We start from the raw sequence: 229934 nt of genomic DNA, 5'->3' as shown, positions 1-229934 counted from the left end.
TTTTCTATAAATTGCACACGATTGCTCTTCTTCGCAAGGCAAGGATATTCAAATTTAATCGGACAAAATCAATAAGCCGGCTTGACATGAACTGTTCGCATGTGAAACTTTTGCACACGCTTGCAAAACAAGCAGCGGCATGGAGGTGCCGTTTTTTCAGGGAGGAGAAATTCATGCGTTCAGTCTTTGCCATTGCTGCTGCTTTTGCCGCCGGTATCCAGATGATGCCGATGGAGGCGCGTGCGGCGGACAATCTCAATCTGATCTGCTCGGCCGATGTCGTCATCTGCGAGCTGATGAAGGGCATGTTTGAGAAGGATACGGGCATTCAGGTCAACATGGTGCGTCTGTCGTCGGGCGAAACCTATGCAAAAATCCGCGCCGAGGCGCGCAACCCCAAGACCGATATCTGGTGGGCGGGCACGGGCGATCCGCATCTGCAGGCGGCATCCGAGGGCCTGACACAGGAATACAAATCGCCGCTGCTCGACCAATTGCAGGATTGGGCCAAGAAGCAGGCAGAAAGTTCCGGCTACAAGACCGTCGGCGTCTATGCCGGGGCGCTGGGATGGGGTTACAACACCGATATCGTCAAGAAAAAGGGCATGAAGGAAGCCAAGTGCTGGGCCGATCTGCTCGATCCGTCCTTCAAGGGCGAGATCCAGATGGCCAACCCGAACTCGTCGGGAACAGCCTATACGGCGCTCGCATCGCTGGTGCAGATCATGGGCGAGGACAAGGCCTATGACTATCTGAAGAAGCTCAATGCCAATGTCTCGCAGTATACGAAATCCGGTTCCGCTCCGGTGAAGGCCGCGGCGCGCGGTGAAACGGCGCTCGGTATCGTCTTCATGCATGACTCGGTGGCCCAGACCGTTGAAGGCTTCCCGGTGAAAACCGTCGCGCCATGCGAAGGCACGGGCTATGAAATCGGCTCCATGTCGATCGTCAAGGGCGCGCGCAATCTTGATGCGGCGAAGAAATGGTATGACTGGGCGCTGTCTGCCGACGTGCAGTCGCACATGAAGGAAGCGAAATCCTTCCAGCTGCCATCGAACAAGGCGGCGGTCGTTCCGCCGGAAGCGCCGAAGTTCGAAGACATCAAGCTCATCGATTATGACTTCAAGACCTATGGCGATCCGGCCAAGCGCAAGGAACTGCTTGACCGCTGGGACAAGGAAATCGGCGCAAGCGCCAATTGACCTGAGTTCCGCAGTTTCGCGTGCCCGCTATTTCCATGCGGGCACGCCAGCCATTTCCATCATTGAAGACAGTATTGGGTAGCACAATGGAACGTAGCGACCGGAGATTGAACATTGCTCTCGGTATAGGCCTTGCCGGGTTCGCCCTTGTGCCGTGGTACAGGATCGAAAGCGGATTCTACGGCCTTGGCTGGCTGGGCAAATTCCCGTCCGGTGCGGCGGAAGCGCCCGGCCTTGTGCAGATCGCCAGCCATGGCCGCTGGTCGCTGGCCATCATCGCGCTGTTGTTCGCGCTGGGACTGGCTGCATGGGCGTTCAAGGTATCGCCGCTGCGGGCCAATCTGCTCATCGGGGCAGGGGCTGCCGGCATTGTCTTTCTGGTTCTGCAGGGGCTTGCCATCGGTTTCACCGGCTGGAGCTGGGCGATCAGCGAAAGCCTGTTCGGGCCGCTTGCCGACGGGCAGCCGTCCATGGGGGCGGGCGCCGGGCTGGTTGCGCTGTCCTTCGTCCTGATGTTTTCCTTCGGGCTGGCCGAACGCGGCGTGCTGCGCGGCGACGCCTTTGTCGTCGCGTCGATTGCGCTCCTCATCTTCCTCGTTGCCATCTTCGTGTTCTATCCCGTCGGCAGCATGCTGATCGGCTCGGTCCAGAGCGTTGACGGTTCGTTCGACCCTTCCGGGTTCGTGCGCAATATCCAGGACCCGTCGATCTGGAGTCTCGATTGCGTGGTCGGCGGCAACCGCTGCGGCATTGCCTGGCGCACGCTGTTCCTCGCCATTCTCGCCGCGTCGGGTTCCACCCTCCTTGGCCTGTGCTTTGCGCTGGTCGCCACCCGCACCCGGTTCCCGTTCAAGAAGGGCCTGCGTCTTCTGACGATCCTGCCGATCATCACGCCGCCCTTCGTCATCGGTCTGGCGCTGATCCTTTTGTTCGGCCGCGCCGGCGTGGTGACGCAGCAATTGTCCGAGCTTTTCGGCATTGAGCCCGGCCGCTGGCTCTACGGCCTGACCGGCATATGGATCGCGCAGGTCCTGTCATTCACGCCAATCTCGTTCCTCGTCCTGATCGGCGTCGTCGAGGGCGTCAGCCCGTCGATGGAAGAGGCATCGCAGACTTTGCGCGCCGACCGCTGGCGCACATTCTGGCGGGTTTCCCTGCCTTTGATGAAACCCGGTCTCGCCAATGCGTTTCTCATCGGCTTCATCGAAAGCATGGCGGATTTCGGCAACCCGCTGGTGCTCGGCGGCAGCCACGGCGTTTTGTCGACGGAAATCTTCTTCGCCGTCGTCGGTTCGCAGAATGATCCGTCGCGGGCAGCGGTGCTTGCGATCATCCTGCTGTTCTTCACGCTCTCGGCGTTTCTCGCCCAGCGCGTCTGGCTGGCAGGCAAAAGCTTTGCCACAGTCACCGGCAAGGGCGATTCCGGCGCGCATATCGCCCTGCCACGCTCCCTGTCCATCGGCGTCCACGCGATCGTCATTCCGTGGATCCTGTTCACGCTCGTCATCTACGGCATGATCCTGTTCGGCGGCTTCGTGCGCACCTGGGGTCTCGACAACACGCTGACGCTGGAACATTACCAGCGGGCATTCTCCTTCAGCTTCAGCAATGGCGCCATTGCCTGGACCGGCGTTGCCTGGAACTCGTTCTGGACAACAATCAAGATCGCGCTGATTTCAGCGCCGCTGACCGCGGCCGTCGGCCTGCTCACGGCTTATCTCATCGTGCGCCAGCGCTTTGTCGGCCGCAATGTCTTCGAGTTTGCCCTGATGATGAGTTTTGCCATTCCCGGCACGGTCATCGGCATAAGCTACATCATGGCCTTCAACCTGCCGCCGCTGGAGATGACCGGGACGGCGCTGATCCTGATCGCCTGTTTCGTCTTCCGCAACATGCCCGTGGGCGTGCGCGGCGGGGTGGCGGCGATGAGCCAGCTCGACAAGAGTCTCGACGAAGCCTCGCTGACGCTGCGGGCGACGAGTTTCCGCACCATCCGCAAGGTGATTCTGCCGCTGCTGCGCCCGGCCATCGTGGCCGCGCTGGTCTATTCCTTCGTGCGCGCCATCACCTCGATCAGCGCTGTCATATTCCTTGTAAGTGCCGAATATAATATGGCGACTTCCTATATTGTCGGGCTCGTTGAAAACGGCGAGTACGGCGTGGCGGTGGCCTACTCCTCGATGCTGATCGTTGTCATGATCGTCATCATCACCTGTTTCCAGCTTCTGGTGGGCGAACGAAAACTGCGCCGCGAAAACCGCGTTGCGACAGCTTTCGTTCCCTCCGCCGCTCCACAAGAAAAGGCCGCATCATGACCACCCATCGCACCGGCTCCGTCGTTTTCTCCAATGTCAAAAAGCAGTTCGGCAATTTCACGGCCATTCACGATCTCTCGCTGACGATCGAGCCCGGTACGCTGGTCACGCTGCTCGGCCCGTCCGGCTGCGGCAAGACCACGACCCTGCGCATGCTGGCCGGGCTGGAGCATCCGTCCGCCGGCCGTATCCTGATCGGCGGCAAGGATGTCACCATGCTGCCCGCCAATGAGCGCGATGTCTCGATGGTGTTCCAGTCCTATGCGCTGTTTCCGCATATGTCGGTGGCGGAAAATGTCGCCTATGGCCTTGAATCCTCGGGCATGAAGAAATCCGACGCGCGGGAAAAGGCGGAAGAAGGGCTCAAGCAGGTTGGCCTTTCCGGCTACGGCCAGCGCCTTCCGGCGGAATTGTCCGGCGGCCAGCAGCAGCGTGTTGCCGTCGCGCGGGCGCTGGTTCTGGAGCCGCAAGTGCTGCTGCTGGACGAACCCCTGTCCAATCTCGACGCGCGGCTGCGCCGCCGCGTGCGCACCGAAATCCGCGAACTGCAGCAGCGGCTGGGATTCACTGCGGTCTATGTCACGCATGATCAGGAAGAGGCGCTTGCGGTATCCGACCAGATCATCGTCATGCAGGACGGGGTCATCGCCCAGCAGGGCTCGCCGCGCGAGCTTTACGAAGCACCGGCTTCATCCTTCATTGCGGATTTCATCGGCGAGGCCAATGTGGTGCCGTGTGAAGTGCTGCGCAGCGACGGCGGCAACGCCATCATCCGCGTCGGCACGCTGGAACACGCCGTGCCGGGCCGCAACGCCCGGCTGGGACCGGCGAAGCTCGCCGTGCGGCCCAATGCGATCACGCTGGAAGCGGGTGGGAACGGCGCCTTCGCCGGTAGCATCCGGCACGCCGCCTATCTCGGCGATCACGTCGAATACGAAGTGGAAACCGCGTCCGGAACGCTCTTCGTGGTCGATCCGGCCGTTGACCGCAATCTTCCTCCCGCAACCAGTGTCAGCATCGGCTTCCACCATCGCGGCATCGCCATCATCAACAACTGAAACTGCATTTTCAAAGGACTATCATGACATCGCATGCCGAAGCCGAGTTGCAGGGCCGTTTCGCTCTTGCCCAGAAAATGGCTGTCGAAGCCGGCGCCGTGGCGCTGGCGCATTTCAATGCGCGCGAGCGGCTGGTCATCGAGACCAAGGCCGATCCGCAGGATGTGGTCTCGATTGCCGACCGGGAAGTGGAAGAACTGATCCGCGCCCGCATCGCGGCGGCCTTTCCCGGCGATGCGGTGCTTGGCGAAGAATATGGCGTCAGCGCGGGAACCTCCGAGTTCACCTGGGTGATCGATCCGATCGACGGCACGAGCCCGTTCGTCAACGGCATGCCGACCTGGTGCATCTCCATTGCAGCACTGCGCGGCGAGGAGATCGTCGTGGGGGTCATCTACGTCCCGTGCAATGAGGAGCTTTATGCGTCGGCGCTCGGAATGGGCGCGACCCTGAACGGCAAGGCGCTCTCCATCGATCCGAGCAAGACCATTCGCAATGCGGTGACGGGTATCGGCGCCAATCACCACGTTACCCCGGCAGTGGTCGCATCGCTGGTGGAAAAGCTGCTGGAAGCCGGCGGCAATTTCATCCGCAACGGATCGGGCGCGCTCATGCTGGCCTATGTCGCGGCTGGCCGTCTTGTCGGTTATTACGAGCCCTACATGCATGCGTGGGACTGCATGGCCGGTTACTGCCTCGTCAAGGAAGCAGGCGGCTGGCACCATCCATTCCCGGCAAAGGGCGAGGCGTTGACCCGGGGTGCACCGGTTCTTGCCGCCGGTACGGGCGCAGTGGACGACCTGAGAAAGATCGCGGGCCTCTGATCCCGCCAGCGCACCGCCGGCGCATCTGCGCTGGCGGTCTTGATACCATTTCAACCAGATTTTATGAGTGTACGACCTCGTTCCCGCAGTATTTCGCGTGCTTCGCTGGGTAAAAATCCCGATAATGGCTGCTTGCAATCGCAACGGGAAAGAAAGCAAAAATCTTGAAACTTTCCGCAACTGCTAAGAGCAGATCATTGACTTATTACAGCGAATAACGTGGATTAAAGTTGGTGTTGTCGATCACCGACTCTCGTAAAGCTGGATAGACATGACGTTCGTGCGAAATCTTATGTGGGCGCCTACAATTGGCCTATCCTGGCTGTGGGGTCTGGGTTTTTTCTATTCCATCCACGTCACCCTGACCTATGGCTGGCTTGGTTTCTTCGGTTTCGCGATCTCGAACGTTGGCGGCCTCTGGTTGTTCGGCTTCATTCTCGGCCGCAGCAAGCGGACGCCGGACCAGATCATGAAGGACATCGAAAACCGCTATGTCGGCGTCTTTCTGCTGTTCCAGATGGCGGCGCTCGTGGTGACTGTTTTCGGCTTCGTTGCCTATTTGTGGCAGCCGATTGTGGGCGAGGGCGCAACAATAGGCGTTGCTTTCCTGCTTCTGGCTTCCTGTGCCATCGGCCATGCGCTTTCACTGGAGCAGATCAAGAAGCTGCATATCCTCTATACGGTGATCGGCGTTGCCGCAGGGCTCGTGCTGCTTTCCGGCCTGCGGCAGACGTCGGACTATCCCGGTGTCCCGCTCCAGCAGTTCGATGCACGCTTTTACGGCCTTGTCATGCCGACCGTGATCGGCTTCCTGCTCGGCCCGTGGCTCGATATCCAGCATTGGCAGCGGGCGGTCTATATCAAGCGCGAGGGCGGGTCGGTCGGGATCGCCTATGGCGCCGGTGCCTTGCTGTTCTTCGGTTTTCTCCTGCTCAATGCTTCCATCGCGTCGACGGTCGGCCCCATCGGCAGCATCATTTCCATTGACGGCCTGCCGAGCGCGCAAGGGTCGGTTTCCGCAGCGGTTGTCCTGGCCGCGGAAAATGGTGCGCCCTACCTGGCGATTGCCTTTGCGATCTGGACGATTGCGGCGCTCACATCGACGGTCGACAGTTTTTATTGCGCGACGAACTGGTATCTGCGCGGCAAGAACATGCGCAGCAACAGTCCGCTGCTGGCGCTTATTCCCGATGGCATTGCCTCGTCGCCGCTGTGGCTGCTGATCGGCGCGACCTGGGTTGCCTATGCCGCCGTGCCGGCAAACTTTTCGCTCATGTATTTCATGATGCCTTTCGCCACGCTGTTCGTCAGTGCGTCCGCCAATCTGGTTTGCGAGGCATTGGGCGCGAAACCGAAATTCGATCCGGTGCTGAGCTTCCTGATCGGCTGCGGATCGTCGCTGATCTTCGTTCTCGGCTACATCCAGCCGGTACCCGGCTTCCTGTTCCTGTCGCCGTTCATCGGCTTGATCGGCGCTTTGCCGGTCATCATCGAACTGGTGGGACCCCGCTCGAAGGCGATCCCGGTTGAAATCGTCGACCAGCCCATTCGGATGATGAGCACTGCCCCGCTGACAAACACGTCTGGCGGCGAGGAAATATCGCAGTCGCATGGTTTCGATGGCGAGTGGTTCGTCATGCATCTCACTCCGACCTATGACGACACCAATTCGGTCGGGAACGTCTACTTCGCCAATTACGTGCGCTGGGTCGGCAAGGCGCGCGAATTGTTCTTCAATGTCTGCATGCCGGATTTCGATCTGGCGACCACGCGGTTCTACATCCTCACACGTTCCTTCACCCATGATTACCGGCGGGAATCGAAAGAGTTCGAGCAGATCAGCGTTCGCATCAAGATCGCCCGGCACAACCGCAAATTCGTCACGCTGCAGCACGAAATCCACAGCGCAGCGCAAGGCCTGCTCGGCCATGGCGAACAGTCCCTGATGTTCGTGGACAGGGATCAGTACAATCCGCTCGATATTCCCGGCGAAGTCATCAAGGGCTTCCTGGCCTACTGGCCAAAGGATTCGCGGCTGTCACCCAGCTATCGTCCAACTGTTCAGGACAAGACGAAGCGGCAGGCGTGAGCCGCTTGGCTGCTTCCTCTCTTCATCGGGTTTGAGAACGCGTCTCAGCTAGCGACTTCGTAGCGGTCGCGGTCGAAGGACATGAGGTCGGCTGTCTTGTCAAACGGTTCCGCCGGGCTGAACAGGAAGCCCTGCACCTGATCACAGCCTTCCTTTTGCAGGCAGGCCAGCTGTTCACGGGTTTCAACGCCTTCCGCGGTGATCTTCATGCCCATGCTCGCGCCGAGGCCCATCACCGCACGGATAATGGCAAGGCTTCCCCTGTTGTGCGGGAGGTCGCGCACAAAGGACTGATCGATCTTGATCTTGTCGAACGGCATCTTGCGCAGATAGCTCAGGCTGGAATAGCCGGTGCCGAAATCGTCAAGTGCTATGCTTACACCCATTGCCCGGAACTGCCGCAGCAGGGAAATCGCCGCGACATTGGCTTCGAGGAACACGGATTCGGTGATTTCGAGTTCCAGGCGGTTGGGCTTCAGTTTGTTGGTTGTCAGCGCATCGCGAACGATGGAGGCGAGATCCGAATGACGGAACTGGATCGCGGAAATATTGATCGCCACATGGATGTCGTCGGGCCAGGACACCGCCGTCTTGCAAGCCTCCTGGATGATCCATTCGCCGAGGGGGATGATATTGCCGGTCTCTTCCGCAATCGGAATGAAGATGGCCGGAGAAATATACCCGTGCACCGGATGCTTCCAGCGCAGGAGCGTTTCAAACCCGACGGTCTTGAGCGTGATGGCCGACACGATCGGCTGGAAATGCAGGATGAACTCCTGCCGTGCCAAAGCGCCGCGCAAATCCATCGCCAGGGCGCGCTTGGCCTCGATCCGCGCATCCATTTCGACTTCGTAGAAGCGATAGCTGTTCCGGCCCTCGTTCTTGGTGCGGTACAGCGCAAGGTCGGCGCAGCGCATGATGTCGCTGACGCTGTCCATGGGGGCAAGCGCGATGCCGATGCTGATATGGATGTTGATCTGGATGCCATCGATCCAGAATGGCTGTGAGATGCGCCGCACGAGATCTTCCGCCAGTGCCGTCGCTTCGGGCTGGCCGGCGCCAGGGGCCAGGATGGCAAACTCGTCGCCGGACAGACGCGCCACGATGTAGCGGGCAGGGGATGTGCCGCGCAAACGCTCGGCGACCTGCTTCAGCAACTGGTCGCCGATGCCGTGGCCGAAGCTGTCATTGACGGTCTTGAATTCGTCGAGGTCGATGCAGAACACGGCAAAGCCGGCAAGGCCGGTTTCCAGTTCCTTGGTTGCTTCGGCGAGTTGATCGGTGAACAGGGTTCTGTTCGGCAGATCGGTGAGCACGTCGTAGCGGGCGAGATAGGACAGCTTGTCTTCCGACTGCTTTGCCGCTGTCACGTCGGAACCAACCCCGCGATAACCGCAGAACTGCCCGGCATTGTCAAAGATGGCCTTGCCGGTCAGTGACCACCAGCGGGTTTCGCCCTTTATATTGATCGGCAATATATGGTTGCGGAAGGTCGTGCGGTTTTCGATGGCCTGCCAGATCGACCCCACTTTCACCGCCTCTTCGGCATGTGACTGGTCGACCTTGAACAGTTGCGCGAAGGGCATGCCCTGCAATTGCTTGGTGGTTTTCTCGGCGATCTGTGCCAGGCGCGGCGAGGTGTGCTGGAGTTTCAGGTCGGCGTCGGTTTCCCAGATCCAGTCGCTGGCATTCTCTTCGAAATCATAGAGAAGCAGGCTGATAACCTCCTTCTGCTGTTCGACCTTGATCTGGTCGAGCGTGCGCATGACGATCAGGTTGCTCATGTGCACGATGGTGAACAGAATGAACAGCGCATAGATGGCCAGCAAGATCGCAATGAAAAGAAAGAAATCCTCGCCGGTTGAGGCGAGGGCAAAGAACGAGCCGGTGATGATCGCGCCTGAAAAGGCAATGGCGGCCAACGGAACCACGGCCACGCCGATGCCGGTCGCCATGAGACCGGCCGCCGTGCAGGCGATCAGCAGCCTGTGGTAGGCGTCGGCTTCCAGAAAAAGCATGAGCGGGATGCTGGCCAGGCACAGGCCGTAACATGCGGATATGATGATCAGGTATTTGATGCCGGCGAAGCCAAGTTCCTTGACCTTTGGCACCTTGTACCATTGCCAGCAGGCAAACAGCGACGCGGCGGTCATGACGGTGACGATGGTGGCCAGACTGCCCAGATACAGGCTATGTCCCTGATCCCAGAAGACAAACGCCACCACGAACACGACGCTCATGGCCACGATGACGGTAAAGGGCGCCAGTCGCAGCGCCACATCCATCTGTTCAGCGTAGACCCGCCGCTTGACGGCAGGATTTATCGTTCCCCGCATGCCGAACATGGAACGGATAGCGTCAGGCGTATGGAAATTCGACAGTTGCACTCACGGACCTCAGAAAGGCGAGTTCATATTTCCCTATGCTATTTTTATTACGTTCGGCATTGGTTAATTTGCTTACCATTTTTTATAATAGTTACCAATGTCTTTATGGTTGTATGGTTTATGCCTGAGTAATATGAGATTATTTGTAAGAAGTTTTATAATTTCTCCGCTGGCAATGCGAATTGAATATGAATATTCAAATATAAAAGAGAATATCGATGTCTTGTAGTATTAAATTCATGTAAAAATCAAAGTCGTGTCCATGTATAAGGCGGGCGCTTTCACCGCCTGCGCGGCGGATCATTCAAGCGGTCCGCCTTGCCGCGTTGTTCTAGGGTCCGGACCCTAGCCCCGGACAGCGAGAATTGCCGGCAGCAGGCCTGGAAAAATCTCGGCCAGTTCATTGTCGCGCAATTCGTTGATCCGCGAGGTGCCGTCGTTGCGGGTCTTGATGATCCCGGCCTCCCGCAGCACGCGGAAATGATGTGACACGCTGGATTTCGGGCGTCCGTTCTCAAGCGCGGCGCAGGTTGCCTCACCTTCGCGGGCCAACTGCCGGACAATCGACAGGCGGATGGGGTCGCTCAGCGCATAAAGCACGGATTCGAGCTGCACTTCGGTGATCTGGGGATGGCGATATTCTCTCATGCACATATCCTAGCACAAAATTTTGTGTATTGCTATTGTTCGAATAATATCGAACTATGGAAATATAAGCGGACCCGAATGTCTGCAGCACCCCACCTTGGAGTAAACATATGGCTTCTCTTTTCGACCCCTTCACCTTGAAGGATGTGACATTGCGCAACCGAATCGCCGTTTCCCCCATGTGCCAGTATTCGGCAAATGACGGCGTGATCAATGACTGGCATCACGTTCATCTCGGCGGATTGGCGCGTGGCGGTTCCGGATTGGTGATTGTCGAGGCAACCGCCGTGTCGCCGGAAGGCCGGATCACGCCGGGTTGCGCGGGGTTGTGGAATGATGAACAGGCGAAGGCATTCGCACCGGCGGTTCAGACCATCAAGGATGCGGGCGCCGTTCCCGGCATCCAGATTGGCCATGCGGGGCGCAAGGCCAGCGCGAACCGGCCGTGGGAAGGCGATGACCATATTGCGGACGACGATCCGCGCGGCTGGGAAACGATTGCCCCTTCGGCCATTGCCTATGGCGGCGGGCTGTCGAAGGTTCCGCGCGCAATGACCAAGGCCGATATCCAGCAGGTGAAGCAGGCATTCGTCGACAGCGCCAAACGGGCGCTTTCCGTCGGCTTCGAATGGCTCGAACTGCATTTTGCCCATGGCTATCTCGCGCAGAGTTTTCTGTCCGAGCATTCCAACACGCGTACCGACGACTATGGCGGCAGTTTTGAGAACCGCAGCCGCTTCCTCATCGAAACGGTGCAGGCCGTGCGGGCCGTCTGGCCGGAAAACCTGCCGCTGACAGCGCGTCTCGGCGTCATCGAGTATGACGGGCAGGACGAGAAAACCCTCAGCGAAGCCATAGAACTTGTCAAACAGCTGAAGGCCAATGGCCTCGACTTCATCGATGTCAGCATGGGCTTCTCGCTGGGCAAGACCAATATTCCGTGGGGCCCGGCATTCCTTGGGTCCGTTGCGGAGCGTGTCCGCCGCGAAACCGGCCTGCCAGCCTCGACATCCTGGTACATCAGCACGCCGCAGGAAGCCGACGGTCTTATCCGTGATGAAAAGGTCGATCTTGTCATGCTGGCACGTCCGCTGCTGACTGATCCGCACTGGCCGTTCCGCGCCGCCAAGGAACTGGGCGTCGAGAAGGCGGCCTGGGTTCTGCCTTCACCCTACGCCCATTGGCTGGAACGTTATCGGGCTGCTTGAGCCCTACGGGTAGATAGCATGGAGCCGGGAATGGAATTCTCCATACCCGGTTTCGCGGATGCGCGATTGGCATAAAGTGGGGCGTTGCGCCCCGCTTTTAGTATGGGATTTCCCGAACGCGCCCAAATAAGCAACGGCCTGCGTGTTCCCCCATTGCAACTTCTCCTAGTGTTTCGGGTGATCATTCCGCACCAACACGAGGACGAAAACCATGGCAGTCCATTTGCATCCCGAGACCATCGCCCTGCATGCCGGCTGGCGGGCGGATCCCGCAACCGGCGCCGTGGCCGTACCGATCTACCAGACGACCTCGTACCAGTTCCGTGACACGGAGCACGCAGCCAATCTCTTCGCGTTGAAGGAACTCGGCAATATTTATACGCGTATCGGCAACCCGACCACCGATGTCCTGGAGAAGCGTGTTGCCGCGCTCGACGGCGGTATTGCTGCGCTCGCGGTTTCTTCGGGGCAGGCGGCGTCAGCCCTTGCCATCCAGAACCTTGCGCGGGCCGGTGACAATATCGTCAGTTCCACCGATCTCTATGGCGGCACATGGAACCTGTTTGCCAATACGCTGAAGGATCAGGGTATCGAGGTGCGCTTTGTCGATCCCCGCGACCCCGAAGCGTTTCGCCGGGCTACGGATGAGCGAACCCGTGCTTATTACGCAGAAACACTGCCCAATCCGAAACTCACTGTATTTCCGATTGCCGAAGTCGCCGCCATCGGGCGCGAATATGGCATTCCGCTGATCGTCGACAATACGGCAGCGCCGTTGATCGCGCGGCCCCTGCAGCACGGCGCCGCCATTGTCGTCTACTCCACCACCAAATATCTTGGCGGGCACGGCACTTCCATTGGCGGCATCATTGTCGATGGCGGCCAGTTCGACTGGGAGAAATTCCCGGAGCGGCAGCCAGCGCTGAACACACCCGATCCAAGCTATCACGGCGCAGTCTGGACGGAGGCGGTCAAACCCATCGGACCCGTCGCCTATATCATCAAGGCGCGGGTCACGCTTTTGCGCGACCTTGGCGCGGCGCTGTCCCCCTTCAATGCGTTCCAGACCATCCAAGGCATCGAGACGCTGTCGCTGCGTCTGCAACGCCACGTCGAGAATGCACAGAAGGTCGCCGAGTTCCTGGCCAAGCGGCCGGAGATCGCCAAGGTCATCCATCCATCGCAGCAGAGCGGTCTCGATCGCGAGCGGGCGGAGAAGTATCTCTCTGGCAGTTTTGGGGGGCTGGTCGGCTTCGAGCTCAAGGGTGGCCTGCAGGCAGGGCGCAAATTTATCGAAGCGCTCGAACTCTTCTATCACGTGGCCAACATCGGCGATGTCCGCAGCCTCGCCATCCATCCGGCAACGACCACGCATTCCCAGCTCTCGCCGGAAGAACAGCGGGCGAGCGGCGTTTCGGAAGGGTATATCCGGCTCTCGGTCGGCATCGAACATATTGATGATATTCTTGGCGATTTGGAACGCGGCCTGAACGCATCGAAACTTGCACTCGCCGCTTGAAACCCAGGGTTGGTTGGAATCGTGGGACGGATGTTGTAGAGTTCTGGAGTGAGGAACGGGTTTTCACCCGTCCCTCGTTTCTAGTGTGTAAATCGAACCCGGATCACCAGCTGCCAGCCGGTCCGGGTTCTTTTCACCTCTAGCGTGATGCTAAACGGCAAATTCCGCATAGATCACCTCCAGTTTTGAGAGCAAGGCCATTGCTGTGGTCGGGAGGCCCGTCTTCCCGATGCACCGGCTGGCTCGGTGTGTCTGCTTCGCCCTCAAATGGATCGCATGTAAAACGCCTGTTCAATCCATTGCCCGTTTTCACTGAGCGCCGCTAGAAATTCACAGTTGAATCATTTGAGGTAAGCGGTTGTTTTTGATGGATATTTAGAACTATTGTTGAATGATCCTCGCGTTCTCTCCGAAAAATGGTTCTGGCCATTGGTCCGTAGATCGGAATTTCCCAATGATCTGGAGTGCGGCCTGAACGCATCGAAACTTGCACTCGCCGCTTGAAACCTCTGGTTGGTTGGAAACATCGATCAAATGTTGTAAGGTTCTGGAGTGAGAGGCGGGCTTTCACCCGCCTCTCATGGTCTAGTTCGAGAATTGAATCCGGACTATCAGCGTCCAGCCGGTCCGGGTTCGTTTCACGACTAGTGTGATACTAAACGGCAATGTCCGCATAGATCACCTCCAGTTTTGAGAGCAAGGCCATTGCCGTGGTCGGGGAGGCCCATCTCCCCGATACACCGGCTGGATCGGTGCTTGCTGCTTCGCCGTCAAATGGATCGCGTGTAAAACGCCTGTTCAATCCATTGCCCGTTTTCACAAAGCATCGCTAGAAATGCAGAGTTGAATCATCTGAGGTAAGCGGTTGTTTTGAATGGAAATTTTCAACTATGGTCGAATGCGCCTGGCGTGATCTTGACGCATAGTTCCGGCCGCCGGCCGATGAACCCACGATTTCCAGCATCGAAAATGTTCATGCTTGCCCGTAAGCCCTATCGAAAAGTCGACCGGATCGGTATAGACGGTCGCAAACAGACAACAGGGCGGCTGCACAGGCAGCGCAAATGATGATGACGGTTGTAACACGGAAGACGGGAGAAGCGGCGGGAACGGCTGCGGGTGATGGATTGACCGCGGCGGCTGATCCGATGGTGGCGTTTGAAGACGTTTCCAAGCGCTTTGCGGCAGGACGTACCAGTGCGGAAGTGACGGCGCTCGACGGTGTCGATCTGATTGTCCCGCGCGGCTCCGTCACCGGCATTATCGGCCGTTCCGGCGCGGGCAAGTCCACCCTGATCCGCCTGGTCAACGGGCTGGAAAAGCCGACAAGCGGCCGCGTCGTTGTCGACGGGGTGAATATTGCCGAGCTTGATGAAAAGAGGCTGCGCGACCTGCGCCGCTCCATCGGCATGATCTTCCAGCATTTCAATCTGCTTTCGTCGCGCACGGCTTTCGACAATATCGCCCTGCCGCTCGAAATCGCCGGTGTCGACAGACAGACCATCGAAAAGCGGGTGACACCACTGCTCGATCTGGTGGGGCTGTCGGACAAGCGCAATCGCTATCCCTCCGAACTGTCCGGCGGGCAGAAGCAGCGCATCGGCATCGCGCGGGCTCTGGCAACGGAACCAAAACTGCTCCTCTCGGACGAAGCGACATCGGCACTTGATCCTGAAACAACCCGGTCGATTCTTGCCCTGCTCAAGACCATCAACAAGGAGCTTGGCCTCACGGTGCTGCTGATCACCCACGAGATGGAAGTGATCAAGACCATTGCCGATCACGTGGCGGTTATCGATGGCGGACGCATCGTCGAACAGGGCCCGACTTTCGATGTGTTCACCGGTCATACCCATGCGACGACCCGGTCGCTGCTGGGTGGATTGGCAGGGCTGCATCTGCCGGAGTTTTTGACGCGGCAGATGGTCGAGAAGCCGGAGCCGGGCTTGCGGACGATCCTGCGCATCATCTTCAAGGGCGAGAATGCGACGGAGCCCATGCTGGCGCGGCTCGGCAGCGATCTCGGTATCGAGGTCAATATCATGGCCGGTGCGGTCGACGAGATTGCCGGGCGCCCCTTCGGCATGCTGGTTGTTTCCCTGCTCGCCGATGAGGCAAAGATAGTCCAAGCCCGAAGCTTTCTTGCCGATCACGGCCTGTCATCGGAGGTTGTCGGCTATGTCCGCTGATATTTTTGCACTGCTGGTGAAATCCACGGGCCAGACGCTGTACATGGTCGCCGTGGCGGGCCTGATCGGCTCCTTGTTCGGCATTCCGCTCGGCGTTTTTCTGGCGACCAGCGGCCGCGGCGAGCTTTTTGCCGCGCCTTCGGTCAACAAGGTGCTCGGGCTTGTCGTCAATGCGGCTCGTTCGACGCCCTTCATCATTCTGGTTGTCGCCATCATTCCCTTCACCCGCATGATTGCCGGAACCTCCATCGGAACCACCGCCGCGATCGTGCCGCTGACCATCGCCACCATTCCCTTCATCGCGCGGCTGGTTGAATCGGCAATCCGCGAGGTCGATCCGGGGCTGACCGAGGCTGCCCGTGCGATGGGTGCCAGTCCCGCCCAGATCGTGTTCAAGGTTCTGCTGGCCGAAGCGCGTCCCGGCATCACATCGGCCCTGACACTCACCATCGTCAGCCTGATCGGTTATTCCGCCATGGTCGGTGCCGTCGGCGGCGGCGGGCTCGGCGATCTCGGCATTCGCTACGGCTATCAGCGCTTCATGCCGGATGTGATGGCCATCGTGGTTCTGGTGCTGATCGTGCTGGTTCAGCTTGTGCAGAGTGCCGGTGACCGGCTGGCACGGCGGTTCGACAAGCGCATCCGCCCCCGCTGAAAACGCGTTTACGTTAAAACAGGAGAGTACAATGTTGAAGAAAATCCTCGTCACCGCTGCGGTGGCGGCAATGCTCAGCGCGACGGGCGCTCTGGCCGAAACGATCAAGATCGGCGTGACGCCGGGCGAACACGCGCAGATCATGGAGAAGGTCAAGGAAATCGCCAAGCCGAAGGGCCTCGACATCGAGATCTTCGAATTTTCCGACTATGTCGTGCCGAACCAGGCGCTGAACGACGGCGAGCTTGATGCCAACTCGTTCCAGCACAAGCCTTATCTCGACAACCAGATTGCCGACCGCAAGTTCGATCTCGTTGATGTCGCCAACACAGTGAATTTCCCGATGGGCGTCTATTCGAAGAAGGTGAAGAGCTTCGATGCACTGGCCGATGGCGCGACGATTGCCATTCCGAACGATCCGACCAATGGCGGCCGCGCGCTGCTGATCCTTGCCGACAAGGGCGTGATCAAGCTGAAGGAGGGTTCAGGCCTCAAGGTGACGCTCGCCGATATCACCGAGAACAAGAAGAACTTCAAGTTCGTCGAACTGGATGCTGCCCAGCTGCCGCGTTCCATCGACGATGTGGATGCCGCTGCCATCAACACCAATTACGCGCTTGAAGCCGGTCTTGATCCGATGAAGGACCCGATCCTGAAGGAAGGTGAAAAGGCGCCCTACGTCAACCTGATCGCCGTGCGCAAGGCCGACAAGGACAAGCCCTGGGTCAAGACGCTGATCGAATCCTACCATTCCGATCCGGTCAAGCAGTTCATCCTCGACAAGTACAAGGGTGCGGCTGTTCCAGCCTGGTAATCGACACTTTCACTCCCCTTCGCCGATGGGTGGAGGGGAGTGGTTTGCTTTAATGTCTTCAGATGCGCTTGCCGTTGCCGCCGAAAAGATGCAGCTTTTCCTTGGGGATGATCACCCTGAGATGATCGTCAGGCTGTGACACGGAGCGGCCGGCAACCCGCACGACAACCCGCTCACCCCCAATGATGCCATAGACATAGCTTTCCGCGCCGACCGGCTCGACACCGAGCACTTTCAGGTCGAGCAGCAGGCCGCCAATGTGGTTTTCCGTGCCGGTGGCAACCTCCAGATCTTCCGGACGGAACCCGATCACCGCATCCTTGTCGGATACGGCAAGCCCCTCGGCGCCGATCCGCGTGCCGTCCCTCAGGATCAGGCCGGATTCGCCGGCGGTCACCGGAATGAGGTTCATCGGCGGTGCGCCGATGAAGCTGGCGACGAATGTGCTGGCGGGCTTTTCGTAGATATCCAGCGGCGCGCCGATCTGTTCAACCGCACCGGCATTCATCACCACGAGAATATCGGCGAGCGTCATGGCCTCCAGCTGGTCGTGGGTGACATAAACGCTGGTCACGCCGAGCTGGCGCTGCAGGTTCTTGATTTCCACCCGCATCTGGCCGCGCAGCTTGGCGTCAAGGTTGGACAGCGGCTCGTCGAAGAGGAACACTTTCGGGTTGCGCACAATGGCGCGGCCCATGGCGACGCGCTGCCGCTGACCGCCTGAAAGCTCGCGCGGGCGGCGTTCGAGCAGATGCGCCAGCTCCAGCGTTGCCGCTGCTTCACGCACACGCTTGTCGATCTGGTCCTTCGGCATGCCGCGGTTGCGCAGGCCGTAGGCCATGTTGTCGTAGACCTTCATGTGCGGATAGAGCGCATAGTTCTGGAAGACCATGGCGATGTCGCGTTCGGCGGGACCGAGATCGTTGACAACCTTGTCGTCGATCTTGACCGTGCCGTCGGTAATGGATTCCAGCCCCGCGATCATGCGCAGGAGGGTCGATTTTCCGCAGCCCGACGGGCCGACAAGCACGCACAAGGCGCCGTCCTTGATGTCTATGTCGACGCCTTTGACCGCCTCGACGCCGCCGGCATAGACCTTGCGGACATTGGTGAGTTCAACACTTGCCATATGGGATCATTTCTCCGTTTCGACCAGACCGCGCACGAACCAGCGTTGCATCAGCACAACAACGAGGATCGGGGGGAGGATGGCCAGAATGCAGGTCACCATCACCAGATGCCATTCGGTGTCGGCATCGGCGAAGGAAATCATTTTGCGCAGACCGATGACGATGGTCGTCATGTCATTGCGGTTCGTCATCAGCAGCGGCCAGAGATACTGGGTCCAGCCGTAGATAAAGAGGATGACGAACAGCGCTGCGATGTTGGTTTTGGACAGGGGCAGCAGGATGTCCTTGAAGAAGCGCCATGGGCCTGCGCCGTCGACGCGTGCCGCTTCCACCAGCTCGCCCGGTATGGTCATGAAGAACTGCCGGAACAGGAGGGTTGCCGTTGCCGATGCCATGAGGGGAACCGTCAGGCCCGTATAGGTATCGATGAGGCCGAGATCGACCATGACCTTGTAGGTCGGCAGGATGCGGACTTCGACCGGCAGCATCAGGGTGATGAAGATCAGCCAGAAGAAGACCATGCGGCCGGGAAAGCGGAAGAAGACGATGGCATAGGCCGACAGGATCGAAATGATGATTTTGCCGACGGCAATCGCCAGCGCCATGATTGTGCTGTTGATGAGCAGGCGGCCGACGCTCACGCCGCCGATGCGGCCGATGCCGCCGAAAAGCGCCGTCGTGTAGTTTTCCCAGAAATGTCCGCCGGGCAGCAGGGATAGCGGCGGCCGCATGATATCCTGCAGCGACTGGGTTGACGCGATGAAAGCGTAGTAGATCGGGAACGCCACGATCAGGATGCCGACAATCAGGATGATGTGGGCGACGAGACGGCCGATGGGATTGTTCTGGATCATCTCTGCGTTCCTCAGCCGTAATGCACTTTGCGCTCGACATAACGGAACTGGATCGCCGTCAGGCCGATGACGATGACCATCAGGATCACCGATTGTGCCGCGGAGTCGCCAAGGATCAGGTTGACGAAGCCGTCATTGTAAACCTTGTAGACCAATGTTTCCGTGGCCTTGCCGGGGCCGCCGCCGGTGACGGCATGAATGATGCCGAACGTGTCGAAGAAGGCGTAGACGGTGTTGACGACCAGCAGGAAGAACGTCGTCGGGGCAAGCAGCGGGAAAACGATGGTCCAGAAGCGCTTGGTTTCGCCGGCGCCGTCAATGGCAGCGGCTTCGATCAGCGATTTGGGAATGGACTGCAGCCCGGCAACGAAGAACAGGAAATTGTAGCTGATCTGCTTCCACGCGGCGGCGGCAACCACCAGCAGCATGGCCTGGTTGCTGTTGAGCAGCGGGTCCCAATTGTAGCCGGCGGAGCGGATCATATAGGCGAATGTGCCCATCGAGGGGTTAAACAGGAACAGCCAGAGCATGCCGGCAATGGCCGGGGCCACGGCGTAGGGCCAGATCATCAGGGTGCGGTAGACACCTTTGCCGCGGATGACCTTGTCGGCCATGACGGCGAACAGCAGCGCGAAGCCCATGGCAATGACTGCCGTGGCGATGGAGAAGATGACCGTGACCTGCAGCGAGTTCAGGTAGTTGGGGTCACTCAGGATGCGCTTGAAATTGCCTAGGCCGACGAACTGGGTCGACAGGCCGAACGGATCCTCGCGCAGCACCGACTGGCGGATGGCCTGGGACGCGGGCCAGTAGAAAAAGACAATCGTGATGGCAAGCTGCGGCGCCAGCAGCAGATATGGCAGGACCTTGTTCGGAAAAGTGACACGCGTTGACGATGCCATGATTGCCCCTCTTGAAAAGAGCCCCGTCCGCAAGACATGCGGACGGGGCGTTCATGAACCGGCTCTTACTGGCCGTTCGCCTGTTTGATGGCTGCATTGCCGCGCTTGACGGCATTGTCGAGCGCCTGCTGGGCGGTCTGCTTGCCGGAGAGCATGTTCTCGAACTCTTCGTTCTCGATATCACGCACCTGCGGCAGGTTCGGCAGGCGGACGCCCTTGGAGTTTTCCGTCGGCGCCTTGCCCATCATCTGCTTGATCGGAATTTCGCGGGCAGGGTTCTTGTCGTAGAAACCGGACTTCTTGGTGTCCTCATAGGCGGCAAGGGTCACCGGCAGATAGCCGGATACCTGGTGCAGGCGGGCCTGGATGTCGGTGCGCGACAGGAAAGTGAAGAAGGCGGCAACGCCCTTGTATTCCGCGTCGGACTTGCCGGCGAACACCCAGAGGCTGGCGCCGCCCGGTGTCGTGTTCTGCGGTGCACCCTTGGCATCGGGGTCATAGGGAAGCTGGCCGGTGCCGTAGTTCATGCCCGATTTGACCACATCGCCCAGGCCGCCGGAGGATTCGGTGAAGATGCCGCATTCGCCCGACAGGAACAGCGGCTTGGCTTCGGATGTGCGCCCGCCGTAACGGAAGGTGCCATCCTTGGCGAGGTCAGCCAGTTCCTGGAAGTGTTTGACATAGATCGGCGCGTTGATCTTCAGTTCGACATCGGTTCCGGCAATGCCGTTTTCATTGGTGCCGTAGGAGACATTGTTCCAGGCGGCAAAGTTTTCCGTGTGGATCCATGTCAGCCATGTCGAGGTATAGCCGCATTTGGCTGCGCCGCTGGTCTTGATCTTCTTGGCGGCTTCCCAGACTTCCGGCCAGGTTTTTGGCGGGTTGTTTTCATCCAGCCCGGCCTTCTTGAAGATATCCTTGTTGTAGTAAAGGATTGGCGAGGAGCTGTTGTAGGGGAAGGACAGCATCGTGCCGTCCGGCTTGGAATAATAGGCAACGATGCCCGGCAGATAGAGGCTCTTGTCGAACTTTGCGCCGCCCATCGAGAGAATGTCGGCCACCGGCTTGATGGCGCCCTCGGCGCCCATCATGACGCCGGTTCCGGCGTCGAATACCTGCATGATATGCGGGGCCTGCTTGGCACGGAACGCGGCAATGCCGGCGTTCAACGTTTCCGGATAGGTGCCTTTGAACACTGGAACGACCTTGTAGTCGCTCTGGCTTTCGTTGAATTCCTTCGACAGGGTTTCAACAACCTCGTTGTTGGCACCGGTCATGGCGTGCCACCAGCTGATTTCGGTGACGGCAAAGGATGAAGTGGACGATGCGAGGATAAGTCCGAGCGCAAGGCTGAGCGAAGTGCCGCGAAATGTCATGTATGTCTCCCATAATGAGGCGTCGTTAGGAACACGCTTATTGGATGCGCTTATGGGCACTATCCTCATTATGTGACAGAGAAACAACAGTTTTATGACTTTGGTCGAATGTCTGGGTTAACGCCTGTGGAAAAAATGCTCAGCTGTTCACTTTTGCGCCGGTCAGATGAGGGTGACGCCGGCCTTGCGCATATTCGCGACCATGGCGGCCAGTGACCCGCCCATGTCGATGGCGCGGCAGGCATCGAGCAGCACATCGGCGGTAAAACCGTGCGCCACCGCATCCAGCGCGGAGTAGGCGACGCAATAGTCTGTCGCCAGCCCGACAAAGGTCACATTGGTGATGCCGCGCTCGCGCAGGTAGCCGGCAAGGCCGGTCGGGGTCTTGCGGTCGTTCTCGAAAAACGCCGAGTAGCTGTCGATGTGGGGACGGAAGCCCTTGCGGATGATCAGTTCGGCCTTGGTCCACTGCAGATCCGCATGGAAATCGGCGCCCGGTGTGCCCTGAATGCAATGGTCCGGCCACAGCGTCTGGTCGCCGTAGGGCATTTTCACCGTGTCGAAGGGCGCCTTGCCGGGATGGGAGAAAGCGAAGCTCGAATGGCCGGCCGGGTGCCAGTCCTGCGTCAGGATGACGTGATCGAACCGGATGATCAGTTTGTTGATGATCGGGACGATTTCGCTTCCGCCATCCACGGCCAGTGTACCGCCCGGGCAAAAATCGTTCTGCACATCGATGACGACAAGCGCATCCCCAGCCATTTTATTTCTCCGATTGTCCGGTGGTCCGAATGTCAAATTCGTTCCACTAGGGATGGCAGTATGGACAATCGGAGAAAGTCGTCAACTCGGGTTTCGGGCGTAATGCAGATCGCCGTCGATCCAGACGTGATCGACGTCAAGCGCATCATCGAGGTGCACGATATTGGCGACATATCCGGTGCCGATGCGCCCGTAGCGATGATCGACCCGGATGCTCTCGGCGGGATAGAGCGAGGCCATCCGCAGGGCTTCCTCCAGGTCCAGCCCAAGCTCGCGATGGACGAAGCGGACTGCCGAAATCATGTCGAGATCGGCTCCCGCCAGCGTGCCGTCTTCGAGCGTCAGGCGGCCGTCATGCCGGCGGATCGTCCGTCCGTTCAGCGTGAAGGTGGTGATATCCGTGCCGATGGTCGACATGGCGTCGGTCACGAGAAAAATCCTGGCCGGACCCTGCTTGGCACGCAGGGCAATCGCCATCGAGGCCTTGCTGACGTGGAAACCGTCGGCAATCAGCCCCGCCGACAGTTCGCCGGTTTCAAGGATGGCGCCGACAACGCCGGGGCTGCGGTTCCCGAGCTGGCTCATGGCATTGAAAAGATGGGTTGCCATGGACGCGCCGGCATCCTTGGCCGCGACCGCCGTTTCATAAGTTGCGCCGCTGTGGCCGATGCTGACGATGACGCCCGCATCGACCATGGCCTTGATCTTGTCGACGGGAACGGTCTCCGGGGCGACGGTGGTGAGCAGTACCGGCAGTGCCTGCACGGCTTCCACGATCGCCACGAGATCGCTGTCCTCCATCGGGCGGATGAGCGCGGGATCGTGCGTGCCCTTGTGCGAGACGGAAAGGTGCGGCCCTTCGAGATGCAGGCCGATAAATCCGGTGACTTTTTCCAGCGCCGCCGCCTTGCCGGCGGCAATCGCCGCATTGGTGATGGCGGGGGTGTCGGTGATCAGGGTTGGCAGGAGGGCCGTCGTGCCGAAGGCGAAATGCGCCTGGCAGATGGTCCTGATCGCCTCGACGCTCGGGCCGTCGTTCAGAAGAACGCCGCCGCCGCCATTCACCTGCACGTCGATGAAACCGGGCACAAGCTTGCCGCCGTTGAGCGCGACCCGGCGAACATCCGCAGGGATGTCCGCCTGGGCAACGATACCGGTGATGGTGCCCGCATCGACGAGAATTGCCGAACCGGCATGCCAGGTTTCGCCGTCAAAAATGTCGGCGCCGGTCAGTGCATAGACAGTGCTCATATTGTTTCAGTCACTTTTCTCAAATGCGGTGGCTCGTCCGGATTCAATCCGCGGCTGCGGGCGAAATCTTCCACGAAAGCATAGAATGATACCAGCAGAGTGAGCGGGTCCGTCAATGGGTGCGACGTCGCGATGAACGGCAATGCGGTGGCTTTCGACGGCTTCGCCGAGGTCAGGAAGACGGCGGCTTCCTGTTCGGCAAGGCGATCGGCAGCCTGCACGATTGAATCCTCGGCCGCATCGCGCGCTGCAAGCACCAATACGGGGAAATCCTTGCCGACGATGGCCTTTGGTCCGTGCATGACTTCGGCGGCGCTGTAGGATTCCGCGTGCATGGCGCTGGTTTCCTTGAATTTCAGTGCCACTTCGTTGGCAATGGCAAGGGATGGTCCGCGTCCAAGCACGAAAAGCGAGTTTTCGCCCTTCATGGCGGCGCCGAACGGCGACCAGTCGCAGCGGATGGCGGCGGCAAGGGCCTTGGGCAGTTCATCGATGGCGGCAAGCAGTTCCTTGTTCTGCGTCCAATGGCCGATCATGGCGAGCCCGGCGACCGCCGAGCTGACAAAGGTCTTGGTGGCGGCGACGCTGCGTTCCTGTCCCGCCAGGATATCGATGGCGAGATCGCTGGCATAGGCGAGATCGGAATTGATTTCATTGGTGATGGCGAGCGTTAGCGCGCCGCTCTCGCGTGCCGCCTTGGTCATGCTGACAATGTCGGGGCTCTTGCCGGACTGGGAAATGGAGAGCGTTGCGGCGCTCTCGAGTTTCAGGGTGATGCCATAGATCGAGGCGACGGACGGTCCGAGCGAGGCGACGGGAATGCCTGCGGTCAGTTCCGTCGCGTATTTCAGATAGGCGGTCACATGGTCCGATGAACCGCGGGCAATGGAGGCCAGGAAGGGCGGGTTCTTCTCGCGCAGTCTTGCTCCGGCATTGGCCAGCGTATCGCGGGAAGCATCGAGAAAACGCGCGGTTACATCGGGGATGGAGCGAATTTCTTCGCGCATGAGAGTTCCGTTGGTGGTCAAAGTACTGCTCCTGAAATTTCCGAGGAGTCGCCGAGCTTCAGCTCCGCGACAAATTCATAGGCATCCGCCCGATAGATCGACCGGGTAAATTCGATCACTTTTCCCGATTCGAGATAGGATATGCGCTCGATGTTGAGGCTGGCGGAACCCGCGGGCACCTCGAGCAATTTGGCATCGGCCTCCTTGAGGATTGCCGCCGAAATGCGCTGAATGGCGCGGGCCGGGCGATTGCCGCCCTCCGCCAGTACCGCATAGAGCGACAGCGTGACCAGTTCCGGATTGGGCAGCACCTGAATGGACAGGGCGGCGCGTTCAATCGCCATGGGCGTGTCATTGGCAACGCGCAAACGGCTGATGCGGGCAACCTTCTCGCCCGAGGACAGGCCGAGCGTGACCATTTCTTCCGGCGAGGGCGGGTAGATGCCGCGATCGAGCCATGTGGAACGCACGATCATGCCGCGCCGCGCCATGTCCTCGGTGAACGAGGTCAGATGCGACAGCGATTGCTCGACCCGTTCCGAACGGGGCGCGACAAAGGTGCCGGAGCCATGCCGCTGCACGAGCAGGCCGGTGTTGACCAGTCCCTGAACCGCCTTGCGCACGGTGACACGCGAAATATCGGCAATGGTGGCAAGTTCCCGTTCGGGCGGCAAGGCATCGCCCGGCTGCAGCATGCCGTCGCGGACAGCCGTTTCAATCAGCCGCTGCAGCTTGACGTAGAGCGGGCCGCCGCTGGCGGAACCGTCGTTCAGGGAAGGCAGGATATCGATCAACCCGTCAGCCATGCACGGCCTCCTTGCGCGCCGGCGCGAAGTTTTTCACCGCCAGTTGCACCGCGCCCGTCAGCGCGTCATGCAGCGGCTTTTGCAGCTTTGCCCGATACGGGGGCGAAAGACGCTGTTCGAACAATGGCCCCAGTCCGCCGATCAATGACAGGCGTTCCTGCGCGGATGGCATGATGGCATCGAGCCCCTCTTCGATCTGTGCCGCCGCCCTGTTCACAATCGCCAGCGCCACGGCATCGTTGCGGGCAGCATACTCAAAAACCAGCGGCGTAAGCGTACCGAAATCGCTGGGGCGTGCCGCGTGGGCAAACTCGACGATCCGGTGAGGATTGTTTTCAAAGCGTTGGAGGACGGCCTCAGTCAGGGGGGACGAAGGGTGAAACCGGTCATGGGCCAGCAGGGCCTCTTCCAGGAGATCGCGGCCGATTCGCGCACCGCCGCCAAGATCACCCACCTTGAAGCCCCAGCCGCCGGCAAACCGGATGTCATCGCCTTCGCGTGTGACGAACAGGGTGCCTGTGCCGATGATGACCACGGTTCCGTCATTGTCGCCGAGCGCACCCTGCAGGGCGATCGTGCCATCGGATGTCACCAGGGAATGCTGAAAGGGCAGGGTCGTCCGCAGCTTCTCGCCATTGCCGCCGACCATGGCGCCAGCGAGCCCAAGAACCGCCGCGGTCGCGGGAATCATTGCGGCGTCGATCCCGGCTTCGGCAAAGGCTGCTTTTGTCGCGCCGAGAATATTCAGGCGCGCGTTTTCCATGTCGGTCATGATGTTGGCCGAACCGCTTTTGCCGATGCCCAGAACATGGCCTGTCATATCGGCCACGGCTGCCCTGCAGCCTGTTCCACCACCATCAATTCCCAGGAGATATGTCACACTCATTGCCCTCCGAAAATAGAATACCAATAAAATACCAATAGCCAAGCGTTAATTCCAGGTTTTTTCCACTTTTATTCATCATTCTGATTTTATTGAATAATTTAACTTGTATGAAAAACAGTGCATGATTTTTTTAAGAACCTCTGGACAAGTGGTATTTTTTTGGCATTAATTATCGCAACGAGGAGAGGCGAGTGGTGGTAACCCGTACCGAGCAACGCAACGACAAGGCATCCGGATTGGACGAGCGATCGCCAGCCGATGTTTTGCGTTTGCTGCACGAGGCGCAGATCGAGGCAGCGGCTTCGGTGGCGCGGGCGACGGATTCCATTGCCGAGGCCGCGCTGCTTGCCGCCGAAACCCTGGCCGCGGGCGGGCGTATCGCCTATGCCGCCGCCGGCAGCTCCGGCCTGATGGCACTTGCCGATGCACTCGAACTGCCCGGCACCTATGGCATCGCGCCGGACCGCGTGGTGATCCTTCTGGCGGGTGGTGTCGAAAGTCTTGTCCGCCTTGCCGGCGGGTATGAAGATGATGTCGAGCAGGCCGCCCGCGATATCGCCGGCGCCGGCCTTGGGCAGGGCGATTGCCTGATTGCCATTTCCGCCAGCGGCACGACGCCCTATGCGGTGGCGGCCATCGATGAAGCCAGGCGGCGCGGGCTGAAGATCATCGCCATTGCCAACAATCCGGCTGTGCCGTTGTTCAGGCATGCCGACGTGGCGATCACGCTGGAAACACCGCCGGAAATCGTCGCCGGTTCGACACGCATGGGGGCAGGGACCGCGCAGAAAATTGCGCTTAATCTTCTCTCCACGCTCATGGCCGTGCATCTGGGGCACGTGCATGACGGCTACATGGTCAATCTTGTTGCCGACAATGAAAAGCTGCGCGAACGCGCCGCTCTGATCGTTTCGGCCATCGCCGCCTGCGACATCGCCGATGCGAAACAGCATCTGGCTTCAACCGATGGCTCAGTAAAGCGCGCAATCCTGCTGGCAGCGGGTGCAGCCGACGCAAAACAGGCATCACACATTCTCGAAAGCAATCAACAGAGGCTACGCCCGTCGCTTTCGACACTGAAAGGGAGCCTCGGCTCTCGTTAACGGCACTGCTCAAAGGGTGCAACAGGAGACTAAAATGGGAAGCACGACTTTAAAATCACTGCTCATGGCAACGAGCATCCTGGCTTCGGCCGGCTTTGCTCATGCCGCCGATACAACGCTGACAATCGAAAGCTGGCGTACGGACGATCTTGCCATCTGGCAGGAAAAGCTCATTCCGGCCTTTGAAGCGAAGAATCCCGGGATCAAGGTCAAGTTCGCTCCGACACCGCCGACCGAATATGATGCCGCTCTTGGCGCCCGCTTCGATGCCGGCAGCGCCGGTGACATCATCACCTGCCGTCCGTTCGACAAGTCGCTGGAACAGTTCAAGCGCGGCAACCTGTCGAGCCTGAAGAGCCTTCCGGGCATGGAAAACTTCACGCCTGTAGCCAAGGCAGCATGGAGCACCGATGACGGTTCCGACACGTTCTGCGTGCCGATGGCATCGGTCATTCACGGCTTCATCTACAACAAGGATGCCTTCGACAAGCTGGGCATTGCAGTTCCAACGACCGAAGCCGAGTTCTTCGCCGCTCTCGACAAGATCAAGAAGGACGGCACCTACATTCCGCTCGCCATGGGCACGAAGGATCTCTGGGAAGCCGCAACCATGGGCTACCAGAACATCGGACCGAACTACTGGAAGGGTGAAGAAGGCCGTACCGCGCTGATCAAAGGTACGCAGAAGCTTACCGATGCCGATTGGGTTGCGCCTTACAAGACGCTTGCCAAATGGAAGGATTATCTCGGCGACGGTTTCGAAGCCCAGACCTATCCGGACAGCCAGAACCTGTTCACGCTAGGCCGCGCTGCGATCTATCCCGCCGGTTCGTGGGAAATCTCGCTGTTCAACACGCAGGCACAGTTCAAGATGGGCGCGTTCCTGCCGCCGGTGCAGAAGGCCGGCGACACCTGCTACATCTCCGACCATGCCGATCTTGGCGCTGCGATGAATGCCAAGAGCAAGAATCCGGAAGCGGCCAAGAAGTTCCTCAGCTGGGTTGCTTCGCCAGAATTCGCCGACATCTATGCCAATGCGCTGCCGGGCTTCTTCAGCCTGTCGTCGACACCGGTCAAGATGAAGGACCCGCTGGCGCAGGAATTCGTGTCCTGGCGCGAAAAGTGCAAGCCGACGATCCGTTCGACCTATCAGATCCTGTCGCGCGGCAAGCCGAACCTGGAAAACGAAACCTGGGTTGAATCGGCCAATGTGATCAACGGCACCGATACGCCCGAAGTTGCAGCCAAGAAGCTTCAGGACGGTCTCGACAGCTGGTACAAGCCTGCGAAGTAAGCAATCAAATGCCGGGGCGGTTCGCGCCGCTCCGGCATTTCGCTTATTCCGAGCAAATTTTGTTTATACGAAACCAAGGCCGATGCATTTGGGCCCAAACAAAACGTGCTCAGAAGTGGCAATCATTGCCGCTGTATTCGTTTGACGAACGGCAGTCGTGGACCGACTTTCCATGACCAACAAATCAATAAGCAGGGGTTTGCGAATTAATGAGCACGGCCGACTATTCCCAGTCTGACAGCGGTCAGGACAAACGCGCACGGCGCTGGCACATCCTTGTGTTCCTGCTGCCGGCGGTGATCGTCTATACGGCGATCATGATCCTGCCCTTGATCGAAACCCTGCGCCTGTCGCTGTTCAACGTGGTTGACGGGCAGAGCGTGTTTGTCGGTTTCGGCAATTTCCAGACCCTGTTCGGCGAACCGCGCTGGTCGGCGAGTTTCTGGAACGCGCTGCGCAACAATTTCGTGTTCTTCCTGATCCACATGCTGGTGCAGAACCCGATCGGCGTCGCCCTGGCTGCGCTCTTGTCGGTGCCGAAGCTGCGCTTTGGTGCCTTTTACCGCACGGCGCTGTTCCTGCCGACCCTGTTGTCCTTCGTGATCGTCGGTTTCATCTGGAAGCTGATCCTCTCGCCGATCTGGGGCGTATCGCCCTACCTGCTTGATCTCGTCGGCCTGAAATCGCTGTTCGCACCCTGGCTCGGCCGGCCGGACACGGCGCTGATCACCGTATCGCTTATCTCGGTCTGGCAGAATGTCGGCATTCCGACGATGCTGATCTACGCATCGATGCTGAGCATTCCCGAAGAAGTTCTCGAAGCGGCGGAATGCGACGGCATTACCGGCTGGAGCCAGTTCTGGAAGATCAAGCTGCCGCTGATCCTGCCCTCCATTGGCATCATTTCCATCCTGACCTTTGTCGGCAATTTCAACGCCTTCGACCTTGTCTATACGGTGCAGGGCGCGCTTGCCGGCCCCGACGGGTCGACCGATATTCTGGGAACGCTGCTGTATCGCACCTTCTTCGGTTTCCAGCTGCAGATCGGCGACAAATCCATGGGTGCGACCATTGCCACGGTGATGTTCCTGATCATCCTCACGGGTGTGTGCATCTATCTCTTTGCCATCCAGCGGCGCATGCGCCGGTACCAGTTCTAGGAAGGTCCCGTCATGGCAAAAGCCCGTACATCACCCCTCCGCTCCGGCTTCGTTCACGTCGCCTTGATCATCTACACGCTGATCGCGCTGTTTCCGGTGTTCCTGATCATCATCAACTCGTTCAAGGACCGGGCGTCGATCTTCCGCAACCCGCTTGGCCTGCCGAATGCATCCAGCTTCAGTCTGGTCGGTTACAACTCGGTGCTGACACAGGGTGATTTCACCCTGTATTTCCAGAACAGCCTGATCGTCACCTCCGTGTCGATCTTCTTCGTGCTGCTGTTCGGCGCCATGGCCGCTTTCGCGCTGTCGGAATACCGCTTCCGCGGCAATTCGCTGATGGGGCTCTATCTCGCCCTCGGCATCATGATCCCGATCCGCCTTGGAACGGTCGCGATTCTGCAGGGCATGGTTGCGACGGGGCTCGTCAACACCCTGACCGCGCTGATCCTCGTCTACACCGCGCAGGGCCTGCCGCTCGCCGTGTTCATTCTCACCGAATTCATGCGCACCGTGTCGGATGACCTGAAGAATGCCGGCCGCATCGACGGTCTGACGGAATATTCGATCTTTTTCCGGCTGGTGTTGCCGCTGGTCAAGCCTGCCATGGCAACGGTTGCTGTGTTCACGATGATCCCGATCTGGAACGATCTGTGGTTCCCGCTGATCCTGGCGCCAAGCGATGCCACCAAAACTGTCACGCTCGGCTCGCAGGTGTTCATCGGCCAGTTCGTCACCAACTGGAATGCCGTTCTGGCGGCGCTGACCCTCGCCATCCTGCCGGTACTCGTCCTTTACTTCTTGTTCTCGCGGCAACTGATCCGCGGCATTACATCGGGAGCAGTCAAATGACCGCCAATACGCAAAAGCCCGTGCGGGTACTGGTTGCCGGGCTTGGCAATATGGGCCGGAGCCACGCGCTCGCCTATCACAACAATCCCGGCTTCGAGATTGTCGGGCTGGTCAACCGCTCCGTCGTGCCGCTGGCCAAGGAATTGCGGGGCTACACGATCCATCCTTCGTTCGAACAGGCGCTGGCCGACCTCAAGCCGGAGCTGGTTTCGATCAACACCTATTCCGACAGCCATGCGGACTATGCCGTTGCCGCCATGGCGGCGGGTGCCGACGTCTTTGTCGAGAAGCCGCTGGCCACCACCGTCGCCGATGCGCAGCGCGTGGTTGCCGCAGCCAAGCAGTATGGCCGCAAGCTGGTGATCGGCTATATCCTGCGCCACCATCCGTCATGGGTGCGGCTGATCGAGGAAGCCCGCAAGCTTGGCGGCCCCTATGTCTTCCGCATGAACCTCAATCAGCAGTCGAGCGGCGCGACATGGGAAACCCACAAGGCGCTGATGCAGACCACGTCGCCCATCGTCGACTGCGGCGTGCATTATCTCGATGTGATGCTGCAGATCACCGATGCCACGCCGGTTCAGGTGCGCGGCATGGGCGTGCGGCTTTCCGACGAGATCGATGCGAAGATGTACAATTACGGTCATCTGCAGGTTCTCTTCGACGACAATTCCGTTGGCTGGTACGAGGCGGGCTGGGGGCCGATGATTTCGGAAACGGCTTTCTTCGTGAAGGACGTGATCTCGCCCAATGGCTGTGTGTCCATCGTCATGGACCAGAACGCCAAGTCGGATGACATTGACTCGCACACCAAGACATCGACCATCCGGCTGCATTCGGCCAGGACAGGTGCGGACGGGCGTTTTGCCAAGCCGGACGAACTGCTCAATATGGCGGGCGAACCCGGCCATCAGGAGCTTTGCGACCTGGAGCAGGCCTTTGTTCTCAAAGCCATCCGCGAGGATCTCGACCTGGGCCGCCACATGCAGGATGCCGTGCGGTCGCTCAGTGTCTGCCTTGCGGCGGATGAAAGCGTGCGCACCGGCAAGCCGGTAGACCTGTAATTAAAAGTTTGAAGACGGGAACAAGACATTGGGTTCTTTGAAGATAGAAAATATTCGCAAGTCTTTCGGCCAGGTGGACGTGCTGAAAGGCATCGATCTCGAGGTGCGGGATGGCGAGTTCGTGATTTTTGTCGGGCCGTCCGGTTGCGGCAAGTCGACCTTGTTGCGCGTGATCGCCGGTCTTGAGGATGCGACCTCGGGCGAGATCCTGATCGACGGCAAAAAGGTCAACAACACACCGCCGGCAAAACGCGGCATCGCCATGGTGTTCCAGACCTACGCGCTTTATCCGCACCTGTCGGTGCGCGACAATATGGGCCTTGGCCTGAAGCAGGCCGGCAAGCCCGCCGAGGAAATCAAGGAGCGCACGAAGATCGCTTCGGCCATGCTCTCGCTCGATGATTATCTGGAGCGACGCCCGGCCGAATTGTCCGGCGGCCAGCGCCAGCGCGTGGCCATCGGCCGTGCGATCGTGCGTGAGCCGCAGCTTTTCCTGTTCGACGAACCCTTGTCGAATCTCGATGCGGCGCTGCGCGTCAACACGCGGCTGGAGATTGCCCGCCTGCACCGGCAGTTGAAGGCGACGATGATCTACGTGACGCACGATCAGGTGGAAGCCATGACGCTTGCCGACAAGATCGTCGTCATGAACAAGGGCAGGATCGAGCAGGTCGGTTCGCCGATGGAACTCTATAATTCACCGCAGACGCTGTTCGTTGCCGGCTTCATCGGCTCGCCGCAGATGAACCTCGTCGAGGGCGCAAAGCTCGGCGACCCCGCGGCAAAGACCGTCGGGATTCGCCCGGAGCACATCCAGGTCAGCAATACATCAGGCACCTGGAAGGGGTCGGTCATCCACGTGGAGCATCTGGGAGCCGATACGATCATCTATCTGCAGACGGATTTCGGTCCGCTGACGGTCCGCCTCTTCGGCGAACACCAGTACGAGGTCGATCAGGTGCTCTATGCGACGCCGGATGCCGGACGCACCTACCGTTTCGATGCCAACGACCAGATCATTAAGGCGTGATGTTCACGTCCGCAGGACAGCCCGCACGCGGCGTTCTGCGGATGCCTGTTTTATGAGAATGGCGATTTTTCGAAGGAAGGCTTCGCTGAAGGCACCCAACGGGGTTGTCGAGACAAAGTCGTAGGCTTTATCGGCATCGACATAATTGTATTCGTCCAGAATAAGCCACGATGGAAAATCGAGCCCGGCGCGGCGGCATTCAATTTCGCTGACGGCGGTGGAGGCACGCGATCTCAAGGGTTTTTGTGAGGTGAGCGGAAACAGAAACAGATTGGCCGGATTTGTGGCTGTTTTGACGACTAGGCAGACTGGCCGTGCTTTTCGGCCGGATTCTTCACCCACATCGGCCTGACGTGCCCAAAGATAATGGTATTCGAGCACGTCACCGGGGTTAAGCATCGTCCTCGCCGGTTAGTATCGTGTCGAGACCTTCCAAAAGCGAGGTGTGTATGTCATCCGGCGCATCCTCAAGTGTATATGCGACCGCACTCGACTGGCCCATGAGGTGGTGATATTTTTCCGCCGTGATGATGATGAGCTTTTCCTTGCCGTGCTTGGTCAGAGCGACAGGCTCGATCAGAGCCGTATCGAGAATTTCACCCGACTGGCGGTTAACCTCCGAAAATGTGAACTGCTTCATGACGGACTCCTTGGTCTGAATTACGTATTATACGTATTATACGTATTATGGCAATGCGACTTACGCATTTCCCGTCATGACATCCCCATGACTTTCGTTCATAGTCCGGCGCGCTGAAACGGGAATCGTCCGGCTCGGCGCCGAGGCAAGACGACAGGGAAGAGATCGATCATGAAATGGACTGCGGACTCCAAACGCTACGACACGATGAAGTACAATCGCTGCGGCAAGAGCGGCCTCAAGCTGCCGGCGATTTCCCTGGGGTTGTGGCACAATTTCGGACACGACACGCCGCACCAGACCAAGCAGGCCATCTGCTGGCAGGCCTTTGATCTCGGCATCACCCATTTCGATCTCGCCAACAATTACGGCCCGCCGCCCGGTTCCGCCGAAGAAGCATTCGGCGAAATCCTGCGCACGGATTTCCAGGGCTATCGCGACGAACTGATCATTTCCTCCAAGGCGGGTTACGGCATGTGGCCCGGCCCTTACGGGGAGTGGGGCAGCCGCAAATACGTCATCGCCAGCTGCGACCAGAGCCTGAAGCGGCTCGGTCTCGATTATGTCGACATCTTCTATTCGCACCGCTTCGATCCGGATACGCCTCTCGAAGAGACCATGATGGCGCTCGACCACATCGTCCGTTCCGGGCGCGCGCAATATGTCGGCATCTCGTCCTACAATTCGCATCGCACCCGCGAAGCGGCGGCCATACTGGAAGAACTCGGCACGCCGTGCCTCATTCATCAGCCGAGCTATTCCATGATCAATCGCTGGATCGAGGATGACGGTCTCGTCGACACGCTGGAAGAGCTCGGCATCGGCTCCATCGTGTTCTCGCCGCTGTCGCAGGGCATGCTGACCGACAAGTACCTCAAGGGTGTACCCGAGGAGAGCCGCGCGGCTCAGGGCAAGTCGCTCAATCCGGCCTTCCTCAGCGAACAGAACCTTGCCAATATCCGGGCATTGAACGCGATTGCGGCAAAGCGCGGCCAGACTCTGGCGCAGATGGCGCTTGCCTGGGTGCTGCGGCGCGGCCGGATCACCACCGCGCTCATCGGCGCGAGCAAGCCGCAGCAGGTCATCGATTGCGTCAAGTCTCTGGAAAATCTCGATTTTACCGATGCGGAGCTTGCCGAAATCGACGTTTATGCCAATGATGCGAACATCAATCTCTGGGCCGCGTCGGCTGAGCGCCGGGGACCGGAGCGCACCCCGCCAAAACCGGCTTGAACCCGCGTTGAAACGCTCTAGATAAAAGACATCGAAAACGCTGGCTGCGATCTCGCGGCTGGCGTTTTTTGAATGGGATGCAACCCGCAATTGGCAGCGCCGCGCGAATATGCGACATGTCTGCGCGAAATTGACGTCACGAATGGGATAGTGCGATGAAGATTGCGATGATCGGGACTGGCTATGTCGGTCTGGTTTCTGGTGTGTGCTTTGCCGAATTCGGTTTTCAGGTCACCTGCGTCGACAAGAACCCGGCCATTATCGAGCGCCTGCAGGCCGGGGAAGTGACGATCTACGAACCCGGTCTGGACGAACTCCTGACCCGCAATGCCCGTGACGGGCGCCTGGTCTTTACGACGGAGCTGGCATCGACGGTCGCTGACGCGGATGTGATTTTCATCGCCGTCGGCACGCCGTCGCGTCGCGGCGACGGGGAAGCCGACCTGCAATATATCTATGCCGCCGCGGACGAGATCGCCGCCGCCATGAAGCCGGGCGCGGTGATCGTGATCAAGTCGACGGTCGTGGTCGGCACCAATGCCGATGTGCGTGCGCATATTGCCAAGGCGCGGCCGGATGTGCCGTTCTCGATGGTGTCCAATCCGGAATTCCTGCGCGAGGGCTCGGCCGTCGAGGATTTCCTGCGGCCTGACCGCGTTGTGGTCGGCGTGCATGACGAGCCCGGTTCCAATGCCATGAAGCGCGTCTACCGGCCGCTTTACCTGCGCGAAACGCCGATGATCGTGACGACGCTGGAAAATGCCGAGATCATCAAATATGCCGCCAATGCCTTTCTGGCGATGAAGGTCACGTTCATCAACGAGGTGGCTGACCTGTGCGAAAAGACCGGCGGCAATGTGCAGGACGTGGCGCGCGCCATCGGCATGGACAACCGCATCGGCTCGAAATTCCTGCATGCAGGGCCCGGTTTCGGCGGCTCCTGCTTTCCCAAGGATACCCGCGCCTATGCGGCGACCGGGCGCAAGATGAATGCGCCGCAGACCCTGATCGAGCAGGTCGTCACGGTCAACGAGCAGCGCAAGCACTCCATGGCCGCACGGGTCATCGCGGCGGCTGCCAGGAGCGGCGCAAAAACCGTTGCGGCGCTTGGCATCGCCTTCAAGCCGAACACCGACGATATTCGCGAGTCACCAGCGCTCGATATCATCCCGGCCCTGCAGAAGGCCGGCCTGACGGTGCGCGCGCATGATCCGGAAGCGCGCTCGGCTGCCGAACCGGTGCTGCCGGGCGTCGTCTGGTGCAAGTCGGCCTACGAGGCCGTCGAAGGTGCCGAAATCACCGTGCTCCTGACCGAATGGAACGCCTATCGCGCGCTCGATCTGAAGAAGGTTGCCAGCCTGATGAAGGGCAATCTCCTGTTCGATCTGCGCAACGTCTATGGCGAGCAGGACATCGACGGCACGGGGCTGGAATACCACTCCATCGGCCGCCCGGGCCTGGGGCAGGGCGTTTAAAACAACATTTGCATCGTGGTGGTGCGTGGTTCGACAAGCTCACCATGAGGGCGGTGGTTTATCACCATGAGGACCGTGGTTTGATTGCAGCCCGCAAGCTTTCCTCATGGTGAGCTTGTCGAACCACGCACGGCAGATATGCCATCGGATGGATTACTGCGCAGCCCTGTACAGCGTTATGGTTGTCTTGCGGCCCTTGCTGTAGTTGATGCCTGAAACACTGCCGGCCACGACGACGGATTTTTCGCCCTGCGGCAGGTTTTGCAGAAATTCCGCCCGGCTGCCCTCGTCGACGGCGGAAATCGCGCAGGCGGGATTGTCGAGCAGATATTTTGCCGCGCCCGCACCACTGGTCAGGATGGTCTTTGTGCCCGCCAGAAAAACCAGGCTCGGCTCGGCATAGCCCGCCGATGCCAACACGCTGTTGGCGCAGGGTTTTGCCGCGTTGAAGGCATTGTTGATGGCCGGGCTCATCCAGATCGGCGTGATGGCCGGAGCCACGCCCCATGTGAGCAGAGCCAGCGTGGCAATGGCAAGGGCTGTCGTCACCTGTATGGCACGCGTCAGATTATCCCTCAGCACGAGGCCGCTGGCAAATATGCCCGCCGCCGCTGCGGTGAAGAAAGCGATGATCCCTGGAACGGGAAGCGTGTGGGCCATGACAAAGGGCAGGACGGTGCCTGCGCCCATCAGCGCCAGCGTGGCGATGGCCAGACCCAGCAGCGTCAGCCGTTCAAGCCATATCTGCCAGCGCCCGCGATAGGGCTGGCTGGCAATGCCGCTGTCCACCGCCCAGGCCATCATCAGCAGAAGCGCGGGATAGGCGGGCAGGATATAGTGCGGCAGCTTGGTCGGGATCATCTCCGTCACCAGCCAGTAGGGAATGTACCAGGCGGTCAGGAAGGCGAGACGCGGATCGGTGCGGAAACGGCCGAGCGCCTGCAGGCCGCCGCGTATGGCCATGACGCCGAAGGGCCAGAGAAACAGCACGAAAATCAGGGCGAAATAGCCGGGCGGTGCGCCATGGCTTTCCTGCCCGTCGCCCACTTTGGACAAGAGGTCATTGCCGACGGATTCATTGAAGAAGGCGCCGCCGCTCTTCAGCGTGATCAGGACGAGCCAGGGCAGGACAATGACCAGCAGAATGGCGATGCCGCTCAGGGGTTTCAGCCGCTTCAGCCATTGCCATTCACGGTAGAAGAGACAGAGCGTGGCGGCGGTGAGCACGCTGACGAAGGGCGTGATCGGCCCTTTGATCAAAACGCCTATGGCCGTTGCGATCCAGAAGACAAGGGCGGGCGCCCATTTTGCCGGGGTATTGTTGCGGCTGGCCATCCATATCCACGCCAGGGCGCCCTGAGCAAACACCACGGTGGCGAGCAGGGTGGCATCGGTTTTCGCCACGCGGGCTTCGAAGCCGAGCATGACAATGGCCGCAAGCGCCATGCCTGCCAGCAGCCCGGCGCTCTGGCCGAACAGAAATGCACCGAGCATCGCCGTGGCGAGCACCGCCAGCGTTGCGCCGCCGACCGAGACGAGCCGGTAGACCCAGACCGGTGCCGTCTGATCATAGCCGGTGACCTTCAGCACGGCGCTCTGGAGCCAGTAGATGCCGACTGGTTTCTTGTAGCGCGAGGCATCCTGAAAGCGGATGTCGACGTAATCGCCGGTTTCCGCCATCTGGTGCGTGGCCTGGATGTAACGCGCTTCATCCCGGTCGAGCGGCGGAATCGCGGCGATTCCGGGCACGAACGACACAAGGCAGATGAAAATGAGCAGCAGGTAATGGCTGAAGCGGAGTTTTGCGGTGCCCGCAGACGCAGGGTCAGAATGGGTCATGATCGTGCCTTGCGGTGCCTTCGGCTCAGCTGTCCTGCGTCATTGCCTTTTTCTCATTGGCGATCAGCCACAGATTGCGGATGTAGACGACGAGGCCCAAACCCTGTCCGGCGATGAACACCGGGTCCTTGCGCACGATCGCGTAGATGAAGAGCAAAACGCCGCCAAACAGCGAGAAGAACCAGAACGTCACCGGAACAACGCTGCGCTTGGCCTTTTCCGAAGCGATCCACTGTACGACGAAGCGCATGGTGAAGCAGCCCTGTGCGAAAAAGCCGAGAAGGATCCAAGCGTCAAACTGGGCGACAAAGACCGAGTGCAGCCAATTGCTAAATGCGTCAGCCATGGCTGATCTCCGTGATGGTTGGAACGGTCTTGCGGCGCTTTCTCAGCCACCACACGCCGTAAAGATCGAGAATACCGCGCAGACCGCGGTCGAGAATACCGTAATTGGATTTGCCGTGGCGGCGTTCGCGGTCCACCACGTCCACATGCACGACGCCGTAACCCTCGCGGATCACCAGCGCGGGGAGGTAGCGGTGCCAGCCGTCGAAGAACGGCAGTTCGCGGAAAAGCTGGGTGTGCACCGCCTTCAACCCGCAGCCGGAATCGCGCGTGTTGTCCTTCAGGATGGCGCCGCGCAGCTTGTTGGCGAGTTTTGACGAGATCTGCTTCAGCTTGGTGTCGGTGCGCTTCAGCCGCTGGCCGGCGGCAATGCCCACGGCGGGGCCCGCCTGGATCAGCGCATCGGCGAGCTTGGGCAGATAGGCCGGATCGTTCTGGCCATCGCCATCCATCGTCACGACGACTTTGCCCCTCGCGGCGAAAACGCCGGAACGGACCGCAGCGCTCTGGCCGGCGGATTTATCATGCCGGACATGGCGCAGCGGCTTGCCGGCGCGGATGCGTTCGGCCAGGGCGTCGCCCGTCCCATCGGTCGAACCGTCATCGACCACCACCACTTCGTAGCTGCGGCCTTCCATGGCTGCATCCACTTCATCGAGAAGGAAGGCCAGGTTTGCGGCCTCGTTTCGGCATGGAATTACGATTGTGATTGCCGGATTGCTCAATGTGCAGGCTTTCATATTGTCTGGTCAGGCGCGCTCCTTAACACTGAAAGAGCCGCCTTTCCATCCTCAAATCATTCAACAGGGAATGATCAACGCTTATTGCGGATGTCCGTCAAGGTTTTCGCCGGCGTGATTGCTTCGGGGTCGAGCCGGATTTCGATGATCGACGGTTTGCCGCTTTGCACCGCGCGTTGCCATGCACCTTCGAAATCAGCCGTCTTCTCGACCGTCTCTCCATGTCCGCCATAGGCGCGGGCCAGCATGGCAAAATCAGGGTTGGTCAGGTCCGTTGCCGACACACGGCCCGGATATTCCCGCTCCTGGTGCATGCGGATGGTACCGTAGATATTGTTGTTGATGACGAGCACGATGATCGGCAACCCGTATTTCACCGCCGTTGCAAAATCCTGACCATTCATCAGGAAGCAGCCGTCACCGGCAAAGCAGACCACGGTCCGCTCGGGATAAAGCCGTTTCGCCGCGACAGCGGCGGGAAGGCCGTAACCCATCGAGCCCGACGTCGGCGCGGCCTGCGTACCGAACCGGCGAAAGCGATGGAAACGGTGCAGCCAGGTGGCGTAATTGCCCGCGCCATTGGTCATGATGGCATCTTCCGGCAGCACGCTTTCCAGATAGGTCATGATCGGGCCCATGGCGACATTGCCGGGTCCGGTCTGCGGCGGGGTCGACCACTTGAGGTAGGCGGCGTGCGCAACCTCCGCCTCGCCGGGCCAGTTGATGTGCGAGGGCGGCGCCAGATGGTCGACTGCCGCGGCGAAGGCATCCGGTGCGGCGTTGATGGCAAGGGCGGGGCGATAGACGCGGCCGAGTTCATCGGCATCGGGATGCACGTGGATCAGTGTCTGCCTGGGGTAGGGGCTGTCCATCAGCGTATAGCCCGAGGACGGCATTTCACCGAAACGCCCGCCGACGAGCAGCAGCACGTCAGCCTCCTTGACGCGCGTGGCAAGTGCCGGGTTGATGCCGATGCCGACATCGCCTGCATAATTCGGATGCAGGTGATCGAACAGCATCTGGCGGCGGAAGGAACAGCCGACCGGCAGGTGCCACTTCTCGGCAAAGCGGGTGATGGAGCGCACGGCCGCTTCGTCCCAGCGCGAGCCGCCGAGGATCATGAACGGTTTTTTGGCGCCCTGTAAAAGGTCGGCGAGTTTCTCGATGCTGGCGGGCGACGGGCCTGTCTCGACCGGCTGCCAGCCCTGTGCGGCCACCGCTTCAACCTTGTCGGTCAGCATGTCTTCCGGCAGGGCGAGCACGACGGGACCGGGGCGGCCCGAGGTGGCGACGGAGAAGGCGCGGGTGACGAACTCCGGGATACGGCGGGCATCGTCGATTTCGGCTACCCATTTGGCGGTGTCGGCAAAGAAGCGGCGGTATTCCACTTCCTGGAAGGCTTCGCGCTCGCGCGCGTCGCGCTGGACCTGGCCGATGAACAGGATCAGCGGGGTCGAATCCTGCATGGCGATGTGGATGCCGGGCGAGGCGTTGGTTGCACCGGGGCCGCGGGTGACGAAGCAGATGCCGGGCTTGCCGGTCAGTTTGCCCCAGGCTTCGGCCATCATCGCCGCGCCGCCTTCGGCCCGGCAGACGGTGACGCCCACATCGGCATCCACCAGCGCGTCCAGCACGGCGAGGTAGCTTTCGCCGGGAACGCAGAACAGCTGTTCCGCGCCATTGGCTTTCAGGGCTTCTACGATCAATTCACCGCCGGTTTTCATCGGATGCGTCCTTCAATTCCTGGAGAATGTCTGCACTGTGTTCGCCAAGGCGTGGCGAGGGTCTGTTGTAGGTCAGAGGTGTCTTCGACATGACGATCGGCGTGCGCACCGAGGGGATGCTGCTGCCATGGGCATCGTCAAGGTCGAGACGCAACTGCCGGGAGACGATCTGCGGATCGTCGAACATCTCGCCGATGCGGTTGATCGGCCCGGCAGGCACGGCATTCTGCGCGCAGGCGGCGAGCAGGTCGGCGCGTGTGCGCTTCTGTGTTTCGGCCCGGATGATTGCGGTCAGTGCGGCCCGGTTTTCCAACCGCGCCCGGTTGGTGAGAAAGCGCGGATCGGCGCTGAGACCGTCCAGCCCCATGATCGCGCAGAAACGGGCGAACTGCCCGTCATTGCCGACGGCAAGAATGAGATGGCCGTCGGAGGTGGGCACGACCTCGTAGGGCGAAATGTTGGGATGGGCATTGCCCATGCGGTTCGGACTGTTGCCGGTGGCGAGATAGTTCATCGCCTGATTGGCCATGACGGCAGACTGCACGTCGAACAATGCCATATCCACCAGCTGGCCTTCGCCGGTCTTCGCCGCATGGGCCAGTGCCGCCTGAATGGCAATGACCGAGTAAAGCCCGGTGAACACATCGGCGACGGCAAGGCCGACTTTCTGCGGCTCGCGGTCCGGCTCGCCGGTGACCGACATCAGCCCGGACATGCCCTGAATGATGAAGTCATAGCCGGCCTGGCTGGCATAGGGGCCGGTCTGGCCGAAACCGGTGATGGAGCAGTAGACGAGGCGCGGATTGTCGGCACTCAATGTTTCATAGTCGAGACCATATTTCTTCAGGCCGCCGACCTTGAAGTTTTCCAGCACGACATCCGCCGTGCGGCAGAGCGCCCGCACCGTCTCCTGGCCTTCGGGCGAGGTGAAATCGACGGTGATCGAGCGCTTGCCGCGGTTGCAGGAATGAAAATAGGCGGCAGAGAGGTTTTCGCCTTCCTTGCTGGTGATGAAGGGCGGGCCCCACCCACGGGTTTCGTCGCCGCCGGCGGGATTCTCCACCTTGATCACATCGGCACCAAGATCGGCCAGAATCTGTCCGGCCCATGGTCCGGCGAGGACGCGGGCGAGTTCGATGACACGCACGCCTTTGAGGGGAGCTTCAGTCATGGTTGTTAAAGTGGCTCCAAATTCAGTGTTTGTTTCGGGGCTTGTTGCTGAACGACTCGAACCGCCCAATCGGTGAAGTCACGCATGATTACGTCGCGGTTGATTTCGTTCAAGCCTTCGTGGCGGGTGTCGGCATAAACTTTGGCCGTGACATCGCTGAAGCCGAGCCGTTGCATCCGCCTGCCGAGATGCGTCACGGCGCTGCCCCCGGCCGTGGCGGGATCTTCCGCCCCGCCGGCGAAATTGAAGGGCAGGGTGCGCCGTACCTTGGCAAGGCGCCTGTTGTCGGCTCCGGCAAAGGTGAAGCCGAACACGTCGCGCCACATGCCGACCGAGGCATCCCAGCCGCACAGGGGATCGGCGATATAGGCGTCCACTTCGTCAGGGTCGCGTGACAGCCAGTCAAACGGGGTGCGGGCATCCCTGATACCGCGCGCCCAGGTCTGAAAGGTCAGTTTCGGCAGAAGCATGCTCGGCACGTCAGAGCCAAGCAGCATGCGTTCGGCCCGCAGGATGCCCTGCGCCAGCCGTCCGGCGAGGCCGGCCGAGAAATTGGCGTTCCAGATGGCGGCGGCATCGACCTTCTGCTGATAGTCCAGCACATAATTGAGGCCGATCAGACCGCCCATGGAGTGGCCGAAGAGAAGCAGCGGCAGACCCGGATGGCGGGCGCGGGCCGCGGCGTTGACCGCGTCCATGTCTTCGAGCACCAGGCGCATGCCGTCCCGCTCGGCGAAACGGCCGGGTGGGGCACCATCGGCTTTGGTGTAGCCGTGGCCGCGGTGGTCGTGGGCATAGACATGAAAACCGTGCCTGTTGAGATGCTCGGCAAAACGGCCATAGCGCAGGCAGTGTTCGGCAAGGCCGTGGCTGATCTGGACAATGGCTGTGCCGCTGCCTGCGGCGGGTGAAAAGCGCATGGCAAGCGCCGCACCCGTCGGCGACCGGACCGTTTCGATGTCTGCAAAACCCATTCATGCCTCCCGCGATCAATTGAAAGGGTGGCGCGTGATTAGTCAATCCACAATAAATTCTGCGTAAATTCGGGTATCTCCATGGGTTTTTGCACAATAAATAATCACGCATTGTGCACTGCAATTTTATTTTGCAAAACCTCTTGCAAACGACAAAAACTTGCCGCAAAACTTCTTTCCGAAAGAGATTGGATCCTGTGTCTTCTCTCGATCGTCCCCGGCTTTCACGGCTGACAGAACGCTGATTTGCGGCGTCGGGGGATGATTGTCCGGACCGGGATATCCAGGCACTTGCCAGTTACATGGCCGTTCCGGGGGGAAGAGGACGCTCCCCAAATGCGGCACCAGAGGGGAAACCGGGTGACGGAAATATCCGCACCCGGTTTCGCTCGTTTTAGAGGACGGTTTTCATTTCCGTTGTGCGTGGTTCGACAAGCTCACCATGAGGGAAGTGGTAGCTGCAACGCTAATTGGAAACATTGCAGAATATGACTCCCTGCAATTCTCACTCGCCCTCATGGTGAGCTTGTCGAACCACGCACGATAAGAATGCAAAACGCCCGGTCATCCCGAAATAAACAGCGCGTGCATTGCCACCCGCGCCCCTTTCGCCTACATACGGCGCAAATTCATGTCCCAAAAATCCCGAACATCGGAGTGACGCGCGTTATGGCACGCCAATTCATTTACCATATGGCCGGCCTGAACAAGGCATACGGAACCAAGAAGGTTCTCGAAAACATCCATCTTTCCTTCTACCCTGATGCCAAGATCGGTATTCTCGGACCGAACGGTGCGGGTAAGTCGACGATCCTCAAGATCATGGCCGGCATGGACAAGGAATATACCGGCGAAGCCTGGCTGGCTGACGGTGCCACGGTCGGCTATCTCGCGCAGGAGCCTTACCTCGATCCCACCAAGGACGTGATGGGCAACGTCATGGATGGCGTCGCGGACAAGAAGGCCGTCCTCGACCGCTACAACGAACTGATGATGAACTATTCCGACGAAACCGCCGATGAAGGCGCCAAACTGCAGGACATCATCGACGCCAAGAACCTCTGGGATCTGGAATCCCAGGTGGAAATGGCCATGGAAGCGCTGCGCTGCCCGCCCGGTGATTCCGGCGTGGAAAAGCTGTCCGGTGGTGAGCGCCGCCGTGTGGCACTGTGCCGCCTGCTCCTCTCGCAGCCCGATCTTCTGCTCCTCGACGAGCCGACCAACCACCTTGACGCCGAAACCACCGCCTGGCTGGAAAAGCACCTGCGCGAATATGCCGGCTCCGTCCTGCTGATCACGCACGATCGCTACTTCCTCGACAATGTGACCGGCTGGATTCTCGAGCTCGACCGCGGCCGCGGCATCCCCTACGAAGGCAATTACTCCGCCTATCTCGGTGCGAAGGCCAAGCGCATGCAGCAGGAAGGCCGCGAGGACGACTCGCGCCAGAAGGCTCTGGAGCGCGAGCGCGAGTGGATTTCCGCCAGCCCCAAGGCACGTCAGGCCAAGTCGAAAGCCCGTATCAAGGCCTATGACGCGCTGGTCGATGCCGCCAATGAGCAGCGTCCCGGCGATGCGCAGATCATCATCCCGGCAGGCGAACGGCTGGGGCAGGTGGTTATCGAAGCCGAGAACCTCACCAAGTCCTTCGGCGACCGCGTTCTCATCGAAAACCTGACCTTCAAGCTGCCCCCCGGCGGCATTGTCGGCATCATCGGTCCGAACGGTGCGGGTAAGACCACGCTGTTCAAGATGATCACCGGACAGGAAAAGCCGGATTCCGGCTCGATCCGCGTCGGTGAAACGGTTCATCTCGGTTATGTCGACCAGAGCCGCGATCACCTCGCGGCGGAGAAGAATGTCTGGGAAGAAATCTCCGGCGGCAATGAAATCATCAAGATCGGCAAGAACGAGATGAATTCGCGCGCCTATGTCTCGGCGTTCAACTTCAAGGGCGGCGACCAGCAGCAGAAGGTCGGCAATCTCTCCGGTGGTCAGCGTAACCGCGTGCATCTTGCCAAGATGCTGCAGTCCGGCGGCAATGTCCTGCTGCTCGACGAACCGACCAACGATCTTGACACCGAAACGCTGGCGGCTCTGGAAGACGCGCTGGAAAAATACGCCGGCTGCGCCGTTATCATCAGCCACGACCGCATGTTCCTTGACCGGCTGGCGACGCACATCCTGGCCTTCGAAGGCGACAGCCACGTCGAATGGTTCGAAGGCAACTTCCAGGACTATGAGAACGACAAGATCCGTCGTCTCGGACCGGACAGCGTCAATCCGAAGCGTCCGAGCTACAAGCCTCTGACACGCTGATGCGACCGGGAGGGCGGCAACGCCCTCCCATCACCAATTTTGACGTTTCCATCAGTGATATTGGCTGGTTTTAACAAGCAATTTTCCTAAGATGCGGCTGATTTCACCGGAGTGCCGTCATGACAGATCTTTTCGCAACCAGAACGGACATCCTTCCGGCCCGCAAGATTGTCGGGCGGGTGAGCAGCCTGTTCCAGGCGCCGAAAGACAGTTTTGTCACCGCTGCCACGGACACGCTCGATCTCACCTTTGAAGGCATCCGCGGCGATTATCATGCCGGCCTGACGCGCCGGTCCGGCGGACGAGAGCCCTGGTATCCGCGCGGCACGGAGATGCGCAACGAACGGCATATTTCCGTTCTGGCGGCCGACGAGCTTGCAATGATTGCCAGCGCCATGGGCCTTGCGGAAGTCAAACCCGAATGGATCGGTGCCAACATGGTTGTCGATGGCATTCCCTCGCTTTCCATGCTGCCGCCGCGCACGCTGCTGTTCTTCGAAGGCGGCGTGACGCTGAAGGTCGACGGGCAGAACGCGCCGTGCAAGGTCGCCGGACGCTCCATCGCCGAGCGGGCGCAAACCTCCGATCACACCGCGACGGCGCTCGACTTCGTCAAGGCGTCGAAGCGGCTGCGTGGCATCGTCGTCTGGGTTGAAGTGCCGGGAATCATCCGTTCCGGTGAAAAAATCGATGCGCGCCTGCCGGAGCAATGGATTTATCCGGGCTGACGCTTGCGTCCTTCGCCGATCTGTGGCGAATGGAATGCAGGTCCGGTGCCTGCATGCAGGAGAATCGGGAAGCCGGTGCAAATCCGGCACGTGCCCAACGCTGTATAGGGGATGGGCCGCGCAGTTTGCCACGGGGAAACCCGGAAGGCGCGCGGTTCAGGTGAACCTCAGTCAGAAGACCGGCCGGACCGGATAGCCGAAACCGCACGGACAGCGGGGAGGTGTCAGGGCTCAGGGCAATCTGGCCCTCGCATTGTTGGGAGCAAACGATGCACGACTCTGCCTATGGTCCCGTGGCCGCCGCCGATTTTTCCGCGGACGAGCGCGCCGCCGTCTACAAAGCCATCCATACCCGCCGCGATGTGCGCGACCAGTTCCTGCCAAGGCCCGTCGACGACGATGTGCTGCTGCGGCTGCTCGATGCCGCCCATCACGCGCCGTCGGTGGGGTTCATGCAGCCGTGGAATTTCATTCTCATCCGCGATGCGGCGCGCAAGGCCGAGGTGCATCAGGCCTTTACCCGCGCCAATGCCGAAGCAAAGGCCATGTTCACCGACGAGCGCCAGGCGCTCTACGCGTCGCTGAAGCTTGAGGGCATCGTGAAGGCGCCGGTCAATCTGTGCATCACCTGCGACCGGACACGCGGCGGCGATGTCGTTCTGGGGCGCACCCATAACCGGCAGATGGACGTCTACAGCACCGTCTGCGCCGTGCAGAACCTGTGGCTGGCGGCGCGGGCGGAAGGCATCGGCGTCGGCTGGGTCAGCATCTACCACGACCGGGACATGCGCTGCATTCTGGCCATCCCCGATCATGTCGAGATCATCGCCTATCTCTGCATCGGCTATGTCGACCAGCTCTACGATCAGCCGGAGCTGCAAAAGCGCGGCTGGCGCGAACGGCTGCCGCTGGACCAGCTCATCTATGAAGATCAGTGGAATGCCGGCGCCGAAGTCAGCTCGGATCGTCTTCGTCCGGATCCAGCAGCCGCGTCGCCCGCCATTCCGTCAATTTCCGGTTGATGGCCTCGAGCACGAAGAAGCGGGCCGACTCCTTGTCATAGCCCTCGTCGCGCAGCGCATCGTAGTCCGTGTGCTGATGGCGGACATGGGCGACCGTGGCCAGCCACACCGCAATGGGTGGCGGCAGGCTTTTCATGTGCGGTGCCGTGGCGGCAGCGCGTATGGGCTCGGAATCCGAATAGGGTACGGCCGGCAAAAGCAGCGTCAGCGCCTTGCCGATGGCCCTTTGGCGGTTGGTTCCTGAACTCATTGCACTGTCTTCCCGCCGATTCGCTGATCGATATACCAGCCTATTTCAGACGCGACAAAATTTGCCGTCAACGGAAAAACAAAACTTGCCAAATCTGTATTTCTCACATAAACATATCTTTATATCTTTTGAGGATACCTTGATGGACAAACGTGATCTCAATCTTGACCTGATGGTCGATACGCTGAAGGCAGCGGCGGAACCCAGCCGCCTGCGCATTCTGGCGCTGTTGTCCCGGGGGGATCTGACGGTTTCCGATCTGACCTCCATCCTCGGGCAGTCGCAGCCGCGCGTCTCCCGCCATCTCAAGCTGCTGTTCGAAGCCAATCTGATTAACCGTTATCAGGAGGGGTCCTGGGCCTATTTCCGCCTCGCTGAATCCCTGGTTGTTGGCGATATCGCCCGAATCCTGCTCGATCGTCTTGATGTGTCCGATCCATTGCTGGAGCGCGATATCGAGCGGCTCGGCTCGGTGAAGCTGCAGCGCCGCGAGCGGGCCGCCGCCTATTTCAGTGCCAATGCCACCAGCTGGGACGCTATCCGTTCGCTGCATGTGCCGGATGGCGCGGTGGAAGCCGCGCTGACGAAGATCATCGGGCGCACGCCGTTCCAGGCGATGCTTGACGTGGGCACCGGCACCGGCCGTCTTCTCGAACTGTTTGCCCCGCTTTACGTGCGCGGTGTCGGCATCGATATCAATCGCGACATGCTGACCATTGCCCGCTCCAATCTTGACCGGTCGGGCATCACCAATGCGCAGGTCCGCCAGGGCGATGTCTATTCGCTGCCGGTTGACCGGGAGTCCTTCGATCTGGTGACCGTTCATCAGGTGCTGCACTTCCTCGACAATCCTGCCGAGGCCATCCGCGAGGCCGCACGCGCCTTGCGTGCGGGCGGGCGCATGCTGATCGTCGATTTCGCCCCGCACGATCTTGAATTCCTGCGGGACAGCCATGCGCATATACGGCTTGGCTTCAACGACAACCAGATGCGTGACTGGCTGACCGAGGCCGGGCTGGCGCTGGAAAACAGCATCGAACTCGAACCAAAAGACAAAGACAAACTGACCGTCAAACTGTGGTTGGCACGCGACCCACGCCTGCTGATCGCTGATCCCGCTTTAACCTCCCGCGTAACGGAGAGTGTCTGATGAGCTTTTTCCGCCAATCCCGCCGTGCCGACCTTGGAACCAATATCAAGGTTTCCTTTGAATTCTTCCCGCCGAAGACCGAGGTGATGGAAGAGCGCCTGTGGGAAACCGTGACGCGTCTTGCGCCGCTCAATCCCGAATTCGTGTCGGTAACCTACGGCGCCGGCGGTTCCACCCGCGAGCGCACGGCCCGCACGATCAAGCGCATCCTGACCGAAACGGACGTCAACGCTGCCGCGCACCTGACCTGCGTCGATGCGACGAAGGAAGAGGTCGATACCGTGGTGCGCGAATTTGCGGCCATGGGCGTGAAGCGCTTCGTTGCCCTGCGCGGCGATCCGGCCGGCGGCGTCGGCGCCCATTACAAGCCGACACCCGGCGGTTATGAAAACGGTGCCGATCTCGTTGCCGGGCTGAAGGCCTTTGCCGATTTCGATATTTCCGTTTCCGCCTATCCGGAAAAGCATCCGGAAAGCCCGGATTTCGCCACCGATATCGACATGCTCAAGCGCAAGGTCGACAACGGCGCGACGCGGGCGATCACGCAGTTCTTCTTCGAGAACGATCTCTATGAGCGTTATGTCGAAAAGGTCCGCCGCGCCGGTATCTATATTCCGATCCTGCCGGGCATCCTGCCGATCCATAATTTCACGCAGGTCACCAATTTCTGCTCGAAGGCCGGGACTCACATCCCAGCATGGCTGGCCGAGCGGTTCGAGGGGCTGGAAAACGATGCGCAGACCCATGCGCTGGTTTCATCGGCTGTGGCTGCCGAGCAGGTTCTCGATCTGGTCGAGCGCGGCATTCAGGATTTCCATTTCTATACGATGAACCGGGCCGACCTTGCCTTCGCCATCTGCCATCTCATCGGCATCCGCCCTGTCAGCGCGCCGCTCGAACCGGCATTGGCCGGCGCCGCCTGATATCGGGCAGGGCCGCTGAATTGGAAATGGCCCGGTTGCTGCAACCGGGCCATCCAAATTTGTCTGTCACCTTCTTAACGGTCAGAGACCATCTCCACGGCGCTCTTTTTTTCAATCAGGGTATGAGTCCTACGACCATTGCACCGATAAATGCGAACGCTGCACAGATCATGAGGACGTTCATCGAACGCGTAAGTCCCATTGTTTGTCTCCTGCAGTTAACCGTCTTAGCATAGCGGAAAATTGCCACAGAAAAAGCGGAAATGTTACCGCGGTGTGACATGATCTGTAGAAATTTTTTGCTCTGCAATGGTAAGTTTCTGAAATGAAACACATTTACGGGAATGAAAAATCGTCAATTCACGATAAAATGACCGGGAATTTGGTTTATTTTTGCATTGCACCAAAACGCGACGCGCGTGTTCTCCCGCCGATTTATGACACAGTTACGCCGCAATCCAGGCCGGGAAATACCAAGCCGTACCCGTTAGGATTTGTTGAAAACTCTATCTTTTTCGCGGTTTTTGCAACGCTGCGAGCAGCCGGCCGTCAATGGTCAGAAGGCCAAGGGCGATGAGCGCCATGCCGGCAAAATCCTTCAAACCCAGTTCCTCCCCGAGAAAAACTGTTCCAAGCAGGATCGCGCTGACGGGAACCACCAGCGTGACCAGCGAGGCATTGGTGGCGCCGCCGGCGCGGACGATGGAAAAGAACAGGATGTAGGCGAAGGCGGTGGAGAGCAGGCCGAGGCTGAGCACGGCCGCCCAGACGCCCTGATCGGGTGCGGCAAAATCCGGCATGCCGCCAGAGAGAAGCACGACGGGGATCATGATCAGCGTCGAGGCCGTCATCTGGCCGGTTGCCGTCACTGTTGGTGGAATGCCCTTGAACCGCTTGGCGAGAATGCTGGCGAAGGCATAGGAGAGGGTGGCGGTGAGCACGGCGATTTCCGCCCACAGCGGTCCGCCCAACCCGGAGAGCACGCCGGGCCCGATCATCACGACCGTGCCGAAGACGCCGAGAAGGATGCCGGCGATCTTGTTGGCGCTGATCTTCTCATCGACGGTAAGGAATGTGGCGATGATCACCGTCCAGATCGGTGTCGTGGCGTTGAGGATCGATTCCAGCCCGGCACCGAGCGCCGTCTGCCCGATGAACAGCAGCGAAAAGGGAATGACGTTGTTCAGGAGTCCCAGTCCGGCAAAGCCGAGGGCGTGCCGGCGATAGTCCCAGAACCGGATGCCGCGGCTCAGAAGATAGATGTGCAGGGCAACGGCGGCGATAGCGACGCGAAACAGGACGAGCGTCAGCGGCGGGATGACGTGCACCGCGATTTTGGCGAAGAAGAACGAACCGCCCCATATGGCCCCCAGCAGCAGCAGTTGCAGCCAGACAAAACCGGTCATGGCAAGCGGATTGGCGGATGTTGTCTGGTTTACGGCCACGGATAATCCCCCGATTCGGATCTGCACCAGATATTTCTAGGCGCGCGCCGGTAAATTGCCACCCGTTTCTTGCATGGAGAAAGCGACTTTCGTCCGTCATCTGCTCTTGCTAAGAGTTATGCATGGAGCAGAAGATCAAGATGCAACGATTCGCCACGGCCCGCGATGCAGCACTTACCCTGCGGCCCGATCAACCCGTCTATTGCTTTCGGCCGGATGTGCTGGTCGAAGACGCGCACCAGTTCATGCAGATGTTTCCCGGCGAGACTGCCTATGCGGTCAAGACCAATGGCGAAAATCTGGTCCTGGAAACGCTGGCGCGCAACGGCATCAACACATTCGATGTGGCATCGCCGGGCGAGTTCGCCGCGGTACGCAAGGTCGCTCCGAATGCGCATATGCTCTATATGCATCCCATCAAGGCCCAGTCGGATATCCGCCTTGCGCTTGAAACCTATGGCATCCGCATCCTGGCCGTCGACCATGAGGACGAGATCGCCAAGATAACCCGCATCGTGCGTGCGCTCGATATCGATCCGGGCAGCATCACCCTTTACGTGCGGCTGCAGACCAAGGGCCATGCGGCCTACGAGCTGTCCAAGAAATTCGGTACAACGCCTGCCCACGCGGTCGAGCTTCTGCAGCGGCTGCACAAGATCGGCTACAAGGTCGGCATCTGCTTCCATGTCGGCAGCCAGATCGAAGATCCCGACACCTATGAACGCGCCCTGCGGTCAGCCGACTGGGTGCGCAACCGTGCGGGCGTACCGCTGGCCGGGCTCGATGTCGGCGGCGGTTTCCCGGCCGAATACGGCCATGATCCCAAGCGCAAGCATGTGGAGATGCCGTCGCTCGGGCAATTGATGTCGCGCCTGCGCGGCGACATCAAGGAATGGGGGTTTGACGATCTGCCGCTGGTGGCGGAGCCGGGCCGGGTGATCGTGGCGCGCGCCTTCTCGCTGATCGTGCGCGTGCTTCTGCGCAAGGGCAGGCGGCTTTACATCAATGACGGTATCTGGGCGTCGCTGTCGGATTCGTGGACCGGCAAGATCACCCTGCCGGCGCGGTTCATACCCGACCCCGCGCACAAGCATCGCAGCGGCAATGTCCGGGAGATCGTGCCGTTCCGCGTCTGCGGCGCGACCTGCGATTCCGTCGATATCCTGTCACGGCCGTTCTGGCTGCCGGAGACGGTCGCTACCGGCGACTGGATCGAAATCGGCAATATCGGCGCCTATTCCCTGTCGCTGCGCACCCGTTTCAACGGTTTCTACCCCGATACATTCGTCGAGGTGGAAACGCCGTTCGACGAGGGCGAGCGGCCGGAGGGTTTTGCTTCGCTGGAAACAATGGCTCCCACCGAACACCGGGGGGACTAGGGTCAGGACCCATTAATATGATCGAAATGGCGCCTGAAACGGCAAGAAGATGCGAGGAGAGATGCGAAGGGCGGGGTCTTCCCCCCGACCGAGCAGCTCGACGCTGCAGCTTGCAGCCGTTTCGGCGTCCGTAGGATACGGTCCATTTGCCCGGCTACATCGTCGCAAAGGACTTGAGAATGGATAAACATTCCCATCGCCTTTGCTCCTTGTATCCAAACAAATGGCCGCGTACCATTTCGACCAGATTAATAGGTCCTGACCCTAGCTCTCTCAGAGCTTGCTGAGCAATTCCGGGGTGGGCCAGGCGTCAGCAGGCAGGCCGAGGCGCATCTGTTCGTCGCGCACGGCATCGCGGGTCAGGATGCCGAACACGCCGTCAATCTTCGGGCCCATATCGTGGCCGCGGGCGGCGAGCTTGGTCTGCAGTTCCTTCATCTGTTCCTGCGTGAGGCCCGTCTCCGGTGTGGTCGGCTCAAGCGGACCGGCACCGGCGAGGCGCGCGGCGAAATAGGCGGCGGTTGTCGCGTAGATGATGGACTTGTTCCATTCGACGAAAACGTCGAAATTGGCGTAGGACAGGAATGCCGGTCCCTTGCGGCCCATCGGCAGCAGGAGGGATGCATCGCCATTGTCGGGACCGAGCGGTCCCTTCATGCCCATCACACCCCATTCGGCCCATTTGGAATGGGGGAGGCGGTTTGTCCGCAATGCGTTTTCCCAGGGCAGATCCCGGGTCAGCTTGACTTCCTCCAGCCATGGCTCGCCCTTGCGCCAGCCGAGATCGTGCAGGACGCGGGCCGCCGTCATGATGGCGTCCGGCGCGCTGTTCTTGAGGTCGACCTTGCCGTCCCCGTCGCCATCGACGCCACGCTCCAGATAATCGGTCGGCAGCATCTGCATCTGGCCGATCTCGCCCGCCCATGCGCCAGTGGTCTTGGAATCGACCACGCCCTTGTCGAACAGCTTGAGCAGGGCGATCAGCTGCGGCCGGAACAACTCCGGACGGCGGCAATCGAAGGAGAGGGTGAGCAGCGCGTTCAGCGTGTCAAAATCGCCCTGCACCGCGCCGAAATCGGTTTCCAGTCCCCAGAAGGCGGCAATCACCGGGCCCGGCACGCCATATTCGGACTCTGCCCTGGCAAAGGTATCGGCATATTTCTTCAGGTTGGCTGCGCCCTGCTTGAGGCGGTAATCCGACACCATGCGGGTCGAGAATGTCAGGAAGGTCTGGCTGAACACGCCCTGGGCGCGGTCGCGCTGCAGAACCTTGTCATCAAGCGATGCCTTGAGAAGTTCGCCGAGGCCCTTGTCGGTCACGCCTGCCGCTTTTGCTTCGGCGATAAGGCCGTTGAACCAGGGTTCCATCTCGCCGCCGCAGGCAGGCTTTACAGCTGCCGGTTGCTGGTGGTTGATCTGGTCCAGTGCATAAGCTGAACTTGTCGCAGAAAAGAGTGCGGCGGCAAGAGCAATCGATAGTTTGTTCATCAGGGAAATCTCGTTGGTAACAGGGGGCGCCAGCAGGCGCGCGAGCTTGTCCTGCTAATGCACGATTATGTCCCCCTCGTGAAGTCACAGAATTGCGAGAAGAGGTCCGGTGTGACTTTATCGCACCTTGTTGCGCACAAGCCACTGCTTCCAGGCGGTTTCGTCACCGGCAAACACATTGATATCCGCATCGCCGCGAATGCCGGGGATGGAGCCGGTTCCGGTATACTGCCAGAACGTCCAGGGATGCGGCCCGTATTTTTCATCGGGATGACCTGCAACCGAGCGCAACCAGAACGGATAGCCGGCCAGTTGCCGCAGGTCATTGTCGTCGAAGAAGTCGACGGTGGTGTAGATGATCGGCCGCTTGCCGTAATGGCGTTCGAGAATGTCGATGAAGACACGCATTTCGCTGCGCACCACCGCCGCATTGGGGCGCAGCTTGCAGGTCGGCGATGCGGCGTTCCATTCCATGTCGAGCACCGGCGGCAGGGCTCCGGGATCGTTCGGCACGTTGCGGATGAACCACTGCGCCTGTTCCTTGGCGGTACGGCAGAAATAATAGAAGTGGTAGGCGCCGCGCGGAATGCCTGCGGCGCGTGCGGCCTGCCAGTTGTCGGAGAGGCGGTCATCGACCCGGTCCGCCCCTTCCGTGGCTTTGATGAAGACAAACGAGATGCGATTGCCGCGCACGGCCGCCCAATCGATGGTCGATTGGTATTTGGAGACATCCGTTCCATGCACTGGATAGTGCCAGGGCGTTCTGCCTTTCCAGTCGTGCGGATTGCTGTCGTTGAAACGCGGCGCATTGATTTTGCCCGAGGGCGCTGCGATCTGTTGCAGCGCGGCAGGCGCGGTTCGCTTCTTTGCATCGGAAAAATCGTAGTCGACCGTCGTGCAACCGGCGAGAAGAAGGGTCAATAATCCAGCAGCAAGTCGCTTCATCAATGGCGGTCCGTACTCGAATCGTGAAGGGGCATTCCTTATTTTTCCACTCATGCGGCATTATGCTTAACAGATCATGACCGGCGGAGATTATGGTTGATGGTAGTATGCCTTTCCTTTGTCATGATTTTTCAATGTGATATCTGTATGAGAGTTGCGGGGTATGATGGGTCACATCTTCGTGTTTGATATAACAGGCGGCAAACGTTCTGGCAGCACGGCCATTTGACCGGTCCGGGGAAGCGTATGATCAGGAAAATTGGCTGGGCTGTACTTATTATCTGCGTCATTGGCCTTGCCAATGCGACGATGGCTGCATGGGTGACGATCGACCGGCCCGAGCTGGGGATCGGCAACAGCCATGCGGAACACTGCGTTCGTCCCACCGTGCCGAGCTTCTGGAGAAACTATCGCGGTTATCCCGGCTACAACAACGAGCTGATTTCGGATTATTTCGGTGTCTACGCCGCCTATGCGTCGAACGTTTACAAGCCGATCGCACGGCATCATTTCGACCTGAAGACCGAATATTTCGGCTGGGAGCCGTTTGGCGACCCCATCGCCAGGGCAGGCGGGTTTTACGCGGAAGTCTATCGCCGCCGCAGTTCGGACCGGATGTCCTACATGATCGTGTTCCGCGGTGCCGACGGTCTGGCTGGCGTTCCGGGGTTCATCAGCGAGCTGAGCTATTTCACCCAGATCATCAATCCATGGGATCAGTATCGCACCGCACGCAAGGAGTTCGCCAAGATCAGGGCCGAGGCGCAGAAGAATTCGGACGGCTTGCCCATCGATTATATCGCCGTTGGACATGAGCTGGGCGGCGGCCTGGCCCGGCACATGGCCGCGGCGTTTCCGTGCACGGCGGCAATTACCTTCAACTCGACGTTCGTGTCGAATAATTTCCGGCTGACCGAGCCCTACGATGGCCAGGTTGTCGATCTTTTCGCCGATAACGACCTGTTGTCGCGGCTCGCCATCCTGTCGAACCCGCGTTCATTCTACCGCATTTCCCGCACGCACCAGTGGTACCGCGTGCACAATACTGGTGCCATGGACGGCAGGCGCGGCATGTTCAAGACAGCGACGGCGATGGCACGTATCCCGGTCATGTGCCTGCTGCGCAGCGATTGCGAGCTGCTGCAATCGCAAAGCGGCGATGAACTGGACCCTAATCCGCTCGGCGAGCGCACGGCCTCCAATATCACCAAGCTCTACTGCCTCGCCGCGCCAAGCTCGGTTGTCGCCAAGGGCGATCTCTGCAAATAGGGGGACAATCCTGTTGTGCGTGGTTCGACAAGCTCACCATGAGGGATGTGGTTTGGCGGCAATGCCAATCTGATAGGTTGCAGAATATGGCTCCCTGAAATCCTCAATCTCCCTCATGGTGAGCTTGTCGAACCACGCACGGCGGGATGATGGCCTCAGCCCGGGCGGCTGATGATCGAAATCCAGGCAAAGCCGCGATAGAGCCGTTGTGCTTCGGCGTGCGCGCCCGTGGCGGCTGCGATGTCCTGCGCAACCTCGAACAGGTTGTTGCGCGGCGTGACGTGATACCATTCGAGCCATTTGTAGAGGGCGGTTTTCGCGGCTCCGGGCAAATCCGTGAGATCGCCGAAATCGACAATGTGCAGCTGGCCGCCAGGAGCCAGATGGTTGACCGCTTCGCGCATGACGCTTTCCCACTGCGGGATCATCGACACCGCATAGGAGATGAAAATCCGGTCAAACTGGGCGCGGCCGAACAGGGCGGACGGATCGAATTTCGCCGCATCGGCATAGGCAAGTTCGGTGCGCTCGCCGATGCCGGCAGCCATCACCTTCTTGCGGGCTGTCGTCAGCATTTCGTTGGAAATGTCGATGCCATAGAGCTTTGTCGTGGGATAGGCGGCTCCGGCCATGACCAGATTGCGCCCGGTGCCGCAGCCGATCTCCAGGATGCTGCCATTGGCCGGCGGCATCAGGCCTGCGATCATCGGATCGCGTCCGAGCAGATAGTACTTGCGCGTGGCGTCATAGAAGTGGCGCTGGTGCCGGTAGACGCGATCCATCAGCGGTCCATGTTCGATCTTGGCAAACATCGGTATCAATCCTTGAGCAGATAGAGATGGAAGCCGCCATAGATGGACGACCGGTCGCGGGCATGCAGGTCGAGAGACTGTTCCTCCCGGTAATCCCAGCGCGCAAGCAGGGCGTCGTCGATGCGGCCCGGCAGGATGGTGGGCTCGGCCGCGGTGCGGAAAATGACGCGCGCGCCGGCAGCGGCCGTGCGGGTGATTTCGTGCCAGAGTTCATTCAGCTGCTTGTCGTTCATCCAGTCCTGCGCGTCGAGCAGGATGAAGCGGTCGACGGAACCTGCGGGCTTGGCCGCGAGGAACTCCGTCAACGATGCGTTGACGACGCTCATGCGCTCGGCGCGGTCGCGCACATTCTCGAAATTGTTGCGCGAGAGATAGGGCGGCAGCGGGCCGGTTTCGGCATTGTCGCTGTACCCGCGCCCGAAGGCCTGCCAGGCGAAATAGTTTTCCGACAGCGGGAAGCCGCAGGCGAGTTTTTCCAGGCGGCGGCGCAGCACCAGCGCCATGTTGCCGTCGCCTGCCGTTGCCAGTGCATCATATTGCTGTGGCGGGATACCGAGGCCGAACAGCGAGGATTTGCGCTTCGTCGCCCAGCGCACCATCCGCTTGTCGAAAAGCGGGGCGAGGGCGCGGTCGAAATAGGCGCGCTGCTCTTCGATCGTCGCGGCCTTGAGGATATCGCGCGGGTCGATGCCGTAGAGCCTGGCGACGCGGTGACCCATGCCGATGAACAGCCCGAGCAGGCCATGCCGGTAGAGGTCACGCGAAAAGATGGTGATGCGCCGGCGGCCGGACAGCATCCGCTTTTCCCAATAGGCGCGGCTGGTGCCGTCGAGATGCGGCTGGATGAAGCGTTCATAGGCGGCAAGGTTCGCCTTGTCGTCCGCCGTGCCGTAGAAACGGTAGAAGGCATCGTAGTTGGGCAGGCGGGTGACGGCGGCGAGCTTCAGGCGATTGAACGCCACGTGCGCCGTGTTCAGATCGACCGCCTCGACGCTGGCGGGATCGGCGGTAAGGTACGACATGGCATTGCAGCCGCCCGACGCGATGGTAACGATCCGATGGCCGGAATGGATCTGCAGCGCCTGCATGTCGACCTCCGGGTCTTCCCATATCTGGGGATAGACGAGGCCCTTGAAGACATGGGCAAACAGCCGTTCGGAAAGTCCGGCTTTTGACAGGAGCCTGTTCTGGCGTACGGCGTTCTGAACTTTTTCATGCCGCGGCGCCGTGGCGCTGTCGGGCTGTTTCGCAAACGGCATCGGATCGAATCCCCTTTGTTGGAAATTCCTCTCCGCCTAACATTCCGATGTAACAAAGCCGTGACGGTTTTGAATCACGTGCCTGCCGGATTGATTCAGCTTATGCGGCTAAACCCCCGTGGCATCGGAAAAAAACATGGCACAAATCTATTTTTCCAGCTCGGTTCGCACCACGACCGACATGCCGGGCGCCAGATACTGCGCCAGGTCCTGGCCGGGATCGACGGAGATGCGCACGGAAATGCGCTGGGCAACCTTGGTGAAATTGCCGGTCGCATTGTCAGGCTTGAGCACGCTGAATTCCGAGCCGGTGGCCGGCGCGAAGCGCTCGACATGGCCGTTCAGGCGCTTGCGGTTCAGTGCGTCCACCGTGAACGTCACGGGCTGGCCGATCCTGATGTCGCTGAGCTGGGTTTCCTTGAAGTTGGCGATGATCCAGACATCCGGCGGCACCACGGCCATCAGCTGCGTTCCTGCGGTCACGTACTGCCCGAGTTTCGCACCCACTTCGCCAACCGTACCGTCGCGCGGCGCGAGGACTTTTGTGTTGGTCATGTCGATCTCGGCGAGATTGACGGCTGCCACGGCCCCGCCGACGGCGGCTTCCAGCGAGCCGCGGCTCACCTTGATGGTCTCCAGGTCCTGCTTGGAAACTTCCAGCGCTGCCTGCGCCTGGGTGACCGCCGACTGCGCCTGTTCCAGCGCGGTTTCGGCCTGATCGGCATCGCTCTTCGTCATGACGCCCTTGATGGCAAGCGGTTCGATGCGGGCCCAGTTGGCCTGCGTGCGCCGCAGGCCCGAATTGGCACTGTCGAGCTGTGCCTGGCTGGAACCGATACGCGCTTCCGCCGCCCTTTCCAGCTGGGTCGAATTGCTGAGGGCTGCCTGCTGGCTTGCCAGTGTCGCCTTGGCCTGTTCGAGCTTCTGCGCATAGATGCGGTCATCGATCCGTACCAGCAGCTGTCCTTCCTTGACCTGCTGATAGTCCTGCACCGGCACGTCGATGATGTATCCGCTGAGCTGCGGGCTGATGAGGGTTACGTAGCCTTTGACATAGGCATTCTCGGTGATCTCAACATTGCTGTTGAAGGGCGGCAGCCGCCACGCATAGAGAACCAGCACAAGGCCGAGCAGGCCGAGAAGAATGGCGGTGAGGGTGGCGGTGTTGCGGAGCAATCGGGACATGATCTTATGAACTTGGTTGGGCGATTTCGCCGGTCACGCGCGGAGCCATGAATTTTCCGGCGGCATAGCGAAAGCCGACATGGGTGAGAAGGGCGACGAGGGCAAAGAACGAGATCGCCGCAATGAGGAAGAATGCGTCATTATAGGCAAGGATATTGGCTTCACGCGTCGTCTGCAGTGACAGGAGCGCGATCCCTTCGGCATTGAGCAGTGCCTTGTCGGTGATGACCCTGCCATAGCCGTTCGCCAGTTGCGTGACACGCTGGGCGACGAGCGGGTCGGACAGGACGATATGTTCCGCCAGCACGTTGGAGTGGAATTTCTCGCGGATCGTGACGAAGCTGCCGAAGACGGCGGTTCCGAGCAGCCCGCCGAGGCTTTGCGTCGCCAGGAACACAATGATGAAATTGAGGATATAGCTCGGGCCCCGTTTCAGGGCAGAGGTGAGGCCGGCCGACATGGCGGGCGGCAGGAAGATGGCCGTGGCCGCCGCGATCAGCGCCTGGCTCAGATACATGTTGTCGGGGCGGGTCAGGTTTGTCGCCTGACTGTCCATGTAGGAACCGACGATCAGGAAGACCAGCGCCACCGCATGGATGGCAGGGCCGCGTTCCGGCTTCATCACCGCAGCGCAGCACAGGCCTGCCACGATCATCGACACCATCATCACCCCATAGAGCGCGGCGATCTGCTCGTTCAGCAACCCCAGGTTCTGGAAGAAATTGGTGGCAACGGTGGATTGCTCGGAAACGATCAGCCGGAACAGCAGGATCGTCCCCGCCAGATGCAGCATTTCCCGGCTGGCGATCCAGCGGATGTCGAGCAGGGGCTTTTCCCGGTTGAGTTCGATGACGACCGCCATGGTGACCGTGATGACGGCAATGGCGAGAAGAATGCCGAGCCATGGCGCTTCCGCCCACCAGTAGAGCCGCCCGGTCACGAGCACGACGGCGGTACAGCCAAAGCCGATGGCAATCAGCAGATAGCTCACGATGTCGAGCTTTTCGATAACCTTGGCGCGCGGCACGGGCGTGAGCGGCAGCAGGTAGATCGTGGCGAAGGCGATGAAGGCAAGCGATATCTCGAACATGTAGAGACCCTGCCATTGGCCGAATTCCAAAAGGGTGGGCGACAGCAGGCGGGCGAGCGGCGAGGCGAGCGAGATGTTGGTGAGGACGAGGCACACGGCGACGGTGAGTTTGCGCGCCGGCGGAAAGGCCTCCAGCATGTAGAGGAAAGCGAGACTCGACATGGGCGATGCGGCAACGCCACTGAAAAAGCGGATGATGATGGCCGATTGCAGGTCGGTGACGAACAGGTGCATCAGCGAGACGAGAACGAAACCGGCAATGCTCAGTTCGGCAAAGTTGCGCAAGCCATACTGGTTGCGGATTTTGATCAGTGCGACGGAAAGGCTGACATTCGGCGCCATATAGGCGGCGATCAGCCATGTGGTTTCGGTATTGGTTGCGCCGAGATAGCCCTGAATCTGCGCCACATTGGTGGCGATGAGGTTCATGCCCAGCCCCTGCGTGAGGGAGAGCAGCGTCGAGGCGGCGATATAGATGGCGGAGCGGTAGGGGCTGATGGCGGGTGGTGGAGCTGGCGGCGTTGCAGCGGGCAGCACCGCTTCCTCCGGTGGTTCCGGTTGCAGCTTCAGCGGGTCATACCCGACGAATTCTGCCTCGCGGATCATCCGTTCTGATCCTTGTCCATGTCGCCGATGTTGCGGTTGATGGCACGCATGACCTCAAGTCCGGCAACAAGCGCCGTCTCGTCCACGCCATTCAGAAACTCTGCGCGCAGTTCCTGCGCCAGCTGGCTGACCTCGCTGGCCAGTTCCGCACCCAGCGGTGTCATGACGATCTGCTTGGCACGGCGGTCGCCGTCCACGGAGCGCCGTTCGATAAAGCCCTGCTTTTCCAGGCCGTCGAGCAGCCGCACCATGGTGGGCGTTTCGATTTCCAATTCCTCCGCCAGATCCTTCTGGCTGAGAATTTCCATGCGGTCGAGCAGCATCATGGTCCGGGCGCGTGCAAAGGTAAGACCGCGCTGCTTGACCCGCGCATCGAACAATGTGCGGATCTTGCGGCTGACTTTCGAAAGCTCGTCAATGTAGGTATCGCGGGGCGTCATCGGGGTCATATCATAGCCAGACAATAAGTAGTGTGCTAATTATTATCTAGCGACATAAACCAAATCCGTTTCATTTTCAAGATGGCGTGACGATTTTTGCCGGCGGTGTCAGCGCAAATCGAGCCGCAGCAATTCATCATCGTAGGATTGGCCGTCGATGCGCAGGGCATCCTTTTCCAAGCCGAAAACCGTGAAGCCCAATCCGAGATAGAGCGTGCGGGCAGGCAGGTTGGCTGCCATGACCGTTGCGTGCAGCGTGTCGACGTGATCCCGGGCATGGCCGATGACCGCCAGGGTCAGCTTCCTGCCAAGATCGTGGCCGCGCCAGTCCGCATGAACGAAAACGCCCCACAAGAGACCCTTGTGCTTCTGTTTGACCTTGGCCGTCGTCGCGAAACCGGCCATGCCGACCAGTTCGCTCCCGGCAAAGGCACCGAACACGGCATTGGGCCTGCCGTCGAGCATGCGCTCAATCTCGGCGGGCGTGCGGCCAACCTCATCCTCGTAGCTCGAGCCGAAACTTTCCGGTGTGCTCTGAAGGCCATGCAGGCGCAGGGCCTGGAAGGCGGCGGCATCGTGCGCCGTCAGGACACGAATCAAAGGGGAAGGGGACATGCGGGGCACTCTGCTGGCGTGGGATCGGATAGGGCAAGTTTTGCAAAAGAACAGGCTTGGCACAACCCGCCGGAAACGCCGGGTTTCCTGCCCGTTTTGCTGCTCTCCGATGAAAAGTTAACCGAACTTTAAAACAAGACCCAACTTTGCCTCAATTGAGGTAAGATAACTGCGTGAGGGACGTATTTGGTTGAAACGGAGAGGGTATACCCATGAACAGCAAATTACTTATTTCACTTGGTATGGTTTCGCTTCTTGCACTGACCGCTTGCGGCAAGAAGGAAGAGGAAAAGAAGGCTCCGGCAGCGACCGAACAGCCTGCTGCAACACCGGCCAAGCCTGCCGCTCCGGCAACGCCGTCCACAACGCAGGCTCCGGCAACACCCGCAGCGCCAGCAGCGCCGATGAATGCGGCGGATACTCTGAAGAAGCTGAAAGAGCAGGCTGCGACCATGACGGCTGAGCAGAAACAGGCTGCTGTCGCCACCGCCCGCAAGGCTGCCGAAGATGCGGCCAAGGCTGCCGGCCAGACGGCCGACCAGATCAAGGCCGCTGCGGATGCTGCAGAAAAAGTCATGAAGGATACGCTCGGCGTTCAGTAAGAGCCGCTATCCCCGATGAGAATGGCCGGCTTCGCGCCGGCCATTCTATTTTGACAGGTGCGGCAACCAGTCTGCCCGGCTTGTTCCAGATGGCTCTCGCAATTGCGAAAGAATTTGAATAAAACAATACCATGTCAATCTGGCGCCGTATCAGCGACTTCATTACCAGCACTGCCATCGATGCTTTCTCCAGCATCATCGAAGCCGTGCGCACGGCCTTCGAGGGAGACCCCGAAACCCGCAGGCGCGTCGCGTTCTCCATCGCCATGATTGCGCTCTCGGCCAAAATGGCCAAGGCTGACGGTGTCGTCACCGAAGTCGAGGTCAAGGCATTTCACGAGATCTTCCATGTTCCGCCGCGCTACCAGGATCAGGTGACCCGGCTCTACAATCTCGCCAAGCAGGATGTGGCGGGTTACGAGACCTATGCGGCGCAACTGGCCTCCCTGTGCGGCACCGGCAAGCCGAACTGCAAGATGCTGGAAGATATTCTCGACGGCCTTTTCCACATCGCCAAGGCTGACGGCTCGCTGCATGACAAGGAACTGATCTTCCTGGGCACGGTCGCCGAGATTTTCGCGCTCGATGAAGAGCAGTTCGACAGCATTCTGGCGCGGCATGTCGGGCGGGGACAGGCGGACCCGTTTGTGGTTCTCGGTCTGGCGCGGGATGTCAGTTTCGAAGACGCCCGCAAGCGCTACAGGGCGCTGGTGCGGGAAAATCATCCGGACATGCTGATCGCCCGCGGCGTGCCGGAGGAATTCGTCGCTATTGCCAATCAGCGCATTGCCGCTATCAATGCGGCCTGGGAAAAAGTCGAAAAAGATTTGAAGGCATATGAACGCGTTTAAACCGGACCATTTACGCGCGGAAGTGCATCCCTCACCGAATTTTGGCCCGCGCAAGGACGGCAAGCATCCGTCCTATCTCGTCCTGCATTATACCGGCATGGAAACCGGGGAGGCGGCCGAGGGCTGGCTGACCAATCCGCAAAGCGAAGTTTCCGCCCACTACGTCGTGCACGAGGACGGGCGCATCGTTCAGCTCGTGCCGGAAAGCCAGCGCGCCTGGCATGCCGGACAAAGCTCCTGGAAGGGCGAGACGGATATCAATTCCCGCTCCATCGGCATCGAGATCGTCAATGGCGGACCGCTGCTGAATTTCCCCGATTTCGGCGATGCGCAGATCGATGCGGTGATCGACCTGTGCAAGGGGATCGTGTCGCGCCACAAGATGCGCCCGGAAAACGTGCTTGCCCACTCCGATATCGCGCCCGCGCGCAAGATTGATCCCGGTGAAAAATTCCCGTGGCCCGTTCTCTACAATTCCGGCGTGGGGCACTGGGTACAGCCATCACCGATCCGCGGCGGACGCTTCTTTTCCCTCGGCGATCAGGGCCAGCCGGTGGAGGCATTGCAGAGCATGCTGGCGCTCTACGGCTATGATGTGCCTATCGACAGTGTGTTCGGACGGTCGACAGAATTAGGCATTTTAGCGTTCCAGCGCCATTTTCGCCCGGAAAAAGTCGACGGAGTCGCCGACATGTCAACCATTGAAACCCTGCATCGTGTACTTTCCGCACTTCCCGCGCTTCATGCTTAACTCTCTGTAAAAAAATGCTTTCCCGGCGTTTATTTGTGCACTGCAACCTATATATTTCAATGTGTTACACTTTGTTATTTGGCCGACCCATATTCGGCTGCATTGGACCGTCACATCCTTGGACATTGTTCCGGTAATGCCCTTTTAGATTTTTGGCGCGGAACGGGGTCCGGCAGTGCGCTCGTATTGCCCAAGCGATTTAGACGGAAAACGATGACAAAAAAATTTGGTATGATTCTCGCCCTTGTTGGGGCGACGGCCTTCTTTGGCGCAAATTCAGCATACAGCAGTCCTGCAGAGCCGACAAACCTGATGGACTACCTCAAGGCCAAGCGGGCCGCAGCGGAAAAGGATAAAGAAGGCGGGAAATCCGCCAAGACTGCCCAGACAGCAAGCAAGGGTAAAAAGAGCGTCGTAAAGACCCATGCCAGCAAGAAGACCCTGGCGTCATCCAAGCGTCCGGTTGTCGAAACCAAGGTCCGGCTCAGAACCAAGGTGCGCCACAGGAATCTCGCCAATGTCGACACGATGACGACGGGCAGCATCCCCTCCGCCGCCGGATCAATGAAGTATACGACGATCATCAATTCCTACGCCGCGTCCTACGGCGTGCCGGCTTCCCTCGCCAATGCCGTGGTCCGGGTGGAAAGCAACTACCGCGCCGACATGACCGGCAGCGCTGGTGAAATCGGCCTGATGCAGATCAAGCTCGAAACGGCGCGCGGCCTTGGCTATACCGGCACCCGCCAGGCGCTCTACAATCCCGAAACCAATATCCGCTGGGGCATGAAATATCTGGCCGGGGCACACAAGCTCGGCAACGGCACGACCTGCGGTACCATCCTGCGCTACAATGCCGGTCATGGCGCAACGCGCATGAACCCGGTCTCGGCCAACTATTGCGCCAAGGTGAAGATGGAAATGGCTTCCAACTAAAACCGTTGGAGATCGTTACAAAGATGAGGGCCGGATAACCAATCCGGCCTTTTTCATTTGCGTTTTTGCTGCGAAACCCTTTTATACGCTTCGTCAGCTGGCCGGGCAGCCGCGCATGTCAGAAGCCGAAAGGCGGCATGTGAGGAAAGTCCGGGCTCCAGGGAAACACGGTGCCGGATAACGTCCGGCGGGGGCGACCCCAGGGAAAGTGCCACAGAAAGGAAACCGCCCCGTCTTTCGTTGCGCCGGATCATTGCCGGTTGGGCGCAAGGAATGACGGGGTAAGGGTGAAAGGGTGGGGTAAGAGCCCACCGCGTTGCTGGTAACAGGAACGGCAAGGTAAACCCCACCGGGAGCAAAACCGAATAGGGACGGCGTGTCAGGCGAAAGCCTGGCGATCAGTTTCCGGTCAGTCGTCCGGGTAGGTTGCAGGAGGCGGATGGCAACATCCGTCCAAGATGAATGGCTGCCGCGCCGGATGCAAGTCCGGCCATACAGAACCCGGCTTACAGGCCAGCTGACACTTCATCCTTCTTACGGTTGCACGCGACTGCAGATGCATCGTGCGTGGTTCGACAAGCTCACCATGAGGAAAGATGAGGATTGCAGGAAGCCAAGTTCTGCGATCTTTCCGATTGGGCTTGTCACCAAATCACCTCCCTCATGGTGAGCTTGTCGAACCACGCACTACGCCTCCGCAAAGGCTTCAATCATACCGCCCAACCGGTTTCCTAACCGTTCATTAAGCTTAATGAGCCATAAATTCAGAATCGCCGGAAGTGCGTCTGATTGCAGGCTTGCTCCCACCATGTGTTCTCTAATCCCATTGACGCCCATAGTGCCCCATGATATCGATTGGTTTCATCAGTAGCGTTCAGTCGACACGGTGTTTCCCGACATTGGATTTGGCATGCCAGGGCTTGCATTCGGCCCGTTCGGCCAATGCTTCCGCGGCTATTGATGGGGCTCCCAGGGGTGGAGCAGGGGTAGAAATGAAACAGGCCTTCGTGGCGGAAACGGCGGTGTTGCGTTTTGAACCGGTTCCTCGGACATGTAACGAACAGGATCGATGCGAAGGGACGGGTTTCCGTACCGGCGCATTTCCGTTCGATCATCCAGCAGGCCGGCCACACGGAACTGTACGCCCTGCGCTCCCTGCATCTTCCTGCCCTCGATGCGGGCGGACCGGATCTGCTGACGCGCTTCGACAAGCGGCTGGAGAGCGAGGATCCCTTCGCCGAAATGGCAGACGATATGTCTTTCTACCTGCATGCGGATGGCGGCTTTCTCAAGCTGGACGCGGATGGACGGATCACGGTGACGGATTTCCTGCGCGAGCATACGGGCATCACGACCGATGTGACCTTTGCGGGGGCGAACACGCATTTTCAGATGTGGCAGCCGGAGCAGTTCGAAACGCATCGGGCAAAGGTACGTCAACGCCTGATGGAGCGGCGGCGGCTGGAAAATCTGGACAATCAGACAGGAAACAGGTGATGGCGGGTGCCGGCGGTCAGGATGAAGCGCGCCACATACCCGTCCTGCTCGATGAAGTCATCGCCGCACTGAAACCCGGTCCCGGTCAATTGATCATCGACGGCACGTTCGGTGCAGGCGGTTATACCCGCCGTATTCTCGATACCGGCGCATCGGTGACGGCCATCGACCGCGATCCCTCGGCCATCGAAGCCGGGCGGGCGCTGGAAAAGGCCCATGCGGGCCGCCTCACGCTCGTGCAGGGCACTTTCTCGACACTGGATCAGGTTGCATTGCTGGGTGCTCCCGACGGCATCGTGCTGGACATCGGCGTGTCCTCCATGCAGATCGACGAGGCCGAGCGCGGCTTTTCCTTCCAGAAGGACGGGCCGCTCGACATGCGCATGTCAAGTTCAGGGCCAAGCGCCGCCGACGTGGTCAACCGCCTCAAGACGGGCGATCTTGCCCGCATCTTCAATTTCCTCGGCGAGGAGCGCCATGCGGGCCGCATCGCACGCATGATCGAAAAGCGCCGCACCACCGAGCCGTTTCACCGCACCCGCGATCTGGCCAATGCCATCGAAGCGCTGGTCGGGCGCAATCCGAAGATTCCGATCCATCCGGCAACGCGCGTGTTTCAGGCGCTGCGCATTTTCGTCAATGACGAACTGGGCGAACTCGTCCGCGCGCTGCATGCGGCCGAGCGGGCACTCAAGCCGGGCGGCCGCCTGGTTGTCGTGACCTTCCATTCGCTCGAGGACCGCATCGTCAAGCGCTTCTTCAACGACCGCGCCGGTTCGAGCGGCGGTTCGCGCCATCTGCCGCAGGTGCAGGTGCGCCTGGCAAGCTTCACCCCCATCGGCAAGGGCGTAGTTGCGCCGACCGAGGCGGAGACGGAAAGCAATCCGCGTGCGCGCTCGGCCAAGCTGCGTGCTGCCATCCGCACCGAAAACCCGCCGCTGGCTGAAGATCATTCGATCTACGGCCTGCCCAATCTTCCGCATTTTCATGAAACGGCGAGGAGCTGATCCATGCTGCGCACCTTCGACATCATATTGATCGGGCTGATGATCGCAGCGGCCGGCATCACCTATAAAATCAAGCACGATGCTGAAAAGCAGATGACGGAAGTGCACAAGATCCAGCGGATGATCGCCGACGAGAAGGATACGATTGATCTCCTGAAGGCCGACTGGAGCCTGCTGACGCAGCCCAACCGCCTGCAGAAGCTGGTTGCCTCCTTCCAGGGCCAGCTCAACCTGCAGCCGGTCGAGGCGCAGCAGATCGCCAACATCAACGAGATTCCGAAAGCCAAACCCGCCGCCGAAAAGATCGATGACGTCGCCAACCTCATCACTGAAGCCGATGCGGGGCCTGCCGTGAAAAAGACCGATACGATCAAGACCGGCAGCGTGCGCAGGGCAACCGTTGCGGCCGTCCCCGGCGCGAAACCGAAGGGGGCTGCGCATTAAGATGGGCATCTGGATCAAGCGGAAAACAGCGCAGCTGGAAAACGGAACGGCACCGGCATTCGAAATGGATGCGCGCAAGAAGAAGACGGGCAATCGCGCGCGCAACCGCGTGATGATGGCCATGATCTGCTTTATCGGCATTTATGGCGTTATCAGCGGACGCCTGATTTTCTACGGGATGCAGGAAGATACCACCGGCTACAACGGTCCGACCGGCACCGTTCTGGCCTCGCGGCCGGATATTCTCGACCGCAACGGCGAAGTGCTGGCAACCGATATCAAGACCGCATCGCTCTATGCCGAGCCGCGCAAGATCATCGATCCCGATGAAGCCTATGAGCTGCTGTCGACCGTCCTGCCGGATCTCAACTTCGAACAGACCTACAGCCGCCTGAAGAGCGGCGCAGGCTTTGCCTGGCTGAAGCGCGGCCTGACACCGCAGCAGAAGAGCCAGATCATGGCGCTGGGCATTCCCGGCATCGGCTTCCGCACGGAAAAATCACGCTTCTATCCCGGCGGCCCGACGGCGTCGCATATCCTTGGTCTCGTCAATATCGACAATCAGGGCATTGCCGGCATGGAGAAGTACATCGACTCGCAGGGGCTGTCCGACCTGCGCGATGTCGGCCTTGCGGACGGGCGTTCGCTGGCGCCGGTGCGCCTGTCGATCGACCTGCGCGTCCAGCATGTGGTGCGCGACGTCGTGGTCAATGCGATGCAGAAATACCGCGCCATTGCGGCGGGTGCCGTTGTTCTCAACGTCAATACCGGCGAAGTGATGGCCATGGCCTCGGCGCCGGATTTTGATCCGAACAACCCGTTCAATGCGCTCGACAAGGACCACCTCAACCGCATGTCGGCCGGTCTCTACGAGATGGGCTCGACGATCAAGAGTTTCACCACCGCCATGTCGCTCGACCACGGGGCGACGCTGAACACGACCTATGATGCGACACGCCCGATCACCATCGGTCGCCAGACGATCCACGATTTCCATGGCAAGGCGCGTGTGCTGACCCTGCCGGAAGTTTTCGTCTTCTCCTCCAACATCGGCTCGGCGCGGGAAGCCGATGCGGTGGGCATCGAAAATCACCGGGCGTTCCTGACGCGTCTCGGCCTGCTCGATCCGATGAAGACGGAACTGCCGGAGGTCGCCAAGCCCTATTCGCCGAAAGTGTGGAAGAAGGTGAATTCGATCACGATCTCCTTCGGCCACGGCATGGCCACGACACCGCTGCAGACGGCGGTCGGCGCCGCGGCGCTGGTCAATGGCGGCCGGCTGATCGAACCGACTTTCCTGCCGCGTACGCTGGAACAGGCACAGACCATGGCCGAACAGGTCATCAAGCCGAAAACCAGCGATGACATGCGCTATCTCTACAAGCTCAACGGCGATACCGGCTCGGGCCGCAACGCCAACGTCAAGGGCTACCGCGTCGGCGGCAAGACCGGAACGGCGGACAAGGTTGTCAATGGCCGCTATGCCAAGGATCTGCGGTTCAACGCCTTCGTGGCGGCCTTTCCGATCGAAAAACCGGAATATGTCGTTTTGACCATTATCGACGAACCAAAGCCTGCCGAAGGGCAGAGCAGCGGTATCGCAGCCTTCAACGCGGCACCCATGGTGGCGGAAATTATCCGCAGATCCGCATCGTTTCTCGGGGTAAAGCCCGATTTCGGCCAACAAGTCGCGCCATTGCAGGTTTCCTACGACAGTGATGAGTAAAGCAGATTCGGTCATGAAACTGAAAGAATTGAACGGCATACCTGCCCTGGCAATCTCCGAATTCGGGGAAACGACGATCAATGGCCTGACTTCCGATTCGCGTGAGGTCATGCCCGGCTTCCTCTTCGCGGCCCTGAAAGGCTCGAAGGCGGACGGCAGCGTTTATGCTGCGGACGCGGCAAAACGCGGCGCTGCGATCATCGTTGCCGCCAGCGATTCCAAGCTGAGCAACGTCTCCGCCCCGATCATCTATGTGGACGATCCGCGCCGTGCGCTCGCGCTTGCGGCTGCCAGCTTCTACCGGGTGCAGCCGGATGTGATGGTCGCCATCACCGGCACCAGCGGCAAGACATCGGTGGCATCCTTCACCCGCCAGATCTGGGCCAATGCCGGTTTCGCCTCGGCCAGCATCGGCACGACAGGCGTGGTTTCGCCGACGCGCAATGATTACGGTTCATTGACCACGCCTGATCCCGTCGAACTGCACAAGCTGCTGAGCGAACTGGTCGAAGAGGGTGTTACCCATGCGGCCATGGAAGCCTCGTCGCATGGCCTTGACCAGCGCCGCCTCGACGGTGTGAAGCTGTCGGCCGGTGCTTTCACCAATCTTGGCCGGGACCACATGGATTATCATCCGACGGTCGAGGAATATCACGCCGCCAAACTGCGTCTGTTCAGGGAACTGCTGCCGAAGGGCGCGCCTGCCGTCATTTTCGCCGACGATCCCTTTTCCAAGCCGACCATAGCGGCAGCCATCGAAGCCGGTTGCAAGGTGCTGACGGTCGGCCGCAAGGGCGAATTCATCACGCTGAAGCGTGTCGAGCATGAGCGGTTCCGCCAGCATGTGGAAGTGCAGATTGCCGGCGAGATCTTTGAGATCACCCTGCCGCTGGCAGGAGATTTCCAGGTGGCCAATGGTCTTGTGGCCGCAGGGCTTGCGATTGCAACAGGCGTTCCCGCCGCTGCGGCCATGCGCGGCCTCGAGCGGCTGAAGGGCGCGCCTGGACGGCTCGATCTTGTCGGCGCGACGGAAGAGGGGGCGCCCGCCTATGTCGATTACGCCCACAAGCCCGATGCGCTGGAGAATGTGCTCACCTCGGTCCGTCCCTTCACGACAGGGCGCGTCATCGTGGTGTTCGGCTGCGGCGGCGACCGCGACAAGGGCAAGCGCCCGATGATGGGTGAAATTGCCACGCGCCTCGCCGATGTCGTCATCGTGACCGATGACAACCCGCGCTCGGAAGTTCCCGCCACCATCCGCGCTGAAATTCTCGCCGCCGCTCCCGGCGCGAAGGAGATCGGCGACCGGCATGAGGCGATCCGCGTGGCGGTTGCCATGATGAAATCCGGCGATACGCTGATTGTCGCGGGCAAGGGCCACGAAGAAGGTCAGACCGTTGGGACCGTCGTGCTGCCGTTCTCCGATCACACGGAAGTTGCCCAGGCCCTGAAGGACCGTCTGGCCCGGGAGCGCAATCCATGAGTTTGCTCTGGACCTCCGAAGCCATGATTGAGGCCATGAACGGCCGTCCGGTTGGCGCGCTGCCCGAAGGCATTACCGGGATTTCCATCGATACGCGCACCCTGCGCAAGGGTGAAGCGTTTTTCGCCATCAAGGGCGATGCACTCGACGGGCATGATTTTGCCACGGCGGCGGTGGCTGCCGGTGCGGCACTGCTCGTGGTTGCGGAAGTGAAGCTCCCCGCACTCGGCAAGCTGAAGACCCCGATGATCGTGGTCGATGACGTGCTCGCGGCCATGACGCGGCTCGGCCTTGCGGCGCGCGAACGCTCCCATGCCCAGATCATCGCCGTGACCGGTTCCGTCGGCAAGACGACCACCAAGGAAGCGCTGCGGCACGTCCTGGCGGATTCCGGCAAGGTTCATGCATCGGTTGCCTCGTTCAACAATCACTGGGGTGTGCCGCTGACGCTCGCCCGCATGCCCGAGGACACGGATTACGGCGTTTTTGAAATCGGCATGAACCATGCGGACGAAATCCGTCCGCTGGTGAAAATGGTTCGCCCGCATGTGGCAATCGTCACGCTGATCGCTCCGGCGCATCTTGGCCATTTCAAGAACCTGCAGGAAATCGCGACGGCAAAAGCCGAGATTTTTGAAGGGCTTGTGCCCGGCGGCTATGCCTTGCTCAATCGCGACGACAAGCACTACAAGCTCCTGGAAACGCTGGCGCGCAATGCCGGCGTCGAGCACATCAAGAGTTTTGGTGAGAATGCCCGGGCGGATTATCGCCTGCGCGCGCTCAAGCTGCACGATGCCTGCTCCTGCATGACCGTACGGCTTGCCGGTTCCGAAGCCGTCGTCAAGGTTGGCGCGCCGGGCAGGCACATCGTGCAGAACGTGCTGGCGGTGCTCGGCGCGGCGCATCTGACCGGCGCCGACATGACCAAGGTCACGCTGGCGCTGGCATCGCTGCGGCCGGAAAGCGGGCGCGGTGCGCGCCACCTGCTCGAAATCGGCAATGGCACGTTCACGCTGATCGATGAGAGCTACAACGCCAATCCGGCTTCGGTGCGCGCGTCGATAGAGCTTCTTGCTGCCGCCGTGCCCACGGGCAAGGGGCGCCGCATTGCCGTGCTCGGCGACATGCTGGAACTCGGCAAGCAGGCGCCGAAGCTGCATGCGGACCTGGCACCAGTCATCACGGCCAATCATATCAACATGGTTTTTCTCGGCGGACCTGAAATGGCGGCGCTTAAAGCGGCCTTGCCGGTTGAATTTCACGCCGAATACAGGCAGAGCGTCGACGAATTGCAGTCAAATCTGCTGAACACGATCAGGGCCGGTGATGTGATCATGATCAAATCATCGAAAGGAATCGGTTTTGTCCGGATCGTCAAGGCAATCCTACAGAAGTACAACGCCGTGGAGCCCGCCGGTCCTGCCGAGTGAGCTTACGGGGATGGGGACATAGTCTATGCTTTATTATCTGGCCGGTCTGGCGGAACATATCCAATTTCTGAACGTGTTCCGCTACATCACGTTCAGGACCGGCGGCGCGCTGATCACCTCGGCGCTGATCGTGTTTCTGTTCGGTCCCCGCATCATCGACTCCCTGCGCGTCCGGCAGGGCCGCGGCCAGCCGATCCGCGCGGACGGCCCGCAGACCCACTTCAAGAAGGCCGGGACGCCGACCATGGGCGGCCTGATGATCATGACCGGTATCCTGATCTCGTCGCTGCTCTGGGCCAACTGGTCCAACATCTATGTCTGGGTCGTGCTTCTGGTTGCCGTGAGCTTCGGGGCCATCGGCTTCTACGATGATTATCTCAAGGTCAGCAAACAGTCGTTCAAGGGCTTTTCCGCCCGCGCGCGCCTCGGCATCGAGTTCCTGGTCGCCGCGCTGGCCGGTCTTGCCATCATGTGGGCGGGGCAGGAACCGTTCTCTTCGTCCTTGACCTTCCCCTTTGCCAAGCAGCTGATCCTCAATCTCGGCATTTTCTTCGTTCCCTTTGCCGCTTTCGTCATGGTCGGCGCGGGCAATGCCGTCAATTTCACCGACGGTCTCGATGGTCTTGCCACCGTTCCGGTGATGATCGCCGCCGCCTCGTTCGGGGTGATTGCCTATCTCGCGGGTAATGCGATCTTTGCCGATTACCTGCAGATCCATTTCACACCCGGCACGGGTGAACTCGCCGTGGTTCTCGGCGCTGTCATCGGCGCGGGTCTCGGTTTTCTCTGGTTCAACGCGCCGCCCGCCGCCATTTTCATGGGCGACACCGGGTCGCTGGCGCTGGGTGGTCTCATCGGTGCCGTCGCCGTTGCCACCAAGCACGAAATCGTTCTGGCCATCATCGGCGGCGTCTTCGTCATGGAAGCCATGTCGGTGATCATCCAGGTCACCTCGTTCAAACTGACGGGAAAACGCGTGTTCCTGATGGCGCCGATCCACCATCATTTCGAAAAGAAGGGCTGGACCGAGAGCCAGGTCGTGATCCGCTTCTGGATCATCGCCGTCATTCTCGCGCTGATCGGTCTTTCCACACTCAAGCTCAGATAAGGCCAGTTGCATGATCGCTGCCCACTCCATGCTGGACAAGACCGTCGCGCTCTTCGGGCTCGGCGGTTCGGGTATTGCGACGGCAAAGGCGATTGCCGCTGGCGCGGCGCGGGTCATTGCCTGGGACGACAATCCCGAGAGCGTTGCACGCGCGCAGGGTGCCGGCATCGACACCAGTGACCTGCGTCTCGTCGACTGGAAGCAGTTTTCCTCCTTCGTCCTGTCGCCCGGCGTGCCGCTGACCCATCCGCGTCCGCACTGGACGGTGGATCTGGCCCGCGCCGCAGGCGTTGAAATCATCGGCGATGTCGAACTCTTCGTGCGCGAGCGCAATCTGGCGGGAAAGAACAGCCCGTTCATCGCCATCACCGGCACCAACGGCAAGTCGACGACGACGGCGCTGATCGCCCATATCATCAGGGCGTCGGGCCGTGACATGCAGCTGGGCGGCAATATCGGCACCGCCGTCATGACGCTGGAGCCACCGGCGGATGGCCGCCACTATGTCGTGGAATGCTCGTCCTACCAGATCGATCTGGCACCGTCGATCAATCCGACCGCCGGTATCCTTCTGAACCTGACGCCGGATCATCTCGACCGGCATGGCACCATGCAGCACTATGCCGAGATCAAGGAACGGCTGGTGGCGGGCAGCGAGACGGCGATTGTCGGTGTCGACGACAGTTTCTGCGCGGCGATTGCCGACCGGCTGGAGCGTGCGGGCAAACCGGTGATCCGCATCTCCAAGCGCCTGCCTATCCCGAACGGCTATTTCGCCGACGGGGCGACGCTGTATCTCGCCGAAAACGGCGCGAAAACTGCCGTCGCCTCGTTGCAGGGCATCGGGTCGCTGCGCGGCGAACACAATGCGCAGAACGCGTTGGCAGCCTTTGCCGCCTGCCGCTCCGTCGGCCTCTCGGCGGATGAGATCAATGCGGGCCTCAAAACCTTTCCCGGCCTTGCGCACCGCATGGAGCAGGTGGCGCGGCAGGGCAGGACGCTGTTCGTCAACGATTCCAAGGCGACCAATGCGGATGCGGCCGCGCCCGCGCTGTCGTCCTTCCCGCGCATCTACTGGATTGCCGGCGGCCTGCCCAAGGAAGGCGGCATTGCCTCGCTATCCGGCTTTTTCCCGCGTATCGCCAAGGCCTATCTGATCGGCGAGGCGGCGCCGCAGTTTGCGGCAACGCTGGGCGAGGCGGCGCCGTATGAAATTTCAGGCACGATCGCCGCCGCGGTGGAACACGCCGCGCGCGATGCGGCCGGCGACGGATCGCAGGAGGCTGTGGTCCTGCTGTCGCCTGCCTGTGCCAGTTTCGACCAGTTTCAGAATTTTGAAAAACGCGGCGAGGCCTTCCGCTCCGCCGTCTTGGCGCTTGCGGGCGCATCACCTATCCAGGGAGCGAATTGATGGTAAGCCGCATTGACCGTGGACCCGTCGCCGACTGGTGGTGGACAATTGACCGTTTCCTTTTGGCCGCCTGCCTCAGCCTGATGGGCCTCGGCATCCTGCTTTCCTTCGCCGCGAGCCCCGCCGTCGCCGAGCGCATCGGTCTTGAGAGTTTTTACTTCGTCAAGCACCAGTCGATGTTCATGGTGCCTGCGGTGTTCGTCATGTTCGCCGTGTCGTTCATGGCACCGCGCACCATCCGGCGCTTTGCCATCATCCTGCTCGGTCTTTCCATGCTGGCGATGGTTGGCGCCCTGTTCTTCGGCATCGAAGTCAAGGGCGCACGCCGCTGGGTGTCGCTGGCGGGCATCTCCATCCAGCCATCCGAATTCATGAAACCGGCTTTCGTCATAGTCTGCGCCTGGCTGTTTTCCGAGAATGAGCGGCGCAAGGATATTCCCGGCAACTTCTTCTCCATGGTGCTGTTCGGCGTTGTCGCGGCACTGCTGGTGGCACAGCCCGACCTTGGCCAGACCATTCTGACCGCCATCACCTGGGGCGCAATGTTCTTCATGGCCGGTGTGCCGTGGCTGTGGATCATCAGTCTTGGCGTTCTCGGCGTTGCCGGTTTCTTCGGCGCTTACACGATTTTTCCGCACGTGGCGGGCCGTATCGACCGTTTCATGACCGGCGAAGGCGATACGTTCCAGGTGGATGCCGGGCGCGAGGCGATCATCCGCGGCGGCTGGCTCGGGCAGGGTCCGGGCGAAGGCACCATCAAGCGCATCATCCCTGACAGCCACACGGACTTCATCTTCTCGGTGACAGCCGAGGAGTATGGCATCGCGCTCTGCCTGCTGATCGTGCTGATCTTCGCCTTCATCGTCATTCGCGGCCTGTCGATCGCGCTGAAGGAGCGGGACGATTTCACCCGCCTTGCCGTCTCCGGCCTCGTCATCCTGTTCGGCTTCCAGTCGATCATCAACATTTCGGTGAACCTGCACCTGATGCCCGCAAAGGGCATGACGCTGCCGTTCATCTCCTATGGCGGCTCGTCGCTCATCTCGGTGGCAATTTCGACGGGACTGCTGCTGGCGCTGACAAGGCGCAGACCCGAGGGCAGGCGGTCGGCGACGCTGGCAAACACGAAAACGCCGTCACTGGCCAACGCTATCTGAGGGACTGATGTCGAAGGGGATTATTGTTCTTTGTGCCGGGGGCACGGGCGGGCACCTGTTTCCGGCGGAAGCGCTGGCGCATGCGCTGATCGAACGCGGCTGGGATATCCATCTGGCGACCGATGACCGCGCCGAACGGTTCGCCGGGAGCTTTCCGGCCAAGGAAATCCACGTGGTGCGCTCGGCCACCATCGGCGGGCGCAACCCGATTTCTCTCGTCCGCACCTTCTGGACGCTCTGGCAGGGCAATCTCGATTCCCGCAAACTGTTCCGGCGCCTGAAGCCGAAGCTGGTGGCGGGCTTCGGCGGCTATCCGACCCTGCCGCCGCTTTATGCGGCGACGGCGCTGAAAATCCCGACGCTCATCCACGAACAGAATGCCGTGATGGGACGTGCCAACAAGGCGCTTGCTGCCCGCGTCAATGCCATTGCCGGCGGGTTCCTGCCGCAGGGCGAGGGTCCCTATGCCGGCAAGATCGTGGTGACGGGCAATCCGGTCCGCCCGGCCGTGCTGGCGGAAGTCGGCAAGGCCTACAAGGCGTCGCAGGCGCACCAGCCCTTTTATTTTCTGGTGTTCGGCGGCAGTCAGGGCGCCTCTTACTTTTCAACTGCCATCCCCGCTGCCATCCAGCTTCTGTCGCCGGAGGACCGGGCCCGTCTGGTGCTGACGCAGCAGGCCCGCGCCGAGGACGAGGCGCAGGTGCGCGCCGCCTATCAGGCCATGGGTGTGAAGGCCGAGGTCGCGCCGTTCTTCAAGGATATGCCGCGGCGCATTTCCGATGCGCATTTCGTCATGTCGCGTTCCGGCGCCTCGACCGTGTCGGAAATTGCGGCCATCGGCCGCCCGGCCATTCTGGTTCCCTTCCCGCATGCGCTTGACCATGATCAGGCCGCCAATGCCGCTGCCTTGCAGGCCGCGGGCGGAGCCGATGTCATCAAGCAGTCGGAACTGTCGCCGGAGCGGATCGCCCATATCCTGACCAGCGCCATGCACGAACCGACGCGGCTGGCGTTTATTGCGGAAAAAGCCCGCTCGACGGGCAAGCCGGACGCTGCAAGGTTGCTTGCCGACCTCACAGAGGCTATTGCATCCGGCCAATCCCTTACGGTGAGATGAGTTCGCTATGACCTCGTCTCCTTCTGAAGTTTTCAAAAAAGGAGTGCGTCCATGAAGATGCCGCTCAACATCGGCCTTGTTCATTTCATCGGTATCGGCGGTATCGGCATGAGCGGCATTGCCGAAGTCCTGCACAATCTCGGCTACAAGGTCCAGGGTTCCGATCAGGCGGACAGCGCCAATGTGCAGCGTTTGCGTGACAAGGGGATCGAGGTCTTTGTCGGACACGATGCGGACAATCTCGGCGATGCCGAGGTTATCGTGGTGTCGACAGCGATCAAGAAGAGCAATCCGGAACTCGTTGCCGCGCGCGAAAAACTTTTGCCCATCGTGCGCCGGGCGGAAATGCTGGCGGAACTCATGCGCTTTCGCCAGGCGGTCGCCATTGGCGGCACGCACGGCAAGACCACGACCACCTCGATGGTGGCAACGCTGCTCGATGCGGGCAATCTCGATCCGACCGTCATCAATGGCGGCATCATCAATGCCTATGGCACCAATGCCCGCATGGGCGCGGGCGAATGGATGGTGGTGGAAGCCGACGAGAGCGACGGAACCTTCCTGAAGCTGCCTGCCGATATCGCCGTAGTGACCAATATCGATCCGGAGCATCTCGATCACTACGGCACGTTCGACCGGGTGCGCGAAGCCTTCCGGCAGTTCGTCGAGAACGTGCCGTTCTACGGCTTCGGCGTCATGTGCCTCGACCATCCGGAAGTGCAGTCGCTGGTGTCGCGTATCGAGGACCGCCGCGTCATCACCTATGGTGAAAACCCGCAGGCGGATGTGCGTTTCGTCAATCTCGTGGTCGATGGTCCGACCTCGCAGTTCGACGTGCAGATTGCCAAGCGCAAGACCGGCGAGACCACCGAGATCAAGGGCCTGCGGCTGCCGATGCCCGGCAGGCACAACGTGTCGAACGCGACAGCGGCGATTGCCGTGGCGCATGAACTCGGCATTTCCGCCGAGGATATCAAGAAGGGCCTGTCATCTTTCGGCGGCGTGAAGCGGCGCTTTACCCATACCGGTTCGTGGAAGGGCGTCGACGTATTCGACGATTACGGCCATCATCCGGTCGAGATCAAGGCCGTGCTGAAGGCGGCGCGCGATTCCGCCAAGGGCCGGGTGATCGCCATCGTCCAGCCGCATCGCTTTACCCGTCTGGCGAGCCTCTTTGACGAGTTTGCGGCGTGCTTCAACGATGCCGATACCGTGATCGTCGCGCCGGTCTATACCGCTGGCGAAGACCCGATCGAGGGCGTCACATCGGAAGCGCTGGTGTCCCGCATCAGGACGGCGGCGCACCGCGACGCGCGCTATATCCAGGGTCCGCAGGACATCGCGCCCTTGATCGCCACCATCGCCAAGCCCGACGATTTCGTGGTTTTCCTGGGTGCGGGCAACATCACCCAATGGGCCTATGCCTTGCCAAAGGAGCTGGCTGCGCTTTAGATTTTGCGGTTGCGTGAGGCCGTGGCGCGTCACGATCGAACTGCTGGAAGGATATCATGTCTTCAAGGATTGACGGCGAGGCCCTGCTTGGCAAGCTGGGGGATCGTTTCTCGGGGCTGCGCGGGCGGCTGACGCCCAATATGGGCATGGAAAAGGTGACATGGTTCCGCGCCGGCGGCCCGGCGGAAGTCATGTTCCAGCCTGCCGACGAGGAAGACCTCGCAGCCTTCCTGCAGGCCGTTCCTGAAGAATATCCCATCCTTGTCGTCGGCATCGGTTCCAACCTTCTGGTGCGCGACGGCGGCGTCCCCGGTTTTGTCGTGCGCCTCTCCGCCAAGGGCTTCGGCGAGGTCGAGCGCGTCGGCGATACGCAGTTGCGGGCGGGTGCCGCGACCCCGGACAAGCGGCTTGCCGCAGCGGCGCTTGAGGCGAAGATCGCCGGTTTCCATTTCTACCACGGCATTCCCGGCGGGCTGGGCGGCGCGCTGCGCATGAACGCCGGTGCCAACGGAGTCGAGACGCGCGAGCGGGTGGTCGAGGTGCGGGCACTCGACCGCAGGGGCAATGTGCATATCCTGTCCAATGCCGACATGGGCTATGCCTATCGCCATTGCAGCGCGGCCGGCGACCTGATCTTCACCTCCGCATTGCTGGAAGGAACACCCGGCGAAACCCATGCCATTCAGGCGGCGATGCATGCGGTGCAGCAGCATCGCGAAACCGTGCAGCCGATCCGCGAGAAGACCGGCGGCTCGACCTTCAAGAACCCGGAAGGCACATCCGCCTGGAAGGAAATCGACGCAGCGGGCGGTCGCGGCCTGATGATCGGCGGTGCACAGATGTCGCCGATGCACTGCAATTTCATGATCAATACCGGCACGGCCAGCGGTCATGACCTTGAAACGCTCGGCGAGACAATCCGCTCACTCGTGCTGCAAAACTCCGGCATCCATCTGCACTGGGAAATCAAGCGTCTGGGGCTTTTCCGTCCCGGCCAGGAAGTGCAGGAGTATATGGGGCAGCTTTTGTAGCAAAAACCGAAATTTTTTTACGTTGAATCAGAGGCGCGTTTGCCTCTGATTTTGTTTCCGAAATCGAATCGCAAACACTTTTTTTTACGCCAAATTTCATTGTTGAATCAAAGGGGACTTGTCACGGAATCAACTCTCTGATTCTTTAGGGGCAAGCGTTAACTGATTTGAGTCGGCTGATTTGGTCAGCCTCGGGTGCCTGCGGTCTCGATCGCCGGGCGTGCGGAGACTCATGTCGTTTTTCGGCTTTGATGGGGATGTGTACAAGGGGTTGCCTTCATGGCGAAAAAGCATGTTGCGGTGCTGATGGGCGGATTTTCATCGGAGCGTCCGGTGAGTCTCTCCTCGGGCAATGCCTGCGCCGATGCTTTGGAGGCCGAGGGCTATCCGGTCACTCGCGTCGATGTGACCCGGGACATCGCCAGCGTGCTGGCTGAGCTGCGCCCCGACGTGGTGTTCAATGCGCTGCATGGTCCTTTCGGCGAGGACGGTACGATCCAGGGCATCCTCGAATATCTGGAAATTCCCTATACCCATTCCGGCGTGCTTGCGTCGGCGCTGGCCATGGACAAGGAGCAGGCGAAGACCATCGCCAGGGCTGCCGGTGTTCCCGTGGCCGAAGCCAAGGTGATGAACCGTTTCGATTTCACCGCGAAACATCCGATGAAGCCGCCCTATGTGGTCAAGCCCGTCAATGAGGGGTCGAGCTTCGGTGTCGTCATCGTCAAGGAGGAACAGTCGCATCCGCCGCAGGTGATCACCTCGGCGGAATGGAAATATGGCAACACCGTCATGGTCGAGCGCTACATCCATGGGCGCGAACTGACATGCGCCGTGATGGGCGATGTGGCCATCGGGGTGTGTGAAATCATTCCCGTGGGTCATCAGTTCTACGATTATGATTCAAAATATGTTGCAGGCGGATCAAATCATGTGTGTCCGGCTAAAATTTCACTAAAAATTTACCAAAAAATACAAACACTAGCACTCAAGGCGCATCAGGCAATTGGATGTAAAGGGATTAGCCGGTCGGACTTCCGTTACGACGACCGTTTTTCCGAAGATGGCGAACTGATTTGGCTGGAGATAAACACCCAGCCGGGCATGACTCCAACATCTCTTGTACCTGATATCGCCAAAGCCGCGGGGCATACCTTCGGTGAATTGTTGAGTTGGATGGTGGAGGACGCATCGTGTTTGCGTTGAAGGGCAAAAAGGTTCACCCGCGGGGTGTGGCGCCAGTGTCTTCGGACAGGATGGCGGCTTTTGGCCGTTTCCGCTTCGTCCTGCCGAAATTCCTGCGCAAGCCTGTGCGCGTCTTCACCCGCATGGTCGAAGGGGAGGTTCATATCCCCAACCATACGGGAACCCTCGGCGCTGTCGTCTTTCTTGCGCTGACCGGCGCTTACGGTGCCATTCTTGGCGGCCATGCTCCCGAGGTGGTCAAGGTAACGACGTCGACCTTCGGTTTTGCCATCGAAGACGTGAAGGTGGTCGGCAACAAGGAAACCTCCGAGATCGACGTGCTCGGCGCGCTGGGCCTCGATGGCGAAACCTCGCTGGTCGGCCTGAGTGCCGCCGATGCGCAGAAGGCCGTGGCAACGCTGCCGTGGGTTGAATCCGTCGATGTGTTCAAGGTCTATCCGAACACGATCCAGATTTCGATTCACGAGCGCTCCGCCCTGGCTGTCTGGCAGAACGGCGATGATCTCTCGATCATCGACGAGGATGGCCGCGTGATCGTTCCCTATTCGTCCGGCCGCCATTCGGCGCTGCCGCTGATCATGGGCGTAGGCGCCGACAAGCAGGCGAAAATGCTGTTCGCGCAGATTGCAGCGTTTCCGGATGTCGTATCGCAGGTCCGGGCCTATGCCCGCATCGGCGACCGGCGCTGGGATCTGATCCTGAAGAACGGCGTGACGGTGATGCTGCCGGAATTCCGTATCGATCAGGCACTGGCCGATATCGTGAAGATGGACCGGAAGGACGGGCTGTTGTCCCGGGCGATCGCGTCGGTCGACATGCGGCTTGCCGACCGGGTTGTTTTGAAGCTGACGCCAGATGCGATGGTGCAGCGCGTAGAGTTTTTGAAGGCGCGAGACAAGGCGCCTAAGCGTTCGGAGAAGCGTATATGAGTATTCTGAACGGAAAGAGCACGTCGACTGGAGCTGCTTCCGCAAAACGGACGCGGTCTTTGACGGTTCTTGATATCGGTTCAAGCAAGGTGTGCTGCATCATCGCCCGGCTGCGTCCGCGCGAGGAAAGCGCGCATCTGCCCGGCCGCACCCATCGCATCGAGGTGCTCGGCATCGGTCACCAGAAATCGCGCGGCATCAAATCAGGCGTCATCGTCAATCTCGACGCGGCCGAGCAGGCCATCCGCCTGGCGGTCGATGCGGCCGAACGCATGGCTGGCCTGACCGTCGATTCGATGATCGTCAACATTTCCGCCGGACGCCTGAAGAGCGAAAGCTTTTCCGCCAGCATCAATCTGGGCGGCCATGAAGTCGACCAGTCCGATATCCGCCGCGTGCTGGCCGCCGGCGCCAAGCAGGCACTGGCAACGGAGCGTCACCTCGTGCATTCGCTGCCCATCGGTTATGCGCTTGATGGCGAGAAGGGTATCCGCGACCCGCTTGGGATGATCGGCGATACGCTTGGGGTCGAGATGCATGTGCTGACCGCCGATGCGGCGCCGCTGCGCAACCTCGAACTCTGCGTCAACCGCTGCCACCTCTCGGTCGAGGCGATGATTGCAACCCCTTACGCCAGCGGCCTTTCGGCGCTCGTCGACGACGAAGCGGAAATGGGCGCGGCCTGCATCGACATGGGCGGCGGCACCACCACCATTTCCGTGTTCTCCGAAGGCAAGTTCATCCATGCGGATGCCATCGCCATCGGCGGCAATCACGTGACGATGGATGTGGCACGCGGTCTTTCCGCCCATATGGACGATGCGGAACGGCTGAAGGTCATGCACGGATCGGCCCTGCCGAGTGCTGCCGATGACCGCGATCTCATCAGTGTCTCGCCGCTCGGCAATGACGGCCGCGACGTTCCCAACCAATATCCGCGCGCGGTGCTGACACGCATCATCCGGGCGCGCGTTGAAGAAACACTGGAATTGGCACGCGACCGCCTCAACCAGTCCGGCTACGGCCAGATTGTCGGCAAGCGTGTTGTCCTGACAGGCGGGGCCAGCCAGTTGGCGGGTTTGCCTGAAGTGGCGCGCCGTATTCTGGCCCGCAACGTACGTATTGGCCGTCCTCTGGGTGTGACGGGGCTTCCCGAAGCAGCCAAGGGGCCAGCTTTCTCCGCAGCGGTGGGTCTGTTGATCTATCCGCAGGTGGCAGGAATTGAGGAGCGTTCTGTAAAGGCCGGTTCATCATCGCTGATGACGGGTACGGGTGGGCGTTTTCAGCGTATCGGCCAGTGGCTGAAAGAGAGTTTTTGATCAATCCGGGGAAACCCAAAAGAGATACCGCGGCGGCGAAGCGGTAAAGGAAAAAGGAACAAACAAATGAGCATCAATCTGCAAAAGCCGGACATTACCGAGCTTAAGCCCCGGATCACCGTATTTGGTGTTGGCGGTGGCGGTGGCAACGCGGTCAATAACATGATCAATGCCGGTTTGCGCGGTGTTGAGTTTGTTGTGGCCAATACGGATGCGCAGGCCCTGTCGCAGTCGAAGGCTGAACGTCTCATTCAGCTCGGTGCTGCAGTGACCGAAGGTCTGGGCGCCGGTTCGCAGCCGGAAGTCGGCCGCGCCGCCGCTGAAGAATGCATCGATGAAATCAACGATCACCTGCAGGGCACGCACATGTGCTTCGTGACGGCCGGCATGGGTGGCGGTACCGGTACTGGCGCTGCGCCCGTTGTTGCCCGCGCCGCCCGTGAAAAAGGCATCCTGACCGTGGGTGTCGTCACCAAGCCTTTCCATTTCGAAGGCCAGCGCCGCATGCGCACCGCCGATATGGGCATCGAGGACCTGCAGAAGAATGTCGACACACTGATCGTCATTCCGAACCAGAACCTCTTCCGCATCGCCAATGACAAGACGACCTTTGCCGATGCCTTCGCCATGGCCGACCAGGTTCTCTACTCCGGTGTTGCCTGCATCACCGACCTGATGGTCAAGGAAGGCCTGATCAACCTCGACTTCGCCGACGTGCGTTCGGTGATGCGCGAGATGGGCAAGGCGATGATGGGCACGGGCGAAGCATCCGGCGATGGCCGCGCCATGGCCGCTGCCGAAGCTGCCATTGCCAACCCGCTGCTCGACGAAACCTCGATGCGCGGCGCCAAGGGCCTGCTGATCTCGATCACCGGCGGTCGTGACATGACGCTGTTCGAAGTCGACGAAGCGGCAACGCGCATTCGCGAAGAAGTCGATCAGGATGCCAACATCATCCTCGGCGCGACCTTCGACGAAAGCCTCGAAGGCATCATCCGCGTTTCGGTCGTGGCAACGGGTATCGACAAGCAGCTGGGAGAGTCGGCCCCTGCGCCGATCGAATTTCGCCAGCCGATGAAGCCGATTGCCAAGCCGGTCCAGCAGCCGGCCGCACGGGTCGAGACTGTTGCGCCGCGCCCTGTCGTGCAGCAGCCGGCAGCCCGCCTTGCCGATCCGGTCGCCGATGCCATCCGCGCCGCCGAAATGGAAATGCCGCAGCGCGCACCGCAGCCGGCCGAACAGGAATTCCGTCCGCAGAGCCGCATTTTCCAGGCACCTGCGCCGGAAGTGTTCGATGCACCGGTTGCCGCAGCACCGCAGCAGCCTGTCCATCAGCCGGCGCCGCAGCCGCAGGTTCAGATGCAGGCAGCGCCCGTCGCGCAGCCCGCACCGGCACCGCGCATGCCAAACGTGTCCGACTTCCCGCCGGTTGTTCAGGCGGAACTCAATGCGCGTGATCACGGCCGTGACCAGGCATCCTATGACAGCCACGAAGACCGTGGCCCGATGGGTCTGCTGAAGCGCCTGACCGCCGGCCTGACCCGCCGCGAAGACGACACTGCACGGCTTGAACCGGCACAGCCGCGCGAACCGGCCATGCGTCCGGCAGAGCCGCGCCGCCCGCTGTCGCAGGATGCATCGATCTATGCACCGCGCCGCGGACAGCTGGACGAACAGGGCCGTGTTCAGCCCCAGTCGCGCCAGTCGTCGGAAGATGATCAGCTGGAAATCCCGGCATTCCTGCGCCGCCAGGCCAACTGATCCGATCACGTATTGTTAAGAAATATGAAACCCGCCATTGTCTCAATGGCGGGTTTTTTCGTTCAAACTATTGAAAAACCTAGAAAACGACCTAGTTCTTGTCCGTGCAGGACCTTTGCGGGACTGCCGAAACCGTGATTTTGCCTGACGCCGCGTCAATTGTATCGTCCCGCGCAAAATAGCTGCGGTTCACCTTGATTCTGGCAGAACGGCACAGATTGATTTTACGATGATATGGGCAGAGCAGGGCATGGGGTCTCAGTTGCGCGACTATCAAACGACCATTGCAGAGCGGGTTTCGCTGTCCGGCGTTGGCGTCCACAGCGGCGCACCCGTCACGATGACCTTCGTGCCGTCTGCCGCCAATACGGGCATCGTCTTTCACCGGCGGGATGGCGAAGGGCGCAGCCATGCCATCAAGGCGCTGGTCTCGGAAGTCGGCACGACGGATCTCAGCACCACGCTGGGCAAGCGGAGCGGCGCGACCGTCAGCACCGTTGAACATGTGATGGCCGCGATATCCGGGGCAGGGATCGACAATCTGATCATCGAGATCGACGCGCCGGAAGTGCCGATCGTCGACGGCACATCGGCTGCCTTCCTCGTGGCCTTCGACGAGGCGGGGCTGGTCCAGCAGACAGCCCGGCGGCGCTATATCCGCGTGCTCAAGCCGTCGCGCATCGAAGCCGGTGCCTCCTGGGCGGAGTTCGTCCCCCATGACGGCACGCGCTACGAGGTGGAGATCGATTTCGACACGCCCGTCATCGGCAGGCAGATCTTTGCCGCAGATATGAGCGAGGCGGTGTTCCGCGACGAGATTGCATCCGCCCGCACCTTCGGGTTCATGCGCGATGTGGAAAAGCTCTGGGCTGCCGGGTTGGCGCTCGGTTCGTCATTGGATAATTCGCTTGTCATCGGCGATGACCATACGGTGATCAATCCCGGCGGCCTGCGCTTTCCCGATGAGTTCGTGCGCCACAAGACATTGGATGCCGTTGGCGATCTTGCCCTGGCAGGGGCGCCGTTCATCGGCTGCTTCCGCTCCTATCGCGGCGGCCACCGCCTGAACGCCATGGCGCTGCGGGCACTGCTGTCCGATCACTCTGCGTTCGAGATTGTCGAAACGGCGGGCATCCCCGGGCGCGGGGCGTCCCTCGTCGCTGTCCATGCACCGGTGTTTGCACCCTGGGCCGTCTAGCCAATCTTGCAATTGATATCATGCGTGGTTCGACAAGCTCACCATGAGGGATTTGGGTGGGCTGCAATGCCAATCGCCGAGGTTGCAGAGTTATAGCTCCCTGCAATCCCCATCCTCCCTCATGGTGAGCTTGTCGAACCACGCACCACCCGTTCAACCCCTCTAAGCGGCCTTTGCTCCCACACGCACTGACTCGTGCAATGCCTGCAGGATGATCGATGCCAGCCGGGCCGTGACCGGCGACGGTTCCGCATCGGCCCGGTAAAGGTCCAATCCCAGATTTGGCAGCAGGGGCAGCCCGTTTTCCCCAGGCGGTATCGCCTGCACCGTTCCCGGCAAGCCGATCGGCGTGCGGATGGTGAGGCCGAGTCCCGCGGCCGTTGCGGCCCACAGGCCGCCCAGGCTTGGACTGATGAACGCCAGGCGCCAGGCGATGCCGGCTCGATCCAGCGCATTGATGGCGGCGGTACGCAACAGGCAGGGCGCCTCGAGAGCGGCCAGCGGCAGGGGTTCGTTGCCGGACTTCTGCCACGCCATGTCGGGATTGATGGAGCCGACCCAGCACATGGGAACCTCCATCACGCGTTCGCTGTTGGACAGCGGTGCGCTGTTGTTCCAGGCCAGCGCGAGATCGAGGCGGCCGGATGCGACGCGCTCAAGCAGCTCCGCATTGCGGGCCACGCGCGCTTCGATGCGCACCTTGGGATGGGCCCGCGCAAACTGCCCGAGAATATTGGGCAGCAGGGTTTCGCCGAAATCCTCCTGCAGGCCGAGCCGTACCCAGCCTTCCAGTTCGATGCCGTGAATGGCGCTCGCCGCTTCGTCGTTGAGGTCGAGCAGGCGCCTTGCATAGGCGAGCATCGTCTCGCCCGCGTCGGTCAGGGCAAGGCCGCGCCCGGATTTCTGGAAGATCGGCGTTCCCGCCTGCTGCTCCAGCTTTTTCAGCTGGGCGCTAACCGCAGAGGTCGACCGGCCGAGCCTGTCGGCTGCCTTGGCAAAACTGCCAAGGTCGACGCCCGTCGTGAAGGTTCGCAGAACATCCATGTCGAATATGGTCCGGCGCATATTTATCGTCCAATTTTTCAGGATCATTGATCCATATATTTCTGATTATCAGGATGATTGTGCGGTGCTAGAACCGTTCCGTCAAGTTCAATTGCGCTTCACACCATGTGCCGGGGCGCCAGACAAAGAGGATCGTTCCATGCCGTTCGCCCGTATTTCCCTCATGCAGGGCAAGTCTGATGATTATCTGAAAGCCGTGTCGGACAGCCTGTATCAGGCGATGATCGAGACGTTCAATGTTCCGCAGAACGATCTTTTCCAGGTCATCCACCAGCACCGCCCGAATGAGTTCATTTTCGACCGCCATTATCTCGGCGGCCCGCGCTCTAACGACTTCATCATCTTTGCCATTACCATCGGCAAACCGCGCGATACGGCGACGAAGAAGGCGTTCTACGAGCGGCTTGTCGAGAAGCTCGCGGTCTCTCCTGGCGTGCGCCCCGAGGATGTCATGATTATCATCAGCACGTCCTCGCGCGATGAATGGTCCTTCAGCAATGGCGGCATGCAGATGCTCGACGTCGCCTGACCCGGCTTTCTCTCAGTACAGGAAATCAGTCCATGAACGACATAACCACGAAACCAAAGGCCTGTCCGGCGGAAATGACGATACGGCGGGCAGGGACGGCAATCGGACGCGCGCCGGAGGGCATATCCTCCGCGCCGTTCTGGGCGGAAATGCTTTTGGAAAGCGAAAGCGAAGGTGAGAACACCGTGATGCGTGCCACCGTCGACCCTTCGGTCATCACCCATTGGCACACCCATCCGCGCGGACAGTTTCTCTATGTCCTGTCCGGCGTCGGCCTTGCCCAGAGGGACGGCGGACCGGTTGAAGAACTGCGGGCCGGGGATTGCGTCTGGTTCGCTCCGGATGAACGCCATTGGCACGGCGCCAGCGCTGACAGCGCGTTCTCCTATGTCAGTATTCAGGCCGTGCAAGACGGCAAGTCGGTGCATTGGCTTGAACCCGTCATACGACAAGGAGAATGATCATGATTGCGATGCAATACAGTTTCACCCTGCCTGCCGATTATGACATGGGGATCATCGACCGGCGGATCGCCGAGAAGGGGCATCTGCTCGACAACTATCCGCATCTGCGCTTCAAGGCCTATCTGTCGGCCCGCCGCACGGATGCAACCCGTAGCCGTGACAACCTCTATGCGCCGTTTTATCTGTGGGACGATGTGGAGGGTTTGAACAATTTTCTCGGCGGGGACGGGTTTGCCGGCGTGTCGGGCGCATTCGGCCGGCCGCAGGTAAAGTCCTGGTTTGTCTGGCAGGCCTTCGTGTCGCCCGACGTGTCGCAGGCGGCGTTTGCGACGCGGGAGATTGTGCCGGTCGACGCCTCCGTGCCCCTGGGCGAAAGACGCAAACAGGAAAGCGGGCGGGTGTTACGGGATGGCGAAGACAACGCTATTCTTGCATCCGTGACGGGTTTCGAGCCGACCACATGGACGGTGGTGCGTTTCCGGCTGTGGGCTGTCGAGCAGCCGGAACAGGCCGATGAGGCGACCCGGATTTACCGGGTAGGGCATATGTCGCTGCCGAAATAAGGGAATATGTTCTTTTCTCAACTCATTTCTGCCTCCGCCACAAATTTGGACGAATAGATGGCAATAAGATTGCTGATTCTGTTGGCTTGTGGTTTAAGAACGCGCAACTGACAGTGAGTTTGACAGTATCTAGAGCATGATGCGCAAACGTGATATCGGATTTGCGCAGAATGCTCTAATTTCTTGAATGGGGCCTAAGACAGAATGGCGAGTTGCAGAATGTCGATGAGTGCAGGGTTTGGCAGCAAGGCCCGGTTGGCCCTTCTTATGGCGTCCGTTGCCGGTGCAACAGCCATTTCCGGTTGTGCTTCGAATGACAAGGATCTCGACCTGTCGGCCTATGTCGACACAATCGAGCCCGCCGATGTGCTCTACAACCAGGCCCTCGCCAATCTGAATGCCGGGCGCCTCGACGAGGCCGCCAAGAAGTTCGATGCCGTCGACCGCCAGCATCCCTATTCCGAATTCGCCCGCAAGGCGCTGGTGATGGGGGCTTTTGCCAATTACCGTGCCGGCAAGTATGACGACTCGCTCGCCATGACCAAGCGCTACATCGCGCTGTATCCGACGCAGCCGGAAGCCGCCTACGCCTATTACATCACCGGCCTGTGCTATTACCGCCAGATCCCGGACGTGACGCGCGAACAGACCATGACACGCCGCTCCATCACGGCGTTCAATGAAGTCGTCGAGCGTTTCCCGCAGTCGGAATATGTCGACGATTCCAAGGAAAAGATCCGTTTCGGCCGCGACCAGCTCGCCGGCAAGGAAATGCAGGTCGGCCGCTATTATCTGGAACGCAAGGAATATCTGGCGTCGATCAAGCGCTTCCGCGGCGTTGTCGAACAGTATTCCAATACCCGCCATGTCGAAGAAGCACTGGCACGCCTGACCGAAGCCTATTATGCGCTGGGTCTGACCAGCGAGGCGCAGTCGGCCGCAGCGGTGCTCGGACAGAACTACCCGGACAGCCAGTGGTACAAGGACAGCTACAAGCTGCTGCAGAGCGGTGGTCTGGAGCCGCGCCAGAATGCCGGTTCCTGGCTGTCACAGGCTGCCCAGACGATCGTGGGCAGCAAGAAAAATGGCGCCTGATCCACTATTAACCTGAGCGATTCATGCTTTCGCACCTGTCGATCCGCGATATTGTTCTGATTGAACGGCTCGACATTGAGTTTCGCGATGGCTTGTCGGTACTCACCGGCGAGACCGGCGCCGGAAAATCCATCCTTCTCGATGCCTTGTCGCTCGCCCTCGGCGCGCGCGGCGATGCCTCGCTGGTGCGCCACGGCGCGGAGCAGGGGCAGGTAACGGCCGTGTTCGACGTGGCGGGTGCCCATCCTGCCCGCGAACTCCTGCGCGACAACGACATCAGCGATGACGGCGACATCATCCTGCGCCGCGTGCAGACATCGGATGGCCGCAGCCGCGTCTTCATCAACGATCAGGCGGCAAGCGTTACGCTGTTGAAGGAGCTCGGCCGGAGACTGGTCGAAATCCACGGCCAGCACGATGACCGCGCACTGATCGATATCGATATTCACCGTACACTGCTCGACGCTTTCGGTTCGCTGGAAACCAAGGCGGCAACGGTCCGCTCATTGCACAAGACCTGGCGGGATGCGGAAAACACGCTGGTGCGGCATCGCGCCAAGGTCGAGGCGGCGACGCGCGAGGCGGATTATCTGCGCGCCTCCGTCGACGAGCTGACAAAGCTCGACCCGGAACCGCTGGAAGAAGAGGCGCTGGCCACCAGGCGCACCGAAATGATGCGCTCGGAAAAGATCGCGGGCGATGTCAACGATGCCAGCGAGGTGCTGTCGGGCTCCGGTTCGCCGGTGCCGTCGCTGGCGAGCCTCGTGCGGCGGCTGGAGCGCAAGGTGCCGGAAGCGCCGCAGCTCTTGGAACCGGTGGTCAAGGCCATCGATGAGGCGCTCAACGCCCTGACGGAAGCGCAGAACGGCATTGAACAGGCCATCCGTGCCATTGATTTCGATCCGCGTGTTCTCGAACAGACGGAAGAGCGGCTTTTCGCCCTGCGCGGTGCGGCGCGCAAATATTCCGTACCGGTGGATGATCTCGCCGGCCTGCGCGACAGGATGGACGCGGATCTCGCGGATATCGATGCGGGCGCCGAGCGGCTTGGCGCGCTGGAAAAGGAAGCTGTCGCGGCGCGGGCCGCCTATGACGAAGCGGCGGCGATCCTGTCACGGGAGCGGCACGAAACCGCCGGTCACCTCAAGGCAGCCGTCATGGCCGAGCTTCCCGCTTTGAAGCTGGAGCGGGCCGAATTCATCGTCGAGATGGCGGCGGACCCGGAAAACCGCCTGCCCGAGGGCATCGATACGGTCGAATACTGGGTGCGGACCAATCCCGGCACCCGGGCGGGGCCCATGATGAAAGTGGCGTCGGGCGGCGAGCTGTCGCGTTTCCTGCTGGCGTTGAAGGTGGCGCTGGCGGACCGCGGTTCGGCGCCGACACTGGTGTTTGACGAAATCGACACGGGGGTTGGCGGTGCCGTGGCCGATGCCATCGGCCAGCGGCTGCGCCGCCTGTCGGACCGGGTGCAGGTGCTGTCGGTCACCCATGCGCCGCAGGTGGCGGCACGGGCGCAGACGCATTTTCTCATCGCCAAATCCGCCAGGGGCGATGACCGTGTTGCCACGTCCATCCATGCGATGGAAACGGGCGACCGCCAGGAAGAAATTGCCCGGATGCTGGCCGGTGCCAGCGTCACGGATGAAGCACGTGCCGCCGCGGTGCGGCTTCTGCGTGAGAACAGCGCCGCTGCCTCCTGAGCGGGTTGCACGCCTGCGCTGTGTGGTTCGACAAGCTCACCATGAGGGAACTTGGCGTCCTGCAGAATACAAACCTCCCTCATGGTGAGCTTGTCGAACCACGCACCATCTTCATGCAGAGCGGGTTGTGGCAGGAGCTGACTGCAACCTGCGGATCCCGCCGATTTTGAACGGTGCATTTGCGCGCCGCTTCAGTTAATCTCCCGCCGAATCCGTATTTTCAGCGTCGGACAGGCCCATGGCAGACATTCCCGTAGAAGAATTGAGCGAAGCAGAAGCGGCAGAGGAACTCGGCCGTCTGGCGGCGGAGATTGCCCAGCACGACTACCGCTACAACACGGAAGATGCGCCGACGATATCCGATGGCGAATATGACGCCCTGCGACGGCGCAACCTTGCCATCGAGCAGCGTTTCCCGCACCTGAAGCGCGAGGATTCACCCTCGAACAAGGTAGGCGCGACGGTCTCGGAAAAATTCGGCAAGGTCACGCACTCCATCCCGATGCTGTCGCTGGACAATGCCTTTTCCGATCAGGACGTGCAGGATTTTGTCGACCGCATCCGCCGCTTCCTCAAGCTGGGCGCCAGCGCGCCGGTTGAAATCACCGCCGAACCGAAGATCGACGGGCTGTCCCTGTCGCTGCGCTACGAGATGGGCCGTCTGGTCACCGCCGCCACCCGCGGCGACGGCACGACGGGTGAAAACGTCACGCTCAACGCGCGTACTGTCGCGAGCATTCCGAATGTGCTGGCAGGCAATCCGCCTGAAGTGCTTGAGGTGCGCGGCGAGGTCTATATGAGCCATGCGGATTTTGCCGCGCTGAACGAGCGCCAGACGCAGGATGGCAAGCCGGTCTTCGCCAATCCGCGCAATGCTGCAGCCGGGTCGCTGCGCCAGCTCGATGCCACGATCACCGCATCGCGGCCGCTGCAGTTTTTCGCCTATGCCTGGGGCGAGGTCAGCGCCATGCCTGCGGCAACGCAGATGGGCATGGTGGAGGCCTTCAAGTCCTACGGTTTTCGCGTCAATCCGCTGATGCAGAAGTTCGAGACGGTGGATGGCCTGGTCAGGCATTATCACCAGATCGAGGAACAGCGCGCGACGCTGGGCTATGATATCGATGGCGTTGTCTACAAGGTTGACGATCTCGCTCTGCAGCAGCGGCTGGGATTTGTCTCCCGCAGCCCGCGCTGGGCCATTGCCCACAAATTCCCGGCGGAACAGGCGATCACCATCCTGCGGGGCATCGACATTCAGGTCGGGCGGACCGGCGCGCTGACCCCTGTCGCCCGGCTTGAACCGGTGACGGTCGGCGGTGTCGTCGTCACCAATGTGACCCTGCACAACGAGGACTACATCAAAGGCATCGGCCAGAACGGCCAGCCGGTCCGTGAGGGGCGGGACCTGCGCGTCGGCGATACCGTCGTGGTGCAGCGGGCGGGCGACGTCATCCCGCAGATCGTCGATATCGTCGCGGACAAGCCGCGCGGCCCGTCCGCCTATGTCTTCCCGGATACCTGCCCGGCCTGCGGCTCGCATGCGGTGCGCGAAGAGGGGGAAGTGGTCCGGCGCTGCACCGGCGGGCTGATCTGCCCGGCGCAGGCGGTGGAGCGCATCCGGCACTTCGTCTCGCGCAATGCCTTCGACATTGAGGGGCTTGGCGAAAAGCAGGTCGAGTTCTTTTTCAAATCCGACGATCCGGCCCTGCATATCGGCACGCCTGCGGATATTTTCACCCTGAAGAAAAGACAGGCGGCATCGCTGGCCAAGCTGGAAAACATCGACGGTTTCGGCGCTGTCTCCGTCAAGAAACTCTACGATGCGATCGATGACCGGCGGCAGGTGGCGCTGAGCCGCTTCATCTATGGTCTGGGCATTCGCCATGTCGGCGAGGTCAATGCCAAGCGGCTGGCCAAGGCCTATCGCTCCTACGCGGCGCTGGTAGCCGTTGCGCAGGCGGCGGCCCTGCCGGCGGACAAGTCCGACAAGGGCAACGACGCCTGGCGCGAGCTCAATGAGGTGGATGGGATCGGCAGCATCGTGGCCGAGGCACTCGTCGATTTCTACGCGGAAGAGCACAACCGGACGGCGCTGGCTGCCCTGCTTGATGAAGTTACGCCGCTGGATGAAGAGGTGCGCACCGTCAGCAATTCGCCGGTTGTCGGCAAGACCATCGTCTTTACCGGTTCGCTGGAGCGCATGTCGCGCGACGAGGCGAAAGCCATGGCCGAACGCTATGGCGCCAAGACAGCCGGGTCCGTCTCGAAAAAGACCGATCTGGTGGTGGCCGGGCCGGGGGCCGGTTCCAAGCTGACGCAGGCACAGTCCCTTGGCATCGAAGTCATCGATGAAGATGCCTGGTTTACCCTGGTGGGCGCATGAGCGAGACGGTTTTCAAGGGGTTTGGCGACAAGGCGCTGCCCTTCCTCAAGGCGCTGGATTTTCACCAGAACCGGGAGTGGTTCGTTGAGAACAAGGATCTGTTCGAAGCCCATCTGCACGAGCCGCTGGGCGACCTTATCGATGATCTGGTCGCCCGGTTTGAAAAGGCCGGATTGCCGTTCAAGGGTGACCGCAAGAAATCGCAGTTCCGCATCAAGCGGGATACGCGCTTTGCCAAGGACAAGAGCCCCTACAACCGGCATCTCTCCGCACTGCTTTCGCCCGATGGCAGCAAATGGGCCGAATCGGGCTGTTTCTACGTCTGCGTCGGTCTGGAGGACTACAAGGGCTGCTACGCCGCCGTCGCGTGGTGGCAGCAGAAGCCGGAGCTTCTCGCAGCGATGCGCAAGGCCATCGTCGACAAGCCGGAGAACTACCGCGCCATGGTGGCCGCATTGAAAAAGGGCGGACTGACCTTAAGCGATTATGACCGCCTGAAGCGCACGCCGCGCGGCTTCGAAACGGTGACCGATCCCGACCTCGTCGAAGCCCTGCGCAACCGGCATTTCGTCGTGCGCCATCCCATTGATCCGGATGGCATTACCTCGCCGGCACTTGCCGATGAACTCTTCGCCTTTGCATTGAAGGCCAAGCCGCTCATCGACTGGGGAAAAAAGATCGAGGGAACGCTGGTTTCCTGATGTGCCGACGGGACAAATGTGGTGCCGCGGCAACACCGTTCCGGCCAATAAATCGGCCTGAAATAATCGGTGTATTTAATATTGACTTTTATAGTCATGTTTTTGTACTGAACAAATGTACAGCGTGAATACACGCAGATAATTTCCGCTCAGCAAGCCATGAACACGGCGCGGTCTTCGCGCTCAACGTTAAGCCAGCCAAGCATTCTCTCGGGGGTTTGGATATGGTTTTGACACGGAACATGCTTGCGCGCCTGATGTGCGGTAGCGCGGGTACCCTGCTGGTTGTGGGGTTGGGCACGGGCGCAGCATTTGCCCAAAGCGCACCGGCAACGGGCGAAACAATCGAGCTGGCGCCGATTGTGCTCAAGCGCAATCAGAGCGGTACGGAGGCGACGCCGCTGACGGCGACGACCGAGCGGGAAACCATCCAGCAACGGATGGTCGATAATTTCCAGGATCTGGGGCGCCGGGTCGATGCGGGCGTCAATTTCAACTCCACCTCGAAGAGCATCAATCTGCGCGGTCTCGACCAGGACCGGGTGCTGACCACGATCGATGGCATCCGCGTGCCGTGGATTTCCGATCCGCGCGGAACGCAGGGCGGTCTCGACGGCTTTGATTTCGACGGGCTCTCCAAGATTGACATCACCAAGGGCGCCGACTCAAGCCGTTACGGTTCGGGCGCGCTGGGCGGGGTTGTCCAGATGCGCACGCTCGACCCGTCCGATGTCATCAGCGATGGGCGCAACTGGGGCGTTCTGACCAAAGGCACCTATGACAGCGGCGATCGCAGCTGGCGCACCAATGCGGCGGTGGCAGCCCGTGCGGGCAACACGGAATTCCTCGTGCAGGGCGGGTATCGCCAGGGCCACGAGAAGGATACCCCCGGTGATATCGGCGGTTATGGCACCGGACGGACCGAGGCCAATCCGCTCGATTACGATCAGGGCAATGTGCTGGTAAAACTCTACCAGAATGTCGAGGGCGGCCATCGTTTCGGCCTGACTGGCGAAATCTTCAAGAAGGATTCCGATTCGGACAATTTCATCGGCACGACATCCGCCTATGTGCCCGGCAGCTTCAAGTCCGGCGAGAACTATGAACGCAAGCGCATTTCCGGCAGCTACGACTACATAGCCCCGGACAAGGGCGGCTGGGTGGATGAGGCGCACGCCGTTGCCTACTGGACGCAGCAGACCCTGACGAATACGACCGATGCCATCCGCTTGCCGGATGCCAGGGCGCGGATCATTCGCGGCGACCCGTTCCGCTATGGCTTCCCCTCGGGCGTGTACAAGCGCGACAACGAGCTGAACCTCGATGCCTATGGCTTTACCGGCTACGTGGTCAAGGAAGCCGAGATCGGCGACATCCGGCACAAGTTCCGCATCGGTACGGAAATCTACCGGCAGAACATGCATCAGTACGCGGCGGGCGTCGACAATTGCCCGAGTGTCGACTGGAGCAAGCTGCCCCAGCCTTTCGGCCCGCAGACCTGCCGCATGCTGCACGCCAACAGTTCCGACATGCCCGACGTGCAGTCGACCGGATTCGGCATCTATGCCGAGGATGATATCGAGCTTCTGAACGGCCGTCTGACCCTGACGCCGGGCGGACGTTTCGACTGGTACGAGCACAATCCGCAGTCGACCGCAGCCTATGAGCATGGCCCCAACTTCAACGGGACATTGCCTGCATCCAACAGCGACTCGCGCTTTACGCCGAAGCTGCGGGCGACCTATCACGCCACCAGCGAGCTGGATTTCTATGTGCAGTGGGCCCAGGGCTTCCGCGCGCCGTCCGCGCAGGAACTGTTCCAGAACTACGGCGCGCCCGGTTCCTATGCCCGTGTCGGCAATCCCGGCCTGAAGGCTGAGACCAGCAATGGTTTCGAGGTTGGCGCCAAGTATGAGAGCGACAGATATGCGCTGTCGGCCAGCGTCTTCAACAATTACTACCGCAACTTCATCGACAACGTGACCATTGCTCCGCCCGGCGGCGAGTATCCGGTTGGCGGCATCACCGGTTATGCCAATCTCAATCGCGTGCAGATCTACGGTGCCGAACTCAATGGCCGCGTCAATTTCGCCGAGAACTGGGTGACATGGGCATCGGTTGCCGTCTCGCAGGGCAAGAACACCGAAACCCAGGAATATCTGAACTCCATCCCGCCGATCCGCGCGATTGTCGGCCTCGGCTATAACGCCGATAGCTGGGGTGCCGACGTGTCGCTGACGATGGCCGCAGCGCGCGACAAGGTCAGTGGCGGCGGTTTCGTTGCTCCAGGCTATGGCATCGTCGATACGACAGCCTATTGGGAGCCGAAGTTTGCCAAGGGCATGAAGCTCCAGGCCGGTGTCTTCAACGTCTTCGACAAGAAATACTGGAATGCCACGGATGTCCCGAACGATATCAATCTCGCGGTGGCCGACCGCTACGCCGAAGTGGGCCGCAGCTTCCGCATTTCGCTGACCCAGAAGTTCTGAGTTCAGCCGATTGCCGGGTCTGGTGTGCGTGTCGAACCACGCACACTATCGACGCAGTTGGCCAGGCTGTTCGACGCTGCAGCAACATTGATGATAGCGATCAACAATTCTCACGTGACAGGCTGGCCAACCTGCCTTAGACCACGCTCATCATGAGCGAACAAACATATCAAGATGAAACCACCGTTGCGCGGCGGGCAGGCTTTGGCGTGGAATTCTGGCAGGGGTTCCGTCGCGGGCTTCCCGTGATGATTGCCTCGGCGCCTTTCGGCCTGCTGTTCGGCGCGCTTGCCATCGACAACGGCTTTACCGTATTTGAAGCGGTGCTGATGAGCGCGGCGATTTTTGGCGGTGCGAGCCAGATGGTCGGCATCGAGCTGTTCGGCCACAATATTCCGGCCTGGCTGATCGTCTTTTCCATCTTCGCGGTCAACTTCCGCCACGTGCTGTATTCGGCTGCCGTCGGCCGCCGCATCGGCCATTTCACCATTCCCGAAAGCCTGTTGAGCTATTTCCTGCTGACCGATCCGCAATATGCCGAGACCGAAAAGCGGGCGGAATCAGGCGTACGCGTCACCTTTGCCTGGTATCTCGGCGTGGCGACGCCGATCTATGTGATGTGGGTGGTGGAAGCGTGGATCGGCGGGCTCTTCGGCAATCTGATCAAGGATCCGCATGCGCTGGGGATCGACATGCTGCTGCCGATCTATTTCCTCGGCCTGGTCATGGGTTTCCGCAAACGCTCCAACTGGGCGCCCATCGTCATTGCCAGCGGCATCGCATCGATTGTCGCGGCCAAGACCATCGGCTCGCCCTGGCATGTCAGCATCGGCGCGCTCGCCGGTATCCTGACCGCCGTGATCGTGGCAAAGCCGGATAAAACTGCGGGAGAGAACTGAGATGTCGACGATCTTCTGGATTATTCTCGCCGGTGCCGTGCTGACGTTCCTGACCCGCATTGGCGGTCATCTCGTCCTGTCGCGCTTCGACCGCGTGCATCCGCGCGTCGAAGTGGCGCTCAATGCCGTGCCCGCCGCGGTTCTGACGACGCTGGTCGCGCCCGCCATCGCCACGGCGGACTGGCGCGGCGTCGTCGCGCTGGTGTTCGCCGGGCTGGTTTCCCTGCGGTTCAACGCGCTGACGATGTTTCTCGCCGGCGCAGCCATGATCATCCTGCTGCGCCAGCTTCACGTATAAGTTACCCGAGCGGTTCGGTTGCCTTGATCAGCCAGTCGCGGTCAGCAGCAACGGTGTGCGGCAGCAGAGCCTCGCGCACCTGTGCGTGATAGGAATCGAGCCATACCAGTTCTTCCCGGATCAGCAGGCTGGTATCGATCAGGCGCTTGTCGATCGGGCAGAACGTGATCGTTTCGAAACCCATCATCGGGATATCGCCGCCCTCGGGTACGACAGGTTCCGTGACAATGAGCAGGTTTTCCGTGCGGATGCCGTAGCCGCCGGGCTTGTAGTAGCCGGGTTCGTTGGACAGGATCATGCCGGGCAGCAGTTCGTGCGTGCCGCGCTTGGAAATGCTCTGCGGACCCTCATGCACCGACAGGAACGAGCCGACCCCATGGCCGGTGCCGTGGCCGTAATCATAGCCCTGCTTCCACAGGGCGATACGGGCGAGCACGTCGATGTCCATGCCGCGCGTGCCCTTGGGGAAGCGCGCGGTGGTGATGGCGATGACGCCCTTGAGCACCAGCGTGAACTTGCGCTTCATGTCATCCGTCGGTTTGCCGACCGGCAGGGTGCGGGTGATGTCGGTCGTGCCGTCGCGGTACTGGCCGCCGCTGTCGATCAGATAGAGCTCGCCCTCCTGCAACTTGCGGTTTGACTGGGTGTTGACGCGGTAATGGGCAAAGGCGCCATTCGGCCCCGCACCAGAAATGCTGTCGAACGAAAGGTTTTCCAGCGGCATCTGGAACCCCTCGGCCACGCTGCGGCGGGTTTCCTCCAGCTTCTTCGCCGCATCGATCTCGTCGATGGTGCCGGGTGCCTGCGCGTCGACCCAGGCCAGGAACGACACCATGGCAATGCCGTCGCGCTCATGCGCTTTGCGCGCGCCAGCCAGTTCAGCGGCGTTTTTCAGGGCGCGGGGCAGGCGGGCGGGATCCGTACCTTCGACAATCCTGCCGCCGGCATGGTCGACCACGAGCCGCAGTTTTTCCGCCGCGAGCGCCGGGTCGAGCATCACGGCCTTGCCCTGTGCGCCGAGGCTGGCGACATCCGCTTCAAGGGCCGATGGCGGGCGCAGCGTTGAGAGCTGGGTCAGATAGGCCTCCGTCTCGATGGGCAGCTTGCGCTTGTCGATGAAGAGCAGCGGTTCGCCGGACACCGGGATGATGGCGAAGGACAGGGGCAGCGGCGTGTTGCTGACGTCATTGCCGCGAATGTTGAAGGCCCAGGCGATGGAGGAGGGATCGGTCAGGACGGTTGCGTCAGCCTTGGCCTTTTCCACCGCTTCGGCCAGTTCCTTCAGCTTGTCGCTGGCGAGTTTCCCGGCATATTTTTCCGGCTGGATGGTCACGGCTTCGAGCGGCGGGGCAGGCTGGTTTTCCCAAACCAGATCGACCAGATTGTGCCCGACCGCCACCAGCGTGCCGCCATTGGCTTCCAGCGCTTCGCGCAGCGCCTTGGTTTCGGCAATGGTGTGCAGCCACGGGTCGAAGCCGATGGTCAGTTTGCGGCCGCTGTTGCGCAACCAGACCGGCGGCGGGGTTTCCACCAGGCTTTCCACGCTGAAAACAGCCGGGTCGGTCTGCTCGGCGGCCTGCAGGGTGTAGCGGCCGTCGACAAAGAGATGCGCCTGTTTCCTGAGGACAAGCACGACACCGGCAGAGCCGGTGAAGCCGGTCAGCCAGGCCAGGCGCTGGGCGCGCGGCGGTACATATTCGCCCTGGTGTTCGTCGGCACGGGGAACCAGAAAACCGTCAAGACCGAGGGATTCGAGTTCGGCGCGCAGCTTGGCAACGCGCGGGGCGCCGGTGGCCGGATTGCTGACGACCTCAAACGACTGGAACATGGTGATGCAAACCTCTGCTGTTGGGTGATGGAACCTATCTTTCGATCACGGCGGAGGCAATGGAGGCACGCGGTTTGCACCGGGTTTTTCAAGACGGCATGCGCCAAAGAACCGGGCACATGCCTACGCCGTCTCAAACAAAGGGCAGCGAAAGCTGCCCTTTTCATTCAGTAGGTGGATTTCGCCTTGAGGTGCAGGGTGACCCAGCCCTCGCGCCGCAGCGTTTTCTGGTGGAAAAGACCCTGTACGCGATAGGCCGCCAGCACCTTGTCACGCTGGGTTTCCAGAATGCCCGAGAGAATGAGCGATCCGCCCCAGGCCAGATGCCTGCGCATCTCCGGCGCGAGCTGCATCAGCGGGCGGGCGAGGATATTGGCGACGATCAGGTCGAACGGCGCGGCAAAGCGCATGGCCGGGTGATGGAAGCCCGTGGCCGTCTCCGTCTGGACGCGCGCAGCGACGCCGTTCTTCACCACATTGTCCTGTGCCACCGCGACGGCCACCGGATCGATATCCGTCGCCAGAACCGGAATGGGGGCAAGCTTGGCAATGCCGATGGCCAGCACGGCGCTGCCGGTGCCCAGATCCAGCGCATTGCGCGGATGTTCGCGGCGGATTACCTCGCCGATCATGTCGAGGCAGCCGGAGGTGGTGCCGTGGTGGCCCGTGCCGAAGGCAAGACCGGCGTCGATCTCGATGCCGAGATCGTTGATGCGGCGCTTGTCGCGGTCGTGCGAGCCGTGCACGAAGAACCGTCCGGCACGCACCGGCGAGAGGCCTTCGAGCGAATGGGCGACCCAATCGATATCGGGGACCTGTTCGCGCTGCACGTCGAGCTTGACGGCATGGCTGCCCAGGACATCGCGGATGCGCGGCTCGATCTCGTCGGGCTCGAACGTATAGACCGAGACGTCGAAGATTTCCGCATCCTCGTCCACTTCGAAAGTGGAAATCGGCAGGCCATCCTCTTCGAAGGCGAGCTGCAGCAGGTCGAACACGCGGTCGGCTTCGATCTTGCCAGCGGTGAGGAACAGGCGGGTCTGGGTCATCGGGTCGGATACTTTCGAAATGGCAGGCGGCTCTGCTTGGTCCTGAGTGCGTGGTTCGACAAGCTCACCATGAGGGAAGCCGAGGGTTGCAGGGAGTTCTATTCTGCAATGTTTCAGTTTGGCCTTGCAGCCAACACCCTCCCTCATGGTGAGCTTGTCGAACCACGCACCATTAGGTAGTCCATTAGCTCTTGGCCAGACGTTTTAGCTTTGCCACAGCCGTATCAGGATTTTCGCCATAGGCAATGGTGCCGAAGAAACCGCCCTTGCTATCCAGAAGAAAGACCGAGGCGGTGTGGTCCATGGTGTAGTCGCTGCCTTGCGTGGGAACCTTGCGCGCATAGACGCTGTAGCCCTTGAGCATGGCCGCCATCTTGTCCGGATCGCCTGTTATGCCGGTGATGCGGTCCGAGACATTGCCGACATAGGTTTTCATGACACCGGCGGTATCGCGCTCGGGATCAACGGTGACGAAATAGGCGTTGATATTCTGGCCTTCGGGCCCGAGCTGCTTCAGCCAGGCATCGAGTTCGAACAGGGTGGTCGGGCAGATTTCCGGGCAATGGGTGAAGCCGAAGAACACCGCTGACGGTTTTTGCCGGAACGCCGCCTCGGTGACCGGCTCGCCGTTCATGGTCACAAGCTGAAACGGTACGCCGAAGGGGCCGGCATTGGCGGAGCCCGGCTGATGGCGGTAGGACTGGAACGTGATCCATCCGGCCGCGGCGGCCAGCAGCATGATCGCCACGACAAGAAACGGCATCAGACGTCTGTTCATAAGTACATTTCCTCTGGGGGCTGTGTTGGTGCTTCTATATGCACCAGGAAAGACCAGCCTGGATCAGCGACAGGAAGATCGTATCGCCATGGTTGAACCATGCGGCAAAGGTTGCGCCCGTCGCCATGGCTGCAAAGAGTGCCAGTGTCGTGTAGAGCGTCAATCGCGATGGGCTGATGGAATAGGATGATTTCATGCGGGGATTATAGGATTTCACCGGCTTTTATGCAAAAGAATTGCCGCAACCTTATTTGAGAAAGCACGATGGCTGATCCCGACGACCTCCGCTTCCAGAATCCCGAACCGCGCATCCACCCGACGGCACAGCTCAAGGGCGTCAAGCTCGGCCGTTTCGCCGAGGTCAGCGAGCGGGTGATCCTGCGCGACGTGACGATGGGGGACTTTTCCTACATCGAACGCCACAGCGAAGGCATCTATGCGGATATCGGCCGCTTCTGCTCCATCGCGTCCAATGTGCGCATCAACGCGCTGGAACATCCGATGGAACGGCTGACCACCCACAAGGTGAGCTATCGGCCCAATGAGTTTTTCCGGTATCAGGGGGTCGATTTCGGTTTCCGTGCCCGGCGGCAGGCCAAGCGCGTCAGCATCGGCCACGATGTGTGGATCGGCCATGGCGCCGTTATCATGCCCGGCATCAGCATCGGCCACGGCGCGGTGATCGGCGCCAATGCGGTGGTGACCAAAAACGTGGCGCCCTACACCATCGTCGCGGGCAATCCGGCGCGCCCGATCCGTCCGCGTTTTCCCGCCGCCATTGCCGAGCGCCTGATGGCGCTGGCCTGGTGGGACTGGCCCGCGACGACGATTTTCGAGGCCATCCCCGATATCCAGTCGCTTGGCATCGAGGATTTTCTGGCGAAGTGGGAACGATAGGAGCGGCGGGCCGTTCTGCTTGCAATTCCGTAACGCCGTATCCAACTGTGTCTGGCAAGCCCAACCATTTCAGGAGATTCTCGATGAAGCATATGCTCGCTGCTCTGGCCCTACTGGGCGCCGCCATCCTGCCGGCTCAGGCGGAGGAGGTCGGCAAGGTCGGCGTCGACTGGCTGGGCAATGACATCGTCATCGATGCGGTTGCCGACCCGAAGATCCAGGGGGTGACCTGCCATCTTGCCTCGTTCTCGCGCGGCGTGATCGACCGGCTGCAGAAGGGCAATTGGTTCGAGGATCCGTCCAATGCGTCGATCTCCTGCCAGCAGACCGGCCCGATCGTCATCGGCGACATCAAGCTGGGCGAGGGCGGCGAGCGGGTGTTTTCCGAACGCACCAGCCTGATCTGGAAGAAGCTGAACATCACCCGCATCTACGACAAGCAGAACAATGCGCTGATCTATCTCGCCCATGCCAGCCAGGTGCAGGACGGGTCCGCCAAAACCTCCATTGCCACGATTCCGCTGTTTGCCGGAAATGTCACCTGGACCAAGGGCAAGCCGGAATAGGTTTGGGGTGTTTCCGTTGGGTTTACACCCCCCTCTGTCCTGCCGGACATCTCCCCCACAAGGGGGGAGATCAGCTTTCACAGCTGTTTCAGCTAATCTTCAACATTGAAAATTACGTAAAATCACTGATGTCGATGTGATCTCCCCCCTTGTGGGGGAGATGGGCGGCAGCCCAGAGGGGGGTGAATGAACCCAGTCCGCTCAGATCTGCTTCACAAAACTGTCGAGCACGCGTTTTTGCCCGGCCTTGTCGAAATCGATGGTCAGCTTGTTGCCTTCGATGGATGAGACATTGCCGTTGCCGAACTTGATGTGGAACACCCGGTCGCCGACGTCGAAATTCGACGGGGTTTCGCTGACGGATTTGGCCACCAGCTCGCCATCGATCATGCGGCCCTTGACCGAGCCGCGTCCGGCACCGTGGCCGGAATCCGTCTCGCCATAGCCGATGCGCTCGACCTTTGCGCCGGAGCGCGAGCCCCAATTGTTGCGCGTGGCGTCAGAACGGTTCTGCTGGGCGCGCTGCCAGCCGGGCGTTGAATAGGTGTTCTCAAACGGATCGGCGCGGTCGAAGCGTGACTGGCCATAGCCGCCGCCGGAGCCGTATCCGCCATAGGAATTGCCTGTCGCAACAACTTCCACGTGCGCTTCCGGCAGTTCCTCGAGGAAACGGGAGGGGATGGTCGACTGCCAGAGGCCGTGGATGCGCCGGTTGGAGACGAACCAGATATGCAGGTTCTTCTTGGCGCGGGTCAGCCCGACATAGGCGAGGCGCCGCTCTTCCTCAAGGCCGGAGCGGCCGCCCTCATCCAGCGCACGCTGATGCGGGAACAGGCCTTCCTCCCAGCCGGGCAGGAAGACGGTCTCGAATTCCAGCCCCTTGGCCGAATGCAGCGTCATGATGTTGACCGCATCGAGATTTTCATTCTGCTCGGCGTCCATGACCAGTGCCACGTGTTCGAGGAACGACCGCAGGGACTCGTACTCCTCCATGGAGCGGATGAGTTCCTTCAGGTTTTCCAGCCGGCCCGGCGCTTCCGCCGAGCGGTCGGCCTGCCACATGGCGGTATAGCCGGATTCGTCGAGGATCATTTCGGCGAGCTGGGTGTGCGGCGTTGAATCAATCAAAGATTGCCAGCGGTGGAAGTTTTCAACCACTTCGCGCAGGGCGGAACGGGGTTTGGGCTTCAGCTCTTCCGTCTGCACCAGATCGGCGGCGGCATCGAGCATGCCGATATCGCGGGCGCGGGCATAGTCATGCACCTGCCGCACGGCGGCTTCACCCAGGCCGCGCTTGGGCGTGTTGATGATGCGCTCCAGCGCAAGGTCATCGGACCCTTGAGCCACGACGCGGAAATAGGCGAGGGCATCGCGGATTTCGAGGCGCTCGTAGAACCGCGGGCCGCCAACGACGCGGTAATTCAGGCCGAGGGTGACGAAACGGTCTTCGAACTCGCGCATCTGGAAGGAGGCGCGCACGAGGATCGACATATCATTGAGGTTGTGGCCCCGGCGCTGCGCCTGTTCGATTTCCTCGCCGACCGCGCGGGCTTCCTCTTCGGAATCCCAGGCGGCATGCACATTGACCTTGGCGTCTTCGGCATTCGGCGCATCGGTGAACAGGGTTTTGCCGAGACGGCCCTCATTGTGGGAAATGAGGAACGACGCCGCGCCGAGAATATGCGCCGTCGAGCGGTAATTGCGCTCCAGGCGGATCACCACCGCGCCGGGAAAATCCTTCTCGAAGCGCAGGATATTGTCGACTTCCGCACCGCGCCAGCCATAGATCGACTGGTCGTCATCGCCGACGCAGCAGACATTCTTTGAGCCCTGCGCGATCAGGCGCAGCCACATGTACTGGGCTGTGTTGGTGTCCTGATACTCGTCGACGAGGATGTAGCGGAATTTGGCGTGATATTCCTTCAGCACATCCGGATAGGCGCGGAACATGCGGATGGGATGGCAGAGCAGGTCGCCGAAATCGCAGGCATTGAGCGTCTTCAGGCGGTTCTGATAGGCGGTATAGAGTTCGCGGCCCTTGCCATTGGCAAAGGCGCGGGCATCGCCCTCGGGGATTTCCGTAGGGCCGAGGCCCTTGTTCTTCCAGCCGTCGATCATCAGCGCGAACTGCTTGGCAGGCCAGCGTTTGTCGTCGAGCCCTTCGGCCTGAATGATCTGCTTGATCAGGCGGATGACATCATCCGTGTCGAGAATGGTGAAATCCGAGCGCAGGCCGACCAGTTCCGCATGGCGGCGCAGCAGCTTGACGCCGATGGAGTGGAACGTGCCGAGCCAGGGCATGCCTTCCACGGCACCGCCGACGAGAACGCCGATGCGCTCCTTCATCTCGCGCGCCGCCTTGTTGGTGAACGTCACCGCAAGAATCTGGCTGGGATAGGCCTTGCCGAGGGAGAGGATGTGGGCGATGCGCGAGGTCAGCACCCGTGTCTTGCCGGTTCCGGCACCGGCGAGAACCAGCACCGGCCCTTCGGTGGTTTCAACCGCAAGTCGCTGTTCCGGGTTGAGACCATTGAGATAGGGCGGCGCGCCGCGCGCCTGCATGGCGCGTGCGGCTATGCCCTGCGGCTGGCGAGGCGCATCAGGTTCATCGAAGAATGGTATATCGTCAGGCAATCCGGACATTTCACTCCAATGTAGTGATTCGGCATCGAAAAACCAGACCGATCCGATACAAAGCAAGAACATACAGCATTTAGCGCAGAGTTTCCCCTGAAACTTGCGATTGAAATTTGCAATCGTTGATATTGCGCCGTTCTGAATTAGGGCATACGCCTAGGTCAGAGAGGAATCTGGCAGCCGATGGCCCGTTCGCAGCCTCATGTCAGGACCATTCGATCTTGATTGAGCTTGGAAAGGATCCCTGCCATGGCAATCACTCTGACGGCTCTCCTTTTTCTGATCATCGCGGCTGCCCTGGGTGCGGGCGGCGTCTGGCTCGCCGTTCTCGGCGGCAGCTGGTACTACGTCATCGCTGCGCTCGCCTTTCTCGTCACATCCATTCTCCTCTTCCGGCGGCGCTCGGCCGCATTGCCGGTCTATGCGCTGCTGGTGATCGGCACGCTGGGCTGGGCCATCTGGGAAATCCGCTTCGACTGGTGGCAGCTGGCGCCGCGCGGCGGCGTGATCATCCTGCTCGGGCTCTGGCTCCTGACACCGTGGGTGCGCGGCCGGCTGACCCGTGCCGATGCCGGCTCTGCCTCTCTGGGGGCGGCGCCGCTCTGGCTGGCCGTTCTGGTGGCGCTCGGCGTTGCCGGCTATTCCATGACCCGGGACCCGCTCGATCTTCCCGGCCAGCTGAGCCGGGAGGCGGTGACCGCCACGCCCGATATCGGCGGCGTGGCCAATGACGACTGGCACTTCTATGGCCGCAGCCTCTACGGCCAGCGCTATTCGCCGCTGAAGCAGATCACGCCCGACAACGTCGCCAAGCTGCAGGTGGCCTGGACCTACCAGACCGGCGATGTGCGCCGCTCCACCGATATTCCGGAAACGACCTATCAGGTGACACCGCTCAAGGTGCGCGACACGCTCTATATCTGCACGCCGCACAACTTCGTCATTGCGCTCGATGCCGCCAGCGGCAAGGAAAAATGGCGCTTTGATCCGCAGGTGAAGGACAATGACGACCGGCAGCACCAGACCTGCCGCGGCGTGTCCTATTATGCCGATGCCACCGTCGCGGCCGGACAACCCTGCGCCGAGCGGGTCTATATGCCGACCGCCGATGCAAGGCTGATCGCGCTCGATGCGGCCAATGGCCAGGTCTGCCCGGCTTTTGGCGACAAGGGCACCATCCATCTGGAAACCGGCATGCCCTATAACCCCGCCGGGTACTACTATTCGACCTCGCCGCCGGTCATTGCCGCGGGCAAGATCATCGTCGGCGGCGCAGTCAATGACAATTATTCGATCCACGAACAGTCCGGCGTCATCCGCGCTTTCGATATCAATACCGGCGCGCTGGTGTGGAACTGGGATTCCGGCAATCCCGATGTGACGACGCCGCTGCCGGAGGGACAGAAATACACCGCCAATTCCCCCAACAGCTGGTCAATTTCCAGCGCCGATGAAAAACTCGGGCTGCTCTATGTGCCGCTCGGCAACCAGACGCCGGACCAGCTTGGCGCCGGGCGGTCCGCCAATGTGGAGAAATTCTCGTCCTCCATCGTGGCGCTCGATCTCAACACCGGGCAGATGCGCTGGGTGCGCCAGACGGTGCATCACGATCTCTGGGACATGGACGTGCCCTCGCAGCCAAGCCTTGTCGACATCAACACCGCAAGCGGAGCGGTTCCGGCACTGGTCGGCCCGACAAAGCAGGGCGATATCTACGTGCTCGACCGGCGTTCGGGCGAGCCGATCATTCCGGTCGAGGAGGTGCCTGCCCCCGGCGGTGCCATCGAGGGCGACCACACCTCGCCGACACAGCCGGTTTCCGGCCTGACATTCATACCGCGACCGCTGCAGGGCAAGGACATGTGGGGCGTGACGCTGTTCGACCAGCTCGCCTGCCGCATCCAATTCCTCAAGCTGCGCTATGAGGGGCGCTATACGCCGCCGTCGCTGCAGGGCTCGCTGATCTACCCCGGCAATTTCGGCGTGTTCAACTGGGGCGGCGTGGCGGTCGATCCGGAGCGGCAGGTGATGTTCGGCATGCCGACCTATCTGGCCTTCACTTCACGGCTCGTGCCGCGCGCCGATGTGCCGGCACCGGGCGCGGGCACCAAGGGCAGCGAACAGGGGCTCAACCGCAATGAAGGCGCACCCTATGCGGTGGTGATGGGACCGTTCGTCTCGCCGCTCGGCCTGCCATGCCAGACCCCGCCCTGGGGCTATGTGGCGGGGGCGGACCTGCGCACAGGCAAGATCGCCTGGAAGCACCGCAACGGCACGGTGTACGATTCCTCGCCGCTGCCCCTGCCGCTCAAGGTCGGGGTGCCGGGGCTGGGCGGCCCGATCATCACGGCGGGCGGCGTCGCATTCCTTGGTGCAACGGTTGACAATTATCTGCGTGCCTATGACGTGACCACCGGCAAGCAGCTGTGGGAAGGGCGTCTTCCCGCGGGCGGACAGTCCACACCCATGTCCTATGCGCTGCCCGACGGGCGGCAGTTCGTCGTCATGGTCGCCGGCGGCCACGGCTCGATCAACACCAAGGCCGGTGACTACGTCATCGCCTATACCCTGCCGAAATAGGCGGGGCGCACCATCGCACCCTCCCGGGTCGGCAGCCGGGAGGGTTTTGTTGACTGTTTTAATCCAGTTGACGCGGCGCAAAACTGCTCATATCAATTCACCAGGCAGATACGGCCAGCCGCTCGCGGGGGTTCAACCCATGGTGAATGTATCGAACGATGCTGCGTTTCATCCTTTGCATGGTGAACGGGTCGGCAATGCGGGCACTGACTTTCCGCGTTCACCCCTATGAAGGATAGACGATGCGAACGTTTCATGACGCCAAGGCGATGGCCAAATCGCTGCGACAGGCGCTTGCCGCCAAAAATATCGAGATTTCCCACAGTGACGGTCTGGAGCTTGTTGCGGCCGGCTTCGGTCTCGACAACTGGAACGTGCTGGCGGCAAAGATCGCGGAGGACGGGCCCGCGCCGAAGGGAGCCATCTCCTTTGGACCGGCCAACCCGATCCTGCGGATTTTCGACGTTGACAAGGCCAAGGAATTCTACCTGGACTATCTCGGTTTTACCCTCGACTGGGAGCACCGGTTCGAGGATAACACGCCGCTTTACTGTCAGGTGACGCGCTCCGGCCTGACGCTGCATCTGAGCGAACATTCCGGCGATGCCAGCCCCGGCGCCCGGGTTTTCGTGCGCATGACGGGCATCGAAGCGTTTCACAAGGAGCTTCATTCCAGGAACTACCGCTTCATGAACCCGGGGCTCGAAGAAGCGCCCTGGGGCCGCGAGGTGCATGTGATCGATCCGTTCAGCAACCGGATCAGCTTTTGCGAGGACAAGTAGGTTTTGCGTGCGGGCAGTGCCGGGGCAATCCGGTGCTGCCCGCCTTGACGAGGCGGTCGGCGTCTGGGAAATTGGCGCCACAGTGATGACTGGACTCGGCGTTGCGCTCTCCACCGGTGTCCTTTCGCATTGCCTGCAAGGGTGATGGGAAACGGCGGGGGTTTGATGGCCCGGCAGTCCTTTTCGATGGAAAGAGCCACAATGGACAAGCCGAAGAAAACTCCGACGATCAGTCAGGCCATGGTCGATGCCTATGACGAATACACGCATCTGACCCTCGACCGCCGGTCCTTCATGGACAAGCTCGCCAAACTGGCGGGCTCCGGCGCCGCTGCCGCGGTCATTGCGCCGATGCTGGCTGCAAATTCGGCACAGGCCGCAGTCGTCGCATCCGACGATCCGCGGCTGCTCACCAAGGACGTCATTCATTCCGGCCCGGCGGGAGACATGAAAGGCTACAGCGTACGCCCGACCGACACGACGGCGAAACTGCCGGTGGTCGTGGTCATTCATGAGAATCGCGGTCTCAACAGGCATATCCGCGATATTGCCCGGCGCATGGCGCTGGAAGGCTTTACAGTTTTTGCGCCGGACTTCCTGTCGTCGGCCGGCGGCACGCCTTCGGACGAAGACAAGGCGCGCGACCTGATTGCCAATCTCGACCCCGAAAAGACCATTGCCGAAGGCGTCGAGACGATCGCCTATCTCAAATCGGTCAAGTATGCCAACGGCAAGGTCGGCGTCATGGGCTTTTGCTGGGGCGGCGGACTGGTCAATGATCTGGCCGTCAATTCGCCGGACCTCGACGCCGGGGTGGCCTATTACGGCCGCCAGCCCAAGGCCGAGGACGTTGCAAAAATCAAGGCGCCGCTGCTGCTCCACTATGCGGGGCTCGACACGCGGATCAATGCGGGCATCGACGGTTACAGGAAAGCGCTTGAGGACAATGGCAAGACCTTCGACATCGAGGTCTATGAGGGCGTGAACCACGCCTTCAACAACGATACGTCCACCGCCCGCTACAGCAAGGAAGCCGCCGATCTCGCCTGGGGCCGCACGGTGGCGTTCTTCAAGAAATATCTGAGCTGACAAATTTCACGGTGCGTGGTTCGACAGGCTCACCATGAGGGATGTGGAGGATTGCAGGAAGCACTATTCTGCGACGTCTAAGATTGGCTTTGCAGTCAAACCACCTCCCTCATGGTGAGCCTGTCGAACCACGCACTATAAGTCATGCACCGCGCATTTCCCGTCCCCGTGAAACCAATGGCTTGCCAGACCGTTCCGGGCACTGCTAGTCACAACAATGCAACGCGACGGGAAATGCCTTCATGCGCTACATAACTGCCTTTCTGGTCTTCATGATGATGTCGCTTGCGCATGTGCAGGCGGGCTTTGCGCAGGAGGCTGTTTTCCCGGAAGGCTCCAGCGTCGGCCTGGTCATCCCCCGGAACATGCAGCCTTCGTCGACGTTCAGCGGCTTTGAAGACCCGGCGATGGGCGCGACCATTGTGCTGACCGAGCTGCCGGTGGATGCCTATGCGCAAATCTCCGCCAAGTTCAATGCGGAAGGTCTGGCGCCGACGGGCATCGTTGTCAGCGGTGCCGCGCAGGACTGGCAGGTCAAGGGCGCGTCGGCGGCCAAATATATTCACGGCAGCCAGATTGCCTCCGGCATCAAGTACCGCAAATGGATTGTCCTGTCGCAGGCACCGACAACCACGACGATGGTCACCATGCAAATTCCCGACGGGGTTGCCGGTGCGCCATCGGATGCGGATGTCGAGGACACATTGCGCTCGATCGCGGTGCGCACGCCGCCAACCCTTGAGGAACAGATCGCCGCCCTGCCGTTCAAGGTGGGCGATCTCGCCGGATTTCGCCCGATCCGTGCCATTGCCGGGGCAACCTACCTCCTGACTGACGGACCGCAGGATGTACCCGCCAGCGCGGCGCAGCCGGTGATCATCATCGCGTCCAATCTCGGCAATGCGCCCGAGGCTGCCGCCCGCATGGACTTTGCCAGGAAGGCCTTTGCGTCGCTGACCGGGATCAAGGATGTCCGCTCGGACAATGAAAGCAGCGCGCCGGCCGATGGCGGCGAATGGGTGGATATTGACGGCAGCGCCAAGGACGCGACCAGCGGAGATGCGCTTTACGTTGCCCAGGTCGCCCGGTTTGCCGGTGACCGCTACGTTCGCGCCATCCTGATCGTGCGGGGCAGCGAAAAGGATAAATTTGCCGACCGTTTCCGCAGACTCGCCAAGTCGCTGACGATCAATTAAAATCGGGCATGGATAAAACCTATCGACTCAGCAAAGACGAGATACGGCCATTGGTCCGCAATTACGGCGGCTGTATCGCAACCGATACGATCACAATTGACGGCTATCCCGTGCGCTTCATGTACCGCGAGGATCCCGACAACGCACTGGACAGCGGCTGGCGTTTTCTCTCGGGCTTCGAAAGCGACGACTACATGGAAGACCCGGACAACAGCGGGATCTTCGACGTCAACACCATCGCCAACTACGATCCCAGCATCATCCCTTTGCTCGACTCGCCGGTCGGCAGCGTGTTTGAACGGACCGGCGAGCAGGAGCGCTTTGTCCGGGTCACCGACTGGGAACCCAGCGACGACGATGAGGAGTGAAGGGTGCGTGGTTCGACAAGCTCACCATGAGGGAGGTTGTGGGCTTCCGGTTATTGCGTTCTGCAAGGTCTTCGATTGATGCTGCAACCAAACCACGTCCCTCATGGTGAGCTTGTCGAACCACGCACCACCACCAGCATCATCCCGCTGTGCTGATTGAGATTATCTCACGGACTTTCTTCCCCAACCCTTGCGGTTCTCTCACACAGAGTTACAACTGGACAAGTCGCGTGCAGTGACTGAAAATGCACGCGAATTGGACGAATCCTCGATTGGAATTCTGGAGACCGGAATGGCATTGGCTGATGCAGGAGCAATGGTGCGCAATGAAAATGGTATTGCGACCGTTGTTTCGATTCTTAGGAAAAGGTTTGGTGACAACGCGCAGACGGGCAAATCCATCCGCGAGCAGCATGGCCACACCACCAGTTATGTCCCGAACCAGGCCCCCGATCTCGTGGTTTTCGCCGAAACGACCGAAGACGTTCAGGAAGTCGTGCGCCTCTGCGGCGAGTGGCAGGTGCCGGTCATTCCGTTCGGCACCGGCACATCGCTGGAAGGCCATGTGAATGCGCCGGCGGGCGGTGTGTCCATCGACCTGTCGCGGATGAACCGCATTCTCAAGGTCTATACCGAAGACCTCAATGTCGTGGTCGAGCCGGGCATCACCCGCAAGGAACTCAACGAATATCTGCGCGATACCGGCCTGTTCTTCCCGATCGATCCCGGCGCCAATGCCAGCCTTGGCGGCATGGCTGCCACGCGTGCCTCGGGCACCAATGCCGTGCGCTACGGCACCATGCGCGAAAACGTGCTGGCGCTGAAGGCCGTCATGCCGGATGGCCGTCTGATCAGCACGGCAAAGCGGGTGAAGAAAACGTCTGCCGGTTATGACCTGACCCGGCTGCTCGTCGGCTCCGAAGGCACGCTCGGCATCATCACCGAACTGACGCTGAAGCTCTACGGCATTCCGCAGGCGATCTCCGGCGGCATCTGCGCGTTTCCGGATCTTGAAAGCGCCTGCAACGCGGTGATTGAGACCATCCAGATGGGCATTCCCGTGGCGCGTATCGAGCTGGTCAACAGCCTGCAGATGCAGGCGATGATCAATTATTCCAAGCTTGATTATCCGGTTGCCCCCTATCTCTTTGTCGAATTCCATGGCAGCGATGCGGGTGTGGCCGAACAGGCGGAACTCTTCGGCGAGATTGCCGCGGCCAATGGCGGTGGCCCGTTCAAATGGACGGCCAATCTGGAAGAACGCGAAAAGCTGTGGTCGGCGCGGCACAATTCCTACTTCGCCTGCATGACGCTGGCGCCCGGGAAGCAGTCGCTGTCGACGGATGTGTGCGTGCCGATTTCGCGCCTGGCCGAATGCATTGTCGCAACGGAGAAGGATATTGCGGCGAGCGGGCTGATCGCGCCGATTGTCGGTCATGCGGGCGACGGCAATTTCCATGTGCTGATCCTGTTCGACGACAAGAATCCGGAGGAAATCCAGAACGTGGAAGCCTTTGTCGAGCGCCTCAATCTCAGGGCGATTGCCATGGACGGGACCTGCACAGGCGAGCACGGCATCGGCCAGGGCAAGATAAAATTCCTCCGGCTCGAGCTTGGCGGTGCGGTCGACGTGATGGAAACGATCAAGCGGGCTATCGATCCGGGCAATATCATGAATCCCGGCAAGATCTTACGTCTGTAACTTTGCACGTTGATTCCGCATCTTCGCCCAATTTGTGAACGGTGCGGTGTATACGGTGCCCAACGCGTAAGAATGGAGTTGAAACACTGGCGCGCCTTTTTGTTCTGATCGGCGGACTACTGGTACTGGTGCTCACCGCGGCACTGGTGGTGCCGTATTTTGTCGACTGGGCCGGCTACCGCTCCTCGTTCGAACGGGAGGCATCGGCGCTTCTCGGGCGGCCCGTCACGGTGGCCGGGACGGCCAGCGCCAGGCTTCTGCCGTTTCCATCGGTGACCTTCTCCGACGTCAGGGTGGGCGACCCCGGATCGGCGCCGGTCATGACCATCGACAAGTTTTCGATGGACGCGGAACTTGCGCCGTTCCTGCGCGGCGAGATTCTCATTTTCGACATGCGGCTGGAGAAGCCGACCGCGTCGGTCAATATCGACCGCAACGGCGTGGTCGACTGGGCCATCCGGCCGCAGACATCATTCGGCTCGACGCAGGTCAAGCTGGAAAACGTGCGGATCACCAACGGCTCCGTGCTGGTGCGCGACGCCTCGACCGCGACGGTCCGCACGGTGAACGATCTCAATGCGACGGTGTCCGCGACCAAGCTGAGCGGTCCGTGGAAATTCGATGGCACATTGCTTTTCAACGGGGAGCGGACCAGCGTTTCCGCTTCCACCGGCCAGTTGAAGCCGGACGGCTCGCTCAACGTGCATGCACGCATTATCCCTGACGGCATTCCGGCGGTGCTCGAGACCGACGGCGGGGTGACGCTTGACAAGAGCGCGCTGAAATATGCCGGCAGCATCAACATCCGGTCGGCTGACGAGACAGCGCCCAAGGCGGCGGGCAAGGGGACGCCGGCCGAGGACAAGCCGCTTCTTTCCAGCGTGCGCGTGACAGGGCGCTTCGAGGCCGATCATGCCAGCGTGACCATTCCGGAGTTCCGGATGGAGCAGGGGACGGTTGACGATCCCTATATCGTCAATGGCAACGCGCTTTTCGACTATGGCAAGAACCCGCGGTTTGAAGTCAAGGCGGATGGCCAGCAGGTCACGTTCGACAACCAGAACGAGGACAGCAAGGGCAGCAAGCCAACGCCGCACACGGCCGCGCAGCGGCTGGGCGTGTTCCGCCGCCTGATGGACCAGTTGCCCATTCCGACGGTTCCCGGCAGCATCGATCTGAAACTTCCGGCCATCGTGGCGGGCGATACCACCATCCGCTCGGTGCGGATCGACGCGGAGCCCTCGGGCGGTGCCTGGAAGATCAACCAGCTGCGGGCGGAACTGCCGGGACGAACCCAGTTCGAGGCCAGCGGCATGCTGCAGATCGGCAAGGATTTCGGCTTTGACGGCAAACTGCTTGTCGCATCGCGCCAGCCCTCGGGTCTGGCGGCATGGCTGACCGATACGGTGGATGAATCGATCCGGCGGCTGGCGGGCGCGGGTTTTTCCGGTGATGTGAAACTGCACGACGACCTGCAGCGCATTGACAATCTGGAAGTGGCCCTTGGCGGCGCCTCGCTGAAGGGATCGCTGATCCGCAGCGCCAAGGGCGAATCCGTGCCGCTGACCCAGCTGACGCTGGATGGCGGTGCGCTGGATGGCGATGCGCTGGAAGCCTTTGCCGCCATCTTCGGCCGCAACACGCCGTCGGAAGCGGGCAAGGGCGCGCCGCAACTGGCAGGTGAAGATCTCGATGTGCGGGTGAAAGTCGGGCCGGTCAGTCATGGCGGGCTGGTGGCGGAATCGCTCGATACCGGCTTTCGCCTGCGCGACGGCGTCTTCGACATCGACCGCCTGACCGTGGGCAATGTGTCCGGGGCGACCATTACCGCAACCGGCAAAATCGCGCCGTTCAAGGCCGAGCCTTCCGGTTCGCTGGATGCAACGGTTCTCTCGGATGACATGGCGCCGTTCGTTGCGGCGCTGGCGGCGCAGTTTCCCGACTTCCCGTTCCTTGCGGCGCTCAACGAGCATGCGGCCCGGTTTCCCGGACTGTTTGACGGAACGGAGCTGAGCATCATCGCCAATGCGCTGCATGGCAAGGATGCCGCCGACGAATTCTCGCTGAGCGCGGCGGGGAAAACCGGCGGCATGGATATCACGCTTTCCGGCACGACCAGCCAGGGCACCGACAAGTTCCGCGTGCTGGAACTGACGATGAATGCGCGCACGGATCACGGCGAGAACCTGATGGCCCTGATGGGACTTCCCGCGCTGCCGCTCGGCTTTGCCGGTGAGTTGGAGGCGGACCTTGCCTTGAAAGGCAATGGCAAGGACGGCATCCAGACACAGCTTGCGCTGAAAGCGCCGGATGGCCAGGCGCTCCTCGACGGCAGTCTGCGCAGCAGCAACGGCCTGTTGAACGGCGAAGGGCGGGCGTCGATCAAGGCCAGCGATCTGGAGCCCTATCTTGCGACAGCCGGCTATTCGCTGCCGGGATTTGGCAACGGCATGCCGGTCGACATGGCCAGCAGCTTCCAGCTTGCCAAGGGCCGGCTGGTGCTGCCGGATTTGAACGGCAAGGTGCATGACACCAAGATTGCCGGCCGTCTCGATCTCGGCGTGAACAACGGCACACCCGATATACAGGGCAATCTGGCGCTGGGCAGGATCGACCTTCCCGCCGTGGTGCAGTTCATGCTCGGCACCGGCGCCGTCGACGCGGGCGGGCAAACGCACTGGCCGAAAGAAACCTTTGCCAAGGCGCCGCTGTTCCCGGCCGATTTCAATCTCAAGATCAAGGCTGACGAGGCGGACGCCGGTGTTCTCGGACGGGTGGGCAAACTGCAGTCCACCGCATCGCTGAAGGACGGCTATCTGCGGCTCGATGAAACGCAGGGCGAGATTCTCGGCGGCACCGTCAAGGGCACGTTCGAGCTGCGCAACACGAGCGGTACCGGTCTGGCGGCCGGTCAGTTCACGCTGGAGCAGGCCTCCCTCGATGATCTCTACACGCCTGAAGACCATGAGCCGCTGATGGGCACAGCGAAGATCGTCGCTTCGGTCAATGCAACAGGCACAACCATCGCCGATATGATGGCGTCGGTCGCCGGTTCGGGCGTTGTTTCCGTGGATGATCTGGCCATCGATACCATCAATCCCGGCGCGCTCAAGCCTATCCTGGACGATGCCGACGGGCTGTCGGGCCCGATCACCGCTGCAAGCGTGAATGGCGTGATCGGCAAATATCTGCATGCCGGGCCGTTCAATGCGGGTGCGGCGGAGTTTGCCTTTACCATTGCCGGCGGCACGGCGCGGACATCGACATTCCAGCTGAAAAGCCCCGGTGCGTCGCTGAATGCCGATCTGCGGCTGAATTTCCCCGACATGACCATGGCCTCGCAGGGGCGCTATGCGTTCGATCCGGGCAAGCTGGTGGTTGCCGGTGCCGAGCCGGTTGTCGAGTTCAAGGGAGAGGGGCCGTGGCGCGCGCCGAAATGGACGCTGAACCGTCAGCCGCTGGAACAGTTCCTGACGCAACGCACGCTGGAGCGCGAGCAGCAGCGCGTCGAAACCATGCAGGCGTCGCTGGTTGAAAAGCAGCGGCTGCGCCGCGAGGCCCTGCTGTTCCAGAGCAAGGCCACGGAACGGCAGAGGCTTGCGGAAGAGGCCAGGTTGAAGGCGGAACAGGAAGCGGCGGCAAAGGCCGAGGCGGAGCGGCAGGCAGCTGAAAGGGCCGCGGCCGAGAAAGCCGCCGCTGAAAGGGCTGCTGCCGAAAAGGTAGCTGCCGAGAAGCAGGCCGCGGAAGATGCGGCCCGGAAGGCCCGCGAGCAGCCGTCGCCCCCCAGTGGCGGGGCGCAGGTGCCGCCCCAGCAGGGCAGCGGCGCCCTCAACAAACAGTCCGTGGATGATTTTCTGAAGACGCTCGGGCCAACGGTTCAGTAGAGCGAACGGCTGGCAAAACCATTGTGCGTGGTTCGACAAGCTCACCATGAGGGAATCCAGCGCTCTGCAGATTGCAACTTTCCCCATGGTGAGCTTGTCGAACCACGCATGACGGCGATGCAGAATACGGGGTGACTATAACACCACGAATCAAATCAGAATCTTAAGAAGCGGTTTTCATCCCTTTCATCACCCAGTCGAGCACGTAGATGCGCAGGGCCGAAGACAGGTTGGAGTCGCGGTCGCGGCCCTCGTCGATCTCGGCAATCAGGCGGGCGAGCGTGATCTTGCGGTCGTCCGCGATGGACGCGATGATCGCGTAGAAAGGGTCTTCAAGAGAAAAACTGGTGCGGTGCCCGCGGATTGTCACGGACCGTTTGCGGACAAGGCTCAAGGCTTGTCCTTGCCGGCTGGTGGTATGCGACCCTCAAGCCGGTTGCTGTCGAGAAACAGCTCGGTCTTGCGGCTGGCGTTCTTTTCAAACTGTTTCTCGGTTCCGGTGCGGCCAAACACAATCCGGTTCTCGGCCGCACTCTGCTCCTTCGCGTCCTTCGCCTTGCGCTTTTTGAACTGTCGCAGGTTGACGATGTCGGCCATGGGCGCGCGTTACTTCTTCTTCCGGAATGAATCCAGGGAAACGACCGATGCGGATGCCTTCTCGCCCGTTTCTTCGCGCGGAGCATCGGCTTTTTCGCCGCCTGCCTTGGCCGGCTTCTTGGCCGGTTTGGCTGCGGGTTTCGGCTTGGCGCCGGACGTTGCCGTCTTCGGCTTTTCGGCAGGCTGCACCGGTGCAATGCTGGTAACGCCCTGATCGTTGTCGCCGACGGTTTCTTCCACCTCGACGTCGAACTCCAGTTCGAAGTTGACGGAGGGATCGTAGAAGCCGCGAATGGCGGAGAACGGCACGACCAGACGTTCCGGCACATCGCCGAAGGACAGGCCGACTTCAAACAGCGTATCCGTGACCTGCAGATCCCAGAACTGGTGTTGCAGGACGATGGTCATCTGCTCGGGATATTTTTCGTGCAGACGCGTCGAAATGCGCACGCCCGCCGCACCGGTCAGGAACGTGACGAAAAAATGATGGTTGCCAGGAAGACCAGCCTTGGCAACTTCACCAAGGACTTTGCGGATAACGCCGCGCAGCGCTTCCTGGGCCAGTATATCGTAACGGATCATATCTTGTGGCATGCACTCTTATCCCATGGATTCGCCCCTCTCTGTCAAGCAGAGATGACAAACAGGTTTGAGCCATTATGGCGCATGGATAAAGGAATTGCGACTGGTTGTAAGCTCCAGGCTTAAATTAAGCTTGCCGTGCCCGTTGGGGCCCGCTGTCCGCACCCATTGCCGGATTGCCTGCGGGGGCCGAATAGGCCCGCAGGAAGGTGCGCACGGCATTGCGCGCGGCATTGTCCAGCTGTTCCCCGGTCGGCGATTCGCCGAAGAGCGTAATCATCTGCAGATCGGCATTGACCAGGGCCAGAAACTGCCGGGCGGCGAGATCGAAATCATCCATCTGCAGGCCGCCGCCATGGGAGAGGCGGGCAAACAGCGCGGCGAGGGCGGTTCCGATCTTTCCGGGGCCGTGCCTGCGCCAGCCCTCGAACAGCTGCGGATAGCGCTCACCCTCGGACTGCACCAGTTTGCGCAGGAACTTTCCGTCCTGGTTGCACAGGCAATTCTGGGCGAGCCGCACCGCAAATGCGCTCAGATCGTCTTCCAGATTGCCGGGCTTGTCGGGAAATGTCGCCAGTATCGAGAAGAGGCTGGCATTGGTGCGGTTCATCACATCTTCAACCACGGCGGTGAAGAGTGTTTCCTTTTCCCGGTAGTGGTTGTATATAGTCTGGCGCGAAACGCCCGCCTCTACAGCGATTTCGTCAATACTCGCTCCGGCAAAGCCTTCCCGGCAAAATACCTCAGCCGCTGCATCCAATATCGATAGACGTTTTGAACATTGACCACGTTGGGTATGGCCGGTCGCCTTGTGCGCTGCTTCTTTTGGATTTGTCATGAACCGAAGATAATGCGCATTGACGTTTTAGACAATAGTGTCTAATTTGACAGTTGTGTCTAAAAACATTGACACACTGTTTTGTGATGGAGCGAGCGTCCTCCCAAGCCGCGCCGCTCCATCGCAGGTGAAAAATTCTGAACCTCTCCTGAGAGCAATGCGGCGCAGAAGCCGATGAGCTTCGCGCTGCCGTTTTCTGAAAGATGAACACCATGACGACCTCTTTCTTTCGTACGGCCCTCATTCTTGGTCTCCTGTCGGCCATCGGGCCATTTGCGATCGACATGTATCTCCCGGCGCTGCCGTCCATCGGCAAGGATCTCAGCGCTGAAAACAATGTCGTGCAGATGAGCCTCCTGGCGTTCTTCATTTCCTTCGCGATCTTCCAGCTGATCTATGGGCCGCTTTCCGACATGTGGGGCCGCAAGGCGCCGCTCTATATGGGCATCGGCCTGTTTGCCGTGGCCAGCGTCGGCTGCGCGCTGTCCAATGACATCGAAACGCTGATTGCCTTCCGCTTCCTGCAGGGCATCGGCGGTGCGGCCGGCATGGTCATTCCGCGCGCCATCGTTCGCGACATGCACACGGGTGTCCAGGCGGCGCGGCTGATGTCGCTGCTGATGCTGGTCTTCAGCATTTCGCCGATCCTTGCGCCGCTGACGGGCAGTGCCGTCATCAGCTTCTACGGCTGGCGCGGCGTGTTCTGGGCGGTGACGATTGCCGCCTTCATCGGGCTGATCCTCCTGTCGACGCAGCTGAAGGAAACCCGGCCGAAGGCCGCACGCGTGGAAAGCAGCCTTGGCAGCGCCATGGCCGCTTATCGCCTGCTGCTCAGCGACCGTAACTTCCTGACGCTGACCTTCATCGGCGGGCTGGGTATTTCAAGCTTTCTCGTTTACCTCGCCAACTCGCCCTTCGTGCTCATCGACCATTACGGCCTGACGCCGACACAGTACAGCATCGCCTTCTCGATCAATGCGGTGTCGTTCTTCACGGTATCGCAGCTGACCGGCTGGCTCGGCGACCGTTTCGGTCTGGTGCGGGTGATGCGCATGGCCTTGACGGCCTTCTCGTTCACCATGGCGGCCATGGTTGTCGTCATGGCGCTGGGCTTCAACCAGCTGCCGGTCTTGGCGACATTCCTGTTCATCGGTTACGGCTTCCTCGGTCTGGTCATTCCGACGACCGCGGTGCTTGCCCTTGAAGATCATGGCGAGATTGCCGGTACGGCGTCAGCCCTGATGGGAACATTGCACTTCGTGACGGCAGCCGTTGCGATGGTAATCGCCGGTCTGTTCTTCAACGGCACGGCACTGCCGATGGCGGCGGGCATCGGCCTGTGCGCCGTGGCTGCCTTCATTCTGACGCAGCTGACAATCGCGCGCCGCCGCGTTGTCGAAGCAGAAGCCGCTGCGGAGTAGGCAGCCTCGCTCAACCACTTAGACGAAGGCCCGGAACCACGGTTCCGGGCCTTCTGCATTTCTGCAGAGGACTAGGATTGACGCAACAGGGTGCGCAAAGCCTGAAGACGGCTTGCGGCATGGCGGATTTTCACAAAGGGGGGAAGGTGGAGGTTTCTGTTGCCAGGTACCTCCGAACCCCGCCTAGAAGTGCGAACCCCTAGGACTTAATTTGAAGCGATCACACCGCAATTAAGCAGCGAGACGTGCTTCCGCATAGTTGTCGTTTGCAACTACTGAGTTAGCCCGATAACGGTGGTACTATGCCGGGCAAAAGAGCGATTTTTACACCCTTGTCGATCCTATTTCGCCCCCGCCACAATGCAGTCTCGCAACTGCACTCTGGTGGAGGCGCCGGGTACCGCCCCCGGGTCCAATAGGCTTATTGTATCGTCCGTTTATCACCATAGCTGGCCGAAGCCAGCAAGACCTATATAGGTGGTGTCGCGGCGAAATGAAAGAGCGGCATTGACAGGTTCCTGCAGCTGGGGAATGTTTCCTGTGTCTAACGAGTCATCGCGTTATGCAGCTGCCGGTTGTGCGGTGTCTTTTGTGTCAGGGAGGGTTTTGGTGCCTGGGCATTGAAACCAACAATCAGGGGATTTTTTCATGAGTGACTATCTAGCAGATGTACGTCATTACGATGCGGGTGCGGACGAGGCGATTGTCACAAAAATCGTCAAACATCTCGGAATTGCCCTGCGCAACCGGGATTCTTCGCTGGTTTCCTGCTCGGATCCGGAAGAATTGGCCCGTGTTCGTACCAGTTGGGTTGGCAAGAAGCTCGGCGTCACCGATGCTGCCAAGGCCGATGCTGCCATTCACGCCGTCTGCGAAAAGATGAAAGATCACCGTGCCAAGGGCCGGGTCACCTTCTATTATCTGACGGCAAAAGAACTCGGACTGCTCGGCAGCCTCTGAGCGTTTGCCGGGCTGAACAGGGTCCCCGGTGATTCGCCGGGGATTTTTGCCGCCTGTGCTTGTGGATCACACAGAAGTTTTACTGCTTCGTGAAACGAATCTGCTAAAGAGAAGCCATGCGCGCTTATCTTGATCTTCTTCAGCATGTGCTCGATACCGGCGTCGACCGCGGCGACCGTACCGGGACAGGCACACGTTCCGTTTTCGGCTACCAGATGCGATTCGATCTGTCGGCGGGTTTTCCTGCCCTGACGACCAAGAAACTGCATCTCAAATCCATCATCCACGAGCTGCTGTGGTTCCTGAAAGGCGAAACGAACATCGCCTATCTCAAGGAAAACGGCGTGACAATCTGGGATGAATGGGCCGACGAGAACGGCGATCTCGGGCCGGTCTATGGCTATCAGTGGCGCTCCTGGCCTGCGCCCGACGGCCAGCATATCGACCAGATTGCGAATCTTGTCAGTGCGATAAAGCAAAATCCCTATTCGCGGCGTCTGATCGTTTCCGCATGGAATCCGGCGCTCGTCGATGAAATGGCGCTGCCGCCCTGCCACTGCCTGTTTCAGTTCTACGTGGCCGACGGAAAACTTTCCTGCCAGCTCTACCAGCGCTCCGCCGATATTTTCCTCGGCGTGCCGTTCAATATCGCATCCTATGCCCTGCTGACCCTCATGGTGGCGCAGGTCACGGGTCTGCAGCCGGGTGATTTCGTCCACACGCTGGGCGATGCGCATCTCTATGCCAACCATTTCGAGCAGGCGCGGCTGCAATTGAGCCGCACGCCGGGTCCTTTGCCGGTCATGCGCCTTAATCCCGACGTGAAAGACCTCTTTGCTTTCACATTCGACGATTTCAGTCTTGAGAACTATGTGGCCGAAGCGAGCATCAAGGCGCCGATCGCCGTCTAGAGTCAGGACCCGTTGATCTGGTCGAATTGCTCGCGCTCTTCGGTTTACGCTGTCTGCTTTCCCGGAAGGAATAGGTCCAATGATCAGTTTTGTTGTTGCCGTCGCGCAGAACGGGGTTATCGGCCGTGACAATGGCCTGCCGTGGCGCCTGTCTTCTGATCTCAAGCGGTTCAAGGCGGTCACCATGGGCAAGCCCATCATCATGGGGCGCAAGACCTGGGATACGCTCGGCAAGCCGCTGCCGGGACGCACCAACATCGTCATCACCCGCGATCCCGCCTTTGCCGTGGACGGTGTCATTGCCGTCCGTTCCGTGGATGAGGCGCTGATGATTGCCGGCAGCCATGCGGCGGCGGACAAGGTGGATGAAATCTGCGTTATCGGCGGCGGCGAGATTTATCGCCAGCTCCTGGATCGGGCGCACCGTCTTCACATCACCTGGGTTCTGGCCAATATCGAGGGCGACGCGTTTTTCCCTCCCATCGATCCGAAGAACTGGAACGAAGTGTTTCAGGAAGAATTCCCGGCGGGTGAAAAAGACAATTATCCGACCCGCTACACGATTTACGAACGGCGCTAGAATTTGCCGCTTATCCGGCAATCAATATGAAAATTTCGTGATAAGCGGTCATAATCGTTCGACTTTTTACCAAATTAGCATGAAAAACCGCGCTGCGCGTTGAAAGCGCGCCTTGCGATCCCTATAAACGGGATATCGGGTTAGCGGGACGTTGCCATGGGGTGGCGAATCTCGTTCCAAAACATGAGGTAGGAATGCCCTGGAGTAATCAGAACGGTGGCGGCGGCCCTTGGGGTGGCGGCGGTAACAACAATGGCGGCGGCGGTGGTCCATGGGGCCAGAAGCCGCAAGGCGGAGGTCCCGGAGGCAATCCGCCCGACCTTGAAGATATTATCCGCCGTGGCCAGGACCGTCTGCGCCAGGCACTTCCCGGCGGCACCGGCAGCAGCTCGACGATCTTCGGATTGGCGGCGCTTGCCCTGGTTGCCTTCTGGCTTTTCCAGTCGATCTACACGGTCCAGCCGGATGAACGCGCTGTCGAACTGCGCTTCGGCAAGCCGAAGGCGGATATTTCCGAACCCGGCCTGCACTTCCATCTCTGGCCCATCGAGACCTATGAAAAGGTCCAGATCGTCGAGAAGCAGAAGAACATCGGCGGACAGGGTGTATCGGGCGCCAAGGAAGGCCTGATGCTGACCGGCGACCAGAACATCGTGAATGTTCAGTTCTCCATTCTTTACCGCGTTTCCGACCCGGTTGCTTACCTCTTCCATGTGCAGAGTCCGGAAAACATGGTTCAGCAGGTCTCCGAGAGCGCCATGCGTGAAATCGTTGGCCGCAGCCCCGCACAGGACATTTTCCGCGACAATCGCGCGGGTATCGCCAATGACGTGCGCGGCATCATCCAGAAGACACTGGATGATTACGGCGCCGGTGTTCAGGTCAATGCCGTCTCCATCGAGGATGCGTCGCCGCCGCGTGAAGTGGCCGATGCCTTCGATGAAGTGCAGCGTGCCGAACAGGACGAAGACCGCTTCGTCGAGGAGTCGAACCAGTATTCCAACCAGAAACTCGGTCAGGCCCGCGGTGAAGGCGCGCAGATCCGCGAGGATGCGGCCGCCTACAAGAACCGCATCGTGCAGGAAGCACAGGGTGAGGCCCAGCGCTTCACATCGGTCTATGACCAGTATGTGAAGGCGCCGGAAGTGACCCGCAAACGTCTTTTCCTCGAAACGATGGAACGTGTGCTGAAGGACTCGAACAAGGTGATTGTCGACCAGAAGAACGGTCAGGGGGTCGTGCCCTATCTGCCCTTGTCGGAGATCACAAAGCAGCAGCGCCCGACTGAGGGGACAAAGTAATGAGCCAGAACCGTCTTCCTCTTATTGCGGGTCTCATCGCATTCATCGCCCTTTTGGTTTATTCCTCGGTTTTCGTCGTCAATGAACGTCAGCAGGCCATTGTCCTGCGCTTCGGCCAGATCGTCGATGTGAAGACCCAGCCCGGCATCTATTTCAAGCTGCCGTTCGGCTTTCTTGAAGCCGACAATGTCCAGATGATCGAAGATCGTCTGCTGAGCTTTGAGCTGGACAATATCCGTGTTCAGGTTTCGGGCGGCAAGTTCTACGAAGTCGATGCCTTCCTGGTCTACCGGATCACCGATCCGCGCAAGTTCCGCCAGACGGTGTCGGGCGATGTGGAATTCGCACAGGCCCGTTTGCGCACGCGTCTCGATGCATCCTTGCGTAGCGTTTACGGTCTGCGTGGATTTGAAGCCGCGCTTTCCGACGAGCGCGCCGGCATGATGCGTGAAGTGCGCGAACAGCTGCGTCCGGATGCGGAATCACTGGGTCTCGAGATTGCGGACGTACGCGTTCGCCGGACCGACCTGACCCAGGAAGTGTCGCAGCAGACGTTCGAGCGCATGAAGGCCGAGCGTCTTGCCCAGGCTGAATTCCTGCGCGCCCGCGGCCGTGAAGCTGCCCAGCGCATCAAGGCGATTGCCGATCGCCAGGTGGTCGAGATCATTGCGGAAGCCCGCAAGGAATCGGAAATCGCCCGCGGTGAGGGTGAAGGCGAGCGCAGCCGGATCTTTGCCGATGCCTTCTCCAAGGATCCGGATTTCTTCGCGTTCTACCGGTCCATGGCTGCCTATGGCACAGCCCTCGACAATGCCGGAACAACGATGGTGCTTTCGCCCAATTCCGAGTTCTTCCGGTATTTCCAGGATGCCAATGGTGGCGCTGTTCCGCCAGCGCCGGCCGCTGCAAAACCTGCCCCGCAATAGGGGCAGGCCAAGCATGATCGACTTTCTGGATGCCGTAGGGCTGTTCCTCGTCTTCGAGGGGCTGCTCTACGGCTGTTTCCCGCTGATCGCAAAGCGCGTCGCGCGGGATGTCAGCGGACAGCCGGATGGCTTTCTGCGTATGGCCGGTGTCGCGTCGGTTGCCATCGGCGTGGGTATCGTCTGGCTCGCACGGGGGTAATGGCGGGCCCCGCCATTACCAAACTTGATCAGACTTGCAGTCTGACGGCCATATTTTCGTCTACTCTCGCGGCTCTGTTGTAATTCATCGCTATTTATTTTTTAATCCGAGTACACTGACAAAGGCCCGAACGCATGGTTTTCACTCCTGGTCGCCCGATTTTCCGTTCTGCCACTGCGGCAATCGCGCTGATTGCCCTGTCCGCCACGAGCGTGACGCCCGCCTTTGTGACCATCGCGGCAGCACAATCGGCGCAGCCGAAAGCCCAGGGCCCGGCCTCCGTCGCCGATCTCGCCGAGGGTCTGCTGGATGCGGTGGTCAATATTTCGACATCGCAGACCGTCAAGGGGCAGGATGGCGATTCCGGACCGGTTCCCATGCCGAAAGTCCCGGAGGGATCGCCGTTCCAGGAGTTCTTCGACGAGTATTTCGGCAAGCAGAAGCCGGGTGAGAACAATCCGTCCCGCAAGGTTCAGTCATTGGGCTCCGGCTTTGTCATCGATGCGGAGCAGGGCATCGTCGTGACCAACAATCATGTGATTGCCGATGCGGACGATATCGAGGTGAATTTCACCGATGGATCGAAGCTGAAGGCGGAACTGGTCGGCAAGGACACCAAGACCGACCTGGCGGTGCTCAAGGTCGACCCGAAAAAGCACAAGCTGGTCGCGGTCAAGTTCGGCGATTCCTCAAAAGCCCGTATCGGCGATTGGGTCATGGCCATCGGCAACCCCTTCGGTCTTGGCGGCACCGTGACGGTGGGTATCGTTTCCGCCCGCAACCGCGACATCAATTCCGGCCCCTATGACAATTTCATCCAGACGGATGCGGCGATCAACCGGGGCAATTCCGGCGGCCCCCTGTTCGACATGTACGGGCAGGTGATCGGCATCAACACGGCGATCATTTCGCCGACCGGCGGATCGATCGGCATCGGCTTTGCCATTCCGGCGGACCTCGCTGCCGGTGTGATCCAGCAATTGCGCGACCATGGCGAAGTGCAGCGCGGCTGGCTTGGCGTGCGCATCCAGCCGGTCACCGACGATATTGCCGAAAGCCTGGGGATGACCTCAAGCAAGGGTGCGCTGGTTGCCGGTATCATTGACGGCGGTCCCGTGGCCAACGGCTCCATCCTGCCCGGTGACGTCATCACCAAGTTCGACGGCAAGCCGGTGAACAATGTCAAGGATCTGCCGCGCGCCGTGGCGGAAAGCCCTGTCGGCAAGGAAGTCGATGTCGTCGTGGTGCGCAAGGGCAAGGAACAGACGGTCAAGGTCACGCTCGGCCGGCTGGAAGATACGACCGATGCCAAGACCAAGGAGAAATCCCAGTCGCAGACCGACCAGGATGAAGACGCCGCGCAGGATGTGGATGTCCTCGGCATGACGCTCGGCGTGCTCGACGATGACAGCAGAAAGACATTCGGCATTGCCAAGGAGGTCGAGGGCGTTCTGATCACCGAAGTGCAGGCTCAATCGATTGCCGCGAACAAGCGGATCGAAGCGGGCGACGTGATCGTCGATATTGCCCAGGAAGCCGTCAAGACGCCGGAAGACGTGGCTGCCCGCATCGAGAAGCTGCGCGATGAAGGCCGCAAGAATGCCCTTTTGATGCTGGCATCCAAGACGGGCGAATTGCGCTTCGTGACTTTGCAGATGAATTGACGTCTCGATGACCTCAGCAAAAAGGCGGCCAATGGCCGCCTTTTTTGTTTCCGGCGCTGTCAGACGACAAAGTCGGTCTTGCGATAGCCCTGGATGTAGAGCAGCGCGGTGAGATCGCCATGATCCACCCGGACCTTTGCCTGCGCCGCGACCGACGGCTTGGCGTGCAATGCGACACCTGTGCCGGCAAGCTGCAGCATGCCGAGATCATTGGCGCCGTCGCCGACGGCAAGAGCCTCGTCCGGCGCAAGATTGAAGCGTTCGCAGATGGACAGGAGCGCAGCGACCTTGGCTTCGCGGCCGAGGATGGGTTCGGTGACTTCGCCGGTGAGCGTCTCACCATTGTCGATGAGCGTATTGGCGCTGTTCTCGTGAAAGCCGATCATGGCGGCGATGCGTTGGGTGAAGACGGTAAAGCCGCCTGAAACCAGCGCCGTATAGGCCCCGTGTTTCCTCATGGTGCGGACAAGTTCCGGTCCGCCGGGCATGAGGGTGATGCGGCTGGCGATGACCTTGTCGATGACGGAATAGGGCAGGCCCTTGAGCAGTGCCACCCGTTCACGCAGGGCGGGCTCGAAGGCGATCTCGCCGTTCATGGCGCGGGCGGTGATGGCCGCCACCTTGTCGCGCAGGCCAGCCTCTTCGGCCAGTTCGTCGATGCATTCCTGCTGGATCATGGTGGAATCCATGTCGGCGATCAGGATTTTCTTGCGCCGTGTATCCTGTTCCTGCACGACGATGTCGATGGGCTCGCCATCGACGATCCGCGCCAGTTCCGCATGGGCCTCCACCGGGTCCGAGCCTGTGCGCAGGGCGAGATCGCAGGCAATTCCGTCGGCCAGCCAGTAAAGTCCTGTTGCATTGAGTGCCGCTGAGGCTTTAATCCCGAGCGATGCGCTGAGACGGGGTGAAGCCGGATTGGCGATAAGCGTGGCCATCAAGGGCATGAGCATTTCCCGATTGGACGATTGGTGTGACGAGAAGACAGACAATCCTGATAGCCGGACCGACGGCAAGCGGCAAGTCGGCATTGGCGCTGCGCTATGCCGAGGAGACCGGCGGCTGGATCGTCAATACCGATTCCATGCAGGTCTACGGCGTGCTCGATGTGCTCACCGCACGGCCGGGGCCGGATGATCTTCTGCAAGCGCCGCATTGCCTCTATGGCCATGTCCCGCCGTCCGAGGCCTATTCGACCGGCCGCTGGTTCGCCGATGTCGAACATTTGCTGAAAACCGAAGCTGCGGGTGACCGCCCGCTGATTTTTGTCGGCGGCACCGGGCTTTATTTCCGCGCACTGCTCGGCGGCCTCTCGGCCATGCCTGATATACCCGATGATGTGCGGGCCTATTGGCGCGCGCAGGACGCGCAGGTCGGAGCGCAGCAACTGCACGCCATTTTGAGCGAAAAAGACCCGCAGGCCGCCGCGGCGCTGCGCCCGACCGACAGCCAGCGCGTCGTGCGGGCGCTGGAAGTGATCGATGCATCGGGACGGTCGATCATCGATTGGCAGAAGCAAACCGGCACGCCTTTGATCGATGCGGCCTCGGCCCGCAAGATCATCATCGACCCGGACCGGGCCTGGCTTGGCGAACGGATCGCGCTGCGGTTTGCAATCATGCTGGAAAAGGGAGCGGTCGAGGAGGTCAAAGCCCTGCTGGCGCTCGGACTGTCCTCCGATCTGCCCGCCATGCGAGCCATCGGGGTCGGTGAAATCACCAGGATGCTGGCAGGCACGATCACGCCTGCACAGGCAGCCGAGCTGTCGGCCATTGCGACGCGGCAATATGCCAAGCGGCAAATGACCTGGTTCCGCAACCAGCTCGGCGACGACTGGGAGCGGATCGCCTATCCCGCCCCTTAAGTCTTGTCGGTGCGGAAGCTGCGAATGAGATCGCTGGCGCGGAAACCGTCTGTCTCCGATCGCGCCGGTTTGCGCGGCTCTTCGATGATCGGGGCGGATTCGGCCGCGCGCCACTGGCTCCGGACCGGTTCCGGCGGGATGGGTGCCGCGGGGCGCTGGACCATCGCCGGTTTTTCCGGGGCCTGAAAACCGGCCGATGCGTGTTCGGTCGTGGTGCTGTCGGCCGCATTGAGCTGGCGCATCCGGTTGAGAATCATGTCGAGCGACACGTGGCTGTCACCGCTGCGCACGGCTTCCTGCTGCTGCGTCATATGCGCGGCGGGCAGATGTTCCGGCGCAATTGTTTCGAACATCATGCGCATGGGCGTCGGCACGGCCTCACCGAAGGCGATCGCCTCGCGGTTGGCGATCGACGACAGGAAGCCGACGGCGCTTTGCGACGCGCCACTGATGGCGCCGCGGACGATTTCCTGGTCGCGCTCATTGCCGAGCCGCATGGCGAAAACTGTGCTGCACTGGGAGAGGATCGTCGGGTCGAGCTCGCCCGGACGCTGGGTGATGACGGAGAGATAGACGCCGTATTTGCGGCCTTCCTTGGCGATGCGTGCAATGGCCTGGCGCGTCGGCCAGAACCCGGCGCTGGTATCGGCGGGGATATAGCGGTGTGCTTCCTCGCACACGACAAGCGTCTGCACATTGCCATCGCTGGAAACAGCGAGGTCAAAAGCCATGCGGCAGAGAACCGAGGCGACGGAGTTCACCACTTCCGACGGCAAACCCGCCAGCTGGAACACGCAGATGGGCCGGTCGTTTTTCGGCACGCGGAAAATGTGGCCGACGGTCTGGCGCATCGTATCGAGCGTTGCCGGGGCCGAGAACATGAAGCGGTAGCGCGGGTCGGCGACCAGTGCCTGCAGGCGGTAGCGCAGCGCCTTCATCGTCGGCCGGTCCGTCTTGCCGTCGAGCTGGCCGATGCGTTCCTCCAGCAGCTTGATCAGATCCGCCATCCGGTAAGGCGTCGGCGTATCGGCGGTCATCGAGGCAAAGTCACGTTCTTTCCTGAGGAGGGACGACGTGGCGGCCGCTTCAATATTGGCAAAACGTTCTTTGGCGAGCGGAATGAGATCGCGCAGAATATCGATTTCAGCCGCGATTTGCGGGCGTCCGCGGAACACGGCTTCGCCGAATTCCTCCAGCTTGAACATCCAGTACGGCAGGTCGAAGGTGCTGTAGTCGATGGAGATGGCGAGATCGGGAAACGCGCTGGCAAATTCGTTATGCGGATCAAGAATGAGGATACGCAGATCGGGACGCTGCGAAATGATTTTGCGCAAAAGCAGGGTTACGGCGCTGGATTTGCCGACGCCCGTGCTGCCCAGCACGGCGAAATGGCGGGAGATCAGGCTGTCGACCGAGATCAGCGCCGGAATATCGGCATTCTGCGAGAGGTGGCCGATGGAAACCGTGTTCTTCAGCGACGTGGTGTAGATGGTGGCCAGATCGGCGGCGCGGATGCGATGGGCGATGGCGCCCATATGCGGATAGGTGGTGATGCCCGAGGAGAAGCGCAATTTGCCGTCGATATGCGCGTCCACCTGGCCGACGAGTTCCACATGGATATGGATGCTTTGATCGACATCCTGCTGCCATTCGGCTTTAGGCAGCTCAACCTTGTAGACAAGACCGACCACGCGGCTGTCGGCAACCTGAATGGAGATAAGCTGGCCGACAGACCAGTAGTCGTCCGATGCCGTGATCGACGGGCCGGTCTTGGCGTGGATAATGGCCTTGTCGCCGTTGCACTCGATGACGTGCCCATCGGTCCGGTTGCGGACCATCGGTCTTTGTTGTGCAGAGGGCAGGGCTTCGGCGCTCATGGGTCGTGGTCAATCCTGGGACTTGGCAACGGGATTGAACCTTAAGCGCAAGGCATTGAGAATATCTTAGCGATGCATTTCACATTTGAAGGATGTTGCGCCAAAGCATTGCTTTGTTTGCGAACATTTCAATTTCCTGAATTTTGCCGTTGACGGATAGAATTTGCTTAATTATCGTCCGCGACCATGAAAACAGTTCTTATCGTCGTGGGACCGCGCATGGGCAGGGTGTTGTAAGCACCCGGCGGAAGCTCCCATGCGCGAAACACAGGCTCCTTCGGGGGCCTTTTTTATTTCCAAACCTTACGCTAAACGAAAACACCTTCTGGAAGGCCGAGAGCCGCAGAATACACGGGAAGAGATCGATGACCGCAGACAAGCAGGATAGTGACAACCACACATCGCAACGACGGGAGATGACCGGTGCCGAAATGGTCATTCAGGCACTCATCGATCAGGGCGTGACGGATATTTTCGGATATCCGGGTGGTGCGGTCCTTCCCATTTATGACGAGCTGCATCAGCAGGACAAGATCAATCACGTGCTGGTTCGCCATGAGCAGGGCGCCGGTCACGCGGCGGAGGGCTATGCCCGTTCCACCGGCAAGGTCGGCGTGATGCTGGTCACATCCGGCCCCGGTGCGACCAATGCGGTGACGCCGCTGCAGGATGCCTTGATGGACTCCATCCCGCTGGTCTGCATCAGCGGCCAGGTTCCGACCACGCTCATCGGCTCGGATGCGTTTCAGGAATGCGATACGATCGGCATCACGCGTCCCTGCACCAAGCACAACTGGCTGGTGAAGGACGTCAACGATCTCGCGCGCATCCTGCACGAAGCCTTCCACGTGGCGCGCACGGGCCGTCCGGGCCCGGTTCTCGTCGACGTGCCGAAGGACGTGCAGTTCGCCACCGGCTTCTATACGCCGCCGGAAACTGCGCCGCGCACCAGCTACCGGCCGAAGGTCGAGGGCGATATCGAGGCGATCAAGCAGGCTGTTGCCCTGATGGCGACGGCCAAGCGTCCGGTCATCTATTCCGGCGGCGGTGTCATCAACTCCGGCCCGCAGGCCAGCCATCTGCTGCGCGAACTGGTGGAGCTGACCAATTTCCCGATCACCTCGACCCTGATGGGCCTCGGCGCCTATCCGGCATCGGGCAAGAACTGGCTGGGCATGCTGGGCATGCACGGCACCTACGAGGCCAACATGACGATGCATGATTGCGACGTCATGGTCTGCATCGGTGCGCGCTTCGACGACCGCATCACCGGGCGCCTCAATGGCTTCTCGCCCAACTCGAAGAAAATCCACATCGATATCGACCCGTCCTCGATCAACAAGGCGGTTCGCGTCGACATTCCCGTGGTTGGCGACGTTGGCCGGGTTTTGGAAGACATGGTCCGGCTGTGGCGCGCTTCGTCCGAAAAGCCTGAAAAGAAGGCGATCGGCGAATGGTGGGCGCAGATCGACAAATGGCGGTCGCGCAAGTCCCTGTCCTATACGCGCAACAAGGACGTGATCATGCCGCAATATGCCTTGGAGCGGCTCTATGCGCTGACCAAGGATCGCGACACCTTCATCACGACGGAAGTCGGCCAGCACCAGATGTGGGCGGCACAGTTCTATGGTTTTGAAAAGCCCAACCGCTGGATGACCTCCGGCGGCCTCGGCACCATGGGTTACGGCCTGCCGGCGGCATTGGGCGTGCAGATTGCCCATCCCAATTCGCTGGTCATAGACATTGCCGGCGATGCCTCGGTGCAGATGACCATGCAGGAAATGAGCGCGGCGGTGCAGTACGAAGCGCCGATCAAGATCTTCATCCTGAACAACCAGTATATGGGCATGGTGCGCCAGTGGCAGCAATTGCTGCATGGCAACCGCCTGTCGCACTCCTATACGGAGGCCTTGCCCGATTTCGTCAAGCTGGCGGAAGCCTATGGCGGCCATGGCATCCGCTGTGAAAAGCCGGGCGATCTCGACGATGCCATTCAGGAAATGATCGACGTGAAGAAACCGGTTCTGTTCGATTGCCGCGTGGCCAATCTGGCAAACTGCTTCCCGATGATTCCGTCGGGGAAGGCGCATAATGAAATGCTCCTGCCTGACGAAGCGACGGATGAAGCCGTTGCCAATGCCATCGATGCCAAGGGACGACAGCTCGTTTAAGAAACCGGAGAGGAAACACTGTAATGAACGCTCAAAATCTAGCCTCCGGCTCGGCATATTTCATTGCCAAGGAGACGGAGCTACCGATCACCACGGTGCTATCGGTTCTCGTTGACAACGAACCCGGCGTCCTTGCGCGGGTGATCGGCCTGTTTTCCGGCCGCGGCTACAACATTGAAAGCCTGACCGTCTCGGAAACCGAGCACGAGCAGCACCTGTCGCGCATCACCATCGTGACGCGCGGCACCCCGCATGTGCTCGACCAGATCCGCCACCAGCTGGAGCGCATCGTGCCGGTGCACCGGGTGGTCGATCTGTCGGTGCGCGCCGACGAGCTTGGCAATGAAAAGCCGATCCAGCGCGAGCTCGCGCTGGTCAAGGTGGCGGGGCTCGGCGAGAACCGCAACGAGGCGCTGCGTCTTGCCGATGCCTTCCACGCCAAGGTGGCGGATGCCACGACGGAACATTTCATCTTCGAAATCACCGGCAAAGGGTCGAAGCTCGACCAGTTCATCGCCATCATGAAGCCGCTCGGTCTCGTCGAGATCTGCCGGACCGGTGTCGCCGCCATGAACCGCGGCCCGCAGGGCATGTAGGCTTCAGCGGCAATCGGACTCAGGGATACGCAATTGTATCCCTGACAAGATTGCGATTGAGCGACATGAACCCGAAGCTTAAATCTTCCCCACGCATCAGATCCGGTTTGTCATGTCGCTCGAAATCTTTTTCACGCTCCTCGTTTTTGCCTTCGTCACGTCGATCACGCCGGGACCCAACAATCTGATGCTGCTCGCGTCCGGGGTGAATTTCGGCTTCCGGCGCACCATTCCGCATATGCTGGGCATCGGTAGCGGCTTCTTTTCGCTGCTGATCGGCGTCGGTCTTGGCCTGGGCGCCCTGATCCAGACCATTCCGCTGGTCTACACGATCCTCAAATTCGCCGGCGGCGCCTATCTGGTCTATCTCGCCTACAAGATCGCGACGTCGCGCTCGCTCGGCACGGTCGATGGCAATGCCCGCCCCATGACGTTCCTTGAGGCTGCAGCCTTCCAGTGGGTCAACCCCAAGGCCTGGGTGATGGCGGTGACGGCGATGGCGACCTATACCGCGCCGCAGGCCTATCTCGTCACGGTGCTGATTGTCGGCATCGCCTTCGCCCTGGTCAACGTGCCCTCGGTATCGAGCTGGGCGGCCTTCGGCCAGTTCATGCGCGGCTGGCTGTCGGATCCGGCGCGGCTGAAATGGTTCAATATCAGCATGGCGGCCTTGCTTGTCGCCAGTCTCTGGCCGATGCTGCGCTGATCTTGCACGAAATGCGGGAGGCGCATAAGTTTCCACCATGTCCCATGATCACGATCACCACCACGACAATGAACTCGATCCCATGGCCGCACGGGTGCGGGCACTCGAAACGATCCTGACTGAAAAAGGTCTTGTCGATCCCGAGGCGATCCATGCCATTGTCGAGACCTATGAGACCAAAGTCGGCCCCCGCAACGGTGCGAAGGTTGTGGCCAAGGCGTGGGTCGATCCGGAATTCAATGCCTGGTTGAGACGCGATGCAACCGCAGCCATCGCGTCGCTAAGCTATACCGGCCGGCAGGGCGAGCACATGCAGGCGGTGTTCAATACGCCGGAAACCCACAATCTCGTCGTGTGCACGCTGTGTTCCTGCTACCCATGGTCGGTGCTCGGCTTGCCGCCCGTCTGGTACAAGTCGCCGCCTTACCGCTCGCGTGCCGTCATCGATCCGCGCGGTGTGCTGGCGGAGTTTGATCTGGTTCTGCCCGATACCACGCAGATCCGCGTGTGGGATTCGACCGCCGAGCTGCGCTATCTGATCATACCGCTGCGCCCGGAAGGCACCGATGGCTGGAGCGAGGAAAAGCTGGCGACGCTGGTGACGCGCGATTCGATGATCGGCACGGGGCTCGCCCGTGTGCCGGAGGTGGCATGAACGGGCCGCAGGATCTTGGCGGGCAGATGGGTTTCGGCCCGGTCAATCCGGAGAAGGACGAGCCCTATTTCCATGCGGCGTGGGAAAAGCGGGCGCTGGGTCTGACGCTCGCCGCCGGAGCCATGGGGCACTGGAACATCGACGAAAGCCGCCACGCGCGCGAAAGCCTGCATCCCGCCGACTATTATTCCTCCAGCTATTACGAAATCTGGACCAAGGCGCTGGAAGTGCTGCTGAAGCGCCATGGTTTCGTGACCGATGCGGAGTTGGCAAAGGGGCACTCCCTTGGCAGGGGAGCTGAGCCCAAGCGCGTCCTGCGAGCGGAGAATGTTGCCGCCGTTCTGGCGAAGGGCGGCCCCTGCGACCGTCCGGTCGGACAGGCGCCGCGTTTCCAGGCGGGGAACCGCATCCGAACCCGCAATTTCAACCCGCAGACGCACACGCGGCTGCCGCGTTACGCCCGCGGGAAAACCGGCATGGTGGAAGCCGTGCGCGAGGGCTTCGTCTTCCCGGACACCAATGCGCATGGGCAAGGCGAGCACCCGCAATATGTCTACACCGTCGTGTTCACGGCGGCGGAGATCTGGGGCGAGGGCGCCGATCCGACCCTGACTGTCAGCATCGACGCCTGGGAGAGCTATCTTGAGCCTGCGTGAGCTGATCGCGCATTCGCAAGGACTGGGCGACGGGATCGATGCGCCGGTTTTTGCCGAGCCGTGGCAGGCGGAAGCCTTCGCCATGGTGCTGGCCCTGCACAGCCGGGGACTGTTCGGCTGGGATGAGTGGGCACAGGCGCTCTCCACCGAACTGAAACGGCCCGGTGCGCTTGAGGATGGCAGTGATTACTACCATCGCTGGGTCGCGGCACTGGAAACCCTCGTTGCGGCCAAGAACGTGGCAAAGTCGACGGATGTTGATGATCTCGCCGCTTCATGGCAACGTGCGGCCCACGCAACCCCGCACGGCCAGCCGATCAGGCTGGAAAATGATCCGGAAAGGTCTTGAGATGCATGGAGCTTTGACGGTCCGCCGCGCAGCGATTGCATGGATGCTTGCGGCAGCGGCCAGTTTTTCCGCGCCTGTCCGGGCGCAGGACGCGCCCTGGCCCGCAACCACCGAACAGGACCTGCGCAAGCTCTTGACCGGCGCGACCATCACCGGCGAAGTCAAGGCGCAGCCGCCGTTCAACTTCACCGAGTTTCTGGGTACAGACGGCAAATCGCGCGGCAAGCTGATCGAATGCTGCAAGCCGGACAAGGTGCTGACCAACGGCATGGCCTATGCGGGCGAGTGGACGCTGGAGAACGACACGCTCTGCCTGCTCTACGAGGGCGAGGAGCAGAAGGTCTGCTGGCGTCTGCAGGTGAAGGGTGACGAATTCCGCATGACCGACACGGAAACCGGTTATTCCGGAACGGGCAAAATCCGGCCGGGAAACCCGGATAATCTATAGTATAAGACAGCATTCACCCATTTTCCTTGCCCTTTGCGGGCGAATCCTGTCAGTCAGGGCCATGCAATTATCACCACAACAGGATGAGGCGCTCAGCGCCGTTTCCAAATGGCTGAAAGACGGGCGCAGCCCGCTTTTTCGGCTTTTCGGCTATGCCGGTACCGGCAAGACGACGCTGGCCCGCTATTTCGCCGAGCATATTGACGGCGACGTGCAGTTCGCCGCTTTCACCGGCAAGGCCGCGCAGGTCCTGCGCTCGAAGGGCGCTGCCAATGCGCGGACGCTGCATTCGCTGATCTATCGCCCGCGCGGCGAAGAGGCGGTCGAGGATGAAACCACCGGCAAGACCAGCATCGCCCCGACTTTCTCGCTCAACCGGCAAAGCCCGGTTGCCAAGGCCAAGCTGATCGTCGTCGACGAGTGCTCGATGGTGGACGAACAGCTCGGCCGCGATCTCATGAGCTTCGGCACGCCCATTCTGGTGCTGGGCGACCCCGGCCAGCTGCCGCCCATATCCGGCGGCGGCTTCTTCACCGAACACGAGCCGGATTTCCTGCTCAGCGAAATCCACCGGCAGGCGCGCGACAACCCGATCCTGCGCCTGGCGCTCGACGTGCGCGAGGGACGCGAGTTCGGCTATGGCGATTTCGGTGCTGCCAAGGTCATCTCCAAGAACGAGGTGACGCAGGATCTGGTGCTCGGCGCCGATCAGGTGCTGGTGGGTACGAACCGCACCCGCCGCCGCTACAATCAGCGCCTGCGCGAGCTCAAAGGTTTTTCCGCTTCCTTTCCGCAGGCGGGCGACAAGCTGGTGTGCCTGCGCAACGATCCGGCCAAGGGGCTGCTCAACGGCTCGCTGTGGAAGGTTATGACCTCGTCGCGGGAGACGGTCAAACCCGGCATCAACCTGCTGGTGGCGCCGGAGGATGAAGAGCCGGGCAGGGGCGTGGCCAAGATCAAGCTGCTCAAGGCGCAGTTCGAGGATCCCGATACGGAAATTCCGTGGCAGACCAAGAAGCGCTACGACGATTTCGACTATGGCTACGCGCTGACGACCCACAAGGCGCAGGGCTCGCAGTGGAACGAAGTCGTGCTGTTCGATGAGAGCTTTGCTTTCCGCGATACGCGCGACCGCTGGCTCTACACGGCCATCACCCGCGCGGCCGAACGGCTGACGGTGGTGCGCTAAGGTCTTGTCTGCCGGGAGGGGCGAATATGGATTTGCAGTGGATCGACCGGATAGAAGGCCCCCATCGGCAGGAGCTTCACGCACTCTACCGGAATGAATGGTGGACCAAGAACCGGCAGTTCGACGATGTCGTGCGCATGCTGGATCACTGCGACATTGTCATCGGTTGCTGCGCTGAGGGCAAGCTGGTGGGTTTTGCCCGCGTTCTGACCGACTATGTCTACAAGGCCATGATCTTCGACGTGATTGTTGATGAAAAATTCCGCGGGACAGGATTGGGGCAAAAGATCATGGAGCGCATCAAAGGCCATGAGAAGCTCCAGTCCATGGCAAGCTTCGAGCTTTACTGCCCGGATCGCCTCATCCCGTTCTACGAGAAAATGGGCTTCGCCGCAGGCACATCCTCCCTGCTGCGCCACCAGCCCTGAGGCAGCGCCTTCACATTTGCCCATCTATTGATCAAGCGCCGCGCAGCCCCATCGACCAGAACCCGGCTTCCAGCCGTGTCGCCACACGGAAACGGCGGTTGAGCGTCTCCCAGCGCCCGGACGTTTGCGGTGACGGGCCGAGCCGGGCATGGACACTGCTTTCGATGAGCCGTCCGACCGCGTGACAGGCCTCCTGATAGTCTTGGCCCGCATAGGTATCAATCCACGGTTGATAGGGATTGCCTGCCGATGCGGTGGTTGCAAGGCGCGCGCCGATTTCGCCATAACCCATGACGCAGGGTGCAAGAGCCGCAATGAGATCAAGGAAGTCACCCGACAATCCGGCATCGATGACGTAGCGGGTATAGGAGAGGTTCTCCGGTTCCTCGTCGGTCTGCAGCAGCGTCTCGCGCGGAATCCCGGCCTTCGCGCATATCTCGATATGCAGCGGCATTTCATGGTTGACCAGTGCATGGACCGTTGCCGATGCCAGCTCCAGTTCCTCATGGCTTTCCGCCTTCAGGACAGCCATGCCCCAGGCCCGCGAGAAGTGGAACAGAAAGATGTAATCCTGGACGAGATAGTGCAGAAAAGCCGTTTGGGGCAGGGAGCCGTCGCCGAGGCCGCGCACAAAGGCGTGGTCGACATAGGCGGACCAGTCGGAAGCGGCATGCGCGCGCCATTGGGCAAAAACCGGCGAGGAAAAATCGGATGGGTTCATGAAACCGTACTCTTTGCGGGCAAGAACTTGCGAGGCGAGGGGCCGGCCTGCGAACATCTTTCGGGTCGGGCCAGATTCCAATGTTTAATGTTCGTTTTCTGCTGTAAAGATCAGGACAAGAAAAAACATTGGACTTCAGCATGACAGCTTCCCTTTCCGTGAACCTCAATGCAATCGCCATGTTGCGCAATCGCCGCGACCTGCCCTGGCCCAGTGTGATCGGGCTTGGCCGCGTGGCCTTGGCCGGCGGTGCTGCGGGCCTGACCGTGCATCCGCGTCCGGACGAGCGGCATATCCGCTTCTCCGACCTGGCGGAGATCCGTGCTCTGATCGATGACGAGTTTCCGCAGGCCGAATTCAACATCGAAGGGTATCCGACGGCACAGTTTCTCGATCTCGTCGCCAAGAACGAGCCTGAGCAGGTCACGCTGGTGCCGGACGATCCGGCGCAGGCCACCTCCGATCACGGCTGGGACCTGACGAAGGACGGCGATTTCCTGGCGCCGATCATCCGGCAGCTGAAACACCAGTCGGCGCGGGTATCCCTGTTCATCGATGCCGACCCGGCTGCACCGGCGCTCGCCAAGGCGCTCGGGGCAGATCGTGTCGAACTCTATACCGGCCCCTATGGCGGCGCGCATGACGATCCGCGCCGCGAGGCGCTGGAGCTGGACAGGCTGGCGAAGACCGCGGAAGCGGCGGCGAAGGCGGGTGTTGCCGTCAATGCCGGGCATGATCTGACGGTCGCCAATCTGCCTGCTCTGGTCAAAAGAGTGCCAAATCTGGTGGAGGTTTCCATTGGTCACGGGCTGACAGCCGATGCTTTGACGCACGGTATGTCGCGGGCTGTGGAAAGATTCATGAATGCGCTTCAAGTCTAGTGCGTTGATTCGCGTGCAGGATTTGCGTTGCCATGCGTTTTTGCATAACGTGGGATGACAGCTATGTTAAAATGGCGATTGATATTGCGGTGCAACACGACTAACTCGTCCGCCCACGCTGTCGGAGCGAGGGAAAACCTGTATGAGTGACCAGCAAGTTGGCGACGAGAACTGTTTAAACGGTACCGCCGCCTATGAACCGGAACCGCATCACAAAGAAGCATTTCCGGTTCTTGTGCTAGGCGCCCTCGGCGTTGTCTATGGCGACATCGGGACAAGCCCGATCTACGCCTTCCGCGAAGCGCTTCACGCTGCATCGCTCGATGGAGTCCTCAGCAGGACCGATATTCTCGGTGTTGTCTCCATGATCTTCTGGGCGCTGACCCTGATCGTCACCATCAAATATGTTTTTTTCGTGCTGCGCGCCGACAATGACGGCGAGGGCGGTATCCTGTCGCTGATGGCGCTGGCGCGGTCGAGTTTCAAATCCCGGCCACAGCTCATTCTCGGTCTCGGCATCGTCGGTGCGTCGCTGTTTTACGGCGATGCGGTGATCACTCCGGCCATTTCGGTGCTGTCGGCGGTCGAAGGTCTGGAGATCGTCACTCCGTCGCTGGAACCCTTCGTGGTGCCCATCACGCTGGTCATCCTGCTGACGCTGTTTTCCGTCCAGCGTTTCGGGACGGCGCGCGTTGCCACGATTTTCGGCCCGATCACCCTGTTGTGGTTTCTGGCCATCGGCTTTTTCGGCGCATGGCACCTGTTCGACGACATCAGCATTTTTGCCGCCGCCAACCCGTATTACGCGGTGGATTACATCCTCGAGAACCCGGCAACGGCGTTCCCGACCATCGGCACGGTGTTCCTGGCGGTGACCGGTGCGGAAGCGCTCTATGCGGATCTCGGCCATTTCGGCCGCAAGCCGATTGCCACGGCCTGGGTCTGGGTCGTCTTCCCCTGTCTGCTCCTGAACTATTTCGGTCAGGGCGCCTTCATTCTGGCGCATGGCGAGTCGGCCAAAAACCCATTCTTCGAAATGTTCCCGCATTGGGCATTGCTGCCGATGGTGCTTCTGGCCACGGCCGCCACCGTCATCGCCAGTCAGGCGGTTATCTCGGGCGCCTATTCGCTGTCGCGCCAGGCGGTGCAGCTCAATCTTCTGCCGCGCCTCAACATCGAACACACCTCCGAGAAGCAGTCCGGCCAGGTTTACCTGCCGCGGGTCAACATGCTGCTCGGCCTCGTGGTTGTCCTGCTCGTCCTTGGCTTCGAGCGCTCGACCAACCTGGCCTCGGCCTACGGCATTGCCGTGACCGGCAACATGCTGGTGACGACGATCCTGCTGTTCATCGTCATGAGCCGCATCTGGAAGTGGCGCCTCTGGGTGGCCGTCAGCCTGACCGTCGGCTTCATCATCGTTGACCTGACATTCGTCAGCGCCAACCTGATCAAGGTTGTCGATGGCGGCTGGGCTTCCCTCGTGGTGGCATTCCTCATCATCCTGGTGATGTTCACCTGGGTCCGCGGCAGCCGTCAGCTGTTCGAAAAGACCCGCAAGGGCGAGGTGCCGCTCGATCTGATCTCGAAGAAGATGGCGCAGAACCCGCCGCCGCTGGTGCCGGGAACCGCCGTGTTCCTGACGGGCGATCCCAAGAGCACCCCGACAGCCCTGATGCACAGTCTGAAACATTACAAGGTGCTGCACCAGAACAATGTGATCCTGACGGTCATCACCGCGCCGTCGCCGCTGGTCAAGAAGAGCGAGCGGGTCAAGATCGAGCCGATCAACGACCTGTTCATGCGCGTCACGCTGACCTTCGGCTATATGGAGCGCCCGAACATTCCGCGCACATTGGCGATCTGCCGCAAGCAGGGCTGGAAGTTCGACATCATGACCACGTCCTTCTTCCTGTCGCGCCGCTCGCTGAAAGCATCGGCCCGTTCGGAAATGCCACATTGGCAGGACCGCCTGTTCATCGCGCTGGCGCGCACCGCCAGCGATGCCACGGAATATTTCCAGATTCCGACCGGCCGCGTCGTGGAAATCGGAACACAGGTAAATATCTGAACCGGCGAGACGCGATATCGGGTTGAAAGACCCGCATCGCGTCTGTATGCCCGTAGCAGCAAACGGGCAGGGTCAGATTGAAAAAACAGCGGATTGCCATTGTGGGTGCGGGCCCGGCGGGCCTTGCCGCCGCGCTCTATCTTCATCGCGCCGGGCATGATGTCAAACTGCTCGAACGGTTTGCCGCCCCTTCGCCCCTCGGCTCCGGCCTCATCCTGCAACCCACCGGCCTGACGGTGCTCAGCGATCTCGGGCTGTTCGACAGTATTTCCGGGCTCGGCAACCGGATCGACCGGCTCTACGGCGCCGATGCTTTGTCCGGGCGGGCGGTGCTGGATGTCCGGTATGCCGCACTGAAAAGCGGACGCTACGGCATTGCCGTGCATCGCGCCGCCCTGTTCGATGTGCTGTATCAGGCGGTGCAGCAGGCGCGTATCGATATCAAGACCAATGTCGACGTCGTCACGCTGGACACGGGCAACGGCCGGGCATGGCTGATGACCAGTACCGGCCGCAGCATCGGCACCTTCGATCTGGTCGTCGATGCCAGCGGCTCGCGTTCGCGGCTCAAGCAGTTTGCCATCCATCCCTGCGAACCGGAGCCCCTGACGTACGGCGCCTTCTGGACATCGCTGAAATGGCGCGGGGAGGGGTTTGACACGCGCTCGCTGCTGCAGCGCTACCGCAAGGCCGGCGTGATGATCGGCGTTCTGCCGATTGGCAGGACCGATGCGGGCGGCGATGACATGGCGGCATTCTTCTGGAGCACAAAGCCGGATGAAGCGGAGGCCCTGCGCGCTGCGGGAATCGAAAGCTGGAAGGACCGGGTGCTGTCGCTCTGGCCGGAATGCTCGGCCTATACCGATCAGATCGGCGGCTTCGACGATATGACGCTGGCGCGTTATGGCCACCACACGCTGGCCATGCCTGCCGGGCGTCACCTTGCCGTCATCGGCGATGCGGCCCACTCCACCAGCCCGCAGCTGGGGCAGGGCGCTAACATGGCGCTGCTGGACGCGCGGGCGCTTGCCCATGCCCTTGCCACCTCCACGGAGCTCGATGCGGCGCTGTCCGCCTATGCCGCCTCCCGCCGGACGCATGTGCGCGGCTTCCAGGCCCTGTCGCGGGCATTCACCCCGTTCTACCAGTCGGACTCGACCCTGCTGCCCTTTGCACGCGATTGGGTGGTTCCAACCGTGGCGCGCATTCCGCCGGCGCCGCAGCTTCTGGCATCCATGGTATCGGGTACCCTGATCGACCCGTTCCGGCCAATCGGTTTGCGGGAAAAAGCCTGGCTCTAGAAATCTTTTTCATCCCCACTTGCCAAACGATTTTCATGGCTCTAGAACCGAACCGTAACGTACGGTACGGCATATGAAGCCGTGAAAGCGAATGGAAGAAGCCTCGTGCAATCTGCTGCGGAAGCCAGTGACAGCCCATTGACAGAGCGTCAGCGCGACGTTCTCGATGCGGCGCTTGGCCTGCTGGTGGAGGCGGGGGACGCGCTGACGATGACCAGCGTGGCGCGCCGCGCCAGCTGTTCGAAGGAAACCCTCTACAAATGGTTCGGCGACCGGGACGGGCTCCTGACCGCGACGGTCCAGTGGCAGGCGTCGAAGGTGCGCGGCGTCACGGTCAGGCGCGACGGACTTGATCTTTCGTCGCTGACAAGCGGGCTGGAACGCTTTGCGTCGGACTGGCTGCGCGTTCTCTCCGGCAAGATTTCCGTGGCGCTCAACCGCGTGGCCGTCAGCCATGCGGGCAGCGACAAGCGCGATCTCGGCGCCATCGTCCTGGAGAACGGGCCGTTTGCCATGGCGCGCCGCCTGATGCCGCTGCTCGAGGTCGGGCGTGAAGCCGGACTGCTGGCATTCGACGATACGGAAGAAGCATTTCGCACCTTTTTCGGACTGGTCGTCCGGGATGTGCAAATCCGGTTGCTGCTTGGCGACCGGTTCGAGTTGACTGATGTGGCAATCGACGGCGAGGCCCGGCGCGCGACACAGCAGTTTTTCGCTCTGTACGGAGCTCATACCAACGGGGCCGCTTAAGGCCGCTGTACGCAACGCTGAAGGGAAGAAATCAATGCGCGTATATTATGACCGCGATGCAGACATCAACCTGATCAAGTCGAAGAAGGTTGCCATTATCGGATACGGTTCGCAGGGCCGCGCCCATGCGCTGAACCTGAAGGACTCCGGTGCCAAGGACGTGCGCATTGCCCTGCGTCCGGGCTCTGCCACCGCCAAGAAGGCCGAAGCAGACGGCTTCCAGGTCGTCAGCGTTGCCGAAGCGGCAAAATGGGCCGACCTGATGATGATGGCGACGCCGGACGAACTGCAGGCCGACATCTACAGGGATCACATCGCCGACAACATCCGCGACGGCGCTGCCATCGCTTTCGCCCACGGCCTCAATGTGCATTTCGGCCTCATCGAGCCGAAGAAGACCGTTGACGTTGTCATGATCGCGCCGAAGGGCCCGGGCCACACGGTTCGCGGCGAATACCAGAAGGGCGGCGGCGTTCCCTGCCTCATCGCCATCCATCAGGATGCCTCGGGCAATGCGCATGACCTCGCGCTGTCCTATGCCTGCGGCGTCGGCGGCGGCCGTTCGGGCGTCATCGAAACCAATTTCCGCGAAGAGTGCGAAACCGATCTGTTCGGTGAGCAGGTTGTTCTGTGCGGCGGTCTCGTTGAACTGATCCGCGCCGGTTTCGAAACGCTGGTTGAAGGCGGCTATGCGCCTGAAATGGCCTATTTCGAATGCCTGCACGAAGTGAAGCTGATCGTCGACCTGATCTATGAAGGCGGCATCGCCAACATGAACTACTCGATCTCCAACACGGCCGAGTGGGGCGAATATGTCTCCGGTCCGCGCATCATCACTGCCGAAACAAAGGCCGAGATGAAGCGTGTCCTGACCGACATCCAGACCGGCAAGTTCACCTCCGACTGGATGCAGGAATACAAGGCCGGCGCATCGCGCTTCAAGGCTATCCGCCGCAACAACGACAAGCACCAGATCGAAGAAGTCGGTGAAAAGCTGCGCGGCATGATGCCATGGATCGGCAGCAACAAGCTGGTCGACAAGGCCAAGAACTAAGGTCTCCGACCTTTCCGGGAATCAGGCCGATAGAGCGATCTATGGGCCTTTTTCATTGCAGCGTGCAGGTGCGGCGCGGCCCGCTCAGGGGCTGGTAGGTATTGTCGAAGGCACGGTAGGATTGATAGCGGTCCTGGCAGATCTGCGCCTGGGTGCGGGTCGTCGGCGAGATGATGGGCCGGCGGGTACGGAAATCGTTGCACCGCGCCGAGCCTGTGCAGTTGGGCCCGGCAAGGTTGGCCGGGCTGTCGGTGCCGAGAATCAGCGGCTGCAGTGGCACCGGATCATTGCCGCGCGGGGCCGGACGATAGGGCTGGACCTGTGCAGACGCGGCGCCAAGACCGAGGGTCAGGGCAAGGCTAAAGGCGGCGAGGGCTGTGATCAGGGTCTTCATCATCGTCATGTCCATGCTGTTTTCCCTAATATAGGCCTTTGCGCACCCCGCCGCCACCGCCAAGCGGAAATCCCTGCGGTAACGGTTTCGGCACTGGTTGTCGTGCGGCAATCAGGCTAGGTTCACAACAACGTCCTGCTTCGACTGTCGGTTTCATAATTCAGGGTCTGTGAATGTCTGTACGCATCGCCACGTTCAACGTCGAAAATCTGATGAACAGGTTCGATTTCTCCGGCTTCAAGAACAATCTGAACAAGGACCGGACGCTGCAGCTGTTCCAGATCAATGACGAGGAACAGTACCGGCAGCTGGAACAGGCACGGGCCATCGCCCATGCGGACGACACGCGCCAGCTGACGGCGCTTGCCATCGCCGAAACCCATGCGGATATTCTCTGCCTGCAGGAAGTCGACAATATCGGCGCGCTGAATGCCTTCGAGTTCGGCTATCTCTTCAAGATGGTCGGCGAGGGCTACCGGCACAAATACATGCTGGAAGGCAATGACAGCCGCGGCATCGACGTGGCGGTGCTGATGCGCGACCAGACCCGGCACGGCGAGCCGATCGAATTCATCGAAATGACCAGCCATGCCCACGTCACCTACAATGATTTCGGTCTGTACAACGCCGAAATCGCGGCGCTCGGGCTTGAGCCGCATGAGCGCATTTTCAAGCGCGACTGCCTGGAGATCGACGTGCGCATCGGCGGGCGACCGCTGACGCTGTTTGTCAGCCATTTCAAATCCATGGGCCCGCCGCGCAACGGGCTGGACGGGCGCACGGCCTCCATGCCGGTGCGCGTGGCCGAGGCAAAAGCGGTGCGGCGGATCATCGAGGACCGGTTTGCCGATAGCGGCGGTTCGGCCAGCAAGCATTGGGTGATCTGCGGCGATTTCAACGATTATCGCGAACGCATCGTCATTGGCGGCGATTCGCTGGCCGGATACACGTTCGATCCGGTGCGCGAGGCGACGAGCAGCGTCGACGTGCTGCTGGACGGCGGGTTCTGCGAAAATCTGGTGGAACGCCGCCCTGTGATGGATCGCTGGACGCTATACCATACGCGCGGCCCGGAGGAGCGCCACCTGTGCCAGCTCGATTACATCCTCGCGTCGCCCGCATTGGCCAGGACCAACAGCAAGGTTGTGCCCGACATCATCCGGCGCGGCCAGCCATACCGCACGATTTTCCCGCCGGACCAGAAGGTCGAGCTGTTTCCCAGGATCGGCTGGGACCGCCCCAAGGCAAGCGATCACTGCCCCGTTGCCGTCACGTTCAACGTCATCTGACCCATGCACACCATTCCCGAAGCAGCCGTCATACCGATCCGTCAGGCCATTGTGCGCGTGGAGGAGGGGCCTCTCGCCTACGATGTTCAGCATCGCGCTGACATTGTCGCAAACTGGACACGCGAACTGGCGGCCAATCCCACGCTGTTCGACGGCTCGTTCTTCCTGGCTGAACAGGCAGGGATCGATGCCGGTATTTTCCGCGCGGCCTACAGGCGCACCACCTTTGCCACGATGATGCACTGGAAGCGCAACCGCACGGCTGCAAAGCCTTGGCACATCTTCAGCGTCGGGGTCATGGTATCGACGGATAACAGGCTGATTGCCGGGCAGATGGGCGCCACGACATCGGCGGCTGGACGGGTGTATTTCCCGGCTGGCTCGTTCGATGCGGGCGACCTGGTGGGCGATCAGGTGGATTTCGACGGCAATGCCCAGCGCGAGGTGGCCGAGGAAACCGGCATTGATCTTGGCACTGCATCGCACCGGGACGACATGGCCTATCTCGTCAGGGTGGAGCGGAGCATAGCCGTGTTCCGGCGTTACTATTTCCGACAGACCGGAGATGAACTGCTCGCATCCATTCGCGCCACCATTGCCGCCCAGGCCGATCCGGAGCTGGACGGCGTCTGTGCCATTTCGGCGGCCGGCGAGATGAGGGAGGCGACGCCGCGTACCTTCGCCACCTTTGGCGACTGGCATTTCAGGCCATGAACCGAGAGAGGCAATGTTGCATTTCTGCCGTGCGTGGTTCGACAAGCTCACCATGAGGGTGAGTGAGGATTGCAGGGCGTTCTATTCTGCAACGTTTGTGATTGAACTTGCAGTCAACCACCTCCCTCATGGTGAGCTTGTCGAACCACGCACCAGATGGCCTGCAGGCTGGAATGTCACCGTCACAAGGTTTATCTTGAACAGCTCTCTCCAGTGTCTACTTTCGCCGAGGGTTTGACGAGGAGTATGCAAATGAGCGGCCGGCACTATCAAGTCTATGATGTTTTCACCGACAAGGTCCTGACGGGCAATCCCCTTGCGGTTGTGCACGATGCAGCCGGGCTGGACGATGCCGCCATGCAGCGGATTGCCGGGCAATTCAATCTGTCAGAGACGGTGTTCGTCCTGCCGGCGCACAATCCTGCCCATACGGCGCAGATCAGGATTTTTACGCCCGATTACGAAATGCCTTTCGCCGGTCATCCGACTGTCGGGTCCGCCATTGCCCTGGCGCAAAGCCGCTTTCCCGATGTGGCGGGCGATCAGGAAACGCTGATCATCCTGGAAGAGAAGATCGGCCCCGTCCGCTGCGGCGTGAAACTCAGCAAGGCGGGAGCGTTTGCCGAATTCGATCTTCCCAAGCTGCCGGAACAGGTGCCGTACAATTCCGACAGGATCGCGCTGGCCAATGCCCTGCGTCTTGAACCCAAGGAGATCGGCTTCGAGAATCACGTTCCGACCATCTGGGATGCCGGCGTGCCCTACCTGCTGATCCCGATTCACGGGCTGGCGGCTGCCGGGCGGATTCGAATCAACCAGGACGCCATGAAAATGGCGGCACCGGTCATCGACGGGCGCCAGCTGCCCGTCTATGTCTATTGCCGCGAAACGACGCTGCACGACAGCAATTTTCATGCGCGGATGTTTGTCAGCGACGAGGGCACCTACGAGGACCCGGCAACGGGTTCCGCCACGGCGGCCTTTGCCGGGGCCATCCAGCATTTTGACCAGCCGCTCGACGGATTGTTGCGGCTGTGGCTGGAACAGGGCCAGGAAATGGGCCGTCCATCGCGATTGCGGCTGGAACTGGATATCACCGACCAGAAGCTTGCCGGCGGGCGTATCGGCGGTTCAGCGGTCAAGACGGCGGAGGGGCAGCTTTTTGTTTAAACAACTTATTGTTCAAAGCTGACATAAAGTTTTCAAGAAGGGCTGGACAGGCCGGTTTTGCCCCGTTATAGAGCCCCCACCTTCGGTCGTCAAAGCGGCTGACGGGCACATAGCTCAGTTGGTAGAGCAGCTGACTCTTAATCAGCGGGTCGTAGGTTCGATCCCTACTGTGCCCACCATTTCTTTGAAAAAAGGGCCGTATGGCCCTTTTTTCTTATATGCCTGTCCAATATCGATCTACCCAAACTGCTAGAGGAGCTTTCCATGAGCATTCGTCGTATTGAAGTCGGTCCACGCATGAGCCAGGCCGTTATCCATGGCAACACGGTTTATCTCGCAGGGCAGGTAGGCACACCGGGCAAGAGCGTCACCGAGCAGACCAAGGATGTCCTGGCTTCGGTCGAGCGCCTGTTGAAGGAAGCCGGTTCCGACAAGTCCAAGATCCTGCAGGCGATCATCTGGATGGCCGACATGAAGGACTTTGCCGAAATGAATGCGGTTTGGGATGCCTGGGTCGATCCGGCCAACACGCCTGCGCGCGCCACCGGCGAAGCCAAGCTGGCGACCCCGGACTACCTCGTCGAAATCATCATCACCGCTGCCATCTGATTCCCTGCCGAAATCCGTCCGACACGGCGGATTTGGCAAAGCGACAGGTTCATCCCGGCGGAAATATTGAATTTGCCGGGATGAAATGAAGTGGATGTCAGTAAAACTGCTCCCGCGCACTGGATTTTTAGCGCGGGAATGAATAAAGTCCGCGCTTCTCGGGATTGCCGTTGTGGTAATTCATCAAACGCTTGTCTGATTGTGACGCTTACGCCCGCAAGACGAGACAAGCATGGGTAAGGAAAACGATTGCAAGTTCTCGTCCGTGACAACAATGTTGAACAGGCCCTCCGGGTCCTGAAAAAGAAGATGCAGCGCGAAGGTCTCTTTCGCGAAATGAAGGCGCGCCAGGCTTTTGAAAAGCCGTCCGAGCGCCGTGTCCGTGAAAAGGCTGAAGCCGTCAGCCGCGCCCGCAAGGCAGCGCGCAAGCAGGCACAGCGTGAAGGTCTGCTTCCTGGTCCGAAGAAGAAAGAACGCGTTGCCCGTCCAGGTGCCGCTACCAGCGATTTCAGCAACAACCGATAATCAATGACCGGAGTTTCCGGTCCTTGCAAAACGCGACAGAACCCGCACAGCGAGCCATGCTGGAGCGGGTTTCGTTTTGTGAAGACTCCGCCATAACTATCGTCTTCACATCGATATTACCCGGTTTCAAAAAAGTGCCTTCTTGTGCGCCGCATCACGCCGCGCCTATGCATGCTCCATACTATTCAAGCCTTATGGAGACCTTTCAATGGCACCCAAGCTCAACATCGTCCACGTCAGCACCCGTCCGGGCCGCGCCGGTCAGCCGGTTGCCAAGTGGTTCCATGACTTTGCCAGCCAGGACGGCCAGTTCGAGCCGGTTCTGATTGACCTGGCGGATCTCAACCTGCCGGTTTTCGACGAGCCCAACCACCCGCGTGCCCGGAAGTATGAACATGCGCACACGAAAAAGTGGAGCGCGCTGATCGAAGCGGGCGATGCGATCGTGTTCGTGACGCCGGAATATGACTATTTCGCTCCGCCGTCCCTGACCAATGCGATCATCTATCTCTGGCAGGAATGGAACTACAAGCCGGTCGGTTTCGTCAGCTATGGCGGCGTGTCGGGCGGCCTGCGCTCGGTCGAATCGGTCAAGGGCCTCATCGCAGGCCTGCGGATGGTTCCCATTCCCGAAGGCGTTCCCGTTCCGGCGTACCAGCAGTTCATCAACGATGAAGGCGTCTTCCAGGCCAATGAACTGGTGACCGCCAGCGCCAACACCATGATTGGCGAATTGCTCAAGTGGAGCAATGCTTTGAAGCCGCTGCGCGCGTACTGATCCGGTCAAGGCGCCCGGAATCGACGGGGCGCCACACACACGATTTTACCGATTCGCTTGACAAATGGCGGATCGGGCGTTCAATTCAAGACATTCACCAGGGGGGTCCCGACAAGGGGCTGAGATTCTGCTGGCTTTTGCAGCGCAGTGACCCGTTGAACCTGATCCAGTTCATACTGGCGTAGGGACGGTGCGAAAGTCATGCGAGTCAGCCTCGGCACATCCGTATCCGGATTCGCAATCTCTTTTCATCCTTCCGGCACAGAACTGGGTTTCCACGCTTGATTGCTTAGGAGCCTGATGATGACCGTAATTACCCCAACCGTTTCGGCAGGACCGCTGCCGGCCTCGATCAAAATATACAAACCCGGCCATATCCATCCGGATATCCGCGTGCCGTTGCGCCAGATATCGGTGCATCCGACAGCGGGCGAGCCGCCGGTGACGGTGTACGACGCGTCCGGGCCGTATACGGATGCCAACGCTGCCATTGACATCGCCAAGGGCCTGCCGCGCATCCGCGCAAGCTGGCTTGCCGGCCATGCCGACCTTGCCGCCTATGACGGCCGCCACGTCAAGCTGGAGGACAATGGCTTCGTCACCGGTGAACGGCTGACCCCTGAGTTCCCGGTGCGCAACCGGCCACTGCGGGCGAAGGGCGATAAAGCCGTGACGCAGCTCGCCTATGCCCGGGCGGGGATCATCACGCCGGAGATGGAATATGTGGCGATCCGTGAAAACCTTGGCCGCGACGCGGCGCGGGCGCAGCTGGAGCGCGACGGCAATTCCTTCGGCGCGTCGGTGCCGGATTATGTCACACCGGAATTCGTCCGCGAGGAGATTGCCCGGGGCAGGGCGATCATTCCGGCCAATGTCAACCATCCCGAACTCGAGCCGATGATCATCGGCCGCAACTTCCTGGTCAAGATCAACGCCAATATCGGCAACTCCGCAGTGACCTCCTCCATGGCCGAGGAAGTGGAAAAAATGGTATGGGCCATCCGCTGGGGTGCCGACACGGTGATGGACCTGTCGACCGGCCGCAACATCCACAATATCCGCGAATGGATCATCCGCAACGCCCCTGTGCCGATCGGCACCGTGCCGCTCTATCAGGCGCTGGAAAAGGTCGGCGGCATCGCCGAGGACCTGACATGGGAGGTCTATCGCGACACGCTGATCGAACAGGCGGAGCAGGGTGTCGATTATTTCACCATCCATGCGGGTGTTCGGTTGCATTACATCCCGCTGACCGTCGACCGCGTCACCGGCATCGTGTCGCGTGGCGGCTCGATCATGGCCAAGTGGTGCCTGCATCATCACCGGGAAAGTTTCCTCTACGAGCATTTCGAGGAAATCTGCGATATCTGCCGTGCCTATGATGTCAGCTTCTCGCTGGGGGACGGGCTGCGGCCGGGTTCCATCGCCGATGCGAACGATGCGGCGCAGTTTGCCGAGCTGGAGACGCTGGGGGAGCTGACGCAGATTGCCTGGGCCAAGGGCTGCCAGGTGATGATCGAGGGCCCCGGCCACGTGCCGATGCACAAGATCAAGGCGAACATGGACAAGCAGCTTGCCGTCTGCGGCGAGGCGCCGTTCTACACATTGGGACCGCTTACCACCGATATCGCGCCCGGCTATGATCACATCACGTCGGGCATCGGTGCGGCGATGATCGGCTGGTTCGGCACCGCCATGCTTTGCTATGTCACGCCGAAGGAACATCTCGGCCTGCCCAACCGCGACGATGTGAAGATCGGGGTGATCACCTACAAGATCGCCGCCCATGCGGCGGACCTTGCCAAGGGCCATCCGGCGGCGCAGGTGCGGGACGATGCCCTGTCGCGGGCGCGCTTCGAGTTCCGCTGGGAAGACCAGTTCAACCTGTCGCTCGATCCCGAAACGGCGCGGCTGTTCCACGACGAGACATTGCCGAAGGAGGCGCACAAGGTGGCGCATTTCTGCTCCATGTGCGGGCCGAAATTCTGTTCGATGCGGATTTCCCACGATATCCGCGCCGAAGCGCAGAAAGAGGGCATGTCAGCCATGGCGGAAAAATTCCGGCAGGGCGGCGATCTCTACATGCCGCTGAAGCCAGCAGCTGTGCCCATACCGGTCGGGGGTGACGATTTCTGATGCGCATCCTTGTCAAAGGCGCTGGCGTGGCCGGGCTCACAGCCGCACATGAACTGATGGCGCGGGGCGCAGACGTAACCGTCTTCGACCCGCGCCGCGACACGTCATCGACCGCCTCCTGGTATGCGGGCGGCATGCTTGCGCCCTATTGCGAGCGGGAAAATGCCGATGAACAGGTGCTGGAACTCGGATTGAAGGCTGCCTCCTGGTGGGAGGCAGCCCTGCCGGGGCGCGTCGTGCGCAACGGCACGCTGGTGCTGGCGCCAGCGCGTGATGCCGGGGAATTGGACCGCTTCGCCTCGCGCACCTCGGGTTTTGCCGGCGTGGACGCGCAGGCACTGGGCAGTCTCGAACCCGACCTTGCGGGGCGGTTCCGCCGGGGGCTGTTTTTCCGGGACGAAGCGCATCTCGATCCGCGCCGCGCCCTGACGGCCCTGGCGGCCAAGCTGGCCGCATCCGGCGTTCGCTTTGAGAACGAGCGGGACGAGGGCAAATTCGACCGTATTGTCGACTGCACCGGTTATTCCACGGCCAAGCCGGACCTGCGCGGGGTGCGCGGTGAAATGCTGATCCTGCAAACCCGCGACATCGCGCTGGCCCGGCCAGTCCGGCTGATCCATCCGCGTTTTCCCGTCTACATCGTCCCGCGCGCCGATCACCTCTTCATGGTCGGCGCGACGATGATCGAAAGCGATGCGACGGGGCCGGTTACTGCCCGGTCGATGATGGAATTGCTCAATGCCGCCTACAGCCTGCATCCGGCCTTCGGCGAGGCAGCGATCATCGAGACCGGTGTCGGTGTGCGCCCGGCCTATGCGGACAATTTTCCGCGCGTGGAGCGGGATGGCCGGGTGATCAGCATCAACGGATTGTACCGGCACGGATTTCTGCTGGCGCCTGCCATGGCGATGCAGGCGGCAGCGATGGCTTTTGACTCGGAGAAGGTAGCTTGATCATGAGACTGATCGTCAATGGAGAGCCGCACGAGGTTGCGGCCAAAACACTGGCCGATTTGCTCGGCGAACTTGAGTATGAGGGCGAATGGCTGGCGACCGCGCTCAACGGCGAACTGGTGCGGGCGACCGCGCGCGCTGCCGTGGCGCTGAATGAAGGCGACCGGGTGGAAATCCTCACCCCCCGGCAGGGAGGCTGAACCATGCTGACCCTTTATGGCACCGAACTGTCCTCGCGCCTCCTGCTTGGCACCGCGCAATATCCGTCACCGGCGATCCTGATGGATGCGGTGAAGGCATCGGAAACCAGGATCGTCACGGTCTCCCTGCGGCGCGAAATGGCGGGCGGCAAGTCCGGCGACAGGTTCTGGTCGCTGATCCAGTCGCTCGGTGTGCATGTGCTGCCCAACACGGCGGGCTGCCATACGGTCAAGGAGGCGGTGCTGACCGCTCAGATGGCCCGGGATATTTTTGCCACCGACTGGATCAAGCTCGAAGTCATCGGCAATCACGACACGCTGCAGCCGGATGTGTTTGCGCTGGTGGAAGCGGCGCGGATCCTGACTGCGGACGGCTTCAAGGTGTTTCCCTATACGACGGACGATCTGGTCGTGGCGGAGCGCCTGCTCGAGGCGGGGTGCGAGGTGCTGATGCCGTGGTGCGCGCCCATCGGCTCGGCGCTCGGCCCGCTCAATCTGCATGCCCTGCGTGCCCTGCGCGGGCATTTCCCCGAGGTGCCGCTCATCGTCGATGCCGGTCTCGGCCGGCCGTCCCATGCCGCTACGGTGATGGAACTCGGCTTTGATGCCATCCTGCTCAACACCGCCGTTGCCAAGGCTGCCGACCCTGTCGCCATGGGGTCCGCCTTCGCCAAGGCGGCGGATGCCGGGCACATGGCCTTCCACGCGGGCATGCTGGAGCCGCGCGATGTGGCGGTGCCGTCAACGCCGGTTATCGGAAAAGCTGTCTTTACCTGATCAGGGCTGCTTGGTGGCGATGACGTGCAGCCATTGCGTCGGCTCACGATCATAGCCGCTGCCCATCAGCGCAGCGATATCGATGCCGTGCCAGCGATCTTCGCCATAGGCCTGGCGCAGCCATTGCGGCGAGGGATAGTTGAAGTAGCGGCCGAAGCGGTCACGGCCTTCGGCCGTACCGGCCTTGAAACTGGCAAAGAACCGTCCGCCGGGTTTGAGGGCGCGGTTGATGTGGCTGATGATATCGGGCAGGCCGGCGCGCGGCACGTGCAGCAGGCAGGCACTGGCCCAGACGCCGTCATAGGCATTGTCCGCGGCAATGTGCTCGAACTGCAAGACATCGACGGCAATGCCCAGGCGCTTCTGCGCTTCGGCGGCGATCTCGGGTGAGCCATCCGTCGGCACCACGTCAAAGCCGCGGGCAAGCATATGCGCCGTGTCGTCACCACCGCCGCAGCCAAGTTCCAGTATTCTGGCGCCGGGGGACAGCAGGGCGAGGTAGGCGTCGAGATGGTCAAACGCGCGCGCCTGCGACTGGTTGGCGTAACGCACGGCTTCATCGGCGTAAAAGGCCAGTGTTTCCGGATCGTTGGCAGTCATGGTGTTTCCCGAGGGGTTAGAGCGGTTTGCGGCCATATTGGATCAGTTCTGTTTCCCGGATGGCGAGACAATCCACGCGGAAGGTAGCAAGGCCGATGTTTATCCATCGGACGAAGCTGCCTGACAAAGTGGGTGTCCGCCAGCCGGAAACCCGAAGGGCCGGGTGAATTTGGCCCAATTCCTGCGGGTTTTGGCTTCGTCCGATGGATAACATCGGTCTCGTCAAACCCCTTGACCTTGTCCGCAAATTCCCGCCGGCAGAACGATTCAATATGGCCGCAAACCGCTCTAACTGTCGAGCACGGTTGCCAGCTTGCCGCCATCGCCGTAAGCGAGGCAATCGGCAATCGTGGTCTTATCGAGCACGCCGCGCGTGACATTGGCGACTTCGCTGAAGACATGGCGGATTTCGCACTTGTCCTCGCTGTCGCAGTCTTCGCAGCGCCGGTAGGCAATCTTGCTGAGGCATGGCAGGGGCGCAATCGGCCCGTCGATCAGCCTGAGGACCTCGCCAAAGGTGATGTCTTGCGCCTGCTTGAGCAGGAGATAGCCGCCCATCTTGCCGCGGCGGCTCATGACGATGCCCTGATGTTTCAGGTCGAGCAGGATTTGTTCCAGGAACTTCTTCGGAATGTTCTGTTCTTCCGCGATGTCCGAAATGAAAAGGGCCTTTTCGGCATCGGCTCTGGCGAGAACGACAAGCGCCCGGAGCGCATACTTGGCTTTCTGCGAAATCATGATTGTTGCCTGACCACCCTGTGAGATGCAGTCATAGTCCCTCGCGTGACATTTTCTAGTGCTAAAGTGTTAAAAAATGGAGTTTTTTCATGGCGGCCAAATGTCTTAAAAATGGCTGTTAAGGCTCTGAAAAATAATCATTCATTAAGAATTAAGCACCCGAAAAGTTGCGAAAGCGTTAAAATCGATACACGATTAAACCGGTAGTGATTGTTGACAAATTTTTACAACCGGTCATCATCGGGTATCGGTTGCCTCCTGGAGGCAGCTGCACTCTGCAACCCAATTGTTCCCTGGAGGTCGCAATGTACAGTGAAGTATCAGGCATCTTTAATCGGGCAGAACGCTTGTGGCGCGAGGTATTCGCCTCGGAAACACTCGACACCGATGCACGGGATGCGAAGAAGCGGGACAGCGACGAGGCCTCGGCCAAGCGTCATCGCAACTGGACCGAGGAGGATTTCCTCTGGTGCTGGCAGCATCGCGGCTTCTGGTAAGTCGCGCTTTTGTTCACGACGCTGCCTCGCGGCATCGCGGGGTGGAAGCGGATTGCGGAACCGGGCCGGATAGACCGGGCGAATATTTCATTTTAGTCATTTCTTGGAATAAAGTTTTAAGAAGCAAGGTATTGTTGGAATTCCAATTCTTCCGCTCCCGGAGATTTGGCGGCATTCTCAGAAAAAATATCCGTTCTCCTATGACATCGCTGGGTTGGATGGGGCTGGGTTCATTTCGACAGCACGATCCGTGCTGGCTGCTTGGGAGAATGCAATGAGAAAACTGTTCGTCTATGCCACGGTCGCTCTGGCGCTTGGCCTCGGGCCGGTGAATGCCGCGGAGCCGACCGGAATCCTCAACGTATCCTACGACATTTCGCGCGAGCTTTACGAGCAGGTCAACAAGGCCTTTACGGCGGCCTACAAGAAAGAGGCCGGCAAGGACATCACCGTCAGCCAGTCGCATGCGGGGTCGTCAAAACAGGCCCGCTCGATCCTCGAAGGGCTGGAAGCCGATGTCGTGACGTTCAACCAGGTCACCGACGTGCAGGTGCTGCATGACAAGGGCAATTTCATTCCCGCCGACTGGCAGTCGCGCCTGCCGAACAATTCCTCGCCCTATTATTCCCTGCCGGCCTTTCTGGTGCGCGCCGGCAATCCGAAGCACATCAAGAACTGGGATGATCTCGTCCGCGACGATGTGAAGGTGATTTTCCCCAATCCGAAAACCTCGGGCAATGCGCGCTACACCTATCTGGCCGCCTATGCCTATGCGCTTGAGGCCAACAACAAGGACCAGGCCAAGGCGCAGGATTTCGTCAAGAAACTCTTTGCCAACGTGCCGGTGTTCGACACGGGCGGCCGTGCCGCAACCACGACCTTTGCCGAACGCGGCATCGGCGACGTGCTGATCACGTTCGAGGCGGAAGTGCTGGGCACGCGCAAGCAGCTGGGCGAAGACAAGTATGAGGCAGTGGTGCCGCCGGTCAGCCTGCTGGCGGAGTTTCCCGTCACCGTTGTCGACAAGGTCGTCGACAAGCGCGGATCGCGGGCGATTGCCGAAACCTATCTGAAATTCCTCTATACGCCGGAAGGGCAGGACATTCTCGCCCAGAACTTCAACCGCGTGCATGACGAGGCCATCAAGGCGAAATATGCCGCACAGTTCCCCGAGACACGTCTGGTGACCGTGGAGGACGTTTTCGGCGGCTGGGACAAGCTCTCCAAGGAGCATTTCGCCGAGGGCGGCATCCTCGACAAGGTTTTCACCAAGCGCTGATCAGCGGCTGATGAACCCGAAGGCGGCATGGCGTTGGCTGTGCCGCCGCATTCTTTGCAACCACTCGCTTGCTTTCACGCGAACAGGCTTTAGAACCCGAGCATGCCGTTGTTTTCAAAATCCAGCCAGCGCGGATTGTTGCCGGGGTTCAGCCTGACCCTCGGCGTGACGCTGCTGTACTTCGCCATCATCGTGGCGCTGCCCCTGCTGGCGATGCTGTACAAATCGGTCAATCTCGGCTGGTCGGATTTCTGGACCATCATTTCCTCCGAGCGCGCCGTTGCAACCTACAAGATTACTGTCGGGGCGGCGCTGCTTGCCACGCTGTTCAATGCACTGTTCGGCCTGCTGCTTGCGTGGGTGCTGGTGCGCTATGAGTTTCTGGGGCGGCGGCTGCTGGACGCGGTGGTCGACCTACCGTTCGCCCTGCCGACCGCCGTTGCCGGTCTCGCGCTCGTCACCGTCTTTTCCGCCAATGGCTGGTTCGGCCGCTATCTCGAACCGTTGGGGGTGAAGATCGCCTATGCGCCGCTCGGCATCGCCATCGCCATGATGTTCACCAGCATTCCCTTTGTCATCCGCACGGTGCAGCCGGTGCTGGAGGATGTGGCTGTTGATGTCGAGGAAGCGGCGCGGTCGCTGGGAGCGACCAACTGGCAGATTTTTGCGCGGGTGATCTGGCCCGCGATTTTCCCGGCATTCATTGCCGGATGCAGCCTGTCCTTTGCCCGCAGCCTCGGCGAATTCGGCGCCATCGTCTTCATTTCCGGCAATCTGCCGTTCGAGACCGAGGTGATGTCGCTGCTCGTGTTCATCCGCCTTGACGAATATGACTATCCCGCCGCGGCGGCCATCGCCACCGTGATGCTGGCGCTGGCGTTCCTCATGCTCTTTGTCACCAATTCCATTCAAGCCTGGCAGCTCCGTTATGCAGACCGCAGCTGATCTCGCCGCCCCGGCCAAAATGCAGTCGTCGCGGCGGCATGGCCAGCGCCCGGCACGCACGGCGCACTGGCTGTTGATCCTCGCCGCCATGGCCTTGTCGGCGCTGTTCATCGGCGTGCCGATCGCGGTGATTTTTACCTACGCGCTGCGCGAGGGCATCTCCGTCTATATCGCGCAGATCACCCAGCCCGCGACATTGCATGCGATCTGGCTGACTGTGCTGACGGCCATCGTCGTGGTGCCGATCAACATGGTCTTCGGCATCTGCGTCGCCTGGCTGGTCACGCGTTTCCGCTTTCCCGGCCGCCGGCTGCTGATCACCTTCATCGAGATTCCGTTCTCCGTCTCGCCGATTGTCGCGGGTGTGACCTATCTCTTCCTCTACGGCAGCCAGGGCCTGCTCGGTCCGCTGCTGGAGAGCCACGACATCAAGATCATGTTCACGGTGCCGGCGATCTTTCTGGTCAGCCTGTTTGTCACCAGCCCGTTCGTGGCACGCGAACTCATTCCGCTCATGCAGGCGCAGGGCAGCGAGGACGAAGAAGCGGCCATCACCCTCGGGGCAACGGGACTGCAGACATTCTTCTACGTGACACTGCCGAATATCCGCTGGGCGCTGCTTTATGGCGCGGTGCTGTGCAATGCACGCGTCATGGGCGAGTTCGGTGCCGTGTCGGTGGTATCCGGCGCCATTCGCGGTCAGACCAACACGTTGCCGCTGCAGATCGAACTGCTGTTCAACGACTACAACGTCACCGGGGCCTTTGCCGCCTCGTCGACGCTGGCGCTGATCGCGGTGGTCACCCTCATCCTCAAATATGTTCTGGAGCGCAAGCAGGCGGGCTAGGCTGCCCGCCTTGCGCGAAGGGCATCGTCCGGCCGCCGCATGGACTGCGCCAGGATATAACCTTCCGGCCATGCGCCGAAACCGCTGGCAACATTGATGTGGCCGGCGTGGCGCATGTCGACAAATCCCGAGCCCCAGATATCCGCCAGTGCCTGCGCCTTGTTGAAGGACATGTAGGGATCGTCGCGGCTGGCGGCGACGATGGAGGGAAAGCCGAAATCGTGACGCGGCAGCGGGGCAAAGCTGCGGAATTTCGGGTCCTGCACCGCCATGCGCTCGGCATCGGCGGGTGCCACCAGCACGGCGCCTGCCACATGGGCGGCGGAGGGGCGGCTGGCCAGATGGGCGACGAGCACGCAGCCCAGGCTGTGGGCAACGAGAATGGCGCCGGGTGTTTCCGAGATCGCCGCCTCGAGCACGTGCAGCCACTGCGACAGAACCGGGTTTTCCCAGTCATCCTGTTCGACAAGGCGGGCGGTATCGTCATCGGCCAGCCACTGCCGTTGCCAATGGCCTTTCTCGGAGCCGAGATATCCGGGAATGATCAATGTTGTCATCAGGCACCCATCCTTCCAGCTTGGGGAGGAAACGTTGAAATCACAGCCTGAAAATAGGTGCCAACCCCCATTCTTTGAAGGAATGGGGGTCTAAAGTCGGGGTGTATTGGAAAAAAATTCCAATGCGAAAATCCGGAATCGTGAAATCGGTCCGGCGTTGACTGCTCAGGTCTCGCTGTCCTTCTTGTACCAGCGCAGCAGCAACTGCGAACGCTCGAAGAACAGGACGACGAGCAGCGACAGGGCAAAGGGGATCAGCAGGTAGAACAGGCGGAAGATGATCAGCGCGGCCAGCACGTCGGCCTGGTTCATGTCGGGAAGCCCGGTCAGGAAGACCAGTTCCAGTACGCCGAGGCCGCCCGGCGCATGGGAAATCAGGGCGGCGGAAAACGAGATGAGAAAAATCCCGAGCACGATGAGAAAGCCGGGATTGCCCGCTTCGGGCAGGGTGAAATAGATGATGGCGGCGGCGCCGATCAGTTCCAGCGGCCCGACAATCAGCTGCTGGGCGACAACGGTCAGACGCGGATATTCGAGCGTGAACTTGCGGATGCGCAGCGGGCGCAGCTGCAGCCAGCTGCCGAAGACATAGAGCAGCACGAAGGCGAGGGCGCCGAAGCCGAGGAGATAGCTGAGGGAAAGCGGCAGCTCATTGTTGAAGCGCTGCAAAATTTCGGGTTCGATCAGAAGCACGAATGCGCTCAGGGTGATCGTGCCCAGCATGAAGGTGAAGGAGCAGAAGGCAATAAGCAGGGCGATTTCCGCCGCGCTCATCCCTTGCGAGGAATAGGCGCGATAGCGCACCACCGCACCCGAGATCACCGACGCGCCGATATTGTGCGAGAGCGCATAGGTGGTGAAGGAGCACAGGGTGATGAACAGCCAGGAAATCTTGCGGCGCAGATGCAGGAGGGCAATCCGGTCATAGCCTGCAAGGGCGGCATAGGCGAGCAGGGAGGCAAGGGCGGCCAGAATCCAGCGGTGGGTCGGAATCGCATAGAGACTGTGGATCACATCCTCAAGAGATATGCTCCGCAACTCCCGGTAGAGGAGCCACGCGGAGACAGCAACAGCGGCCAACCCGATCACCGGCCATATATAATCCTTTAACTTCATACCCATTCCCGTCCAATCATTCTCACCTGGCTTGCGCCGCGAACCCCGTTTTTTCCTTGGTTATGCCGATAAGGGCTCCTCCGGCTTCGGTTTGTCGAGATCGAGAATATGCGCGACAATCCCCCGGGCAATTTCCCGCTCGCCCATGATCACCGCGTCGGCACCCAGATCCTGCAGATGCTGCACCTCGGCGTCCGAATGCGCCCGCGCCAGGATGCTGATGGCCGGGTTGGCGGCACGCGCCTTGACGACGATCTGCCCGGCTTCGAAGGCATTCGGAATGGCGATGATCAGCTGCCGGGCTTCGGCAAGGTTGGCCGCGGCCAGCACATCGCCATTGGCGGCATTGCCGACGATGGTTTCCACATCGTCATCGCGCAGCTTTGCCACGGTCTTGTCGGCATCTTCGATCACCAGAAACGGCTTGCCGACTTCCTTCAGCGCATCGCCCACCAGGCTGCCGACACGGCCGTAACCGATCAGCACCGCGTGGTTGGTGAGGGTGGTCGGCTGCAGCTCTTCCACGTCGGGTTCCTCGACGACCGTCGTCTCGGGGCTGGCTTCCGTTGCCGAGGCGGAGCGTTTTTCCAGCCACGGTTTCAGATATCCCACCCCGGCAAAGACGACCGGATTGAGCAGGATCGACAGGATGGCGCCGCCGAGAATGAGATCGCGCCCTTCCTGCGGCAGCATGCCGAGCCCGACACCCAGCTCCGCCAGAATGAACGAGAATTCGCCGATCTGCGCCAGACTGGCCGAAATGATCAGGGCGGTCCCGGTGGGATAGCCGAACGCCAGCACGATGAAGAAGGCTGCCAGCGACTTGCCCACCACGATGATCGCAAGCGTTGCCAGAAGCGGCAGCGGATCGTTGATGATGGTCATCGGGTCGAACAGCATGCCGACGGAGACGAAGAACAGCACGGCGAAAGCATCGCGCAGCGGCAGGGATTCCTCCGCCGCCCGGTGGCTGAGTTCGGATTCGCTCATGATCATGCCGGCGAAGAAGGCGCCGAGCGCCAGCGATACGCCGAACAGTTTCGACGCGCCGAAAGCCACGCCCAGCGCAATGGCCAGCACGGCGAGGCGGAACAGTTCGCGCGAGCCGGTATGGGCAATGGCATGCAGTGTCCACGGGATGACACGGCGGCCGACGATCAGCATCACGGCGACGAAGGCGGCAACCTTCCCGAGCGTCAGCCCGATGATGCCGCCGATGCCGAGATTGAAATAGGCGACGATGGGGTCGCTGGCGATATGGGCAGCGGCCTCGACCGCCGGGTTCTTGCCGTTGACGGCATCGGCAATGGCCGGCAGCAGCACCAGTGCCAGAACCATGGCCAGGTCTTCGACGATCAGCCAGCCGACGGCGATGCGCCCGCGTTCCGTCTCGATCAGGCGGCGTTCCTGCATGGCGCGCAAAAGCACGACGGTACTGGCAACGGACAAAGCGAGACCGAAGACAAATCCCGCCTGCATGCTCCAGCCGAGAATCCAGGCAAGCCCGGCGCCGAGCAGGGTTGCCACGACGATCTGGACGATGGCACCGGGAATGGCGATGGCGCGGACCGACAGCAGATCCTTCAGGGAGAAATGCAGCCCGACGCCGAACATCAGCAGAATGACGCCGATCTCGGCAAGCTCGGCCGCCAGTTCCTGATCGGCGACAAAACCGGGGGTATGGGAGCCGGCAAGGACACCGGCAAGCAGGTAACCGACAAGGGGAGGAACGCGCAGACGGTTGGCAATCGCACCGAAGATGAAGGCCACCACAAGGCCCACAACGATTGTCGCAATCAGCGGCGTTTCATGAGGCATATGTCGGTGTCTCCCCCAGGGTCGTGATGAAAAATAATGAAATCAAACTGCGAACAGCTAATGACTGCCTCAGTATTGCGTACACATGATGTCTTGCAAACAACTTTTGTCGTTCTGCGGCGCATGAAATGCAATTTTTTTCATACGCCGCAGATATTTAGCCTGGAGAGCTCAGATCAGGCTCGGCTCAGCTCTTCACGGCCGGTGTCTCGCTCGATCCGATGCGGTGCTGGTGGTTCTTTTCCCACCAGGTTCCCAGAAGCAGCAGGATTGGCGCGGCGATGAAGATCGACGAACTCGTGGCGATCACGACACCGAAAAGCATCGGCAGCGCGAAGTTTTCCACGGCCTTGCCACCCCAGATTGCCATGGGCAGCATGGCAAGGAAGATGGTGACGGAGGTGTAGATACAACGGGCCAGCGTCTGGTTGATACTCATGTCGATGATCTGGCGCAGCGGCATCTTCTTGTGAATGCGCAGGTTCTCGCGCATGCGGTCATAGACCACCACCTTGTCGTTGACGGAGTAACCGATCATCGTCAGAAGCGCGGCGATGGCGGTGAGGTTGAAGTCCAGCCCCATCAGGGCGAAGAAGCCGACCGTCTTCGTCGTGTCGAGAATGAGCGTCGCAATCGCGCCGAGGGCGAAGTGCCACTCGAACCGCCACCAGATATAGAGCAGCATGGCGATACTGGCGAGGATGACCGCCAGGACACCCGAGCGCGCCAGTTCCTGGCTGACCTTCGGTCCGACGACTTCCGAGCTTTCGATCTTCACGCCGGCATCGAGCTGTTCGACCGCGGCCTTGACTTTGGTCACGGCAGCCGTCTGGGCTTCTTCGCCGCCATCCTGGCGCTGGACGCGAATCAGGACCTGATTGTCGCCGCCGGCCTGCTGCAGCACGACCTCTCCGAGGCCGAGTGCTTCCAGCGAACTGCGCATGGTGGCGAGATCGGCCGGTTTCGACGTGGTGACGGCAACCTGGATGCCGCCCTTGAAGTCGATGCCGTAGTTGAGGCCGGGATGGATGAACAGGATCACCGAGGCGATCGACAGGAAGATCGAGACGCCGATACCGAAGAAACGCGCGTTCATGAAGGAGATTTTCGTGGTCTCCGGAACCAGCTTGACCACGTGCTCGATGTGGATGGTCTTCATCTTGCGGCGGCGGACGATGGCCGTCATGACGATGCGCACGACGGTCACGGCGGTGAACATGGAAATCAGCGTGCCGATGACCATGGTGACCGCGAAGCCGCGGATCGGGCCGGTGCCAAACAGGAACAGCAGCAGCGTGGAAATCAGGTGCGTGACGTTCGCATCGACGATGGTGGCGTAGGCGTGCTTGAAGCCGCGGTCGACGGCGGCCATGGCGCCGATGCCCTTGCGGGCTTCTTCGCGGATACGTTCGTTGATGAGAATGTTCGCATCCACCGCAAAGCCGATGCCGAGGATGATGGCGGCGATGCCGGGCAGGGTGAGCGTGGCGCCGATGAGGCTGAGGACACCGAATGTCAGGATGACATTGAGCGCCAGCGCCAGGTTGGCGATGAAGCCCCACGTGCCGTAGAGCACGAAGATGAAGCCGACGACGAGGGCGAAGCCGACAAGACCGGTCAGGATGCCCATCTTGATGACGTCGCCGCCGAGATCAGGACCGACCGTGCGTTCTTCGATGACCGTCAATGGCGCGGGCAGGGCACCGGCGCGCAGCAGGGCGGCGGTTGTCACCGTATCCTGCACCGTGAAATTGCCGGTGATCTGGCCGGAACCGCCGGTGATCGGCACCTGGATGACCGGCGCGGTCAGCACCTTGCCGTCGAGAACGATGGCGAAGGGACGGCCGACATTCTGGCTGGTGATTTCGGCAAACTGACGCGCACCGACATTGTCGAAGCGGAACGAGATGATCGGCTGGTTGGTCTGCGGGTCGAAGGCGGCGCGGGCATCGGTCAGGCGTTCACCGCTGAGCGCAACGCGGTCCTCGACGGGATAGGTCTGGCCTGGATTCTTGGCATCCGGCAGGATGGAAATGCCGGGCGGCGGCGTATCGCCGAAATTGCGGTCGGCGACCATGTGGAACGTCATCTTGGCCGTGCTGCCGAGCAGCGCGCGCAGCTGGGACGGATCCTGCAGGCCGGGAAGCTGGACGACGATACGGTCGGAACCGACGCGCTGGATCGAGGGTTCGGCCACGCCGACCTGATCGACGCGGCGGCGGACGATTTCAAGGCTCTGCTGCAGGGCGTTGTCGAGCCTGTCCTTCATGCCCGCATCCGTCAGGGTGAGACGGATCGTGTTGTCGGCTGAGGTGATGTCGATATCGCTGACCGGGGCGGCGAAGCCGACCTGCGCAACCTGGGCCGTCAGTTCCTTCAGAACCGTCACGGCGCGGTCGCGCTGTGCCTGGTCGGCAATGGTCACGATGACGGAATCACCGGCGATGCGGACTGACTGCGCCTGAATGCGTTCGGTGCGCAGCTTGTTGCGCGCATCGTCCAGCATGGCGCGGACGCGGTCCTTCTTCAGGGCTGCGGCGTCCACTTCGAGAACGAGATAGGAACCGCCGCGAAGATCGAGACCAAGCGAAATCTGCTTCTTGGGCAGCCAGTTGGGCAAGGCATCGAGCTGTGCCTTGGTGAAAATATTGGGCAGTGCGAGGATGATGCCCGCAATAATGATGAAAATATAGGTTCCAAGAACCCATTTCGAAGTGCGCATATCAGTGTTCCGTCATGAATTGCGGCGAGGCTGCCGGGAAATGGTCGCGTCTGTTCCGGGCGGCTGCCGATGGTGTTGCGTTGGAACCGTTGCCGAGCAACGGATTGCCTCAGGCAAGCGCGGCGGGGGGAGCCCGGGCGCTGAAAACGCTGATCCGGTCAAGCGCCAGGCTTGAACCGGTTTCGGAGGGTGTGGCTGGCTGTGCGCCGGCCAGAATCAGGGAAATCCCGTCCGGAACGATGCCGTCATGGGAATTCGTATCCGCGCGCACGCCGCTCTTGATTTTCAGGTGCAGCGCTTCGAGCGCAGCGATGCGCATGGAATTCTGCACGGGGGCGGAGCGATTGTCGCTCTCATGGGCGAGGCGGGCATCGTCGCGCACCGGCGCGCTGGCCCGGTTGTTGCGCAGGTCCGTTTCGGGAGCGGCGATATAGACGGCCCCCAGGGTGGCAATGAGCCAGAAGATAGAAATCAGCAGCGGAGCGGATCCACGCCTTTCTGATTTGCCATTTCTGTTCAAGCCCATATGCGTTTCCAACAGTTCCCGTTCGCGGTCTGTCAGACCCCGTTGCGACTCTATTTATGAAGTCCGGCAAGCCGAGTCACTTAAAATCGTCGTGTGCCCGGCCTCATGGACAAAAAAACCGTCGTTTTTGTGAAGCGCAGGCCCTTTCATCGTGCCCTGTGCAGGAAACGGGTGGTTGATCGGCTATAACTGCGGTCTCCTGTGCAGGACTTTCTGCGTGAGTAAGGATGCCGCAATGCCAGATATGAGCCTGATCGATTGGACCGCCGCACAAACGGAGATGGAGGCTTTCGGCTGCACCATCCTGCGCAATGTCCTGTCGCGGACCGAATGCCGGATGCTGGCGGATAGCTATCCCGACGATACGATTTTCCGCAAGCGCATCGTCATGGCGCGGCACGGCTTCGGGCAGGGAGAGTACAAGTATTTCTCCTATCCGCTCCCGGAAATTGTCCATAGGTTGCGTGAAGCGCTCTATCCGCCGCTGGCCCGCATCGCCAACCGCTGGAACGGGCAGATGGGCATCGATATCCGCTATCCCGATGCGCACCCGGCATTCATCGAGCGTTGCCATGCCGCCGGGCAGGACCGGCCGACGCCGCTGCTGCTGGAATATGGCGCGGGCGATTACAACTGCCTGCATCAGGATATTTACGGTATTCACGTGTTCCCGCTGCAGGTGGCGTTTCTGCTGAAAGAGCCAGGGGCGGATTTCACCGGCGGCGAATTTGTCCTGACCGAGCAGCGTCCGCGCATGCAGTCGCGGGCGGAGGTGGTGCCGCTGCGGCAGGGCGACGGCGTGGTCTTTCCGGTCAGTCAGCGCCCCGTCAAGGGATCGCGCGGCTATTACCGGGTCAATATGCGCCATGGTGTGAGCCGCGTGCGCAGCGGCCAGCGCCATACACTCGGGATTATCTTTCACGATTCCAAATAGATGGCAGCATTGCATGATTTGGGGTGCGTGGTTCGACAGGCTCACCATGAGGGAACTGGGTGGGCTGCAACGCCGTCCTGGACGTTGCAGAATGGTGTTCCCTGCAATCCCCAACCTCCCTCATGGTGAGCCTGTCGAACCACGCATTGATCTTGCAGCCATCACCTTGCATCGGGCCGCGAACACACGCATTGTGATGCTTTGCATGAGGCCCCGATGGATTACCTTATTTTCTGGGAATGGCTCAGCTTTGCCGCCCGCTGGTTGCATGTGATCACTGCAATCGCCTGGATCGGCTCATCCTTCTATTTCATCGCGCTTGATCTGGGGCTGCGCCGCCATCAGGGCCTGCCGCAGGGGGTGAACGGCGAGGAGTGGCAGGTGCATGGCGGCGGCTTCTATCACATCCAGAAATACATGGTCGCGCCGCCGCACATGCCGGAACATCTGATCTGGTTCAAATGGGAGTCCTATGCCACATGGCTCTCCGGCTTTGCGCTTCTGTGCATCGTCTACTACGCCGGCGCCGACCTTTATCTCATCGACCGCAATGTTCTTGACGTCTCGACACCGGTCGCCATCCTGATCTCGCTGGCGTCGATCGGCCTCGGCTGGCTGATCTACGATCTCCTGTGCAAGTCGCCGCTGGCAAACAATGACACGGCGCTGATGCTCATTCTCTATGCGGTCATCGTCGTCATGGCGTGGGGCTATACGCATCTGTTCACCGGCCGCGCCGCCTTCCTGCATCTTGGCGCATTCACCGCCACGATCATGTCCGGCAACGTGTTCCTTTTGATCATTCCGAACCAGAAGAAGGTCGTTGCCGATCTGATTGCCGGCAAGACGCCCGATCCGAAGCTCGGCAAGCAGGCCAAGCAGCGCTCGACCCACAACAACTACCTGACGCTGCCCGTCATTTTCCTGATGCTGTCCAATCACTATCCCCTGGCAAGCTCGACGGAATTCAACTGGGTCATCGCCGCGCTGATTTTCATCATCGGTGTGCTCATCCGCCACTATTTCAACTCGAAACATGCCGGAACCGGCAATCCGCACTGGACATGGCTGGCCTCGGTCGTGCTGTTCATCGTCATCATCTGGCTGTCGACCGTGCCGAAGATCCTGCAGGGACCGGAAAAAGTCTCGAGCGCCGCCGCGCCCTTTCTCGCCGCGCAGAACTTTCAGGAGGTGCGCGACACGGTCATGGGGCGCTGTTCCATGTGCCATGCGGCGGAGCCGTCCTTTGAGGGCATCATGCACGCGCCCAAGGGAATTCGCCTCGATACCGACGAACTGATTGCGACTCATGCCAGCCAGGTCTATCTGTTCGCCGGTGCCAGCCACGCCATGCCACCGGGAAACCTGACGCAGATGACAGATGCCGAGCGGTCCCGGATCGTGGCGTGGTATCGTTCTGCGGTATCGGGAAAATCCACGCAATGACCGAACTTCTGCTACGCGGACGTCTGCTGACGTTTCACGACGAGCCGCTGGCGGGCGACGCCAGCCCGGACGCTTTCACCTATATCGAGGATGGCGGACTGCTGATCCGCGACGGCAAGATCTGGGCCATTGACGACTATGCCCGCCTGCGCACCGGCGAAGGCCGGAATGTCGAGGTCATCGACCATCGCCCACATTTGATCATGCCGGGCTTCATCGATACCCACATCCATTACCCGCAGATGCAGGTTGTCGCCTCCTATGCGGGCGAACTGATGGAATGGCTGAACAAATACACGTTTGTCGAGGAACAGAAATTCTCCAATCAGGGGCATCCGCAGCGCATCGCCTCGGCCTTCTTCGATGAACTGATCCGCCATGGCACCACCACGGCCGCCGCCTATTGCACCGTGCACAAGGCGTCGGTTGAAGCGTTTTTCAGCGAGGCGGACCGGCGCAACATGCGCATGATCGCGGGCAAGGTGATGATGGACCGCAACGCGCCGCCCGGTCTTCTCGACACGGCCCAGTCGGGCTATGACGACAGCAAGGAGCTGATCGGCAAATGGCACGGAACCGGGCGCCAGCTTTATGCCATCACGCCGCGCTTCGCGCCGACATCGACGCCGGAACAGCTGGAGATGAGCGGGGCGCTGGCCCGCGAATATCCCGATCTGCACGTGCAGACGCATCTGTGTGAAAACACCGCCGAAATTGCCTTCGTGGCGGAGCTGTTTCCATGGAGCCGGGATTATACGCAGGTCTATGAGCACTACGGACTGCTTGGCCCCAAGACGCTGCTTGGCCATTGCATCCACCTGACCGATGCGGAAATTGCCGCCATCGCCAACAGCGGGTCCGTCGCGGTTTTCTGCCCGACCTCGAACCTGTTCATCGGCAGCGGCCTGTTCAATCTGGCGCGCCTCGAGGCGTCCCATCCGCCGGTGCGCCATGCGATTGCCACGGACATCGGCGGCGGCACATCCTATTCCATGCTGCGGACGCTGGATGAGGGCTACAAGATCCTGAACATTCAGGGCCAGCGCTATCACCCGCTGCGCTCATATTATCAGGCGACACTGGGCAATGCCCGTGCACTGTCGCTGCAGGGCATTATCGGCTCGTTCACGCCGGGCGCGGAGGCGGACTGCATCGTGCTCAATGCCCGCTCCACCCCGGCCATGCGCCTGCGCATGGAAACGGTGGAAACACTCGTCGAAGAGCTGTTCCTGATGCAGACCATGGGCGACGACCGCACCATCGCGGAAGTCTATATCGCGGGAAAACCGGCGAAGAGCATGCTCGCGTCATAGCAAGCGACAAGCCGGAAGCAGATCATTCGACCCGGTAGCCGACTTCCGCCGCCGCATGCCCCAGCGTCTGCCAGAACGAACGGGCAAAGGTGCGGAACACGTAGAGGTCGAAGGTCTCCGCGTCGATCCGCTGGATATTGGCGTGGATATCGTGGTGCAGCGTGGCGCGGCCGAAGCCGACGGGAAAGCCGTGTTCGGAAAAATCGATGGCAAACAGCTTCGACAGCACCCATTCCGACCACGGGCCCTTGACGCGGATGGCGGTGCGGCCATGGGTCAGATCGATGATCGTTCCGGTTTCCAGCGGTATGGCCTTGCGCAGGCGGTCTTCCAGATCAGCGGACGGGCTCACGACGAAATAGCGTCCGGGCGCGAAACCGAAGGCGGATTTTTCGCCCGCACTACGCCCGGCGCCGGGTTTGTCCGCGACATTCAATCCGGTCACATCACCGATAGCGGTCAGGATTGCGGGAATGGTCCCGCGCCATGCGGTTACCTGCACGATGGAAACGTCGCGGCGCTCGGTCAGGACGAGGCCGATACCCCCGGCGGAATTGCCATGGTCACCCGGAACAAAGACGTGGCCGAGGGGCGATTGTGGTTCAGCCATGCATCCGGCTCCCCTCTGGATCAAACATGTGGTGACTGACGATTTCGACCGCGCCGTGCTTGCCGCGCAGAAGGTCCGTCGCATAGGCGCGGTTGCCGATCATCGACGTGCCGTGCTTGACCAGCGCCAGCGCGATGTATTTGCCAAGCGCCGGGGAATAGCAGGCCGCTGTGACATGGCCGAAACTGTCGGCGGGTTCACGCGGCGCCGCATCGCTGACGATATGGCTGCCGCCATTGATCGACTGGTTGTCGAGCGAAATCAGGCCAACCAGCGACAGGCGGTTTTCATCGTTCAATCCCGCGCGGTCCTTCATGCCGGAGCCGATATAGGGCTTCTTCTTCGACAGCATCCAGTCGAGATGCAGATCGTGCGCGGTGGTGCGGCCATCGATTTCGGCGCCGGTGACGTGGCCCTTTTCGATGCGCAGCGTGCCCAGCGCTTCCAACCCGTAGGGCATGATGTCAAAAGGCTTGCCCGCTTCAAGCAGCGCTTCCCAGACCTGCGTGCCATAGCCTGCACCGCAATAGACTTCATAGGCAAGCTCGCCCGAGAAGGAGAGGCGGCAGATCATGACCGGCACATCGCCGATAAAGCCGTGCACGATGCCCATGAACGGCAGGGTTGCATTATCGACGCCGGTTCCCGTGACGCAGGCTTCCAGAACGGCCCGGGCTTTCGGGCCCGACACGGCCGCCCCGGCCCAGACATCGGTGACCGAGGTCAGGTGCACGCGCAGGTCCGGCCAGACGCAATCCAGATAGAACTCCAGATGCTGCATGACATTTCCGGCATTGGCCGTTGTGGTCGTCATCAGGAACTGTGTTTCACTGAGGCGCCAGGTGGTGCCGTCATCGTAGACAATGCCGTCCTCGCGCAGCATCAGGCCGTAGCGCGCCTTGCCGACCGGCAGGGTGGAAAACATGTTGGTGTAGACACGGTCGAGAAATTCGCCCGCGTCAGGACCCTGAATGTCGATCTTGCCGAGGGTCGAAACATCGACAATCCCGACGCTCTGGCGCACCGCGCGCGCTTCACGCACATAGGCCTGCTCGACCGTTTCGCCGTGGCTGCCATAGATCATCGGGCGGTGCCACAGGCCGGCTTCATAGGTCCTGGCGCTGTTGGCGAGATGCCAGTCATGCATCGGGGTCAGCCGGTGTGGCCGCAGGTCGCCATAGCGCTCACCGGCGATAGCACCGAACGACACCGGGGTGAAGGGCGGGCGGAAGCGGGTGGTGCCCGCCTCCGGAATGGTAATGCCGCGCACATCGGCCATGATGGCAAGGCCGGGGATATTCGATGTCTTGCCCTGATCCGTCGCCATGCCGAGCGTGGTGTAGCGCTTCAGGTGCTCGACCGAATGGAAGCCTTCGCGGTAGGCGAGGCGGATATCGTCCGCAGTGACATCGTGCTGGAAATCGACGAATGCCTTCTGCGATTTGGCCGCGGGCTCGATTTCAAACACGGGGGCGGGCGATGCATCGAACATCGGGGCATCGACCGCAGGAAGCTTCGGCTTGGTCTTGGAGGAGGTGCCCTTGGTCGCGCCATCGGAGAACACGCTGACCGTATCCATGTATCCCGCCGCGGATCCCGCCGTCACCCAGTTCTGGTTGGCCTCCGGCGGCAGGAAGGCCTGCAAATCCTCGTCCCACTCCGGCTTGCCGCCCGCCTGGCTGGCGAGATGGATCGCCGGGGACCAGCCGCCGGATACGCCGAGGCAATCGGTCTTGATTTCCCGCGCCGCGCCGGAGACATGGCCGGTCTGCGCATTGAAATGCTGCACGGTGATGGAGCTGAGCGTCTTGCCCGCATGGGTGCCGGTGACGGCATGGCCGAGAACCAGTTCTGCCCCCGCCGCCGAGGCAATCTCGATGCAGGCGCCGGATACGTCCGCGCGCACATCGACGATGGCAACGATATTGACGCCCGCCTGCGCCATGGCGCGGGCTGCCTCATAGGCGCTGTCATTGTTGGTGAACAGCGTCACATGGGTTCCCGCAGCCACACCATATTCGACCGCATAGCGCCTGACCGCATCGGCCAGCATGACGCCGGGGCAGTCATTGCCGGGAAAGACGATCGGGCGCTCGAACGCACCCGTTGCCAGAATGGTCTTGCCGGTGCGGATGACCCAATGGCGCTGGCGCGGCTGCCCCTTGGTGCGGTTCGGCTTGAAATCCGAGACATGCTCGATGGCGGTCAGGACATTGCCGTCATAATAGCCCCAGACGGAGGTCCGGGTGAGAAAACGCACATTGGCGCGGCCCGCGAGCGCTGCCGCCTTTTCCCGCGCCCAGACGGCGGCATTGCGCCCGTCGATCAGTTCCGCCGATGCGAGCAGCGCGCCGCCGGCAACCGGCCGTTCCTCGGCGATGATCACCTGCGCGCCGGTTTCCGCAGCAGCTTCCGCAGCCAATAGTCCGGCCGGGCCGGTGCCCACCACCAGCACGTCGCAGAAAGCGTTCATGCGCTCGTAATGGTCGGGATCGGCGGCAATGCCCGCCCTGCCGAGACCGGCGGCGCGGCGGATGAATTTTTCGAAGAACATCCAGACCTTGGTGCTGCGCAGCGGGCCGATGGCCGGGCCCATGAAGGTCTTGTAGTAGAAGCCCGCCGACAATATCGGACCGGCCAGCTGGTTGATGGCCATGACATCGTGTTCGAGCGAGGGAAAGCGGTTCTGACTTTCGGTGACGAGGCCGTCATGGATTTCCAATTCCGTTGCGCGCACATTGGGTTCGCGCACATCGCCGTTGAGAACGGTGACGAGCGCGTTGGGCTCGTCGCTGCCCGCAGCAAAGACGCCGCGCGGCCGGTGATATTTGAACGAGCGGCCGAACAGCGTCACGCCATTGGCGAGGAGGGCCGAGGCCAGCGTGTCGCCGGGATGGCCGCTATAGGCCTTGCCGTCGAAGGTGAACCGCACCGTCCTGGCGCGGTCGATCCGTCCACCCTTGGGGAGCCGTGACGCGGTCATGGGCGATCACCGCCTTTCACGGCGGCAACGGCATCCCGGGCAAAGCCCACGGACGAAATGACATGGGTCGCCATGTCGCGCGTGACGATCAGATGCTGGCGGCAGCCGCCGCTGTGCAGCCAGAACTCACGGTGCGCGCCCATGGGATTGGCCCGCTCATAGACATAGGCGTTCCATGCGGCCTGATCGGATGAGGCCAGGTCCGGGCGCTGGCGTGTCGCGTCGCCCTGATAGGTGAATTCGATGACGTCGCGCGGGCCGCAATAGGGGCATTTGATGATCATGGTCTTCTGGTCTCGAAAGCGAATCTGTTGCGGTTGGACGTTTGTTTCCCGATTGTGCCAGTCAACAGTGTGCATCTGTACTGGTCAAGATGAGCGCGAGGCGAAGGCGAGCAAAATTGTGACTTTGGCAAGTTTCCGGCCTGCCGCAGGTGTGACGATGCATGATTACCCCAACATTATGCTACTGTCGCATTGCTGGAATGGTCATCACGATAGCGGCGAGCACTGTCAACAAGCCGACCAGCCGCGAGAATGAAAGCAGAAAGTGCCTTGATTGTGCCGACATGAACGGGCAAATCGACGAAGCAAACTGTTCATAGACGAAGCAAACTGTTCATAAATGGATCTGAACCCGTGATCTCATCTTTCCTTCGGCAGATTCTTCTGACGATTGCCGCCGTTCTGTTTCTGGCGGCCCCGGTGCAACAGGCTTTGGCGCAGACCCCGGCGCCAGCCCCGGCAGCCACATCGCCCGCGCCAGCCCCGGCACCGGAGCCTGCGCCCGCCGCAGCGGAGCCGGCACCCGTGGCGCCAGCGCCTGCGCCCGCTGTCAAGTCGAACATCGTCGCCGAACAGCGCCCGGCCATCGACGCGCTGAAGAAACAGATCTCGGCCTATGAACAGAAATTCAAGCAGAAGGCCGATGCCGACGCGGCGCTTGCCAATCTGCGCCTTGATCTGGAAGCGAGCGCCAAGAAACTGCTGGATATCGGCGTTTCGTTCCGGCCGCGCATCACCGAGATCAATGCCCGCCTGGAACAGCTGGGCGCACCGCCCGCGCAGGGGCAGCCGGCCGAAGCGAAGATCGTCACGGATGAACGCACCCGCCTGACGACGGAAAAGGCGGAGATCAACGCGGTTCTCGGCGAAACCGAAGACCAGCTGCTCGAAGTCAACAAGATGATCGATGCGATCGGCGACGCCCGGCGCGAGCTTTTTGCCAATACGTTGTCGCAGCGCGTCGACATCAACTATTCCCTCGGCAGCGAAGTCATCGACGCCTATGGCCGGGAAATGGGCACGATGAACCAGCTCATTTCGTCCTGGTGGCGCTTCGTCATCACGTTCAAATGGCAGTCCCTGCTGGCTGCCGCCTTCTTTGCCGCGATAACCGCCCTGGTGCTTCTCATCGGCGGCCAGCGGTTGCTGGGGCATCTCTATCTGCGCGATCCGGCGGTTGAAGAACCCTCCTATCTGAGCCGCCTGGCGGTTGCCTTCTGGTCGACCCTGATGCGGTCGGTGACCGTCGGCGTGTTTCTGGCCACGACCTACTTTTTCCTCGGCTATTTCAATGTGCTGCGCCCGGATATCGCGTCGCTGATCTACACGCTGTTTTCGGTGATCGGCATCGTATACTTCGTGCATGCGCTGGCCCAGGCCGTCATTTGCCCGGGCGCGCCCAACTGGCGTCTGGTGCGCGTTGCACCGCGTCCGGGCCGCATTCTCATGGTTCTGGTCACGGCCACGGCGACGATCACCGGGCTCGATTATCTCGCCAATACGGTCAACCAGATTGCATCCTCACCCCTGTCGCTGACGGTGGCCAAGAGCCTGTTTGCAACGGTTCTGGTCGGGCTGCTGATCCTCGCCATGGCATTTCTGAAACCCCTGGAGAACGAGGAGACCGGCGAAGCCCGGCGCTGGCCAAGGCCGCTGCGGCTGTTCCTTTATGCCATCGGCCTCATTCCGATCATCGCCGCGCTGCTGGGCTATATCGGTTTTGCCCGTTTCGTCTCGCAGCAGATCGTCATCAATGGCGCCGTACTCGTGACGATGTATCTGGGTTTCCTCACGGCGCGCGCGGTGGCCGACGAGAATGCATTGGGCGGCACGGTGCTCGGCAGCACGGTACAGAAGCGCTTCGGTATCGATGACTCGACACTCGATCAGCTTGGCCTGATCGCCAGCATCATCATCAATATTTTCGTGCTTCTCCTCGGTATTCCGGTGATCCTGCTGCTCTGGGGTTTCCAGTGGAGCGAGATGACCGTCTGGTTCCTCACCATAGCCACCGGTTTCCAGATCGGTTCGGTGACGATCTCGCTGGTGGCCATTGCCGTCGGCATCCTGTTGTTCGCGCTGTTCTACTTCTTCACCCGCTGGTTCCAGGGCTGGCTGGATGTGCGGGTGATGGCGCGCGGCAAGCTGGATTCGGGCGTGCGCAACTCGATCCGCACGGCGGTCGGCTATCTCGGCCTCGGCATGGCCGGACTCATCGGCATCTCGGCGGCGGGCATCAATCTCTCCAGCCTCGCGCTGGTGGCCGGCGGTCTGTCGCTCGGTATCGGTTTCGGCATGCAGGCGATCGTCTCCAACTTCGTCTCCGGCCTGATCCTGCTCGCCGAACGTCCCTTCAAGGTCGGCGACTGGATCGAAACCAGCGGCGTCGGCGGCATCGTCAAGAAGATCAGCGTGCGCGCGACCGAGGTGGAAACCTTCCAGCGCCAGTCGATCATCATTCCCAACTCGTCCTTCATCAACGGCAATGTCGGCAACTGGACTCACCGTAACAAGCTGGGGCGCGTGGAAATTCCGATTGGCGTTTCCTACAAGGTCGATCCGCGCCGCGTGCACGCCATCCTGATGGACATTGCCCGCAGCCATCCGCTTGTCCTGAAAAATCCGGAGCCTTTCGTGCAGTTCAAGGCGCTGGGCGATTCCAGAATGGATTTCGAGATGCGGGTGCATCTGGCTGATCTGTCGAATTCCGGCACCGTGCAGAATGAAATCCGCTTTGCGCTGGTCGACCGGTTTGCCGAGGAGGGGATCGAAATTCCGTTCCCGCAGCGCGACGTCAATATCCACCTCGACGACGCGGATGCGATCGTGCAGATGATCACGGAGCGGGTGAAGGCGGAGCTGAAAGCACCGGTGAAGAAGACGGCCAAGACTTGAGGCGTTTTGGGACGGACCGGCCCTGCACTTTCGTCTAAATCACGGAAAAATAACGGGGCGTTCAGTTGCCGTTCAGTTTCACCCCGTTATAACTGGTGTCGAAAAGGGCCGGTTGAGCCCGAGGCAACAGGGGCGGTGGAAGCACCGGGGTGATATGAACAAGTTTGCAGTTGTCATTCTTACGAGCACTATTCTGGCCGGACCTGCATTTGCTGCCAGCCTGAAGAACAGCGACGCCAGCGCACAGACCATCGTCGTGACCGAAGGGTCGAGCAAGACCCAGCTGCAGGTTGCGGCGGGAGACACGGTTGAATTTTGCAGCGGCGGCTGTTTCGTCACCTTTCCCAATGGTGACCGTGAAGCCCTGACCGGTGCGGAAACCATCGAAATCAAGGGCGGCAAGGTTTCGATCAAGTAACCCGGCCACCGCCGATTGCCGAGATAAAGGCCCGGACTGTGCAAAACAGTTCGGGCCTGTTCGTTTTCAGGGTGTCGCTCCCATGCGCGATGTCCCGCATCATTCCATTCCGCTAATCGGAAATTCGCACAAACCGCAGCCAGTTTGCCGCGCGTCGCGGCATGTTTTGGCCATGTCGCAAACAGGCCTTAGCAATGGACAGTGCGAACGGCATAGTGCAGAAAATGGCGCGTGCCGCCTGACCACCGATTGATATCAGAGGATAGAATGAAATGAAGACCCAAGCGCGTGTAGTTGTGATCGGCGGTGGTGTGGTGGGTGTGTCGACACTCTATCATCTGGCCAAGAAGGGCTGGAGCGATGTCGTGCTCATCGAGCGCAAGGAACTGACCTCCGGCTCGACATGGCATGCGGCCGGGCTGCTGCCGCTGTTCAACATGAGCTATTCCGTCGGCCAGATTCACAAATACTCCGTGAAATTCTATCAGGAGCTGCAAGAGGAAACCGGCATGAATGTCGGCTTCACCAATTGCAGCAATATCCGTCTCGCCCGCACCAAGGACCGCTGGGACGAATATATGTATTATGCCGGTGTCGCCGAGACGATCGGCGTGCCGGTCAAGCTTTTGACGCCGGAACAGGTCAAGGAAATCTGGCCGCTGGCGGAAATGGACGGCGTTCTCGGCGCCATCCAGCATCCGGAAGACGGCTATATCCAGCCGGCCGACCTGACCCAGGCGCTCGCCAAGGGCGCGCGCGATCGCGGCGCAACCATCTATCGCTACACCACGGTTCTCGGCATCGAGCAGCTGCCCTCGGGCGAGTGGCTTGTCAAGACCGACAAGGGCGACATCACTGCCGAACACGTCGTCTCGGCAACCGGCAATTTTGCCCGCAAGACCGGCAAGATGGTCGGCCTCGACGTGCCGGTCATTCCGGTTGAACACCAGTACATCGTCACCGAGCCGCATCCGGCCATTCTCGAGCGCAAGGCCAAGGGCCTGCCGGAGATGGGCGTGCTGCGCGAGAGCGATTCCTCCTGGTACATGCGTGAGGAAAACGGCGGTCTGCTGCTCGGACCGTATGAAAAGGGCGCGCCTGTCTGCTATGTCGACGGTCCGTCCGATGCCAGCGAATACGAGCTGTTCCAGGAGGATCTCGACCGGCTCGAGCCCTATATCGAAACCGCCATTGCCCGCGTTCCCGCTTTTGGCGAAGTCGGCATCAAGAAGGTCTATAACGGCGCCATCGCCTATACGCCGGATGGTTCGCCCATCATCGGCCCGGCGCCGCGCCTGAAGAATTTCTGGCTCAATGAAGGCCATTCCTTCGGTGTCACCGCCGCTGGCGGCGCCGGCTGGCAGCTGGCCGAATGGATTGTCGAGGGCGAGCCCTCCATCGACATGATGGGCGTCGATCCGCGCCGCTTCGGCCCCTATGCGACCGAAGGCTACCTCAAGGAAAAGAACGAGGAAGCCTATGCCGAGGTGTTCTCGGTGCACTACCCGGATGAAGAGCGCGGTGCCGCCCGTCCGCTCAAGCGTTCGCCGTCCTATGACCGCCAGAAGGCACTCGGCGCCGTGTTCGGCACCGTCTATGGCTGGGAGCGCGCCAACTGGTTCGCGCCGCAGGGCTATGGCCTTGAGGTTGCAAAACTCGACAAGCCGGATGTGCTGCTCAACCACAACCATCCGAAGCCGGACAAGGACGGCAAGGTGAAGGAACTCTGGTCCTTCCATCGTTCGAACTACTTTGAACATGTCGGCAACGAGATCAAGAACGTCACCAGCAATGTCGGCCTGCTCGACATGTCGGCCTTCGCCAAGATGGAAGTAACGGGCCCTGGCGCGCGCGAATGGCTCGATTCCATTCTGGCCAACCGTATTCCCAAGAAGCAGGGCCGCATTGCGCTGTGCCACCTCCTGACCAAGCAGGGCGGCGTGCGCTCCGAATTCACGGTCTATGAATGGGCGCCCGGCAAGTTCTATCTGGTATCCGCCGGTGCCTACGAGAACCATGACCATGATTATCTCGTCAAGCTGTTGCCGACGGACGGCTCGGTAAGCCTTCGCCCGATCACGCAGATGTATGGCGTGCTGGTGCTGGCAGGCCCCAAGAGCCGCGACGTTCTGCAGAAGATCACCCGTGCGGACCTGTCCAACGAAGCCTTCCCCTGGCTGTCGGGCAAGGAAATCAGCGTCGGCACGGCAACGGCGCATGCGCTGCGCGTCAACTTTGTCGGTGAGCTTGGCTGGGAACTGCATCACCCGATCGAACAGCAGAACACCATCTATGACCTGCTGCTCGAAGCCGGTGCGGAATTCGGCATCAAGCCGTTCGGCATCCGTGCCATGACGGCGATGGCGGTGGAAAAATCCTATCGCCTGATCCCGCGCGAACTGTCGATCGAATACAATGCCTTCGAAAGCGGCCTTGACCGTTTCGTCCATCCCAACAAGGGTGATTTCATCGGCCGCGATGCCGTTGTGAAGGCCCGTGAGGATGGCCTGAAGTGGAATTTCGTGACACTCGAAGTGCATGTCCCCGGCGTGTCGGATGTCGATGCGCGCGGCAGCGAGCCGATCTATGCCAATGGCCAGCTCATCGGCCGTGCGACGCATGGCGGTTATGGCTGGCGCCTGGGCAAGAGCCTGGCGCTCGCCATGGTCAAGCCGGATTATTCGGCGCTGGGCACGCAGCTGGAGATCAAGATTCTCGGCAAGACGCACAAGGCGACGGTCATTCCGGAAGCGCCGTTCGATACGGAGAACGAGCGCCTGAGAGCATAAAGCAGCTCTGCTTGCATGGAGAAATGAAAATGGCGCCTGAACGGGCGCCATTTCTTTTGGGTTGTGCGTGGTTCGACAAGCTCACCATGAGGGAGGTGGTTTGGTGCAAGATCAATCACAAACCTTGCAGAATAGTGCTCACTGCAATCCTCCATTTTCCTCATGGTGAGCTTGTCGAACCACGCACCGCAGAGTTGCAGTCTATCCCGCTCCTAAGCGGCCATCAGCTGCTTGCGGTCGGCCCGTTCCTGCTGCGGTGAGCGGCCATAGAGTTCGCGGTAGCATTTGGAGAAATGCGAGGCCGAGACGAACCCGCAGGCGACCGCCACTTCAACGATGGGCATCGACGACTGGATCAGCAGGTGGCGGGCACGGTCGAGCCGGATCTCCAGATAGTAGCGCGCCGGGGACCGGCCCATTTCCTGGCGGAACAGACGCTCGATCTGGCGGCGCGACAGGCCGACATGGTCGGCAATCTCGATCAGCGACAGCGGTTCGGAAAGCCGGGCCTCCATCAGTTCGATGATGGTCAGAACCTTGGAATTCTGCACGCCGAGGCGGGCGCGCAAGGGAAGGCGCTGGCGGTCATGCGGGCTGCGGACCCGGTCGGTCAGCGCCTGTTCGCAGACGCGGTTGACGATGTTGTCGCCGAAATCGTCGCCGATCAGCTTCAGCATCATGTCCAGCGCTGCAGTACCGCCGGCGCAGGTATAGATGTTGCCGTCGACTTCGAAGAGGTCGGCATAGACATCGGCCTTCGGAAACGCTTCGGCAAAACCGGGCAGGTTTTCCCAATGGATCGCGCAGCGCTTGCCCGAGAGCAGTCCGGCGGCGGCGAGGATATGCGCGCCGGTGCACAGGCCGCCGACGGCCACGCCGCGGTTGAACTCTTCGCGCAGCCAGGCATAGACGGATTTGTTCTGGAATTTTTCCACATGCACGCCGGAGCAGACGAACACCATGGACGGGCGGTCTTCGCCGGTCAGGAAGCGGCGTTCATCCTCAAGCGAGGAATTGGCGGCGCATTCGACGCCGTTGGACGCGGTGACGGGCTTGCCGTCCACCGACGCCAGGCGCCAGCGATAGGCCTCGTAGCCGAGCATGCGATTGGCAATGCGGAGCGGTTCGATGGCCGTCGCAAAAGCGATCATCGAAAAGTTCGGCACGAGGAAAAAAACAAAAGACCGCTTGTTGAGGCCCGTCTGGTTCATGATGTCTCTAGGTTCCCGTTTTTTACTACGAGGCCATGTCGCACCTGAAGTAGAGTCTTCAAATTACAGGCGTGGTCTCTTAAGCTTTTTTTCTGATAGAACCATAGAATTATTCTAAAGGGAAGGGTGCCTGCCTGTGTCGCAAAAGCGCAGGTAGGGCGCATGGGAAAGGGAGCAGACGTGGCCCGGTCTGCTCCCTTACGCTTGTATTTTCATGATTTATTGGTGCGTACGGTTGATGTCATTGCCCGCCGCGATCTGACGTTCATACAGATCCGGCCAGCCAATATCGAAACGGATATTTTCCGGCAGGCTGTCCAGCGCGGCTTCCGTCGCCCGCAGACGCCGCTGCCGGACAATGGTGTTGCGCGAGGCTTCGGCGATTGATGCCACGGTTCCGGCCGTGCGGCTTACGGCGGCGAACAGACGTTCGCTCAAGCTGGCCCGATGTTCGATGTAATGGTCATTGCAGGCACTCATTTTGTTGCTCCTTTTGCTTCAGGCGGCTGTTTTCTGCGGCCCGCCTGTTCTGTGATCTTGACTATCTGCCCAAGTTGATGTTCAATCAAACGAAATTAGAGAACACTATGGTTCAGAAAAATTGATCAAGGAGACGCCGCAATGTCCGCACCGATGCAGCACCCCATTCCCATCCTCGATCTCGATGTCCTGCGTACCTTTGCCATGATTGCCGAAACCGGCAGCTTTTCCAGCGCCGCCAATGCGGTGTTCCGCACGCCCTCGGCAGTGTCCATGCAGATCAAGAAACTGGAGGAGACGCTGGGTCACGTGCTGCTCGAGCGTGACGCGCGGTCGGTCAAGCTGACGCCGAGCGGCGAGCTTCTGCTGGGTTATGCCCGCCGCATGCTGGCGCTCAACCGCGAAACCGTTGCCAAGTTCATTACCCCGACGGTATCGGGCGTTGTCCGCCTCGGTGCGCCCGACGATATCGGCGAAAAGGTGCTGCCCTTCGTGCTCAAGCGCTTTGCCGAATCGCACCCGGATGTGACGGTGGATGTGGTCATCGACCAGAGCAACAGCCTGCGCAAGCGGCTCGACGAGCAAAGGCTGGACGTGACGCTGGTCAATGTCAATGAAACGCTGGCCAAGCTCGACGAGGTCGAGGTTCTGATGACCGAGGATATCATCTGGGCCGGGGCGAAATGCGGCACGGCGCATGAGCGCAATCCCTTGCCGCTGTCCATGTGGGAAGAGGGCTGCATCTGGCGCGCCAATGCCATCAGCGCGCTGGAAAGCGCGGGCAGGGACTATCGCGTCGCCTATATGAGCGCCCATACGATGGGGCAGCGCGCCGCCATCGTGGCCGATCTGGCCGTGGCACCGTTTTCAAAATTCCTGCTCGAGGACAACATGGTCGAGCTCGGCGCGGAACACGGCCTGCCGCCGCTCGGCGAATCGAAGCTCGGCATGCTGGTGGCCAAGAATGCGGGCGCGCATGTCAAAGCCGTCGCCCAGCATCTCCGGGTGTATTTTGAAGGCTACGAGCGGACGGGCAAGCTTTAGGGCTTGGTTTGCATGATTGTGGTGCGTGGTTCGACAGGCTCACCATGAGGGAATCCAGTGTTTTGCAAAATGCAACTTTCCTCATGGTGAGCCTGTCGAACCACGCACTTTGCTAGTGCAACACCTCAACGCGTCAGGCAAAATGCTTTCAACGCTTTGACCAGCTCCACGCTGGTGCGTTTTTGCGTCGGGGTTTCGAATCCGAGCCGCTGCGCGGCGGCGCTGACCGGTTCTGCCGGTACAGCGCAGGACGAATGGATTTCCCGGAACGGAATGCGCTGCAGGAGTGCGTCCGCATTGCCGATATTCACGCCGGAGCCGGGCATGATCTTGATCCGCCCGGCGGCGAAAGCGAAGGTGGTTTCCAGATCGCCGATCCCCTGCGCCGAGGTCGGCATCCGGCCGGATGTGAGAATGCGCTCGAAACCCAGTCCGACAGCGGTTTCAACGGCTTCGCCGAGGTCCGGCACAAGATCGAAGGCCCGGTGCAGCGTCACGCCCAGCCCGTCGCAATTGCGCATGAGACGTTCCAGCGTGGCATGGTCGAGACTGCCATTGGCGTGGTTCGCGCCGAGGACGACGCCGGCAAGGCCTGCACTGCGGATCATGTCGATTTCCCGCAGCATGGCATCGATATCGGCTTCACCGAAAACGAAATTGCCGGGGCGCGGGCGGATCATCGCATAGATCGGAATGGGTGAGGCAATCGCCTGGCCGATCAGGCCCGGTGTCGGCGTCAATCCGCCGAGTTCCAGCGCCGAACACAGTTCCACCCGGTCGGCGCCGCCTGTTATGGCGGCGGCAAGGCCGTTGGAATCATCGACGCAGACTTCCAGGAGAATGCCGCTCATCGTGTTTCGCCCATCAATCCGAGAACACCGGCACCGATCAGGCCGGGTTCGATTTTCAATTCGCCGGGGATGACCAGCGGCTTGCCGGTCTTCCACAGGATGCGGTCACGCACCGCCCGGTCCAGCCGCTCGATCAGCGGAACGGCATTGGCGAGGCCGCCGCCGACGGGTACAACCGATGCGCCGACGACGTTGAGCGTCATGGCCAGCGGGCCGCTGACGATATCGATGTAGCAGTCGATGGTGCGCTCGGCCGCCGCGTCGCCCTTGTTCCAGGCGGCGATGATTTCGGTGCTCGGCAGGTCGACGCCGTGGATATGGGCATGCAGCCGCTCCATGCCGCGCGCTGCGCCCACCACGTCGACGCAGCCCACCTGGCCGCAGCCGCAGGCATAGCGCGGAATGGCGATGGGCGGATTGCCGGCCCAGGTCGCGGAAATCGGGCCGTGGCCCCATTCTCCGGCAAAACCGCCGGCGCCTTCATGGATCTTGCCGTTGATGACCAGCCCGCCGCCGACGCCGGTGCCGAGAATGATGCCGAACACCACGCGGTGGCCGCGTCCGGCGCCGACAACGGCTTCCGACAGGGCAAAGCAGTCGGCATCATTGGCGACGAGGACCGGACGGCCCAGTTTCTCGCTGAGGTCCTTTACCAGCGGACGGTTATGGATGCAGGGAATATTGGCGCAGGTGATCCTGCCGCTTTCGGCGTCGACCACCCCGGCGATGGAAATCGAGATCAGCGATGTCGGATCGGCGCCGCCATCCGCCGCGATTTTTTCGATGGCACCGGCAAAGGCGTCGAAATCATGCAGGGGCGTCGGCACTTTGGGCAGCGGCCGTATGTCTTCGGGCGCATAGGCCATTGCACCCTTGATGGCCGAGCCACCGATGTCAAAGCAGGCAATCATGGGAAAACAGGTCCGGAATCAATCATGGTGGACGTTGATAGCGGAATTTCCCCGCGCGGCAAACTCAAGTGAATGGATTTATTCACGCGACCGGCGGGCGGCCCTGTCCTCGCGTGAGCGGCGGCGCGGCGTGGCATCGCCCGCCTGGCCATCCTCGCCGACATTCTTGCGCGGCGGCAGGGTGACGGCCAGCGACAGCTTGGGGAAGGGGTCGATCTTGTTGGGCATGGCCATGGCATAGACGAAGTGCTCCTGGAACTTTGGCTCCAGCGCCGTCTCGATCTTTTCGATGCGGGTGACGGTGTCTTCGATCTCGCGGCGGTAGTCGCGGTTGAGCAGCGCCATGCGCGCGCCCGTGCCTGCCGCATTGCCGACCGCCTTCACCTTGTCGAGGTCGCAATCGGGGATGAGCCCGAGCACCATGGCATATTTCGGATCGATGAAGGAGCCGAAGGCTCCGGCAAAGCGGATCTGGTCGACATGGTCGATGCCCTGCTTGTCCATCAGCAGCTTGACGCCGGCATAGAGCGCGGCCTTGGCCAGCTGGATCGCCCGCACATCGTTCTGCGTGATGATGATGGTCGGCGACCCCTCATGCAGCAGATAGGAGAAGGTGCGGCCCGTTGGCCGGATGCGCGGTGATTTGGCGGCAAGGCTGCCATCCACCACGCCATCTTCGGAAATGATGCCGGAAAGGTACATTTCCGCGACGACTTCGATGATGGCCGAGCCGCAGATGCCGGTGATGCCGCTGGCCTGCACCGCTTCGGCAAAGCCTGCCTCATCGGACCATTGTTCCGTACCGATGACGCGGAAGCGCGGCTCCAGCGTCAGGGGATCGATGCGCACGCGTTCGATGGCACCGGGCGCGGCGCGCTGGCCGCCGGAAATTTCGGCGCCCTCGAAGGCGGGGCCGGTCGGGGAGGAGGCGGCAACGGTGCGCTGACGGTTGCCGAGCACGATCTCCGCATTGGTGCCGACATCGACGAGCAGCATCATCTCGTCCTGCCGGTGCGGGCCTTCCGCGAGCGTCGCTGCAGCGGCGTCGGCGCCGACATGGCCGGCGATGCACGGCAGCATGTAGACCCGCGAGCCGGGATTCATGGCAAGGCCGATTTCACTGGCTTTCAAATGCACCGCGCTGGACACGGCAAGCGCAAAGGGTGCGCCGCCCAGTTCGGTGGGGTCAATGCCGAGGAAGAGGTGGTGCATGATCGGATTGCCGACAAAGACCGCATCGAGAATGTCTTCGCGCGCCACATTGCCCTCGGCGCAGACCCTGCCGATCAGCTCGTTGATGGCTTCGCGCACCGCATTGGTCATGCCTTCGCGGCCGTCCGGGTTCATCATGACGTAGGAGACGCGGCTCATCAGGTCTTCGCCGAAGCGAATCTGCGGGTTGGACGTTCCGGCCGAGGCAATGGTGCGCACCGACAACAGGGATGACAGGTGCATGGCAATGGTGGTGGAACCGATATCGCAGGCGATGCCATAGGCTTCGTTCTTGAGGCCCGGCCACAGGCCGATCATCACCGGCCGCGATGTTTCCTCGTCGTGGTGGATGGCGGCGGTAACCGACCATTCGCCCTTGCGCAGGATCTTTTGGATCTGCGGCAGCAGATAGGCGTCCACGTCGAGATTGCGGATGCCCCATTCCTTTTCCAGCGCCGCCTTCAGGCGATCGAGATCGCCGAGCGGCTTGTGCATGTCGGGCTCTTCCACCTCGACATAGCACATGTGCACGGCCGGATTGCGCTCGATGATGCGCGTATCGGCATCCTTGCGCACGACCTGCGCATTGACCTGCACGTCCTGCGGCACGTCGACGACGAGATCGCCCAGAATGGTCGCCGAGCAGGAAAGGCGGCGCCCGTCCTTCAGGTCGCGCTTTTCGGCATAGCGCTTTTCCTTGGGGCCGAATTCGGAGATGTGGTCGTTGGAGGAGGTGATGCCGTGCTTGGCGAAGCGGCCCTCCTGCACGTCGATCTGGCAGCGCCCGCAGATGCCGCGCCCGCCGCAGACACTTTCCACGTAGACACCCAAGGTCCGCGCTGCTTCCAGCACAGTCGTGCCGACTGGAAAATGCCCGCGCTTGCCCGATGGCATGAACAGGACAAGTGCGTCCTTTGCCGATGCTTCACTGTCTTTCACGGGTGCGTCCACGATCAATGCTCCAAGACTTCAAGGCGAGGGGCATTCACGCCCGCCGCCTTTCTATGCCGAGCGGTTGGCCCGGTGCAAACAGTCAGCCTGCGGCGCCGCGCCGCGCTTCACGGCCACCACGCCGCCGCGCGCCGCCATTGGCGTCGGCTGGCACCGAAACAGCAGGTGCTGCCCCGGCCGCGGCCGGCTGGTGGTCGCGATACTTCTTGATCCAGTAGGTGCAGTTGGCGTCGGTGCCGTTGAGGACGTTGGCGGCGTGCACCGCTTCCATTTCCTGCGGGCGGCAGGGATTCATGATCGCCGATGTCATGCCGGCGCCGATCACCATGGGAATGAACCCGGCATTGATGCCGTGGCGATGCGGCAGGCCGAAGGAGATGTTGGACAGGCCGCAGGTGGTGTTGACCTTCAGTTCCTCGCGCAGGCGGCGCAGCAATGCGAAAACCTGGCGGCCCGCATCGCCGAGCGCGCCGATCGGCATGACCAGCGGATCGACAACGATGTCATGCGCCGGAATGCCGAAATCGGCGGCGCGCTGCACGATCTTCTTTGCAACGGCGAAACGCACGTCCGGGTCCATGGAAATGCCGGTCTCGTCATTCGAGATGGCGACGACGGGAACGTTGTATTTCTTGATCAGCGGGAGGATGGCTTCAAGCTTTTCCTCTTCGCCGGTGACGGAATTGACCAGCGGGCGGCCCTTTGCAACCTTCAGTGCAGCTTCAATGGCGGCGGTCACCGAACTGTCGATGGACAGGGGAACGTCGACGAGATTCTGCACGATTTCCAGGGTCTTGACGAGAAGGCCCGGTTCCGTCGCATTGGGATCGACGGCGGTGACGCCCGCATTGACGTCGAGCATGGTCGCGCCGGCAGCAACCTGCTCCAGCGCGTCCTTGATGACCGTGTCGAAATTGCCTTCGATCATCTCGGCCGCGAGTTTCTTGCGGCCGGTCGGATTGATGCGCTCGCCGATCACGCAGAAAGGCTGATCAAATCCGATGATGATTTCTCTGGTCGCCGAGGCAACGATCGTGCGGGTCATTCAGGAAATCCTTAGTTGGATGCTGCGGATGCGTATTGGGCCGATGCGACGTTCCAGGAGCCGCGATCGACCAGCCATTCGGAGGACTTCTTCAGGCCGCCGAACGGGAAAATGTGGATCTGCTTGATGGCGGAGGCCTGGCTGTTGATGACGTGCTGCTCGATCGGGCCGACCACGCCTTCCGGCGAATGGCTGGTGGCGAGCGCTGTCAGCGACAGGGCGTTCTTCTTCAGGAAGCTGATCGAGTTGCCGACGCCGCACATGGCGGCATATTTGATCAGTGTGGTGATCTTGGCGGGACCGGCAACGCCGAGATGCACGGGCAGATCAACGCCATGTTCGCGCAGGGATTCGGCATAGCGGATGAAACGCTCGGCGTCGAAACCGAACTGCGTGACGACGCGCAGGCGGGCGCCGGTGCGCTCGCCGAAATTCTTCTTCAGGCGCAGGGCTTCCAGTGCCACGGCCTCGGAAAACTCCGGGCTGCCTTCGGGATGACCGGCAACGCCCATCTCGGTGATGCCGTATTTGTCGAAAAAGCCGGTTTCCAGCACTTCCATAGTGGAGGAGAACTCGCCGGCCTGCCGTTCGAGGCCGCCGCCGATGACCAGCACGTCGGTCACGCCGGCTTCTTCAGCGGCGCGGCGGATGCGGGTTTCAAGGGCTGCCCGTGTTCCAAGGCGGCGGGAGGCGAAATGCGGTACGGGCTTGTAGCCGAGATCATGAATGCGCTTGGCGGCAGCGGTGAGCGTGTCCACGCCATCGGTGCCCATGTCGGTGATGTAAACACGTGTCCCTTCCGGGAACAGACCCGGCAGGTCCTGTGAGTCAATCGCCTGGCGCGCGGCCACTTCGATGGATGCTGCGATCTTTGTCATTGGCTTTGCTTTCAATTCATGAATTGTCATGTCCGCCTGCCTTTACCAGCGCTACAAGGCGCTCCCGATGATATTCGCTGTCGATACGGGCGAGGGCTGCATCAGCCTCCGCGTCCAGATCGTCACTCACCGGCACCGGTGTTCCCCGGCGCCATTCTGCCAGATAGGCGTCCGAATCCCGGGCGCCTATGCGCATCGCACACATGTCGATGGCCTCAGTAAATCGAAGAGGAAGTTCACGTTTTGCGGCCTGGCGTCCCTTTTTGACGGTCACCTGAGCAGGAATGTCCCGCCAATAAACGACAATGAGATCGGCCATGCACTTTATCCTCCAACGAGGACCGTTTTGCCGGAAAATCAGGGGTTAAGCTTGCTATCTCACGACGTGCGCGCCCTCAAATGCGACGTGCACCATTGTTGCTTTTGCGACAGGGATTTTAGCGGGATATCTGTCTTCAACCCCGGTCCCCCATGAATGGCCGGGGTGACATTGCAATCACGCGTCGCCTTCAGCGCTTGAATTCCATGATGTTGAGCACGGATTCGTAATAGGGTGCCGGGAATTCGATGCGGAAGGCGTTCTTGCCTGTGCGGTAGGCATAACCGGCTTCGTCGGTTTTCGGACCTGCGCCGTATTTCACCGGTTTCTGATCCGCGACATAGCCGGTGCCGAGATAGGTCAGGCGCGTGTCGCTTTCGGTGTAGAACCGGCCCTTGGTGCGCTGCGAGCCCGTCACCTTTTCCAGCGCCCAGCCCGAGCCGTCGTCGGTGACCCTGCACTTGAACCAGCCATAGACAACGAGTGCCGGGGCCATGCCACCAAGCTTGATTGTCCGGCACTGCCAGTTGCCGGTCATGTCGAAATCCTGGCTGAACGGCAGGCCGGGCCGCTTCAAGAGGTCATCGACCAGGCGCACATCCGCCGCAGTCCCGCTCGCCCTGGCCTGCGTCAGGGCCTTGGCCTTTGTCTGCTCGTACTGTTCGAGACGCTTGCTGTCAGACGCGGTGATGATCCTGGTGATTGCGCCATCCGCATGGGCGGCAGTCAGCATGCTCAGGCCGATCATGACGGCAAAAAGGCTTCGAGACACCATGGAACTGTCCTTTGTATTCGATTCCGTTGGAGGCAACATGCCGATTTGGGGACAGAAAGGAAAGCGTCAAGGCGCGGCGGGCGCCGCCGCCCGTGTCAGGGCGGGGACCAGATCGCCAAAGGCGGTAAAGCGCCGCTCATAGGCGAGGCCGAGAAATTCCGCCGCCCGTTCCGCATTGGCATCGAGTTTGGGGTCGTCGGTCTGGGCGAGGTAGATCATCTTGGTGTAATTGCCGAAATACATGTCGCGCAGTTCCGGATGCCGGTCGAGGCCAAGCGGCTTGACCATGAAGGCCTGGAAATGCCGGGCAAGGAAGTCGGTCATGAAGAACGACGTCATGTCGTCCTCCCATCGGGAGGCAAAGGCCTCGTTGCCGACATAGAACGAGAAGCAGTGCGGCCCCTCGATTCGCTCCACACCATGCTTCGCGCAGACCTGATCGAGCAGGCCGCCGGTGCCGCAATCGGCATAGCCGACGAAGATACGCTTGATGCCTTCAGCCTTGGCCCGTACAATGGCCCGGTCAACCGATGGGGCGATTTTCTGGGGGTAATGGTGATAAACGGCGGGCAGGCATTTCAGTTCGATATGATCGAGGCCGAATTGCTCCCGGATGGCCAGTATTTCGCGGGCAATCATACCACAGGCGATCACCCGGACCTTTTCCGGCGTATTATTCGAGTTCCGGCTTATATCCATGGAACTGATTTCGCTCCATCGCGTTATGCGAACGTTGATTAAATTCTATCAGAACGGGAGACCCTGTCCATGAAACTATCACGCGTTGTACCAATTGCCGCTGTTCTTGCTGTCGTCGCTCTTGCCGGCTGCGCCAACACCATCCGCGGCATGGGTGCAGATACAGCCAATACCGTGAATGCGACCCAGTCCGCTGGTCACAGGGTTGTAAAAGCTGCCAACTGATCCCCAGGTCTGAGAAGGCCGATTTCAGCAAACCCATATTATGTTTGAAAAACGGCCGCATTTGGATGCGGCCGTTTTGTTCCGGTTCAGGCGCCGGACATCTGATTGTGCTTGCGCTTCATGTAGTCCTTGGCGGTTTCCACCGCGACGGCCGCATCGCGGCAATAGGCGTCGGCACCGACGGCCTTGCCGAATTCCTCGTTGAGCGGAGCACCGCCGACCAGCACGACGTAATCGTCGCGAATGCCCTTTTCCTTCATCGTGTCGATGACGACCTTCATGTAGGGCATCGTCGTCGTCAGCAGGGCGGACATGCCGAGAATGTCGGGCTTGTGCTCTTCGATGGCGGCGAGATAGTTCTCGACCGGGTTGTTGATGCCAAGGTCAATGACGTCGAAGCCCGCGCCTTCCATCATCATGCCGACGAGATTCTTGCCGATGTCGTGGATGTCGCCTTTGACGGTGCCGATGACGAGCTTGCCCTGTTTCGGCGCGCCGGTGGCGGCAAGGAGAGGGCGCAGGATGAACATGCCGGCTTTCATCGCATTGGCCGACAACAGGACTTCCGGCACGAAGAGGATGCCGTCGCGGAAATCCTCGCCGACGATGCGCATGCCTTCGACGAGCGCTTCGGTCAAAACCCTGTAGGGGACCCAGCCGCGCTCGAGCAGGATATTGGTGCCTTCCTCGATTTCTTCCTTCAATCCGTCGTACAGATCGTCGTGCATTTGTTCGACGAGTTCGTCGTCCGAAAGCTCCGAAAGAATGATTTCATCGTCGGCCATGGGTGTTCTTCCTCTCAAGCGTTATGCACAGCTTTGTACCGGTACTGGCATTCCCTTAACATATCGGGCAAGTTGCTGAAAACGCATTGCTTAAATGCGACCTCGTAAATGACGAAAACGACTGTCTGTTTGTCTTCCATGCGCCATTGTTTGACGCACACGGGAACGCCCCGATATGTGTCGCGGGTAGGATTTGGGTGTTGAGGTCATGACCGAAGAACCAATCCGCGCATCAAGCGCCTGGAGAGAGAAAATGAATCAGGAAACGCCAGCCGACGCACCCGTGGACACTGCAGAAAGCGGCGGACGCCGCGGGCGCGGTGCCGGTGCAGGCGCTGCTGCACGCCGTGCCGCCCGTTCCGGCGGCGGCCCGGGCAAGTCGCTCACCTTTATCACGCGCAAGATTCGCGAATATGAAGTGCTGGATGAGGAAGGGCTGGCGCTGATCGAAGCCAATGCCGATACCGTGCTTGAAGAAGTCGGCATCGAGTTCCGCGACGATGCGGAAGCCCTGCAGCTCTGGCGCGAAGCCGGTGCCGATGTCAAAGGCGAGCGGGTGCATTTCCCCAAGGGGCTTCCCCGGTCGCTTTTGAAAACCGCGCCGTCGGTCTACACGCAGTATGCGCGCAATCCCGAACGGTCCGTACAGATCGGTGGCAAGGCCACGGTGTTCGCACCGGTCTACGGTCCGCCCTTCGTGCGCGATCTCGACGGCAACCGCCGCTACGCGACCATCGAGGACTTCAATAATTTCGTGAAGCTTGCCTATATGGCGCCGTCGATCCACCATTCCGGCGGAACCGTGTGCGAGCCGGTGGATGTGCCCGTCAACAAGCGCCATCTCGACATGATCTATGCGCACATCAAATATTCCGACAAGCCGTTCATGGGCTCGGTCACCGCGCCTGAGCGCGCGGAAGACACGATTGCCATGTGCAAGCTGGTGTTCGGCGAGGACTATCTCGACCAGAACACGGTCCTGACCAGCCTGATCAATGCGAATTCGCCAATGGTCTTCGACGAGACGATGGTCGGCGCGCTGAAGGTCTATGCCCGCAACAACCAGGCCTGCATCGTCACGCCGTTCATTCTCGCCGGTGCGATGAGCCCGGTGACCGTCGCCGGCACGCTGACGCAGGTTCTGGCGGAGGTGCTGGCCGGTGCGTCCTTCACCCAGCTGATCCGCCCCGGCGCTCCGGTGATTTTCGGCACCTTTGCCTCGTCGATCTCGATGCAGTCGGGGGCGCCGACATTCGGCACGCCGGAACCTTCGCTCGTCTCCTACGGCGCGGCACAGCTGGCGCGGCGTCTCGGACTGCCGTTCCGTACCGGCGGTTCGCTTTGCGCCTCGAAGGTTTCCGATGCGCAGGCGGCCTATGAAAGCGCCAATACGCTGAACTCGACACTGCTGGCCGGGACGAATTTCGTGCTGCATTCGGCCGGCTGGCTTGAGGGCGGTCTCGTGTCCTCCTATGAAAAGTTCATGATGGACATCGATCAGCTCGGCATGGCGCAGAAATTTGCCGAAGGCGTCGACCTCTCGGAGAACGGCCAGGCCATGGACGCGATCCGCCAGGTGGGCCCGGGCAGCCATTATCTCGGCTGCGACCACACGCAGGCGAATTTCCAGACGGCGTTCTACCGCTCGAACATTGCCGACAACAATTCCTACGAGCAATGGCTGGCCGAAGGCGAAAAACGTGCCGACCAGCGCGGCAACGAGCTGGCACGGCGCTGGCTTGAAAGCTACGAGGCGCCTTATCTCGATCCGGCCATCGACGAATCGCTGAAGGAATTCATCGCCAAGAAGAAGGCGTCGATGCCCGACGCATTCACCTGAAAGAAGCCCGAGGACGGCCGGGCTAAAGTGGCCAATCTGATCCATCAGGAAGTCTGGGCCTCTGCTGTCAAAGGTCCGGGCCCCGGATGATCTTTGCCGATCCGTTCCTTGACCAGATCACCGCCGCGCTGGAACCGCATGGTCTCGTTCCGCGCGGCGGTTTCGTGTTTGGACCCGATGAGGCGGCGCCCGGCCTGCACGGCGGTGCTGCAGCCCGCAGCGTGGTGCTCATCGGCCATTTCGGTTCATCGATCTGGCCGCATTTTACCCGGTGGCGGCAGTTGCACAGCGATCAGCCCGATCCGTTGGATGCATGGTCCAAGGCGGCGCTGACCCATGTTGCGGTCGAACTGGACGGGCAGGCGGTGTTTCCGTCGGACAGGCCTTATCTGCCCTTCCAGCAATGGGCGAAGCGGGCGGAAGGCCTGTCTGCCTCGCCGCTGGGGCTGCTGATCCATCCCGAATATGGGCTCTGGCAGGCGTTTCGCGGTGCGCTGCTGTTTGACAGGGCAATCGGTTTTCCCGCTGTCCCGTTGAACAGCCATCCCTGCGATACCTGCATCGAAAAGCCCTGCCTGCACGCCTGTCCGGTCGATGCTTTCGACGGTGCGCACTTCGCTGTGGACCGCTGCCGCAGTCATCTGGCAGTGCCGGAAGGCGCGCTTTGCATGGATGGCGGGTGTCTTGCCCGGCTGGCCTGTCCTGTGGGCCGTGAACACGCCTATACGGCGGACCAGCAGCGCTTTCACATGGCGGCATTTGCCGCGGCCTGACGTCGGCCAAAAAATATTTTGATTGATTGCATTTTTTCACCCAAGGATTGACGCCGTCGCATCGTCAAAGCTGCGATGAACAGGGTGACAGGCATTTTGGATATTTCCGGATTGACGGATGACACGGCGGATAGTTCAACCCTTGTGGCGCAGGCGCGGGCAGGGAACCGCAGCGCATTCGGGCTCCTGATCGAGCAGAACTACGATTTCATCCACCGCATCGCCTGGCGCTGGTCGGGCAACCGCAACGATGCGGAGGATATCGCACAGGATGTCTGCATCAAGCTCGGCAGCGCCATCCGGCAATGGCGCGGCGAGGGGCTGCTGCGCACCTGGCTCTACCGGATGACACTGAATGCCGCGCGTGATCACCTTCGCCGCCATGCGCGCGAAAAGCGCAAGGCCGAGGCCTATCACCGCGAATTGCTGAGTGACGCTCCGCCTCCCGATGCCGGGGAAGATGACGTGACCGCCCTGTGGGCGGCGGTCAAGACATTGCCTGATAAGACCGCGGATGCCGTCCTGCTGGTCTATGGGGAGGGCTTGAATCATGCGCACGCAGCCGAAGTGCTCGATTGCGCCGAAGCCACGGTCTCGTGGCACATCCACGATGCCAAGAAACGGCTGAAGCGCATCCTGCGCGCGCCGGAGGGCCTTTGACATGACCGACGATCAAGACCTGAACGAGCTCGGCCGCATGATGCCGCCACCGCCTGCCGATGCAGCCAGGCGCGCCGCCCTGCAGGCGGCCATGCAGGCGTTCGACAATGCCGATGCAAAAAAAACCGCAGTGCAGACCCAAGGAAGCGGATTCGTCCGGCGTCTCAGTTCCATCGCAACCCAATTGTGGAGTGAAACGATGGAAAAGAAATTGCTGCTGACGACATCGGCCCTCGGCGGCCTGCTGATCCTGCCGGTCGCGGGTTATATCTCCTGGAATATGATGCACGACCCGCGCATGCTGGTGGGGGATCAGCAGGCTCCCGTCACGATAGAGGCGCAGCCGCCGCAGGTCGACGAGCCGAAACCCGTGCAGCCGCAACCCCTGCCAAGGGTCGAATCGGCGGCACCGAGCCAGCCAGCCGTCAAGCAGGCGCCGCTTGCCAGCCAGATCGAGGCACTCAGCAGTTCGAAAATCGTCGGGCAGGCAGGTCCGGCCGCCGAAAAGCCGGTGGTGATGGCTCCCATGCCCGCGCCCGCCGTGGAAATGGCGCAGGACAGTATTGCCCCGCAGCAACCCTCGGGCGACCGGGTCCAGCGGTTCGACACCAATCCGGTCAAGCGCGTGGCCGATGATCCGGTGTCGACATTCTCGATCGACGTGGACACGGCATCCTACGCCATGGTGCGCCGTTCGCTGAAGGACGGTGCCTTGCCCGATCCCGACAGCGTGCGTGTCGAGGAGATGATCAATTATTTCCCCTATGACTGGAAAGGGCCGCATCGCCGCGAGACGCCGTTCAACACCACGATCACCGTGACGCCGACCCCGTGGAACCAGAACACCAAGCTGATGCATATCGGCATCAAGGGCTATGATGTCGTCCCGGCGGAAAAGCCGCGCGCCAACCTGGTGTTCCTGATCGATGTTTCGGGATCGATGGACGAGCCGGACAAGCTGCCGCTGCTGAAATCCGCCTTCCACATGCTGGTGGGCAAGCTCGATCCCAAGGACAAGGTGTCCATCGTGACTTATGCGGGCAATGCCGGAACAGTGCTGGAGCCGACAGAGGTAAAGGACAAGGCAAAAATCTTTGACGCATTGAACCGCCTGGAGGCGGGCGGATCGACAGCGGGCGAAGCGGGTATCAAGGAGGCTTATCGCCTCGCCAAGGCCAGTTTCGTCAAGGACGGCGTCAACCGCGTGATGCTGGCCACCGACGGCGATTTCAATGTCGGCCAGTCCAGCGACGACGAGCTGAAGACACTGATCGAGGATGAGCGCAAATCCGGCGTGTTCCTGTCGGTCTTCGGGTTCGGCGAGGGCAATTACAACGATCAGATGATGCAGGTCCTGGCGCAGAACGGCAACGGCACCGCCGCCTATATCGATACGCTGGCCGAAGCGGAAAAGACGCTGGTGCAGGAAGCAACCTCGACGCTGTTTCCGATCGCCAAGGATGTGAAAATCCAGGTCGAGTTCAATCCGGCTGTGGTGGCGGAATACCGGCTGATCGGCTACGAAACCCGTGCCCTCAAGCGCGAGGATTTCAACAATGACCGCATCGATGCCGGTGAAATCGGCTCGGGGCATACGGTGACGGCCATCTACGAGATCACGCCGAAGAACAGTCCGGCAGTGCTGACCGACGACCTGCGCTACGCCAAGCCGAATGCAGTGTCTTCTGATGCCAAGACAGGGTCTGATGAATACGCGTTCTTCAAGATCCGCTACAAGCTGCCGAACGAGGACGTCAGCAAGCTGATCACGACGCCTGTGACCAAGGCCAATGAGGTTTCGGCAGCCGCATCGGACGATGTGCGGTTTTCGACGGCTGTTGCGGCCTTCGGTCAGAAGCTGCGCGGGACGGATAGCCTGGCGGCCTACAGCTATGCCGATATCGCCAGGCTCGGCGCGGGATCGCGCGGCGATGACGCCTTCGGCTATCGCAGCGAGTTCCTGTCGCTGGTGCGGCTGGCCGATGCGCTGGAAGCTAAGAAATAGGTTTGTTGTATTGTTGAAAAGCGAATGGCCGGGAATTCCCGGCCATTCTTGTCTCGAAGGATTGCAGGATCATCGTGCGTGGTTCGACAAGCTCACCATGAGGGAGCTTGTGGGCTGCAACCAAACCACTCCCCTCATGGTGAGCTTGTCGAACCACGCATCACGACATTGCCTCAAAGGGCGCGATTTCAGCCCCGGCGGCCGCGGCGCTCGCGCTTGGGCAGGTCATCGGCATGGGCGGAAAGCTTGTTGCGCATCGGCCCGATGGTTTCGATGATGGTCTCTACCGTCGGCCTGATGCCGCTGACATGGCTGTCGAGCGCCTTGCGCATGGCGGCCAGATGCACGAACGAGGTGCCGCAGCAGCCGCCGATGATTTTTGCGCCGCCGTCAATTGCCATATGGGCATAATCGGCCATGAGCTCCGGCGTGCCGGAATAGAAAATCTCCGCGCCGCGGAATTCCGGAATGCCGCAATTGCCCTTGATGACGATGGTGGCCTGCGGATCGGCCTCCGACATGTCGAGCAGCGACGCGAGAATATCCGAGGCGCCGACACCGCAATTGGCGCCGACGGCGACAGGGCGCGCGGCAAGTCCATCGACGACGGCGTGAATATCCTTCGGCGGCAGGCCCATCATGGTCTTCCCCGCCGTATCGAACGAGCCGGTATAGACATAGGGCAGGCCGACCTTGACGGCCGCTTCTGCAGCGGCACGGATTTCGCCGGGTGCGGACATTGTTTCGATCCAGGCGACATCGACGCCGCCGGCCTTCAGGCCTTCCAGCTGTTCGGTGAAGGCGGCAACGGCGTCCTCTTCGGTCAGTGCGCCAAGCGGCACCAGCAGCTCGCCCGTCGGTCCGACCGATCCGGCGACGATCACCTTGCGCCCGGCCTTGTCGGCGACGGCGCGCGCGAGTTCGGCGGCCTTCTTGTTCAGCTCGAACACACGGTCCTGCGCGTGATGCAGTTTCAGGCGATGCCGCGTGCCGCCGAAGGAATTGGTGAGGATGATGTCAGCCCCGGCATCGACAAAGCCCTGATGCAGGGCAAGAATCTTTTCCGGCTGGGCTTCATTCCACAGTTCCGGGGCTTCACCAGCCTCAAGACCCGATGCGAACAGGTTCGTGCCCGTCGCGCCATCAGCCAGAAGGACACCTTTTTCAGCAAGAAGTTCGGCAAGCGGATTGGCTGTGGTCATGGCGCGTTCCTACGGTGCTATTTAGATAACGATATAAGGAAGTCTTTATATGTGGTCAATCTTCATTTGCGACAAGTGCTGCCGCATCATTCGGCCTTGAGCGTGGAAATATAGGCGGCGACCTCGTGCGCGTTGATCTTTGCCACACGGATCAGCCCGTCGAAATGCCGCTGCATGGTCAAGACCGCTTCCGTGGTGTTGAGGACAAGATACATCTCGCCGACGAAGATCGCGGCGCGGTACGGGCCGAAGACCGTGTAGGGCACGGAGAAGCGCTCGCGCCCGTCGAACAGATAGAGCCGGAAGGACGGGTAGAGCTCGTCGATCAGGACGCTCATCCGTTGCAGCTGTTCTTCCCGGATATCGCGGGACAGGTCGCCCCAGATGCCGCCGCCCTTGGCGAAATCGCGCAGGGTCTGGTAGGGCATGCATACTTCCATGTCCGTGCCGGGCTGGCGGTTGTAGTCCAGCCGGAACGCGGTTTCGGCGATCTGGGTGACGGGGTCGCGGTGCACCAGCGATGTCTCGTAGGCGATCACCGCCTGGGTGCGCAGGAGGTCGGGAATGCGGGCCGGGACGTAGCGGATCTTGCTGCCCGAGGCTTCCGCATGCCAGCGCACCAGCAGCGTCCGCTCAAAGCCGTCGACACCCTCCTCGATCTCCATGCTGGCGCGCAGTTCGCCGATGATGCCCTCGTCCTGGCTGAGGCCCAGCAGCCAGTCCAGCGACACGGCATAACGTTCGGCAATGTTGAGCAGCGTTTCCACGCGCGGCAGGCGGGTGGACTGGCCGGACAGGAGCTGGGAGAGGGCGGAGCGGTCGATGCCGACCGCCGCTGCGAAGGATGACTGGTTGTCGCCGCTGCGGTTGAGTAGGCTCCTGATCCGCTCCTGAAACAGGCGCGACAGATCGCGTTTGTCCATTTTTCCGCCTCTTTGTTTACTGAATACAACAAATGCAAGATTTGGTGCGCAAAATCAACGGTTTCTCACAATAATATCATTGCTGACAGTTTTGGACAGTGAGACCATGAAAATCATGGAATCAGAAGCACATACAGCAGAACCAACTGACAAAACCGGCCGGGAACGCAAACACCCCGGCATCGAATGGCCAACCATTGGCTTGATGCTCGTCTGCTACGGACTGTGGTTCGCAGCCGGAGCATACCTCTATCCCGCCATGCCGTTCGCGGCCCTGGCGCTGATGGCGGTGGCGGTGGCGTTTCACTCCTCACTGCAGCACGAAGCCCTGCACGGACATCCCACTCGCAGCGGCTGGCTGAACGAGCTTCTCGTCTCCCTGCCGCTCGGCCTGTTCTATCCCTATCGCCGCTACAAGCATCTGCACCTGAAGCACCATGCGGATGAACGGCTGACCGATCCCTATGACGATCCGGAGAGCTATTACCGGGCACTGGGCGACTGGGATAAACTGCCGGGTGCTCTGAAAACCCTGCTGCGCTGGAACAATACGCTCATTGGCCGGGTTGTCATCGGGCCGGTCCTCATGGTGATCGGCTTTCTTATCAGCGAGGCCAGGCTGATTTCGGGCGGCGACCGCAAGGTCCGCAATGCCTGGTTGTCGCACGCCGCCGGGCTGGTCATTCTGGTTGCGCTGTTGCTGGCGTTCGGCATTCCGCTCTGGCTCTATGCCGTGACATCGGCCTATGCGGGGTTGTCGATCATTGCCATCCGCACCTATTGCGAGCATCAATGGTCCGAGCGTCCGGATGGCCGCACGATCATTGTCGAGAAATCGCCGCTGGCGCTGCTGTTCCTCAACAACAACCTGCATTTCGTCCATCACAAGCGGCCGACCGTTCCGTGGTATAAGCTGCCGAAGCTCTACAGCGAGCAGCGTGAAGAGTGGAAAGCCATGAATGGCGGCTACGTCTTCCGCAACTATTTCGAGATCCTGCGCGCCTATGCCTTCCGCAGCAAGGAGGAGGTTGCGCACCCCGTGCTGCGGCGCGAACCGGCAACGGCCCGGGCTTTCCATCCGCGCCGCCACGGCATTTCCCTGCAGGGCGGCACCAGCGTGCCTATTCCCGCCGAGCCTCCGACAGAGTAACATTCCCGCATGATCCCTATTGCAGCTTTGCCGATGTATGATTGGCCGGAACGCCGCGCCGAAGTGGATGCGCAGTGGCTTGTCCTGCGCGACAGGCTGCGGGCAACGGGATTCGACGCGCCGGATTACCTGACGCGGCGCAATGGCGACCTGCCGCCCGTTCCCGGTGGTATCCGCGATGCCTCGGGCGCGGTGATTGCGCCCGATCCCGCAACGCTGCCGCCCGATGAACTCGATCTGCCGACGCTGTGGCGCCATCCGGCGCTCCTGCTCGCCCAGACGTGCTGGGGACCGATGGAACTCGGCCTTGCCGCCCATGTGCATGTGGCGGGGCAGGACGACTATTCCGGCGTGGCGGGCGGCGATGAGGCGTTCTATTCCAGCGCGCTTGTCATGCGCCGGGGCGAGGGGCTGGCGGTTGCGGCACCGCGCGGCGGCGAACCCGTCCTGCCGGTGGATCGCCTGCGCGGCAAGCGCCTTGCCTTCAACAGCCCTGATTCCATGTCGGGCTATCTCGCCGTCGAGCGCGACCTGGCGCTGCGGGGTGAGGGGTTCGACCTGTTCGCGCGGCTTGTCGAGACCGGCGGCCACCGCCTGTCCATCGGGGCGGTGGCGTCAGGCCGTGCCGACGTCGCAGCAATCGATTGCAAGTCTTGGGCGCTCGCCCAGCGTCACCATGAGGCCGCCAGTGCCCTCATCGTCGTGGGCTGGACGGGCAGGCGCAAGGGCCTGCCCTTTGTCTCGGCGTTTGAGGGTGTGGCTGTTTAGATCCACATTGCATATCTATCGTGCGTGGTTCGACAAGCTCACCATGAGGGAACTGGGTGAGTTGCAATCCCCAACCTCCCTCATGGTGAGCTTGTCGAACCACGCACCACACATTCTCCAGCGATCCGGTCACCCGCGCATTTTGGCACCGGATGGATCGAAGGGCGGCTCGATGTTGATGCGGGCGGCGCGGCGAAGACCCAAAATCTCGACCTCGAACAGCCCGGCATTCTCGTTGTCGGCAAGCTCGGCGGGCACATAGCCCTGCGCCATGGAATGGCCGACATGATGGGCATAGCCACCCGACGTGACCCAGCCGACCACGCGCCATTCACCCTGCACCGCACCCTTGTCACCCTCGAAGGACACGACCGCGCCCGCATCGTTGAAGCGCGGTGCGCCGATGCCATGCCCGGCCTCGACGACGCCGTAATCCTTGCTGACCCTGGCCCAGATCGGCTCGTCGCCCATGACATCGGCAGCGCCATTGCCATGCGGCACGTCGATGATCAGCGAGACGCGCCGCAGCTTCCTGCTGGTCCCTGCATCGAATTCGGCCTTTTCCTGCGCTGCGGCCTCGCGGCCGATGAAGTCGTTTTTGCCAAGCTTGATGAAACGATCCATCGAGCCTTCATAAACGCCGTAGATCGGGCGCAGCTCGCGGAACCATGTCGGGAAGTTCTTCTCAAGCCGCATGGAGAGCAGCGCACGCATGCCGAAATCGACGATGCCGAATTCTTCGCCCGCTGCCTTGATGGCGGTATAGACCAGCCGCTGATAGGCCGGTTCCATCCAGATTTCGTAGCCGAGATCGCCGGTATAGGAAATGCGGTTGACCTTGCAGGGCGCACCGCCGACGGCCATTTCGCGGAAATCCATGAACCGGAAGGCAGCGTTCGACACGTCCTCATCGACGAGTTTGGCGAGAAGATCGCGTGCTTTCGGTCCGGCGATGGACAGGCCGACCAGCGTCTGGTCGAAGCGGTGGATATGCACCGACCCGTCTTTCGGCTGGTGCCGCTGGAACCAGCGCATGTGATAGCGCTGGGCGGCGGACGAACCCCAGATGAGGAAACGGTCTTCGGCTGCCTTGGCGATGGTGAAATCGCCGATCAGCTTGCCCTTCTCGTTCAGCATGGGGGTGAGGACCAGCCGGCCGGCTTTCGGCATCGTGTTGGTCATCAGGCGCGACAGGAAGGCTTCAGCCCCGCTGCCGGTGACTTCGTATTTGGCGAAGTTGGCGATTTCGGTGACGCCGACCCGCTCACGCGTGGCGCGGACCTCATTGCCGATATGCTCGAAATCGTTGGAGCGGTGATAGGAAACGATGTCCTTGGCCTCGGTGCCCTTGGGTGCGAACCAGAGCGGGGTTTCAAGACCCCAGGAATCGCCCATGACGGCGTTCTGCGCCAGCATGGTGTCATAGAGCGGCGTGGTCTGCTGCGGCCGTGCGGCGGGCAGTTCCTCGTTGGGGAAGCGGATGGAGAAGCGGCGCGAATAGTTTTCGCGCACTTTTGCGTTGGTATAGCGCAGCGTGGCCCATTCGCCGAAGCGCGCGACATCCATGCCCCAGACGTCGAAGCCGGGTTCGCCGTGCACCATCCAGTTGGAAAGGGCAAGGCCAACGCCACCACCCTGGCTGAACCCGGCCATGACGGCGCAGGCGGTCCAGTAATTGGTCAGGCCTGGAACGGGGCCGACGAGCGGATTGCCATCCGGCGCGAAGGTGAAGGGGCCGTTGATGATCTGCTTGATGCCGGCCTTTTCGATGCCAGGGAAATGCTTGAAACCGACTTCGAGGGAGGGGGCGATGCGGTCGATATCCGGGGCCAGCAGTTCATGGCCGAAATCCCACGGCGTGTTGACCGGCGACCACGGCTTGGCCGCCTTCTCATAGGTGCCGAGCAGGATGCCGTTGCGTTCCTGCCGCGTGTAGATCTCGCCCTTGAAATCCATGACGCCGATCAGTTCGCGTCCGGTCGACTGGTTGAACTCCCTCACTTCCGGAACGTCTTCCGTGAGGAGATACATGTGCTCCATCGCCAGAACCGGCAGTTCGAGGCCGACCATGCGCCCGACTTCGCGCGCCCACAGGCCGCCGCAATTGACCACATGTTCGGCCTTGACGGTTCCCTGTTCGGTGACGACGTTCCAGGTGCCGTCGCCTTCCTGCGTCAGTTCGACGACGCGGTTGCGCAGGGAAATCTCGGCGCCCAGCTTGCGGGCGGCCTTGGCATAGGCGTGGGTGGTGCCGGATGGATCGAGGTGGCCTTCGACGGGATCCCACATGGCGCCGACGAAATTGGTTTCGTCCATCAGCGGGAACATGGCCTTGGCTTCGGAAGGGGTGATCAGCTCCGTATCCATGCCGAGATAGCGGCCCCGCGCATGGGCAAGGCGCAGGAAGTCCATGCGCTCTGGACTGTCGGCCATCATCACGCCGCCGGTCAGGTGCAGGCCGCAGGACTGGCCGGAGAGTTCCTCGATTTCCTTGTAGAGGCTGACCGTATAGGCCTGCAGCTTGGCGACGTTCGGATCGCCGTTCAGCGTGTGGAAACCGCCTGCCGCATGCCAGGACGATCCCGATGTCAGCTCCGAGCGTTCGATCAGCAGGACATCGGTCCAGCCGGCGCGGGCGAGATGGTAAAGGACCGAACATCCGACTACGCCGCCGCCAATGACTACTGCTTTAACGTGCGATTTCATTCACTTATGCCTCTTGTATGGAAATGTGATTCAACGTGTTGAGAATTTGAGTCCGGTGCAGCGGTCAGAAGTCGGTCGGCGCGCCGCCCTCGGCCTTGCGCCGGGCAACGAAGGCATTGATCTCTTCTTCGATGGCCGGGTCGATGGCGGGCTTCTCATAGGTGGCAAGCCGCTCCTTCCAGACCCGGTTGGCGCGTTCGATGGCCGTGGGCGAACCCGCCTCCTGCCACGTCTCGTAATTGCGCCAGTCGGAAATGATCGGGGCGTAGAAGGCCGTCTTGTAGCGCGACTGGGTGTGGGCGGTGCCGAAGAAATGGCCGCCGGGGCCGACATCGCGCATGGCTTCGATGCCGAGCGCGTCGTCCGACAGGTCGAGCGGGGTCAGGAACTCGGCCACCATCTGCAGCAGGTCGAAATCGAGGATCATCTTTTCGTAGGAGCAGCACAGGCCACCCTCCAGCCAGCCGGCGGAATGCAGCATGAAATTGCCGCCGCCCTGGATCGCGCCCCACAGCGAGAAGACGGATTCATAGGCCGCCTGCGCATCGACCGTATTGGCGGCGCAGACATTGGAGGTGCGGTAGGGGATCTTGTAGCGGCGGGCAAGCTGGCCGCCGACCATCTGCGCCTTCATGTATTCCGGCGTGCCGAAGGCGGGCGCCCCGGATTTCATGTCGACATTGGAGGTGAAGCCGCCATAGCCGACCGGCGCGCCCTTCCTGACCATCTGGGTGAAGGAGATGCCCGCTAGTGCTTCGGCATTCTGCTGCACCAGCGCCCCGGCGATGGTCACCGGCGCCATGGCGCCCGCCAGCGTGAACGGCGTGACGATGACGATCTGGCCGTTGCCCGACATATGGATGATGCCTTCCATCATCGGCACGTCGAGCTTCAGCGGCGAATTGGTGTTGATGATGGTATAGCAGGAGGCCTCGTTCTGCAGCTGCTCCTGGCTGATGCCGCGGGCAAGACGGGCGATCTCGATACCATCCAGATTGCGTTCCTTGCCGAGCGAATAGATATGGAATGCCTTGTCGGACAGAGTCGCGAGATCGCGGATGCATTCGAGGTGGCGCACCGAGGGATGGATGTCGATCGGCTCGACGGGATAACCGCCCGTGGTGTTGATGATGTTGTGCATCTGCGCCAGTTTGACGAAGTTGCGGAAATCCGCCTGGTTGCCGGAGCGCCGGCCATTGTCCGTATCGGAGCAATTGGGCGCCGAACCCATCTGCGCGAAAATCAGGTTGTTGCCGCCGAAGCGCACATTGTGCGCGGGATTGCGGGCATGCAGGGTGAATTCCGACGGCGCATAGCCGACATATTCAAGAATCATGTCCTTGTCGAAATGCACGCGCTGCGAGCCGGGGCGCACGTCGGCGCCTGCCGTCTTCATGATCTCGCGCGCACCGTCATGCAGCACGTCGACGCCGATCTCCTGCAGGACGCGCAGCGAGGCATTGTGGATCGATTCCAGCTCGTCGTCGGAAATGATCTTGGTCGGCGTGAACGGGATTTTCAGCTGCCGGAACGGCGGCTGGTCGAAAGCGCCGCTTTCAACGCTGCGGGGGCGGGAGCGTCCGCCACGCCGGCCATGATCGCGTGCCGTTGCGGGGATTTCGATGTCTGCTGCCGGTTCACTCATTGCTCATGCCCTTCACTTGCGATGGTGCCACTATCGCCAGAGACGGGGCAATCGTGCGCGGCCTGAGCGACGCCGAGCGCAAAAGAAGCGACATGGGTGGCGGACGGGTGAAATGGGCGGGTTGCGTGGCTTACAGTGCGTAGTGCGTGGTTCGACAGGCTCGCCATGAGGGAGGTGGTTTGGTTGCAATGCCAATCGCAAAAGTTGCGAGAATAGTGCTCCCTGCAATCCTCGACTTCCCTCATGGTGAGCCTGTCGAACCACACAGGATTGTTCTGCAACGCTCTTTTCCCTTGCCACGCCCGCAATTGCGTCTGGCTGTTGAAAGGTGGGAAAGACGGGCGGTCCCTGGAACGCGGGTCTTGGGGTATGTGGTATGCAATGCTTGCGATCCTGGAGACCACCCGCCCCGGCGTTTTCAGGTTTTTGCCCAATGGGTCCACCACCGGGCCAAACCTCCCCGGCCGCACAGGTTTTCCTCCCTGTGAAGCCGAAGCGCCGATCCTTTCCCGACTTTCGAAAGTTTCCGGAAGCATTCCCGCCGGAAAGGACACGAGAAGGATAAGCGAGGTTGGGAGAACGTGGATAAGTTGGCGTGGTTTTTATTTGGGGCGGCAAAACTGCGGTGCGTGGTTCGACAGGCTCACCATGAGGGAGGTTGCATTTTGCAGAGCACTGGATTCCCTCATGGTGAGCTTGTCGAACCACGCACGACTATTCCTGCAGCCACTTCTGGAACAAGAGGGCAAAACCTACCCGCCAGCCTACTCCGCCGCCTGATGGGTCAGATGGCTGATGGGGGTGACCATCGCCTGGATCAGGTTGTTCATGCTGATGACGCCGAGCGGTTTGCCGGCCTCATCAACAACCGTTGCGTGCTGCTGGTTGGCGTCGGTCATGGTCTTGGCCGCTTCCTCGAGGATCGTTCCGGTCATAACCGTCACGCCGCCCGCATTGGCCGAACCGTCGCCCTTGGTCGAGATGGTGTCGACCATGATCACCCGGCCACGGTTCACTTCCTTGACGAAGCTTGAAATATATTCATCGGCAGGTTTCAGCACGATATCCTGTCCCGTGCCCTGCTGCACCACCTCGCCGTCGCGCAGGATGGCGATCCGGTCGCCGAGCCGCAGCGCTTCGTCGAGATCGTGGGTGATGAACACGACGGTCTTCTTGATTTCCTTCTGCAGGTCGAGCAGCACGGACTGCATGTCCATGCGGATCAGCGGATCCAGAGCGGAAAAGGCTTCGTCCATGAGCAGGATCGGCGCGTCATTGGTCAGCGCACGGGCAAGACCCACACGCTGCTGCATGCCGCCCGAAAGCTGATTGGGATAATTCTCCTCAAAGCCTTTCAGGCCGACGCGTTCGATCCAGCGGCGGGCCTGTTCTTCCTGCTTTGCCCGGCTCAGGCCCTGGATTTCCAGGCCATAGACCGTGTTGTCGAGCACCGTGCGATGGGGAAGCAGCGCAAACTTCTGGAAAACCATCGCTGTCTTGTGGCGGCGAAACTCGCGCAGGTCGTTCTGGTTCATCTTGCACACATCGGCGTTGCCGATGATGACCTCGCCGACCGTCGGATCGATCAGCCGGTTGATGTGGCGGATCAGCGTCGATTTGCCCGAACCCGAGAGACCCATGACCACCTGGATGCAGCCGGCGGGCATATCGATATTGATATCGCGCAGGCCGAGCACGTGGTTGTATTTTTCATTGAGCTCGGTCTTGGTCATGCCTTTCTTGACGGCATCGACGTAAGCTCCCGGTTTCTGGCCGAAAATCTTGTAGAGATTCTTGATCTGGATACCGGCGCCCTGAACGGAACGATCAGCCATGAACCACCTCCTGGTGCTTTTGAAGGCGCATGCCATAGGCCTGGCTGACGCGGTCAAAAATGATGGCAATGCCGACAATGGCAAGACCGTTGAAAAGTCCGAGCGAGAAGAACTGGCCGTTGACCGAACGCAGAACCGGCTGGCCGAGGCCCTGGACGCCGATCATCGAGGCGATGACCACCATGGCGAGCGCCATCATGATCGTCTGGTTGATGCCGGCCATGATGGTGGGCAGGGCGAGGGGGATCTGCACGTTCTTCAGGCGTTGCCAGCTCGATGAGCCGAAGGCATCGGCCGCCTCGAGCACATCCTTGTCGACGAGCCGGATGCCGAGATTGGTCAAGCGGATCATCGGCGGAATGGCGTAGATCACCACGGCGATGAGGCCGGGAACCTTGCCGATGCCGAGCAGCATGACCACCGGAATGAGGTAGACGAAGCTCGGCATGGTCTGCATGACGTCAAGGATAGGGTTGACGATGCGCTGGAAACCGTCGGAACGGGCCATGATGATGCCGATGGGAATGCCGACGACGACCGAGACGACGGTGCCGACGAAAATCATCGCGATGGTCTTCATCGCATCGCTCCACATGTCGAAATAGCCGATCAGGAGCAGGGTGATGACCGTTCCGGCCACGATCTTCCAGTTGCGGCTGGCGAGCCAGGCAATGCCGGCGATCAGCAGGACCATGATCGGCCAGGGCGTCGTCGTCATGAATTTTTCGGCCTGGATCAGGAAGTATTGCAGCGGCTGGAAAAATGACTCGATCACATCGCCGTAACTGCGGGTGAAGGCCTTGAAGCCCTCATCCATGGTTTTTTTCAAATTGCGGAGTGTCTCGTCATTCATTTTCGGGAATGAGTAGAACCAATCCATATGGTGCGTCCCCTTCTTTGTGGGTCATTAAATGACCATCGCGACCGGACGCGGCAACGTTCGGCCCATTCGGGATGGTGCGATGCGGCGGAGAAGATCTCCGCCGCATCCATCGGTTACTTGACCGCGGCCTTGATCTTTTCAGCGGCTTCCGGAGAAACCCACTTCGACCACGTGGCTTCGTTGTTCTTCAGGTAATACTTGGCACCGTCTTCGCCGGTTGCCTGATTGTCGACCATCCAGGCGAGGAGCTTGTTGGCTTCCTCGTTGGAAATCTGGCGCTTCTTCAGGTACTCGAAGGCCGGACCCGCTGCGTCAGCAAATTTCTTGGTGACGATCGTGTAGATGTCCGCCTTCGGCCAGCCGTTCGGCTTCGGATCGGGGCAATCGGCAACGACGTTGCAGCGCTTCCATTCCTTTTCTTCCCACGGCACGCCATTGTCGAGCTTGACCATGGGGTACTTGCCGAGAATGGCCGTCGGACCCCAGTAATAACCGAGCCAGGCTTCCTTGCGCTCATAGGCCTTGGCAATCGAGCCATCGAGACCTGCGGCCGATCCCGTATCGACGAGGGTAAAGCCGTGTTTCTCGGCTTCATAGGCCTTGAAGAAATTGCCGGTGGTGATCTGGCACGCCCAGCCCGACGGGCAGTTGAACACGGCGCCCTTCTTGGGGTCTTCCGGCGAAGGGAAGAGTTCGGGGTGCTTCATGGCATCGGCGATCGTCTTGATATCCGGATGCGCATCGGCAAAGTATTTGGGTACCCACCAGCTTTCCGTACCGCCTTCGGTGATGGCAGGCGCGGCATAGACCAGCTTGCCTTCCTTGACCGCCTTGTCCAGCGGTTCCTTGACGGCGTTGAGCCAGCCTTCCGGCGCGATATCGGGCTGTCCCTTTTCGATCATCGACGTGAAGGTTGGAACCGTATCGCCTGCGACCAATTCGGCATCGCAGCCATAGCCTACACTGAGTATAAGCTTGTCGAGATTAGCCAGCGCTTCCGCTGACTGCCAGTTCATGTTGGCGATGGTGACGGACCCGCACCCCGCCGCCGAAGCAGCTCCGGCAAAGCCGAAAAGCCCTGCGGCCAGTAAAGTTGAAGCAAGCAGCTTCTTCATCAGTTTTGTCTCCCACTCGTTTTGACAGTTCACCCGGTACGAATCTTAACTTGGTACTGCCTTACCCAGTCGTTCGCTTATGTGCCATTTGGCATCCTTATCGCATCAGAATGCAATGGTTTCATTGAATTAATGAGGTATATCGCGACAGCACCTGTCGATATAACGACGCGGGAAAACCTATTGTGAAGCCGAATGTCACAATGTTCATGGGGGTAGTGTAACAAGCCGGATGATGAAAGATCAATGCTTTAGGCGATTTTTCTTCATTAATTCATTCACTGCGGTGCGGTTTTTCCCGGTTTTACTGGCTCTAAGCGCCGGATTTTCCCGTGAAGGAATTCCAATGGACTTTCCCCGGTTTTCCGCCGCAATCTGGGTTTCAACCGCCCGCCATCCGGCGTTTCCGGATGGCTGTTTGCCAGGCTCCAACGCACGGGAAAGCACGATGACCGACCCAACCATTGTTCCGATGATCGAGTATGAACAGGCCGATGCCGCCGTGCGGGCGGTCTATGACGACATCATGCACACGCGCGGGACGGACTGGATCAACAATTTCTGGAAGGTGCTGGCCAATGACCCGAAACTGCTCAAGCGCACGTGGGAGAGCCTGAAGGAAGTCATGGCGCCCGGTGCGCTCGATCCGCTGGTCAAGGAGATGATCTATATCGCCGTTTCCGCCACCAACAATTGCGACTATTGCAGCTGGTCGCACACGGCCTCCGCCCGTGCCAAGGGCATGACGGATCCGCAGCTGATGGAACTTCTTGCGGTTGTCGGCATGGCCAATGAAACCAATCGGCTCGCCAATGGTTTAAAACCACCGGTCGATGCCGCGTTCAAACCAAAAGGGTCCAAAGCATGAAATCTCCGACGAAGCGCCGTACACCCGTTCATGACATGCAGATGGCATCCATGGTCATCGCCATGCGCCTGCCGATGATGATGCTGGAGGGGATGACGGAGACGTCTTCCAAGCCGGAATCCACCCGGGCCGTGTCCGAAAAAATGGCAGCGGTGACGGACGGTGTCGTCGCGGCGCAGCTGTCGGTGATCAATTCGGCAGCGACCTTCTGGCTGGACGTGTGGAGCGGCAAGTCGCCCGCCGCCATCGCCAAGGCCACCGTCGATAAAGCGACACAGGCGGCACTCCGGCCCGGCCGCAAAACACTGCGGGCCAATTACAGGCGTTTGAGCGGCGCAGGCTGAATTAAGGCAGGTTTTCGGCTTTTCTATCCGCGCCATCGTTGATTTTGCTGGTGTTTCCGTGAGAACACCAGCAATTGCGGCAACAGGGATGCGGTTTCAGCATGGCTGCCATGCAAATTTGCACGGGTCGTTGCTGTAAATGCGACACGCCATGGCGAAAAAACGTGATCAAACTTTAGGCAAAAAGCGCATTTGAGCGGCAACAAATGTTTTTACCCTCAGGTGCCCAAATGCTTTACATCTTCAATCGCAACAATCGCGTCCACATTGCCTGGAATGCCACGGAAAAGCGCAATGCGCCATCCGGCAATGCCAAGAGCGGCATCGCGTCGGCGGTTTCGTTCATCTGGACCCGTTCGGCCGGCTGATCGTCCACGCATCGGACTATTCCGGAAACCGCTGTCCTGTCGGGGCGGCGGTTTTTCTTTGTGCTGTTCTCTGATGAAGACCCAAGTCAAAAACCGCCCTGTCCGTGAGGAACAGTGCGGTTTTTTGCCAAGTGACGCATGGCTTTCTGCCGTACAATACGCTGGCAGAAATTACAGCTCCGGTACGCAGTACCTGATCCGGAGCATGGAGCAGGGTCTTGTCCGCTCCATGCAAAGTTTTAACCGGACATCGTTACCGCGAGGTTAGCGAGAGCTTAAGCAAATCTAAATTTTGAAAATTTCCCGGCTTTTCCCGGCGCGGTCAGCCTTCACGCGTGGCCTCGCGCAGGTAATTGATGATGCCGGAGAAGTCCGAACCTTCGTTCCCGGCGGCGCCGAAGGCCGCATAGATTTCTTCCGCGTGCTGGCCGAGCGGTGTCGCGGCACCAACACTTTTGGCGGCTTCCTGTGACAGCTTCAGATCCTTCAGCATCAGGGCGGCGGCAAAGCCCGGCTTGTAGCTGTTATTGGCCGGGGATGTCGGCACGGGGCCGGGGACCGGGCAATAGGTGGTCAGCGACCAGCACTGGCCCGACGAGGTCGAGGCGACGTCGAACAGCGCCTGATGCGACAGCCCCAGTTTTTCAGCCAGCGTGAAGGCTTCGCTGACGCCGATCATGGAAATGCCAAGGATCATGTTGTTGCAGATCTTGGCGGCCTGACCGGCGCCGGGCTCGCCGCAATGGACGATGCGGCCGGCCATGGGTTTCAGGATTGGCTCGGCGACAGCAAAGGCGTCGCTGGCGCCGCCCACCATGAAGGTCAGGGTGCCCGCCGCCGCACCGCCGATGCCGCCGGAGACCGGAGCGTCAACCGAGAGCAGGCCATGGGCCTTGGCGATGCCGTGCGCCTTGCGGGCGGAATCGACATCGATGGTCGAGGAATCGATGAGCAGCGCACCCGGTTTGGCCTTTCCGGCAATCTCCGCATAGACGGACAGGACGTGCTTGCCCGCGGGCAGCATGGTGATGACGACATCGGCATCCGCAACGGCGGCAAGCGCGCTTGCCGCGATGCTCACACCATTGGCTTTGGCGGTTGCCAGATTGTCCGGCAGGAGATCAAAACCCAGCACCGTATGGCCTGCCTTGACCAGATTGGCGGCCATGGGGTTGCCCATATGGCCAAGACCGATAAAAGCGACTGTCGTCATCGCAGCATTCTCCCTGATAGTTCTCTGTGTATCGGATGCGGTGTGGTTCAGCGGCCCATCATCGAGCGGGAAATGATCACCCGCATGATTTCATTGGTGCCTTCCAGAATCTGGTGGACGCGCAGGTCGCGCACCAGCTTTTCCACGCCGTAATCGTGCAGGTAGCCGTAGCCGCCATGAATCTGCAGCGCATCATTGGCGACGTTGAAGCCCGTATCGGTGACGAAGCGCTTGGCCATGGCCGACCATTTCGATGCATCATGCGCCTTGCGGTCGAGTTTTGACGCGGCGGTGTACAGCAGGACGCGGGCGGCGGACAGTTCCGTTTCCATATCGGCCAGCTTGAACTGCAGGGCCTGGAACTGGTTGATCGCCTTGCCGAACGCCTTGCGCTCGGACGCATAGCCGACCGCCTTGTCGAGGGCGGACTGGGCACCGCCGAGCGAGCAGGCGGCAATGTTGAGGCGTCCGCCATCAAGGCCGCCCATGGCGATCTTGAAGCCGTCGCCTTCCGCCCCGAGGCGGTTTTCCACGGGAACGCGGCAATTGTCGAAAATCACCTGCCGGGTGGACTGGGCATTCCAGCCCATCTTGTGTTCATTGGCACCGAAGGACAGGCCGGGCGCGTCCTTCGGGATGATCAGGGTCGAAATGCCCTTCGGGCCATCTTCGCCGGTACGCACCATGGTGACGTAAAGGTCGGTATCGCCTGCGCCTGATATGAACTGCTTGGCGCCGTTGAGGACATAGTGGTCGCCGTCCCGCACCGCGCGGGTCTTGAGGGCGGCGGCATCCGAGCCGGAATTGGGCTCGGTCAGGCAATAGCTCGCCAGCCATTCCATCGAGATCAGCTGCGGCACGAAGCGCTGGCGCTGTTCGTCATTGCCGTAGAGATCGATCATCCATGTCGCCATGTTGTGGATCGAGATGAAGGCGGAGAAGGCCGGGCAGGCGGCAGACAGGGCTTCGAAGATCAGCACCGCATCAAGGCGTTTCAATCCCGAACCGCCGAACTCTTCCTTGGTGTAGATGCCGCCCATGCCGAGCGGGCCGGTCTCGCGAATCACATCGGCGGGAAAATGCTTGTCCCGGTCCCAGGCCAGCGCGTTCGGCGCCACGCGGTCCGCCGCGAAGGCGCGCGCCATGTCCTGAATCGCCAGCTGATCCTCATTGAGTTCGAACTGGCCGGACGCCGTATCAACGACCGCATCCATGATAACCTCCCTGTATTCCTCTTGATTTCCACTCTATCGCAAGCGCGGGGCCGCGCAACGATTCAGATAGGTTTTGCCGGGGGCTAGGAAGAGAAAGACATATCCGCTACTCAAAGCCCATGACGCACGCAATCATGTTGCAGGGAACAGGGTCAGATGTTGGTAAATCCGTCCTGGTGGCCGGACTTTGCCGGCTTGCGCGCAACCGCGGATTAAAGGTTCGGCCGTTCAAACCGCAGAACATGTCGAACAATGCGGCGGTCAGCGACGATGGCGGCGAGATCGGGCGGGCGCAGTGGCTGCAGGCCGTCGCCTGCGGCGTACCATCCTCGGTACATATGAACCCGGTGCTGCTGAAACCGCAATCGGAGACCGGCAGCCAGATCATCGTGCAGGGCAAAGTCTGGGGCCAGGCCAAGGGGCGCGACTACCAGACATTCAAGGCGCAGCTGCTCGATGCGGTCATGGCGTCGTGGGACATCGTCCGTGAGGGCGCCGATCTGGTCATCGTCGAGGGAGCGGGGTCTCCCGCCGAAATCAACCTGCGGGCGGGCGATATCGCCAATATGGGCTTTGCCATCCGCGCCAATGTGCCTGTCGTTCTGGTCGGCGATATCGATCGCGGCGGCGTGATCGCCTCGCTTGTCGGCACCCATGCGATCCTGCAGCGGGAAGACCGCGAGATGATTGCCGGCTATATCATCAACAAGTTTCGCGGCGACGTCTCGCTGTTCGATGACGGCCTGAAAGCCATAACGCAGTTCACCGGCTGGCCGTCATTCGGCGTGGTGCCATGGCTGAAGGACGCGGCGCGGCTGCCGGCCGAGGATTCCGTCGTGCTGGAACGTCTGGTGAAGGGCGAGGGCCGGGCGCTGAAGATCGCCGTGCCGGTGCTCGACCGCATCGCCAATTTCGATGATCTCGACCCGCTGATGGCCGAACCGCAGGTGGATGTGGTGATGGTGCGCAGCGGCGAGCGGCTGCCTGCCGATGCGGGACTGGTCATCATTCCCGGTTCCAAATCCACCATCGGCGACCTCCTGCGCTTCCGCGAGAACGGCTGGGACAGGGATCTCGACCTGCACCGGCGGCGCGGCGGCCATATCATCGGCATATGCGGCGGTTTCCAGATGCTCGGCCGGACCGTACGCGATCCCGACGGCATCGAGGGCAGCGTGACGGAGACGGCAGGGCTTGGGCATCTCGATATCGATACGGTGATGGAGCCGGAAAAGACCGTGCGCAACGTGGCGGCGCAGTCGCTGCCGTTCGACCTGCCGCTCGATGGCTACGAGATTCATCTGGGCCGGACGACCGGCCCGGACTGTTCGCGCCCCGCCGTGCGCATCAACGGCGTCGATGACGGCGCCATATCGGCGGACGGCAAGGTGTTCGGCACCTATCTGCACGGGCTTTTTGCGGCGGACCGGTTTCGTGCCGCGCTGCTGGGCACGATGGGCATTGCCGCTGAAACATTCGACTACAAGGCCGGGGTGGACGCCGCGCTGGACAGTATCGCTGCCGAGCTTGAAACAGTGCTGGATGTGGACGCGCTGCTTGCATGTGCTGCGGTGCGTGGTTCGACAAGCTCACCATGAGGGGATGGGTGGGCTGCAATGCTAATCGCGGAGATTGCAGAACATATCCCCTGCAATCCTCCACCTCCCTCATGGTGAGCTTGTCGAACCACCCACTACTCCCTGAGCAAACCGCGCGGATTCCATTGACATTTCCCGTGGGGGGTGAATAACGTCCCAGCCATGATTGGTTCCCATATTGGCCAAAGGCCAAGGGATCAAAAGGGAATGCGACGGTTGTACCCTCAAGGGCGACCCCACCGCAGCCGACCCCGCGACTGTAGAGCGGCGAGGATCAATGCAAAGCCTGACGCATATGCAGAAGGCAGCCACTGGGAAACCGGGAAGGCGGCATTCATCATGTGACCCGCGAGCCAGGAGACCTGCCAGTCATAGAGCGTTTCCCAGGAAGCGCTCGGGGCAATCCTGCCCAAGAACCGAAGGGTCGTGTCCCTTCAGGCCCAGCACGGAGGTTGTTATGGCTGCTCGCATTGTATACGCGCTCGTTTCCCCGCCCGCATTCCGCTTGATCGTACCTGACGGATCATCGCGATTGCAGTGACGGCGATGCCCCAGCTGAATCACGGCGTGACCTTCATTCTCGGCGGTGCCCGCTCGGGCAAGTCCAGCTTTGCCGAAGGCCTGATCATGGCTTCCGGCCTTGAGCCCGTTTATCTCGCAACCGGCAGGTCCTGGGACGAGGAAATGTCAGTCCGCATCGACCTGCACAAGGCGCAGCGCGGATCATCCTGGCACACCATCGAAGAGCCGCTCGATCTGGTGGACACCCTGCAGGGGGTTGCAGCCGAAGGAAAAGCGATCCTCGTCGATTGCCTGACGCTCTGGCTGACCAATCTGATGATGGCCGAGCGCGATATCACCGCCGAGACACGGCAGCTCATGCAAGTGCTGCCGAAACTTCCGGGCTCGATCGTTCTGGTTTCGAACGAAGTGGGTCTCGGCATTGTACCGGAGAACCGCATGGCGCGCGATTTTCGCGACCATGCCGGACGTCTCCATCAGGCCGTGGCACAGGCCGCGGCAACAGTCTATTTCGTGGCAGCCGGGCTGCCGCTCACCATGAAGGGATAGGAATATGCAGGGTCAGAAGATTCCAGCAACGGTCATCACCGGTTTTCTCGGTTCGGGCAAAACCACGATGATCCGCAATCTGCTCGAAAATGCCAATGGCAAGCGCATCGCGCTCATCATCAATGAGTTCGGCGATCTTGGTGTCGACGGCGGCCTGCTCAAGGGCTGCGGCATCGAAGCCTGCCGGGATGAGGATGTGATCGAATTGAACAATGGCTGCATCTGCTGCACCGTGGCCGATGATTTCATCCCGACCATGACCAAGCTGCTCGACCGTCCGGACCGTCCGGATCATATCGTCATCGAGACCTCGGGCCTCGCGCTGCCGCAGCCTCTGGTTGCAGCTTTCAACTGGCCGGAGATCAAGACGCAGGTGACGGTTGACGGTGTCGTCACCGTGATCGACGCTTCCGCCGTGTCCGAAGGCCGCTTTGCCGATGACCACGACAAGGTGGATGCCCAGCGCATCCAGGACGAATCGCTCGACCATGACAGCCCGCTCGAGGAACTGTTCGAGGACCAGATCCGTGCCGCCGACCTGATCGTGCTGAACAAGAGCGACCTGATCAGCGACAAGCAGCTCGACGGCGTGCGCGGCGATGTGCAGAGCCGCTCGTCGCGCTCGCTCAACATGGTATCGGCCAGCTTCGGCAAGCTCAGCAATGAACTGCTGCTCGGTCTCGGCGTCGGCACCGAAGAGGACATTGCCAACCGCAAGTCGCACCATGAAATGGAACATGAAGCGGGCGAAGAGCACGACCATGACGAGTTCGAGAGCTTTGTTGTCGGGCTTGGTCCGGTGGCCGAACCCAAAAACTTTGTCGAAAAGCTGAAGGCCGTGATTGCCGATCACGACATCCTGCGCCTGAAAGGCTTTGCCGATGTTCCCGGCAAGCCGATGCGGCTGGTGGTGCAGGCCGTCGGCACGCGCATCGAGCATTACTTCGACCGCGCGTGGAATCCGGGCGAGGAACGGCAGACCCGTCTCGTCGTCATCGGACTGCACGATATCGACAACGACGCCATTACATCGGCGGTCACCGCCGCTGCCGCTGCCTGACGATAGGATATTGAATGCATCTCCTGCTTGCCCAGAAAGGCACCATCGCTGAAGGCACCGAGGCCATCGACCTCGGCCAGACGCCGGGAGATGTGCTGTTCCTGTCCGCCGCCGATACGGAACTGGCGAGCCTTGCCGCCGCACGGCGGCAGGGCGACGGTGCAGTTTCGCTGCGCCTTGCCAATATGATGAGCCTGTCACACCCGATGTCCGTCGACGCCTATGTCGAGCGGACAGCGCGCCATGCCAGGCTGATCGTCGTCCGGGTGATCGGCGGCGAGAGCTACTGGCCCTATGGCCTCGAAGCGCTGCATGCCTGCGCCGTCAATCACAAGGTGCAGCTTGCGGTGCTGCCGGGGGACGACAAGCCCGATCCGGGGCTCGACCGGTTTTCGACCGTCGCCCGGCATGATCGCGATGCGCTCTGGCATTATCTGCTGGAGGGCGGGGCGCAGAATGCCCAGCGTTTCCTCGACTATTGCGCGGCGCTGATCTCATCAGGCGAGAAGCCGCAGGAGGCCGCGCCGCTGCTCAAGGCGGGGTTGTGGTGGCCCGGCAATTCAGCACCCTCGCTGGACGCGATGCGCCATGACTGGACGGACGGCGCGCCTGTCATTGCCATCTGCTTCTACCGGGCGCTGGTGCAGAGCGGCCAGACCCAGCCTGTGGCGGCTTTGCTTGATGCGTTGCGCGCCAAGGGGCTCAATCCGCTGCCGGTGTTCGTCTCCAGCCTGAAGGACCCGGTTTCCATCGCCACGCTGGAGAGCATCTTTGCCGAAGCGCCGCCCGCCGTGGTGTTGAATGCCACGGGGTTTGCCGTGTCTGCACCCGGTTCCGCGCGCAAGCCGACGGTGCTTGAACATGATGGCGCAATGGTGCTGCAGGTCATCTTCTCCGGCTCCAGCGCCGAGCAGTGGCGCCAGTCGGATCAGGGCCTTTCCGCCCGCGACCTGGCGATGAATGTTGCCCTGCCTGAGGTGGATGGCCGGGTTTTGTCGCGCGCCGTGTCGTTCAAGTCGGCGCAGCATTTCGACGAAGCGGTGCAGGCCAATATCGTCATGCATGAACCGCAGGCCGACCGTGTCGCCTTCGTTGCCGATCTCGCGGCGAACTGGGCACGTCTGCGCACGGGCAAACCGGACGAGCGCCGCGTTGCGCTCGTCATGGCCAACTATCCCAACCGGGACGGACGGCTTGGCAATGGCGTCGGGCTCGACACCCCTGCGGGTACATGGCAGGTGCTGAAATCCATGCGCGATGCCGGATACGATATCGCCGATATGCCCGCCGATGGCGAAGCGCTGATCAACCATCTGATGGCGGGCCCGACCAATGCGGCCAGCGACGGGCGCGCCATCCGCGAGACGATTTCGCTCAATCAATACAACAGCTTCTTTCAATCGCTTCCCCAAGTGATTCAGGAGAAGGTGACGGCGCGCTGGGGTGCGCCGGATGCCGATCCGTTCTTCCTCGATGCGGCGCGGGGCTTTGCGCTGCCGCTCAGCCGGTTCGGCGCGGTGCTGGTCGGCATTCAGCCGGCACGCGGCTACAATATCGATCCGAAGGACACCTATCATTCGCCCGATCTGGTGCCGCCGCACGGCTATCTCGCCTTCTATGCCTATCTGCGCAGTGTCTACGATGCGCATGCCATCGTGCATGTGGGCAAGCACGGCAATCTCGAATGGCTGCCGGGCAAATCGCTGGCGCTGTCGGAAAGCTGTTTCCCCGAGGCGGTGCTGGGGCCGGTGCCGCATATCTATCCGTTCATCGTCAACGATCCGGGCGAGGGCACACAGGCAAAACGCCGTTCCGCCGCCGTCATCATCGATCACCTGACACCGCCGCTGACCCGGGCCGAAAGCTACGGGCCGCTGAAGGACCTCGAAGCGCTGGTCGACGAATATTACGAAGCCTCCGGCGTCGATCCGCGCCGCCTTGTGCGCCTCAAGGTGCAGATTCTTGATCTCGTCCGCGATATCGGTCTCGACAGCGATGCGGGCATTCACGATCACGATCCCGACGATCTCGCCCTGCAGAAACTCGACGCCTATCTCTGCGATCTCAAGGAAATGCAGATCCGCGACGGCCTGCATATTTTCGGCCTGTCGCCGGAGGGGCGCCTGCTCACCGATCTGGTGGTCGCGCTGGCGCGCGTGCCACGCGGTTCGGGCGTTGGCGCTGACCAGAGCCTGCAGCGCGCCATCGCCGCTGATCTCGGCTTTGCCGGTTTCGATCCGCTGGATTGCGACATGGCCGCGCCCTGGAATGCGGAACGGCCCGAAATTCTGAACGCCGTCACCAGCGAGCCATGGCGCATTGCCGGCGATACGGTGGAGCGCATCGAGTTGCTGGCGGCCCGGCTGGTGGCCGGTGAAACCGCTTGCCCCGGGGATTGGCAGGCAACGCAAACGGTTCTGGACGGTATCCGCGCGACCCTGCATCCGGCTGTGATGGCCTGCGGCGCAGCCGAAATGACCGGGCTCATGACGGCGCTGAACGGACGCTTTGTGGCGCCGGGACCCTCCGGCGCACCGACGCGCGGCCGCCCTGACGTTCTGCCGACCGGACGCAATTTCTTTTCCGTCGACAGCCGCGCCGTACCGACACCCGCCGCATGGGAACTCGGGCAGAAATCGGCTGAACTGCTGATCCGCCGCTACACGCAGGATCATGGCGAATGGCCGACCTCGCTGGGGCTGACCGCCTGGGGCACATCAAACATGCGCACCGGCGGTGACGATATTGCACAGGCGCTGGCCCTGATCGGCGTCAAACCCGTCTGGGACATGGCTTCGCGGCGTGTCACCGGATACGAGATCATCCCGCCTGCCGTGCTTGGCCGTCCGCGCGTCGACGTGACCTTGCGCATCTCCGGCTTTTTCCGCGATGCCTTCCCCGACCAGATTGCACTGTTCGACACGGCGGTGCGGGCGGTCGGCGCGTTGCCCGAAGACGCGGAAGACAATCCCATCGCCCTGCGCATGCGCAGCGAGCAGGCGCGGCTTGTGGCGGAAGGTGCCGACGAGAAGACGGCAAAGCAGCGGGCCGGCTTTCGCGTGTTCGGATCGAAGCCCGGTGCCTATGGTGCCGGCCTGCAGACGCTGATCGACGAAAAGGCCTGGGACAAGCGCGACGACCTTGCCGAGGCATGGCTGGTCTGGGGCGGCTATGCCTATGGTGCGGGGGAAGAGGGCAAGGCCGAGCGCGGTCTTCTCGAAGAGCGCCTGCGTACCGTCGAGGCCGTGGTGCAGAATCAGGACAACCGCGAGCACGACCTGCTCGACTCCGATGATTACTACCAGTTCGAAGGCGGGATGTCGGCGGCGGTCGAACAACTGTCGGGCGAACGTCCGGCCATCTACCACAATGATCATTCGCGCCCGGAAAAGCCCGTGATCCGCACGCTCGAGGAAGAAATCGGCCGCACGGTGCGCGGCCGGGTGACCAATCCGAAATGGATCGCCGGGGTGATGCGCCATGGCTATAAGGGCGCGTTCGAAATGGCGGCAACGGTCGACTATCTCTTCGCCTTCGCCGCCACGACGGGCGCCGTGCGCACCCACCATTTCGAGGCGGTTTATCAGGCGTTCCTGATGGACGAGGATGTGCGGACATTCCTGAAAGACAAGAACCCGCATGCGCTGCGGGATATCGCCGAAAAGCTGGAGGAGGCCGTGCAGCGCGGCTTCTGGACCCCGCGCTCGAACTCGGCGCGCTATGAACTCGGCATGCTTGCCGCCTGAGACAATGATTCGGAAGGAGACGCCAAATGGCTGAAAAATCACAGAAACTGTTGAACCTGACCGAAGAGGAAGTCAACGCACGCCACGCCGACAAGATGCGCAAGAAGAAGGCCGTGCGCGACAAGATCCTTGCCACCAAGACCGATGAAAAGGGCCTGGTCATCGTCAATACCGGCAAGGGCAAGGGCAAGTCGACCGCCGGTTTCGGCGTTGTCTTCCGCGCGCTCGGCCACGGCATGAAGATCGGCGTGATCCAGTTCGTCAAGGGATCGTGGGATACCGGCGAGCGCTGGGTTCTGGAGAAATTCCCCGAGCAGGTGACCATCTCGGCCATGGGTGAAGGCTTTACCTGGGAAACCCAGGACCGTGCCCGCGATATCGCCATGGCCCGGGATGCCTGGGAACAGGCGAAGACAATGATCCTCGATGACGAAACCGATCTTGTCCTGTGCGATGAGCTGAACATCGCGCTGCGCTACGACTATCTGCCGGTGGAGGAAATCATCGATGTGCTCAAGCAGAAGCCGCACATGAAACATGTCATCATCACCGGGCGCAATGCCAAGGACGAACTGATCGAGTTTGCCGATCTCGTCACCGAGATGGAAATGATCAAACATCCGTTCCGTTCCGGCATCAAGGCGCAGAAGGGCATCGAGTTTTAGAGGGGATGTTCATGCCACGCTGCTAGAACAGCGTGGCCAGCCACAGGCGGATCGGATTGCTCGGGTCCAGAAGCAGCTTTGTCGCCAGCGCCAGGCAGACGATCACCAGCAGCGGCTTGATGATTTTTGCGCCGTTCTTCATCGCCAGCCCCGCGCCGACCCGCGCGCCGATGAACTGGGCGACACCCATGCACAGGCCGACCTTCCAGTTGATGACGCCGAGAAAGGCGAAGGTGGTGAAGCCGCCGAGATTGGAGGCAAGGTTGAGCAGTTTCGTGTGGGCCGTTGCCTTCAGCAGGCCGTAACCGGCCAGCGAGACAAAACTGAGCATGAAGAACGAACCGGCGCCGGGTCCGAACACGCCGTCGTAAAATCCGATTAAGGGAACGATGGCAAGGCCGAACAGGAACGGCGTCATCCGGTGGGCGCGGTCGATATCGCCCATGTTGGGCTTCAGGGCAAAATACAGCGCGATGGTGATCAATAGGACCGGCAGGAAGGCACGCAGGAGATCGCCGGGCAGAAAGCCGGCGAGGAGGGCACCCGCCACCGCACCGAGGAATGACATGAACGCCGATGGAAGCTGCTTCTTCAGGTTCACATGGCCCTTTTGGGCATAGGCTATGGTTGCCGAGGTGGAACCGAACAGCGATTGCAGCTTGTTGGTCCCCAGCGATTCCACCGGCGAGAGGCCGGCCAGAAGCAAGGCCGGAACGGTGATCAGGCCGCCGCCTCCGGCAATGGAATCGATGAAACCGGCGGCAAAGCCGGCAAGGATCAGAAGTACGGGAACATTGTCGAAGAAGGCGGGCATGGCGGGAGACTCTTTGAGAATGCGCCGGACCATAGAGGGAATTTCTGCTTTGGCGAGAGCATTTGTGCGCGCAGTCAATCGATGTGTGCGAATAGCGCCGTAGTGTGTTGTTTGCGCACTTGAATTCAGCCGCCGGGGCTGCGATCTATCGCGTGAAGACAGTTTGGGGGTACAATGAGCGAGAGCATCTTTGATCGCATCACCGCATTTCTCGGCACCAAGAGTGCCGTGCAGAAGGTTGCCGATGATCCGGTCCTGACGGCGGAGCTCCTGCTTCTGATGCATGTGGCGCTGGCTGACGGCAAGACCGAAAAGTCGGAATATGCGGCGATCCTGCGCATTGCCTCCAATGATTTTGGCATTGCTCCCGAAGAATTCGGCGAAGTGGCCGACTATCTGAAGGATTTCGGCTACGAGACCTCCAGCGAGCAGGCGGCGCTGGCTTTTGCCGATGTGCCGTTCGAGCGCAAGGTCATGCTGCTGCGGCACCTGCTGACGATCGCCAATGCCGATGACGATCTCGATCCGAAGGAAGCCAACCTCATCCGCCGCACGGCCGATCTCCTGGGCGTGACGCCGGAAGAGCTTCACAAGCACCATTGATGGTTGATAGGCCGGAGAGCGCAGCCCGTTACACGCTGGGCCTTGGATGCGAGCGGGGATGCGATCCGGCGGAACTGCGCGGCCTTGCCGAGTCGGTCCTGCATGCTGCTGCGGTAAAGCCCGGCGATCTTGCGGGTATCTATTCCCTCGATGCGCGCGCGGGTGAACCGGCAATGGTTGCGCTTGCCGCGCTTTGGCAATTGCCTTTCCTTTGCTTCGATGCGGCAACCCTGGAGCGGGAAACGCCCCGCCTTGCCAACCCCTCCCGGCGCGTCTTCGAACTGACAGGCAGCCACGGCGTCGCGGAAGCGGCAGCGCTTGCCGCTGCGGGACCGGATGGCGCGCTGGTGATCGGTAAGACAAAATCCGCCCATGCAACGGCTGCATTGGCAAGAAAGAGATAGACAATGACGGTTCATTTTATTGGCGCCGGACCCGGCGCCCCCGATCTCATCACTGTGCGCGGCCTGAAACTGATCCAGTGCTGCCCGGTCTGCCTCTATGCGGGGTCGCTGGTGCCGCCGGAAATGGTGGCCGAAGTGCCGGAGGGCGCGCGCGTTGTCGATACCTCGTCGCTGACGCTGGACGAGATCATCGCCGAATGCGAGCGGGCGCATGCGGAAGGCAAGGATGTGGCGCGGGTGCATTCCGGCGATCCCTCCATCTATGGCGCGGTGGCCGAGCAGATGCGCCGCCTCGATGCGCTCGGCATCGACTATGACGTGACGCCGGGGGTTCCGGCCTTTGCCGCCGCCGCCGCTGCGCTGAAAAAGGAACTGACGGTTCCCGAGGTCTGCCAGACCATCATTCTCACGCGCACCTCGATCAAGTCCTCGGCCATGCCGGAAGGCGAGGATCTCGTGACATTGGGCAAATCCGGCGCGACGCTTGTCATTCACCTCTCCATCCGCAATCTCCAGCGGATCGAGACCGATCTTGTGCCGCTCTACGGCGCCGATTGCCCCGTCATCGTGGCCTACCGCGTTGGCTGGCCGGACGAGCAGTTCATTCACGGCACGCTGGCGGATATTGCCGGAAAAGTGCGGGAGTCGGGCCTGACGCGCTCGGCCATGATCTTTGTCGGCAAGGGCCTGTCGGCGGATGCGTTCCGCGATTCCGCGCTTTACCACAAGGACCACAGCCACACTTTGCGGTCACGCTCGGAATAGTTGGCATTCCGGTGGGTGCGTGGTTCGACAAGCTCACCATGAGGGAGATGGTTGCCTGCATGGCCAATCGCAGACGTTGCAGAAGATAGCTCCCTGCAGCCCACTCCATCCCTCATGGTGAGCTTGTCGAACCACGCACCACAAGCCACGCCCAACACCTCTGCCGCTAGCCCAGCGTTTCCTCAATAAACCGCAGAACGCCTGATGTGTCGGGCAGGGTGTGATCGGCGGGGCGGTGCGGCCGCTCGATCATGATGACCGGCAAGCCAAGTTCGCGCGCCGCGGCGATCTTGGCATAGGATGCCGCGCCGCCGGAGTTGCGGCAGACGATATGGGTGAGGCGCTTGCGGGTGAGAAACGCGGCTTCCTCATCCTTCTTGCCCGGCTTGGACAGTTCCAGCTCGAAATCATGCAGGTCGAGCGGCGTTTCCGGCGGATCGATCATGCGCACGACGAAGTACACGTCGCTTCGTCTGGAGAAGGGTGCGATATGCTGGCGGCCGAGCGCCAGCAATATCCGGGCCTTTGCGGGAATGGCGGAAACCGCTTCTTCAAGGCTTGTGACGCTGGTCCAGGCATCGCCAGGCTTGCGCTGCCAGTCCGGCCGCTCCAGCCGGACGAAGGGTACGCCCGTGGCATCCGCCGCCGCGCGCGCATTGTCCGATATCTGCGTGGCGAAGGGGTGGGTCGCATCGACGAGAAGGGCGATGCCTTCCCTGCGGATATAGCCGGCAAGGCCATCCGCGCCGCCAAAACCGCCGGTGCGCACGTCGCCTTCGATCCTGCCGGGATTGCTGGTGCGGCCGGCGAGCGATGAGATTGTCCGATAGCCAAGGGCGACAAGCGCGGCGGCAAGCTTGACCGCTTCCGCCGTGCCGCCGAGGATGAGCACAGGACGATCAGAGGCGAGCAAGGATTGTCCCCTTGCGGTCGGTCACGATTATTTCCACCTCGACAGGCGCACCCCTGAGGGTGGCGAGCGCCACGGCCTTGGCTTTTCCGGCGATGGATTTCGGCAGGTCGATGCCAAGCCCTTGAGTCATTTCAAGCACTTCCTGCGCGGTGTTGGCATTCAGAATCCGCTCCCTCATATCCTTGTCGAAACCAAGCTTTTCCGCTTCGTCGGCCAGAAATGCCATGCTGACCTGGCTGCGGGCGGAGTGCAGGTCGAGCGCACCCTGCGCCAGCTTGGTCAGTTTGGCGAAGCCGCCCGCGATGGTCAGCCGGTCGATGGGGTGAACCCGCAGATATTTGAGCAGCCCCCCGGCGAAATCGCCCATGTCGAGCAGCGCGATATCAGGCAGATTGTAGATCGCCTGCGCCGCATCTTCCGAGGTCGAGCCTGTCGCCGCCAGCACGTGGGTGAGCCCGGCGGCGCGCGATACGTCGATGCCGCGATGGATCGAGTGGATCCATGCGGCGCAGGAAAAGGGATGGACGATGCCTGTCGTGCCGAGAATGGAGATGCCGCCGATGATGCCGAGGCGCGGGTTCCAGGTTTTCTTCGCCAGTTCCTCGCCCTCCGGCACGGAGATGGTCACGACAAGATCGGCGGGCAGGTCGTACTGGGCGCAGATTTCCTCGCAGATGGCGGTCATCATGGCGCGCGGCACGGGGTTGATGGCCGCTTCACCCGGCGGAATCGGCAGGCCCGGCAGGGTGACGGTGCCAACGCCTTCGCCTGCGACAAACTGGATACCGCTGCCGGGAGCGGCGGGATGGACCGTGGAGATGATGGTGGCGCCGTGGGTGACATCGGGGTCATCCCCGGCATCCTTGACGATCCCGGCGATGGCATAGCCGTCGCCGATTGATTCGAGCGCCAGCGGAAAATGCGGGACCTCGCCCTTCGGCAGGATGATGGCGACCGGATCGGGAAATTCACCCGTGATCAGGGCAATCAGCGCGGCCTTGGTTGCGGCGGTCGCACAGGCGCCCGTGGTCCAGCCCCGGCGCAGGGGAGCAGGGTTGGCATCGTCTGGTTTTCGCAATCCGGCATCGGGTTCGTCGCTCATGCGCGTCTTATAGACCAGCTTGGGATAGAGTTGCATGATTTTTCCGATAAGTTCATGCTTGCGATGCGGAAAATTATGCTATGCGCGATGCAACAGATACGGGGAGCGCGATGAGCGCAGTGACGTCAAAATTGCCGAAGTTCGAAACGGGTCATGTCTGGCTTGTCGGGGCCGGGCCGGGTGATCCCGGGCTCTTGACGCTGCATGCGGTCAATGCGCTCGAACAGGCCGATGCCATTGTTTATGACGCGCTGGTCAACGAGGAATGCCTTTCCTTTGCCCGTGCGGACGCGGAACTCGAATATGCCGGAAAGCGCGGCGGCAAGCCTTCGCCGCAGCAGCGCGATATCTCATTGCGTCTGGTGGAACTGGCCAAGGCCGGCAAGCGGGTGCTGCGCCTGAAGGGCGGTGATCCCTTCGTTTTCGGCCGGGGCGGCGAGGAAGCGCTGACGCTGGTCGAACACGGCATTCCCTTCCGCATCGTGCCGGGAATCACCGCCGGTATCGGCGGGCTCGCCTATGCGGGCATTCCGGTGACCCACCGCGAGACAAACCAGAGCGTGACCTTCCTGACCGGACACGACGCAACCGGCCTGATCCCGGATACAATGGACTGGGCGAGCATCGCCAAGGGTTCGTCCGTCATCGTCATGTACATGGCGATGAAGCATATCGGCGTCATCGCCGCCAAGCTGATGGCGGCGGGCCGCGCGAAGGATGAACCCATGGCCTTTGTCTGCAATGCCACGACGGGCGCGCAGACAGTGCTTGAAACAACGCTTGCGCAGGCCGAGAACGCCGTGGAACAGGCGGGGCTGCGCCCGCCCGCCATCGTTGTCATCGGCGAGGTGGTGCGCCTGCGCAATGCGCTCGACTGGCTGGGGGCACTGGACGGGCGTGTGCTGCAGGTCGATCCGCTGGGAACACGCCGCGAAAAGGATGCGGGATGAAGGGCTTTGTCATCGCCGCCCCGGCTTCGGGAAGCGGCAAGACCACGGTAACGCTGGGTTTGCTGCGCGCGCTGCGCGATGACGGCGTGAAAATCGCGCCGGCCAAGGCGGGTCCCGACTATATCGATCCGGCCTATCACAGCGTTGCCAGCGGTGTGCCCTGCATCAATCTCGATCCCTGGGCGATGCGGCCCGACCTGATCAGCGCCCTGGCATCGCGTCATGCGGAAGGCGGCAAGACGCTGGTGGTCGAGGGCATGATGGGGCTTTTCGACGGTGCGCTGGACGGCAAGGGATCGGCCGCCGATCTCGCCGTGCGTCTGTCGCTGCCGGTCATTCTGGTGCTCGACTGCGCAAAGCAGTCGCATTCGATTGCCGCCGTGGTCAGCGGCTTCCGGGATTTCCGCCGCACGCTGATGATCGCCGGGCTGGTGCTCAACCGTGTCGGCAGCGCCCGGCACGAGGCCATGCTGCGCGCCGCGCTGCAGCCGGTCGGCATTCCGGTTCTCGGCGCCATTGCGCGCGACCCGAGGCTGCATCTGCCGGAGCGTCACCTCGGGCTGGTGCAGGCGGGGGAACATTGCGCGCTCGATGCGTTCATGGCCCATGCGGGCGAGGTCATGGGGAGGCAGATCGACCTTGCCGCGCTGCAGCAGATCGCCGGGCGTCTGGGTCCCGTCGCCTCCATGGCCAATATTGCGCGCGTGCCGCCGCTCGGCCAGCACATTGCCGTGGCGCGCGACAATGCCTTTGCCTTTTCCTACCTGCATCTGCTCGATGGCTGGCGCCGCCGCGGTGCGCAGATCAGCTTCTTTTCGCCGCTGAACGACGAAGCTCCGGCAGCGGACAGCGATGCGGTCTATCTGCCCGGCGGCTATCCCGAACTTTATGCGGAACAGCTGGCTGCGGCTGCCAATTTTACCGCCGGTATCCGCCAGGCGGCGCAGCGCGGCATCCCGGTCTACGGGGAATGCGGCGGCTACATGGTGCTGGGCGAAAGCATCGAGGATGCCGCGGGGAAAGCCCATGGCATGCTCGGCCTGCTGCCGCTGCAGACCAGCTTTGCCGAGCGCCGGATGCATCTGGGCTACCGGCGGATCGAGCCGCTGGCGGCTTCGCCGTTTCCGTTTCCCTTCACCGCGCATGAATTCCACTATGCCAGCATTGTGCGCGAAGGGGACGCCGCGCGGCTGTTTCGCGTCCGCGATGCGCTGGGCGAAGATCTCGGCGAGGCGGGCCTGCGGGTCGGCTCGGTATCGGGTTCCTACATGCACATGATCGATATGGCCGGATGATGCAGATTGAGCATGGCGGCGCGCTTGATCGCGCCATAAGCCGGTTTGGCGGGCGGCGCGAAGATTGGATCGACCTGTCCACCGGCATCAATCCGGAGGTCTTTCCGCTGCCATCCATTCATCCGGACGTGTGGAACCGTTTGCCCGACGAAAACCTGCTGGCAGCGGCGCTCGAGGCAGCCCGTGTTTACTACGGCGCGTCGGCGGGCGCAGGCATTGTTGCGGCGCCGGGCACGCAGGCGCTGATCCAGATCATGCCGGATCTGACGGATCGCGGCGAGGTGGCGATCGTCGGTCCCACCTATCAGGAGCACCAATCCTCGTTCGAGCGCGCAGGCTGGAAAGTAACGCCGTGCGCCGATGTCTCCGGCATTCCGCATTCCGCCAGGGTCGCCGTCATCGTCAATCCCAACAATCCGGATGGCCGCATTGTTGCGAAGGACACGCTGATTGCGCTTGCCGGGGCATTGCAGACGCGCGGCGGTTTCCTGATCGTCGACGAAGCCTTTGCCGATCCGCATCCCGAAACGAGCATTGCCGCGCAGTGCGGGCGCGATGGCCTGATCGTGCTCAAATCCTTCGGCAAGTTCTTCGGCCTTGCCGGCCTGCGGCTCGGTTTTGCCCTGACCAGCCCGCCGCTTGCGGCGAAGCTGACGGAGCGCATGGGGCCGTGGGCTGTGTCCGGTCCGGCGCTGGCGATTGCCCGGCACGCCTTTACCGACACGTCAGCACTTGCTGCCTTCAAGGATCGGCTGACCCGGCGGCGCAAGGTCCTCTCGGCGGTTTTTTCCGGGGTCGGCCTGAAGGAAATCGCCGGGACCGATCTGTTTGCGCTGGTCGAGCACGGGCGCGCCCATGCCCTGTTCGAGGCCTTGTGCGCGCAGCACGTGCTGGTGCGCAAATTCGCCTATGCGCCGCAGTGGTTGCGCTTTGGCCTGCCACTGGATGAGAATGACGCAGAGACATTCCGGCAGCGTGCCGTTATAGCAATGGACGCTGTGCGAAGCTGAGATTTTGAATCAACGGGATCGAATCATCCATGGAAATCAACCTTTTGATTCTGTTTCTTGCCCTCCTGGCGGACCGTTATGTCGGCGATCCCGACTGGCTCTGGCAGCGGGTGCCGCATCCCGTCGTGCTGTTCGGCAAGGCCATCAGCTTCATCGACAAGCGTTTCAACAGAGCTGGGCATACCGAGCAGGAAAAGCGCCGCAACGGTTTTCTCGCCATGCTCGTCCTCCTGCTTGCCGCCGCTGGTATCGGCGTGCTGATCCATTGGGCGCTGACGATGATTCCGCTGTTCGGCGGGCTGATCGAAGCCCTGATCGTCGCGGTATTCCTGGCACAGAAGAGCCTGGGCGAGCACGTCGCACGGGTTGCCGATGCGCTGCGCAATGACGGGCTGGTGGGTGCGCGCCGTGCCGTGTCGATGATTGTCGGGCGCGATCCGCAGGTGCTCGACGAGGCGGCCATCACGCGCGCTGCGATTGAAAGCCTTGCCGAAAACACGTCAGACGGGATCATTGCCCCGGCCTTCTGGTTTGCGCTGCTCGGCCTGCCGGGACTTCTCGCCTACAAGATGCTGAACACGGCGGATTCGATGATCGGCCATCTCAATGACCGGCATCGCGACTTTGGCCGGTTCGCCGCCAAGCTGGATGATGTCGCCAACTGGATCCCGGCGCGTCTGACCGGATTGCTGATCGCCGCGGCCGCGTGGATCGTGCATGGCGGAAAAGCCGCAGCCCGTTCGTTCGACGTTATGATGCGCGATGCGCGGCTGCATCGCTCGCCCAATGCCGGTTGGCCAGAGGCGGCCATGGCCGGGGCCATCGATGTCGCGCTTGCCGGACCGCGCATCTATGGCGGCGTGGTTGCCAACGAGCCGATGCTCAACGGATCAGGCCATCGCGATGCCGGTGCCGCGCACATCGATGCGGCGCTGCGCGTCTACAGCGTCGCGACTGCGCTTTTCATGGGCGTGCTGCTGGTCCTGTTTTTCCTTGGACTGTTTTAGCCCTGTTCGGTGATCCGGCGGGCGAGGGCCTTGTGCAGGTCGGGTGAGGCGCGGACCAGTGCCCGG

Annotated in this window: 208 protein-coding genes, 1 tRNA gene, 2 other RNA genes and 3 riboswitches (1 of these 214 cut by a window edge); of the genes, 133 read left to right on the top strand and 78 right to left on the bottom strand. The window is 60.9% G+C overall.

Annotated features, from left to right (window positions below; translation table 11 throughout):
- Positions 1–173 precede the first annotated feature (173 nt).
- The 5 genes from ACZ5FP_RS16240 (at position 174) to ACZ5FP_RS16220 (ending at position 7488) form a co-directional block, all read left to right on the top strand.
- Positions 174–1202 (top strand): ABC transporter substrate-binding protein, encoded by a 1029-nt coding sequence (locus ACZ5FP_RS16240; RefSeq protein WP_464661268.1) that lies wholly within the window; start codon positions 174–176, stop codon positions 1200–1202.
- Positions 1203–1288: 86 nt separating this feature from the next.
- A complete protein-coding gene (locus ACZ5FP_RS16235; RefSeq protein WP_464661267.1) occupies positions 1289–3517 on the top strand; it encodes an ABC transporter permease in 2229 nt (742 codons plus the stop codon).
- A complete protein-coding gene (locus ACZ5FP_RS16230) occupies positions 3514–4575 on the top strand; it encodes an ABC transporter ATP-binding protein (RefSeq protein ID WP_464661266.1) in 1062 nt (353 codons plus the stop codon). The genes ACZ5FP_RS16235 and ACZ5FP_RS16230 overlap by 4 nt, the downstream gene beginning before the upstream one ends.
- Positions 4576–4598: 23 nt before the next feature.
- Positions 4599–5399, top strand: a complete 801-nt coding sequence (locus ACZ5FP_RS16225; protein WP_289015085.1) for an inositol monophosphatase family protein — start codon at positions 4599–4601, stop codon at positions 5397–5399.
- 292 nt (positions 5400–5691) lie between these two features.
- Entirely contained in the window at positions 5692–7488 is a 1797-nt protein-coding gene (locus ACZ5FP_RS16220; protein ID WP_403177145.1) for an acyl-CoA thioesterase, read from the top strand.
- 44 nt (positions 7489–7532) lie between these two features.
- Here ACZ5FP_RS16220 and ACZ5FP_RS16215 read toward each other — a convergent pair whose 3' ends face one another.
- Positions 7533–9875 (bottom strand): putative bifunctional diguanylate cyclase/phosphodiesterase, encoded by a 2343-nt coding sequence (locus ACZ5FP_RS16215; protein WP_426136929.1) that lies wholly within the window; start codon positions 9873–9875, stop codon positions 7533–7535.
- Between the two features lie 345 nt (positions 9876–10220).
- On the bottom strand, positions 10221–10523 hold the full coding sequence (locus ACZ5FP_RS16210) for an ArsR/SmtB family transcription factor (RefSeq protein WP_223612679.1): 303 nt from the start codon (positions 10521–10523) through the stop codon (positions 10221–10223).
- Positions 10524–10633: 110 nt separating this feature from the next.
- Between ACZ5FP_RS16210 and ACZ5FP_RS16205 the strand changes: the two genes are divergently transcribed.
- From ACZ5FP_RS16205 to ACZ5FP_RS16185, 5 genes are all read left to right on the top strand, one after another.
- Positions 10634–11731, top strand: coding sequence for an NADH:flavin oxidoreductase/NADH oxidase (locus ACZ5FP_RS16205; RefSeq protein ID WP_464661265.1), 1098 nt, complete (start codon positions 10634–10636; stop codon positions 11729–11731).
- A gap of 211 nt (positions 11732–11942) precedes the next feature.
- Complete coding sequence (locus ACZ5FP_RS16200; RefSeq protein WP_464661264.1) at positions 11943–13250, top strand: O-acetylhomoserine aminocarboxypropyltransferase/cysteine synthase family protein; 1308 nt, start codon at positions 11943–11945, stop codon at positions 13248–13250.
- A gap of 1148 nt (positions 13251–14398) precedes the next feature.
- On the top strand, positions 14399–15439 hold the full coding sequence (locus tag ACZ5FP_RS16195) for a methionine ABC transporter ATP-binding protein (protein ID WP_464663320.1): 1041 nt from the start codon (positions 14399–14401) through the stop codon (positions 15437–15439).
- Positions 15429–16094 (top strand): methionine ABC transporter permease, encoded by a 666-nt coding sequence (locus ACZ5FP_RS16190; protein ID WP_403177125.1) that lies wholly within the window; start codon positions 15429–15431, stop codon positions 16092–16094. Before ACZ5FP_RS16195 ends, ACZ5FP_RS16190 begins: the two co-directional genes overlap by 11 nt.
- A 31-nt stretch (positions 16095–16125) precedes the next feature.
- Positions 16126–16908 carry a MetQ/NlpA family ABC transporter substrate-binding protein gene (locus ACZ5FP_RS16185; protein WP_374042746.1) on the top strand — a complete coding sequence of 261 codons (783 nt, stop codon included), beginning with the start codon at positions 16126–16128 and terminating at the stop codon, positions 16906–16908.
- 58 nt (positions 16909–16966) lie between these two features.
- On the opposite strand, the gene ACZ5FP_RS16180 is transcribed toward ACZ5FP_RS16185, so the two are convergent.
- The 9 genes from ACZ5FP_RS16180 to ACZ5FP_RS16140 form a co-directional block, all read right to left on the bottom strand.
- Entirely contained in the window at positions 16967–18037 is a 1071-nt protein-coding gene (locus ACZ5FP_RS16180; RefSeq protein WP_464661263.1) for a sn-glycerol-3-phosphate import ATP-binding protein UgpC, read from the bottom strand.
- A gap of 6 nt (positions 18038–18043) precedes the next feature.
- Positions 18044–18892: a sn-glycerol-3-phosphate ABC transporter permease UgpE gene (ugpE, locus tag ACZ5FP_RS16175; RefSeq protein ID WP_346305246.1), complete on the bottom strand. Its 849-nt coding sequence runs from the start codon at positions 18890–18892 to the stop codon at positions 18044–18046.
- 11 nt (positions 18893–18903) lie between these two features.
- The gene (gene ugpA, locus ACZ5FP_RS16170; protein ID WP_464661262.1) at positions 18904–19794 is read right to left on the bottom strand and encodes a sn-glycerol-3-phosphate ABC transporter permease UgpA; all 891 of its coding nucleotides are present in this window, start codon (positions 19792–19794) and stop codon (positions 18904–18906) included.
- 65 nt (positions 19795–19859) lie between these two features.
- Positions 19860–21170, bottom strand: a complete 1311-nt coding sequence (ugpB, locus tag ACZ5FP_RS16165; protein ID WP_223612686.1) for a sn-glycerol-3-phosphate ABC transporter substrate-binding protein UgpB — start codon at positions 21168–21170, stop codon at positions 19860–19862.
- Positions 21171–21332: 162 nt separating this feature from the next.
- Positions 21333–21932, bottom strand: coding sequence for a bifunctional nicotinamidase/pyrazinamidase (pncA, locus tag ACZ5FP_RS16160; RefSeq protein WP_223612687.1), 600 nt, complete (start codon positions 21930–21932; stop codon positions 21333–21335).
- A gap of 81 nt (positions 21933–22013) precedes the next feature.
- On the bottom strand, positions 22014–23183 hold the full coding sequence (gene nagA / locus ACZ5FP_RS16155; RefSeq protein ID WP_464661261.1) for an N-acetylglucosamine-6-phosphate deacetylase: 1170 nt from the start codon (positions 23181–23183) through the stop codon (positions 22014–22016).
- Complete coding sequence (locus tag ACZ5FP_RS16150; protein WP_223612689.1) at positions 23180–24190, bottom strand: SIS domain-containing protein; 1011 nt, start codon at positions 24188–24190, stop codon at positions 23180–23182. Before ACZ5FP_RS16150 ends, nagA begins: the two co-directional genes overlap by 4 nt.
- Before the next feature lie 17 nt (positions 24191–24207).
- A complete protein-coding gene (locus ACZ5FP_RS16145; RefSeq protein WP_223612690.1) occupies positions 24208–24996 on the bottom strand; it encodes a GntR family transcriptional regulator in 789 nt (262 codons plus the stop codon).
- Positions 24989–25882, bottom strand: a complete 894-nt coding sequence (locus ACZ5FP_RS16140; protein WP_464661260.1) for a glucosamine kinase nucleotide-binding domain-containing protein — start codon at positions 25880–25882, stop codon at positions 24989–24991. The genes ACZ5FP_RS16145 and ACZ5FP_RS16140 overlap by 8 nt, the downstream gene beginning before the upstream one ends.
- A gap of 191 nt (positions 25883–26073) precedes the next feature.
- Here ACZ5FP_RS16140 and ACZ5FP_RS16135 point away from each other — a divergent pair, with 191 nt between their 5' ends.
- From ACZ5FP_RS16135 to ACZ5FP_RS16110, 6 genes are all read left to right on the top strand, one after another.
- Positions 26074–26985, top strand: a complete 912-nt coding sequence (locus tag ACZ5FP_RS16135) for an N-acetylmuramic acid 6-phosphate etherase (RefSeq protein ID WP_464661259.1) — start codon at positions 26074–26076, stop codon at positions 26983–26985.
- A 34-nt stretch (positions 26986–27019) separates the two neighbouring features.
- Positions 27020–28279 carry an ABC transporter substrate-binding protein gene (locus tag ACZ5FP_RS16130; protein WP_223612692.1) on the top strand — a complete coding sequence of 420 codons (1260 nt, stop codon included), beginning with the start codon at positions 27020–27022 and terminating at the stop codon, positions 28277–28279.
- A 209-nt stretch (positions 28280–28488) separates the two neighbouring features.
- Complete coding sequence (locus ACZ5FP_RS16125) at positions 28489–29439, top strand: carbohydrate ABC transporter permease (protein WP_223612693.1); 951 nt, start codon at positions 28489–28491, stop codon at positions 29437–29439.
- Between the two features lie 12 nt (positions 29440–29451).
- Entirely contained in the window at positions 29452–30291 is an 840-nt protein-coding gene (locus ACZ5FP_RS16120; RefSeq protein WP_223612694.1) for a carbohydrate ABC transporter permease, read from the top strand.
- Complete coding sequence (locus tag ACZ5FP_RS16115; protein ID WP_464661258.1) at positions 30288–31355, top strand: Gfo/Idh/MocA family protein; 1068 nt, start codon at positions 30288–30290, stop codon at positions 31353–31355. Before ACZ5FP_RS16120 ends, ACZ5FP_RS16115 begins: the two co-directional genes overlap by 4 nt.
- A 28-nt stretch (positions 31356–31383) precedes the next feature.
- Positions 31384–32385, top strand: coding sequence for an ABC transporter ATP-binding protein (locus ACZ5FP_RS16110; RefSeq protein ID WP_346305241.1), 1002 nt, complete (start codon positions 31384–31386; stop codon positions 32383–32385).
- A 3-nt stretch (positions 32386–32388) separates the two neighbouring features.
- Here the strand turns inward: ACZ5FP_RS16110 and ACZ5FP_RS16105 are convergent, their stop codons facing one another.
- Positions 32389–32784: a hypothetical protein gene (locus ACZ5FP_RS16105; protein ID WP_464661257.1), complete on the bottom strand. Its 396-nt coding sequence runs from the start codon at positions 32782–32784 to the stop codon at positions 32389–32391.
- On the bottom strand, positions 32777–33025 hold the full coding sequence (locus ACZ5FP_RS16100; protein WP_403177062.1) for a type II toxin-antitoxin system Phd/YefM family antitoxin: 249 nt from the start codon (positions 33023–33025) through the stop codon (positions 32777–32779). The genes ACZ5FP_RS16105 and ACZ5FP_RS16100 overlap by 8 nt, the downstream gene beginning before the upstream one ends.
- A gap of 171 nt (positions 33026–33196) precedes the next feature.
- Between ACZ5FP_RS16100 and mgrA the strand changes: the two genes are divergently transcribed.
- Complete coding sequence (gene mgrA / locus ACZ5FP_RS16095) at positions 33197–34258, top strand: L-glyceraldehyde 3-phosphate reductase (protein ID WP_464661256.1); 1062 nt, start codon at positions 33197–33199, stop codon at positions 34256–34258.
- A gap of 155 nt (positions 34259–34413) precedes the next feature.
- Positions 34414–35733, top strand: coding sequence for a UDP-glucose dehydrogenase family protein (locus tag ACZ5FP_RS16090; RefSeq protein ID WP_464661255.1), 1320 nt, complete (start codon positions 34414–34416; stop codon positions 35731–35733).
- Between the two features lie 153 nt (positions 35734–35886).
- Here the strand turns inward: ACZ5FP_RS16090 and ACZ5FP_RS16085 are convergent, their stop codons facing one another.
- The 6 genes from ACZ5FP_RS16085 to ACZ5FP_RS16060 form a co-directional block, all read right to left on the bottom strand.
- Entirely contained in the window at positions 35887–37572 is a 1686-nt protein-coding gene (locus ACZ5FP_RS16085) for an ArnT family glycosyltransferase (RefSeq protein ID WP_464661254.1), read from the bottom strand.
- 25 nt (positions 37573–37597) lie between these two features.
- Complete coding sequence (locus ACZ5FP_RS16080; RefSeq protein WP_223612700.1) at positions 37598–37918, bottom strand: lipid-A-disaccharide synthase N-terminal domain-containing protein; 321 nt, start codon at positions 37916–37918, stop codon at positions 37598–37600.
- Positions 37911–38657: a glycosyltransferase family 2 protein gene (locus ACZ5FP_RS16075; protein WP_374042744.1), complete on the bottom strand. Its 747-nt coding sequence runs from the start codon at positions 38655–38657 to the stop codon at positions 37911–37913. The genes ACZ5FP_RS16080 and ACZ5FP_RS16075 overlap by 8 nt, the downstream gene beginning before the upstream one ends.
- A gap of 74 nt (positions 38658–38731) precedes the next feature.
- Positions 38732–40381, bottom strand: coding sequence for a thiamine pyrophosphate-binding protein (locus ACZ5FP_RS16070; RefSeq protein ID WP_464661253.1), 1650 nt, complete (start codon positions 40379–40381; stop codon positions 38732–38734).
- Positions 40365–41552: a CaiB/BaiF CoA transferase family protein gene (locus ACZ5FP_RS16065; RefSeq protein ID WP_464661252.1), complete on the bottom strand. Its 1188-nt coding sequence runs from the start codon at positions 41550–41552 to the stop codon at positions 40365–40367. The genes ACZ5FP_RS16070 and ACZ5FP_RS16065 overlap by 17 nt, the downstream gene beginning before the upstream one ends.
- Positions 41553–41557: 5 nt before the next feature.
- The gene (locus ACZ5FP_RS16060; RefSeq protein ID WP_464661251.1) at positions 41558–42526 is read right to left on the bottom strand and encodes an alpha/beta hydrolase; all 969 of its coding nucleotides are present in this window, start codon (positions 42524–42526) and stop codon (positions 41558–41560) included.
- Positions 42527–43195: 669 nt separating this feature from the next.
- On the opposite strand from ACZ5FP_RS16060, the gene ettA reads away from it, so the two are divergent.
- From ettA to bluB, 3 genes are all read left to right on the top strand, one after another.
- Positions 43196–44845, top strand: coding sequence for an energy-dependent translational throttle protein EttA (ettA, locus tag ACZ5FP_RS16055; protein WP_346306675.1), 1650 nt, complete (start codon positions 43196–43198; stop codon positions 44843–44845).
- Positions 44846–44964: 119 nt separating this feature from the next.
- Positions 44965–45573 (top strand): MOSC domain-containing protein, encoded by a 609-nt coding sequence (locus ACZ5FP_RS16050; RefSeq protein WP_464661250.1) that lies wholly within the window; start codon positions 44965–44967, stop codon positions 45571–45573.
- A gap of 26 nt (positions 45574–45599) precedes the next feature.
- A riboswitch (cobalamin riboswitch) is annotated at positions 45600–45775 on the top strand.
- A gap of 67 nt (positions 45776–45842) precedes the next feature.
- Entirely contained in the window at positions 45843–46595 is a 753-nt protein-coding gene (gene bluB, locus ACZ5FP_RS16045) for a 5,6-dimethylbenzimidazole synthase (RefSeq protein ID WP_464661249.1), read from the top strand.
- On the opposite strand, the gene ACZ5FP_RS16040 is transcribed toward bluB, so the two are convergent.
- A complete protein-coding gene (locus tag ACZ5FP_RS16040; protein WP_105732169.1) occupies positions 46528–46845 on the bottom strand; it encodes a DUF2293 domain-containing protein in 318 nt (105 codons plus the stop codon). The genes bluB and ACZ5FP_RS16040 overlap by 68 nt on opposite strands.
- A gap of 142 nt (positions 46846–46987) precedes the next feature.
- Between ACZ5FP_RS16040 and ACZ5FP_RS16035 the strand changes: the two genes are divergently transcribed.
- Together ACZ5FP_RS16035 and metF are read left to right on the top strand one after the other, a co-directional pair.
- Positions 46988–47995, top strand: coding sequence for an ArsR/SmtB family transcription factor (locus ACZ5FP_RS16035; RefSeq protein WP_223612709.1), 1008 nt, complete (start codon positions 46988–46990; stop codon positions 47993–47995).
- Positions 47995–48918: a methylenetetrahydrofolate reductase [NAD(P)H] gene (metF, locus tag ACZ5FP_RS16030; RefSeq protein ID WP_464661248.1), complete on the top strand. Its 924-nt coding sequence runs from the start codon at positions 47995–47997 to the stop codon at positions 48916–48918. Before ACZ5FP_RS16035 ends, metF begins: the two co-directional genes overlap by 1 nt.
- Positions 48919–49424: 506 nt before the next feature.
- On the opposite strand, the gene ACZ5FP_RS16025 is transcribed toward metF, so the two are convergent.
- Positions 49425–50324 carry a DMT family transporter gene (locus tag ACZ5FP_RS16025; RefSeq protein ID WP_464663318.1) on the bottom strand — a complete coding sequence of 300 codons (900 nt, stop codon included), beginning with the start codon at positions 50322–50324 and terminating at the stop codon, positions 49425–49427.
- Positions 50325–50503: 179 nt separating this feature from the next.
- On the opposite strand from ACZ5FP_RS16025, the gene ACZ5FP_RS16020 reads away from it, so the two are divergent.
- Positions 50504–51742, top strand: coding sequence for an alanine racemase (locus tag ACZ5FP_RS16020; RefSeq protein WP_464663316.1), 1239 nt, complete (start codon positions 50504–50506; stop codon positions 51740–51742).
- A gap of 273 nt (positions 51743–52015) precedes the next feature.
- On the opposite strand, the gene ACZ5FP_RS16015 is transcribed toward ACZ5FP_RS16020, so the two are convergent.
- A complete protein-coding gene (locus ACZ5FP_RS16015; RefSeq protein ID WP_403177755.1) occupies positions 52016–53110 on the bottom strand; it encodes a lytic murein transglycosylase in 1095 nt (364 codons plus the stop codon).
- A 237-nt stretch (positions 53111–53347) separates the two neighbouring features.
- Positions 53348–54175, bottom strand: a complete 828-nt coding sequence (locus tag ACZ5FP_RS16010) for a glycoside hydrolase family 25 protein (protein ID WP_464661247.1) — start codon at positions 54173–54175, stop codon at positions 53348–53350.
- Between the two features lie 246 nt (positions 54176–54421).
- Here ACZ5FP_RS16010 and ACZ5FP_RS16005 point away from each other — a divergent pair, with 246 nt between their 5' ends.
- The gene (locus ACZ5FP_RS16005) at positions 54422–55444 is read left to right on the top strand and encodes a hypothetical protein (RefSeq protein WP_464661246.1); all 1023 of its coding nucleotides are present in this window, start codon (positions 54422–54424) and stop codon (positions 55442–55444) included.
- A gap of 155 nt (positions 55445–55599) precedes the next feature.
- Here the strand turns inward: ACZ5FP_RS16005 and ACZ5FP_RS16000 are convergent, their stop codons facing one another.
- From ACZ5FP_RS16000 to ACZ5FP_RS15975, 6 genes are all read right to left on the bottom strand, one after another.
- Positions 55600–56256, bottom strand: a complete 657-nt coding sequence (locus ACZ5FP_RS16000) for a class I SAM-dependent methyltransferase (protein ID WP_464661245.1) — start codon at positions 56254–56256, stop codon at positions 55600–55602.
- A gap of 5 nt (positions 56257–56261) precedes the next feature.
- Positions 56262–57515, bottom strand: coding sequence for a BtaA family protein (locus ACZ5FP_RS15995; protein WP_464661244.1), 1254 nt, complete (start codon positions 57513–57515; stop codon positions 56262–56264).
- Between the two features lie 147 nt (positions 57516–57662).
- Complete coding sequence (locus tag ACZ5FP_RS15990; RefSeq protein ID WP_464661243.1) at positions 57663–58700, bottom strand: HlyD family secretion protein; 1038 nt, start codon at positions 58698–58700, stop codon at positions 57663–57665.
- Between the two features lie 4 nt (positions 58701–58704).
- On the bottom strand, positions 58705–60396 hold the full coding sequence (locus tag ACZ5FP_RS15985) for an MFS transporter (RefSeq protein ID WP_464661242.1): 1692 nt from the start codon (positions 60394–60396) through the stop codon (positions 58705–58707).
- Entirely contained in the window at positions 60393–60836 is a 444-nt protein-coding gene (locus ACZ5FP_RS15980; RefSeq protein ID WP_223612719.1) for a MarR family winged helix-turn-helix transcriptional regulator, read from the bottom strand. Before ACZ5FP_RS15980 ends, ACZ5FP_RS15985 begins: the two co-directional genes overlap by 4 nt.
- Before the next feature lie 108 nt (positions 60837–60944).
- Positions 60945–61451: an N-acetyltransferase family protein gene (locus ACZ5FP_RS15975; protein ID WP_464661241.1), complete on the bottom strand. Its 507-nt coding sequence runs from the start codon at positions 61449–61451 to the stop codon at positions 60945–60947.
- 212 nt (positions 61452–61663) lie between these two features.
- Between ACZ5FP_RS15975 and ACZ5FP_RS15970 the strand changes: the two genes are divergently transcribed.
- The 22 genes from ACZ5FP_RS15970 to lpxC all read left to right on the top strand — a co-directional run bounded on the left by ACZ5FP_RS15970 (position 61664) and on the right by lpxC (position 85867).
- A complete protein-coding gene (locus ACZ5FP_RS15970; RefSeq protein ID WP_288192394.1) occupies positions 61664–62053 on the top strand; it encodes a hypothetical protein in 390 nt (129 codons plus the stop codon).
- Positions 62054–62184: 131 nt separating this feature from the next.
- On the top strand, positions 62185–62904 hold the full coding sequence (locus ACZ5FP_RS15965; protein WP_223612722.1) for a J domain-containing protein: 720 nt from the start codon (positions 62185–62187) through the stop codon (positions 62902–62904).
- Positions 62891–63655: an N-acetylmuramoyl-L-alanine amidase gene (locus ACZ5FP_RS15960; RefSeq protein WP_464661240.1), complete on the top strand. Its 765-nt coding sequence runs from the start codon at positions 62891–62893 to the stop codon at positions 63653–63655. Before ACZ5FP_RS15965 ends, ACZ5FP_RS15960 begins: the two co-directional genes overlap by 14 nt.
- A 213-nt stretch (positions 63656–63868) precedes the next feature.
- Complete coding sequence (locus ACZ5FP_RS15955) at positions 63869–64591, top strand: lytic transglycosylase domain-containing protein (RefSeq protein ID WP_288192397.1); 723 nt, start codon at positions 63869–63871, stop codon at positions 64589–64591.
- Between the two features lie 93 nt (positions 64592–64684).
- An RNA gene (gene rnpB, locus ACZ5FP_RS15950) (RNase P RNA component class A) lies at positions 64685–65116 on the top strand.
- Positions 65117–65623: 507 nt separating this feature from the next.
- Positions 65624–66088 (top strand): division/cell wall cluster transcriptional repressor MraZ, encoded by a 465-nt coding sequence (gene mraZ / locus ACZ5FP_RS15945; protein WP_346308161.1) that lies wholly within the window; start codon positions 65624–65626, stop codon positions 66086–66088.
- A complete protein-coding gene (gene rsmH / locus ACZ5FP_RS15940) occupies positions 66088–67095 on the top strand; it encodes a 16S rRNA (cytosine(1402)-N(4))-methyltransferase RsmH (RefSeq protein ID WP_403176967.1) in 1008 nt (335 codons plus the stop codon). Before mraZ ends, rsmH begins: the two co-directional genes overlap by 1 nt.
- 3 nt (positions 67096–67098) lie before the next feature.
- Positions 67099–67539, top strand: a complete 441-nt coding sequence (gene ftsL, locus ACZ5FP_RS15935) for a cell division protein FtsL (RefSeq protein WP_288192400.1) — start codon at positions 67099–67101, stop codon at positions 67537–67539.
- A gap of 64 nt (positions 67540–67603) precedes the next feature.
- Positions 67604–69265 carry a peptidoglycan D,D-transpeptidase FtsI family protein gene (locus ACZ5FP_RS15930; protein ID WP_288192470.1) on the top strand — a complete coding sequence of 554 codons (1662 nt, stop codon included), beginning with the start codon at positions 67604–67606 and terminating at the stop codon, positions 69263–69265.
- A 13-nt stretch (positions 69266–69278) separates the two neighbouring features.
- Positions 69279–70748, top strand: coding sequence for a UDP-N-acetylmuramoyl-L-alanyl-D-glutamate--2,6-diaminopimelate ligase (locus ACZ5FP_RS15925; protein WP_464661239.1), 1470 nt, complete (start codon positions 69279–69281; stop codon positions 70746–70748).
- Complete coding sequence (locus ACZ5FP_RS15920; RefSeq protein WP_223612729.1) at positions 70745–72178, top strand: UDP-N-acetylmuramoylalanyl-D-glutamyl-2,6-diaminopimelate--D-alanyl-D-alanine ligase; 1434 nt, start codon at positions 70745–70747, stop codon at positions 72176–72178. The genes ACZ5FP_RS15925 and ACZ5FP_RS15920 overlap by 4 nt, the downstream gene beginning before the upstream one ends.
- Before the next feature lie 25 nt (positions 72179–72203).
- Positions 72204–73286, top strand: a complete 1083-nt coding sequence (gene mraY, locus ACZ5FP_RS15915) for a phospho-N-acetylmuramoyl-pentapeptide-transferase (protein ID WP_105732193.1) — start codon at positions 72204–72206, stop codon at positions 73284–73286.
- A gap of 10 nt (positions 73287–73296) precedes the next feature.
- On the top strand, positions 73297–74697 hold the full coding sequence (murD, locus tag ACZ5FP_RS15910) for a UDP-N-acetylmuramoyl-L-alanine--D-glutamate ligase (protein ID WP_464661238.1): 1401 nt from the start codon (positions 73297–73299) through the stop codon (positions 74695–74697).
- Positions 74697–75854, top strand: coding sequence for a putative lipid II flippase FtsW (ftsW, locus tag ACZ5FP_RS15905; protein ID WP_105732195.1), 1158 nt, complete (start codon positions 74697–74699; stop codon positions 75852–75854). Before murD ends, ftsW begins: the two co-directional genes overlap by 1 nt.
- 7 nt (positions 75855–75861) lie before the next feature.
- Positions 75862–76971 carry an undecaprenyldiphospho-muramoylpentapeptide beta-N-acetylglucosaminyltransferase gene (gene murG / locus ACZ5FP_RS15900; protein WP_464661237.1) on the top strand — a complete coding sequence of 370 codons (1110 nt, stop codon included), beginning with the start codon at positions 75862–75864 and terminating at the stop codon, positions 76969–76971.
- A 51-nt stretch (positions 76972–77022) separates the two neighbouring features.
- Positions 77023–78423 (top strand): UDP-N-acetylmuramate--L-alanine ligase, encoded by a 1401-nt coding sequence (gene murC, locus ACZ5FP_RS15895; RefSeq protein ID WP_464661236.1) that lies wholly within the window; start codon positions 77023–77025, stop codon positions 78421–78423.
- A gap of 56 nt (positions 78424–78479) precedes the next feature.
- Entirely contained in the window at positions 78480–79454 is a 975-nt protein-coding gene (gene murB / locus ACZ5FP_RS15890) for a UDP-N-acetylmuramate dehydrogenase (RefSeq protein ID WP_464661235.1), read from the top strand.
- Between the two features lie 279 nt (positions 79455–79733).
- Positions 79734–80660 carry a D-alanine--D-alanine ligase gene (locus tag ACZ5FP_RS15885; RefSeq protein ID WP_464661234.1) on the top strand — a complete coding sequence of 309 codons (927 nt, stop codon included), beginning with the start codon at positions 79734–79736 and terminating at the stop codon, positions 80658–80660.
- Complete coding sequence (locus ACZ5FP_RS15880) at positions 80648–81589, top strand: cell division protein FtsQ/DivIB (protein ID WP_464661233.1); 942 nt, start codon at positions 80648–80650, stop codon at positions 81587–81589. The genes ACZ5FP_RS15885 and ACZ5FP_RS15880 overlap by 13 nt, the downstream gene beginning before the upstream one ends.
- On the top strand, positions 81586–82908 hold the full coding sequence (ftsA, locus tag ACZ5FP_RS15875) for a cell division protein FtsA (protein WP_182549367.1): 1323 nt from the start codon (positions 81586–81588) through the stop codon (positions 82906–82908). Before ACZ5FP_RS15880 ends, ftsA begins: the two co-directional genes overlap by 4 nt.
- Positions 82909–82974: 66 nt before the next feature.
- Positions 82975–84669 carry a cell division protein FtsZ gene (ftsZ, locus tag ACZ5FP_RS15870; RefSeq protein WP_223612736.1) on the top strand — a complete coding sequence of 565 codons (1695 nt, stop codon included), beginning with the start codon at positions 82975–82977 and terminating at the stop codon, positions 84667–84669.
- A 250-nt stretch (positions 84670–84919) separates the two neighbouring features.
- Positions 84920–85867, top strand: coding sequence for a UDP-3-O-acyl-N-acetylglucosamine deacetylase (lpxC, locus tag ACZ5FP_RS15865; protein ID WP_464661232.1), 948 nt, complete (start codon positions 84920–84922; stop codon positions 85865–85867).
- 162 nt (positions 85868–86029) lie between these two features.
- Here the strand turns inward: lpxC and ACZ5FP_RS15860 are convergent, their stop codons facing one another.
- Positions 86030–86932 carry a LysR substrate-binding domain-containing protein gene (locus tag ACZ5FP_RS15860; RefSeq protein WP_464661231.1) on the bottom strand — a complete coding sequence of 301 codons (903 nt, stop codon included), beginning with the start codon at positions 86930–86932 and terminating at the stop codon, positions 86030–86032.
- 139 nt (positions 86933–87071) lie between these two features.
- Between ACZ5FP_RS15860 and ACZ5FP_RS15855 the strand changes: the two genes are divergently transcribed.
- The 10 genes from ACZ5FP_RS15855 to ACZ5FP_RS15810 all read left to right on the top strand — a co-directional run bounded on the left by ACZ5FP_RS15855 (position 87072) and on the right by ACZ5FP_RS15810 (position 98056).
- Positions 87072–87461 carry a tautomerase family protein gene (locus ACZ5FP_RS15855; protein WP_464661230.1) on the top strand — a complete coding sequence of 130 codons (390 nt, stop codon included), beginning with the start codon at positions 87072–87074 and terminating at the stop codon, positions 87459–87461.
- 32 nt (positions 87462–87493) lie between these two features.
- Complete coding sequence (locus ACZ5FP_RS15850; protein WP_464661229.1) at positions 87494–87922, top strand: cupin domain-containing protein; 429 nt, start codon at positions 87494–87496, stop codon at positions 87920–87922.
- 2 nt (positions 87923–87924) lie between these two features.
- The gene (locus tag ACZ5FP_RS15845) at positions 87925–88488 is read left to right on the top strand and encodes a DUF4865 family protein (protein ID WP_464661228.1); all 564 of its coding nucleotides are present in this window, start codon (positions 87925–87927) and stop codon (positions 88486–88488) included.
- 225 nt (positions 88489–88713) lie between these two features.
- Complete coding sequence (locus tag ACZ5FP_RS15840; protein ID WP_223612741.1) at positions 88714–89583, top strand: outer membrane protein assembly factor BamD; 870 nt, start codon at positions 88714–88716, stop codon at positions 89581–89583.
- A gap of 23 nt (positions 89584–89606) precedes the next feature.
- Positions 89607–91286: a DNA repair protein RecN gene (gene recN, locus ACZ5FP_RS15835; RefSeq protein ID WP_464661227.1), complete on the top strand. Its 1680-nt coding sequence runs from the start codon at positions 89607–89609 to the stop codon at positions 91284–91286.
- A gap of 238 nt (positions 91287–91524) precedes the next feature.
- Complete coding sequence (gene ligA, locus ACZ5FP_RS15830; protein WP_464661226.1) at positions 91525–93669, top strand: NAD-dependent DNA ligase LigA; 2145 nt, start codon at positions 91525–91527, stop codon at positions 93667–93669.
- Entirely contained in the window at positions 93666–94370 is a 705-nt protein-coding gene (locus ACZ5FP_RS15825; protein ID WP_464661225.1) for a DUF2461 domain-containing protein, read from the top strand. Before ligA ends, ACZ5FP_RS15825 begins: the two co-directional genes overlap by 4 nt.
- A gap of 224 nt (positions 94371–94594) precedes the next feature.
- A complete protein-coding gene (locus ACZ5FP_RS15820; RefSeq protein WP_464661224.1) occupies positions 94595–96859 on the top strand; it encodes a TonB-dependent hemoglobin/transferrin/lactoferrin family receptor in 2265 nt (754 codons plus the stop codon).
- Between the two features lie 152 nt (positions 96860–97011).
- Entirely contained in the window at positions 97012–97758 is a 747-nt protein-coding gene (locus ACZ5FP_RS15815) for an AzlC family ABC transporter permease (protein WP_403176869.1), read from the top strand.
- Between the two features lies 1 nt (position 97759).
- Positions 97760–98056, top strand: a complete 297-nt coding sequence (locus ACZ5FP_RS15810; protein WP_464661223.1) for an AzlD family protein — start codon at positions 97760–97762, stop codon at positions 98054–98056.
- 1 nt (position 98057) lies between these two features.
- Here the strand turns inward: ACZ5FP_RS15810 and ACZ5FP_RS15805 are convergent, their stop codons facing one another.
- The 4 genes from ACZ5FP_RS15805 to ACZ5FP_RS15790 all read right to left on the bottom strand — a co-directional run bounded on the left by ACZ5FP_RS15805 (position 98058) and on the right by ACZ5FP_RS15790 (position 101907).
- Positions 98058–99884, bottom strand: a complete 1827-nt coding sequence (locus tag ACZ5FP_RS15805; protein WP_464661222.1) for an aminopeptidase P family protein — start codon at positions 99882–99884, stop codon at positions 98058–98060.
- 167 nt (positions 99885–100051) lie between these two features.
- Positions 100052–100933: a 50S ribosomal protein L11 methyltransferase gene (locus ACZ5FP_RS15800; RefSeq protein WP_464661221.1), complete on the bottom strand. Its 882-nt coding sequence runs from the start codon at positions 100931–100933 to the stop codon at positions 100052–100054.
- Between the two features lie 184 nt (positions 100934–101117).
- A complete protein-coding gene (locus ACZ5FP_RS15795; protein ID WP_464661220.1) occupies positions 101118–101711 on the bottom strand; it encodes an SCO family protein in 594 nt (197 codons plus the stop codon).
- A 34-nt stretch (positions 101712–101745) separates the two neighbouring features.
- A complete protein-coding gene (locus ACZ5FP_RS15790; RefSeq protein WP_223612750.1) occupies positions 101746–101907 on the bottom strand; it encodes a hypothetical protein in 162 nt (53 codons plus the stop codon).
- 68 nt (positions 101908–101975) lie between these two features.
- Here ACZ5FP_RS15790 and ACZ5FP_RS15785 point away from each other — a divergent pair, with 68 nt between their 5' ends.
- The gene (locus tag ACZ5FP_RS15785) at positions 101976–102608 is read left to right on the top strand and encodes a DapH/DapD/GlmU-related protein (RefSeq protein ID WP_464661219.1); all 633 of its coding nucleotides are present in this window, start codon (positions 101976–101978) and stop codon (positions 102606–102608) included.
- Positions 102609–102691: 83 nt separating this feature from the next.
- Entirely contained in the window at positions 102692–103174 is a 483-nt protein-coding gene (locus ACZ5FP_RS15780; protein WP_403176842.1) for a CreA family protein, read from the top strand.
- Positions 103175–103375: 201 nt separating this feature from the next.
- Here ACZ5FP_RS15780 and ACZ5FP_RS15775 read toward each other — a convergent pair whose 3' ends face one another.
- Complete coding sequence (locus ACZ5FP_RS15775; RefSeq protein WP_464661218.1) at positions 103376–105817, bottom strand: ATP-dependent helicase; 2442 nt, start codon at positions 105815–105817, stop codon at positions 103376–103378.
- 243 nt (positions 105818–106060) lie between these two features.
- Between ACZ5FP_RS15775 and ACZ5FP_RS15770 the strand changes: the two genes are divergently transcribed.
- From ACZ5FP_RS15770 to ACZ5FP_RS15740, 7 genes are all read left to right on the top strand, one after another.
- Positions 106061–108391 (top strand): glucose/quinate/shikimate family membrane-bound PQQ-dependent dehydrogenase, encoded by a 2331-nt coding sequence (locus ACZ5FP_RS15770; RefSeq protein ID WP_464661217.1) that lies wholly within the window; start codon positions 106061–106063, stop codon positions 108389–108391.
- A 242-nt stretch (positions 108392–108633) separates the two neighbouring features.
- Positions 108634–109173, top strand: coding sequence for a glyoxalase superfamily protein (locus ACZ5FP_RS15765; RefSeq protein ID WP_464661216.1), 540 nt, complete (start codon positions 108634–108636; stop codon positions 109171–109173).
- Positions 109174–109374: 201 nt separating this feature from the next.
- Positions 109375–110262 (top strand): dienelactone hydrolase family protein, encoded by an 888-nt coding sequence (locus ACZ5FP_RS15760; protein WP_464661215.1) that lies wholly within the window; start codon positions 109375–109377, stop codon positions 110260–110262.
- 242 nt (positions 110263–110504) lie between these two features.
- Positions 110505–111458, top strand: a complete 954-nt coding sequence (locus ACZ5FP_RS15755) for a hypothetical protein (RefSeq protein ID WP_464661214.1) — start codon at positions 110505–110507, stop codon at positions 111456–111458.
- 8 nt (positions 111459–111466) lie between these two features.
- A complete protein-coding gene (locus ACZ5FP_RS15750; protein ID WP_223612758.1) occupies positions 111467–111826 on the top strand; it encodes a DUF2185 domain-containing protein in 360 nt (119 codons plus the stop codon).
- 292 nt (positions 111827–112118) lie between these two features.
- Positions 112119–113528, top strand: coding sequence for an FAD-binding oxidoreductase (locus ACZ5FP_RS15745; protein ID WP_464661213.1), 1410 nt, complete (start codon positions 112119–112121; stop codon positions 113526–113528).
- 41 nt (positions 113529–113569) lie between these two features.
- Positions 113570–117412, top strand: coding sequence for an AsmA family protein (locus ACZ5FP_RS15740; protein WP_464661212.1), 3843 nt, complete (start codon positions 113570–113572; stop codon positions 117410–117412).
- A 163-nt stretch (positions 117413–117575) separates the two neighbouring features.
- Here ACZ5FP_RS15740 and ACZ5FP_RS15735 read toward each other — a convergent pair whose 3' ends face one another.
- The 4 genes from ACZ5FP_RS15735 to ACZ5FP_RS15720 form a co-directional block, all read right to left on the bottom strand.
- The gene (locus ACZ5FP_RS15735; RefSeq protein WP_464661211.1) at positions 117576–117806 is read right to left on the bottom strand and encodes a ribbon-helix-helix domain-containing protein; all 231 of its coding nucleotides are present in this window, start codon (positions 117804–117806) and stop codon (positions 117576–117578) included.
- Complete coding sequence (locus ACZ5FP_RS15730) at positions 117803–118009, bottom strand: DUF4169 family protein (RefSeq protein WP_464661210.1); 207 nt, start codon at positions 118007–118009, stop codon at positions 117803–117805. Before ACZ5FP_RS15730 ends, ACZ5FP_RS15735 begins: the two co-directional genes overlap by 4 nt.
- Positions 118010–118018: 9 nt before the next feature.
- Positions 118019–118603 carry an SspB family protein gene (locus tag ACZ5FP_RS15725; RefSeq protein ID WP_223612763.1) on the bottom strand — a complete coding sequence of 195 codons (585 nt, stop codon included), beginning with the start codon at positions 118601–118603 and terminating at the stop codon, positions 118019–118021.
- 115 nt (positions 118604–118718) lie between these two features.
- Positions 118719–119429 carry a TetR/AcrR family transcriptional regulator C-terminal domain-containing protein gene (locus ACZ5FP_RS15720; protein WP_464661209.1) on the bottom strand — a complete coding sequence of 237 codons (711 nt, stop codon included), beginning with the start codon at positions 119427–119429 and terminating at the stop codon, positions 118719–118721.
- A gap of 212 nt (positions 119430–119641) precedes the next feature.
- On the opposite strand from ACZ5FP_RS15720, the gene ACZ5FP_RS15715 reads away from it, so the two are divergent.
- Positions 119642–120850 carry a multidrug effflux MFS transporter gene (locus tag ACZ5FP_RS15715; protein ID WP_223612765.1) on the top strand — a complete coding sequence of 403 codons (1209 nt, stop codon included), beginning with the start codon at positions 119642–119644 and terminating at the stop codon, positions 120848–120850.
- A 145-nt stretch (positions 120851–120995) separates the two neighbouring features.
- Here the strand turns inward: ACZ5FP_RS15715 and ssrA are convergent.
- Positions 120996–121353, bottom strand: a transfer-messenger RNA (tmRNA) gene (gene ssrA / locus ACZ5FP_RS15710).
- Positions 121354–121498: 145 nt separating this feature from the next.
- Between ssrA and ACZ5FP_RS15705 the strand changes: the two genes are divergently transcribed.
- From ACZ5FP_RS15705 to ACZ5FP_RS15675, 7 genes are all read left to right on the top strand, one after another.
- Positions 121499–121810 carry a DUF2853 family protein gene (locus tag ACZ5FP_RS15705; RefSeq protein ID WP_464661208.1) on the top strand — a complete coding sequence of 104 codons (312 nt, stop codon included), beginning with the start codon at positions 121499–121501 and terminating at the stop codon, positions 121808–121810.
- A gap of 116 nt (positions 121811–121926) precedes the next feature.
- A complete protein-coding gene (locus ACZ5FP_RS15700) occupies positions 121927–122721 on the top strand; it encodes a thymidylate synthase (protein ID WP_464661207.1) in 795 nt (264 codons plus the stop codon).
- A gap of 79 nt (positions 122722–122800) precedes the next feature.
- Positions 122801–123301: a dihydrofolate reductase gene (locus tag ACZ5FP_RS15695; RefSeq protein WP_223612768.1), complete on the top strand. Its 501-nt coding sequence runs from the start codon at positions 122801–122803 to the stop codon at positions 123299–123301.
- 194 nt (positions 123302–123495) lie between these two features.
- Entirely contained in the window at positions 123496–124602 is a 1107-nt protein-coding gene (gene hflK, locus ACZ5FP_RS15690) for an FtsH protease activity modulator HflK (protein ID WP_105732232.1), read from the top strand.
- Positions 124602–125528, top strand: coding sequence for a protease modulator HflC (gene hflC / locus ACZ5FP_RS15685; RefSeq protein ID WP_346306948.1), 927 nt, complete (start codon positions 124602–124604; stop codon positions 125526–125528). The genes hflK and hflC overlap by 1 nt, the downstream gene beginning before the upstream one ends.
- Positions 125529–125541: 13 nt before the next feature.
- The gene (locus ACZ5FP_RS15680) at positions 125542–125727 is read left to right on the top strand and encodes a DUF2065 domain-containing protein (RefSeq protein ID WP_223612770.1); all 186 of its coding nucleotides are present in this window, start codon (positions 125542–125544) and stop codon (positions 125725–125727) included.
- Between the two features lie 134 nt (positions 125728–125861).
- On the top strand, positions 125862–127391 hold the full coding sequence (locus ACZ5FP_RS15675; RefSeq protein WP_464661206.1) for a DegQ family serine endoprotease: 1530 nt from the start codon (positions 125862–125864) through the stop codon (positions 127389–127391).
- A 59-nt stretch (positions 127392–127450) separates the two neighbouring features.
- Here ACZ5FP_RS15675 and serB read toward each other — a convergent pair whose 3' ends face one another.
- Positions 127451–128338: a phosphoserine phosphatase SerB gene (serB, locus tag ACZ5FP_RS15670; RefSeq protein ID WP_464661205.1), complete on the bottom strand. Its 888-nt coding sequence runs from the start codon at positions 128336–128338 to the stop codon at positions 127451–127453.
- A gap of 20 nt (positions 128339–128358) precedes the next feature.
- Here serB and miaA point away from each other — a divergent pair, with 20 nt between their 5' ends.
- Positions 128359–129255 (top strand): tRNA (adenosine(37)-N6)-dimethylallyltransferase MiaA, encoded by an 897-nt coding sequence (gene miaA, locus ACZ5FP_RS15665; protein ID WP_464663314.1) that lies wholly within the window; start codon positions 128359–128361, stop codon positions 129253–129255.
- Here miaA and ACZ5FP_RS15660 read toward each other — a convergent pair.
- Positions 129252–131132 carry an ATP-binding protein gene (locus ACZ5FP_RS15660; RefSeq protein ID WP_464661204.1) on the bottom strand — a complete coding sequence of 627 codons (1881 nt, stop codon included), beginning with the start codon at positions 131130–131132 and terminating at the stop codon, positions 129252–129254. The genes miaA and ACZ5FP_RS15660 overlap by 4 nt on opposite strands.
- A 365-nt stretch (positions 131133–131497) precedes the next feature.
- Between ACZ5FP_RS15660 and ACZ5FP_RS15655 the strand changes: the two genes are divergently transcribed.
- The 9 genes from ACZ5FP_RS15655 to ACZ5FP_RS15615 all read left to right on the top strand — a co-directional run bounded on the left by ACZ5FP_RS15655 (position 131498) and on the right by ACZ5FP_RS15615 (position 138330).
- Positions 131498–133303: an acetolactate synthase 3 large subunit gene (locus tag ACZ5FP_RS15655; RefSeq protein ID WP_463012125.1), complete on the top strand. Its 1806-nt coding sequence runs from the start codon at positions 131498–131500 to the stop codon at positions 133301–133303.
- Positions 133304–133326: 23 nt separating this feature from the next.
- Positions 133327–133899 carry an acetolactate synthase small subunit gene (ilvN, locus tag ACZ5FP_RS15650; protein ID WP_346306954.1) on the top strand — a complete coding sequence of 191 codons (573 nt, stop codon included), beginning with the start codon at positions 133327–133329 and terminating at the stop codon, positions 133897–133899.
- Between the two features lie 112 nt (positions 133900–134011).
- Positions 134012–134605, top strand: a complete 594-nt coding sequence (locus ACZ5FP_RS15645) for a LysE family translocator (protein WP_346306955.1) — start codon at positions 134012–134014, stop codon at positions 134603–134605.
- Positions 134606–134642: 37 nt separating this feature from the next.
- Positions 134643–135260, top strand: a complete 618-nt coding sequence (gene nthA / locus ACZ5FP_RS15640; RefSeq protein WP_464661203.1) for a nitrile hydratase subunit alpha — start codon at positions 134643–134645, stop codon at positions 135258–135260.
- A complete protein-coding gene (gene nthB, locus ACZ5FP_RS15635; RefSeq protein ID WP_464661202.1) occupies positions 135257–135916 on the top strand; it encodes a nitrile hydratase subunit beta in 660 nt (219 codons plus the stop codon). Before nthA ends, nthB begins: the two co-directional genes overlap by 4 nt.
- Complete coding sequence (locus ACZ5FP_RS15630) at positions 135903–136265, top strand: nitrile hydratase accessory protein (protein WP_464661201.1); 363 nt, start codon at positions 135903–135905, stop codon at positions 136263–136265. Before nthB ends, ACZ5FP_RS15630 begins: the two co-directional genes overlap by 14 nt.
- Positions 136246–136713 carry a hypothetical protein gene (locus tag ACZ5FP_RS15625; RefSeq protein ID WP_464661200.1) on the top strand — a complete coding sequence of 156 codons (468 nt, stop codon included), beginning with the start codon at positions 136246–136248 and terminating at the stop codon, positions 136711–136713. The genes ACZ5FP_RS15630 and ACZ5FP_RS15625 overlap by 20 nt, the downstream gene beginning before the upstream one ends.
- 61 nt (positions 136714–136774) lie before the next feature.
- Positions 136775–137902 (top strand): ATP-dependent DNA helicase, encoded by a 1128-nt coding sequence (locus ACZ5FP_RS15620; protein WP_403176746.1) that lies wholly within the window; start codon positions 136775–136777, stop codon positions 137900–137902.
- Between the two features lie 26 nt (positions 137903–137928).
- A complete protein-coding gene (locus tag ACZ5FP_RS15615) occupies positions 137929–138330 on the top strand; it encodes a GNAT family N-acetyltransferase (RefSeq protein ID WP_346306961.1) in 402 nt (133 codons plus the stop codon).
- Positions 138331–138361: 31 nt separating this feature from the next.
- Here the strand turns inward: ACZ5FP_RS15615 and ACZ5FP_RS15610 are convergent, their stop codons facing one another.
- Entirely contained in the window at positions 138362–139051 is a 690-nt protein-coding gene (locus ACZ5FP_RS15610) for a TenA family protein (RefSeq protein ID WP_464661199.1), read from the bottom strand.
- Positions 139052–139191: 140 nt separating this feature from the next.
- Here ACZ5FP_RS15610 and ACZ5FP_RS15605 point away from each other — a divergent pair, with 140 nt between their 5' ends.
- The 5 genes from ACZ5FP_RS15605 (at position 139192) to ilvC (ending at position 145105) form a co-directional block, all read left to right on the top strand.
- Positions 139192–139932, top strand: a complete 741-nt coding sequence (locus tag ACZ5FP_RS15605) for a pyridoxine 5'-phosphate synthase (protein WP_464661198.1) — start codon at positions 139192–139194, stop codon at positions 139930–139932.
- A gap of 142 nt (positions 139933–140074) precedes the next feature.
- Positions 140075–142000: a potassium transporter Kup gene (locus tag ACZ5FP_RS15600; protein WP_464661197.1), complete on the top strand. Its 1926-nt coding sequence runs from the start codon at positions 140075–140077 to the stop codon at positions 141998–142000.
- A 77-nt stretch (positions 142001–142077) separates the two neighbouring features.
- Positions 142078–143301 (top strand): FAD-dependent oxidoreductase, encoded by a 1224-nt coding sequence (locus ACZ5FP_RS15595; protein ID WP_464661196.1) that lies wholly within the window; start codon positions 142078–142080, stop codon positions 143299–143301.
- Between the two features lie 105 nt (positions 143302–143406).
- Positions 143407–144051, top strand: a complete 645-nt coding sequence (locus ACZ5FP_RS15590; protein ID WP_346306242.1) for a TetR/AcrR family transcriptional regulator — start codon at positions 143407–143409, stop codon at positions 144049–144051.
- Positions 144052–144085: 34 nt separating this feature from the next.
- On the top strand, positions 144086–145105 hold the full coding sequence (gene ilvC, locus ACZ5FP_RS15585) for a ketol-acid reductoisomerase (protein WP_188343638.1): 1020 nt from the start codon (positions 144086–144088) through the stop codon (positions 145103–145105).
- Between the two features lie 52 nt (positions 145106–145157).
- Here the strand turns inward: ilvC and ACZ5FP_RS15580 are convergent, their stop codons facing one another.
- The gene (locus ACZ5FP_RS15580) at positions 145158–145514 is read right to left on the bottom strand and encodes a BA14K family protein (protein WP_464661195.1); all 357 of its coding nucleotides are present in this window, start codon (positions 145512–145514) and stop codon (positions 145158–145160) included.
- Positions 145515–145672: 158 nt separating this feature from the next.
- Between ACZ5FP_RS15580 and ACZ5FP_RS15575 the strand changes: the two genes are divergently transcribed.
- From ACZ5FP_RS15575 to ACZ5FP_RS15525, 11 genes are all read left to right on the top strand, one after another.
- Entirely contained in the window at positions 145673–146788 is a 1116-nt protein-coding gene (locus tag ACZ5FP_RS15575) for an endonuclease/exonuclease/phosphatase family protein (protein WP_403176715.1), read from the top strand.
- 3 nt (positions 146789–146791) lie between these two features.
- Complete coding sequence (locus ACZ5FP_RS15570) at positions 146792–147502, top strand: NUDIX hydrolase (protein WP_464661194.1); 711 nt, start codon at positions 146792–146794, stop codon at positions 147500–147502.
- Between the two features lie 252 nt (positions 147503–147754).
- On the top strand, positions 147755–148672 hold the full coding sequence (locus ACZ5FP_RS15565) for a PhzF family phenazine biosynthesis protein (RefSeq protein ID WP_464661193.1): 918 nt from the start codon (positions 147755–147757) through the stop codon (positions 148670–148672).
- A 103-nt stretch (positions 148673–148775) separates the two neighbouring features.
- A tRNA-Lys gene (locus ACZ5FP_RS15560) sits at positions 148776–148851 on the top strand.
- Positions 148852–148936: 85 nt separating this feature from the next.
- Entirely contained in the window at positions 148937–149281 is a 345-nt protein-coding gene (locus ACZ5FP_RS15555; RefSeq protein ID WP_105732256.1) for a RidA family protein, read from the top strand.
- A gap of 249 nt (positions 149282–149530) precedes the next feature.
- Positions 149531–149806 carry a 30S ribosomal protein S21 gene (rpsU, locus tag ACZ5FP_RS15550; RefSeq protein ID WP_464661192.1) on the top strand — a complete coding sequence of 92 codons (276 nt, stop codon included), beginning with the start codon at positions 149531–149533 and terminating at the stop codon, positions 149804–149806.
- Between the two features lie 208 nt (positions 149807–150014).
- A complete protein-coding gene (locus tag ACZ5FP_RS15545) occupies positions 150015–150584 on the top strand; it encodes an NADPH-dependent FMN reductase (RefSeq protein ID WP_464661191.1) in 570 nt (189 codons plus the stop codon).
- Positions 150585–150673: 89 nt separating this feature from the next.
- Positions 150674–150790: riboswitch (TPP riboswitch) on the top strand.
- Positions 150791–150887: 97 nt separating this feature from the next.
- Positions 150888–152720 carry a phosphomethylpyrimidine synthase ThiC gene (gene thiC / locus ACZ5FP_RS15540; protein WP_464663312.1) on the top strand — a complete coding sequence of 611 codons (1833 nt, stop codon included), beginning with the start codon at positions 150888–150890 and terminating at the stop codon, positions 152718–152720.
- Positions 152720–153673 carry a glycine oxidase ThiO gene (gene thiO, locus ACZ5FP_RS15535; protein WP_464661190.1) on the top strand — a complete coding sequence of 318 codons (954 nt, stop codon included), beginning with the start codon at positions 152720–152722 and terminating at the stop codon, positions 153671–153673. Before thiC ends, thiO begins: the two co-directional genes overlap by 1 nt.
- A 2-nt stretch (positions 153674–153675) precedes the next feature.
- Positions 153676–153873: a sulfur carrier protein ThiS gene (gene thiS / locus ACZ5FP_RS15530; RefSeq protein WP_163365481.1), complete on the top strand. Its 198-nt coding sequence runs from the start codon at positions 153676–153678 to the stop codon at positions 153871–153873.
- 3 nt (positions 153874–153876) lie between these two features.
- Complete coding sequence (locus ACZ5FP_RS15525; protein WP_464661189.1) at positions 153877–154650, top strand: thiazole synthase; 774 nt, start codon at positions 153877–153879, stop codon at positions 154648–154650.
- Here the strand turns inward: ACZ5FP_RS15525 and ACZ5FP_RS15520 are convergent, their stop codons facing one another.
- Positions 154651–155250 carry a class I SAM-dependent methyltransferase gene (locus ACZ5FP_RS15520; protein WP_464661188.1) on the bottom strand — a complete coding sequence of 200 codons (600 nt, stop codon included), beginning with the start codon at positions 155248–155250 and terminating at the stop codon, positions 154651–154653. It lies immediately after the preceding gene.
- Positions 155251–155538: 288 nt separating this feature from the next.
- The gene (locus ACZ5FP_RS15515) at positions 155539–155988 is read right to left on the bottom strand and encodes an RrF2 family transcriptional regulator (RefSeq protein WP_464661187.1); all 450 of its coding nucleotides are present in this window, start codon (positions 155986–155988) and stop codon (positions 155539–155541) included.
- A 305-nt stretch (positions 155989–156293) separates the two neighbouring features.
- On the opposite strand from ACZ5FP_RS15515, the gene ACZ5FP_RS15510 reads away from it, so the two are divergent.
- From ACZ5FP_RS15510 to cysW, 4 genes are all read left to right on the top strand, one after another.
- Entirely contained in the window at positions 156294–156485 is a 192-nt protein-coding gene (locus tag ACZ5FP_RS15510) for a hypothetical protein (RefSeq protein ID WP_464661186.1), read from the top strand.
- Between the two features lie 274 nt (positions 156486–156759).
- A complete protein-coding gene (locus tag ACZ5FP_RS15505) occupies positions 156760–157764 on the top strand; it encodes a sulfate ABC transporter substrate-binding protein (RefSeq protein ID WP_464661185.1) in 1005 nt (334 codons plus the stop codon).
- Positions 157765–157866: 102 nt separating this feature from the next.
- A complete protein-coding gene (gene cysT, locus ACZ5FP_RS15500; protein ID WP_464661184.1) occupies positions 157867–158709 on the top strand; it encodes a sulfate ABC transporter permease subunit CysT in 843 nt (280 codons plus the stop codon).
- Between the two features lie 19 nt (positions 158710–158728).
- The gene (gene cysW, locus ACZ5FP_RS15495; protein WP_374042689.1) at positions 158729–159556 is read left to right on the top strand and encodes a sulfate ABC transporter permease subunit CysW; all 828 of its coding nucleotides are present in this window, start codon (positions 158729–158731) and stop codon (positions 159554–159556) included.
- Here cysW and ACZ5FP_RS15490 read toward each other — a convergent pair.
- From ACZ5FP_RS15490 to ACZ5FP_RS15470, 5 genes are all read right to left on the bottom strand, one after another.
- The gene (locus ACZ5FP_RS15490; protein ID WP_464663310.1) at positions 159553–160116 is read right to left on the bottom strand and encodes an alpha/beta hydrolase; all 564 of its coding nucleotides are present in this window, start codon (positions 160114–160116) and stop codon (positions 159553–159555) included. The two genes, cysW and ACZ5FP_RS15490, sit on opposite strands and share 4 nt — an antisense overlap.
- Positions 160117–160278: 162 nt before the next feature.
- On the bottom strand, positions 160279–161229 hold the full coding sequence (locus tag ACZ5FP_RS15485) for a lysylphosphatidylglycerol synthase domain-containing protein (protein ID WP_464663308.1): 951 nt from the start codon (positions 161227–161229) through the stop codon (positions 160279–160281).
- 60 nt (positions 161230–161289) lie between these two features.
- On the bottom strand, positions 161290–163047 hold the full coding sequence (gene ybaL, locus ACZ5FP_RS15480) for a YbaL family putative K(+) efflux transporter (protein WP_223612804.1): 1758 nt from the start codon (positions 163045–163047) through the stop codon (positions 161290–161292).
- Positions 163048–163234: 187 nt separating this feature from the next.
- Positions 163235–165769: a protein translocase subunit SecD gene (gene secD, locus ACZ5FP_RS15475; RefSeq protein ID WP_223612805.1), complete on the bottom strand. Its 2535-nt coding sequence runs from the start codon at positions 165767–165769 to the stop codon at positions 163235–163237.
- A 109-nt stretch (positions 165770–165878) separates the two neighbouring features.
- Positions 165879–166295 carry a hypothetical protein gene (locus ACZ5FP_RS15470; protein WP_464661183.1) on the bottom strand — a complete coding sequence of 139 codons (417 nt, stop codon included), beginning with the start codon at positions 166293–166295 and terminating at the stop codon, positions 165879–165881.
- A 280-nt stretch (positions 166296–166575) separates the two neighbouring features.
- Here ACZ5FP_RS15470 and ACZ5FP_RS15465 point away from each other — a divergent pair, with 280 nt between their 5' ends.
- The 3 genes from ACZ5FP_RS15465 to guaD all read left to right on the top strand — a co-directional run bounded on the left by ACZ5FP_RS15465 (position 166576) and on the right by guaD (position 169988).
- Positions 166576–167229: a 2OG-Fe(II) oxygenase gene (locus tag ACZ5FP_RS15465; RefSeq protein WP_464663306.1), complete on the top strand. Its 654-nt coding sequence runs from the start codon at positions 166576–166578 to the stop codon at positions 167227–167229.
- Positions 167230–167445: 216 nt separating this feature from the next.
- Positions 167446–168675: a urate hydroxylase PuuD gene (locus ACZ5FP_RS15460; protein ID WP_464661182.1), complete on the top strand. Its 1230-nt coding sequence runs from the start codon at positions 167446–167448 to the stop codon at positions 168673–168675.
- Positions 168672–169988: a guanine deaminase gene (guaD, locus tag ACZ5FP_RS15455; RefSeq protein ID WP_464661181.1), complete on the top strand. Its 1317-nt coding sequence runs from the start codon at positions 168672–168674 to the stop codon at positions 169986–169988. Before ACZ5FP_RS15460 ends, guaD begins: the two co-directional genes overlap by 4 nt.
- A 22-nt stretch (positions 169989–170010) precedes the next feature.
- On the opposite strand, the gene ACZ5FP_RS15450 is transcribed toward guaD, so the two are convergent.
- The 3 genes from ACZ5FP_RS15450 to ACZ5FP_RS15440 are packed head-to-tail and all read right to left on the bottom strand — an operon-like array spanning position 170011 to position 173865.
- Positions 170011–170598 (bottom strand): sarcosine oxidase subunit gamma, encoded by a 588-nt coding sequence (locus ACZ5FP_RS15450; RefSeq protein WP_464661180.1) that lies wholly within the window; start codon positions 170596–170598, stop codon positions 170011–170013.
- Positions 170591–173581, bottom strand: coding sequence for a sarcosine oxidase subunit alpha family protein (locus ACZ5FP_RS15445; RefSeq protein ID WP_464661179.1), 2991 nt, complete (start codon positions 173579–173581; stop codon positions 170591–170593). Before ACZ5FP_RS15445 ends, ACZ5FP_RS15450 begins: the two co-directional genes overlap by 8 nt.
- Positions 173578–173865: a sarcosine oxidase subunit delta gene (locus ACZ5FP_RS15440; protein ID WP_464661178.1), complete on the bottom strand. Its 288-nt coding sequence runs from the start codon at positions 173863–173865 to the stop codon at positions 173578–173580. Before ACZ5FP_RS15440 ends, ACZ5FP_RS15445 begins: the two co-directional genes overlap by 4 nt.
- A gap of 354 nt (positions 173866–174219) precedes the next feature.
- On the opposite strand from ACZ5FP_RS15440, the gene ACZ5FP_RS15435 reads away from it, so the two are divergent.
- From ACZ5FP_RS15435 to ACZ5FP_RS15425, 3 genes are all read left to right on the top strand, one after another.
- The gene (locus ACZ5FP_RS15435) at positions 174220–176760 is read left to right on the top strand and encodes a mechanosensitive ion channel family protein (RefSeq protein ID WP_464661177.1); all 2541 of its coding nucleotides are present in this window, start codon (positions 174220–174222) and stop codon (positions 176758–176760) included.
- A gap of 154 nt (positions 176761–176914) precedes the next feature.
- Positions 176915–177178: a hypothetical protein gene (locus ACZ5FP_RS15430; RefSeq protein WP_223612814.1), complete on the top strand. Its 264-nt coding sequence runs from the start codon at positions 176915–176917 to the stop codon at positions 177176–177178.
- 272 nt (positions 177179–177450) lie between these two features.
- Positions 177451–179967, top strand: coding sequence for a GcvT family protein (locus tag ACZ5FP_RS15425; protein WP_464661176.1), 2517 nt, complete (start codon positions 177451–177453; stop codon positions 179965–179967).
- 212 nt (positions 179968–180179) lie between these two features.
- Here ACZ5FP_RS15425 and ACZ5FP_RS15420 read toward each other — a convergent pair whose 3' ends face one another.
- Positions 180180–181178 carry a GlxA family transcriptional regulator gene (locus tag ACZ5FP_RS15420; RefSeq protein ID WP_105732279.1) on the bottom strand — a complete coding sequence of 333 codons (999 nt, stop codon included), beginning with the start codon at positions 181176–181178 and terminating at the stop codon, positions 180180–180182.
- A 219-nt stretch (positions 181179–181397) separates the two neighbouring features.
- On the bottom strand, positions 181398–181658 hold the full coding sequence (locus tag ACZ5FP_RS15415; protein WP_403176626.1) for a Coa1/Tim21 domain-containing protein: 261 nt from the start codon (positions 181656–181658) through the stop codon (positions 181398–181400).
- Between the two features lie 141 nt (positions 181659–181799).
- Here ACZ5FP_RS15415 and ACZ5FP_RS15410 point away from each other — a divergent pair, with 141 nt between their 5' ends.
- On the top strand, positions 181800–182702 hold the full coding sequence (locus tag ACZ5FP_RS15410; RefSeq protein WP_223612817.1) for a LysR family transcriptional regulator: 903 nt from the start codon (positions 181800–181802) through the stop codon (positions 182700–182702).
- Positions 182703–182827: 125 nt separating this feature from the next.
- Here the strand turns inward: ACZ5FP_RS15410 and ACZ5FP_RS15405 are convergent, their stop codons facing one another.
- From ACZ5FP_RS15405 to ACZ5FP_RS15370, 8 genes are all read right to left on the bottom strand, one after another.
- On the bottom strand, positions 182828–183553 hold the full coding sequence (locus ACZ5FP_RS15405; RefSeq protein ID WP_464661175.1) for a copper homeostasis protein CutC: 726 nt from the start codon (positions 183551–183553) through the stop codon (positions 182828–182830).
- Positions 183550–184464 (bottom strand): ROK family protein, encoded by a 915-nt coding sequence (locus ACZ5FP_RS15400; RefSeq protein ID WP_464661174.1) that lies wholly within the window; start codon positions 184462–184464, stop codon positions 183550–183552. The genes ACZ5FP_RS15405 and ACZ5FP_RS15400 overlap by 4 nt, the downstream gene beginning before the upstream one ends.
- Before the next feature lie 78 nt (positions 184465–184542).
- Positions 184543–186570, bottom strand: coding sequence for an ASKHA domain-containing protein (locus tag ACZ5FP_RS15395; protein ID WP_464663305.1), 2028 nt, complete (start codon positions 186568–186570; stop codon positions 184543–184545).
- 139 nt (positions 186571–186709) lie between these two features.
- Positions 186710–187672 (bottom strand): methyltetrahydrofolate cobalamin methyltransferase, encoded by a 963-nt coding sequence (locus ACZ5FP_RS15390; RefSeq protein ID WP_463012151.1) that lies wholly within the window; start codon positions 187670–187672, stop codon positions 186710–186712.
- A gap of 11 nt (positions 187673–187683) precedes the next feature.
- Positions 187684–188550, bottom strand: coding sequence for a methylenetetrahydrofolate reductase (locus ACZ5FP_RS15385; protein ID WP_464661173.1), 867 nt, complete (start codon positions 188548–188550; stop codon positions 187684–187686).
- Positions 188551–188566: 16 nt separating this feature from the next.
- Complete coding sequence (locus tag ACZ5FP_RS15380) at positions 188567–188869, bottom strand: virulence factor (RefSeq protein ID WP_091877734.1); 303 nt, start codon at positions 188867–188869, stop codon at positions 188567–188569.
- Positions 188870–189059: 190 nt separating this feature from the next.
- Entirely contained in the window at positions 189060–189644 is a 585-nt protein-coding gene (locus tag ACZ5FP_RS15375; RefSeq protein ID WP_464661172.1) for a DUF4893 domain-containing protein, read from the bottom strand.
- Positions 189645–189710: 66 nt separating this feature from the next.
- Positions 189711–190343, bottom strand: coding sequence for a DUF1638 domain-containing protein (locus ACZ5FP_RS15370; RefSeq protein WP_464661171.1), 633 nt, complete (start codon positions 190341–190343; stop codon positions 189711–189713).
- A 69-nt stretch (positions 190344–190412) separates the two neighbouring features.
- On the opposite strand from ACZ5FP_RS15370, the gene ACZ5FP_RS15365 reads away from it, so the two are divergent.
- Positions 190413–190568: an entericidin domain-containing protein gene (locus ACZ5FP_RS15365; RefSeq protein WP_223612824.1), complete on the top strand. Its 156-nt coding sequence runs from the start codon at positions 190413–190415 to the stop codon at positions 190566–190568.
- Between the two features lie 86 nt (positions 190569–190654).
- Here the strand turns inward: ACZ5FP_RS15365 and ACZ5FP_RS15360 are convergent, their stop codons facing one another.
- Positions 190655–191353 (bottom strand): corrinoid protein, encoded by a 699-nt coding sequence (locus tag ACZ5FP_RS15360; protein ID WP_091877729.1) that lies wholly within the window; start codon positions 191351–191353, stop codon positions 190655–190657.
- Positions 191354–191606: 253 nt separating this feature from the next.
- Here ACZ5FP_RS15360 and ACZ5FP_RS15355 point away from each other — a divergent pair, with 253 nt between their 5' ends.
- From ACZ5FP_RS15355 to ACZ5FP_RS15340, 4 genes are all read left to right on the top strand, one after another.
- Positions 191607–193193 (top strand): trimethylamine methyltransferase family protein, encoded by a 1587-nt coding sequence (locus ACZ5FP_RS15355; protein WP_346306714.1) that lies wholly within the window; start codon positions 191607–191609, stop codon positions 193191–193193.
- Between the two features lie 86 nt (positions 193194–193279).
- On the top strand, positions 193280–193966 hold the full coding sequence (locus ACZ5FP_RS15350; protein WP_464661170.1) for a hypothetical protein: 687 nt from the start codon (positions 193280–193282) through the stop codon (positions 193964–193966).
- 111 nt (positions 193967–194077) lie between these two features.
- On the top strand, positions 194078–194626 hold the full coding sequence (locus tag ACZ5FP_RS15345) for an RNA polymerase sigma factor (RefSeq protein ID WP_464661169.1): 549 nt from the start codon (positions 194078–194080) through the stop codon (positions 194624–194626).
- A 1-nt stretch (position 194627) separates the two neighbouring features.
- Entirely contained in the window at positions 194628–196631 is a 2004-nt protein-coding gene (locus tag ACZ5FP_RS15340; RefSeq protein WP_464661168.1) for a YfbK domain-containing protein, read from the top strand.
- Positions 196632–196819: 188 nt separating this feature from the next.
- Here ACZ5FP_RS15340 and bmt read toward each other — a convergent pair whose 3' ends face one another.
- The gene (gene bmt, locus ACZ5FP_RS15335) at positions 196820–197833 is read right to left on the bottom strand and encodes a betaine--homocysteine S-methyltransferase (protein ID WP_464661167.1); all 1014 of its coding nucleotides are present in this window, start codon (positions 197831–197833) and stop codon (positions 196820–196822) included.
- 86 nt (positions 197834–197919) lie between these two features.
- Positions 197920–198756, bottom strand: coding sequence for a helix-turn-helix domain-containing protein (locus tag ACZ5FP_RS15330; RefSeq protein WP_464661166.1), 837 nt, complete (start codon positions 198754–198756; stop codon positions 197920–197922).
- A gap of 115 nt (positions 198757–198871) precedes the next feature.
- Between ACZ5FP_RS15330 and ACZ5FP_RS15325 the strand changes: the two genes are divergently transcribed.
- Together ACZ5FP_RS15325 and ACZ5FP_RS15320 are read left to right on the top strand one after the other, a co-directional pair.
- Complete coding sequence (locus ACZ5FP_RS15325; RefSeq protein WP_464663303.1) at positions 198872–199906, top strand: fatty acid desaturase; 1035 nt, start codon at positions 198872–198874, stop codon at positions 199904–199906.
- 9 nt (positions 199907–199915) lie between these two features.
- The gene (locus tag ACZ5FP_RS15320; RefSeq protein ID WP_464661165.1) at positions 199916–200674 is read left to right on the top strand and encodes a phosphate/phosphite/phosphonate ABC transporter substrate-binding protein; all 759 of its coding nucleotides are present in this window, start codon (positions 199916–199918) and stop codon (positions 200672–200674) included.
- A gap of 129 nt (positions 200675–200803) precedes the next feature.
- Here the strand turns inward: ACZ5FP_RS15320 and ACZ5FP_RS15315 are convergent, their stop codons facing one another.
- The 5 genes from ACZ5FP_RS15315 to ACZ5FP_RS15295 all read right to left on the bottom strand — a co-directional run bounded on the left by ACZ5FP_RS15315 (position 200804) and on the right by ACZ5FP_RS15295 (position 208858).
- A complete protein-coding gene (locus tag ACZ5FP_RS15315; protein ID WP_464661163.1) occupies positions 200804–203380 on the bottom strand; it encodes a GcvT family protein in 2577 nt (858 codons plus the stop codon).
- A gap of 64 nt (positions 203381–203444) precedes the next feature.
- Positions 203445–205025 carry a trimethylamine methyltransferase family protein gene (locus ACZ5FP_RS15310; RefSeq protein ID WP_464661161.1) on the bottom strand — a complete coding sequence of 527 codons (1581 nt, stop codon included), beginning with the start codon at positions 205023–205025 and terminating at the stop codon, positions 203445–203447.
- 764 nt (positions 205026–205789) lie between these two features.
- Positions 205790–206860: a quaternary amine ABC transporter ATP-binding protein gene (locus ACZ5FP_RS15305; protein WP_346307457.1), complete on the bottom strand. Its 1071-nt coding sequence runs from the start codon at positions 206858–206860 to the stop codon at positions 205790–205792.
- Positions 206853–207740 carry an ABC transporter permease gene (locus ACZ5FP_RS15300; RefSeq protein WP_223612836.1) on the bottom strand — a complete coding sequence of 296 codons (888 nt, stop codon included), beginning with the start codon at positions 207738–207740 and terminating at the stop codon, positions 206853–206855. The genes ACZ5FP_RS15305 and ACZ5FP_RS15300 overlap by 8 nt, the downstream gene beginning before the upstream one ends.
- Before the next feature lie 116 nt (positions 207741–207856).
- Positions 207857–208858: an ABC transporter substrate-binding protein gene (locus tag ACZ5FP_RS15295; protein ID WP_464661158.1), complete on the bottom strand. Its 1002-nt coding sequence runs from the start codon at positions 208856–208858 to the stop codon at positions 207857–207859.
- Positions 208859–209306: 448 nt separating this feature from the next.
- Between ACZ5FP_RS15295 and ACZ5FP_RS15290 the strand changes: the two genes are divergently transcribed.
- The 3 genes from ACZ5FP_RS15290 (at position 209307) to ACZ5FP_RS15280 (ending at position 210438) form a co-directional block, all read left to right on the top strand.
- Positions 209307–209726 (top strand): carboxymuconolactone decarboxylase family protein, encoded by a 420-nt coding sequence (locus ACZ5FP_RS15290; protein ID WP_464661157.1) that lies wholly within the window; start codon positions 209307–209309, stop codon positions 209724–209726.
- On the top strand, positions 209723–210070 hold the full coding sequence (locus ACZ5FP_RS15285; RefSeq protein ID WP_464661155.1) for a hypothetical protein: 348 nt from the start codon (positions 209723–209725) through the stop codon (positions 210068–210070). Before ACZ5FP_RS15290 ends, ACZ5FP_RS15285 begins: the two co-directional genes overlap by 4 nt.
- A 230-nt stretch (positions 210071–210300) precedes the next feature.
- The gene (locus ACZ5FP_RS15280; RefSeq protein ID WP_464661153.1) at positions 210301–210438 is read left to right on the top strand and encodes a hypothetical protein; all 138 of its coding nucleotides are present in this window, start codon (positions 210301–210303) and stop codon (positions 210436–210438) included.
- Positions 210439–210760: 322 nt separating this feature from the next.
- On the opposite strand, the gene mmsB is transcribed toward ACZ5FP_RS15280, so the two are convergent.
- Positions 210761–211669 carry a 3-hydroxyisobutyrate dehydrogenase gene (mmsB, locus tag ACZ5FP_RS15275; protein ID WP_464663301.1) on the bottom strand — a complete coding sequence of 303 codons (909 nt, stop codon included), beginning with the start codon at positions 211667–211669 and terminating at the stop codon, positions 210761–210763.
- A 29-nt stretch (positions 211670–211698) separates the two neighbouring features.
- Entirely contained in the window at positions 211699–212865 is a 1167-nt protein-coding gene (locus tag ACZ5FP_RS15270; RefSeq protein ID WP_464661151.1) for an isobutyryl-CoA dehydrogenase, read from the bottom strand.
- A gap of 119 nt (positions 212866–212984) precedes the next feature.
- Between ACZ5FP_RS15270 and ACZ5FP_RS15265 the strand changes: the two genes are divergently transcribed.
- From ACZ5FP_RS15265 to cobO, 5 genes are all read left to right on the top strand, one after another.
- Complete coding sequence (locus tag ACZ5FP_RS15265; protein ID WP_464661149.1) at positions 212985–214463, top strand: cobyric acid synthase; 1479 nt, start codon at positions 212985–212987, stop codon at positions 214461–214463.
- Between the two features lie 150 nt (positions 214464–214613).
- Positions 214614–214847, top strand: a riboswitch (cobalamin riboswitch).
- Between the two features lie 162 nt (positions 214848–215009).
- Positions 215010–215534: a bifunctional adenosylcobinamide kinase/adenosylcobinamide-phosphate guanylyltransferase gene (gene cobU, locus ACZ5FP_RS15260; RefSeq protein ID WP_464661148.1), complete on the top strand. Its 525-nt coding sequence runs from the start codon at positions 215010–215012 to the stop codon at positions 215532–215534.
- A 4-nt stretch (positions 215535–215538) separates the two neighbouring features.
- Entirely contained in the window at positions 215539–216594 is a 1056-nt protein-coding gene (gene cobW, locus ACZ5FP_RS15255) for a cobalamin biosynthesis protein CobW (RefSeq protein WP_403176550.1), read from the top strand.
- Between the two features lie 14 nt (positions 216595–216608).
- Positions 216609–220340, top strand: a complete 3732-nt coding sequence (gene cobN / locus ACZ5FP_RS15250; protein WP_464661146.1) for a cobaltochelatase subunit CobN — start codon at positions 216609–216611, stop codon at positions 220338–220340.
- A 26-nt stretch (positions 220341–220366) separates the two neighbouring features.
- Positions 220367–221005: a cob(I)yrinic acid a,c-diamide adenosyltransferase gene (gene cobO / locus ACZ5FP_RS15245; protein ID WP_223612846.1), complete on the top strand. Its 639-nt coding sequence runs from the start codon at positions 220367–220369 to the stop codon at positions 221003–221005.
- Between the two features lie 22 nt (positions 221006–221027).
- Here cobO and ACZ5FP_RS15240 read toward each other — a convergent pair whose 3' ends face one another.
- Positions 221028–221819, bottom strand: coding sequence for a TSUP family transporter (locus ACZ5FP_RS15240; protein ID WP_223612847.1), 792 nt, complete (start codon positions 221817–221819; stop codon positions 221028–221030).
- Positions 221820–221993: 174 nt separating this feature from the next.
- Between ACZ5FP_RS15240 and ACZ5FP_RS15235 the strand changes: the two genes are divergently transcribed.
- From ACZ5FP_RS15235 to cobM, 3 genes are read left to right on the top strand one after another with little or no spacing between them, the layout of a single operon-like run.
- Entirely contained in the window at positions 221994–222422 is a 429-nt protein-coding gene (locus tag ACZ5FP_RS15235) for a tellurite resistance TerB family protein (protein WP_464661144.1), read from the top strand.
- Positions 222422–222826, top strand: coding sequence for a cobalamin biosynthesis protein (locus ACZ5FP_RS15230; protein ID WP_464661142.1), 405 nt, complete (start codon positions 222422–222424; stop codon positions 222824–222826). The genes ACZ5FP_RS15235 and ACZ5FP_RS15230 overlap by 1 nt, the downstream gene beginning before the upstream one ends.
- A gap of 3 nt (positions 222827–222829) precedes the next feature.
- Positions 222830–223591, top strand: coding sequence for a precorrin-4 C(11)-methyltransferase (cobM, locus tag ACZ5FP_RS15225; protein ID WP_464661140.1), 762 nt, complete (start codon positions 222830–222832; stop codon positions 223589–223591).
- A gap of 166 nt (positions 223592–223757) precedes the next feature.
- Here the strand turns inward: cobM and ACZ5FP_RS15220 are convergent, their stop codons facing one another.
- Complete coding sequence (locus tag ACZ5FP_RS15220; RefSeq protein WP_464661138.1) at positions 223758–224504, bottom strand: cobalt-precorrin-6A reductase; 747 nt, start codon at positions 224502–224504, stop codon at positions 223758–223760.
- The gene (locus ACZ5FP_RS15215) at positions 224491–225606 is read right to left on the bottom strand and encodes a cobalt-precorrin-5B (C(1))-methyltransferase (protein WP_464663299.1); all 1116 of its coding nucleotides are present in this window, start codon (positions 225604–225606) and stop codon (positions 224491–224493) included. The genes ACZ5FP_RS15220 and ACZ5FP_RS15215 overlap by 14 nt, the downstream gene beginning before the upstream one ends.
- 110 nt (positions 225607–225716) lie before the next feature.
- Between ACZ5FP_RS15215 and cobA the strand changes: the two genes are divergently transcribed.
- From cobA to cbiB, 4 genes are read left to right on the top strand one after another with little or no spacing between them, the layout of a single operon-like run.
- Positions 225717–226556: a uroporphyrinogen-III C-methyltransferase gene (gene cobA / locus ACZ5FP_RS15210; protein WP_288194817.1), complete on the top strand. Its 840-nt coding sequence runs from the start codon at positions 225717–225719 to the stop codon at positions 226554–226556.
- The gene (locus tag ACZ5FP_RS15205; protein ID WP_464661136.1) at positions 226553–227851 is read left to right on the top strand and encodes a cobyrinate a,c-diamide synthase; all 1299 of its coding nucleotides are present in this window, start codon (positions 226553–226555) and stop codon (positions 227849–227851) included. The genes cobA and ACZ5FP_RS15205 overlap by 4 nt, the downstream gene beginning before the upstream one ends.
- Entirely contained in the window at positions 227851–228861 is a 1011-nt protein-coding gene (gene cobD, locus ACZ5FP_RS15200; RefSeq protein ID WP_464663297.1) for a threonine-phosphate decarboxylase CobD, read from the top strand. The genes ACZ5FP_RS15205 and cobD overlap by 1 nt, the downstream gene beginning before the upstream one ends.
- Positions 228862–228890: 29 nt before the next feature.
- On the top strand, positions 228891–229868 hold the full coding sequence (cbiB, locus tag ACZ5FP_RS15195; RefSeq protein WP_464661134.1) for an adenosylcobinamide-phosphate synthase CbiB: 978 nt from the start codon (positions 228891–228893) through the stop codon (positions 229866–229868).
- Here the strand turns inward: cbiB and ACZ5FP_RS15190 are convergent.
- Positions 229865–229934: the end of an ABC transporter ATP-binding protein gene (locus tag ACZ5FP_RS15190; RefSeq protein WP_464661132.1), read on the bottom strand. 1559 nt of this gene lie beyond the right edge of the window; only the last 70 of its 1629 coding nucleotides appear in the window; its start codon lies off the right edge, out of view — the gene reads right to left on this strand; it ends in the stop codon at positions 229865–229867. The genes cbiB and ACZ5FP_RS15190 overlap by 4 nt on opposite strands.

Source organism: Phyllobacterium sp. T2-21, assembly GCF_055378485.1.
The sequence above is the reverse complement of the archived record's forward strand: the minus strand, read 5'-3'. Positions and strand labels throughout refer to the sequence as shown.

Bases quoted from the DNA above. Each gene is read 5' to 3' on its own strand.
- ACZ5FP_RS16240 (WP_464661268.1), top strand. From the start codon at position 174: ATGCGTTCAGTCTTTGCCATTGCTGCTGCTTTTGCCGCCGGTATCCAG.
- ACZ5FP_RS16235 (WP_464661267.1), top strand. From the start codon at position 1,289: ATGGAACGTAGCGACCGGAGATTGAACATTGCTCTCGGTATAGGCCTT.
- ACZ5FP_RS16230 (WP_464661266.1), top strand. From the start codon at position 3,514: ATGACCACCCATCGCACCGGCTCCGTCGTTTTCTCCAATGTCAAAAAG.
- ACZ5FP_RS16225 (WP_289015085.1), top strand. From the start codon at position 4,599: ATGACATCGCATGCCGAAGCCGAGTTGCAGGGCCGTTTCGCTCTTGCC.
- ACZ5FP_RS16220 (WP_403177145.1), top strand. From the start codon at position 5,692: ATGTGGGCGCCTACAATTGGCCTATCCTGGCTGTGGGGTCTGGGTTTT.
- ACZ5FP_RS16210 (WP_223612679.1), bottom strand. From the start codon at position 10,523: ATGAGAGAATATCGCCATCCCCAGATCACCGAAGTGCAGCTCGAATCC.
- ACZ5FP_RS16205 (WP_464661265.1), top strand. From the start codon at position 10,634: ATGGCTTCTCTTTTCGACCCCTTCACCTTGAAGGATGTGACATTGCGC.
- ACZ5FP_RS16200 (WP_464661264.1), top strand. From the start codon at position 11,943: ATGGCAGTCCATTTGCATCCCGAGACCATCGCCCTGCATGCCGGCTGG.
- ACZ5FP_RS16195 (WP_464663320.1), top strand. From the start codon at position 14,399: ATGGTGGCGTTTGAAGACGTTTCCAAGCGCTTTGCGGCAGGACGTACC.
- ACZ5FP_RS16190 (WP_403177125.1), top strand. From the start codon at position 15,429: ATGTCCGCTGATATTTTTGCACTGCTGGTGAAATCCACGGGCCAGACG.
- ACZ5FP_RS16185 (WP_374042746.1), top strand. From the start codon at position 16,126: ATGTTGAAGAAAATCCTCGTCACCGCTGCGGTGGCGGCAATGCTCAGC.
- ACZ5FP_RS16180 (WP_464661263.1), bottom strand. From the start codon at position 18,037: ATGGCAAGTGTTGAACTCACCAATGTCCGCAAGGTCTATGCCGGCGGC.
- ugpE (WP_346305246.1), bottom strand. From the start codon at position 18,892: ATGATCCAGAACAATCCCATCGGCCGTCTCGTCGCCCACATCATCCTG.
- ugpA (WP_464661262.1), bottom strand. From the start codon at position 19,794: ATGGCATCGTCAACGCGTGTCACTTTTCCGAACAAGGTCCTGCCATAT.
- ugpB (WP_223612686.1), bottom strand. From the start codon at position 21,170: ATGACATTTCGCGGCACTTCGCTCAGCCTTGCGCTCGGACTTATCCTC.
- pncA (WP_223612687.1), bottom strand. From the start codon at position 21,932: ATGGCTGGGGATGCGCTTGTCGTCATCGATGTGCAGAACGATTTTTGC.
- nagA (WP_464661261.1), bottom strand. From the start codon at position 23,183: ATGAGCACTGTCTATGCACTGACCGGCGCCGACATTTTTGACGGCGAA.
- ACZ5FP_RS16150 (WP_223612689.1), bottom strand. From the start codon at position 24,190: ATGCGCGAAGAAATTCGCTCCATCCCCGATGTAACCGCGCGTTTTCTC.
- ACZ5FP_RS16145 (WP_223612690.1), bottom strand. From the start codon at position 24,996: ATGGCTGACGGGTTGATCGATATCCTGCCTTCCCTGAACGACGGTTCC.
- ACZ5FP_RS16140 (WP_464661260.1), bottom strand. From the start codon at position 25,882: ATGAGTGTGACATATCTCCTGGGAATTGATGGTGGTGGAACAGGCTGC.
- ACZ5FP_RS16130 (WP_223612692.1), top strand. From the start codon at position 27,020: ATGGGAAGCACGACTTTAAAATCACTGCTCATGGCAACGAGCATCCTG.
- ACZ5FP_RS16125 (WP_223612693.1), top strand. From the start codon at position 28,489: ATGAGCACGGCCGACTATTCCCAGTCTGACAGCGGTCAGGACAAACGC.
- ACZ5FP_RS16120 (WP_223612694.1), top strand. From the start codon at position 29,452: ATGGCAAAAGCCCGTACATCACCCCTCCGCTCCGGCTTCGTTCACGTC.
- ACZ5FP_RS16115 (WP_464661258.1), top strand. From the start codon at position 30,288: ATGACCGCCAATACGCAAAAGCCCGTGCGGGTACTGGTTGCCGGGCTT.
- ACZ5FP_RS16105 (WP_464661257.1), bottom strand. From the start codon at position 32,784: ATGCTTAACCCCGGTGACGTGCTCGAATACCATTATCTTTGGGCACGT.
- ACZ5FP_RS16100 (WP_403177062.1), bottom strand. From the start codon at position 33,025: ATGAAGCAGTTCACATTTTCGGAGGTTAACCGCCAGTCGGGTGAAATT.
- mgrA (WP_464661256.1), top strand. From the start codon at position 33,197: ATGAAATGGACTGCGGACTCCAAACGCTACGACACGATGAAGTACAAT.
- ACZ5FP_RS16090 (WP_464661255.1), top strand. From the start codon at position 34,414: ATGAAGATTGCGATGATCGGGACTGGCTATGTCGGTCTGGTTTCTGGT.
- ACZ5FP_RS16085 (WP_464661254.1), bottom strand. From the start codon at position 37,572: ATGACCCATTCTGACCCTGCGTCTGCGGGCACCGCAAAACTCCGCTTC.
- ACZ5FP_RS16080 (WP_223612700.1), bottom strand. From the start codon at position 37,918: ATGGCTGACGCATTTAGCAATTGGCTGCACTCGGTCTTTGTCGCCCAG.
- ACZ5FP_RS16075 (WP_374042744.1), bottom strand. From the start codon at position 38,657: ATGAAAGCCTGCACATTGAGCAATCCGGCAATCACAATCGTAATTCCA.
- ACZ5FP_RS16070 (WP_464661253.1), bottom strand. From the start codon at position 40,381: ATGAAAACCGGCGGTGAATTGATCGTAGAAGCCCTGAAAGCCAATGGC.
- ACZ5FP_RS16065 (WP_464661252.1), bottom strand. From the start codon at position 41,552: ATGACTGAAGCTCCCCTCAAAGGCGTGCGTGTCATCGAACTCGCCCGC.
- ACZ5FP_RS16060 (WP_464661251.1), bottom strand. From the start codon at position 42,526: ATGGGTTTTGCAGACATCGAAACGGTCCGGTCGCCGACGGGTGCGGCG.
- ettA (WP_346306675.1), top strand. From the start codon at position 43,196: ATGGCACGCCAATTCATTTACCATATGGCCGGCCTGAACAAGGCATAC.
- ACZ5FP_RS16050 (WP_464661250.1), top strand. From the start codon at position 44,965: ATGACAGATCTTTTCGCAACCAGAACGGACATCCTTCCGGCCCGCAAG.
- bluB (WP_464661249.1), top strand. From the start codon at position 45,843: ATGCACGACTCTGCCTATGGTCCCGTGGCCGCCGCCGATTTTTCCGCG.
- ACZ5FP_RS16040 (WP_105732169.1), bottom strand. From the start codon at position 46,845: ATGAGTTCAGGAACCAACCGCCAAAGGGCCATCGGCAAGGCGCTGACG.
- ACZ5FP_RS16035 (WP_223612709.1), top strand. From the start codon at position 46,988: ATGGACAAACGTGATCTCAATCTTGACCTGATGGTCGATACGCTGAAG.
- metF (WP_464661248.1), top strand. From the start codon at position 47,995: ATGAGCTTTTTCCGCCAATCCCGCCGTGCCGACCTTGGAACCAATATC.
- ACZ5FP_RS16025 (WP_464663318.1), bottom strand. From the start codon at position 50,324: ATGACCGGTTTTGTCTGGCTGCAACTGCTGCTGCTGGGGGCCATATGG.
- ACZ5FP_RS16020 (WP_464663316.1), top strand. From the start codon at position 50,504: ATGCAACGATTCGCCACGGCCCGCGATGCAGCACTTACCCTGCGGCCC.
- ACZ5FP_RS16015 (WP_403177755.1), bottom strand. From the start codon at position 53,110: ATGGAACCCTGGTTCAACGGCCTTATCGCCGAAGCAAAAGCGGCAGGC.
- ACZ5FP_RS16010 (WP_464661247.1), bottom strand. From the start codon at position 54,175: ATGAAGCGACTTGCTGCTGGATTATTGACCCTTCTTCTCGCCGGTTGC.
- ACZ5FP_RS16005 (WP_464661246.1), top strand. From the start codon at position 54,422: ATGATCAGGAAAATTGGCTGGGCTGTACTTATTATCTGCGTCATTGGC.
- ACZ5FP_RS16000 (WP_464661245.1), bottom strand. From the start codon at position 56,256: ATGTTTGCCAAGATCGAACATGGACCGCTGATGGATCGCGTCTACCGG.
- ACZ5FP_RS15995 (WP_464661244.1), bottom strand. From the start codon at position 57,515: ATGCCGTTTGCGAAACAGCCCGACAGCGCCACGGCGCCGCGGCATGAA.
- ACZ5FP_RS15990 (WP_464661243.1), bottom strand. From the start codon at position 58,700: ATGTCCCGATTGCTCCGCAACACCGCCACCCTCACCGCCATTCTTCTC.
- ACZ5FP_RS15985 (WP_464661242.1), bottom strand. From the start codon at position 60,396: ATGATCCGCGAGGCAGAATTCGTCGGGTATGACCCGCTGAAGCTGCAA.
- ACZ5FP_RS15980 (WP_223612719.1), bottom strand. From the start codon at position 60,836: ATGACGCCCCGCGATACCTACATTGACGAGCTTTCGAAAGTCAGCCGC.
- ACZ5FP_RS15975 (WP_464661241.1), bottom strand. From the start codon at position 61,451: ATGTCCCCTTCCCCTTTGATTCGTGTCCTGACGGCGCACGATGCCGCC.
- ACZ5FP_RS15970 (WP_288192394.1), top strand. From the start codon at position 61,664: ATGAACAGCAAATTACTTATTTCACTTGGTATGGTTTCGCTTCTTGCA.
- ACZ5FP_RS15965 (WP_223612722.1), top strand. From the start codon at position 62,185: ATGTCAATCTGGCGCCGTATCAGCGACTTCATTACCAGCACTGCCATC.
- ACZ5FP_RS15960 (WP_464661240.1), top strand. From the start codon at position 62,891: ATGAACGCGTTTAAACCGGACCATTTACGCGCGGAAGTGCATCCCTCA.
- ACZ5FP_RS15955 (WP_288192397.1), top strand. From the start codon at position 63,869: ATGACAAAAAAATTTGGTATGATTCTCGCCCTTGTTGGGGCGACGGCC.
- rsmH (WP_403176967.1), top strand. From the start codon at position 66,088: ATGGCGGGTGCCGGCGGTCAGGATGAAGCGCGCCACATACCCGTCCTG.
- ftsL (WP_288192400.1), top strand. From the start codon at position 67,099: ATGCTGCGCACCTTCGACATCATATTGATCGGGCTGATGATCGCAGCG.
- ACZ5FP_RS15930 (WP_288192470.1), top strand. From the start codon at position 67,604: ATGGATGCGCGCAAGAAGAAGACGGGCAATCGCGCGCGCAACCGCGTG.
- ACZ5FP_RS15925 (WP_464661239.1), top strand. From the start codon at position 69,279: ATGAAACTGAAAGAATTGAACGGCATACCTGCCCTGGCAATCTCCGAA.
- ACZ5FP_RS15920 (WP_223612729.1), top strand. From the start codon at position 70,745: ATGAGTTTGCTCTGGACCTCCGAAGCCATGATTGAGGCCATGAACGGC.
- mraY (WP_105732193.1), top strand. From the start codon at position 72,204: ATGCTTTATTATCTGGCCGGTCTGGCGGAACATATCCAATTTCTGAAC.
- murD (WP_464661238.1), top strand. From the start codon at position 73,297: ATGATCGCTGCCCACTCCATGCTGGACAAGACCGTCGCGCTCTTCGGG.
- ftsW (WP_105732195.1), top strand. From the start codon at position 74,697: ATGGTAAGCCGCATTGACCGTGGACCCGTCGCCGACTGGTGGTGGACA.
- murG (WP_464661237.1), top strand. From the start codon at position 75,862: ATGTCGAAGGGGATTATTGTTCTTTGTGCCGGGGGCACGGGCGGGCAC.
- murC (WP_464661236.1), top strand. From the start codon at position 77,023: ATGAAGATGCCGCTCAACATCGGCCTTGTTCATTTCATCGGTATCGGC.
- murB (WP_464661235.1), top strand. From the start codon at position 78,480: ATGTCTTCAAGGATTGACGGCGAGGCCCTGCTTGGCAAGCTGGGGGAT.
- ACZ5FP_RS15885 (WP_464661234.1), top strand. From the start codon at position 79,734: ATGGCGAAAAAGCATGTTGCGGTGCTGATGGGCGGATTTTCATCGGAG.
- ftsA (WP_182549367.1), top strand. From the start codon at position 81,586: ATGAGTATTCTGAACGGAAAGAGCACGTCGACTGGAGCTGCTTCCGCA.
- ftsZ (WP_223612736.1), top strand. From the start codon at position 82,975: ATGAGCATCAATCTGCAAAAGCCGGACATTACCGAGCTTAAGCCCCGG.
- lpxC (WP_464661232.1), top strand. From the start codon at position 84,920: ATGGGGTCTCAGTTGCGCGACTATCAAACGACCATTGCAGAGCGGGTT.
- ACZ5FP_RS15860 (WP_464661231.1), bottom strand. From the start codon at position 86,932: ATGCGCCGGACCATATTCGACATGGATGTTCTGCGAACCTTCACGACG.
- ACZ5FP_RS15855 (WP_464661230.1), top strand. From the start codon at position 87,072: ATGCCGTTCGCCCGTATTTCCCTCATGCAGGGCAAGTCTGATGATTAT.
- ACZ5FP_RS15850 (WP_464661229.1), top strand. From the start codon at position 87,494: ATGAACGACATAACCACGAAACCAAAGGCCTGTCCGGCGGAAATGACG.
- ACZ5FP_RS15845 (WP_464661228.1), top strand. From the start codon at position 87,925: ATGATTGCGATGCAATACAGTTTCACCCTGCCTGCCGATTATGACATG.
- ACZ5FP_RS15840 (WP_223612741.1), top strand. From the start codon at position 88,714: ATGAGTGCAGGGTTTGGCAGCAAGGCCCGGTTGGCCCTTCTTATGGCG.
- recN (WP_464661227.1), top strand. From the start codon at position 89,607: ATGCTTTCGCACCTGTCGATCCGCGATATTGTTCTGATTGAACGGCTC.
- ligA (WP_464661226.1), top strand. From the start codon at position 91,525: ATGGCAGACATTCCCGTAGAAGAATTGAGCGAAGCAGAAGCGGCAGAG.
- ACZ5FP_RS15825 (WP_464661225.1), top strand. From the start codon at position 93,666: ATGAGCGAGACGGTTTTCAAGGGGTTTGGCGACAAGGCGCTGCCCTTC.
- ACZ5FP_RS15820 (WP_464661224.1), top strand. From the start codon at position 94,595: ATGGTTTTGACACGGAACATGCTTGCGCGCCTGATGTGCGGTAGCGCG.
- ACZ5FP_RS15815 (WP_403176869.1), top strand. From the start codon at position 97,012: ATGAGCGAACAAACATATCAAGATGAAACCACCGTTGCGCGGCGGGCA.
- ACZ5FP_RS15810 (WP_464661223.1), top strand. From the start codon at position 97,760: ATGTCGACGATCTTCTGGATTATTCTCGCCGGTGCCGTGCTGACGTTC.
- ACZ5FP_RS15805 (WP_464661222.1), bottom strand. From the start codon at position 99,884: ATGTTCCAGTCGTTTGAGGTCGTCAGCAATCCGGCCACCGGCGCCCCG.
- ACZ5FP_RS15800 (WP_464661221.1), bottom strand. From the start codon at position 100,933: ATGACCCAGACCCGCCTGTTCCTCACCGCTGGCAAGATCGAAGCCGAC.
- ACZ5FP_RS15795 (WP_464661220.1), bottom strand. From the start codon at position 101,711: ATGAACAGACGTCTGATGCCGTTTCTTGTCGTGGCGATCATGCTGCTG.
- ACZ5FP_RS15790 (WP_223612750.1), bottom strand. From the start codon at position 101,907: ATGAAATCATCCTATTCCATCAGCCCATCGCGATTGACGCTCTACACG.
- ACZ5FP_RS15785 (WP_464661219.1), top strand. From the start codon at position 101,976: ATGGCTGATCCCGACGACCTCCGCTTCCAGAATCCCGAACCGCGCATC.
- ACZ5FP_RS15780 (WP_403176842.1), top strand. From the start codon at position 102,692: ATGAAGCATATGCTCGCTGCTCTGGCCCTACTGGGCGCCGCCATCCTG.
- ACZ5FP_RS15775 (WP_464661218.1), bottom strand. From the start codon at position 105,817: ATGTCCGGATTGCCTGACGATATACCATTCTTCGATGAACCTGATGCG.
- ACZ5FP_RS15770 (WP_464661217.1), top strand. From the start codon at position 106,061: ATGGCAATCACTCTGACGGCTCTCCTTTTTCTGATCATCGCGGCTGCC.
- ACZ5FP_RS15765 (WP_464661216.1), top strand. From the start codon at position 108,634: ATGCGAACGTTTCATGACGCCAAGGCGATGGCCAAATCGCTGCGACAG.
- ACZ5FP_RS15760 (WP_464661215.1), top strand. From the start codon at position 109,375: ATGGACAAGCCGAAGAAAACTCCGACGATCAGTCAGGCCATGGTCGAT.
- ACZ5FP_RS15755 (WP_464661214.1), top strand. From the start codon at position 110,505: ATGCGCTACATAACTGCCTTTCTGGTCTTCATGATGATGTCGCTTGCG.
- ACZ5FP_RS15750 (WP_223612758.1), top strand. From the start codon at position 111,467: ATGGATAAAACCTATCGACTCAGCAAAGACGAGATACGGCCATTGGTC.
- ACZ5FP_RS15745 (WP_464661213.1), top strand. From the start codon at position 112,119: ATGGCATTGGCTGATGCAGGAGCAATGGTGCGCAATGAAAATGGTATT.
- ACZ5FP_RS15730 (WP_464661210.1), bottom strand. From the start codon at position 118,009: ATGGCCGACATCGTCAACCTGCGACAGTTCAAAAAGCGCAAGGCGAAG.
- ACZ5FP_RS15725 (WP_223612763.1), bottom strand. From the start codon at position 118,603: ATGCCACAAGATATGATCCGTTACGATATACTGGCCCAGGAAGCGCTG.
- ACZ5FP_RS15720 (WP_464661209.1), bottom strand. From the start codon at position 119,429: ATGACAAATCCAAAAGAAGCAGCGCACAAGGCGACCGGCCATACCCAA.
- ACZ5FP_RS15715 (WP_223612765.1), top strand. From the start codon at position 119,642: ATGACGACCTCTTTCTTTCGTACGGCCCTCATTCTTGGTCTCCTGTCG.
- ACZ5FP_RS15705 (WP_464661208.1), top strand. From the start codon at position 121,499: ATGAGTGACTATCTAGCAGATGTACGTCATTACGATGCGGGTGCGGAC.
- ACZ5FP_RS15700 (WP_464661207.1), top strand. From the start codon at position 121,927: ATGCGCGCTTATCTTGATCTTCTTCAGCATGTGCTCGATACCGGCGTC.
- ACZ5FP_RS15695 (WP_223612768.1), top strand. From the start codon at position 122,801: ATGATCAGTTTTGTTGTTGCCGTCGCGCAGAACGGGGTTATCGGCCGT.
- hflK (WP_105732232.1), top strand. From the start codon at position 123,496: ATGCCCTGGAGTAATCAGAACGGTGGCGGCGGCCCTTGGGGTGGCGGC.
- hflC (WP_346306948.1), top strand. From the start codon at position 124,602: ATGAGCCAGAACCGTCTTCCTCTTATTGCGGGTCTCATCGCATTCATC.
- ACZ5FP_RS15680 (WP_223612770.1), top strand. From the start codon at position 125,542: ATGATCGACTTTCTGGATGCCGTAGGGCTGTTCCTCGTCTTCGAGGGG.
- ACZ5FP_RS15675 (WP_464661206.1), top strand. From the start codon at position 125,862: ATGGTTTTCACTCCTGGTCGCCCGATTTTCCGTTCTGCCACTGCGGCA.
- serB (WP_464661205.1), bottom strand. From the start codon at position 128,338: ATGCCCTTGATGGCCACGCTTATCGCCAATCCGGCTTCACCCCGTCTC.
- ACZ5FP_RS15660 (WP_464661204.1), bottom strand. From the start codon at position 131,132: ATGAGCGCCGAAGCCCTGCCCTCTGCACAACAAAGACCGATGGTCCGC.
- ACZ5FP_RS15655 (WP_463012125.1), top strand. From the start codon at position 131,498: ATGACCGCAGACAAGCAGGATAGTGACAACCACACATCGCAACGACGG.
- ilvN (WP_346306954.1), top strand. From the start codon at position 133,327: ATGAACGCTCAAAATCTAGCCTCCGGCTCGGCATATTTCATTGCCAAG.
- ACZ5FP_RS15645 (WP_346306955.1), top strand. From the start codon at position 134,012: ATGTCGCTCGAAATCTTTTTCACGCTCCTCGTTTTTGCCTTCGTCACG.
- nthA (WP_464661203.1), top strand. From the start codon at position 134,643: ATGTCCCATGATCACGATCACCACCACGACAATGAACTCGATCCCATG.
- nthB (WP_464661202.1), top strand. From the start codon at position 135,257: ATGAACGGGCCGCAGGATCTTGGCGGGCAGATGGGTTTCGGCCCGGTC.
- ACZ5FP_RS15625 (WP_464661200.1), top strand. From the start codon at position 136,246: ATGATCCGGAAAGGTCTTGAGATGCATGGAGCTTTGACGGTCCGCCGC.
- ACZ5FP_RS15620 (WP_403176746.1), top strand. From the start codon at position 136,775: ATGCAATTATCACCACAACAGGATGAGGCGCTCAGCGCCGTTTCCAAA.
- ACZ5FP_RS15615 (WP_346306961.1), top strand. From the start codon at position 137,929: ATGGATTTGCAGTGGATCGACCGGATAGAAGGCCCCCATCGGCAGGAG.
- ACZ5FP_RS15610 (WP_464661199.1), bottom strand. From the start codon at position 139,051: ATGAACCCATCCGATTTTTCCTCGCCGGTTTTTGCCCAATGGCGCGCG.
- ACZ5FP_RS15605 (WP_464661198.1), top strand. From the start codon at position 139,192: ATGACAGCTTCCCTTTCCGTGAACCTCAATGCAATCGCCATGTTGCGC.
- ACZ5FP_RS15600 (WP_464661197.1), top strand. From the start codon at position 140,075: ATGAGTGACCAGCAAGTTGGCGACGAGAACTGTTTAAACGGTACCGCC.
- ilvC (WP_188343638.1), top strand. From the start codon at position 144,086: ATGCGCGTATATTATGACCGCGATGCAGACATCAACCTGATCAAGTCG.
- ACZ5FP_RS15580 (WP_464661195.1), bottom strand. From the start codon at position 145,514: ATGGACATGACGATGATGAAGACCCTGATCACAGCCCTCGCCGCCTTT.
- ACZ5FP_RS15575 (WP_403176715.1), top strand. From the start codon at position 145,673: ATGTCTGTACGCATCGCCACGTTCAACGTCGAAAATCTGATGAACAGG.
- ACZ5FP_RS15570 (WP_464661194.1), top strand. From the start codon at position 146,792: ATGCACACCATTCCCGAAGCAGCCGTCATACCGATCCGTCAGGCCATT.
- ACZ5FP_RS15565 (WP_464661193.1), top strand. From the start codon at position 147,755: ATGAGCGGCCGGCACTATCAAGTCTATGATGTTTTCACCGACAAGGTC.
- ACZ5FP_RS15555 (WP_105732256.1), top strand. From the start codon at position 148,937: ATGAGCATTCGTCGTATTGAAGTCGGTCCACGCATGAGCCAGGCCGTT.
- ACZ5FP_RS15545 (WP_464661191.1), top strand. From the start codon at position 150,015: ATGGCACCCAAGCTCAACATCGTCCACGTCAGCACCCGTCCGGGCCGC.
- thiC (WP_464663312.1), top strand. From the start codon at position 150,888: ATGACCGTAATTACCCCAACCGTTTCGGCAGGACCGCTGCCGGCCTCG.
- thiO (WP_464661190.1), top strand. From the start codon at position 152,720: ATGCGCATCCTTGTCAAAGGCGCTGGCGTGGCCGGGCTCACAGCCGCA.
- thiS (WP_163365481.1), top strand. From the start codon at position 153,676: ATGAGACTGATCGTCAATGGAGAGCCGCACGAGGTTGCGGCCAAAACA.
- ACZ5FP_RS15525 (WP_464661189.1), top strand. From the start codon at position 153,877: ATGCTGACCCTTTATGGCACCGAACTGTCCTCGCGCCTCCTGCTTGGC.
- ACZ5FP_RS15520 (WP_464661188.1), bottom strand. From the start codon at position 155,250: ATGACTGCCAACGATCCGGAAACACTGGCCTTTTACGCCGATGAAGCC.
- ACZ5FP_RS15515 (WP_464661187.1), bottom strand. From the start codon at position 155,988: ATGATTTCGCAGAAAGCCAAGTATGCGCTCCGGGCGCTTGTCGTTCTC.
- ACZ5FP_RS15510 (WP_464661186.1), top strand. From the start codon at position 156,294: ATGTACAGTGAAGTATCAGGCATCTTTAATCGGGCAGAACGCTTGTGG.
- ACZ5FP_RS15505 (WP_464661185.1), top strand. From the start codon at position 156,760: ATGAGAAAACTGTTCGTCTATGCCACGGTCGCTCTGGCGCTTGGCCTC.
- cysT (WP_464661184.1), top strand. From the start codon at position 157,867: ATGCCGTTGTTTTCAAAATCCAGCCAGCGCGGATTGTTGCCGGGGTTC.
- cysW (WP_374042689.1), top strand. From the start codon at position 158,729: ATGCAGTCGTCGCGGCGGCATGGCCAGCGCCCGGCACGCACGGCGCAC.
- ACZ5FP_RS15485 (WP_464663308.1), bottom strand. From the start codon at position 161,229: ATGAAGTTAAAGGATTATATATGGCCGGTGATCGGGTTGGCCGCTGTT.
- ybaL (WP_223612804.1), bottom strand. From the start codon at position 163,047: ATGCCTCATGAAACGCCGCTGATTGCGACAATCGTTGTGGGCCTTGTG.
- secD (WP_223612805.1), bottom strand. From the start codon at position 165,769: ATGCGCACTTCGAAATGGGTTCTTGGAACCTATATTTTCATCATTATT.
- ACZ5FP_RS15470 (WP_464661183.1), bottom strand. From the start codon at position 166,295: ATGGGCTTGAACAGAAATGGCAAATCAGAAAGGCGTGGATCCGCTCCG.
- ACZ5FP_RS15465 (WP_464663306.1), top strand. From the start codon at position 166,576: ATGGAGGCTTTCGGCTGCACCATCCTGCGCAATGTCCTGTCGCGGACC.
- ACZ5FP_RS15460 (WP_464661182.1), top strand. From the start codon at position 167,446: ATGGATTACCTTATTTTCTGGGAATGGCTCAGCTTTGCCGCCCGCTGG.
- guaD (WP_464661181.1), top strand. From the start codon at position 168,672: ATGACCGAACTTCTGCTACGCGGACGTCTGCTGACGTTTCACGACGAG.
- ACZ5FP_RS15450 (WP_464661180.1), bottom strand. From the start codon at position 170,598: ATGGCTGAACCACAATCGCCCCTCGGCCACGTCTTTGTTCCGGGTGAC.
- ACZ5FP_RS15445 (WP_464661179.1), bottom strand. From the start codon at position 173,581: ATGACCGCGTCACGGCTCCCCAAGGGTGGACGGATCGACCGCGCCAGG.
- ACZ5FP_RS15440 (WP_464661178.1), bottom strand. From the start codon at position 173,865: ATGATCATCAAATGCCCCTATTGCGGCCCGCGCGACGTCATCGAATTC.
- ACZ5FP_RS15430 (WP_223612814.1), top strand. From the start codon at position 176,915: ATGAACAAGTTTGCAGTTGTCATTCTTACGAGCACTATTCTGGCCGGA.
- ACZ5FP_RS15425 (WP_464661176.1), top strand. From the start codon at position 177,451: ATGAAGACCCAAGCGCGTGTAGTTGTGATCGGCGGTGGTGTGGTGGGT.
- ACZ5FP_RS15420 (WP_105732279.1), bottom strand. From the start codon at position 181,178: ATGAACCAGACGGGCCTCAACAAGCGGTCTTTTGTTTTTTTCCTCGTG.
- ACZ5FP_RS15415 (WP_403176626.1), bottom strand. From the start codon at position 181,658: ATGAGTGCCTGCAATGACCATTACATCGAACATCGGGCCAGCTTGAGC.
- ACZ5FP_RS15410 (WP_223612817.1), top strand. From the start codon at position 181,800: ATGTCCGCACCGATGCAGCACCCCATTCCCATCCTCGATCTCGATGTC.
- ACZ5FP_RS15405 (WP_464661175.1), bottom strand. From the start codon at position 183,553: ATGAGCGGCATTCTCCTGGAAGTCTGCGTCGATGATTCCAACGGCCTT.
- ACZ5FP_RS15400 (WP_464661174.1), bottom strand. From the start codon at position 184,464: ATGATTGCCTGCTTTGACATCGGTGGCTCGGCCATCAAGGGTGCAATG.
- ACZ5FP_RS15395 (WP_464663305.1), bottom strand. From the start codon at position 186,570: ATGCCATCGGGCAAGCGCGGGCATTTTCCAGTCGGCACGACTGTGCTG.
- ACZ5FP_RS15390 (WP_463012151.1), bottom strand. From the start codon at position 187,672: ATGACCCGCACGATCGTTGCCTCGGCGACCAGAGAAATCATCATCGGA.
- ACZ5FP_RS15385 (WP_464661173.1), bottom strand. From the start codon at position 188,550: ATGACAAAGATCGCAGCATCCATCGAAGTGGCCGCGCGCCAGGCGATT.
- ACZ5FP_RS15380 (WP_091877734.1), bottom strand. From the start codon at position 188,869: ATGGCCGATCTCATTGTCGTTTATTGGCGGGACATTCCTGCTCAGGTG.
- ACZ5FP_RS15375 (WP_464661172.1), bottom strand. From the start codon at position 189,644: ATGGTGTCTCGAAGCCTTTTTGCCGTCATGATCGGCCTGAGCATGCTG.
- ACZ5FP_RS15370 (WP_464661171.1), bottom strand. From the start codon at position 190,343: ATGGATATAAGCCGGAACTCGAATAATACGCCGGAAAAGGTCCGGGTG.
- ACZ5FP_RS15365 (WP_223612824.1), top strand. From the start codon at position 190,413: ATGAAACTATCACGCGTTGTACCAATTGCCGCTGTTCTTGCTGTCGTC.
- ACZ5FP_RS15360 (WP_091877729.1), bottom strand. From the start codon at position 191,353: ATGGCCGACGATGAAATCATTCTTTCGGAGCTTTCGGACGACGAACTC.
- ACZ5FP_RS15355 (WP_346306714.1), top strand. From the start codon at position 191,607: ATGAATCAGGAAACGCCAGCCGACGCACCCGTGGACACTGCAGAAAGC.
- ACZ5FP_RS15350 (WP_464661170.1), top strand. From the start codon at position 193,280: ATGATCTTTGCCGATCCGTTCCTTGACCAGATCACCGCCGCGCTGGAA.
- ACZ5FP_RS15340 (WP_464661168.1), top strand. From the start codon at position 194,628: ATGACCGACGATCAAGACCTGAACGAGCTCGGCCGCATGATGCCGCCA.
- bmt (WP_464661167.1), bottom strand. From the start codon at position 197,833: ATGACCACAGCCAATCCGCTTGCCGAACTTCTTGCTGAAAAAGGTGTC.
- ACZ5FP_RS15330 (WP_464661166.1), bottom strand. From the start codon at position 198,756: ATGGACAAACGCGATCTGTCGCGCCTGTTTCAGGAGCGGATCAGGAGC.
- ACZ5FP_RS15325 (WP_464663303.1), top strand. From the start codon at position 198,872: ATGGAATCAGAAGCACATACAGCAGAACCAACTGACAAAACCGGCCGG.
- ACZ5FP_RS15320 (WP_464661165.1), top strand. From the start codon at position 199,916: ATGATCCCTATTGCAGCTTTGCCGATGTATGATTGGCCGGAACGCCGC.
- ACZ5FP_RS15315 (WP_464661163.1), bottom strand. From the start codon at position 203,380: ATGAAATCGCACGTTAAAGCAGTAGTCATTGGCGGCGGCGTAGTCGGA.
- ACZ5FP_RS15310 (WP_464661161.1), bottom strand. From the start codon at position 205,025: ATGAGTGAACCGGCAGCAGACATCGAAATCCCCGCAACGGCACGCGAT.
- ACZ5FP_RS15305 (WP_346307457.1), bottom strand. From the start codon at position 206,860: ATGGCTGATCGTTCCGTTCAGGGCGCCGGTATCCAGATCAAGAATCTC.
- ACZ5FP_RS15300 (WP_223612836.1), bottom strand. From the start codon at position 207,740: ATGGATTGGTTCTACTCATTCCCGAAAATGAATGACGAGACACTCCGC.
- ACZ5FP_RS15295 (WP_464661158.1), bottom strand. From the start codon at position 208,858: ATGAAGAAGCTGCTTGCTTCAACTTTACTGGCCGCAGGGCTTTTCGGC.
- ACZ5FP_RS15290 (WP_464661157.1), top strand. From the start codon at position 209,307: ATGACCGACCCAACCATTGTTCCGATGATCGAGTATGAACAGGCCGAT.
- ACZ5FP_RS15285 (WP_464661155.1), top strand. From the start codon at position 209,723: ATGAAATCTCCGACGAAGCGCCGTACACCCGTTCATGACATGCAGATG.
- ACZ5FP_RS15280 (WP_464661153.1), top strand. From the start codon at position 210,301: ATGCTTTACATCTTCAATCGCAACAATCGCGTCCACATTGCCTGGAAT.
- ACZ5FP_RS15270 (WP_464661151.1), bottom strand. From the start codon at position 212,865: ATGGATGCGGTCGTTGATACGGCGTCCGGCCAGTTCGAACTCAATGAG.
- ACZ5FP_RS15265 (WP_464661149.1), top strand. From the start codon at position 212,985: ATGACGCACGCAATCATGTTGCAGGGAACAGGGTCAGATGTTGGTAAA.
- cobU (WP_464661148.1), top strand. From the start codon at position 215,010: ATGCCCCAGCTGAATCACGGCGTGACCTTCATTCTCGGCGGTGCCCGC.
- cobW (WP_403176550.1), top strand. From the start codon at position 215,539: ATGCAGGGTCAGAAGATTCCAGCAACGGTCATCACCGGTTTTCTCGGT.
- cobN (WP_464661146.1), top strand. From the start codon at position 216,609: ATGCATCTCCTGCTTGCCCAGAAAGGCACCATCGCTGAAGGCACCGAG.
- cobO (WP_223612846.1), top strand. From the start codon at position 220,367: ATGGCTGAAAAATCACAGAAACTGTTGAACCTGACCGAAGAGGAAGTC.
- ACZ5FP_RS15240 (WP_223612847.1), bottom strand. From the start codon at position 221,819: ATGCCCGCCTTCTTCGACAATGTTCCCGTACTTCTGATCCTTGCCGGC.
- ACZ5FP_RS15235 (WP_464661144.1), top strand. From the start codon at position 221,994: ATGAGCGAGAGCATCTTTGATCGCATCACCGCATTTCTCGGCACCAAG.
- ACZ5FP_RS15230 (WP_464661142.1), top strand. From the start codon at position 222,422: ATGGTTGATAGGCCGGAGAGCGCAGCCCGTTACACGCTGGGCCTTGGA.
- cobM (WP_464661140.1), top strand. From the start codon at position 222,830: ATGACGGTTCATTTTATTGGCGCCGGACCCGGCGCCCCCGATCTCATC.
- ACZ5FP_RS15215 (WP_464663299.1), bottom strand. From the start codon at position 225,606: ATGAGCGACGAACCCGATGCCGGATTGCGAAAACCAGACGATGCCAAC.
- cobA (WP_288194817.1), top strand. From the start codon at position 225,717: ATGAGCGCAGTGACGTCAAAATTGCCGAAGTTCGAAACGGGTCATGTC.
- ACZ5FP_RS15205 (WP_464661136.1), top strand. From the start codon at position 226,553: ATGAAGGGCTTTGTCATCGCCGCCCCGGCTTCGGGAAGCGGCAAGACC.
- cobD (WP_464663297.1), top strand. From the start codon at position 227,851: ATGCAGATTGAGCATGGCGGCGCGCTTGATCGCGCCATAAGCCGGTTT.
- cbiB (WP_464661134.1), top strand. From the start codon at position 228,891: ATGGAAATCAACCTTTTGATTCTGTTTCTTGCCCTCCTGGCGGACCGT.